This is a genomic window from Bradyrhizobium sp. AZCC 2176 (assembly GCF_036924645.1).
In the GTDB taxonomy this organism is placed as follows: domain Bacteria; phylum Pseudomonadota; class Alphaproteobacteria; order Rhizobiales; family Xanthobacteraceae; genus Bradyrhizobium.
Map to the genome: position 1 here is coordinate 2404981 of NZ_JAZHRX010000001.1, position 226873 is coordinate 2631853.

218 protein-coding genes, 5 tRNA genes and 4 pseudogenes (2 of these 227 running past the window's edge) are annotated in these 226873 nt (G+C 63.4%); 118 read left to right on the forward strand and 109 right to left on the reverse strand.

Annotation, left to right across the window (positions count from 1 at the left end; genetic code table 11):
• Nucleotides 1-302: the 5' end (the start) of a 3-isopropylmalate dehydrogenase gene (gene leuB, locus V1288_RS11075; RefSeq protein ID WP_334357074.1), read on the reverse strand. It extends 811 nt beyond the left edge of the window; the window shows 302 of its 1113 coding nt (coding positions 1-302); it begins with the start codon at nt 300-302; its stop codon lies off the left edge, out of view.
• 230 nt (nt 303-532) lie between these two features.
• On the opposite strand from leuB, the gene V1288_RS11080 reads away from it, so the two are divergent.
• Nucleotides 533-1723 (forward strand): YbfB/YjiJ family MFS transporter, encoded by a 1191-nt coding sequence (locus V1288_RS11080; protein WP_334357075.1) that lies wholly within the window; start codon nt 533-535, stop codon nt 1721-1723.
• 146 nt (nt 1724-1869) lie between these two features.
• Here V1288_RS11080 and V1288_RS11085 read toward each other — a convergent pair whose 3' ends face one another.
• From V1288_RS11085 to V1288_RS11100, 4 genes are all read right to left on the reverse strand, one after another.
• Nucleotides 1870-2655: a molybdopterin-dependent oxidoreductase gene (locus V1288_RS11085; RefSeq protein ID WP_334357076.1), complete on the reverse strand. Its 786-nt coding sequence runs from the start codon at nt 2653-2655 to the stop codon at nt 1870-1872.
• Between the two features lie 17 nt (nt 2656-2672).
• A complete protein-coding gene (locus V1288_RS11090; RefSeq protein ID WP_334357077.1) occupies nt 2673-3302 on the reverse strand; it encodes a cytochrome b/b6 domain-containing protein in 630 nt (209 codons plus the stop codon).
• A 178-nt stretch (nt 3303-3480) separates the two neighbouring features.
• Nucleotides 3481-4035 (reverse strand): fasciclin domain-containing protein, encoded by a 555-nt coding sequence (locus tag V1288_RS11095; RefSeq protein ID WP_334357078.1) that lies wholly within the window; start codon nt 4033-4035, stop codon nt 3481-3483.
• Nucleotides 4036-4386: 351 nt separating this feature from the next.
• A complete protein-coding gene (locus V1288_RS11100) occupies nt 4387-5148 on the reverse strand; it encodes an SDR family oxidoreductase (RefSeq protein WP_334357079.1) in 762 nt (253 codons plus the stop codon).
• Nucleotides 5149-5236: 88 nt separating this feature from the next.
• Here V1288_RS11100 and V1288_RS11105 point away from each other — a divergent pair, with 88 nt between their 5' ends.
• Entirely contained in the window at nt 5237-6763 is a 1527-nt protein-coding gene (locus V1288_RS11105) for a malonate--CoA ligase (protein WP_334357080.1), read from the forward strand.
• A 152-nt stretch (nt 6764-6915) separates the two neighbouring features.
• On the opposite strand, the gene V1288_RS11110 is transcribed toward V1288_RS11105, so the two are convergent.
• A complete protein-coding gene (locus tag V1288_RS11110; RefSeq protein ID WP_334357081.1) occupies nt 6916-7767 on the reverse strand; it encodes a sulfite exporter TauE/SafE family protein in 852 nt (283 codons plus the stop codon).
• Between the two features lie 489 nt (nt 7768-8256).
• On the opposite strand from V1288_RS11110, the gene sdhC reads away from it, so the two are divergent.
• The 10 genes from sdhC (at nt 8257) to V1288_RS11160 (ending at nt 19879) form a co-directional block, all read left to right on the forward strand.
• Nucleotides 8257-8655, forward strand: a complete 399-nt coding sequence (gene sdhC, locus V1288_RS11115) for a succinate dehydrogenase, cytochrome b556 subunit (RefSeq protein WP_334357082.1) — start codon at nt 8257-8259, stop codon at nt 8653-8655.
• Nucleotides 8652-9047: a succinate dehydrogenase, hydrophobic membrane anchor protein gene (gene sdhD / locus V1288_RS11120; RefSeq protein ID WP_334357083.1), complete on the forward strand. Its 396-nt coding sequence runs from the start codon at nt 8652-8654 to the stop codon at nt 9045-9047. The genes sdhC and sdhD overlap by 4 nt, the downstream gene beginning before the upstream one ends.
• A gap of 3 nt (nt 9048-9050) precedes the next feature.
• Nucleotides 9051-10922: a succinate dehydrogenase flavoprotein subunit gene (sdhA, locus tag V1288_RS11125; protein WP_334357084.1), complete on the forward strand. Its 1872-nt coding sequence runs from the start codon at nt 9051-9053 to the stop codon at nt 10920-10922.
• Between the two features lie 24 nt (nt 10923-10946).
• Complete coding sequence (locus V1288_RS11130) at nt 10947-11732, forward strand: succinate dehydrogenase iron-sulfur subunit (protein WP_334357085.1); 786 nt, start codon at nt 10947-10949, stop codon at nt 11730-11732.
• Between the two features lie 130 nt (nt 11733-11862).
• On the forward strand, nt 11863-14007 hold the full coding sequence (locus V1288_RS11135; RefSeq protein WP_334357086.1) for a hybrid sensor histidine kinase/response regulator: 2145 nt from the start codon (nt 11863-11865) through the stop codon (nt 14005-14007).
• 73 nt (nt 14008-14080) lie between these two features.
• Nucleotides 14081-16057: an ABC transporter ATP-binding protein/permease gene (locus V1288_RS11140; RefSeq protein WP_334357087.1), complete on the forward strand. Its 1977-nt coding sequence runs from the start codon at nt 14081-14083 to the stop codon at nt 16055-16057.
• A gap of 76 nt (nt 16058-16133) precedes the next feature.
• Entirely contained in the window at nt 16134-16961 is an 828-nt protein-coding gene (locus V1288_RS11145; RefSeq protein WP_334357088.1) for an FkbM family methyltransferase, read from the forward strand.
• Nucleotides 16962-17004: 43 nt separating this feature from the next.
• Complete coding sequence (locus tag V1288_RS11150) at nt 17005-17391, forward strand: VOC family protein (protein WP_334357089.1); 387 nt, start codon at nt 17005-17007, stop codon at nt 17389-17391.
• 82 nt (nt 17392-17473) lie between these two features.
• Nucleotides 17474-17704 (forward strand): hypothetical protein, encoded by a 231-nt coding sequence (locus V1288_RS11155; protein WP_334357090.1) that lies wholly within the window; start codon nt 17474-17476, stop codon nt 17702-17704.
• A 183-nt stretch (nt 17705-17887) separates the two neighbouring features.
• Nucleotides 17888-19879 carry an OmpA family protein gene (locus V1288_RS11160; protein WP_334357091.1) on the forward strand — a complete coding sequence of 664 codons (1992 nt, stop codon included), beginning with the start codon at nt 17888-17890 and terminating at the stop codon, nt 19877-19879.
• Between the two features lie 247 nt (nt 19880-20126).
• Here the strand turns inward: V1288_RS11160 and argG are convergent, their stop codons facing one another.
• The 6 genes from argG to V1288_RS11190 form a co-directional block, all read right to left on the reverse strand.
• Nucleotides 20127-21464: an argininosuccinate synthase gene (gene argG, locus V1288_RS11165; protein WP_334357092.1), complete on the reverse strand. Its 1338-nt coding sequence runs from the start codon at nt 21462-21464 to the stop codon at nt 20127-20129.
• Nucleotides 21465-21680: 216 nt separating this feature from the next.
• Nucleotides 21681-22442 (reverse strand): phosphatase PAP2 family protein, encoded by a 762-nt coding sequence (locus V1288_RS11170; RefSeq protein ID WP_334357093.1) that lies wholly within the window; start codon nt 22440-22442, stop codon nt 21681-21683.
• Between the two features lie 167 nt (nt 22443-22609).
• A complete protein-coding gene (locus V1288_RS11175; protein WP_334357094.1) occupies nt 22610-23101 on the reverse strand; it encodes a hypothetical protein in 492 nt (163 codons plus the stop codon).
• 165 nt (nt 23102-23266) lie between these two features.
• Nucleotides 23267-24466, reverse strand: coding sequence for a 23S rRNA (adenine(2503)-C(2))-methyltransferase RlmN (rlmN, locus tag V1288_RS11180; protein ID WP_334357095.1), 1200 nt, complete (start codon nt 24464-24466; stop codon nt 23267-23269).
• 209 nt (nt 24467-24675) lie between these two features.
• On the reverse strand, nt 24676-25332 hold the full coding sequence (locus V1288_RS11185) for an invasion associated locus B family protein (protein WP_442893938.1): 657 nt from the start codon (nt 25330-25332) through the stop codon (nt 24676-24678).
• A 199-nt stretch (nt 25333-25531) separates the two neighbouring features.
• A complete protein-coding gene (locus V1288_RS11190) occupies nt 25532-26371 on the reverse strand; it encodes an SDR family oxidoreductase (protein WP_334357096.1) in 840 nt (279 codons plus the stop codon).
• 114 nt (nt 26372-26485) lie between these two features.
• Between V1288_RS11190 and V1288_RS11195 the strand changes: the two genes are divergently transcribed.
• The 3 genes from V1288_RS11195 (at nt 26486) to V1288_RS11205 (ending at nt 30121) form a co-directional block, all read left to right on the forward strand.
• A complete protein-coding gene (locus V1288_RS11195; protein ID WP_334357097.1) occupies nt 26486-27460 on the forward strand; it encodes an NADPH:quinone oxidoreductase family protein in 975 nt (324 codons plus the stop codon).
• A gap of 432 nt (nt 27461-27892) precedes the next feature.
• The gene (locus V1288_RS11200; protein WP_334357098.1) at nt 27893-28915 is read left to right on the forward strand and encodes a hypothetical protein; all 1023 of its coding nucleotides are present in this window, start codon (nt 27893-27895) and stop codon (nt 28913-28915) included.
• 30 nt (nt 28916-28945) lie between these two features.
• Nucleotides 28946-30121, forward strand: coding sequence for a TAXI family TRAP transporter solute-binding subunit (locus tag V1288_RS11205; RefSeq protein WP_334357099.1), 1176 nt, complete (start codon nt 28946-28948; stop codon nt 30119-30121).
• Nucleotides 30122-30231: 110 nt separating this feature from the next.
• On the opposite strand, the gene V1288_RS11210 is transcribed toward V1288_RS11205, so the two are convergent.
• Nucleotides 30232-30618: a YkvA family protein gene (locus tag V1288_RS11210; RefSeq protein WP_334357100.1), complete on the reverse strand. Its 387-nt coding sequence runs from the start codon at nt 30616-30618 to the stop codon at nt 30232-30234.
• A 205-nt stretch (nt 30619-30823) separates the two neighbouring features.
• Nucleotides 30824-31132: a 4a-hydroxytetrahydrobiopterin dehydratase gene (locus V1288_RS11215; protein WP_334361276.1), complete on the reverse strand. Its 309-nt coding sequence runs from the start codon at nt 31130-31132 to the stop codon at nt 30824-30826.
• Between the two features lie 213 nt (nt 31133-31345).
• Here V1288_RS11215 and V1288_RS11220 point away from each other — a divergent pair, with 213 nt between their 5' ends.
• Nucleotides 31346-32767 (forward strand): TAXI family TRAP transporter solute-binding subunit, encoded by a 1422-nt coding sequence (locus V1288_RS11220; protein WP_334357101.1) that lies wholly within the window; start codon nt 31346-31348, stop codon nt 32765-32767.
• A gap of 93 nt (nt 32768-32860) precedes the next feature.
• Nucleotides 32861-34435 (forward strand): alkaline phosphatase D family protein, encoded by a 1575-nt coding sequence (locus V1288_RS11225; RefSeq protein ID WP_334357102.1) that lies wholly within the window; start codon nt 32861-32863, stop codon nt 34433-34435.
• Between the two features lie 35 nt (nt 34436-34470).
• Here V1288_RS11225 and V1288_RS11230 read toward each other — a convergent pair whose 3' ends face one another.
• Nucleotides 34471-34851 (reverse strand): response regulator, encoded by a 381-nt coding sequence (locus V1288_RS11230; RefSeq protein ID WP_334357103.1) that lies wholly within the window; start codon nt 34849-34851, stop codon nt 34471-34473.
• A gap of 698 nt (nt 34852-35549) precedes the next feature.
• Here V1288_RS11230 and typA point away from each other — a divergent pair.
• A complete protein-coding gene (gene typA / locus V1288_RS11235) occupies nt 35550-37376 on the forward strand; it encodes a translational GTPase TypA (RefSeq protein ID WP_334357104.1) in 1827 nt (608 codons plus the stop codon).
• A gap of 177 nt (nt 37377-37553) precedes the next feature.
• Entirely contained in the window at nt 37554-38813 is a 1260-nt protein-coding gene (locus tag V1288_RS11240) for a flavin monoamine oxidase family protein (RefSeq protein ID WP_334357105.1), read from the forward strand.
• Nucleotides 38814-38926: 113 nt separating this feature from the next.
• Here the strand turns inward: V1288_RS11240 and V1288_RS11245 are convergent, their stop codons facing one another.
• Genes V1288_RS11245 through V1288_RS11260 form a run of 4 tightly spaced genes read right to left on the reverse strand, consistent with a single transcriptional unit; the run spans nt 38927 to nt 42033 of the window.
• On the reverse strand, nt 38927-39334 hold the full coding sequence (locus V1288_RS11245) for a thiol-disulfide oxidoreductase DCC family protein (RefSeq protein WP_334357106.1): 408 nt from the start codon (nt 39332-39334) through the stop codon (nt 38927-38929).
• A 24-nt stretch (nt 39335-39358) separates the two neighbouring features.
• Nucleotides 39359-40678, reverse strand: a complete 1320-nt coding sequence (locus tag V1288_RS11250; protein ID WP_334357107.1) for an SDR family oxidoreductase — start codon at nt 40676-40678, stop codon at nt 39359-39361.
• A gap of 6 nt (nt 40679-40684) precedes the next feature.
• On the reverse strand, nt 40685-41152 hold the full coding sequence (locus tag V1288_RS11255) for a DUF2269 family protein (RefSeq protein WP_334357108.1): 468 nt from the start codon (nt 41150-41152) through the stop codon (nt 40685-40687).
• Nucleotides 41149-42033: an alpha/beta hydrolase family protein gene (locus tag V1288_RS11260; protein ID WP_442894182.1), complete on the reverse strand. Its 885-nt coding sequence runs from the start codon at nt 42031-42033 to the stop codon at nt 41149-41151. The genes V1288_RS11255 and V1288_RS11260 overlap by 4 nt, the downstream gene beginning before the upstream one ends.
• 304 nt (nt 42034-42337) lie before the next feature.
• Between V1288_RS11260 and V1288_RS11265 the strand changes: the two genes are divergently transcribed.
• Together V1288_RS11265 and ppa are read left to right on the forward strand one after the other, a co-directional pair.
• On the forward strand, nt 42338-42847 hold the full coding sequence (locus tag V1288_RS11265) for a GNAT family N-acetyltransferase (RefSeq protein ID WP_108520852.1): 510 nt from the start codon (nt 42338-42340) through the stop codon (nt 42845-42847).
• 188 nt (nt 42848-43035) lie between these two features.
• The gene (gene ppa, locus V1288_RS11270) at nt 43036-43566 is read left to right on the forward strand and encodes an inorganic diphosphatase (protein WP_334357109.1); all 531 of its coding nucleotides are present in this window, start codon (nt 43036-43038) and stop codon (nt 43564-43566) included.
• 77 nt (nt 43567-43643) lie between these two features.
• On the opposite strand, the gene folD is transcribed toward ppa, so the two are convergent.
• Genes folD through V1288_RS11285 form a run of 3 tightly spaced genes read right to left on the reverse strand, consistent with a single transcriptional unit; the run spans nt 43644 to nt 45189 of the window.
• Complete coding sequence (gene folD / locus V1288_RS11275) at nt 43644-44528, reverse strand: bifunctional methylenetetrahydrofolate dehydrogenase/methenyltetrahydrofolate cyclohydrolase FolD (protein WP_334357110.1); 885 nt, start codon at nt 44526-44528, stop codon at nt 43644-43646.
• A gap of 1 nt (nt 44529) precedes the next feature.
• Complete coding sequence (locus tag V1288_RS11280; RefSeq protein WP_334357111.1) at nt 44530-44865, reverse strand: DUF167 domain-containing protein; 336 nt, start codon at nt 44863-44865, stop codon at nt 44530-44532.
• A 33-nt stretch (nt 44866-44898) separates the two neighbouring features.
• Nucleotides 44899-45189, reverse strand: a complete 291-nt coding sequence (locus V1288_RS11285; RefSeq protein WP_334357112.1) for a YggT family protein — start codon at nt 45187-45189, stop codon at nt 44899-44901.
• Between the two features lie 183 nt (nt 45190-45372).
• Between V1288_RS11285 and V1288_RS11290 the strand changes: the two genes are divergently transcribed.
• Nucleotides 45373-45448 (forward strand) — tRNA-Ala (locus tag V1288_RS11290).
• Nucleotides 45449-45559: 111 nt separating this feature from the next.
• On the opposite strand, the gene V1288_RS11295 is transcribed toward V1288_RS11290, so the two are convergent.
• The 4 genes from V1288_RS11295 to V1288_RS11310 form a co-directional block, all read right to left on the reverse strand.
• Nucleotides 45560-46372 (reverse strand): enoyl-CoA hydratase, encoded by an 813-nt coding sequence (locus tag V1288_RS11295; protein ID WP_334357113.1) that lies wholly within the window; start codon nt 46370-46372, stop codon nt 45560-45562.
• 243 nt (nt 46373-46615) lie between these two features.
• Complete coding sequence (locus V1288_RS11300; protein ID WP_334357114.1) at nt 46616-47416, reverse strand: glutamine amidotransferase; 801 nt, start codon at nt 47414-47416, stop codon at nt 46616-46618.
• A 165-nt stretch (nt 47417-47581) separates the two neighbouring features.
• Nucleotides 47582-48361 carry an SDR family NAD(P)-dependent oxidoreductase gene (locus tag V1288_RS11305; RefSeq protein ID WP_334357115.1) on the reverse strand — a complete coding sequence of 260 codons (780 nt, stop codon included), beginning with the start codon at nt 48359-48361 and terminating at the stop codon, nt 47582-47584.
• Between the two features lie 236 nt (nt 48362-48597).
• Entirely contained in the window at nt 48598-49107 is a 510-nt protein-coding gene (locus V1288_RS11310; RefSeq protein ID WP_334357116.1) for a tellurite resistance TerB family protein, read from the reverse strand.
• A gap of 364 nt (nt 49108-49471) precedes the next feature.
• Here V1288_RS11310 and V1288_RS11315 point away from each other — a divergent pair, with 364 nt between their 5' ends.
• Complete coding sequence (locus V1288_RS11315; protein WP_334357117.1) at nt 49472-49948, forward strand: hypothetical protein; 477 nt, start codon at nt 49472-49474, stop codon at nt 49946-49948.
• Between the two features lie 4 nt (nt 49949-49952).
• On the opposite strand, the gene V1288_RS11320 is transcribed toward V1288_RS11315, so the two are convergent.
• The 3 genes from V1288_RS11320 to V1288_RS11330 form a co-directional block, all read right to left on the reverse strand.
• Entirely contained in the window at nt 49953-51362 is a 1410-nt protein-coding gene (locus V1288_RS11320; protein ID WP_334357118.1) for an adenylate/guanylate cyclase domain-containing protein, read from the reverse strand.
• 41 nt (nt 51363-51403) lie between these two features.
• Nucleotides 51404-52789, reverse strand: a complete 1386-nt coding sequence (locus V1288_RS11325) for a cytochrome P450 (protein ID WP_334357119.1) — start codon at nt 52787-52789, stop codon at nt 51404-51406.
• A 145-nt stretch (nt 52790-52934) separates the two neighbouring features.
• Nucleotides 52935-54323 (reverse strand): hydrolase, encoded by a 1389-nt coding sequence (locus tag V1288_RS11330; protein ID WP_334357120.1) that lies wholly within the window; start codon nt 54321-54323, stop codon nt 52935-52937.
• Nucleotides 54324-54472: 149 nt separating this feature from the next.
• Here V1288_RS11330 and V1288_RS11335 point away from each other — a divergent pair, with 149 nt between their 5' ends.
• The 4 genes from V1288_RS11335 to V1288_RS11350 all read left to right on the forward strand — a co-directional run bounded on the left by V1288_RS11335 (nt 54473) and on the right by V1288_RS11350 (nt 60032).
• Entirely contained in the window at nt 54473-56164 is a 1692-nt protein-coding gene (locus V1288_RS11335) for an MFS transporter (RefSeq protein WP_334357121.1), read from the forward strand.
• 218 nt (nt 56165-56382) lie between these two features.
• Nucleotides 56383-57522 (forward strand): TRAP transporter substrate-binding protein, encoded by a 1140-nt coding sequence (locus V1288_RS11340; RefSeq protein WP_334357122.1) that lies wholly within the window; start codon nt 56383-56385, stop codon nt 57520-57522.
• Between the two features lie 93 nt (nt 57523-57615).
• Nucleotides 57616-58284 (forward strand): TRAP transporter small permease subunit, encoded by a 669-nt coding sequence (locus V1288_RS11345; RefSeq protein ID WP_334357123.1) that lies wholly within the window; start codon nt 57616-57618, stop codon nt 58282-58284.
• Nucleotides 58281-60032, forward strand: a complete 1752-nt coding sequence (locus V1288_RS11350) for a TRAP transporter large permease (RefSeq protein ID WP_334357124.1) — start codon at nt 58281-58283, stop codon at nt 60030-60032. Before V1288_RS11345 ends, V1288_RS11350 begins: the two co-directional genes overlap by 4 nt.
• 88 nt (nt 60033-60120) lie before the next feature.
• Here V1288_RS11350 and V1288_RS11355 read toward each other — a convergent pair whose 3' ends face one another.
• Both V1288_RS11355 and V1288_RS11360 read right to left on the reverse strand, forming a co-directional pair.
• Nucleotides 60121-60342 (reverse strand): hypothetical protein, encoded by a 222-nt coding sequence (locus V1288_RS11355; protein WP_334357125.1) that lies wholly within the window; start codon nt 60340-60342, stop codon nt 60121-60123.
• Nucleotides 60343-60604: 262 nt separating this feature from the next.
• Nucleotides 60605-60886: a hypothetical protein gene (locus V1288_RS11360; protein ID WP_334357126.1), complete on the reverse strand. Its 282-nt coding sequence runs from the start codon at nt 60884-60886 to the stop codon at nt 60605-60607.
• Between the two features lie 208 nt (nt 60887-61094).
• Between V1288_RS11360 and V1288_RS11365 the strand changes: the two genes are divergently transcribed.
• Nucleotides 61095-62132, forward strand: a complete 1038-nt coding sequence (locus tag V1288_RS11365; RefSeq protein ID WP_334357127.1) for a polysaccharide deacetylase family protein — start codon at nt 61095-61097, stop codon at nt 62130-62132.
• Nucleotides 62133-62228: 96 nt separating this feature from the next.
• On the opposite strand, the gene V1288_RS11370 is transcribed toward V1288_RS11365, so the two are convergent.
• The 5 genes from V1288_RS11370 to V1288_RS11390 form a co-directional block, all read right to left on the reverse strand.
• On the reverse strand, nt 62229-62648 hold the full coding sequence (locus V1288_RS11370; protein WP_334357128.1) for a hypothetical protein: 420 nt from the start codon (nt 62646-62648) through the stop codon (nt 62229-62231).
• Nucleotides 62649-62773: 125 nt separating this feature from the next.
• Nucleotides 62774-62849 (reverse strand) — tRNA-Thr (locus tag V1288_RS11375).
• Between the two features lie 160 nt (nt 62850-63009).
• The gene (locus V1288_RS11380; protein ID WP_334357129.1) at nt 63010-64770 is read right to left on the reverse strand and encodes a heme biosynthesis protein HemY; all 1761 of its coding nucleotides are present in this window, start codon (nt 64768-64770) and stop codon (nt 63010-63012) included.
• 22 nt (nt 64771-64792) lie between these two features.
• A complete protein-coding gene (locus V1288_RS11385; RefSeq protein WP_334357130.1) occupies nt 64793-66001 on the reverse strand; it encodes a COG4223 family protein in 1209 nt (402 codons plus the stop codon).
• 110 nt (nt 66002-66111) lie between these two features.
• Nucleotides 66112-66867: a uroporphyrinogen-III synthase gene (locus V1288_RS11390; protein WP_334357131.1), complete on the reverse strand. Its 756-nt coding sequence runs from the start codon at nt 66865-66867 to the stop codon at nt 66112-66114.
• Nucleotides 66868-67011: 144 nt separating this feature from the next.
• Here V1288_RS11390 and tsaD point away from each other — a divergent pair, with 144 nt between their 5' ends.
• Genes tsaD through V1288_RS11405 form a run of 3 tightly spaced genes read left to right on the forward strand, consistent with a single transcriptional unit; the run spans nt 67012 to nt 69483 of the window.
• The gene (gene tsaD, locus V1288_RS11395; RefSeq protein WP_334357132.1) at nt 67012-68085 is read left to right on the forward strand and encodes a tRNA (adenosine(37)-N6)-threonylcarbamoyltransferase complex transferase subunit TsaD; all 1074 of its coding nucleotides are present in this window, start codon (nt 67012-67014) and stop codon (nt 68083-68085) included.
• A 1-nt stretch (nt 68086) separates the two neighbouring features.
• Nucleotides 68087-69067 (forward strand): NAD(P)H-dependent glycerol-3-phosphate dehydrogenase, encoded by a 981-nt coding sequence (locus V1288_RS11400; RefSeq protein ID WP_334357133.1) that lies wholly within the window; start codon nt 68087-68089, stop codon nt 69065-69067.
• 2 nt (nt 69068-69069) lie between these two features.
• Nucleotides 69070-69483 carry an EVE domain-containing protein gene (locus tag V1288_RS11405; protein WP_334357134.1) on the forward strand — a complete coding sequence of 138 codons (414 nt, stop codon included), beginning with the start codon at nt 69070-69072 and terminating at the stop codon, nt 69481-69483.
• A 96-nt stretch (nt 69484-69579) separates the two neighbouring features.
• Here V1288_RS11405 and V1288_RS11410 read toward each other — a convergent pair whose 3' ends face one another.
• Nucleotides 69580-70749, reverse strand: a complete 1170-nt coding sequence (locus V1288_RS11410; protein ID WP_334357135.1) for a DNA topoisomerase IB — start codon at nt 70747-70749, stop codon at nt 69580-69582.
• Nucleotides 70750-71119: 370 nt separating this feature from the next.
• Here V1288_RS11410 and acs point away from each other — a divergent pair, with 370 nt between their 5' ends.
• Entirely contained in the window at nt 71120-73072 is a 1953-nt protein-coding gene (gene acs / locus V1288_RS11415) for an acetate--CoA ligase (protein WP_334357136.1), read from the forward strand.
• A gap of 327 nt (nt 73073-73399) precedes the next feature.
• Nucleotides 73400-73912, forward strand: a complete 513-nt coding sequence (locus V1288_RS11420; RefSeq protein WP_334357137.1) for a L,D-transpeptidase — start codon at nt 73400-73402, stop codon at nt 73910-73912.
• A gap of 45 nt (nt 73913-73957) precedes the next feature.
• On the opposite strand, the gene V1288_RS11425 is transcribed toward V1288_RS11420, so the two are convergent.
• Nucleotides 73958-74557: a thermonuclease family protein gene (locus tag V1288_RS11425; RefSeq protein ID WP_442894022.1), complete on the reverse strand. Its 600-nt coding sequence runs from the start codon at nt 74555-74557 to the stop codon at nt 73958-73960.
• Nucleotides 74558-74617: 60 nt separating this feature from the next.
• Nucleotides 74618-74827 (reverse strand): DUF1674 domain-containing protein, encoded by a 210-nt coding sequence (locus V1288_RS11430; protein WP_334357139.1) that lies wholly within the window; start codon nt 74825-74827, stop codon nt 74618-74620.
• Nucleotides 74828-74986: 159 nt separating this feature from the next.
• On the opposite strand from V1288_RS11430, the gene V1288_RS11435 reads away from it, so the two are divergent.
• The 5 genes and pseudogenes from V1288_RS11435 to purH all read left to right on the forward strand — a co-directional run bounded on the left by V1288_RS11435 (nt 74987) and on the right by purH (nt 80597).
• Nucleotides 74987-76336, forward strand: coding sequence for an RsmB/NOP family class I SAM-dependent RNA methyltransferase (locus V1288_RS11435; RefSeq protein WP_334357140.1), 1350 nt, complete (start codon nt 74987-74989; stop codon nt 76334-76336).
• Nucleotides 76337-76498: 162 nt separating this feature from the next.
• The gene (locus V1288_RS11440; RefSeq protein ID WP_334357141.1) at nt 76499-78214 is read left to right on the forward strand and encodes a heparinase II/III family protein; all 1716 of its coding nucleotides are present in this window, start codon (nt 76499-76501) and stop codon (nt 78212-78214) included.
• Between the two features lie 68 nt (nt 78215-78282).
• A pseudogene (locus tag V1288_RS11445) lies at nt 78283-78560 on the forward strand (type II toxin-antitoxin system RelE/ParE family toxin).
• Between the two features lie 10 nt (nt 78561-78570).
• Nucleotides 78571-78885, forward strand: a complete 315-nt coding sequence (locus V1288_RS11450; RefSeq protein WP_334361278.1) for a HigA family addiction module antitoxin — start codon at nt 78571-78573, stop codon at nt 78883-78885.
• 119 nt (nt 78886-79004) lie between these two features.
• The gene (purH, locus tag V1288_RS11455; RefSeq protein WP_334357142.1) at nt 79005-80597 is read left to right on the forward strand and encodes a bifunctional phosphoribosylaminoimidazolecarboxamide formyltransferase/IMP cyclohydrolase; all 1593 of its coding nucleotides are present in this window, start codon (nt 79005-79007) and stop codon (nt 80595-80597) included.
• 133 nt (nt 80598-80730) lie between these two features.
• On the opposite strand, the gene V1288_RS11460 is transcribed toward purH, so the two are convergent.
• Nucleotides 80731-82116, reverse strand: a complete 1386-nt coding sequence (locus V1288_RS11460) for an MFS transporter (protein ID WP_334357143.1) — start codon at nt 82114-82116, stop codon at nt 80731-80733.
• Between the two features lie 128 nt (nt 82117-82244).
• On the opposite strand from V1288_RS11460, the gene ggt reads away from it, so the two are divergent.
• Both ggt and V1288_RS11470 read left to right on the forward strand, forming a co-directional pair.
• Nucleotides 82245-83990 carry a gamma-glutamyltransferase gene (gene ggt, locus V1288_RS11465; protein WP_334357144.1) on the forward strand — a complete coding sequence of 582 codons (1746 nt, stop codon included), beginning with the start codon at nt 82245-82247 and terminating at the stop codon, nt 83988-83990.
• Nucleotides 83991-84079: 89 nt separating this feature from the next.
• The gene (locus tag V1288_RS11470; protein WP_334357145.1) at nt 84080-84976 is read left to right on the forward strand and encodes an SDR family oxidoreductase; all 897 of its coding nucleotides are present in this window, start codon (nt 84080-84082) and stop codon (nt 84974-84976) included.
• A 61-nt stretch (nt 84977-85037) separates the two neighbouring features.
• Here the strand turns inward: V1288_RS11470 and V1288_RS11475 are convergent, their stop codons facing one another.
• On the reverse strand, nt 85038-85709 hold the full coding sequence (locus V1288_RS11475) for a glutathione S-transferase family protein (RefSeq protein ID WP_334357146.1): 672 nt from the start codon (nt 85707-85709) through the stop codon (nt 85038-85040).
• A gap of 151 nt (nt 85710-85860) precedes the next feature.
• Here V1288_RS11475 and V1288_RS11480 point away from each other — a divergent pair, with 151 nt between their 5' ends.
• The 4 genes from V1288_RS11480 to V1288_RS11495 all read left to right on the forward strand — a co-directional run bounded on the left by V1288_RS11480 (nt 85861) and on the right by V1288_RS11495 (nt 89743).
• A complete protein-coding gene (locus tag V1288_RS11480) occupies nt 85861-86469 on the forward strand; it encodes a DUF2239 family protein (protein ID WP_334357147.1) in 609 nt (202 codons plus the stop codon).
• 93 nt (nt 86470-86562) lie between these two features.
• On the forward strand, nt 86563-87168 hold the full coding sequence (locus tag V1288_RS11485) for a 2-hydroxychromene-2-carboxylate isomerase (protein ID WP_334357148.1): 606 nt from the start codon (nt 86563-86565) through the stop codon (nt 87166-87168).
• Between the two features lie 139 nt (nt 87169-87307).
• The gene (panE, locus tag V1288_RS11490) at nt 87308-88231 is read left to right on the forward strand and encodes a 2-dehydropantoate 2-reductase (RefSeq protein ID WP_334357149.1); all 924 of its coding nucleotides are present in this window, start codon (nt 87308-87310) and stop codon (nt 88229-88231) included.
• Between the two features lie 261 nt (nt 88232-88492).
• Nucleotides 88493-89743 (forward strand): IS4 family transposase, encoded by a 1251-nt coding sequence (locus V1288_RS11495; RefSeq protein WP_334361279.1) that lies wholly within the window; start codon nt 88493-88495, stop codon nt 89741-89743.
• Nucleotides 89744-89876: 133 nt separating this feature from the next.
• On the opposite strand, the gene V1288_RS11500 is transcribed toward V1288_RS11495, so the two are convergent.
• The 4 genes from V1288_RS11500 to V1288_RS11515 all read right to left on the reverse strand — a co-directional run bounded on the left by V1288_RS11500 (nt 89877) and on the right by V1288_RS11515 (nt 94862).
• Nucleotides 89877-90461: a c-type cytochrome gene (locus tag V1288_RS11500; RefSeq protein ID WP_334357150.1), complete on the reverse strand. Its 585-nt coding sequence runs from the start codon at nt 90459-90461 to the stop codon at nt 89877-89879.
• A gap of 180 nt (nt 90462-90641) precedes the next feature.
• On the reverse strand, nt 90642-91901 hold the full coding sequence (locus V1288_RS11505; RefSeq protein WP_334357151.1) for a PQQ-dependent sugar dehydrogenase: 1260 nt from the start codon (nt 91899-91901) through the stop codon (nt 90642-90644).
• A 458-nt stretch (nt 91902-92359) separates the two neighbouring features.
• Nucleotides 92360-94618: a DUF2235 domain-containing protein gene (locus V1288_RS11510; protein WP_334357152.1), complete on the reverse strand. Its 2259-nt coding sequence runs from the start codon at nt 94616-94618 to the stop codon at nt 92360-92362.
• Between the two features lie 169 nt (nt 94619-94787).
• Nucleotides 94788-94862, reverse strand: a tRNA-Gly gene (locus V1288_RS11515).
• A 477-nt stretch (nt 94863-95339) separates the two neighbouring features.
• Between V1288_RS11515 and trxA the strand changes: the two genes are divergently transcribed.
• Nucleotides 95340-96263: a thioredoxin gene (gene trxA, locus V1288_RS11520; RefSeq protein WP_334357153.1), complete on the forward strand. Its 924-nt coding sequence runs from the start codon at nt 95340-95342 to the stop codon at nt 96261-96263.
• A 40-nt stretch (nt 96264-96303) separates the two neighbouring features.
• On the forward strand, nt 96304-96978 hold the full coding sequence (locus V1288_RS11525) for an LON peptidase substrate-binding domain-containing protein (protein WP_334357154.1): 675 nt from the start codon (nt 96304-96306) through the stop codon (nt 96976-96978).
• 4 nt (nt 96979-96982) lie between these two features.
• Here V1288_RS11525 and V1288_RS11530 read toward each other — a convergent pair whose 3' ends face one another.
• A complete protein-coding gene (locus tag V1288_RS11530; RefSeq protein ID WP_334357155.1) occupies nt 96983-97333 on the reverse strand; it encodes a hypothetical protein in 351 nt (116 codons plus the stop codon).
• A 78-nt stretch (nt 97334-97411) separates the two neighbouring features.
• Here V1288_RS11530 and V1288_RS11535 point away from each other — a divergent pair, with 78 nt between their 5' ends.
• Complete coding sequence (locus V1288_RS11535; protein ID WP_334361280.1) at nt 97412-97948, forward strand: TetR/AcrR family transcriptional regulator; 537 nt, start codon at nt 97412-97414, stop codon at nt 97946-97948.
• A 49-nt stretch (nt 97949-97997) separates the two neighbouring features.
• Nucleotides 97998-98195 carry a Trm112 family protein gene (locus tag V1288_RS11540; protein ID WP_334357156.1) on the forward strand — a complete coding sequence of 66 codons (198 nt, stop codon included), beginning with the start codon at nt 97998-98000 and terminating at the stop codon, nt 98193-98195.
• A 63-nt stretch (nt 98196-98258) separates the two neighbouring features.
• On the opposite strand, the gene V1288_RS11545 is transcribed toward V1288_RS11540, so the two are convergent.
• On the reverse strand, nt 98259-99479 hold the full coding sequence (locus tag V1288_RS11545) for a ubiquinone biosynthesis hydroxylase (RefSeq protein WP_334357157.1): 1221 nt from the start codon (nt 99477-99479) through the stop codon (nt 98259-98261).
• A gap of 217 nt (nt 99480-99696) precedes the next feature.
• Here V1288_RS11545 and tesB point away from each other — a divergent pair, with 217 nt between their 5' ends.
• The gene (gene tesB, locus V1288_RS11550) at nt 99697-100557 is read left to right on the forward strand and encodes an acyl-CoA thioesterase II (RefSeq protein WP_334357158.1); all 861 of its coding nucleotides are present in this window, start codon (nt 99697-99699) and stop codon (nt 100555-100557) included.
• A 3-nt stretch (nt 100558-100560) separates the two neighbouring features.
• Here tesB and V1288_RS11555 read toward each other — a convergent pair whose 3' ends face one another.
• The gene (locus V1288_RS11555; RefSeq protein WP_334361281.1) at nt 100561-101448 is read right to left on the reverse strand and encodes a DUF4339 domain-containing protein; all 888 of its coding nucleotides are present in this window, start codon (nt 101446-101448) and stop codon (nt 100561-100563) included.
• Between the two features lie 248 nt (nt 101449-101696).
• Between V1288_RS11555 and V1288_RS11560 the strand changes: the two genes are divergently transcribed.
• From V1288_RS11560 to V1288_RS11605, 10 genes are all read left to right on the forward strand, one after another.
• The gene (locus V1288_RS11560; protein ID WP_028348351.1) at nt 101697-102035 is read left to right on the forward strand and encodes a P-II family nitrogen regulator; all 339 of its coding nucleotides are present in this window, start codon (nt 101697-101699) and stop codon (nt 102033-102035) included.
• 85 nt (nt 102036-102120) lie between these two features.
• Nucleotides 102121-103428, forward strand: coding sequence for an ammonium transporter (locus V1288_RS11565; RefSeq protein WP_334357159.1), 1308 nt, complete (start codon nt 102121-102123; stop codon nt 103426-103428).
• 307 nt (nt 103429-103735) lie between these two features.
• The gene (locus tag V1288_RS11570) at nt 103736-104074 is read left to right on the forward strand and encodes a P-II family nitrogen regulator (RefSeq protein WP_008142813.1); all 339 of its coding nucleotides are present in this window, start codon (nt 103736-103738) and stop codon (nt 104072-104074) included.
• Between the two features lie 36 nt (nt 104075-104110).
• Complete coding sequence (locus V1288_RS11575) at nt 104111-105553, forward strand: ammonium transporter (protein WP_334357160.1); 1443 nt, start codon at nt 104111-104113, stop codon at nt 105551-105553.
• A 199-nt stretch (nt 105554-105752) separates the two neighbouring features.
• A complete protein-coding gene (locus V1288_RS11580; protein ID WP_334357161.1) occupies nt 105753-105893 on the forward strand; it encodes a DUF1835 domain-containing protein in 141 nt (46 codons plus the stop codon).
• Nucleotides 105894-106015: 122 nt separating this feature from the next.
• Nucleotides 106016-106420: a GFA family protein gene (locus V1288_RS11585; RefSeq protein ID WP_334357162.1), complete on the forward strand. Its 405-nt coding sequence runs from the start codon at nt 106016-106018 to the stop codon at nt 106418-106420.
• A 300-nt stretch (nt 106421-106720) separates the two neighbouring features.
• Entirely contained in the window at nt 106721-107944 is a 1224-nt protein-coding gene (locus V1288_RS11590) for an aminotransferase class I/II-fold pyridoxal phosphate-dependent enzyme (RefSeq protein WP_334357163.1), read from the forward strand.
• Between the two features lie 12 nt (nt 107945-107956).
• Nucleotides 107957-110398 carry a DNA translocase FtsK gene (locus V1288_RS11595; protein ID WP_334357164.1) on the forward strand — a complete coding sequence of 814 codons (2442 nt, stop codon included), beginning with the start codon at nt 107957-107959 and terminating at the stop codon, nt 110396-110398.
• 126 nt (nt 110399-110524) lie between these two features.
• Nucleotides 110525-111334, forward strand: a complete 810-nt coding sequence (locus V1288_RS11600) for an outer membrane lipoprotein carrier protein LolA (protein WP_334357165.1) — start codon at nt 110525-110527, stop codon at nt 111332-111334.
• Nucleotides 111335-111408: 74 nt separating this feature from the next.
• Entirely contained in the window at nt 111409-112224 is an 816-nt protein-coding gene (locus tag V1288_RS11605; protein ID WP_334357166.1) for an exodeoxyribonuclease III, read from the forward strand.
• A 6-nt stretch (nt 112225-112230) separates the two neighbouring features.
• Here V1288_RS11605 and V1288_RS11610 read toward each other — a convergent pair whose 3' ends face one another.
• Both V1288_RS11610 and V1288_RS11615 read right to left on the reverse strand, forming a co-directional pair.
• Nucleotides 112231-112671, reverse strand: coding sequence for a cyclic nucleotide-binding domain-containing protein (locus V1288_RS11610; protein ID WP_334357167.1), 441 nt, complete (start codon nt 112669-112671; stop codon nt 112231-112233).
• Between the two features lie 51 nt (nt 112672-112722).
• Entirely contained in the window at nt 112723-113409 is a 687-nt protein-coding gene (locus V1288_RS11615; protein ID WP_028348340.1) for a response regulator transcription factor, read from the reverse strand.
• Nucleotides 113410-113719: 310 nt separating this feature from the next.
• Between V1288_RS11615 and V1288_RS11620 the strand changes: the two genes are divergently transcribed.
• The gene (locus V1288_RS11620) at nt 113720-114250 is read left to right on the forward strand and encodes a L,D-transpeptidase family protein (protein WP_334357168.1); all 531 of its coding nucleotides are present in this window, start codon (nt 113720-113722) and stop codon (nt 114248-114250) included.
• 15 nt (nt 114251-114265) lie between these two features.
• Nucleotides 114266-115051: a 2-keto-4-pentenoate hydratase gene (locus tag V1288_RS11625; protein WP_334357169.1), complete on the forward strand. Its 786-nt coding sequence runs from the start codon at nt 114266-114268 to the stop codon at nt 115049-115051.
• 37 nt (nt 115052-115088) lie between these two features.
• On the opposite strand, the gene V1288_RS11630 is transcribed toward V1288_RS11625, so the two are convergent.
• Nucleotides 115089-115766, reverse strand: a complete 678-nt coding sequence (locus V1288_RS11630) for a YggS family pyridoxal phosphate-dependent enzyme (RefSeq protein ID WP_334357170.1) — start codon at nt 115764-115766, stop codon at nt 115089-115091.
• Nucleotides 115767-115881: 115 nt separating this feature from the next.
• On the opposite strand from V1288_RS11630, the pseudogene V1288_RS11635 reads away from it, so the two are divergent.
• The 4 genes and pseudogenes from V1288_RS11635 to holA all read left to right on the forward strand — a co-directional run bounded on the left by V1288_RS11635 (nt 115882) and on the right by holA (nt 121900).
• A pseudogene (locus V1288_RS11635) lies at nt 115882-117574 on the forward strand (sensor domain-containing diguanylate cyclase).
• A 129-nt stretch (nt 117575-117703) separates the two neighbouring features.
• Nucleotides 117704-120328 (forward strand): leucine--tRNA ligase, encoded by a 2625-nt coding sequence (gene leuS, locus V1288_RS11640; RefSeq protein ID WP_334357171.1) that lies wholly within the window; start codon nt 117704-117706, stop codon nt 120326-120328.
• The gene (lptE, locus tag V1288_RS11645; protein ID WP_334357172.1) at nt 120315-120866 is read left to right on the forward strand and encodes an LPS assembly lipoprotein LptE; all 552 of its coding nucleotides are present in this window, start codon (nt 120315-120317) and stop codon (nt 120864-120866) included. The genes leuS and lptE overlap by 14 nt, the downstream gene beginning before the upstream one ends.
• A gap of 5 nt (nt 120867-120871) precedes the next feature.
• Nucleotides 120872-121900, forward strand: coding sequence for a DNA polymerase III subunit delta (gene holA, locus V1288_RS11650; protein ID WP_334357173.1), 1029 nt, complete (start codon nt 120872-120874; stop codon nt 121898-121900).
• 136 nt (nt 121901-122036) lie between these two features.
• On the opposite strand, the gene V1288_RS11655 is transcribed toward holA, so the two are convergent.
• The 7 genes from V1288_RS11655 to hemJ all read right to left on the reverse strand — a co-directional run bounded on the left by V1288_RS11655 (nt 122037) and on the right by hemJ (nt 130319).
• Entirely contained in the window at nt 122037-122921 is an 885-nt protein-coding gene (locus V1288_RS11655) for a ParB/RepB/Spo0J family partition protein (protein ID WP_334357174.1), read from the reverse strand.
• Nucleotides 122922-123065: 144 nt separating this feature from the next.
• A complete protein-coding gene (locus tag V1288_RS11660; protein WP_334357175.1) occupies nt 123066-123917 on the reverse strand; it encodes a ParA family protein in 852 nt (283 codons plus the stop codon).
• Nucleotides 123914-124606, reverse strand: a complete 693-nt coding sequence (gene rsmG, locus V1288_RS11665) for a 16S rRNA (guanine(527)-N(7))-methyltransferase RsmG (protein WP_334357176.1) — start codon at nt 124604-124606, stop codon at nt 123914-123916. The genes V1288_RS11660 and rsmG overlap by 4 nt, the downstream gene beginning before the upstream one ends.
• Before the next feature lie 99 nt (nt 124607-124705).
• Nucleotides 124706-126589 carry a tRNA uridine-5-carboxymethylaminomethyl(34) synthesis enzyme MnmG gene (mnmG, locus tag V1288_RS11670; protein ID WP_334357177.1) on the reverse strand — a complete coding sequence of 628 codons (1884 nt, stop codon included), beginning with the start codon at nt 126587-126589 and terminating at the stop codon, nt 124706-124708.
• A gap of 127 nt (nt 126590-126716) precedes the next feature.
• Nucleotides 126717-128051, reverse strand: coding sequence for a tRNA uridine-5-carboxymethylaminomethyl(34) synthesis GTPase MnmE (gene mnmE, locus V1288_RS11675; RefSeq protein ID WP_334357178.1), 1335 nt, complete (start codon nt 128049-128051; stop codon nt 126717-126719).
• Nucleotides 128052-128348: 297 nt separating this feature from the next.
• A complete protein-coding gene (gene rho / locus V1288_RS11680) occupies nt 128349-129614 on the reverse strand; it encodes a transcription termination factor Rho (RefSeq protein ID WP_057853763.1) in 1266 nt (421 codons plus the stop codon).
• A gap of 258 nt (nt 129615-129872) precedes the next feature.
• A complete protein-coding gene (gene hemJ, locus V1288_RS11685; RefSeq protein WP_334357179.1) occupies nt 129873-130319 on the reverse strand; it encodes a protoporphyrinogen oxidase HemJ in 447 nt (148 codons plus the stop codon).
• Between the two features lie 466 nt (nt 130320-130785).
• On the opposite strand from hemJ, the gene V1288_RS11690 reads away from it, so the two are divergent.
• From V1288_RS11690 to dnaQ, 4 genes are read left to right on the forward strand one after another with little or no spacing between them, the layout of a single operon-like run.
• Nucleotides 130786-131625, forward strand: coding sequence for a pyruvate, water dikinase regulatory protein (locus V1288_RS11690; RefSeq protein ID WP_334357180.1), 840 nt, complete (start codon nt 130786-130788; stop codon nt 131623-131625).
• A 10-nt stretch (nt 131626-131635) separates the two neighbouring features.
• Nucleotides 131636-132244, forward strand: coding sequence for a Maf family protein (locus V1288_RS11695; protein ID WP_334357181.1), 609 nt, complete (start codon nt 131636-131638; stop codon nt 132242-132244).
• 27 nt (nt 132245-132271) lie between these two features.
• Complete coding sequence (gene coaE, locus V1288_RS11700; RefSeq protein WP_334357182.1) at nt 132272-132871, forward strand: dephospho-CoA kinase; 600 nt, start codon at nt 132272-132274, stop codon at nt 132869-132871.
• Between the two features lie 31 nt (nt 132872-132902).
• A complete protein-coding gene (gene dnaQ / locus V1288_RS11705) occupies nt 132903-133604 on the forward strand; it encodes a DNA polymerase III subunit epsilon (RefSeq protein WP_334357183.1) in 702 nt (233 codons plus the stop codon).
• Nucleotides 133605-133637: 33 nt separating this feature from the next.
• On the opposite strand, the gene secB is transcribed toward dnaQ, so the two are convergent.
• Nucleotides 133638-134126, reverse strand: a complete 489-nt coding sequence (gene secB, locus V1288_RS11710) for a protein-export chaperone SecB (protein ID WP_334357184.1) — start codon at nt 134124-134126, stop codon at nt 133638-133640.
• Nucleotides 134127-134570: 444 nt separating this feature from the next.
• Between secB and V1288_RS11715 the strand changes: the two genes are divergently transcribed.
• Genes V1288_RS11715 through V1288_RS11725 form a run of 3 tightly spaced genes read left to right on the forward strand, consistent with a single transcriptional unit; the run spans nt 134571 to nt 137438 of the window.
• On the forward strand, nt 134571-135272 hold the full coding sequence (locus V1288_RS11715) for a Tim44/TimA family putative adaptor protein (protein WP_334357185.1): 702 nt from the start codon (nt 134571-134573) through the stop codon (nt 135270-135272).
• Nucleotides 135250-136845, forward strand: coding sequence for a murein transglycosylase A (locus tag V1288_RS11720; protein ID WP_334357186.1), 1596 nt, complete (start codon nt 135250-135252; stop codon nt 136843-136845). Before V1288_RS11715 ends, V1288_RS11720 begins: the two co-directional genes overlap by 23 nt.
• Entirely contained in the window at nt 136842-137438 is a 597-nt protein-coding gene (locus V1288_RS11725; RefSeq protein WP_334357187.1) for a Smr/MutS family protein, read from the forward strand. Before V1288_RS11720 ends, V1288_RS11725 begins: the two co-directional genes overlap by 4 nt.
• Here the strand turns inward: V1288_RS11725 and V1288_RS11730 are convergent.
• From V1288_RS11730 to hslV, 5 genes and pseudogenes are all read right to left on the reverse strand, one after another.
• A pseudogene (locus V1288_RS11730) lies at nt 137435-137986 on the reverse strand (hypothetical protein); the annotation flags it as partial. The gene V1288_RS11725 and the pseudogene V1288_RS11730 overlap by 4 nt on opposite strands.
• Nucleotides 137987-138150: 164 nt before the next feature.
• On the reverse strand, nt 138151-139452 hold the full coding sequence (hslU, locus tag V1288_RS11735) for an ATP-dependent protease ATPase subunit HslU (protein ID WP_334357189.1): 1302 nt from the start codon (nt 139450-139452) through the stop codon (nt 138151-138153).
• A 51-nt stretch (nt 139453-139503) separates the two neighbouring features.
• On the reverse strand, nt 139504-140115 hold the full coding sequence (locus V1288_RS11740; RefSeq protein ID WP_334357190.1) for a DUF2585 domain-containing protein: 612 nt from the start codon (nt 140113-140115) through the stop codon (nt 139504-139506).
• A complete protein-coding gene (locus V1288_RS11745) occupies nt 140112-140597 on the reverse strand; it encodes a GNAT family N-acetyltransferase (RefSeq protein WP_334357191.1) in 486 nt (161 codons plus the stop codon). Before V1288_RS11745 ends, V1288_RS11740 begins: the two co-directional genes overlap by 4 nt.
• Nucleotides 140598-140612: 15 nt before the next feature.
• A complete protein-coding gene (hslV, locus tag V1288_RS11750; RefSeq protein ID WP_334357192.1) occupies nt 140613-141164 on the reverse strand; it encodes an ATP-dependent protease subunit HslV in 552 nt (183 codons plus the stop codon).
• 192 nt (nt 141165-141356) lie between these two features.
• Between hslV and hisB the strand changes: the two genes are divergently transcribed.
• The 7 genes from hisB to coaA all read left to right on the forward strand — a co-directional run bounded on the left by hisB (nt 141357) and on the right by coaA (nt 146073).
• A complete protein-coding gene (gene hisB / locus V1288_RS11755; RefSeq protein ID WP_334357193.1) occupies nt 141357-141950 on the forward strand; it encodes an imidazoleglycerol-phosphate dehydratase HisB in 594 nt (197 codons plus the stop codon).
• A 39-nt stretch (nt 141951-141989) separates the two neighbouring features.
• The gene (locus V1288_RS11760; protein ID WP_334357194.1) at nt 141990-142523 is read left to right on the forward strand and encodes a DUF2628 domain-containing protein; all 534 of its coding nucleotides are present in this window, start codon (nt 141990-141992) and stop codon (nt 142521-142523) included.
• Nucleotides 142520-143170 carry an imidazole glycerol phosphate synthase subunit HisH gene (gene hisH, locus V1288_RS11765; RefSeq protein ID WP_334357195.1) on the forward strand — a complete coding sequence of 217 codons (651 nt, stop codon included), beginning with the start codon at nt 142520-142522 and terminating at the stop codon, nt 143168-143170. Before V1288_RS11760 ends, hisH begins: the two co-directional genes overlap by 4 nt.
• Entirely contained in the window at nt 143158-143907 is a 750-nt protein-coding gene (hisA, locus tag V1288_RS11770; protein ID WP_334357196.1) for a 1-(5-phosphoribosyl)-5-[(5-phosphoribosylamino)methylideneamino]imidazole-4-carboxamide isomerase, read from the forward strand. The genes hisH and hisA overlap by 13 nt, the downstream gene beginning before the upstream one ends.
• A gap of 10 nt (nt 143908-143917) precedes the next feature.
• The gene (gene hisF, locus V1288_RS11775) at nt 143918-144694 is read left to right on the forward strand and encodes an imidazole glycerol phosphate synthase subunit HisF (protein ID WP_334357197.1); all 777 of its coding nucleotides are present in this window, start codon (nt 143918-143920) and stop codon (nt 144692-144694) included.
• 83 nt (nt 144695-144777) lie between these two features.
• Nucleotides 144778-145101: a phosphoribosyl-ATP diphosphatase gene (locus V1288_RS11780; RefSeq protein ID WP_334357198.1), complete on the forward strand. Its 324-nt coding sequence runs from the start codon at nt 144778-144780 to the stop codon at nt 145099-145101.
• Between the two features lie 15 nt (nt 145102-145116).
• Complete coding sequence (gene coaA / locus V1288_RS11785; protein WP_334357199.1) at nt 145117-146073, forward strand: type I pantothenate kinase; 957 nt, start codon at nt 145117-145119, stop codon at nt 146071-146073.
• Between the two features lie 116 nt (nt 146074-146189).
• On the opposite strand, the gene V1288_RS11790 is transcribed toward coaA, so the two are convergent.
• From V1288_RS11790 to rsmI, 9 genes are all read right to left on the reverse strand, one after another.
• The gene (locus tag V1288_RS11790) at nt 146190-148424 is read right to left on the reverse strand and encodes a PAS domain-containing hybrid sensor histidine kinase/response regulator (RefSeq protein ID WP_334357200.1); all 2235 of its coding nucleotides are present in this window, start codon (nt 148422-148424) and stop codon (nt 146190-146192) included.
• Nucleotides 148425-148654: 230 nt separating this feature from the next.
• Nucleotides 148655-149122 (reverse strand): hypothetical protein, encoded by a 468-nt coding sequence (locus tag V1288_RS11795; RefSeq protein ID WP_334357201.1) that lies wholly within the window; start codon nt 149120-149122, stop codon nt 148655-148657.
• Between the two features lie 713 nt (nt 149123-149835).
• Nucleotides 149836-151374, reverse strand: a complete 1539-nt coding sequence (locus V1288_RS11800) for a YifB family Mg chelatase-like AAA ATPase (RefSeq protein WP_334357202.1) — start codon at nt 151372-151374, stop codon at nt 149836-149838.
• A 103-nt stretch (nt 151375-151477) separates the two neighbouring features.
• Nucleotides 151478-151789 carry a hypothetical protein gene (locus V1288_RS11805; protein ID WP_334357203.1) on the reverse strand — a complete coding sequence of 104 codons (312 nt, stop codon included), beginning with the start codon at nt 151787-151789 and terminating at the stop codon, nt 151478-151480.
• 560 nt (nt 151790-152349) lie between these two features.
• Nucleotides 152350-153333 carry an MBL fold metallo-hydrolase gene (locus tag V1288_RS11810; RefSeq protein ID WP_334357204.1) on the reverse strand — a complete coding sequence of 328 codons (984 nt, stop codon included), beginning with the start codon at nt 153331-153333 and terminating at the stop codon, nt 152350-152352.
• A gap of 250 nt (nt 153334-153583) precedes the next feature.
• Entirely contained in the window at nt 153584-154384 is an 801-nt protein-coding gene (locus tag V1288_RS11815; RefSeq protein ID WP_334357205.1) for a hypothetical protein, read from the reverse strand.
• A 246-nt stretch (nt 154385-154630) separates the two neighbouring features.
• Nucleotides 154631-155578 carry a glutathione synthase gene (gene gshB / locus V1288_RS11820; RefSeq protein ID WP_334357206.1) on the reverse strand — a complete coding sequence of 316 codons (948 nt, stop codon included), beginning with the start codon at nt 155576-155578 and terminating at the stop codon, nt 154631-154633.
• A gap of 27 nt (nt 155579-155605) precedes the next feature.
• A complete protein-coding gene (locus V1288_RS11825; protein ID WP_334357207.1) occupies nt 155606-156019 on the reverse strand; it encodes a YraN family protein in 414 nt (137 codons plus the stop codon).
• Nucleotides 156006-156959 (reverse strand): 16S rRNA (cytidine(1402)-2'-O)-methyltransferase, encoded by a 954-nt coding sequence (gene rsmI, locus V1288_RS11830; protein WP_334357208.1) that lies wholly within the window; start codon nt 156957-156959, stop codon nt 156006-156008. Before rsmI ends, V1288_RS11825 begins: the two co-directional genes overlap by 14 nt.
• A gap of 231 nt (nt 156960-157190) precedes the next feature.
• On the opposite strand from rsmI, the gene V1288_RS11835 reads away from it, so the two are divergent.
• Nucleotides 157191-158402, forward strand: a complete 1212-nt coding sequence (locus V1288_RS11835) for a penicillin-binding protein activator (RefSeq protein WP_334357209.1) — start codon at nt 157191-157193, stop codon at nt 158400-158402.
• 47 nt (nt 158403-158449) lie between these two features.
• On the opposite strand, the gene hemW is transcribed toward V1288_RS11835, so the two are convergent.
• Genes hemW through rph form a run of 3 tightly spaced genes read right to left on the reverse strand, consistent with a single transcriptional unit; the run spans nt 158450 to nt 160969 of the window.
• Complete coding sequence (gene hemW, locus V1288_RS11840; RefSeq protein ID WP_334357210.1) at nt 158450-159622, reverse strand: radical SAM family heme chaperone HemW; 1173 nt, start codon at nt 159620-159622, stop codon at nt 158450-158452.
• Nucleotides 159615-160244 carry an RdgB/HAM1 family non-canonical purine NTP pyrophosphatase gene (gene rdgB, locus V1288_RS11845; protein ID WP_334357211.1) on the reverse strand — a complete coding sequence of 210 codons (630 nt, stop codon included), beginning with the start codon at nt 160242-160244 and terminating at the stop codon, nt 159615-159617. Before rdgB ends, hemW begins: the two co-directional genes overlap by 8 nt.
• An 11-nt stretch (nt 160245-160255) precedes the next feature.
• Nucleotides 160256-160969: a ribonuclease PH gene (gene rph, locus V1288_RS11850; protein ID WP_334357212.1), complete on the reverse strand. Its 714-nt coding sequence runs from the start codon at nt 160967-160969 to the stop codon at nt 160256-160258.
• A gap of 158 nt (nt 160970-161127) precedes the next feature.
• Between rph and hrcA the strand changes: the two genes are divergently transcribed.
• Together hrcA and grpE are read left to right on the forward strand one after the other, a co-directional pair.
• On the forward strand, nt 161128-162216 hold the full coding sequence (hrcA, locus tag V1288_RS11855) for a heat-inducible transcriptional repressor HrcA (RefSeq protein ID WP_334357213.1): 1089 nt from the start codon (nt 161128-161130) through the stop codon (nt 162214-162216).
• A 118-nt stretch (nt 162217-162334) separates the two neighbouring features.
• Nucleotides 162335-162940 (forward strand): nucleotide exchange factor GrpE, encoded by a 606-nt coding sequence (gene grpE / locus V1288_RS11860; RefSeq protein WP_334357214.1) that lies wholly within the window; start codon nt 162335-162337, stop codon nt 162938-162940.
• 6 nt (nt 162941-162946) lie between these two features.
• On the opposite strand, the gene V1288_RS11865 is transcribed toward grpE, so the two are convergent.
• The 4 genes from V1288_RS11865 to V1288_RS11880 form a co-directional block, all read right to left on the reverse strand.
• The gene (locus V1288_RS11865) at nt 162947-163381 is read right to left on the reverse strand and encodes a VOC family protein (protein WP_334357215.1); all 435 of its coding nucleotides are present in this window, start codon (nt 163379-163381) and stop codon (nt 162947-162949) included.
• Nucleotides 163382-163591: 210 nt separating this feature from the next.
• On the reverse strand, nt 163592-164449 hold the full coding sequence (locus tag V1288_RS11870; protein WP_334357216.1) for a helix-turn-helix domain-containing protein: 858 nt from the start codon (nt 164447-164449) through the stop codon (nt 163592-163594).
• Between the two features lie 26 nt (nt 164450-164475).
• Nucleotides 164476-165189 (reverse strand): bifunctional nicotinamidase/pyrazinamidase, encoded by a 714-nt coding sequence (pncA, locus tag V1288_RS11875; protein ID WP_334357217.1) that lies wholly within the window; start codon nt 165187-165189, stop codon nt 164476-164478.
• Nucleotides 165190-165287: 98 nt separating this feature from the next.
• Complete coding sequence (locus V1288_RS11880; RefSeq protein WP_334357218.1) at nt 165288-166235, reverse strand: hypothetical protein; 948 nt, start codon at nt 166233-166235, stop codon at nt 165288-165290.
• Between the two features lie 587 nt (nt 166236-166822).
• Between V1288_RS11880 and dnaK the strand changes: the two genes are divergently transcribed.
• The 13 genes from dnaK (at nt 166823) to V1288_RS11945 (ending at nt 181368) form a co-directional block, all read left to right on the forward strand.
• The gene (gene dnaK, locus V1288_RS11885; protein ID WP_334357219.1) at nt 166823-168724 is read left to right on the forward strand and encodes a molecular chaperone DnaK; all 1902 of its coding nucleotides are present in this window, start codon (nt 166823-166825) and stop codon (nt 168722-168724) included.
• Nucleotides 168725-168857: 133 nt separating this feature from the next.
• Complete coding sequence (dnaJ, locus tag V1288_RS11890; protein ID WP_334357220.1) at nt 168858-169988, forward strand: molecular chaperone DnaJ; 1131 nt, start codon at nt 168858-168860, stop codon at nt 169986-169988.
• A 219-nt stretch (nt 169989-170207) separates the two neighbouring features.
• Nucleotides 170208-170807, forward strand: coding sequence for a class I SAM-dependent methyltransferase (locus tag V1288_RS11895; RefSeq protein WP_334357221.1), 600 nt, complete (start codon nt 170208-170210; stop codon nt 170805-170807).
• Between the two features lie 44 nt (nt 170808-170851).
• Nucleotides 170852-171430, forward strand: a complete 579-nt coding sequence (locus V1288_RS11900) for an NADPH-dependent FMN reductase (RefSeq protein WP_334357222.1) — start codon at nt 170852-170854, stop codon at nt 171428-171430.
• A gap of 6 nt (nt 171431-171436) precedes the next feature.
• A complete protein-coding gene (gene pyrF, locus V1288_RS11905; RefSeq protein ID WP_334357223.1) occupies nt 171437-172147 on the forward strand; it encodes an orotidine-5'-phosphate decarboxylase in 711 nt (236 codons plus the stop codon).
• 33 nt (nt 172148-172180) lie between these two features.
• Nucleotides 172181-172483 (forward strand): DUF1330 domain-containing protein, encoded by a 303-nt coding sequence (locus V1288_RS11910; protein WP_334357224.1) that lies wholly within the window; start codon nt 172181-172183, stop codon nt 172481-172483.
• Nucleotides 172484-172877: 394 nt separating this feature from the next.
• Nucleotides 172878-174182: a calcium-binding protein gene (locus V1288_RS11915; protein ID WP_334357225.1), complete on the forward strand. Its 1305-nt coding sequence runs from the start codon at nt 172878-172880 to the stop codon at nt 174180-174182.
• 162 nt (nt 174183-174344) lie between these two features.
• Nucleotides 174345-176030: a type I secretion system permease/ATPase gene (locus tag V1288_RS11920; RefSeq protein WP_334357226.1), complete on the forward strand. Its 1686-nt coding sequence runs from the start codon at nt 174345-174347 to the stop codon at nt 176028-176030.
• Nucleotides 176027-177364 carry an HlyD family type I secretion periplasmic adaptor subunit gene (locus V1288_RS11925; protein WP_334357227.1) on the forward strand — a complete coding sequence of 446 codons (1338 nt, stop codon included), beginning with the start codon at nt 176027-176029 and terminating at the stop codon, nt 177362-177364. Before V1288_RS11920 ends, V1288_RS11925 begins: the two co-directional genes overlap by 4 nt.
• A gap of 44 nt (nt 177365-177408) precedes the next feature.
• The gene (locus V1288_RS11930; protein ID WP_334357228.1) at nt 177409-178641 is read left to right on the forward strand and encodes a helix-turn-helix transcriptional regulator; all 1233 of its coding nucleotides are present in this window, start codon (nt 177409-177411) and stop codon (nt 178639-178641) included.
• A 15-nt stretch (nt 178642-178656) separates the two neighbouring features.
• Nucleotides 178657-179670: a M23 family metallopeptidase gene (locus V1288_RS11935; protein ID WP_334357229.1), complete on the forward strand. Its 1014-nt coding sequence runs from the start codon at nt 178657-178659 to the stop codon at nt 179668-179670.
• A gap of 232 nt (nt 179671-179902) precedes the next feature.
• Nucleotides 179903-180718, forward strand: coding sequence for a 4-hydroxy-tetrahydrodipicolinate reductase (gene dapB, locus V1288_RS11940; protein ID WP_334357230.1), 816 nt, complete (start codon nt 179903-179905; stop codon nt 180716-180718).
• A gap of 26 nt (nt 180719-180744) precedes the next feature.
• On the forward strand, nt 180745-181368 hold the full coding sequence (locus V1288_RS11945; RefSeq protein ID WP_334357231.1) for a 2,3-bisphosphoglycerate-dependent phosphoglycerate mutase: 624 nt from the start codon (nt 180745-180747) through the stop codon (nt 181366-181368).
• Between the two features lie 110 nt (nt 181369-181478).
• Here the strand turns inward: V1288_RS11945 and V1288_RS11950 are convergent, their stop codons facing one another.
• Together V1288_RS11950 and V1288_RS11955 are read right to left on the reverse strand one after the other, a co-directional pair.
• The gene (locus tag V1288_RS11950) at nt 181479-182375 is read right to left on the reverse strand and encodes a bifunctional helix-turn-helix domain-containing protein/methylated-DNA--[protein]-cysteine S-methyltransferase (RefSeq protein ID WP_334361282.1); all 897 of its coding nucleotides are present in this window, start codon (nt 182373-182375) and stop codon (nt 181479-181481) included.
• A 123-nt stretch (nt 182376-182498) separates the two neighbouring features.
• Nucleotides 182499-183020, reverse strand: coding sequence for a DUF2244 domain-containing protein (locus V1288_RS11955; protein WP_334357232.1), 522 nt, complete (start codon nt 183018-183020; stop codon nt 182499-182501).
• A gap of 22 nt (nt 183021-183042) precedes the next feature.
• Between V1288_RS11955 and nth the strand changes: the two genes are divergently transcribed.
• Nucleotides 183043-183819 (forward strand): endonuclease III, encoded by a 777-nt coding sequence (gene nth / locus V1288_RS11960; protein WP_334361283.1) that lies wholly within the window; start codon nt 183043-183045, stop codon nt 183817-183819.
• A gap of 98 nt (nt 183820-183917) precedes the next feature.
• Here nth and V1288_RS11965 read toward each other — a convergent pair whose 3' ends face one another.
• Complete coding sequence (locus V1288_RS11965; protein WP_334357233.1) at nt 183918-184670, reverse strand: sulfate transporter family protein; 753 nt, start codon at nt 184668-184670, stop codon at nt 183918-183920.
• A 124-nt stretch (nt 184671-184794) separates the two neighbouring features.
• Between V1288_RS11965 and V1288_RS11970 the strand changes: the two genes are divergently transcribed.
• The gene (locus V1288_RS11970; protein WP_334357234.1) at nt 184795-185742 is read left to right on the forward strand and encodes a hydroxymethylglutaryl-CoA lyase; all 948 of its coding nucleotides are present in this window, start codon (nt 184795-184797) and stop codon (nt 185740-185742) included.
• 112 nt (nt 185743-185854) lie between these two features.
• On the opposite strand, the gene V1288_RS11975 is transcribed toward V1288_RS11970, so the two are convergent.
• On the reverse strand, nt 185855-188257 hold the full coding sequence (locus V1288_RS11975; protein WP_334357235.1) for a heavy metal translocating P-type ATPase: 2403 nt from the start codon (nt 188255-188257) through the stop codon (nt 185855-185857).
• A gap of 51 nt (nt 188258-188308) precedes the next feature.
• Here V1288_RS11975 and V1288_RS11980 point away from each other — a divergent pair, with 51 nt between their 5' ends.
• Nucleotides 188309-188584, forward strand: a complete 276-nt coding sequence (locus V1288_RS11980; RefSeq protein ID WP_108512737.1) for a metal-sensitive transcriptional regulator — start codon at nt 188309-188311, stop codon at nt 188582-188584.
• A 111-nt stretch (nt 188585-188695) separates the two neighbouring features.
• Here the strand turns inward: V1288_RS11980 and nikR are convergent, their stop codons facing one another.
• Nucleotides 188696-189139: a nickel-responsive transcriptional regulator NikR gene (nikR, locus tag V1288_RS11985; protein ID WP_334357236.1), complete on the reverse strand. Its 444-nt coding sequence runs from the start codon at nt 189137-189139 to the stop codon at nt 188696-188698.
• A gap of 129 nt (nt 189140-189268) precedes the next feature.
• On the opposite strand from nikR, the gene V1288_RS11990 reads away from it, so the two are divergent.
• On the forward strand, nt 189269-191476 hold the full coding sequence (locus V1288_RS11990) for a TonB-dependent receptor domain-containing protein (protein WP_442893939.1): 2208 nt from the start codon (nt 189269-189271) through the stop codon (nt 191474-191476).
• A 106-nt stretch (nt 191477-191582) separates the two neighbouring features.
• Here the strand turns inward: V1288_RS11990 and V1288_RS11995 are convergent, their stop codons facing one another.
• Entirely contained in the window at nt 191583-192590 is a 1008-nt protein-coding gene (locus V1288_RS11995; RefSeq protein ID WP_334357237.1) for a YiiX/YebB-like N1pC/P60 family cysteine hydrolase, read from the reverse strand.
• Between the two features lie 188 nt (nt 192591-192778).
• Between V1288_RS11995 and V1288_RS12000 the strand changes: the two genes are divergently transcribed.
• Both V1288_RS12000 and V1288_RS12005 read left to right on the forward strand, forming a co-directional pair.
• Nucleotides 192779-194173 (forward strand): flavin monoamine oxidase family protein, encoded by a 1395-nt coding sequence (locus V1288_RS12000; RefSeq protein WP_334357238.1) that lies wholly within the window; start codon nt 192779-192781, stop codon nt 194171-194173.
• Entirely contained in the window at nt 194173-194841 is a 669-nt protein-coding gene (locus tag V1288_RS12005; protein ID WP_334357239.1) for an ATP-binding protein, read from the forward strand. The genes V1288_RS12000 and V1288_RS12005 overlap by 1 nt, the downstream gene beginning before the upstream one ends.
• Nucleotides 194842-194951: 110 nt before the next feature.
• Here the strand turns inward: V1288_RS12005 and V1288_RS12010 are convergent, their stop codons facing one another.
• The 5 genes from V1288_RS12010 to rpmI form a co-directional block, all read right to left on the reverse strand.
• Nucleotides 194952-195722, reverse strand: coding sequence for a sulfite exporter TauE/SafE family protein (locus V1288_RS12010; RefSeq protein ID WP_334357240.1), 771 nt, complete (start codon nt 195720-195722; stop codon nt 194952-194954).
• A gap of 6 nt (nt 195723-195728) precedes the next feature.
• Nucleotides 195729-198137: a phenylalanine--tRNA ligase subunit beta gene (pheT, locus tag V1288_RS12015; protein WP_334357241.1), complete on the reverse strand. Its 2409-nt coding sequence runs from the start codon at nt 198135-198137 to the stop codon at nt 195729-195731.
• A 115-nt stretch (nt 198138-198252) separates the two neighbouring features.
• Nucleotides 198253-199335 carry a phenylalanine--tRNA ligase subunit alpha gene (gene pheS / locus V1288_RS12020; RefSeq protein WP_334357242.1) on the reverse strand — a complete coding sequence of 361 codons (1083 nt, stop codon included), beginning with the start codon at nt 199333-199335 and terminating at the stop codon, nt 198253-198255.
• Nucleotides 199336-199510: 175 nt separating this feature from the next.
• On the reverse strand, nt 199511-199870 hold the full coding sequence (rplT, locus tag V1288_RS12025) for a 50S ribosomal protein L20 (RefSeq protein WP_334357243.1): 360 nt from the start codon (nt 199868-199870) through the stop codon (nt 199511-199513).
• 77 nt (nt 199871-199947) lie between these two features.
• Nucleotides 199948-200148, reverse strand: a complete 201-nt coding sequence (gene rpmI / locus V1288_RS12030) for a 50S ribosomal protein L35 (RefSeq protein WP_008539890.1) — start codon at nt 200146-200148, stop codon at nt 199948-199950.
• 274 nt (nt 200149-200422) lie between these two features.
• On the opposite strand from rpmI, the gene V1288_RS12035 reads away from it, so the two are divergent.
• Entirely contained in the window at nt 200423-200854 is a 432-nt protein-coding gene (locus V1288_RS12035; protein WP_334357244.1) for a hypothetical protein, read from the forward strand.
• Nucleotides 200855-200941: 87 nt separating this feature from the next.
• Here V1288_RS12035 and infC read toward each other — a convergent pair whose 3' ends face one another.
• Entirely contained in the window at nt 200942-201481 is a 540-nt protein-coding gene (infC, locus tag V1288_RS12040; RefSeq protein WP_057849055.1) for a translation initiation factor IF-3, read from the reverse strand.
• Nucleotides 201482-201704: 223 nt separating this feature from the next.
• Between infC and V1288_RS12045 the strand changes: the two genes are divergently transcribed.
• Both V1288_RS12045 and V1288_RS12050 read left to right on the forward strand, forming a co-directional pair.
• Entirely contained in the window at nt 201705-202496 is a 792-nt protein-coding gene (locus V1288_RS12045; protein ID WP_334357245.1) for an alpha/beta hydrolase, read from the forward strand.
• A 73-nt stretch (nt 202497-202569) separates the two neighbouring features.
• A complete protein-coding gene (locus tag V1288_RS12050; RefSeq protein ID WP_334357246.1) occupies nt 202570-203037 on the forward strand; it encodes a nuclear transport factor 2 family protein in 468 nt (155 codons plus the stop codon).
• 136 nt (nt 203038-203173) lie between these two features.
• On the opposite strand, the pseudogene queG reads toward V1288_RS12050, so the two are convergent.
• Nucleotides 203174-204188, reverse strand: a pseudogene (gene queG, locus V1288_RS12055) (tRNA epoxyqueuosine(34) reductase QueG).
• A gap of 6 nt (nt 204189-204194) precedes the next feature.
• Between queG and V1288_RS12060 the strand changes: the two are divergent.
• A complete protein-coding gene (locus V1288_RS12060) occupies nt 204195-204368 on the forward strand; it encodes a hypothetical protein (protein ID WP_334361478.1) in 174 nt (57 codons plus the stop codon).
• Here V1288_RS12060 and V1288_RS12065 read toward each other — a convergent pair.
• Nucleotides 204347-205039 carry a glutathione S-transferase family protein gene (locus V1288_RS12065; RefSeq protein WP_334357247.1) on the reverse strand — a complete coding sequence of 231 codons (693 nt, stop codon included), beginning with the start codon at nt 205037-205039 and terminating at the stop codon, nt 204347-204349. The two genes, V1288_RS12060 and V1288_RS12065, sit on opposite strands and share 22 nt — an antisense overlap.
• Before the next feature lie 172 nt (nt 205040-205211).
• Here V1288_RS12065 and V1288_RS12070 point away from each other — a divergent pair, with 172 nt between their 5' ends.
• Nucleotides 205212-206018, forward strand: coding sequence for an undecaprenyl-diphosphate phosphatase (locus V1288_RS12070; RefSeq protein ID WP_334357248.1), 807 nt, complete (start codon nt 205212-205214; stop codon nt 206016-206018).
• Between the two features lie 136 nt (nt 206019-206154).
• On the opposite strand, the gene V1288_RS12075 is transcribed toward V1288_RS12070, so the two are convergent.
• Entirely contained in the window at nt 206155-207123 is a 969-nt protein-coding gene (locus V1288_RS12075; RefSeq protein ID WP_334357249.1) for a complex I NDUFA9 subunit family protein, read from the reverse strand.
• Between the two features lie 149 nt (nt 207124-207272).
• Between V1288_RS12075 and V1288_RS12080 the strand changes: the two genes are divergently transcribed.
• Nucleotides 207273-207359: transfer RNA gene (locus tag V1288_RS12080), tRNA-Leu, on the forward strand.
• Nucleotides 207360-207410: 51 nt separating this feature from the next.
• Here V1288_RS12080 and V1288_RS12085 read toward each other — a convergent pair.
• The 3 genes from V1288_RS12085 to V1288_RS12095 all read right to left on the reverse strand — a co-directional run bounded on the left by V1288_RS12085 (nt 207411) and on the right by V1288_RS12095 (nt 208417).
• Nucleotides 207411-207560, reverse strand: a complete 150-nt coding sequence (locus V1288_RS12085) for a type II toxin-antitoxin system RelE/ParE family toxin (RefSeq protein ID WP_334357250.1) — start codon at nt 207558-207560, stop codon at nt 207411-207413.
• Nucleotides 207561-207698: 138 nt separating this feature from the next.
• A complete protein-coding gene (locus V1288_RS12090; protein WP_334357251.1) occupies nt 207699-207956 on the reverse strand; it encodes a type II toxin-antitoxin system ParD family antitoxin in 258 nt (85 codons plus the stop codon).
• Entirely contained in the window at nt 207947-208417 is a 471-nt protein-coding gene (locus V1288_RS12095) for a tetratricopeptide repeat protein (protein WP_334357252.1), read from the reverse strand. Before V1288_RS12095 ends, V1288_RS12090 begins: the two co-directional genes overlap by 10 nt.
• Before the next feature lie 270 nt (nt 208418-208687).
• On the opposite strand from V1288_RS12095, the gene V1288_RS12100 reads away from it, so the two are divergent.
• The 9 genes from V1288_RS12100 to V1288_RS12140 all read left to right on the forward strand — a co-directional run bounded on the left by V1288_RS12100 (nt 208688) and on the right by V1288_RS12140 (nt 217518).
• On the forward strand, nt 208688-208930 hold the full coding sequence (locus V1288_RS12100) for a hypothetical protein (protein WP_334357253.1): 243 nt from the start codon (nt 208688-208690) through the stop codon (nt 208928-208930).
• 123 nt (nt 208931-209053) lie between these two features.
• A complete protein-coding gene (locus V1288_RS12105) occupies nt 209054-209668 on the forward strand; it encodes a ribonuclease D (RefSeq protein WP_334357254.1) in 615 nt (204 codons plus the stop codon).
• A 138-nt stretch (nt 209669-209806) separates the two neighbouring features.
• The gene (gene lptC, locus V1288_RS12110) at nt 209807-210538 is read left to right on the forward strand and encodes an LPS export ABC transporter periplasmic protein LptC (protein ID WP_334357255.1); all 732 of its coding nucleotides are present in this window, start codon (nt 209807-209809) and stop codon (nt 210536-210538) included.
• 5 nt (nt 210539-210543) lie between these two features.
• Nucleotides 210544-211227: an LptA/OstA family protein gene (locus V1288_RS12115; RefSeq protein ID WP_442893940.1), complete on the forward strand. Its 684-nt coding sequence runs from the start codon at nt 210544-210546 to the stop codon at nt 211225-211227.
• Between the two features lie 190 nt (nt 211228-211417).
• Nucleotides 211418-212434, forward strand: coding sequence for an LPS export ABC transporter ATP-binding protein (gene lptB / locus V1288_RS12120; RefSeq protein ID WP_334357257.1), 1017 nt, complete (start codon nt 211418-211420; stop codon nt 212432-212434).
• 208 nt (nt 212435-212642) lie between these two features.
• Nucleotides 212643-214292 carry an RNA polymerase factor sigma-54 gene (gene rpoN, locus V1288_RS12125; protein WP_334357258.1) on the forward strand — a complete coding sequence of 550 codons (1650 nt, stop codon included), beginning with the start codon at nt 212643-212645 and terminating at the stop codon, nt 214290-214292.
• Between the two features lie 130 nt (nt 214293-214422).
• Nucleotides 214423-215025, forward strand: a complete 603-nt coding sequence (hpf, locus tag V1288_RS12130) for a ribosome hibernation-promoting factor, HPF/YfiA family (protein ID WP_334357259.1) — start codon at nt 214423-214425, stop codon at nt 215023-215025.
• Between the two features lie 231 nt (nt 215026-215256).
• Nucleotides 215257-215718: a PTS IIA-like nitrogen regulatory protein PtsN gene (gene ptsN / locus V1288_RS12135; RefSeq protein ID WP_028347914.1), complete on the forward strand. Its 462-nt coding sequence runs from the start codon at nt 215257-215259 to the stop codon at nt 215716-215718.
• 111 nt (nt 215719-215829) lie between these two features.
• Nucleotides 215830-217518 carry a methyl-accepting chemotaxis protein gene (locus V1288_RS12140; RefSeq protein ID WP_334357260.1) on the forward strand — a complete coding sequence of 563 codons (1689 nt, stop codon included), beginning with the start codon at nt 215830-215832 and terminating at the stop codon, nt 217516-217518.
• A gap of 108 nt (nt 217519-217626) precedes the next feature.
• Here the strand turns inward: V1288_RS12140 and V1288_RS12145 are convergent, their stop codons facing one another.
• From V1288_RS12145 to V1288_RS12180, 8 genes are all read right to left on the reverse strand, one after another.
• Complete coding sequence (locus V1288_RS12145) at nt 217627-217893, reverse strand: DUF1150 family protein (RefSeq protein ID WP_028347912.1); 267 nt, start codon at nt 217891-217893, stop codon at nt 217627-217629.
• 49 nt (nt 217894-217942) lie between these two features.
• On the reverse strand, nt 217943-218368 hold the full coding sequence (locus V1288_RS12150) for an Hsp20 family protein (protein WP_027538067.1): 426 nt from the start codon (nt 218366-218368) through the stop codon (nt 217943-217945).
• 185 nt (nt 218369-218553) lie between these two features.
• Entirely contained in the window at nt 218554-219645 is a 1092-nt protein-coding gene (locus V1288_RS12155) for a sn-glycerol-3-phosphate import ATP-binding protein UgpC (protein WP_334357261.1), read from the reverse strand.
• A 1-nt stretch (nt 219646) separates the two neighbouring features.
• Nucleotides 219647-220495, reverse strand: coding sequence for a sn-glycerol-3-phosphate ABC transporter permease UgpE (gene ugpE / locus V1288_RS12160; protein WP_334357262.1), 849 nt, complete (start codon nt 220493-220495; stop codon nt 219647-219649).
• Nucleotides 220495-221376, reverse strand: coding sequence for a sn-glycerol-3-phosphate ABC transporter permease UgpA (gene ugpA, locus V1288_RS12165; RefSeq protein WP_334357263.1), 882 nt, complete (start codon nt 221374-221376; stop codon nt 220495-220497). Before ugpA ends, ugpE begins: the two co-directional genes overlap by 1 nt.
• Nucleotides 221377-221452: 76 nt before the next feature.
• Nucleotides 221453-222766, reverse strand: coding sequence for a sn-glycerol-3-phosphate ABC transporter substrate-binding protein UgpB (gene ugpB / locus V1288_RS12170; RefSeq protein WP_334357264.1), 1314 nt, complete (start codon nt 222764-222766; stop codon nt 221453-221455).
• Nucleotides 222767-223038: 272 nt separating this feature from the next.
• Complete coding sequence (locus V1288_RS12175; protein WP_334357265.1) at nt 223039-224235, reverse strand: CaiB/BaiF CoA transferase family protein; 1197 nt, start codon at nt 224233-224235, stop codon at nt 223039-223041.
• A 178-nt stretch (nt 224236-224413) separates the two neighbouring features.
• On the reverse strand, nt 224414-224839 hold the full coding sequence (locus tag V1288_RS12180) for an organic hydroperoxide resistance protein (RefSeq protein ID WP_334357266.1): 426 nt from the start codon (nt 224837-224839) through the stop codon (nt 224414-224416).
• Nucleotides 224840-225000: 161 nt separating this feature from the next.
• On the opposite strand from V1288_RS12180, the gene V1288_RS12185 reads away from it, so the two are divergent.
• Nucleotides 225001-225459: a MarR family winged helix-turn-helix transcriptional regulator gene (locus V1288_RS12185; protein WP_334357267.1), complete on the forward strand. Its 459-nt coding sequence runs from the start codon at nt 225001-225003 to the stop codon at nt 225457-225459.
• Between the two features lie 9 nt (nt 225460-225468).
• Here V1288_RS12185 and V1288_RS12190 read toward each other — a convergent pair whose 3' ends face one another.
• The 3 genes from V1288_RS12190 to V1288_RS12200 all read right to left on the reverse strand — a co-directional run bounded on the left by V1288_RS12190 (nt 225469) and on the right by V1288_RS12200 (nt 226416).
• The gene (locus V1288_RS12190) at nt 225469-225708 is read right to left on the reverse strand and encodes a GIY-YIG nuclease family protein (protein WP_334357268.1); all 240 of its coding nucleotides are present in this window, start codon (nt 225706-225708) and stop codon (nt 225469-225471) included.
• 141 nt (nt 225709-225849) lie between these two features.
• A tRNA-Ala gene (locus tag V1288_RS12195) sits at nt 225850-225925 on the reverse strand.
• 65 nt (nt 225926-225990) lie between these two features.
• Nucleotides 225991-226416, reverse strand: a complete 426-nt coding sequence (locus V1288_RS12200) for a TIGR02300 family protein (RefSeq protein WP_334357269.1) — start codon at nt 226414-226416, stop codon at nt 225991-225993.
• A gap of 143 nt (nt 226417-226559) precedes the next feature.
• On the opposite strand from V1288_RS12200, the gene aroA reads away from it, so the two are divergent.
• On the forward strand, nt 226560-226873 hold the beginning of the coding sequence (gene aroA, locus V1288_RS12205; RefSeq protein WP_334357270.1) for a 3-phosphoshikimate 1-carboxyvinyltransferase. Its footprint extends 1024 nt past the window's final position; 314 of the gene's 1338 nt are visible here — the first part of the coding sequence; its start codon is at nt 226560-226562; its stop codon lies beyond the right edge, outside the window.

A 226873-nucleotide genomic window follows, 5' to 3' on the forward strand; every position in this document is an offset into this window, starting at 1 on the left:
CCGAGATCCTTGCGCAGCCGCAACAGGCCGGCCTCGGGGCGTACCTCGTAGGGCACGCTGTCCCACTTCGGGCCGCCGACCGCACCGAAGATGATGGCGTCCGCGGCCACGGCCTTGGCCATGTCGCCTTCCGAGATCGACACCTTGTGCGCATCGTAGGCGGAGCCGCCGACCAGCCCCTGCTCGGTCTCGAATTTGGCGATCCCCTGCTTGTTCAGCCAGTCGATCAGGCGCTGCACCTCCCCCATCACTTCGGGGCCGATGCCGTCGCCGGGGAGAAGCAGCAGTTTATGGGTCGCCATGGTCGTTTACCTCCAGTTCGTCATGGCCGGGCTTGTCCCGGCCATCCACGTCTTGTGTGCGTTGGCAGTAAGACGTGGATGCCCGGCACAAGGCCGGGCATGACGGAAAATGAGAAATCCGGGCGGAGTGCTAGAGCGGCATTGCACGATTGGCAAGACACCATTGCGGCCTCGCCGCCTGTGCAATCCGCCGCTGGCCTGCCACAATACCGGCCCGCCGGAGAAATTCCTTGCACGCCCCCGACCGTCCCGCGAGTTACGCGCATCCCGCACGGCTGATCCTCATCCTGTCGCTGGCGCCGACCGTCGGGCTGGGCATCGGCCGCTTCGCCTATGCGCTGGTGCTGCCGGACATGCGCGACAATCTGGCGTGGTCCTATTCCGCGGCCGGGTTCATGAACACCATCAACGCGGCCGGCTATCTCGCGGGCGCGCTGCTCGCCTCGCAAATGATCCGGCGTTTTGGGCTCGCCGCTTCGGTGCGATGGGGCACGCTGGCCTGCGTGCTGTCGCTGGCGCTCTGCGCCCTATCGGGCAATTTCTACGTGCTGAGTTTCGCCCGTCTCCTGGCCGGCATCGGCGCGGCGGCAGGCTTCGTCGGGGGCGGCGCGCTGGCAGCGACCATTGCGCAATCGCGCCCCGAACGGGCGAACTTCCTGCTCAGCCTGTTCTATGCCGGCCCCGGAATCGGCATTCTGGCGTCCGGACTGATCGCGCCCTTCGTGCTGCAGGGATTTGGGGCAGGCTCATGGTGGATCGTCTGGTGGGCGATGACCGCCTTGGCGGTCGTCATGACGATCCCTGTGCTGCTCGCGCCGCTGCATGACGGCGCGACCGCTGCCGCGGCCACAACGGCTAAATTCGCGATTGCACCGGTGCTGATCTATCTCGCCGGCTACTTCCTGTTCGGCGCCGGCTATATCGCCTACATGACCTTCATGATCGCCTATGTCCGCGATGCCGGCGGCGGCGCTATGGCACAGAGTGCGTTCTGGAGCCTGATCGGCCTAAGCGCGTTCGTGACACCGTGGGTGTGGCACCGCGTGCTGGCGCTCGACCGCGGCGGGCTCGCCACCACGATCATCCTCGGCGTCAACGCGGTCGGCGCGGCGATGCCGATCTTCGGTCACTCGGTGTGGCTGCTCGCAATATCGGCGCTGGTGTTCGGCGTCGCCTTCTTCGCCGTGGTCGGCTCCACCACCGCTTTTGTGCGCTTCAACTATCCGCCGCAGGCCTGGTCGACGGCGATTGCAGCCATGACGATTTCATTCGGTATCGGCCAGACGCTGGGGCCGATCGTGGTCGGTGCGATCACGGACGCGGTCGGCAGCCTGTCGTTCGCCCTGAACGTCTCGGCCGCGATGCTGGCACTGGGCGCGGTGCTGTCGGCGTTTCAGAGGAAGGTGGGGCACAAACCGTAGCCGTGAAGCGTTGTCGTCCCTGCGAACGCAGGGACCCATAACCACAGGGCTCAGTTGGGGAGCACCAGCTAACTCCAGCGCAAAATATCAAGATCACGCGGTATGGGCGCCCTGCGTTCGCAAGGGCGACGATGGAGTTGGGACACTCAACTCCCGCTGAACGAATTGTACCCCTGGTCTTCCCAGAAGCCGCCCTTGTAGTCGTTGGTGACTTCCATCGACATCACGTATTTCGGATTCTTGAAGCCGAGCTTGGTCGGCACCCTGATCTTCATCGGGAAGCCATAGGCACGGGGCAGGATCTCGTCGCCGAACTTGAACGTCATCTGGGTCTGCGCATGCAGCGCGGTCGCCATGTCGAGCGGCGAATTGTAGCCGTCCTTGTCGGCGCACTGGAACCAGACATATTTGGCGCGCGTATCGGCGCCGACCAGTTTCAGGAAATCGCGCAGCGGCGTGCCGGTCCAGCTTCCGATCGCGCTCCAGCCCTCGACGCAGATGTGACGCGTGACCTGCTTGACCTGCGGCAGTTGATAGAGCTCTTCCAGAGTCCAGGATTTCTTGTTTTCGACCAGGCCGCGCACCTCGAGCTTCCAGCTCTTGCCGTCGACATCAGGCGCGTCTTCGAGGTCGTAATAGGCGTTGAACGGGAATGGCTTGGTGATGTCTTTCTCCGAGAATGTCGGCGCCATCGCATGGGGGTTGAAGATCAACGCCTGGACGCCGTCATTGAATTTGGAGACCTGCTTCAGCATCTCCTCGGCCGAAAAACTGTCCGTCACGTCGCAGCCGGTCAGCAGCGTCAGCGCGCCGAGGCTCGCGCCACCCGAGATGAAGCGCCGGCGCGTCAGATCCGGCATGGTCTTGATCGCGTCCCTGACGAGCAGCGTCTTGTCGACGCCGGGGATCAGGAGCTTGCGCATGCGGCCCATGGTCATACTCCCTTGAATTAGCGGCCGATGATCATGGCGCGCAGGCTCTTCGGCACCAGAAGGGCGAGCGCGACATGAACCACCATAAAGGCGACGATACCCGCCATGCAGAAGAAATGGACGTAGCGGGCTGCATCATAGCCGCCGAACAGCGCCGTCAGATATTGCAACTGCACCGGCTTCCAGATCGCCAGGCCCGACAACACGATCAGGACGCCGATGACGATGACGCCGGCATAAAGCAGCTTCTGCACGTAGTTATATTTCGTCAGATCGTCATGCGACAGCTTGCCGGTCAGCGCCGCTTTCGTATCCGAGATCACGCCCTCCGGCGTGATCGGCAGCAGCTTCTTGCGGAAGCGGCCGGTGACAAAACCCAACACCAGATAGATCAGGCCGTTGACCATCAACAGCCACATCGCGGCGAAATGCCAGAGCAGCGCGCCAGCGAGCCAGCCACCCAGCGTGATGCTCGGAGGGAAGCGGAAATCGAACAGCGGCGAGGCATTGTAGATCTGCCATCCCGACATGATCATTAGGACCATCGCGAAGGCGTTGGTCCAATGCAGCGCCCGCACCCAGGCCGGCTGGATGACCTTTGCCTTGGTTGAGGTGGCTTGCTCGTCGCTGACTGTGACGGCCGACATGGCTCTTCCCCGCTTGCAATTCGCTGTCAATTATACGCCCGGAACCGGGTTTTCGTTACTGCTGTGACGCTATCAGATCGATGCCTGGTGCGTATCGAATTCACAAAAAAGCGAGCCGGGTTGCCCCGGCTCGCCAATCCACACGCCCTGTTGGGACCAGTCAGGGGCGCGCGGGAGTTCAGGACGCCGGCATCAGCACGGTGTCGACCACATGGATCACGCCGTTGGACTGATTGACGTTCGAGATCGTGACCATCGAGGTTCCACCCTTGGCGTCGACGATCCAGGTCTTGCCATCCTGGAGCTTGACCGACAGTTGCTCGCCTTCGGCGGTCTTGAGCTTCATGCCGTCCTTCAGATCGGACGCGGCGAGCTTGCCGGGCACGACGTGGTAGGTGAGGATCTTGGTCAGGGTCGCCTTGTTCTCAGGCTTCACCAGCGTGTCGACCGTGCCGGCCGGCAGCTTGCCGAAGGCGGTGTTGGTCGGCGCGAACACCGTGAACGGGCCCTTGCCTTCCAGCGTCTCGACCAGGCCGGCGGCCTTCACGGCGGCGACCAGCGTGGTGTGGTCCTTCGAGTTGACGGCGTTCTGGATGATGTTCTTGGAGGGGAACATCGCCGCGCCGCCGACCATCACGGTCTTTTCCTCCGCGCTGGCGGGCGCGGTGATGGTGGCGGTGAAAGCCAGAGCGCTGAACACGGCGGCGGACAGAAGTGCAATACGTTTGGACATGGAATCTTCTCCCGAGGATTGCGATGGCCGGCGGCTATCCGCCGGTAGTGAAAACAACGACGCTGGTCGATTGACCGGTTGATTTCGTCGTCGTTGGGCCGAGCTACGGGAGGTTTTTCGGCCGGTTTCGGCGAATAATTTATCGTGATGGCTGAAACTTTTGAGAGGGCTGGCCGTGCGGCGACAGCGCGCGGGCAAGGCTCGGCGTCGTCCCTGCGAACGCATGCGAACGCAGGGACCCATACCGCGTGATCTCGCAGTCAGGCTCGGTGGCTGACGTTTTTCGCAAAACTAAAGCCGGTGGCTATGAGTCCCAGCTTTTGCAGGGACGACCACCGGTGAGAGCTCGTCCTAATCCCTATTATGCGGCGTCTGGATGAAACCGCGATTATGCGTCGGACTGATCAGGATCTCGTTCATGCACACCCGCGGCGGCATGCTGGCGACGAAGGCGATGGTGCGGCCGCAATCTTCCGGTTGCAGCATTTTGGCCTGCTCCTCCTCCGACGGCACAACAGGGCGCGATTTGAGGATCGGGGTCGCGACTTCACCAGGCGACAGGCAGCAGGCGCGCAGGCCGTTGACGCATTCGTCCATGTTGAAGGAATGGGTCAGCGCCAGTACCGCGTGTTTTGTGGTGGTGTAGGCCGGGCCCGGCATCTTTGAGACATGTCGGCCGGCCCAGGACGCGACGTTGATGATGCAGCCGTCCTTCTGCTTCCGCATGGCCGGCAGCACTGCCCGCATGCAATAGAGCACGCCGTTCAGGTTGATATCGACGACCTTGTCCCAGCCGTCCACTTCCATGTCGGCCCAGCTCCGCTTCGGCACGTTGATGCCGGCGCTATTGACCAAGAGATCGATCCGGCCGTAGCTGGAGAGGATCTGGTCGGCCGCCTTGTCGACATCGGCCTTGTTGCTGACGTCGAGCGGGATCGCCTCGGCCTTGCCGCCCTTTTTGGTGATGTTTGCGACCACCTTGTCCAGCGCGTCCTTGCGCCGGCCCGAAACCACCACGATCCAGCCATCCGCCGCAAGGAATTCCGCCCCGGACTCGCCAATTCCGCTGCCGCCGCCTGTCACCCAGGCCACGCGTTTCCCGCTATTTGTCATGCAAACTGTCTCCGTTGCTTTTTAAAGGGCGTTCTTGCTATTCCAGCCCACGAAATTCCGCTGGCCAGCGCCCCTCAGGGAATGTTGCATGAACACGACCGCCAACGCCAACCTGTTTTCCCGCCTGTTCGACACGCTCGACGATCCGAACCGGCTCGCGATCGAAATGCTCGATGGCACGCGCATCAGCTATGGCGAGCTGATCGCCCGCGCCGGCCAGATGGCAAACGTGCTGGCCGCGCGCGGCGTCAAGCCCGGCGACCGCGTCGCAGCCCAGACCGAGAAATCGGTGCCGGCGCTGGTGCTCTATCTCGCGACCGTGCGCGCCGGCGCGGTGTATCTTCCGCTCAACACCGCCTACACGCTCAACGAACTCGACTACTTCATCTCCGACGCCGAGCCGTCGCTGGTCGTGTGCGACCTCTCTAAGGCCGAAGGCATCGGCGCGATCGCGGCAAAGGTGAAGGCAAAAGTCGAAACGCTTGGGGCCGACGGCAAGGGATCGCTGACGGATGCCGCCGCGAAGGCCGATGCGGCGTTTACGACGGTCGCGCGCGGCAATGACGACCTCGCCGCGATCCTCTACACGTCGGGCACCACAGGCCGTTCCAAGGGCGCGATGCTGACGCACGACAATCTGGCATCGAACTCCTACAGCCTGGTCGACTACTGGCGCTTCACGGATAAGGATGTGCTGATCCACGCGCTGCCGATCTATCACACCCACGGCCTGTTCGTGGCGAGCAACGTCACGCTGTTCGCCCGCGCCTCGATGATATTTCTGCCGAAATTCGATCCTGAAATGATCATCAAGCTGATGGCGCGCGCCACCGTCATGATGGGAGTGCCGACCTTCTACACACGGCTTTTGCAGAGCCCGGCGCTTTCGAAGGAATCGACCAAACATATGCGGCTGTTCATTTCGGGCTCCGCGCCGCTGCTCGCCGACACCCACCGCGAATGGGCCGCGCGCACCGGCCACGCCGTGCTCGAACGCTACGGCATGACCGAAACCAACATGAACACCTCCAACCCCTATGACGGCGAGCGCGTCCCCGGCGCCGTCGGTCATCCCCTGCCCGGCGTCTCCGTCCGCGTCACCGACCCCGAGACCGGCAAGGAGATTGCGCGCGACGAGATCGGCATGATCGAGGTCAAGGGCCCGAATGTGTTCAAGGGTTACTGGCGGATGCCGGAAAAGACAAAATCCGAATTCCGCGACGACGGCTTCTTCATCACCGGCGATCTCGGCAAGATCGACCCCAAGGGCTATGTCCATATTCTCGGCCGCGGCAAGGACCTGGTGATCTCGGGCGGCTTCAACGTCTATCCGAAGGAAATCGAGAGCGAGATCGACGCCATGCCGGGCGTGATCGAATCCGCCGTGATCGGCGTGCCGCATACCGATTTCGGCGAAGGCGTCACCGCGGTCGTCGTCTGCAACAAGGGCGCTGACGTCACCGAAGCGGGCGTGCTGAAGGCGCTCGACGGCAGGCTCGCCAAATTCAAGATGCCGAAGCGCGTGTTCGTGGTCGATGAACTGCCGCGCAACGCCATGGGCAAGGTGCAAAAGAATATTTTGCGGGATACGTACGCCAAGATTTACGCGAAGTAGCTGCAGTCGTCCCTGCGAACGCAGGGATCCATACGCCGCGGCGGATGTTTTGAAAAACGCTGTTCGACGGCTTTTCTCCAACCACCGACACCTGTGGTTATGGGTCCCTGCGTTCGCGGGACGACATCGACAACTGTTTTCGGATCCTCGCCTCACAACAGGCTGATCGCGAACCTTCCACCCACGATGAACATATACGCGCCGAACGCCATCTCCAGCGTGCGCTTCGACAGCGCGTGCGCAACCTTCACCCCGAGCGGCGCCGTGATCAGCGTGGTCGGCATCGCCAACAGCGCCCCGATCAACGACACATAGCCGAGCGCAAACGGCACCTGCAGCGCGGTGACATCGGGAAAGCGCGCCGCCACAGGCCAACCGGCATAGACATAGCCAATCGCGCCGGGGATCGAGATCAGCACGGCGAGCGCCGATGAGGTCGCGACCGCCTGATGGATCGGCCGGCCATAGAAGGTCATCAAGAGGTTCGCGAACAGACCGCCGCCGACGCCCATCAAGGTCGACAACAGCCCGACGAAGAAGCCGTAGACGCGCATCGGAAAACCCTTCGGCATGTCGTCGCCGAGCTTCCAGGTTTCCCGCGCCAGCAGCAGCCGCGCTGCCGCCGACCACGCCACCATCACGAACACGATCTTGAACAGGCGCTCCGGCGCGAAGCGCGCCGTGACGCTGCCGGCGACGACGCCGAGCACGACCGGCAGCCACCAGCGCCTGAGGATCGCCATGTCGACCGCGCCGCGGGCGTAATGGGCGCGAAACGAGGCGAGCGAGGTCGGGATGATGATGGCGAGCGAAGTGCCGATGCAGAGCGGCATCCGCACCTCCAGCGGCACGCCGGCCAGCCGGAAGCATTCGTAGAACACCGGCACCAGGATGGCGCCGCCGCCGATGCCGAACACGCCGGCCAGAAATCCCGACAGCGCCCCGACCGCGATCAGCAGCAAGGCCAGTTCGATGAGCTCTTTGGGATCGAGGCCGGCCATCATGTCTTGAGTATCCCGTGTTCAGAACCTGCGACCTGCACAACTGCATAGCCGCCCGCGACACCTAGGTCCTTCAGGGCGGACCGCAAAATCCGCATATCCGGTCGGCTCTGGATGAATAGCCTCGACGCGCTTGCAGCCGCTGGCGCCAGTGCCATTGAACCTGATGTTCCAACCGCCGCGGCTGGCTTCGTCGAAGATCAGGGCCTTCGTCGATTAGCTCGTCGAGCGCTGGCGCGGCGTCGATCCGCTCGGCGCGCAGCTCTGCACCGACCAATAAACAGAATCATTATTCAATCTTTAAACCGCGCCAAATGGCCGTGGTATACCAAGTCGCTGATCAATCGCGCCTCATAGCCCGCTAGCAATGAACAGCGGTTCGATTTCAAGCGATTTGATCGTTGCGCGGACGGATTCGACTCCGTAAATAGAATTCATCTACCGGGCTCCCCGATGGGCCGGCCGCGGTGCACACAACATAAAAGCCGCCGAATGACCGCCAGGATCGAACGACCGCTATCGCCCCATTTGCAGACCTATCGCTGGACCCTGACGATGGCGCTGTCCATCGTCCACCGCATCACGGGCATGGCGCTGTATTTTGGTACCCTTCTGCTGGCCTGGTGGCTGATCGCCGCCGCCTCCGGCCCCGGCGCCTACGCCAATGTACAGGCCTTTACCGGCAGCATCATCGGCAAGCTGATCGTGTTCGGCTATACATGGGCGCTGCTGCATCATCTCCTGAGCGGTATCAGGCATTTCGTCTGGGATCTCGGCTACGGCTTCAAGGCCAATGAGCGGGAGGCCTTGACCTGGGGCGCGCTGATCGGCGGCATTTCGCTTACGGTGCTGGTCTGGATCGTCGCCTACACGGTCGGAGGCGGACGATGAGCGCACCCAAGGCTTCGATGCGCACGCCGCTCGGGCGTGTCCGCCATCTCGGCTCCTCGCACTCCGGAACTTCCGATTTCTGGCGCCAGCGTCTCACGGGCGTGGCGCTGACGCTGCTGATCGTGCCCGTCATCGTGATCGTGCTGATGCTGATCGGCCGCAACCAGGCCGGCGCGGCGCAGATCCTGGGCTCGCCGCCGATCGCGATCATCCTGACCCTCTTCATCATCGCCAGCGCCTGGCACATGAAGATCGGCATGCAGGTAGTGATCGAGGACTACGTGCATAACGAGAAGATCAAGCTCGCCAGCGTGATGGCGAATAATTTCTTTTGTTTCGCGGTGGCGCTGGCGTCGATCTACGCGATCCTCAAACTGTCATCGGGAGTCTAACCCATGGCTGCTCAAAGGACGGCCGCTGAAGGTAACGGCAAGGCCGGCAACGGCAGTGGCGGAATCGGCAGTAGTCCTGCCACCAACGGAAAATCCTATCCGATCGAGGATCACACCTACGACGTGGTGGTCGTTGGCGCCGGCGGCGCCGGCCTGCGTGCCGTGGTCGGCTGCTCGGAGGCGGGCCTGCGTACCGCCTGCATCACCAAAGTGTTCCCGACCCGCTCGCATACGGTTGCGGCGCAAGGCGGCATCTCGGCTTCGCTCGGCAACATGCATCCGGACGACTGGCGCTGGCACATGTACGACACCGTCAAGGGGTCGGACTGGCTCGGCGACCAGGACGCGATCGAATACATGGTGCGCAACGCGCCGGAAGCCGTCTACGAGCTCGAGCACTGGGGCGTGCCGTTCTCGCGCACCGAGGACGGCAAGATCTACCAGCGCCCGTTCGGCGGCATGACCCTCGACTTCGGCAAGGGCCAGGCGCAGCGCACCTGCGCCGCCGCCGACCGGACCGGCCACGCCATGCTGCACACGATGTACGGCCAGGCGCTGCGCCATTCGGCCGAATTCTACATCGAGTTCTTCGCCATCGACCTGATCATGGACGACCAGGGCGTCTGCCGCGGCGTCATCGCGCTCAAGCTCGACGACGGCACGCTGCACCGCTTCCGCGCCCAGACCACGATTCTGGCGACCGGTGGCTACGGCCGCGCCTACGCCTCCTGCACCTCGGCGCATACCTGCACCGGCGACGGCGGCGGCATGGTGCTGCGTGCCGGCCTGCCGCTGCAGGACATGGAATTCGTCCAGTTCCACCCGACCGGCATCTACGGCGCCGGCTGCCTCGTCACCGAGGGCGCCCGCGGCGAAGGCGGCTATCTCGTCAATTCCGAGGGCGAGCGCTTCATGGAGCGCTATGCGCCATCCGCCAAGGATCTTGCGTCGCGCGACGTGGTCTCGCGCTCGATGACCATCGAGATCCGCGAAGGCCGCGGCGTCGGCAAGAAGAAGGACCACATCTACTTGCACCTCGATCATCTCGATCCAAAGGTTTTGCAGGAGCGGCTGCCGGGCATTTCCGAATCGGCGAAGATTTTCGCCAATGTCGACGTCACCCGCGAGCCGATCCCGATCGTGCCGACCGTGCACTACAACATGGGCGGCATTCCCACCAATTATCACGCCGAAGTGCTGACCAAGAAGGACGGCGACGACAATGCCGTGGTGCCCGGCCTGATGGCGATCGGCGAAGCCGCGTGCGTCTCCGTGCATGGCGCAAATCGTCTGGGCTCGAACTCGCTGATCGACCTCGTCGTGTTCGGCCGCGCCGCCGCGCTGCGGCTCGCGGAAAAGCTGACGCCGAACGGCAAGCAACCGGAACTGCCGAAGGATTCATCCGACTTGGCGCTCGGCCGGCTTGACCACTATCGCTACGCTTCCGGCGGCACGCCGACCGCGAAGCTGCGCGACAGCATGCAGCATGTCATGCAGAATAATTGCGCGGTGTTCCGCACCGGCGAGATCCTGCATGAAGGCCAGAACCTGATCCACAAGGTGCATGGCGGCATCGGCGATATCGCGACCACCGACCGCTCGCTGGTTTGGAACTCCGACCTGATCGAGACGCTTGAATTCGACAATCTGATCGTGCAGGCGGTGGTGACCATGGACTCGGCGGCGAACCGCACCGAGAGCCGCGGCGCCCATGCGCGCGAGGATTTCGCCGAGCGCGACGACAAGAACTGGATGAAGCACACGCTGGCCTGGATCAACGATCGCGGCAAGACCACGATCGACTATCGCCCGGTGCACGACTACACGATGACGAACGACGTTCAGTACATCCCGCCGAAGGCGCGGGTTTACTGATGACGACAGCGAAGGCTTGCAAGCATGGTTGAATTCGCGCTTCCAAAAAATTCAAGGATCACTGGCGGCAAGACCTGGCCGAAGCCGGCGGGCGCGACCGAGACGCGCGAGTTCAGGGTCTATCGCTGGAATCCGGACGATGGCAAGAACCCGAGCGTCGACACCTATCACGTCGACGTCAACGAATGCGGGCCGATGGTGCTGGACGGCCTGATCTGGATCAAGAACCACATCGACCCGACGCTGACTTTCCGCCGCTCCTGCCGCGAAGGCGTCTGCGGCTCCTGCGCGATGAACATCGACGGTCAGAACACGCTGGCCTGCACCAAGTCGATGCATGACGTGGCCTCAGGCGGTGCGGTGAAGGTCAACCCGCTGCCGCATCAGCCGGTCGTGAAGGACCTGGTGCCGGACCTAACCAATTTCTACGCGCAATATGCCTCGATCGAGCCGTGGCTGAAGACGACCACGCCGACGCCGCAGAAGGAATGGAAGCAGAGCCACGAGGACCGCGAGAAGCTCGACGGCCTCTACGAGTGCATTCTCTGCGCCTGCTGCTCGACTTCCTGCCCGAGCTATTGGTGGAACAGCGAGCGGTTCCTCGGGCCGGCCGCGCTGTTGCAGGCGACGCGCTGGGTGACGGATTCCCGCGATGAAGCCACCGGCGAGCGGCTCGATGACCTCGAAGATCCGTTCCGTCTCTACCGCTGCCATACCATCATGAACTGCGCCAAGGCGTGCCCGAAGGGTCTCAACCCGTCGGAGGCCATCGCCGAGCTCAAGCTGAAAATGGTCGAGCGGCAGATCTAGGCGCTGAGCGTAGACGAAGCCCTGCGATCGGCCTGATTTGAATCGATTATTATCAAGCCAGGTTCCATTTCCGACTAACTTTGTTCTCTGTGAATGATTGCGTTAAGCTCGACGTGGAGCCGGAGCGCCCGTGCGGATCGAGCAACGTAATTCGCTGAGACTGCTGCAATGGATGATGGTCGCGTCGCTGGCCCTTCCGTTGGCGCTGTTTGTATTTGCATCCGCCGTCTCCTGGGTCTCGATCCGCGAAACCGCCGACCGCGAGATCGAACGCGCGCTGGATGTCGCGCACGAACATGCGCTGAAGGTATTCGAAACCATCGACCGCAGCCTGTCGGAGATCGCCGAGATCATCCGCGACGTTCCCGATGCCGAGATCATTGCGCGCGAGCAATTGCTGCATCTGCGGCTGAAACAACTGGTCGCCTCCCTGCCGCAGGTGAAGTCGGCCTGGATCTTCGACGCCAAGGGGCACGCCCTCGTCAACAGCCTGGTCGTCCCGGCGCCCGGGATCGATTTTTCCGACCGGGATTATTTCAAGGTCCATGTCGCCGGCGATATCGGAACCTATATCGGTGAAGCGCTGACGCCGCGGCCGCCGTATCAGGGTGCGACGTTCTTCGGCGTCAGCAGACGGCGCCCAAGTGAGGACGGCAGCTTCGCCGGCGTGCTGCAGGCTTCCGTGTTCCCGGAATATTTCGAGAATTACTACGCCCGGATCGGCCGGGAGCCCGGCAGCTACTTCGCGCTTGGCCGGGCGGACGGCACCGTGCTGGCGCGTTTCCCGGTCATCGATCGCGACATCCGCCTCGACCGCAACGGACCGGTCGGACAATTGATATCGGCCAATGCCGGGGCCGGCCTCATCACTGTGACGTCGCCGACCGACGGCATCGAACGCCGCCTCGGCCACCGGCAGCTCGCCGAATACCCGGTCTATGTCGGCGCCGGCCTCGAGACCTCGGCGATACGCGCCCGCTGGCTTTCCACGATGAGCCAGCATCTGATCTTCGGCGCGCCTGCCACCGCGCTGCTGTTTGCCCTGCTGGGGCTGGCCTTGCGCCGGACCCGCCATCTCTATTTCGAAGCCGAGAAGCGGCAGGTGGCCGAGGAAGCGCTGAAGCACGGCCAGCGGCTGGAGGCGCTGGGCCAGCTCACCGGCGGCGTCGCGCACGACTTCAACAATCTGCTCACGGTGATCCGCGCTTCCGTGGACCTGTTGCGACGGCCCGACCTACCGGAGCCGCGGCGGCTGCGCTACATCGAAGCGATCTCGGATACGGTGACCCGCGCCGCCAAGCTGACCGGGCAATTGCTGGCGTTTGCACGGCGGCAAACGTTGAAACCGGAGGTGTTCGACGTCGGACGAAGCGTGCAGACGCTGAGCGAAATGATCGGCACCCTGGTCGGCTCGCGTATCGAGATCGTCATCCTTGGGCCGGAAGAACCGTGCTTCGTCAACGCCGACGCCGGCCAGTTCGAAACCGCCATCATCAACATGGCAGTCAACGCGCGGGACGCCATGGAAGGCCATGGACGGCTGACGATTGCGGTGGGAATGGCGGCCAGCCTGCCCAACGCCGCGCCACTGTCGCAAAATCCATATGGCTATGTTGCCGTATCCGTCGCCGACACCGGCAGCGGCATTCCGCCGGATCAGTTCGAACGTATCTTCGACCCCTTCTTCACGACCAAGCAGGCCGGCCATGGCACCGGGCTGGGCCTGTCGCAGGTGTTCGGTTTCGCCAAGCAATCCGACGGCGAAGTAACGGTCGCCAGCGAAGTGGGCAAAGGCAGTATCTTCACGCTCTATCTGCCGCGCACCGCCGGCAGCGGGAAATCGCGACAGGCGCCGGCAGCAGGCGCCCTGGCGATCGAGGGGAGCGAGATGTCGGTGCTCGTGGTCGAGGACAACGAGGAGGTCGGGCAATTTGCCAGCGACGCACTGACTGATCTCGGCTACACCACTCGCCTGGTCGACAGCGCCATGCATGCGCTCGAAGAGCTGGCCGCCGACGCCGATCGTTTCGATGTCGTGTTCACCGACGTGGTCATGCCAGGCATGACCGGCATTGAACTCGCCCAGGAAATCCGCCGCCGGCACGCCGACCTGCCGGTCGTGCTGACCAGCGGTTATAGCCACGTGCTGTCGGAACACGGCAGCTACGGTTTTGAGCTGCTGCAAAAGCCCTATTCCGTCGAGCAGCTCTCGCACGTGCTGCAGCGGGTCGGCCGCCGGAAATTAAAACGGGCACCGACAGCCGCATCATCATGAAGCCTGGTGCTTCCGGCTTAGGGCGCTCCGGGAACCATCGGGAACCTTTTGATTTGCCTGCCGTTGTGACGCCATGGCCAGGGCATCCAGCAAGCCCGATCCGCGCGCAACCAAATCGGATTCCGCGGAAAAGGCGGAATTTGTAGAGGTTGTCGCCGAAGCCGGCGATCACGTCGAGCCACCACCGCCGGAGGCGGTCGAGCCCGATCCGCAGATGTCGCCGGAAGAGGCCGAGCAGGCCCGCAAGGATTATCTGCTGACGCGGTTCTGGATCAGCGCGCGCGGCTATTGGGGCAAGAACGGCGACCGGCTGGCATGGCTGTTCTCGAGCGGGCTGCTGCTCCTGATCGTCGGCCATGTCGGCTTTCAATACGGAGTCAATGTCTGGAACCGCGCCATCTTCGACGCCATCGAGAAGCGCGATTCCGCCACCGTCTATTACCTTGCCGCGGTGTTCTTCCCGCTGGCGATCGGCAGCGTATTGCTCGGCGTGGCGCAGGTGTTCGCCCGCATGGGCATCCAGCGCCGCTGGCGCGCCTGGCTGACCAACGCGATGGTATCGCGATGGCTGGCGAGCGGCCGCTACTATCAGCTCAATCTCGTCAGTGGCGATCACCAGAACCCGGAGTATCGCATTGCCGAGGATTTGCGCATCGCCACCGACTCGCCGGTCGATTTCGTCGCCGGCGTCACGTCGGCATTTCTGTCGGCCGCCACCTTCATTGTCGTGCTGTGGACCATCGGCGGCGCGCTGACGGTGACGCTGGGAGGCTCGACCATTACCATCCCCGGCTTCCTCGTGATTGCCGCCGTCATTTATGCCGCGCTCGCTTCAGGCTCGATCATGACGATCGGACGAAGCTTCGTGCAGGTGTCCGAGGACAAGAACCAGGCCGAGGCCGAATACCGCTACGCGCTGACCCGCGTGCGCGAGAACGGCGAAAGCATCGCGCTGCTCGGCGGCGAGCAGGAAGAGCGCGATGGCATCGACAAGACTTTTTCAAAGGTGCTGCGGCAATGGGCGAGGCTCGCCGGCCAGCACATGCGCACCACGCTGGTGTCGCAGGGGTCTGGTCTGATCGCGCCGGTGGTCCCGCTGCTGTTGTGCGCGCCAAAGTTTCTCGACGGCAGCATGAGCCTCGGACAGGTGATGCAGGCGGCGTCCGCCTTCACCATCGTGCAGACCGCGTTCGGCTGGCTGGTCGACAATTATCCGCGGCTCGCTGACTGGAACGCCTGCGCACACCGCATCGCTTCGCTGATGATGTCGCTCGATGGCCTCGAGCGCGCCGAGCAGGGCGATGGCATCGGCCGCATCAAGCGCGGCGAGACCGAGGGCGACGCCATGCTGAGCCTCAACGATCTCTCGGTCACGCTCGATGACGGCACCGCCGTTGTGGGCGAGACGGAAGTCGTGATCGAACCCGGCGAGCGGTTGCTGGTGGCCGGCGAGTCCGGTACCGGCAAAAGTACGCTGGTCCGCGCGCTGGCGGGGCTGTGGCCGTGGGGCGGCGGCAGCGTCAACTTCCACCCCGACCGCCGGCTCTTCATGCTGCCGCAAAAGCCCTACATTCCGTCCGGCACGCTGCGGCGCGCGATCGCCTATCCCGGCGCCGCCGATGACTGGCTCACCGAGCAGATCTGCGACGCCCTGCACAAGGTCGGCCTCGACCATCTCAAGGAGAAGATCGAGGAAGAGGGACCGTGGGACCAGACGCTCTCCGGCGGCGAGAAGCAGCGGCTGGCGTTTGCGCGCCTGCTGCTGCACAACCCCGACATCGTGGTGCTGGATGAGGCGACGTCGGCGCTCGACGAAAAGAGCCAGGACAAGATGATGGAGATCGTCATCAAGGAGCTGCCGAAGGCAACGATCGTCAGCGTCGCCCACCGCGTCGAACTGGAGGCGTTTCACAGCCGCAAGATCGTGCTGGAACGGCGCAAGGGCGGCGCCAAGCTCGTCAGCGACGTCAACCTGATCCCGCGCAAGGACAGAAAACGGCTGCTCGGCAGCTTCCTGCGCCATCGCCAAGCTGCGAAGAAGGCGGCGTGAGATAAAAGACTTCCCGTCGTTGGAGTCGCGCTTAAAACCGGCTATGCATGCGCCGCTTCTACCCGAGGACTTTTGCTTGACGCCCGACAACGATCCTTCGCCCGCCCCGTTCGGCGCGTTCGCCCCGAATGCCGCACAGGCCGCAATCATTTCGCTGGCCCACCGCACGCGGCTGAAGCGCGGCGCGTTCCGCCCCTGGCTGTCGCGGCTGGTGAACCTGCTGCGCGCAGGTCCTATCGACGTGCGATATCAAGGCGCCTCGTTCCGCTTCTACCATCAAGCCAGCGCCACCGAACGCGGCGCGCTGTTCAATCCCGCCTACAACGTCGAGGAGCTGGATTTTTTGCGCGCGCATGTCCCTGCGGGCGGGGTCTTCATCGATGTCGGCGCCAATGTCGGCACCTATGCGCTTGCGCTGGCGCGTCATATCGGCGCCGGCGGCAAGGTGATCGCGATCGAGCCGCATCCGGTAACCCATGCGCGGCTCGCCTTCAATAACGTAGCCTCCGGCTACACCCAGGTGCGGCTGGTCGCGGCGGCCGCCGGCCCCGCCGATGGCGAGCTGCTGATCGAAACCGACGGCGACAATCTCGGCGCCAGCCACATCGTGTCGGGCGAGGCCTCTGCCAAGGCGATCAAGGTGCCGTCGCTGCGGCTGCAGCGCATCCTCGAGGAGGCCGGTGTCGCCCGTGTCGATGCTCTCAAGATCGACGTCGAGGGGTTTGAGGATCGCGTGCTGACCGGCTTCTTCGCCGAGGCACCGCAGGCATTGTGGCCCCGTGCGATGGTGATCGAGCATCTGTCAAAGGACGAATGGCTGGACGACTGCATCGCCGACATGCACACGCGAGGCTATATCGAGACCGGCAAGACCCGCAGCAACACATTGCTGACGCGAAGCTGAATTTTCCTGGCGCAAATCATTCCTCAAACCGCAGGAGGGCTTAATGATCGACCACATCGGATTTCCGGTTTCGGACTACGAACGCTCCAAGACCTTCTATCTGAAGGCCCTGGCGCCGCTCGACTACACCCTCGTGATGGAAGTCACCCAGGAGCAGCACGGCCACGCTCCCGCCGCGGGTTTCGGCGCCGATGGAAAGCCCGATTTCTGGATCGGCGGCGAAGGCGGGTTGGACAAGCCGTTGCATGTCGCGATCGTGGCCAAGGACCGCTCTACGGTGGACGCTTTCTACAAGGCAGCCATGGCCGCCGGCGGACGGGACAACGGCGCGCCGGGAATCCGCGCGCATTACCACCCGAACTATTACGGCGCGTTCGTGCTCGATCCAGACGGCCACAACATCGAAGCCGTCTGCCACACGCCGGCCTAGCCGGTTCCACTGGCGAGGCGCCCGGGAACTTTGCGCCAGCCTCGCCGTTATTGTTCCTGAAGTTGAAGCTTCAGGAGACATGATGCCGATCGAACCGCCGGAGATACCGCCGGCGACACCGGGACAACCAACCGAGCCGCCGCCGGAGAACCCGCCGGGCAATCCCCGTCCGGACGTGCCGCCACCATTCCGTGAACCGGGTCAGCCACCACCACCTGAGGAGTTGCCAGGCAAGATGCCGGACGAGTTACCGATACGCGGGCCGAACGGTCCCCGTGCACCCAATCCCGCCACCGACCCAGGTGCCGGATGAACACCTCGCCTGAACGCGCAATGAATGATGATGCATGCAACCCATTGCATCGATGAAATAAAAAGCATCCGACCATTTGTAGGCCGCCACAATCCGGCCTAATGATTAGCCGCTCATCGACCAACTGACATGTCAATGAGGGCCCTTCCGTTGCTGTCAGGCCTATCGGGGACCAAGGACATCATGACAAACCTTCGCATCCTGCTGCTCGCCACGACTGCTTTGACGGCGACGCAGCTCGCGACCTCCGCATCGTATGCGCAGACCGCGCCGCTCGTCGTGGCGCAAGCCAAGGAAGAGGTTGGCCCGGACGGCAGGCCCAAGGCGCCGCCGAAGGGGGCCCCGCCGCCTGCAGCCGCGCCGAAGGCACCGGCTGCCCCGCCGCCGCCACCCCCGGCTGCGGCACCTCCGCGTCCAGCTGCCCCTCCGCCGCCGCCTGCTGCAGCTCCACCACCTCGCCCGACGCCACCCCCGCCGCCGCCAGCGGCTGCACCCCCGCCGCGTCCGACGCCACCTCCGCCTCCCCCGGCTGCCGCGCCGAAGGCACCGACGCCACCTCCGCCGCCCCCCGCTGCCGCGCCGAAGGCACCGACGCCGCCTCCGCCGCCCCCCGCTGCCGCGCCAAAGGCGCCGACTCCGACTCCGCCGCCTCCGGCGGCTGCACCTTCACGTCCGACGCCGACGCCACCTCCTCCGCCGGCAGCCGCGCCGGCAGCGCCGAAGCAACCGGCCGCACCTACGCCGCCACCACCGCCGCCTTCATCTCAGAAGGCGACGCCATCGCCCGTGCCGACGCCGCCCCCACCGGCCGGCGCCAAGCAGCCGCCGGCGCCTGCCACCACACCGACTCCGCAAGCCCCAACCGCCGCCCCACCACCCGGCGGAAGCACGACGACGGCGCCACCGCCGCGTCCGGGCGCACCGACGACACCTCCGAGCGCCGGCGCTCCGACTGCCGCTCCGACCACACCGCCGGGACGACCCGGCGCGCCGCCACCTGCCGCGCCGAGCGCTGGTGGCGTCCCCGCCGCTCCGGGCGCAACGCCACCGGCGGCCGCTCCCACGGCGCCGACTGCCGTACCGGGCACACCCGCCGCCACGCCACCGGCCGGCCGGGCACAAAACGCCCCGCCGACCGTCGCGCCCGCCTTCCGCCAGGCACCTCAGGTCACGGCACCGCTGCCAGCGGCCCCGGCGCCGGAAGCCGGGCTCAAAGCCATTGCCCCGGGTGCGCCACCGTCGGGTCCGACTCGCCTGGAGGACTTCCGCGGCCAGCGCCGCGAAGTCCAGCAGGGCGGCCGCACCGTTATTACCGAACCCGGCCGGATCATCATTCGCGATCCCGGCGGACAGCAATATATCCGCCACAGCGAGGTGGACCGTTTCCGCTACGGCGCGCGTGACATCCAGACCCAGACCGTCGGTGGCGAGACGCGCACTGTCGTGATCAGGCCCGACGGCACGCAGGTGATCACCGTGATGGGCCGTGACGGCCAGTTGCTGCGCCGGATCCGCCGCGACGAGCGCGGCCGCGAGGTCATCATCATCGACAACAGCTACCGCGATCCGCGCGCGGTCGGCGGATTCTTCGTGGCACTGCCGCCGCCGACGATCCGCATTCCCTACAACCGGTACATCGTCGACGCCGAGGAGGCGGAGCCGGAGGTGATCTACGATACCCTGATGGCCCCGCCGGTGGAGCGGATCGAACGGCGTTATACGCTGGACGAAATCCGCTACAGCCCGACCGTGCGCCAGCGCATGCCGAGCATCGACGTCAACACCATCAACTTCGCAACCGGATCGTGGGAAATCCCGCCCGATCAGGCGGCGAAGCTCCAGGTGATCGCCGATGGCCTCAACCGGGCGATCCAGCAAAATCCGCGAGCGGTATTCCTGATCGAGGGTCACACCGACGCGGTCGGCAACGACGTCGACAATCTGTCGCTGTCAGACCGCCGCGCCGAATCCGCGGCCACCTTGCTGACGCAGCAGTTCAACGTGCCGGCGGAAAACCTGACCTCGCAGGGCTATGGCGAGCAGTACCTGAAGGAGCAGGTCGACGGGCCAAGCGCGATTAACCGGCGCGTCACCATCCGCAACATCACGCCGCTGCTCAACGGCGGACAGGCCTCGCTGCCGCCGCCCCCGCCCGGCACCGCGCCGCCGCGCTGAGGCGGGTCGTTCATCAGATGAAAATGGCCGGGAGCAATCCCGGCCATTTTTTTGCGCGCCTCTCCCAGCGTGTCGCCCCGGCGAAAGCCGGGGCCCATAACCACAGGTGGTTGTTGCTTGAAGAAAACCGTCGCCCAGCGCCTTTCAACAACATCCGCCGCGGCGTACGGATCTCGGCTTTCGCCGGGGCGACGAACTGATGTGTTCTGGCCTTTCGGGTCGTCCCCGCGTTCCGCCGGGACGACAGCTAGCCCTTGTCGCTCTCCAGCTTGAAGATGTCGGCGCCTTCCCTGCTCGATAGCAAGCCTGTTTGTCCGTACAGATCCAGCTTGGCGCGGGTATCGGCGATGTCCAGGTTGCGCATGGTGAGCTGGCCGATACGGTCCGCCGGCGTGAACGCGGCATCCTCCACCTTCTCCATGCTCAGCCGCTCCGGCTGATAGGTCAGATTGGGGCTCTCGGTATTGAGGATCGAGTAGTCGTTGCCGCGGCGCAGTTCGAGCGTCACCTCACCGGTGACGGCGCGCGCCACCCAGCGCTGGGCGGTTTCGCGCAGCATGAGGGCCTGGGAATCGAACCACCGTCCCTGATAGAGCAATCGGCCAAGGCGCATCCCGCTGATGCGGTATTGCTCGATGGTGTCCTCGTTGTGGATGCCGGTGACCAGGCGTTCGTAGGCAATGTGCAGCAGCGCCATACCAGGCGCTTCGTAAATGCCGCGGCTCTTGGCCTCGATGATCCGGTTCTCGATCTGATCGCTCATGCCAAGGCCATGCCGGCCGCCGATGGCATTGGCTTCAAGGAACAGCGCAACGGGATCGGTGAACGTCTGGCCGTTCAGCGCGACGGGCTGGCCCTCCTCAAAACGAACGGCAACCTTTTCGGCCTTGACGACACAGTCGTCGCGCCAGAACGGCACGCCCATGATGGGATTGACGATCTTGATGCCGCTGTCGAGGCGCTCGAGATCCTTGGCCTCGTGGGTGGCGCCCAGCAGATTGCTGTCGGTCGAGTAGGCCTTTTCGGCGCTCATCTTATAGGCGAAGCCATTGGCGGACATGAACGCCGACATTTCCGCGCGGCCGCCCAGTTCGTCGATGAACAACTGGTCGAGCCAGGGCTTGTAGATCCGCAAACTCGGATTGGTCAGCAGGCCGTAGCGGTAGAACCGCTCGATGTCGTTGCCCTTGTAGGTGGACCCATCGCCCCAGATGTTGACGCCGTCCTCCTTCATAGCCGCGACCAGCATCGTGCCGGTCACGGCGCGGCCGAGCGGCGTGGTGTTGAAGTAGGCGATGCCGCCGGTAGAAACGTGAAAGGCGCCGGACTGGATCGCCGCAATCCCTTCGTGGACCAGTTGGGTGCGGCAATCCACCAGCCGGGCTTTCTCCCCGCCGAACTCGAGCGCTTTACGCGGGATCTCGTCGTAGTCGGCCTCGTCAGGCTGGCCGAGGTTGGCGGTATAAGCAAAAACGCGCGCGCCTTTTTGCTTCATCCAGAGTAGTGCCGCGCTGGTGTCGAGACCGCCCGAGAAAGCGATGCCGACTTTTTCCCCCTTGGGCAGGCTTTTCAGGATCGTACTCATCGAGCTTCCAATCGGTCGAAATGGCGGATGTCGTTATAGCGTTTTCGAGCGAAGTGGATACCGGTTCGCGTGAAGAAAACGCGTCAAAACAAGAATCTAGAGCTTCGGTGCTGATTCAATCAGAATCGACAATGCTCCAGCGGGCTTGAGGGCCGCGAATATCAAATTTCGCAGCCGTGGGCACGCGTTTAATGGCGCTTGGCGGCTGAGGACGAACTACCCCGCCTCGCGCCCGCGCCAGCGCTGCCACAGGCGGTAGCCGGGCCAGCCCCAGCGTGCCAGCGCGGCTTCGATTTGCGCGTCGGTGAGCCTCGTCGACGGCCAGCGGTAAATCCAGGCATAGGCCAGCCAGATCACGAAAAAGCTGACGAGGCCGGCGGCTGCGACATCGGTGAAGAAATGCCCGCCGAACGCCATCCGCAGCACGCTGGTCGCGATACCGAACAAGGTCGCCGCCGTATAGGCAAAAGGCCGCCACGCCGGCGGCGTCAGCGCCGCGGGCGCGTAGGTCCAGAACGCAGTGGCGCCCTCGCCGGAGAAGAACGAGCAGTTACGCCCGCACTCCCCGCGCGGATCCCACCACGGCACGAATTGCCAGGGGCCGTTGAACTCCGCCACCACCGCCGGCCGCGGCCGCCCCCAATGACTCTTGAACGTGAGATTGGTCAGCACGACGGCGGAGAGCAGGATGGTGAGCAAGAGAAACACCGCCGCGCGTCCCGGAACCAGCATCGGCCGGTCCGGCCGCACCAGCTTTCCGACAATGGCAATCAGCGCCGGCAGCGCCAGCGCCCAGGCGATCCACATCGCGCCGTCGCGCGCGAATGCCGCAAGCCCGCTCTGCTTCAGGGGAAACGATGTGCTCGCCGAATCGTAGAATAACGCCGCCAGCTTCAGGTCGAGTTCAGGGAAAATCCCGAACAGCAGTCCGATGACGAGCGATATGCCCAACGCGATAACAAGTCCGGTCCGGTTCATGACGCGCGGTTTAGCCGAGGTGGTTGGGGATGAAAACCCCTGTCATTGCGAGCGAAGCGAAGCAATCCATTCTTTCTTGTCGCGGCGGGATGGATTGCTTCGCGGAGCCTGTCATCGGGCGGCGCTTTGCGCCGACCCGTTGGCTCGCAATGACGGCTGTGCTTGAGTCACGCCTGCGGCCGCGACTGCGACGGCAATGGTGGCGGTGGCCGCAACGGCGGCCTTGGTTCGCGCCAGGCGCCGGCGGATCGGCCCGCGATCATCCAGTAGATCAGGCCGGCCACAATGCCCGCGCCGGTCAAGATTTCGAGGTGGCGGCGCACGATGCCGTCGAATTTCAGCGTCTCCGGGTCGAACGGAATGAGCCCGAGATAGCAGGCCGCCCCGACGATCGCGCCGCCGATCGCATAGGCAAGCACGCTGCGGATATAGAAGGCTTCGGTGATGAGCACCACGACCAGCGCCGGCAGCAACGCAAAGCCGGAGAGAAAGACGAAGCCGAAGCCGAGCACGACATTGATCGCGCTCTGATCGATCGGCGCGCCACCGAGATCGCTGATCTCGGGATACAGCACCGCGCCGACCACGATCATCCCCGCCACAAAGCAGGCAGCGAGGAACGCAAACAGGATGACGAAGATGCGTCCGATCAGCGCCATCGGGTGATACCGTCATTGAGCGCAAACGGCACCTTTATCTCTACCGTCATGCCCGGGCATCCATTTTGCTGCGACGGAGCAAAGACGTGGATGGCCGGGTCATCTGCACGAAGATGCGCTTCGCGCTTTAGCCCCGCGATGACAAGCTCTGGTGCTCTCGTCATCTCAATCCGTCATCGCCATGGCGCGCAGTGCCTGGCGCTCGCGCGCGGACAGTTTTTCGGTCTCCGACTTCAACTGGCCGCAGGCGGCAAGAATGTCGCGGCCGCGCGGGGTGCGGACCGGCGAGGAGTAGCCGGCGTTGAAGATGTATTCGGAGAATTTTTCGATCTGCTCCCAGTCCGAGCACTCGTACTTTGTGCCCGGCCACGGGTTGAACGGGATCAAATTGATTTTCGCCGGAATACCCTTGAGCAGCTTCACCAGCAGTTTGGCATCATCCATGGAATCGTTGACGCCCTTGAGCATCACATATTCGAAGGTGATGCGCCGCGCGTTCGACGAGCCCGGATAGTCGCGGCAGGCCTGCAGCAATTCCGCGATCGGATATTTGCGGTTCAGCGGCACCAGCTCGTTGCGCAGTTCGTCCCGCACGGCATGCAGCGAGATCGCCAGCATGACGCCGATTTCGTCGCCGGTGCGGATGATGTTCGGCACCACGCCCGAGGTCGACAGCGTGATGCGCCTGCGGGAAATGCCGATGCCTTCATTGTCGGCAACGATCAGCAAGGCATCGCGCACCGCGTCGAAATTATACAGCGGCTCGCCCATGCCCATCATCACCACATTGGTGACGAGGCGGCTGCCGGTCGGCGTCTCGCGATCGGCCCAGTCGTTGAGGCGGTCGCGCGCCACCATGATCTGGCCGACGATTTCGCCGGCCGTGAGATTGCGTACCAGCCGCTGCGTGCCGGTGTGGCAGAACGAGCAATTCAGCGTGCAGCCGACCTGCGAGGAAACGCAGAGCGTGCCGCGATCGGTTTCGGGAATGTAGACGCACTCGACCTCATGCGCCTTCTGAAATGCATCACCGCTCGGCAGGCGCAACAGCCATTTGCGGGTCCCGTCGCTGGAAATCTGCTCGGCCACCACTTCGGGGCGATCGACGGTAAAATGCTGCTCGAGCTCTGCGCGCATGTCCTTCGAGATGCTGGTCATCTCGTCGAACGCCTTGGCGCCGCGGACATACATCCAGTGCCAGAGCTGCTGTGTGCGCATCTTGCGCTGCGCGGGCGCAACGCCGATCTCGCCCAGCCGGTCGGCGATCTCGGCGCGCGACAGGCCGATCAGCGAGGGCTTTGCCGGCGGCACAAAGGTTTCAAGCGGAACCTTTTCGAGAGGCGCCAGGGAAGATGAAAGCGACATCAAAATTCACACGAGACGGTTGAAGCGGATGCATAAAAGTGGGCAAAGCGACCTGCCCGCCGTAGCTCAGCGAGCGAAGGCGGAAGCAGCGTGCCCACCATAAACGCCAATGGTGGGCACGGCACGACGCGCCTTTTCCCACCCTACGAAGACACTCAAATAGGCGTTCCAGGGCCCGTAAACAACGTCATTCTGGGCTTAAAAGCGGCTTAGCGCTTGCAGTCCTGCGCCAGCCGGTCGAGCGCCTGGGACAGTCCCTTCAGCGAGAACACGTCCGTGGTCTCGGTGCCTTTGGCCGAAACGCCCTTGACGGTGACTTCAGCGGATTTGCGCATGGCGCTGACCATCTGCTCTTCCTCCGCGGCGTTCTTGATCCAGAGCCCGTCGCCCTGGGTATACATCGCATAGGACGAGCCGCCGACCTCGAGAAAGGATTCCGAACCCGGCTTCAGCGCGTAGCCGATCATGATCGAAACCTCGTTGACGACTTTCTCTGCCGGACGCGACGAGACGAAAGCGTAGGCTGGATCGCGCGGACGATTCGGCGGATTGGTTTTGGATGACGATGGCTTTGCCAACGCGAAGCAAACCTTCCTGCCGTTTGGCGTCGCCGTGTAGGCGCCCCAAGTGCCGTACTGACCAATCAAGGTAGGTTCCGCACCGCCGGCAGCGGCGGTCGCCGCCGGTTCCGGCTTAGCAGGCTTGGCCGCCGTCGGCTTTGCCGCCGGTGCTGGCGCAGGCGCAGGCTTGGCCGCTTCCTTTGCCGAATCCCTGGCACCCTTCGAAGCAGTGCCCTGTGCTTGCGCGAGGGATGTCGCCTCACACAACGCCGCAATCGCAACCAGAAATGTCAGTATTCGCAACACGGACAACTGGTTCCCTCATCATTGTGACTGGAAGATGGCCCGAGGACGCATCGCGCCGCCGGGGATGGATAGCCGGGAAATGCTTTTTTGGGAAGGCAGTTGCGGTGTTGCTCACGCCGTGGCGACGCTTCGTCCCAAGATCCTTTGACTGTGCCTTTGGGGGAATCAAAAACGCGAGCCTGGGTTTCAGCTCTTGGTTTCAGCCCTTGGAGCGGCGCTCGCGCTGCTTTTGCCACTGCGCATCGGTCCATTGCAACAAATCCTCGGCGCCGGAACTGCGCAAATGGGCGCCGCCATCCTGCACCACCATCTCGCCATTGATGTAACCGGCCCGGTCCGAAATCAGAAAGCTCGCCAAGTCAGCAAGTTCGCCATGCTCGCCGGCGCGGCCGAGCGGATTGCGTTGCGCCCAGCTTTCATCGCGGCCCTCGGGGCGGAGCTGACCCGAAGCGCCAGGCGTCGGAAACGCGCCGGGCGCGATCGCGACCGTGCGCACACCCTTGGGTCCCCATTCCACCGCAAGGCTTCGGGTCATCGCGAGCACGGCGGATTTCGCCATCGCCGAGGGCACCGTGAAGGCGCGGCCGGTGATCGTTGAGGTCGAAAGGATGCTCAGCACTACGCCGCCGTGCTTGCCGTCGATCCAGCGCCTTCCCGCAGCGAGCGTGCAATACATCGCGCCGTGCAGCGTCGGCGCCAGGATCGCATCCGCCGCCCGCGGCGACAGATGCTCGGTCTGCGCGATGAAGGTCGCGGCGGCATTGTTAACCAGCACGTCGATGGGCGCCTCGCGCCATATCTCTTCCATCATGGCATCGACCGCCGCACTGTCGCGGATATCGCAACTGATCACGCCGACCTTGCCGCCGAATTCGCTGCGCATCCGCGCGGCCGTCGCCTCCAGCAATTCGAGCCGGCGGCCGCAAATGATCAACTCGGCGCCGAGCTCGACGAAGCGGCGTCCCATCGCAGCCCCGAGCCCCGAACCGCCACCGGTGACCAATATCCGCTTTCCCGCCAGCAAGCCCTTTTCAAACATCGTTTGAATCCCCTCGACTACCATGAGGCCATGCATCCGAATCGGATTGTAGCCTGGCTTCAAATCCGGCATGAAGTTGCCAGTCTTCTTGCCGGTCCGAAATCAGGTGCGCCAATGAAAGCCATTCTCTGCTCGCAATATTGCCAACCCGACGACCTCGTGCTGGCCGACGTCCCCGATCCGGTGGCCGAACCGGGACAGGCCGTGATTGCGATCAAGGCCGCGGCACTGAATTTCTTCGACATCCTGATGATCCAGGGCAAGTACCAGATCAAGCCGCCATTCCCGTTTTCGCCGGCCGCCGAGGTTGCCGGCGTGATCGAAAGCGTCGGTGCCGGCGTCACCGACCTGAAGGTCGGCGACCGCGTGGTCGCGTCCTGCGGCCACAACGGCGCACGCGAAAAGATCGCACTGCCCGCAACCTCCATCGTGAAAATTCCCGACAATCTGGATTTCGATCGCGCCGCAGGCATCATCATCATCTACGGCACGGCGCTGCACGCGCTGGAAGACCGCGCCAGCCCAAAGCCCGGTGAGACGCTTGCGGTGCTGGGCGCGGCCGGCGGCACCGGCCTTGCGGCCTGCGAACTCGGCAAGCTGATGGGGTTGAAGGTGATTGCCTGCGCGTCATCGGATGAGAAGCTCGAATTTGCCAAGGCGCATGGCGCCGAGCTTACGCTGAACTACAGCAAGGAAGACCTGAAAGAGGGCTTGCGCCGGCTCACCGGCGGCAAGGGCGTCGACATCATCTTCGATCCGGTCGGCGGCACTTACGCCGAAGCCGCATTGCGCTCGATCGCCTGGGAAGGCCGCTTCCTGGTGATCGGCTTTGCCGCTGGCGACATTCCGAAGATGCCGCTCAACCTCGCACTGCTCAAGGGCTGCGATATCCGCGGCGTGTTCTGGGGCGCATGGACCAGGGTCAACCCGGAGAAGAACCGCGCCAACCTGGAAAAGCTCGTGAAGTGGACCGCGGAAGGCAAGATCTCCTCGCACGTCGATCGCACTTTTCCGCTGGCGCAAACCGCCGAAGCGCTGAAGGTGCTCGCCGGCCGTAAGGCGATGGGCAAGGTGATCCTGCATCCCTGAGAGGAGATGCCGGATCATCCGTTGAATGGTTGAATTTTCGGCCGCTTGAGGATGCGCAAACGGTCCGCGCGATGCGCGGGGCTGGAGAACATGTGTCGCTATGTAACGCATGCCTCAATGTCATTTCACCGAAATAGTTTCCCGGTAACAATGCGTGTTCTCAAACCCCTCGATGCCGCTTCTTTGCCTCAATCATACCAAAATATCTCCCCATTCGCACCGCTCAGCGCCGTTTTTTGAACCCATTCCGTGTGCGATTTTAACCATCAGTAAAGGGTCTCCTGTACGCGAACAAGAGCAAGAAGTAGGTGCAGGGAACGCCCGTCGTTGCGTTCAGTAGTGGGGAGCATCACCATGGCGGAGAATACCAGGCTGCCAACTCAGCCAAGAGATCCGTTTGACAGATTCGACGAAGCCATCAGCGACCCTCGGTTGTATGAAGCTGATCAGCCTCGATACGAGCAGCTACGATATGAGCCGCAGCCGCAGCCGCGATATGAGCAGCCCGAATACGAGCACCCCTTTGCGCTGTCGTTTGACCGGAGGGACGCGTCGTTTGAGCGGACGGATGTGCTGCCGGAGGAGTTGCCGCCACACGAGCCGGTGCCGCTTTTCCTCTCCAACTACGAGGAGGAATCTCATCAGCAGCTTTCCGAATATGCTTTCGCAAGCGGCAACCGAAGGTTCGGCAGCGGCGGGCTGAAGAAAGCGCGCGCGGGACGCATCGTAACCGGCGTCGTGGTGGTGTCGGCGATAGCTGCCGTGCTTGCGCTGTTTTCCATCGACTCGACGCGGGCGGTCATCTTCAACGCCTCGCTTGGTGGCGGTGGTGGCGGCAGTGCGCCGCCGCCGGCTGAGCTCGCCGCGGCCGTGCCGGAGCCTGCGCAGCCGCAGCGCATTGCCGCGCCGCCGCTGGCCGCCGAACCGTCCGGCGCTGAGGTTACAGCCGCGCGCCGCGCGCCGCCAAACGCGCTGGCATCGGCATCGCCGACGCGCGACGAAATTGCCGCCGCCTATCAGAGCGCGCTCAAGGGCAAGGTCGGAGCGCCCGAGCCGGTGGCGCGCGAAGCTGCCCGGGAGGTCGCCGCGGTAACTCCAGCGGCACCGGTGGTCGCGGTCGCTCCGGCGGTACGTGAGCCCATTCCGGTGACGCGCGAGGCGGTTCCGGCAAGACGCATCGATCCGGACGAGCTCGCGGCGCTGCTGAAGCGGGCGAAGAGCCTGCTTGCGATCGGCGACATCACGTCCGCCCGCCTGCTGCTCGAACGGGCCGCGGACGCGCAAGAAGCGGAAGCGGCGCTGATGCTGGCGGGAACATATGATCCGCTGGTGCTGGGCAGCCAGGATTTGCGGAGCGTCACACCAGATCCGGCGGCGGCGCGGGTTTGGTATCAGAAGGCCGCGCAACTCGGTTCAGCCGACGCGAAACGACGTCTCGGCCAGTTGCAGGACTAATAATTACTCTAGATCAGCGCAGAGGTATTTATGCGACATTTGTTCGGAATGGCATTGCTTGCCATGACAATGGTTTGCGGCTCGACGGTTCGGGCCGCCGAGACCGAATACGATCCGGCCAAGGTCAGCGACAGTCTGAAAGCGATTTTTCAATTCGGTTCGGTCGCCACCAAGCAGGCGCTGAACCAGAACACGGTCACGCTGATCTCGGGAACGATCGGCGGCACCTATGTGCAGTTCGGTGCCGATCTGGCTTCCGTGCTCGACGACGGAAACAAGTTGCGCGTACTTCCGATCGTCGGGCGCGGCTCTGTGCAGAGCGTGGCCGACATCCTGTTCCTGCAGGGCGTCGACCTCGGCATCGTGCGGGCCGATACGCTGGACTATCTCGAGAAAAAGGGCTTCGCGAAGGACATCAAGAAGCAGTTCACCTATGTGACCAAGCTCTACAACGAAGAGATGTACGTCCTCTCATCGAAATCGGTCACCAATATGAGCCAGCTGAACGGCAAAAAGGTCAGTGTCGACCTTCCGAACGGCGGCACCTTTGTCACCGCGGCGATCGTGTTCGAACGGCTCGGCATCAAGCCGAACTTCGTCTACATCGAACAGCGCATCGCGATGGAGAAAATGAGGGCCGGCGAAATCGACGCGGTGGTGGCCGTCGGCGGCAAGCCGTACAAATCCGTCGCGGCATTCAAGGACGACCGCTTCCATCTGGTCCCGGTCGACTATGCGAAGCCACTGCAGACCGACTATTTGCCGGCCACCCTGACCTCCAAGGATTATCCCAACCTGATCGCGGAAGGCGGGCGCGTCGACACCATCGCAGTGCCGGCGGTGCTGGCCGCCTACAACTGGGCGCCGAACACGGATCGCTATCGCAAGCTCTCGCAGTTCGTGGATGCGTTCTTCACGAAGTTTCCGGCGTTCCAGAACCCGCCATTCCATCCGAAATGGAAGGAAGTCTCGCTGTCGGCGCCATTGCCCGATTGGCAGCGCCTGCCGGTCGCCGAGCAATGGCTCAAGAGCCACAACGTCGAGGCCGTGTCGCGGGCCAGGTTTGATGAATTCCTGAAACAGAGCCCGGCGACCGCGGCAAACGTCAAGTCGGACGCGGACAAGGAAGCCCTGTTCAAGCAATTCCAGGCCTGGGAGGCTGAGCGAAGCGCGAGGGCGCAGGTTCCCCAGCCGGCGCAGCGCTAGAGCGTTTCCAGCGAAGCCTGCCCCGGACTTGGTCCGGGGGCAGGGACCGGTTCGCATAGCAATCAAGTTTACGCAGATTGCGTAGACTTATCTGCGGTAGAAAACGCGTGCTATTCCGTCACTTCAGCGGCGTCGATCCCGCGCTTCAGCGCGGCGCGGGCGGCATCGCGATGCTCCTGCGTGATGTGGCCCGCAACCATGCGGATGGCGGTGGCCAGTACGGCGGCATCGTCGGTAAAGCCGAGCAGCGGCAGCATGTCCGGCATGAAATCGAACGGCAGAATGAAATAGGCGACGGCGCCGAGCAGCGCCGCCTGCACGTGACGCGGCGTCTGTTTGTCGAACGCACAGTAGTAGGCTGCGAGCAGGTCTTCGGCGAAGGGAAGCTGCGCCACCACCTGCTTGAACTTGATCCAGAAGCGCCGACGCACGCTCTCACGGTCCTGCGCCAGCCGGTCGGCCGGGTCGAAACCTGCGGTGTGATCGGACGATGCCATCGCGGCGCTCCCTCGAGGACTCCGGCGCGGCAGATCGCCGCGGCTGCCGGACGTCATTCGTTTTGACGCGTCTTCTACCGCAGATAAGTCTACGCAATCTGCGTAAGCTTGATTGCTATGCGAACCGGCATCCAATTCGCTCGAAAACGCTACCGAGAACAATTGGGGATGTCCGTTCCGCCGCGCAAGATCGTGGGTGCCGAACTCAGGTGACGCCCAACTGCTTCGCGATCGCATTCATCGCCTTGGCCAGTTCGATATCGAGCCGGGTCACGCCACCGGCGTCGTGAGTCGCCAGCACCACGTCCACGGTCTTGTAGACGTTCTTCCATTCCGGGTGATGGTCGTTCTTTTCCGCCATCAGGGCGGCGCGGGACATGAATCCGAAGGCTTCGTTGAAATCCTTGAAGATAAAGGTCCGCGCAATCGCCTCGCGCCCCGGCGTTTGGGACCAGCCGGGAAGTTCCGCCAGCGCCGATTTCCGCGCCTCTGCCGACAGCCGTTCCGCCATGATCGCCTCCCGTTCCAGATCGCCTTTACCCTAACACCGAAGGCCGCGTCGGGGATCCCTGCCCAGAATGAGCCGCAACCAGCCTCCAACAGCGGCCTGGGGACGCCGGTAACCATGACGGAGATGTAACAATGGCTAAGGCGGAAATTTGCTAGGATATCGGTGTAAGCGCGTCGGCAGCATGAAATTGCACCTCGAACGATCATCCAGGGATTGATGAGCGACGGTCCCCTCTCTTCGGAAAAGCCGGCCCTACCCTCGCCCCGCTCCGCGAAACGACGGCTGACATTCGTCACGCTGGCCGGCGTGCTGGCGATCGTCGGCGCGCTGGCCGCCGGCTACTACTTTGCGATGCGGCCGGTGACACTGCGGATCGCCGTCGGCCCCGCCAACAGCGACGACCTCAAGGTTGTCCAGAACCTGACGCAGGCCTTCAACAACCAGCGAAACAGTCTGGTCCGGCTGCGTCCGGTGCAGACCGATGGCGCGGTTGCGAGCGCCAATCTGCTCGGCGAAGGCAAGGCCGATCTCGCCATCATCCGGGGCGACCTCGATGTGCCGAAGAATGCGCAGGCCGTGGCGACGCTACGCAAGAATGTTGCGGTACTGTGGGTGCCGACGGCGGCCAAGACCAAGGGAAAGAAGGCCTCCCCCGCGATCACGAAAATCGGCCAGCTCACTGGGCGCCGCATCGGCGTCGTCGGACGTACCCAGGCCAATGTCAATTTACTCCGGGTGATCCTGCGGCAATACGGCGTCGATCCGGCAAAGGTCGAGATCGTCCAGTTCCCCGCCAACGAGGCGGCCGAGGCCATTCGTAACCAGAAGGCCGACGCCTATCTCGCCGCCGGCCCGGTCAACAGCAAAATCACGGCGGATGCGATCGCGGCATCTGCGCGCGACGGCGGCACGCCGAAATTCCTCGCGATCGACTCGGCCGAGGCGATTGCGCAGAACCATCCCGCCTATGAGGCCTCCGAGATCCCGGCGGGCACGTTTGGCAGCGCGCCGAGCCGGCCCGAGGAAGAGATCAAGACGATCAGCTTCTCGCATCACATCGTGGCGCGCAGGGGCATTGCGGAATCGACCGTCGCCATCTTTACGCGGCAGTTGTTTGCAATCCGCCAGACGCTGAAGAACGAATTTCCGCTGGCCGCCAAGATCGAGACGCCCGATACCGACAAGGACGCCACGATCCCCGTTCATCCCGGCGCCGCCGCCTTTGTCGACGGCGAAGAAAAGACCTTCCTCGACCGCTACAGCGATTACATCTGGTGGGGATTGATGGCGTTATCGGCGATGGGCTCCGCCGGCGCCTGGTCCGCCGGCTACCTCAAGAAGGACGAGCGCAATGTCAACACGTCGCAGCGCGACCGGCTGCTCGACATGCTGACCGCCGCCCGTCAATGCGACTCGATGGAAGAGCTCGACCAGATGCAGTCGGAAGCGGACGCCATTCTGCGCGACACGTTGTTATGCTACGAGCACGGGACGATCGAGGAAGGCACGTTGACCGCCTTCAACATCGCGATCGAGCAGTTCCACAACGCGGTGGCCGACCGCAAGGCGCTGTTGATGAGCATGCCGCAAAACCTGCAACGGGCGAGCGCGCAGTTTCGTGCAGCCAGCAACGCCTGAACGGCACATCCGGTAATCGAACCGTCATCAATTCTTTCTAGCTCTGTCGGTGCTATCATTTGCACCCGCGCCAGATCCGGAAAGAGCTCGCATATGACGTTCAGGATTGTTCGCAGCAGTCTCCGCGCAATTTCCCGCCGACGTTTCCTTTCCACCGCGGGTACTGGCGCCATCGGCATCATGGCAATGCCTTATCTCAGCCGTGCCGCCGACCGGCCGATCGTGACATCGGGCGTGCAATCCGGCGATGTCGGCGTTGACGGCGGCGTGGTGTGGGCGCGCGCCGACCGTCCGTCGCAAATGCTGGTCGAGGTTGCCACGTCGGACTCATTTGCCAACGCGAGGGTGCTGCCGCCGATTGCGGCGCTGCCCGAAAGCGACTTCACCGCGAAAATGCTGCTGGAGAACCTGCCTGCCGGGCAGGAGATCTTCTACCGTATCCGGTTTCGCGACCTCGCGCATACCGGCATCGAGAGCGAGCCGGTGGTCGGGCGGTTTCGCACCGCCCCCAGCGATCGGCGCGACGTCAGTTTCGTCTGGGGCGGCGACGTGGTGGGACAGGGCTGGGGCATCAACCCTGACGATGGCGGCATGTTCACCTTCGCCACCATGCGCAAACATCGCCCGGATTTCCTGCTGCACTCCGGCGACACCATCTATGCCGACGGCCCGCTCAAGGACGAGGTGACGCTTCCCGGCGGCAAGATCTGGAAAAACGTGACGATCCCGGAAAAGTCGAAGGTCGCCGAAACGCTCGACGAATTCCGCGCCGCGCACAGGTACAATTTCATGGACGAGCATTTGCGCGCGTTCAACGCCGAGGTGCCGGTCTTCGTGCAGTGGGACGACCACGAGGTCGTCAACAACTGGTCGCTGTCGAAGGAATTGCCCGCGTCCTACAAGGAACGCAACATCACCCTCCTCGCGGCCCGTTCGGCGCGCGCGTTCCACGAAATGTATCCGATGCGCGAGAGCATCACGGAGCCGGGACGCGTCTATCGTACGCTGAATTACGGGCCGCATCTCGACGTGTTCATGCTGGACGAGCGCAGCTATCGCGGCGCCAATGGTCCGAACCAGGAGACGGCCTACGGGCCGGAAAGCTTCTTTCTCGGACCTGCGCAACTTGCCTGGCTGAAACGGGGGCTGCTGAATTCGCGCGCCACCTGGAAGGTGATCGCGTCCGACATGCCGCTCGGCATCATCGTCTATGACGATGCCCGCAACAAGAAGGGCTCGGAGGCCGTTGCGCAGGGCGACGGGCCGCCGCGCGGCCGCGAGCTGGAGATCGCCGACCTGCTGCGCTTCATCAAGACATCGGGCGTCGTCAACACGGTGTGGCTGACGGCGGATGTGCACTACGCGGCGGCGCACTACTACAACCCCGACAAGGCGCAGTTTCAGGAGTTCGACCCGTTCTGGGAGTTCGTTTCCGGTCCGCTGCACGCCGGCACGTTCGGTCCGAACGACCTCGACAATACGTTCGGTCCGGAAGTGAAGTTCATCAAAGCGCCTGGACCTGGCAATCAAAACCTGCCGCCATCGGCCGGGATGCAGTTCTTCGGCCATGTCAGGATCGACGGCGCCAGCGGGCAGATGACGGTAACCTTGCGCGACCGCGCCGACGTTGCGCTGTGGTCGACAACGCTTGATCCCAAACCGGTGTAGCTACCGCGGCGGAGCGATCCGGCGCCCTCAACCGGTCAAGGCCCGATGCCGCCGTCCTTCAGCAGCGCCTGCAGCGCATCGGTCGAATAGGGCTTGGGCAACCGCGGCTTACACGCGAATGCCGCCGGCAGCCTGGCGTCGGCGTCATAGCCGGTGACGAAAGCAAAGGGAATTTTCAGCGCTTCGAGCCGTTCGGCGACGGCAAAACTCTTCTCGCGGATGAGGCTGACATCGAGCAGCGCGAATTCCGGCGGCCGGTCGCCGATCAACTCGAGTGCCTTGGCCACGTTCGGGGCGACCCGCACCGCCTTCACGCCAAAACCCAGAATCGTGTCTTCGAAGTCGAGCGCGATGATGGGATCGTCTTCGACGACCAGCACGTCGCTGGGCATGCCGTTATGGGAGGCGCGGTCCATGTTCTCGCCAGTTCAAGGGTTCAGCATTTGAAAAAAGGCCCGGGCCGAAGCCCCGGAAAGGCGCAAGGCCAGCCGACGCCCGTAAAGCGCATCCGCCGGTTCCGGAACTGAACCCACCATATGTCCGTTCCACCGTCTGTCCGCTACTGCACACATGGATGACATGTCGCGCTATTCGGATTGCATGCAGGCGCGATTTTCCTGTCCATGGCCCAGCGCACGGCGAAATGGATCATTTTGGCGATGGAACGCACCGATGGCGCGGACGTCTGCGGAACCGGTCCTGCCGCTGCAACGAGGCCATGAAGGGCCTTTTGACGGGGTTTGCGGGGGTCTATCCCGACCCCGAAAAAGGCGCTTAAAACGCGCCCCATACGCAAAATCAGCTAACCAAATGCCAAACAAACCATTGTTTTTTGGCGTTTTCTGAATATATTGCGCCGCAACGCGTAAGGTGTGCCCGGTCCTTTTGGCCGGGCTTCCTTTTTGGGGGAAAGCGCCCCCGGAGCATGATCCGGAAACGTGGGTACCGGTTTTCCGAAAAGATCATGCTCAAACAAAACGATGGAGCGGGATGACGATTCGAAGAAGCGTCATCACGCGCCAGTATTCCAGGGTTTAGAAGCGCGATCCGGAGAAGTCGGTCCCGGTTTTCCGGTGAGATCGCGCGTCCACCATGCACGACCAGAAGAAGAGCCATGAACCTTCGTAACGTCGCCATCATCGCCCACGTCGACCACGGCAAGACCACGCTGGTTGATCGCCTGCTGCAGCAATCCGGCACCTATCGCGAGAACCAGAAGGTGACCGAGCGCGCGATGGACTCCAACGATCTGGAGCGCGAGCGCGGCATCACCATTCTGGCCAAGGCCGCCTCGGTGCAATGGAAGGACACCCGCATCAACATCGTCGACACCCCTGGCCACGCCGATTTCGGCGGCGAGGTCGAGCGCATCCTGAACATGGTGGATGGCGCGCTGGTGCTGGTCGACGCGGCCGAAGGTCCGCTGCCGCAGACCAAATTCGTGGTCTCCAAGGCGCTCAAGGTCGGGCTGAAGCCGATCGTGGTCATCAACAAGGTCGACCGTCCCGACGCACGCCCGACCGAAGTCATCAACGAAGTGTTCGACCTGTTCGCGGCGCTCGACGCCAGCGAGGAGCAGCTCGATTTCCCGATTCTGTACGGGTCGGCGAAGCAGGGCTGGATGGCCGACAGCCCGGACGGCTCCCACGACGCCGGCATGCAGCCGCTGTTCGACCTGATCGTGCGCCATGTCGCGCCGCCGAGCGTCGAGGAAGGCCCGTTCCGGATGATCGGCACCATCCTCGAAGCCAACCCCTATCTCGGCCGCATCATCACCGGCCGCATCACCTCGGGCGCCATCAAGCCGAACCAGCAGGTCAAGGTTCTCGGCGCCGACGGCAAGACCATCGAGCAGGGCCGTATCACGAAAATTCTCGCCTTCCGCGGCATCGAGCGCACACCGCTGGATGAGGCCGAAGCCGGCGACATCGTTGCGATTGCGGGTCTCACCAAGGGCACCGTCGCCGACACCTTCTGCGATCCCTCGGTCGAAACGCCGCTGGTCGCGCAGCCGATCGATCCGCCGACCGTGTCGATGTCGTTTATCGTCAACAACTCGCCGCTCGCCGGCACCGAAGGCGACAAGGTGACCTCGCGCATGATCCGCGACCGCCTGCTGCGCGAGGCCGAAGGCAACGTCGCGCTGCGCGTGGTGGAAGCCTCCGACAAGGATTCCATGGAGGTATCGGGCCGCGGCGAATTGCAGCTCGCGATCCTGATCGAGACAATGCGCCGCGAGGGGTTTGAACTTTCCGTGTCGCGTCCGCGCGTTGTGCTGCAGAAGGACGAAGCCACCGGTCAGTGGCAGGAGCCGATCGAAGAAGTCGTGATCGACGTAGACGAGGAGCATTCCGGCGTCGTCGTGCAGAAGATGAGCGAGCGCAAGGCCGAGATGATGGAGATGCGCCCGTCCGGCGGTAACCGCCTGCGGCTGGTGTTCTACGCACCGACCCGCGGCCTGATCGGCTACCAGGGCGAATTGCTCACCGACACCCGCGGCACCGCGATCATGAACCGCCTGTTCCACGGTTACGCGCCCTACAAGGGCGACATCCAGGGCCGCCGCAACGGCGTGCTGATCTCCAACGATCAGGGCGAAGCGGTGGCCTATGCCATGTTCAAGCTGGAAGACCGCGGCCCGATGATGATCGAGCCCGGCTGGAAGGTCTACAAGGGCATGATCGTCGGCGAGCACACCCGCGACAACGACCTCGAGATCAACGTGCTCAAGGGCAAGCAGCTCACCAACATCCGCACCACCTCCAAGGACGAAGCGGTGCGCCTGACGCCGCCGATCCGGATGACGCTGGAAAAGGCGCTGGCCTATATTGAGGACGACGAACTGGTCGAAGTGACCCCGAAGTCGATCCGCCTGCGCAAGAAGTTTCTGGACGCCAACGACCGCAAGCGCGCGGAAAAGGCCAAGGAAGCGGTGGCGTAAGGCCTTCGCGTCCCGCCGATGCTGTCATGCCCCGCGAAGGCGGGGCATCCAGTACGCCGCGAACTCTCGATTCAATCACGAATGTCTCTGGAATACTGGATCACCCGCTTTCGCGGGTGATGACGGCTATGCGCGGGGTGGCTTCAGGCGCGGCGGCGAACATGCTAGATGCAGGGCATGTCCTCCCTCCCCTCCTCAGTCGATGTCGCCATTATCGGCGCCGGCGCCGCGGGCCTCGGCGCGGCGAACGCGCTGAAGAATTCCGGTCTTTCCGCCCTCGTGCTGGAAGCGCGCGACCGCGTCGGCGGCCGGGCGCACACCATCATGGCCTCGCCTGACGTCACGTTCGACGTCGGCTGCGGCTGGCTGCATTCGGCGGACCAAAACTCCTTCGTCAAAATCGCCGAGCAATTGAATTTCGAAATCAACAAGTCGCTGCCGCCCTGGCGCGAGCGCGCTTATGGCAAGGCGTTTCCGCAAGACGACCGCGACGACTTTATCCGCGCGCTCGATGCGTTCTACGATCGCGCCGAGAAGGCTGCGATCGAGGCCGAGCAGAGCGGCCGCGATGTTCCCGCCAGCCTGTTTCTCGAACCCGGCAATCGCTGGAACCCGATGATCGATGCCATCTCGACCTATATCAATGGCTGTGAGCTCGATCAGGTCTCCATCCTCGACATGGACGCCTATGAGGATACCGACCTCAACTGGCGCATCCGACGCGGCTACGGTGCATTAATTGCCGCCTATGGCGCGACCTGCCCGCTCGCGCTCAATTGCAAGGTGACGCTGATCGATCATTCGGCAAAGCGCGTCCGCATCGAGACCTCGCAGGGCACGCTGACGGCCGACAGGGTCATCGTCACCGCGCCAACCAATTTGATCGCCGACGAGACGATCCGCTTTCATCCACCCTTGCCGGCAAAAGTCGACGCCGCCCGCGGCTTGCCGCTCGGCCTCGCCGACAAGGTGACGCTGGCGCTCGACGAACCGGAGGCGCTGCCGAAGGAAGGCAATCTGCGCGCCGCCACCATGCGCACCGCAATGGGTACCTATCATCTGCGCCCGTTCGGTCAGCCGTGCATCGAAGGTTTCTTCGGCGGACGCTATGCGCGATCGCTGGAAGATGCGGGCGACGGCGCGCTGGCAGCAGCAAGCATCGACGAGATCGTCTCAATCCTCGGCAACGATTTTCGCCGCAAGCTGAAGCCGCTTGCGGAATCGCGCTGGGCCCACGACCCCTTCGCGCGCGGTTCGTACTCGTACGCGCTACCGGGTCACGCGGGGGACCGCGAAGTGCTCGCCGCGCCGGTCGATGGACGACTGTTCTTTGCGGGAGAAGCGACCTCACCGGAATTTTTCTCGACCGCGCATGGCGCAAGGGACAGCGGAGAGCGGGCGGCGGGAGAGGTGACGGCTGCGACCAACTCAAGATAGCCGACGGGCCTATCGCGCGCCCTCGAATACCACGTCCCGATGAAATTTCAGGTATTGAGCATTCGGATAAAGCGATCCATCGCTTGGCAGATGACGAATTGGATAGTGGGCCCCTACTCCATCACCCGCGCTCGCACGTCGGCATCCGGCACAAAGCACTCGTCATACTTCCCGAAAATCCGATAGCGATTGCGCGCGACGAGGCTGTAGACAGCGTCGCGCAGCGGCTTCGGCACGGCAAACAATCCACGCACCCATCCCCATCCCGGCAGCGCACTCAACACCGTCAGCGCGGCGTCCGACTTGAACCACGCCACCCCGCCATGGACCACAGCGTTGGTATCGGGATCATCGGGATCGATACCGAACGCCTGCGCCAGCCGGGCGCCGTAAGGCGACTGGATCGCCGTGAAGCGGAATTTCCGCTCGACGTCGCGCCTGGCGACGAAGCGGACCCAGCGCGAGCAGAAGACGCAGACGCCGTCATAGAGGATCACGTCATCGTCGGGCCAATTGGTCACGGGTTTGGGGTCATTCGGTTGGGATCATCGGTTGTCCAGGGTCAGCAACGCCACGAGCATCAGCACGATGGCGGGGCAGGTCTTCACCAGGGCGCCGAGCGGCTCGATCCAGAGGTCCGGCGTCAGGATCGCGGCGCCGAGCATATAGCCCAGCGATACAACGATACCAGCGATCAGGCCGAATGCCGCGGTGCGGCGGAACGCGATCAGCGCGCCGATGCTCATGTCCATCAGGCTGGTGCCGACGGTGATGGGACCGACGAGCGCCGGCGGGAAGCCGTGGCTGCGCAGGATTCCTGCGGCTGCGTTGTAGGAAATCACCAGCGCAATGAAGCCCGAGACGACCCAGAACAGCACGAGGCTTGCGATCATCAGGGCCTTGATCGGAAACAGCCGGGCGAACCATTTGTCCTGAATGGTCGCCGGGCGTTTTCCGGCGGTCTGTTCGATGCGCTTCGGCACGATGCCGGTGGCGGCCATCCAGCCGGCGGGGTCGCCGCTGACACCGCGGCGCAGCTCCGCGATCGCGGTGGTTCGCATCGGCGGCATCCAGCCGAGCAGGCTCGTGAGGTCGCCGAGCCTGGCGCCGAGATCGAGCAGGAACCTCGGCATGACGATACGCCACCATCTGCCGGTGCCGAATACCTCGCGGAACTGATCGATCACGTCACCGAGCGTGACCGGCTGCTCCTGCATCAGGTCCCACGTCACGGCGTTCGCCTCACCGGGATCGCGCGCCGCAAGCCAGGCGATGGTCGCGGCAATGTCCTCCATGGCGACCGGCTGGAATGGCGCGGCTCGCTCGGCGGCCGGGAGATCGAGCGGAAACGCCGCCAGCGAGCGCACCATGGCGCTGCCGCCATAGGCCGCAAGCGCCACCACGAAGCCCGGCCGCAGGATCGCAAACGCGACGCCGGATTCCGCGATCAGCCGCTCGGCCTCGCGTTTGGTGGTGCTGAAGGCGGTTCGGTCGGTTTCGGTCGTGCCGGGAATCGAGATATGCACCAGCCGGATCGCACGGTCGCTGTCGCGGATCGCCTGCAACAACCGCGCAACGAAATCGCGATGCACAGCGGCGGTGTCGCTGCCGGGGCCGTCCTGCAGCACGCCGAGGCAATTGACGGCGACATCGATGCGGTGATCGCGCAGCAGCCGCGCCAGTTGGGCTGCTTCCATCGACATCACCGGCAATTCGAGATCGAGCGGGCCGCTCTTCTGTGAGCCCGACAATCTTCGGGCAACGCCCACCACGGAAAATCCCCGGGCGCGCAGATCGTCGGTAACAAAGCGGCCGATCAGACCGGAGGCGCCAAGCACGAGGACTTTTCGGTTACCGGCGTTCATGCTTGCCTAAAGCGGTTTGGCGATCATCAGCCAGAGAATAGCCATGACAGAGCCGAAACCGGGAATCCCGAATAAAAACCAGCGGTGGAAAAGTGCGAAATAGCGCGGTGGCAACTCCTGGTTTTGCTCGGCCGCCTTGCGTGCGAGATCGCGCATTTCGATCTGGATAAAGACGACCGGTACCCAGAACAGCCCTGCGACCGCATAGAGCCCGAGCGAAGCCATCAGCCAGGGTTCGCTCACCGCGGTCGACGACAGCCACATCAGCACGCCGCCGCTCGCCGGCTGCAGCAGCACCGCCGTCAGCGTGAACAGCATGTCGGCGATGACGACGGTTTTGGCCGTGCGCGCGATGAAGGCCACGTCCTGGCTGCGATGGGCCATCAGCATGAAGAACGCAATACCGGAGCCGGTGCCGAGAATGACGATCGCGCCGAGCACATGCAGGTATTTGGCGAGGAAATACAGCGTCATCGCCTGGCCGCCGGGGTCCGCGATCGCGCCTTCAAGGCGCGATCCAGTTCAGGTTCGGCAAGGTTTACACCACCTCCCGTTTCCACCAGCCAGTGGCCTTCGCTGCCATGGGCCTGGAGTACGCGAAAATCTGTCTTGCCGCCGGCGGCACGAAACGCGTCAACCAGTTGACGCGAGAATGCGGGCGAAAAGTAGCTGTCATTGGCGGCCACCAGCCAGGTCACCTTGACCCGCGCGGCCTTGCCGAACTCGCCCGCAGCGGCAATCAGCGTGTGCGGCGCGCAGACCCGGTTGGGAAAATCATTGGCATGCCCGCCGCGCCCCGGCGCGAACGCGACGATGGCGGCGACATTCTTCGGATCTTCACCGGCCAGCGCCAGCGCGCCCCAGGCGCCGGCCGAATGGCCGATCACGACCATCCCCTCGGGGCGGATGAAGGGCTGCTTGCGCAGAAAGCCAGCCGCGAGAGCGACCGCGTCCGCCGTGGCGCGGCCGGCCCGCGCATAATCCGCCTCGTCGCAGCCGCCCTGATCCTCCACATACGCTCCGCCCGTCGCGCCATGGCCCGGCCGCTCGGGGACCAGCACGGCAAAGCCGCGCGCCACCAGCCGGGCCGCGAGCGCGCGGTATTCAGGCTGCGGCATTTGCGCCCGCCGCAACACGTTCTGGGTGGTGGCGTGCGCGATCACGGCCAGCGGAAACGGTCCCTCGCCGGGCGGCCTGAGCAGCAGCGCACGCGCCGCGGTTGCGGGATCGGGAGAAGGCACCAGCCATTGCTGCAGCCGGTGAGGCTCGCCTTCCGCGCCTTGCGCGCCAAGGCCGGGCTGCGCGGATGCAGCCTTCAGACCGAACGCGGCAACAAGAGCCAGCGCAAAAAGCACGGTTTGGCGAACGCATGAACTGGCCTGACACAGCCGAAGGAGGGTCCATTTGCGAAGTCACCAACAGAATACCGCCGGCGAATCAAATCCAGCGCATTTTTTTCGTGAACGTAATTCGTGGAGGGTTTGCCTGGACGATTCTGACAACGATTTCGCCGCCATGGCATCGGCAAATACCGTTAAGACAGCACCGCTGTCCTCTTTCGGTACAGGCGAACATAAAACTGATGCAGAAAATCCACAGGTTAACCGATAATTAACGATGGACCTTGAAGCCGGCCCGCCGACTTGCTTTGATTAGCTCATGAGCACAACCCTGATCGAGGTCCGACCGGCCAAAGCTGCAGACGCAGCCGCGGTGGCGTCTACCCATGATGAAGCCTGGCGCTCCGCCTATCAGGGCATCATTCCCGGCGCCGAGCTCGAAAAGCTCATCAACCGTCGCGGCCCGCAATGGTGGGACAGCGCGATCCGCAAAGGCAGCCGCGTCAGCGTGCTGGTGTTCGGCGACAAGGTCGCCGGCTACGCCAATTACGGCCGTAACCGCGCCCGCAGCCTGCATTTCGAAGGCGAGATCTACGAGCTCTATCTGCGGCCGGAATTCCAGGGCCTCGGCTTTGGCCGCCGCCTCTTCACCGCCGCGCGGCGTGACCTGATGCAGAGCGGGCTGAAGAGCATGGTGATCTGGGCGCTGTCCGACAACGATCCGGCGACGGAATTCTACCGCGCGCTCGGCGGTCGGATGGTGGCGCGCTCCTCGGAGAAGTTCGGGCCCAAGTCGCTCGACAAGGTCGCTTTCGCCTGGACCAACTGAGTCTGGTGTTCTTTGGATTTGAGCATGGTCTCCGCGCCAACGCTCGCGTTTGTCGCGACGAAAAAAGGCGTTCCGACTTTTCCCGATCAGGCTGTATTTGAGGCTTCCCCCTGCTGCACTGCGGGGCTAAACCGGCGCCAACACGCGCCCGGTCCGGGCGCCTCCCTCAACGCCAAGCGGAGCCCTTTATGCGCATTGACGCCATTCCGATCGGAGTAAATCCGCCACACGACGTCAACGTCATCATCGAGGTGCCCGTTGGTGGCGAGCCGATCAAGTATGAAATGGACAAGGAAGCCGGCACGCTGGTGGTCGACCGCTTCCTCTATACGGCGATGCGCTATCCCGGCAATTACGGCTTCATTCCGCACACGCTGTCGGGCGACGGCGACCCCTGCGACGTCCTGGTCGCCAATACCCGCGCGATCGTGCCGGGCGCCGTGATGAGCGTACGACCGGTCGGCGTGTTGCTGATGGAGGACGAAGCCGGCGGCGACGAGAAGATCATCGCGGTGCCGTCCTCGAAGCTGACCCAGCGTTACGACAAGATCAAGACTTACAGCGACCTTCCCGACATCACGCTGCAGCAGATCCAGCACTTCTTCGAGCACTACAAGGATCTCGAGAAGGGCAAATGGGTGAAGGTGCTGCGCTGGTGCGGCGCCGAGGACGCCCACCGGCTGATCCTGGAAGGCATCGAGCGCGCGAAGAAGAAGTGATTGTGCCATGTCCCGGACGCGGCCGAGTGACGACGAAGCCGTCATTCCGGGGCGATGCGCCCCCGGAACGACAATCGTCACACGCCCGGCTTCGGCAGCCCGTGAATCGCACACGCCGCGCGCAGCGTGTTCACCAGGAGGCACGCCACCGTCATCTGCCCGACGCCGCCCGGTACCGGCGTGATGGCACCGGCGACCTCGGCGACCTCCTTGAAGGCGACGTCGCCGACCAGCTTGGTCTTTCCGTCGGGTAACGGCGTGCGACTGATGCCGACGTCAATTACGGTGGCACCCGGCTTGACCCAGTCGGCGCGCACCATTTCGGGTCGGCCCACGGCGGCATAGACCAGATCGGCGCGGGCGCAGAGTTGCGGCAGATCCTTTGAGCGCGAATGCGCAATCGTCACTGTCGCATTTTCGTTGAGCAGCAATTGCACCAGCGGACGGCCGACCAGGTTGGAGCGGCCGATCACGATGGCATTCATGCCTTCCAGCGAGGCATGCACGCTCTTGGTCAGGATGATGCAGCCGAGCGGCGTGCATGGCGACAGCGCGGCAAAGCCGCCGGCCAGCCGGCCGGCATTGTTGGGGTGCAAGCCGTCGACATCCTTGGCCGGCTCGATCGCGTTGATGATGGATTCGGTGTGGATCGATTTCGGCAGCGGCAATTGCACGAGAATGCCATGCACGGCCGGATCGCCGTTGAGCCTTGCGATCAGCGCCAGCAGATCGGCCTGCGCCACATCAGCGGGCAGTTTGTATTCGAACGATGCCATGCCGGCGGCGTGGGTCTGCGTGTGCTTGCTGCGGACATAGACTTCGCTGGCGGGGTCGTTGCCGACCAGCACCACGGCAAGGCCCGGCGTGAGCTGATAGTCACGTTTGACCCGGGTGACCTCGTCGGCGACGCGGGCGCGAAGCTCGGATGCGATGACTTTTCCATCGATGATGCGGGCCGTCATCTCAATCCTTCGTCTTTTCTGCCTTTGCGGCTACCGCCTTCCGAAGCGTTTCGCCGAGAACCTTGGGGTCGCCGTCGACCGCGACCTGCTTGAGGCGCGAGGTCATGCCGGAAAGAATCTTCACCCGCGCCTTCGGCACGCCAAGCACTTTCGCCAGCAGTTCCGTGACCGCGCGGTTGGCTTCGCCGCCATCGGCAATGGCGCGGACGCGAACCTTCACGACCGATCGGCCGTTGGCGAGCGTCTCGATCCCATCGACATCGTCGCGGCCGCCGCGCGGCGTCACCCGCAGCGCAACACTGATGCCCTCGGTGGAATAGCGCCAAGGATCATCCATCAAGCATCCATCAGCGATCTGCACTCCTCGCCATCAGATGACGTTCGGATAGATGTAGTAGGCAATCACCCGCTGAATGAACAGGATGATCAGAATCAGGATGATCGGCGAGATATCGAGGCCGCCCAGGTTGGGCATGAACTTGCGGATCGGCGCCAGCGCCGGCTCGGTGATCCGATAGAGGAACTCGGCCACCGCCGCGACGAACTGGTTGCGCGTGTTCACGACATTGAAGGCGATCAGCCAGGACAGGATGGCGGAGGCGATCAGAAGCCAGACATAGAGGTCAAGGACGATGATGACGATGTCGAGGATGGCACGCATGTGGAGGGGGCTCGTGAGGAGGGATACCCAGCTAGATATCGGTTCAGCCCCCCGCAAACAAGGGAAGTTCCCGGCAAAATGACGCCAAAATCGGTGCTTTCACCGTTCTTGACTTGGCCTTGGGCCGGACTGTAAATGGCGCCGATTGTCGGTCGCTTCGAGTCCTATCGAGGCGGTCGCGACGGGGCCATAGCTCAGCTGGGAGAGCGCGTCGTTCGCAATGACGAGGTCGGCGGTTCGATCCCGCCTGGCTCCACCACGCTTCGCCCTTCGGGCTACGCGTGGCGCAGCCACGCAAGTCCGAAGGGCGAAGCGTGCCCGGCATAGCCCGAAGGGCGACGACGGGCTGGACCCGCAAGCCCCCGCCCCCTCACCTCCCCGTAAACTTCGGCGCCCTCTTCTCCACAAAACTCGCCACGCCCTCCCTGAAATCACTTCCCTTCAGCGCGATCTGCATTTCGCGGTTGGCGTCGATGGTGGCTTCCGCCAGCGTCTGGAACGGGACATCGTAGAGCTGGCGCTTGATCACCGAAATCGCGCTTGGCGAGACGAAATCGGCCAGATCGCGCGCATAGGCATAGGTCTGCTCGCGCAACAGGTCCGGCGGATAGAGGCGGTTGACCAGCCCGATCCGCAGCGCCTCCTCGCTTGAGACCCGCCGCGCGGACATCAGCAAATCGAGCGCATTGGCGTGGCCCACGATCCGCGGCAGCATCCAGCTAATGCCGTGCTCGGCGATCAGCCCGCGCCGTGCAAACGAGGTGGTGAAGACGGTATTGTCGGCGGCAAAGCGCAGGTCGCAATACAGCGCATGAACGAGGCCGATGCCGGCCGTCGCGCCGTTCAGCATGCCGATCACGGGTTTCGGGATCGCCGGATAATAGGCATAGCGCGTCTGCCAGTCCGCGCGGCGGTTCATGTCGAACGACGGCGTGTTCTCGCCGCGCCTGATCTCGTTGGGATCGATGCCCTGCAAGGCTTCCATATCGGCGCCGGCGCAGAAGGCGCGACCGGCGCCGGTGAGCACGATGACGCGGACATTGTCATCAGCGGCTGCCGCCTCCATCGCGTGGCGGACATCGCGCTCCATGGTCGCGGTCCACGCATTCATCCGATCGGGACGGTTGAGCGTGATAGTCGCGATCTTGTCGCTCACATCGTAGAGAATATGCTGATAGGTCATCGCGACCTCCCTGTTGTTCTTGTCATTGGCGTTTCGCGCGAGCCTTTCGGGCGCGCCAAATGATCCTCTGTTTCCGCCCGCTCCTTGAGCCACCCCGTCCAACGCCGGAGGAGCCGCGCGAACTCGTCGCCGGTCATGTCGCCTCCATGTGCCTGCTGCTATCCGCAGGCTTCAGGTAGCGACACTATCACATCCAGGAATTCTGAAGGACGTTCGGACACGCGGGAAAATTCCGCGTGGCGGCTATTCGGCGGCGTCGAGCATGACCGCGTGCGGTACGCGTGCGATCCAGCTCGCCATGAAATTCTTCAACCACGCCCGTTCGATCACATCGTGCACCGCGCGGGCGTCGAAGTGAAGGTGCCGCGGCTGCGCGCCCGGCGAACCCATGCGGACGCACCCGCGCGTGGTCCAGCGATGCATCATGGCGTAGGTCACATCAGGGTGAAACTGGAAGCCGAATGCATGGCCGTGCTGATACGCCTGCACCGGAAAGTCATCGCCTTCAGCGAGCAGTTTTGCGCCGCGAGGCAATTGGAATCCTTCGCCGTGCCAATGGTAGACACGCTCGGGCCAATCCGGGCAGAGCGCGTGTCCGGCCGCCGTTGGACGGATCGGATAGTAGCCGACCTCGACCCGGCCTTCATGATGCGGCGCGACTTGCGCACCCAATTGTTTGGCGAGCATCTGCGCGCCCAGGCAGATGCCGAGAAACGGCCGCTGCTCGCGCAAGGGGATTTCGATCCAGTCGATCTCGCGGCGGACGTAATCATCGGAGTCGTTGGCACTCATCGGGCCGCCGAAGATGACCGCGCCGGCATGCTGGGCCAGCGTGTCCGGAAGCGGATCGCCGAACCGCGGTCGCCGGATGTCGAGGGGGTAGCCAAGCGCCCGCAGCGCATTGCCGACCCGCCCCGGCGTCGACGTCTCCTGGTGCAGAATGATCAGGACTGGCGGCAGCGGCGCCGGGTCAGTCGCACCCAACGTGCATGGGCCCGGAAAGGGCAGCACGTTTTCGTGATTACTGTTCGACCGGAACGACATCAGCGTTGCCTGGGCACCTCACACCGAAACCATACCTAAGTGACTCTTAATTTCGCGTGAGTTCACGCACGCATCCAAAAATGGAAGCAAATCGTGGGCCAGATGCGGCCTTCGCCGCCATTCCCGGCACGCGCACGCTTTCGTCCGCAAAAACCCGGGGCTTTCTCAGCGCTGGCGAAGCTGGAAGCGGCCAACCGCGCCGAGGATGAAGGAGCGCGGAAACAGGCGGAGCAGGAACGGCACGATCTTGATGCCCAGTCCAGGCAACACTGCCCGTTTGTTCGCCATCAGTCCGCTGTAGGCCTGCTGGGCGACATCGGCCGACGAGACGTTGAGGATCGCCGAATCATAACCGGGTCTAAATCCGGCGCGTGCCTGAAACTCCGACGGCACGGGACCGGGACACAGCACCGTCACGCGCACGCCATGTGGCGCCAATTCCGCGCGCATGGCCTCAGTAAACGACAGCACATAGGCCTTGGATGCGTAATAGACCGCCATCCCCGGCCCCGGCAGAAAGCCCGCGATCGAGCCGACATTGAGCAGGCCGCCGCGGTTGCGGATCAGGTGATCGGAAAACCGCAGCGACAGGTCGGTCAGCGCGCGGATATTGACGGCGATGATCTCGAGCTGATTGGACCGGTCGCGCTGGATCGCCCTGCCGAACACGCCGAATCCAGCGTTGTTGACGATGTATTCAACCTCTACGCCGGAGGCGGTCAAGGCCTCGGCAATCCTGTCGCCGCAGTCGGGTTGCGCCAGGTCGCAGGGAATGACGATCGGCGCCGCGCCGCCGCCGGTCTTGATTTCACTGGCCAGCGCTTCCAAGCGATCCGCACGCCGCGCCACTAGCGCCACGCGATGACCTTTCGATGCAAAAACGCGGGCCAGTTCGGTGCCTATTCCCGCCGATGCACCGGTAATCAGCGTCACACGCTCGGTCACGATCGAATGCTCTTAAATTAATTGCAGATATGCCGCCAGCCGCGGAACGAGAGCATAGGCGCATGGTATGACGCAAGCCACGTGCATGGCATATACCCATGCAACGCTGCCCTTCCCAGCAATTGAAGTTCAATATTTTCAGGCCTATCGCGCTGGTTCGTGGCTGATTGCACGGCACATTAAAGTTTCGTCATCTGAGGTGAGACGCAATCTGTGGGTGTAGCGGCGCGCCGCCGTCACGGCGCCGCGTCGGCCGTTTTTGGAGGGCCGCCGGCCGGGGCCGATTGCCGCTGCTCCGCCACCTTGTGCTTGAGCTCGATCCGGTCGCGCGAGGAAATGCCGAGCAGATCAGCTGCGCGCCAGAGGACGTTATCCTCGAACTCGCTGACCTGGCCGTCGGCGTATACCAGCTCCCACATCATCTCGATGATGCGAAGCCTGCCCTCCTCGTTCACCGAGCGCATGATGACGCTGGTGAAATGATAGAGATCGACCGCCTCACCCTCGGCTCGCGTTGCCGACGCAATCAAGTGATCGGCCGTCCCGGGATCGAGCTTGAAGCGGCTCTCGATCAAGCTGTGCAGTTTGCGCTTCTCGGCCGGGCTCGGCTCGCCATCGAGCGAGACGACGTGAACCAGTAGCGCAGTCGCCGCCAGAAGATAGCCGGTATCGTCGAACGCGAGATCATCAGGACCCGCGCTGGGCGTAACGATGTCGGCAATGAATTGGCGCAGTCCGTCGAGCATCAATCTACCTATAAAAGTCGGGGAAGCTGTTGAACGAATATGGGTTTAAAATTTGACCTCCGCAATCCGCGCAATGAATGTCCGGCAACGTCGGTAGATTAAATCGACGTCACGTTGAACGTGACGGAAACATCTGCGTCGACGCTCAAGCACCCGCAATCGTCACAGCAGATTGCGAACCGTCCTTGCTGCTTGAGTCGGCTCCCGTGGGCCTGGGTTCAAGGCCAGCAATCGAACTACTCGGAAGACCAGCCGGCTGGACCGCGCGATTCGCCGCAGGCAGTCAGTGGCCAATTGCAAATCATTCGCATTTGCAATAAAAGCAAACTTCTTGTTTCAGCAAGCGATTTTCGGGGAAACGTTCATGACCTGCTTCCGCTTCGCGCTTGGCGCCGCCGTTGTGCTCGGAATTGCCTCTGGAGCTGCGCTTGCGGCGGGCGACCTGTCGCGGCAGACGCCGATCGAAATGACCGTCGATCTCGGCTCGCCGGGCAAACACGAATTCGTACCAAAGCAGCTCAAGTTTGAGACAGGCAAGCTCTACAAGCTGACCCTGCGCAACACGAGCAACGATCCGCATTACTTCACTTCGCACGCGTTCTCGCAGATGGTGTTCACGCGCAAGGTGCAGGTGACGCAGCAGCAAAACGGTAAGGCCGTGACGCTCGCTGAATTCAAGGGCGCGATCCGCGAGATCGAGGTCTATCCGGGGCAATCCGCCGAATGGTGGCTGGTGCCGGTCGCGGCCGGCCGTGCCACCGACCTGCGCTGCGACATCAAGACCGGCGACGGCAAGACCCACGCCGAGCTCGGCATGACCGGCGAGATCGTGATCGAATAGCGCGTCAGGGGATTTCGTACACCACGATCTTGTCGGCGATGCCGCGCAGCGCGGCCTCCTTCTGGATCGGCCTGATCGCCTCTTTCTGAAGGATGGTGGCGACCGCCGGCGATTCGATTACAGGTCCGGTGATGTGGATCTCTTGCGAGGTCGACAGGCTCTGCACGCGCGATGCGATGTTGACGGTCTGGCCGAAATAATCCTGCCGCTCGTTGAGCATCACCGCAAGGCACGGGCCTTCGTGGATGCCGATCTTGACGATCAGGTCCTGCCTGCCGCGCTCGACATTGAGCGCGGCCATAGCCGCGCGCATGCGCAAGCCTGCGACGATCGCATGTTCCGGCCGGATGAAGGTGGCCATCACGGCGTCGCCGATCGTCTTCACAACCGCGCCCTTCTCCGAGGCAATGATTTCGAGCAACGCATGGAAATGCGCCCGCACCAGATCGAAGGCCGCGAGATCGCCGACCCGCTCATAGAGCGCGGTGGAGCCCTTCAGGTCGGTGAACAGGAAAGTCAGCGAGGTGATCTTGAGGCGCTGATCGACGTTGAGGTTATCCGCCTTGAACACGTCGCGAAAAGTCTGGTTCGACAGCATCCGCTTGGCGGTCAGGATCGGCTTGCGCTTGCCGAGCAGCTCATGAAGCGTATCGTTAGCGACCCAGACCGCGGGAAGCACCCGGTGGTCGGTCTGGTTTTCGAGCGACAGCCGCAGCGGCCCGGGGCGCATCACCGTCGTGCCGGTCGGCGCGTGCAGCTTATTGAAGACGATGGAAAACTGCTGGCGCTCGCGGGTCGGCTCGCCCTGGATATCCAGAAAATGCGCCGAATGCGTCACCGGCTCGAACACGATCACGAACTGATTGGGCAATTGCAGCGACAGCACCGCCTTCTCGTCCGCCGGCAACTCGATGGCCTCGAGCGAAACCTCGTCGATCAGCCGCGTGATCGATTCCTCACTCAGGTCCATCCCCGAGCTCCAGAACATCTGGCGGTTATATTCCCAGATCGGCAATGTATTGGGATCATGCGCCGCGATACGCCTGACGCGGGGACTGACGGTGAAAGAAACCTCCACGCGGTCGTCGACGGATGCCTCATAGCCCTGAGCGCATAACGCACAATTGTAGTCGTCGTGCCGAAGCGATTTCAGCGTCTTGTGCGCACCGAGCACGCCACCGCAGCCGGGGCACAGGACATTCCAGCTAAGATCGAACAGCCCGAGCCGCGCCGAATGCAGAAAGGCCGAGATGACCTTTTCCTCGTCAAGCCCGTACCGGGCGGCAAAATCCAGCAGGTTGATCCGGTTGAGATCGCGATCCTCGCCCTTTGCGATCAACTCCGAAATGGCCTCGACCACCGCAGGATCAGCGGTCTGCCGCAGAACAGAGAACTGGGCCTGGGTATCGCTCATGGACAACCTAGATGAGGCTCCCGTGGCATTTGCGCAAGATGCTACCGCGGGCTTATCGCAAACATCGGCGAACGGTCGGGCTGCGTCGTCACTACGCCGATCGGCATCACCGGCTCCTTGTCGACCAACGTGACCCGAAACGCGTCGATCACCTTCGCCAACGCAAGCGTTGCTTCCACCAGCGCGAAATGCGCGCCGATGCAGACCCGTGCGCCGACGCCGAACGGCAGATAGGCGAAGCGATCGGGCGGCATGCCGGTCATGAAACGGGACGGGATGAACGCGTTCGGATCGCGCCAGAGTTTTTCGTGCCGGTGCAACAGCCACGGCGCGATCAGGATGACATCCTTCTTCTTGACCGGCAGGCCCGCAATCGTGTCCGGGCCGCTGGCCGCACGCGCAATCAGGAACGCCGGTGGATAGAGCCGCATGGTCTCGTCGATGACAGCACGGGTGAATTTCAGCCGCTCGACATCGAGCGTGCCATCGATGGTGGCGGCCTGCACTTCCTTCGCGACGTCCTGCTGGATCGCAGGATCGAGCGCCAGCAGGTAGAGCGCCCAGAACAGCGCCGTGGCCGTGGTCTCATGGCCGGCCAGAATCATGGTTGCGATCTGATCGCCGAGTTGCGCATCAGTGAAAGCCTTGCCGGTTTCCGGATCGCGCGCGTCGCCCATCAGGTCGAAGAGGTCGCGCGCCGGCGCGCCCTCGTTCTTGCCGGCGGCGCGGCGCTCGGCCATCAACATGCCGACGAACGCCGTCCAGCGCTTGCGGAAACGGGCGCGGGACAAATCCTGCGGGCTCGGCCAGCTCAATGGCAGCAGCAGATCAAGAAAATGCGGCCGCGCCAGCCGCTCGCCATACTCCATCACGAAGTCGCGCAGCGCCGCGCCGTGCCGATCCATCCCGAACGAGAACATCGTCCGGCCGGCGATTTCGAGCGTCATCCGCTGCATCGCCTCGCGCAGGTCGACGGGCGCGTTGCTCGCGGCCCGGAGCTTGGCGACCGTCTCGTCGGTCGCGGCCACCATGTGCGGAATGAGCGTCATCACCGCGCGCGGCGTGAAAGCCGGCGCCAGTGTTCGGCGCTGGTGCCTCCATGCGCGCCCCTCTGCGATCAGCAAGCCCTCGCCGAGGATCGGACGCAGCACCCGCAGGCCGGCCGGCGTCCTTGTATAGTTTTCGTAATTGTCGACCAGCACACGCTTGATCGCATCCGGTGCGTTAAGAATGAAACTGTTGCGCCCGAGGAAGCGGCCCTGGACAATATCTTCCTCATAGGCGCGCTGGCCCCAGCTCCCGATCGGGCTGATGCGGATCGCCTTCATCCGCCCGAACATCGTCATGTCGTCGGGCGCCCGCGGTGGGCTCGGCGGCACCAGCGGCGCACGCGCGGCCGGCATATCGTAGGCTTCGGCAATGCTCATGGATGCCTATCCCGTAGATCCGGATAAGCGCAGCGATATCCGGGATCGTGCCAAGCCCCGCATATCGCTGCGCTCATGCGGGCTTCTGCGATCGTATCTCAGTCTCCGATCCGGGCGCCACAAAGGCGCACCGATCAGGAAATAGCTAGTAAGTCAATTCGGCAATCGCAATGCGGTTCTCCGAGGCCGGCCAGGTCCGCGCCACAATCCGCTCCCCATTGAACATGGCAGCCACCGGACGGCCAACCTCCTCCGCCGGAAGCCGCAAGGTCGTGACCGAATCGGTCGGCACACCGGATTTCACATCCTTCGGCTCCTTGCCGTCGATCAGCACGACATCTCGCGGGAGGCCGAAATAACCCCGCGGCCGCGACATCAGGACCACGGCACCCGCGCCCGCATCGGCCGGTCCGAGCGGACGTGCGGCGCGCAGATGCAGGACGTCGGAGGAGCGCGGAAATGGCGATCGGTAGAGATGCGTCGTGGGAGAGCCGGCCGACGTCAGCACGATTTCGAGATGCCAGACCGGCTCGACCCGCGCCGGTCCCCAGCGGCCGTCGGCGCCGGTTTGCGAAGAATGGATCGGCGCGCCGGCACGTTCGCCGGTTTCGGGAGAGACACGGTAGATTTCAACCGTCGCGCCGGAGACCGGTCGGTTGGTTTGAACGCCGCCCGGCGTACCCGTCACCAATCCGCTCAGTCTGACTTCCGCTTCCGGCACGATGTCGATGCGTGACGGCTCCCTCCCTGCAATGAATTTGTAGATCTCGCGAAACGCGCGCGGATGAAACGCGACCTCGCGATGATCGAGCGCGCCGAGCACCAGATTGGTCGCGCCCTTTAGCGCAGGGCTATCCGCTGTCACGCCGGTTGGCGTACCCGGCTTGCCGACAAATCGCCCGTCGGCTTGCGCATATTTGTCGATGCCGTCGCTGCGCAAGGTGAGAAACGCCGTGCCCGGCGTCACCTCGCTCTCGCCCTCGTTCAAGCCACGCAGGAACGGGCCGCGGCCGTTGAACTCGCCGCCAAGCCCCTCGTCCCATTCATAGATGCCATGGTTGGGAACGCCGCACAGCACCGCATGGCTGATGTCGGCCCCACCGCCATTCTTGATGTAGTTGCGGATTGAATAGCCGCCGCGCGAATTGCCGACGAGCGCGATGCGCTGTGCGCCGGTGCGACGCTGCAATTCCTTGACGGCCTCGCCGAGCTCGCGGCGCTGATCTTCGGTCGAGGAACGGCTTGCCTGCTCCACTTTGTCATCGGTGCGCGCCAGCGGGTCGGTGAAATTGATCGCCAGCATTCGCTCGCGCGGCATGCCGTTCGATTCCATGCGCCACAAGGTGGTGATCCAGAGCGCCGCATGGTCGCCATTGCCGTGCACGAACAGGACCGGCGGAACCGCCGCCGGTCCGGACGCCACCGGCACCGTCTGCCCTTGCGCCCGCAAGCCCAAGAGCGGGAGGCCGAATGAGCCGGCCAGCAAAGGCAGGGCTCCGGCACTCTTCAGGATCGACCGCCGCGATAGCCGCATTTCCAAACCTCCCCTTGCTTTTCAATACCTTAGCTGTGCGATAGCACTGTCGACAGCGGCGCGGCGACTGGACAGGCCAGGGTTTTCGCAGGCATCACTTTAAGTTCGAATGGAATCAAGCCGGTGACGGAAGGCCAACGGAACCTATCATGACCGACCAGCCGAAACGCCTGGGTTTTGCGACTGACGGCATCGCTGCGCCGCTGCGGCACGCCGTGTTCCGGCGCATCTGGCTCGCCAGCCTCGTCTCCAATCTGGGGATCTTGATCCAGGGCGTCGGAGCTGCCTGGGCGATGACGCAGATGACGTCGTCCGCCGACAAGGTTGCGCTGGTGCAGACCGCGCTGATGCTGCCGGTCATGCTGATTTCGATGCCGGCCGGCGCCATCGCAGACATGCATGACCGCCGCGTCGTCGCAATGATCTCGCTCGGTATCGCGCTGGTCGGCGCAACCACGCTCACGGTGCTGGCGTGGCTCGGCCTCGTGACGCCGAACATCCTGCTGGCGCTGTGCTTCGTCGTCGGCAGCGGCATGGCGCTGTTCGGGCCGGCCTGGCAGGCCTCGGTGAGCGAGCAGGTGCCGGCGGAAACGCTGCCGGCGGCGGTCGCGCTCAATGGCATCAGCTACAACATCGCGCGCAGCTTCGGCCCGGCGATCGGCGGTATCGTGGTCGCCACATCAGGCGCGGTGGCCGCGTTTGCCGTCAACGCAGTGCTGTATCTGCCGCTGATAGTGGTGCTGTTCTTGTGGAACCGCGCCAGCGAGCCGTCGCGCCTGCCGCGCGAACGGCTCAACCGCGCCATGGTTTCGGGCGTGCGCTACATCACCAATTCGCCGTCGATCAAGATCGTGCTGACGCGCACGCTGGTCACCGGCATCATCGGCGGCTCGGTCTCGGCGCTGATGCCGCTGGTCGCCCGCGATCTCCTGCATGGCGGCGCACAAACCTACGGCATCATGCTCGGGGCCTTCGGCATGGGCGCGGTGTTCGGCGCGCTGAATATCGGCGAAGTGCGCCGGCGCATGAGCGGCGAGGCCGCGGTGCGCGCCTGCGCGATCTCGATGGCCGGCGCGATCGCCGCCGTCGCCCTGAGCACGAGCGCCGTCCTGACGGCGATTGCCCTGGTGCTTGCGGGAGCGGTGTGGATGCTGGCGGTCGCCCTGTTCAACATCGGCGTGCAGCTTTCGGCGCCGCGCTGGGTCGCTGGGCGCTCGCTGGCGGCTTTCCAGGCCTCGATCGCCGGCGGCATTGCGGTGGGAAGCTGGGGCTGGGGGCACCTCACCGACCTCGCCGGCGTGGAGATCGCGCTGCTGGTTTCGGCCGGTCTGATGTTGATTTCGCCCTTGCTCGGAATCTGGCTGCGCATGCCGCGGGTCGGCGCGCGCAACGAGGATGCCACCGAGCTCCTTGCCGATCCCGAGGTCCAGCTTTCACTGACGGGGCGCAGCGGACCGCTGGTGGTCGAGATCGAGTATCGCGTCGCGCAGGACAATGCGCGCGCATTCCACAATGTGATGCAGGAAGTGCAGCTCAGCCGGCAGCGCAACGGCGCCTATGGCTGGTCGATCGCACGCGACATCGGCGATCCGGAGCTATGGACCGAGCGCTACCACTGCCCGACCTGGCTCGATTATCTGCGCCAGCGCAACCGCGCGACGCAGTCCGAGCGCGCCCTGCACCAGCGCGCGATCGGCTTTCATCTCGGCCCGGAGCCGATCCGCGTTCGCCGCATGCTGGAGCGGCCGTTCGGTTCGGTCCGCTGGAAGGAAGATACCCCCGACCGCGCCGCCAACGAGGTGTTGCCGGTGGTCGCGACGGCGGCGGGCAGCAGCACCTGACCGGACGCGTGCGCCGCGATCGAGCGGCTGCACCGTTAACCAATCAGGCGGCCCGGCAGGCCCCGCCGCGCCATGGGTCGTTGCCCATGCCCCGCGCCGCAGCTTAACGCCGCATTGGTATAACGTATCCTTGCCAAAGCTCGGGCCCGGCCTCTAAAGTTCGCCTCAATCAACAATGGCCGGCCGACCAAGGACCGGTCCCAACCGGGAGGACGCCCATGACCAAGCCAAGCAAGGACAAGACTTCGACGCGCCGCCGCTTCCTGAAGGTGGCCGCAGCGGGGGCTGCCGCGGCAGTTGCCGCGCCGACCGTCGTCAGCGCCCAGGGGCCGATCAGCATGCGCTGGCAGAGCACCTGGCCGTCAAAGGACATTTTCCACGAATACGCCCTCGACTACGCCAAGAAGGTCAACGACATGACCGGCGGCGAATTGAAGATCGAAGTGCTGCCGGCAGGCGCCGTGGTGCCCGCCTTTGGCTTGCTCGATGCGGTATCCAAGGGCGTGCTGGACGGCGGCCATGGCGTGCTGGTCTATCACTACGGCAAGCAGACCGCGCTCGCTTTGTGGGGATCGGGTCCGGGCTTTGCCATGGACGCCAACATGCTGCTGGCCTGGCACAAATACGGCGGCGGCAAGGAGCTGCTCGCCAAACTCTATGAATCGATCGGCGCCAATGTCGTTTCGTTCCCCTACGGACCGATGCCGACCCAGCCGTTCGGCTGGTTCAAGAAGCCGGTCGCGAAGGTCGAGGACGTCAAGGGCCTGAAATTCCGCACCGTCGGCATCTCCATTGACGTGTATTCGGGGATGGGCGCCGCCGTGAACGCGCTGCCCGGCGGCGAAATCGTCGCTGCAATGGATCGCGGCCTGCTGGACGCGGCCGAGTTCAACAACGCCACCTCCGACCGCGTGCTCGGCTTCCCCGACGTCTCCAAGGTCTGCATGCTGCAGAGCTTCCACCAGAACGCCGAGCAGTTCGAGATCATGTTCAACAAGGACAAGTACAACGCGTTGCCGGACAAAATGAAGGCGATCATCGCCAACGCGGTGGATGCGGCTTCGGCGGACATGTCCTGGAAGGCGATCGACCGCTACTCCAAGGACTATGTCGAGCTGCAGACCAAGGACAACGTCAAGTTCTACAAGACGCCGGATGCGATCCTGAAGCGTCAGCTCGAGATCTATGACGACGTGGCGAAGAAGAAGTCGGCGGAGAATCCGCTGTTCAAGGAGATCGTGCAGTCGCAGATCGAATTCGCCAAGCGCGCGACGCAGTGGGAGCAGGACACGGTGGTGAACCGCCGCATGGCCTACGATCACTATTTCGGACCGAACGCCGCGGCGAAGAAGATCTAACGGCGAAATAAAACCGGCAGGGCGCCGTCCGGACCACCCCCCGGACGGTGCCTTGTGCTATGTTGGGTCATTTCTCGCGCCGAATTGTATCATATGAGCGTACAGAATTTACTGCACACGATCGACGGCATCTCGACCTGGGTCGGCAAGGCGACCGCCTGGCTGATGATCCTCCTGATGAGCATGGTCTGCATCGAGGTGTTCAAGCGCTATGCCGTGAACATGCCGACGGCATGGATCTTCGACGCCGAGAACATGCTGTACGGGTCGCTGTTCATGCTGGCCGGCGCCTATACGCTGGCGCAGAACGCCCATGTTCGCGGCGACTTCCTGTATTCCTCGATGCGGCCGCGCACGCAGGCTGCCCTCGACCTCGTCCTTTACTTCGTCTTTTTCATTCCGGGCATCGCCGCGCTGATCTATGCCGGCTATTTCTACGCCGCGGATTCCTGGCACATCAACGAGCATTCGAACGTCACGGCGGAAGGCCCGCCGGTCTATCACTTCAAGACCGTCATCCCGATCGCGGGCGCGCTGATCATGCTGCAGGGGATCGGCGAGATCATCCGCTGCATCGTGTGCCTGAAGACCGGCGAATGGCCGAGCCGGCTTGCCGACGTCGCCGAGACCGACGTCATCGAGGAGCAACTCGCGCACAGCGAATTCGTGGACGAGGAATCGCGCAAGCTCGCCATCGAGGGGGCGCAGCGCATCGATGAAATGGCGCGGCAGCGCGGCATGGGCGGGGACCTGAACACATGAGCGATCCCGCACTCGGCCTGTTGATGCTGACGCTCATCGTCGTCGTCATCATGATGGGCTTTGCCACGGCCTTCACGCTGATGGGCCTCGGCATGTTCTTCGGCTTCATCGCCTTCTACGACCCGTCACAGAACTGGACGCACAACAGGGTTTTCGAGCTGATGGTTCAGCGCACCTACGGCGCGATGACCAATGACGTCCTGATCTCCATCCCGCTGTTCGTGCTGATGGGCTATGTGATGGAGCGCGGCGCGCTGGTCGACAAGATGTTCTATTCGATCCAGCTCGCTTTCCGCCGCCTGCCCGCCTCGCTCGCCGTCGCGACCCTGATCGTCTGCACGTTCTGGGGCATCGCCTCTGGGCTCGTCGGCGCGGTGGTGGTGCTGATGGGCGTGATCGCCTTCAACCCGATGCTGCGCGCCGGCTATGACGTGAAACTCGCCTCTGGCGTCATCACCGCGGGCGGCACGCTCGGCATCCTCATCCCGCCCTCGGTGATGATCATCGTCTATGCTGCGGTCGCCGGCCAGTCCGTGGTCAAGCTCTATGCGGCGGCGATGTTTCCCGGCTTCTTCCTGGCGTTCCTCTATCTCGTCTATGTCATCGGCTGGGCGATGATTAACCCGAAGATCGCGCCGCCGCTGCCGGAGGAACAGACCCGCGTCCCCGTGCCTGAATGGATCAAGAGGTTCGCGACACTGTATTCGCCGAACTTATTCGTCGGCTTGTTCAAGGCGTTGTTCGCGCCCAAAAAGGCGAAGACGCTCGAGATCGACGGCAAGCCGATGGGCTATGGCGCGATCGTGCAGAATTTCCTCATTTCGCTGGTGCCGTTCCTGCTGACTGCAATCACGCTCGGCACGGTTTGGTGGTATGTCGTGATCCACCAGCAGGTCGGCGCCGCGGCCGAAGCCGTCGAAGGCCTGCAACAGCTCGGCAGCGCGCCAGTAACGAAGGAATTGTCCCCGTCCGAAAAGGGACCGGACACCCAGTTCTATATCTGGTTCGCGGTATCGGCAGCCGTGCTGACGGCGTGGACGGCGCGCTCTTACTTGCGCATGGGCGGCGAGCGCTTCGTAGTGCTGAAGCTGCTGACGTCGTCGGTGATGCCGCTCGGCATCCTCACCGTCGTGGTGCTGGGCGTGATCCTGTTCGGCATCACGACCGCGACCGAATCCGCCGGCGTCGGCGCCGCCGGCGCCTTCATCCTCGCCTTCCACGCCCGCACGCTCGACTGGAAGCGCACCAAGGAAGCAGTGTTCCTGACCGCAAAGACGACCGCGATGGTGTGCTGGCTGTTCGTCGGTTCCGCGCTGTTCTCGGCGGTGTTCGCCATCCTCGGTGGCCAGGCGCTGCTGGAGAGCTGGGTGCTCTCGCTCAACATGTCGCCGGTGCAGTTCATGATCCTGTCGCAGGCGATCATCTTCATTCTCGGATGGCCGCTGGAGTGGACCGAGATCATCATCATCTTCGTGCCGATCTTCCTGCCGATGCTGAAGCATTTCGGCATCGACCCGGTCCTGTGGGGCGTGCTGGTGTTCGTGAACCTGCAGGCCGCGTTCCTGTCGCCGCCGGTCGCGATGTCGGCGTTCTATCTCAAGGGCGTCGCGCCGAAGCACGTCACGCTCAACCAGATTTTTGCGGGCATGATGCCCTACATGCTGATCGTGATCCTGTGCATGGTGATCATGTATCTCTGGCCCGGCATGACGCTGTGGCTGCCGAACTATCTCTACGGCGGCGGATAGAGCGTTTTCCGGCGAAAGCCTGCCCCGGAATTAATCCGGGGTGGAGGCGGGTTCGATCAAATCAAAAATGCAAACCTGGACGGGATTTTTACTGCCCGTGGCTCGTCAGCTTCTGCTGGCAGGCCTTGCTGATCCGTGAGCGGTTCTGCTTCAGGCAGGCCAGAATGATCTGATCGCCATCCTGCATCTGCGCCCGGCAATACCGCGAGACGTCGCGCGCGCACTCGTCATGCCCCTCTTTCTTTTGTGTCTGCGCCAACGCGTTGGAGGCCATCAGGATCAGGGGGATGACGAAAAGGATCTTGGTCATTTGCTATGCCTTTACACGAGAACGCAATCCGGGCGTTCTACAGCGTTTTCGAGCGAAAGCCAGCCCCCGGCTTGATCCGGGATGGACACCGGTTCGCGTCAAGAAAACGCGTCAAAACGAAAATTGGAGCGTCAAAATTCGGCCGGTAACGCATTTGTGGCCCGCGCCCCCTTGGGCGCGTTTGTAAAGGCCGCAAAAGACGGAAAAACGCCTGCGTCGCATCGACGCAAGCGTTTTCCGAGCCGTTTAAAGACCGTGCCGATTATTGCGCGGCGAGCTTGCCGGATTTCTGCGCGGCGAGTTCGCGGTCCATGACGCCGCGGCAACCGGCGCTCAGATCGGCGCGATGCTTGATCATGCAGGCTGTGATCTTCGGAATGTTCGGGATTTCCGAGCTGCAGAGGCGGAACGCGTCGCCGGTGCATTGCTGCTGCGCTTCCGAGCTGAAAGCGAAGCTGGCGGTCGACGAGGCGGCGGCGAAAGAGGTGGTCAAGGCCAGCACTAAACTGACCTTGCGAACGGTATTGAAGAAGGCTGCGGTCATTTTCGGCTCCTGTTGGCCCGGCAAAGCGAGCCCGTTGTTGATGGCTGGAGCATGCGCCTGGAACCGCAGACGCGACTGTGACTGACGTCACTCAGGCATAAGACCCTCATCTTCTTCGTCTAACCGGCGCGTGTTCGGGAGACGTTAAGACTTTGTTGGCACTAATACCCCGTTGCGTGTGTATCCCGAGTATCTGGAAAGAGTAGCGATGCGTAATGCGTTGGGCCTGATGCTGGCCAGTGTAGTGACGGCGGTTGTGATCACCGGCGTTTGGTTCTGGACCTCCTCCCCGCGCGCCGACGCGGCCCCACCTCAAACCGTGGCTGCCCGCAAGGCCGAGCCGTTACCGGCACCCGCCGCAGCCAAGCTCGCGCTGAAGGACGACGTCGAGATCACGGCTTCTCTCACGAAGCCCGCCCCAGCGCCTGCGCCCGCTCCCGCGCCGCAGCCGCTGCGATCATCGGCCTGCGCCAATCCCGACGCACTTGGCGTCAGCCGCACGGTCGTGATCGACACCACCGGTGGCCCGGGCTTCGGGTTCCTGCAGTACAAGCAGTTCGACTTCCTGACCGAGAAAGAGGTCGTGCTGACGTTCGACGACGGTCCGTGGCCGACCACCCCCGCGGTGCTCAAGGCGCTTTCGGATGAATGCACCAAGGGGCTGTTCTTCCCGGTCGGCAAGCACACCACCTATCATCCGGAAATTCTCCGCCAGGTCGCCGCTGCCGGTCACACCATCGGCTCGCACACCTGGTCGCACACCCATCTCGACGGCAAGAAGCTGACCGAGCAGCAGGTCAGGGAGGAGATCGAGAAGGGTTTCAGTGCCGTGAAGATGGCGCTGGGTGCGGCGCCTGCGCCGTTCTTCCGCTTCCCGGGCCTTGCGCACACGCAGGCCGCCCTCGGCTATCTCGCCTCACGCAACATTTCGATGTTTTCAGTTGATGTCGATTCCAACGACTTCAAATCGTCGGGTCCGGATCAAGTGATCCAGAACGTCATGACCAAGCTCGACAAGCAGGGCAAGGGCGTCATCCTGATGCATGATCTGCAGAAGCACACCGCGATTGCCTTGCCGACGCTGCTGCGCCGCCTGAAGGCCGGCGGCTACAAGGTCGTGCAGATGAAGGCCAAGGAGCAGCTCGAAACCTTGCCGGAATATGACGCGATGCTGGTGAAGGACCAGAAGGTGCCGGCGGTTGCCAGCCGCCCGATCAGCAGCGTGGTGCAGACGGTTACGCAGTAAAGGTTGCCGCAAAGCCGGTCGCCGGCTCCAGCCTTACTCAATGAAAAACGCGCCCTTCGGATTTGAACCCGAGAGGCGCGTTCTGCTTTGGCTATGTTACCAATAGATGCCGTGCCGGTGCAGTGCGCCGATGATGCGCGCGATCCGGAAGCGTATGCCGTGCGGCCTCGCGCTCCTCGACATGTACGCCGTTCTCTGGGCGACAGGCCTTGCGCGTCCGGCGCTCGCAGGCCCGGCAGCGGGCCGATGCATCCTGGCTGCCCTGGCCACCCGGGGCGTGGCCGTCTCGGGCTTGCTCGTCTCGGCCTTGCTCGTCTCGGCCTTGGGCTCGACGACGGCGGGCCGCTCGACATATCTTGGTGCTTCCGCAGCTTCTGCGCTTTTCGATGCATCGGCAGCCCTGGCCGGCGCCGGAGCGGTCTGCGTCTCGCTGCCGACCAGCGACAAGCTCCGATCGCCAGCTTGAGCTGCGGCGGATGCCAAAACAAATCCTGCAATCAGAATGAATTTACGCATGTTTGTGTCTCCCCTTGAGGTCGAGGCGGAGACTATGCCGGGCGGGGCGACTCCTGATGTGAGACAGGTCACGCAGACGAATCCGCGAACGCGGATGCCGACTGCTCAAGGCATTTTTGAAAGGCTGGTGCCGCAAACAGGACTCGAACCTGTGACCCCGTCATTACGAATGACGTGCTCTACCAACTGAGCTATTGCGGCGGACCAAACACGGCGTTCGGGCGTGACCCGGAAAACGCCCGCACCTGATATCGGGGACGGCCCCGATTGGCAAGAAAAACGCGGGCCCTACAAAGCGTTTTCAAGCGAAGTGGGCACCGGTTCGCGTCAAGGAAACGCGTCAAAACAAGAATCTAGACGTCTAGTTGCCGCCCCAGCGTGACAAAAATCCGCGCCAGCCGCCGGCCTGGGCCTTGGGCGGGCCGATTTGTTCCGCGAATTCGTCCGCTGGGCCGTCCTCGTCGATGCCGGGGTCGTCCGGCGCCCGGACGAGGGGGATCACGGCCGGAATCGGGGTCGGAATGGCCTTTGGAATATCCTGCCGCGAGCGGAACAACGGGGCCGGTCGGCTTGGCGCCGCTTCGGCCGGCTTGGGCGGGGCCGGCGTCGGCGCGGGGACCGGCTCGGGGCGGGTCGGCGCGGTTGAGGCCGCCTCAGCCGCAGCAGCCGGCGGCGGCGCGTTGTCCTGCTCGGCGGGCAGCGCCGGTGTGACAGGGGCGGCGGACTCGGCAACCGATTCGGTTACGTCCCTTGGCGGCTCGAGCACGACGACGCGGCGCGGCGTCGCCAGCATGGCTTCCTCGAACGGCGAGGCCTCGATCGCGCCAGCCTTGTCGGACGGCAGTGCCGCGACCGGCGTCTGCCACTGGAAGGCATCCAGCCGCCCAGTGACTGGGGAAACCGGCCGCCAGCGATCACTGACATAGCCGTCCGCGGTCCAGGCCGGATCGTGCAGTGCGCGCACGGCGCGCAAGGTCCACGCCCGCGCCCGGCCGCTATCGCCATGTTCGGTGCGCTCGATCTCCGCCATCAAGAGCGCGACGCGCTGTGTCGGCGCTGAAATGAACGGCGCCAGCGCCTCGCGCGCTTTGGTAAACTCGGACGCGTCGATCGCGGCGCGCGCAATCGCCAGCGCGCCCTCGATGTGACCCGGCACCTTCGCGGCGAGCGTCTCGACGCGAACCAGCCGCTGGCGTGCGGAATCGCCGAGCTTCACATGCGCGTAGGCATCCGCCAGATCGGGATGCGGCTGCGCCAGCCATGCCGTCTCGACGAGGCGCATGGAACGCCGCACCTGATGCGCCTCGCCTTCGAACTTGCTCGCCAGCACCGCGGCGGGCACCAGCGTCGGCGCCAGCTTGACCGCTTCCATCACGCTCTCGCGCGCCAGGTCGCGATCGACCTTTTCGAGTTCCAGCGCGCGCGCCGTCAACAGCACGCCGCGCTGCCGGCGATAGGTCGCCTTGTCGATCAGTCCGGCCGATTGATTGTTGTCGAGGATCTTTAGCGCGCCGGCCCAGTCGCCCTTGGCGCAGCAGAAGCCGAGCACCGCATGCGACGCCCATGACGAGGACGGCGACAATTTCAGCGCTTCCTCGGCGACCATCACGGCCGCGACCGGATCGTCGGCGCGCTGCGCCTCGATGAACAGGCCGCGCAAGCCCAATAGCCGCGTGTCCTCGCGTTCGGCCATGGCGCGGAAGGCGCGCTGCGCGCCTTCGCGATTGCCATCGAGCTGCGCCGACTGCGCATGCAGCAGCAACGCCAGCGGATCGTGCGCGGCATGTTTGCGCGCTGCCTCAGCATGAATTCGGGCCGCCGTGGAATCGCCATGGCCGATCGCGAGCAGTCCTTGCGTGATCGCATGCCGGCCGCGGGCCTGACGCCGTTCGCGCCGGCTGCGCCGCATGCGCGCCGGTGTGCGCCACAGGCCGCGCAGGATCGCCCAAACCATCATCGCCGCAACGACGACGATGCCCAGCGCCAGCACGAAGACCGGCAGCGTGGTCTGAACGCGATAGCCGCCCCATGACAGCACAACATCGCCGGCCTGCTCGGCAATCCAGGCCGCGCCGGCCGCTCCCAGCGCGATCAACAACAGAAACAGAATGATCCGGATCATTGAAATCCTTACTGCGAAATCCTTATTGCGCCGGTTTGGCGAGCGCCGCCATGGCGTCGGCCGCAAATTGACGGGATGCGGCCAGCGCGGCGTCGCGCGCGTCGGCCCGTTCAAGCCAGGATTGCGCCGCGGCGCGATCGGCCGGCTCAAGCGTCTTCAATTCCCGCCGCGCCTCGTTGAAATCATTTCGCAGCGCGGCCGCCGTGATCCGCGCCACCACGGCGCCACGATCATTGCCGGCGGTATCGGTGCGTTCGATCTTGACCAGCTTGGCAGCGCCCGCCTGCAGACGCTCGACAATGCCCGTGCCGGTCGTGGCATTGTTCTGTTGCGCGGCCGGCAACAGCTTTGGCACCAATGCCAACAGTTCCGTGCTCAGCTTGCCGGCGTTCGGCACGCCCTTCTCTGCAAATTGATCGAGCGGCTTCAAGACATTCGGATTGGGCGCCAGCGCTTTGGTCGCGGCGAGCGCCGCCGGATAGGGATCGCCGATCCGGACCAGAACATCGAGCAGCGCTCCCGCCACCAGGCGGCGCAGCGCTACGTCGTCGGCAGGTTTGGCGTCGGCAAGCTTGCTGCCTTGCTGCGCGATCTCGGTGCCCTGCGCCCGCATCAGGCTCTCGATCTTCGCGATGCGCTCATCGATCCCGGAAAGATCCGGCGACGCCGTGCCGTCGCCACGCGGGACCGATTTCACATCGTTGATGGCGGACGCCAGCTTCTCGCCCTGCGCCCGCGTTGCCGCGAGTTCAGCGCGCAACGCCGCAACTGTTTTTTCCAGGGCCTCGGTGCGCGCGGCAGCCGCGGGATCGGGCACCGGCTTGCCGACCTTTGGCTCTAGTCCGGCGACACGGGCGGTGAGACTGTCGATGGCGGCACCGAGCTGCGGGGCGGGCGGCGGGGAGGCGGGCTGAATCGCGGGCCAGCCCAGCATCCAGCCGACGCCAATCACCAGCGCGGCGGCGACCGCACCGGAGACCGGCGCGACGATCCAGGGCGAGACAGGCCGGGAGGGTGGCTCCGCAACCGGAGGTTCCTCAACTGGAGTCTCGTCTGCTGAAACTTTGGTGGCCTCGGGCGCGGGCTCGGCCACGGGCTCGGGCATCGCCTCGCCAGAACTCTTCGTCTCGCTCGACACTTCGGTCGCCTCGAGATCGATGGTCGGCGGCTCACGCTTCGGCCGGCCCGAATCGGGCAGCGGTGCAGTGTCTTCGGGCCTGTCATCGACCATCACAGCGGTTCCCTTGAATGGCTAGGTGCCGAAACTTAGCAGAATCGGAACGTCTTAGAGCATGATCCGGCAGTGGCGGCACCGGTTTTCCGATAAGACCATGCTCAGACTTAAAGATTAGAGCGCAACCGCGCTTGCAGCGCCCTGCCCAGTGCCTCGAACAGGGCATTTTCGTCCGGCGAAGCTGCCGCCGTGACCTGGGTCGCGCCGGCATCCCGCAAGACCGCGGCGACGGCCGCCGAAATGCAGCATTGCGGCAGCGCCAATGCTGATATTTCGACGCCCCCGGCCCGCGCCGCCTCCAGAAATGCCCGCGCGCTGCGCCGTGAATAATGCAGCACTGCCTCGACCTGATGCGCCACAAAGGCGTCACATACGTCCCTTGGCAGGCTGGGCGCGGGCACCATCCGGTAGGTGGTGCGCGTCACAACCGTAAAGCCCTTTTCGCCGAGTTCGCCGGCGAGATCGCGCGCGAGATCGGCGCCTGCGAGGTACAATAGCGGACTGGCTTTCTTCAATTGCTTCGACTTCGCACGCGCCAGCACCAGATCGCGCAGTGCGCCGGCGTCGCCCTTTGACGTGATCACCTCGCCAAACCCGGCGTCGCGCGCCGCGACCGCGGTATTTTCTCCGACCGCGAACAGCGGCAGTTTGAGGAGCCGGCTGTCGGCAAGATGGGACGCGATGGCGCGCAGTGCGTTGGCGCTGGTGACGATGACGGCGCCATAAGTCGCGTCCGCATCGTTCTGGAACGGCACCGGCTCGAACCGCAGCATCGGCGCGCGCAGGACGTCGAACCCCCGCGCACGAAGCGCCTTGGCCGTCGTCTCATCATCCGGATGCGGGCGCGTGACGAGAACGGCCATATTTCAGATCTCCGCCAAAACGATTTCGGCACACTCAAGCGATTGCACGCTGTCACCTCGTAATGCTACCGGGTTACGGAAGCGTTGTTTTTGGCGATAGCGCAAGGGTTCAAATAAGGGTTCAAATTGGACAGCGACACGCCGATGTTGGTGCTCGGTATCGAAACCACCTGCGATGAAACCGCAGCCGCCGTGGTGGAACGCCAGAGCGACGGCAGCGGCAAGATTCTGTCCAATATCGTCCGCTCGCAGACCACAGAGCACGCCCGTTTCGGCGGCGTGGTGCCGGAGATCGCAGCCCGGGCTCATGTTGACCTGCTCGATGGCATCGTCGGGCAAGCGATGAAGGACGCCAACACCGGCTTTGCGCAATTGTCGGCGGTGGCGGCTGCCGCCGGCCCCGGCCTGATCGGCGGCGTTATCGTCGGTCTCACCACCGCCAAGGCAATCGCGATGGTGCACGATACACCGCTGATTGCGGTCAATCATCTCGAAGCCCACGCGTTGACGCCGCGGCTGACTTGCGCGCTCGCTTTTCCCTATTGCCTGTTCCTGGCGTCCGGCGGGCACACCCAGATCGTGGCCGTGGTCGGCGTCGGCAAATATGTACGGCTCGGCACCACCGTCGACGACGCGATGGGCGAAGCCTTCGACAAGGTCGCAAAAATGCTGTCCCTGCCCTACCCCGGCGGACCGGAGGTCGAACGAGCAGCGGCAAGCGGCGACGCCAAACGGTTCGCCTTTCCACGGCCGATGCTCGGGCGGCCAGATGCGAATTTCTCGCTGTCGGGCTTGAAGACGGCGGTTCGCAACGAAGCCAGCCGCATGACGCCGCTGGAACCGCAGGACGTCAGCGATCTCTGCGCCGGTTTTCAGGCCGCGGTGCTGGAATCGACGGCGGACCGGCTGAGCGTGGGCTTGCGGCTGTTTCATGAACAATTCGGACCGCCACGCGCACTGGTCGCCGCGGGTGGCGTCGCCGCCAATCACGCCATCCGCGGCGCATTGCAGGACGTTGCCGCAAAAGCGCAGACCACGCTGATCATTCCGCCGCCCGCGCTCTGCACGGATAATGGCGCCATGATCGCCTGGGCCGGCGCGGAACGGATGGCGCTAGGATTGACCGATACGATGGATGTGCCGCCCCGCGCACGCTGGCTGCTCGACGCCAACGCGACAGCGCCGGCCGGCTACGCCAAAACGCGCGCGGGATTCTGACATGGCGTCCTTTAACTCGGTTGCGGTGATCGGCGCCGGCTCGTGGGGGACGGCGCTCGCGGGCGCCGCCACACGCGCCGGCCGCGATGTGACGCTTTACGCACGCAACGCCGAAACTGCCGTGCAAATGAAATCAACGCGCATCAATCCGCGATTGCCCGGCGTGCCGGTCGACAGCCGCATCGAGATCACCGGCGACATGATCGCCGCCGCTGCTGCCGACATCATCCTGATGGCTACCCCCGCACAGCATCTGCGCGAAACGATGTTGGCGCTGGCGCCCCACCTGAAAAAACCGACGCCCGTCATCGCGGCTGCCAAGGGCATCGAGCGCGGCACGCACAAATTCATGACGGAAGTGATCGCGGAAACTGCACCTGATGCGACGCCTGCGATCCTGTCGGGGCCGAGTTTTGCCGATGACGTGGCCCGCGGGCTTCCGACCGCCGTCACGCTGGCAGCGAAAGATAAGAAGCTGGCGAGCGCGCTGGTACAGGCGCTGGGCTCGTCGACATTCCGACCCTATCACACCACTGATATCCGCGGTGTCGAGATCGGTGGCGCGGCAAAAAACGTGCTGGCGATCGCAGCCGGCATCGTCGAGGGACGAAGGCTCGGCGCATCTGCATTGGCCGCGCTCACCACACGCGGCTTCACCGAACTGGCGAGGCTTGGGCGGGCCTGCGGCGCGCGCAGCGAGACTCTGGTCGGCCTCTCCGGGCTCGGCGATCTGGTCCTGAGCTGCTCCAGCCTGCAATCGCGCAACTTTGCGCTTGGTATCGCGCTCGGCCGCGGCGAGCAGCCGAACCGCGACAAGCTCGCGGAAGGCGAGTTCACCGCGCCGGTCCTGATCGAACTGGCCGCTTCGCAAAATGTCGATATGCCGGTATCAAATGCAGTCGCGGCGATCCTGAGCGGCAAGGTCACGATCGACGCGGCGATCGAAGGCCTGCTGACGCGGCCGTTCAAGGCGGAGGAATGACGATGGCGTACTGGCTGGTGAAATCCGAACCCTCAACCTGGTCGTGGGACCAGCAGGTCGCTAAGGGAGCAAAGGGTGAAGCCTGGACCGGCGTGCGCAATTTCACCGCGCGCCAAAATCTCGTGAACATGAAGAAGGGCGACAAGGCCTTCTTCTATCATTCCAACGAGGGCAAGGAGATCGTCGGCATCGCCGAAGTGATCAAGGAAGCCTATCCCGATCCCTCCGACAAGACCGGCAAATTTGTCTGCGTCGATATCAAGGCCGACAAGCCGTTGAAGACGCCGGTGACGATGGCCGCGATCAAGGCCGACAAGAAGCTCGCGGACATGGCGCTGGTGAAGTATTCGCGGCTGTCGGTTCAGCCGGTGACGGCGGAGGAGTGGAAGATGGTCTGCAAGATGGGTGGGCTGTAAGGCGCTCGTCATTGCCGGGCTTGACCCGGCAATCCATCGTCTCAGGAGAATCCTTTTGGATGGATGCGCGGGTCAAGCCCGCGCATGACGACGGTGTTACGCCGCCGCCGCGGTGACCACCTGCGCGAGCAGCGCCTCGCGCTTGGCTTGCGTGCGATAGCCCTTCATTGTCGCCGCAAAGCGCTCGAGAATGCCGTCCTCGAAAGCCGTGACGATGGTGTCGTGGACATAGCTCTTGCGGCAGATCGCGGGCGTGTTCGACAATTCGTCGGCTGCGGCGCGCACGGCGTCCAACACTTGCTTCTTGCGGCCGCGCTCGCTTGCTGCGGGCGTAATCCGCGACAGCGATTCCAGCACCACGGCCGACGCCATCAGGGTGCGGAAATCCTTCAGCGAAATCTTGATGCCGGCGATCTCGCGCAGGAACGCATTCACGGTCGTGGTCGAGACCGTGCGAACGGTGCCGGAATTGTCGCGATACTGGAACATGCGCTTGCCCGGCACGGTGCGCAGGATGCCAATCGCGCGCACCAGCTTGGCGGCGTCGCATTCCTTGCGCACGGCCTTGCCGCCCTTGGCCTTGAAGGTCAGGACGAAGCTGTCGTCTTCCAGCGTGACGTTGGACTTCAACAGCGTGGTCGCGCCGCGGGTGCCGTTGAGGCGGGCGTAGGATTCGTTGCCGGGCCGGATCGCGGTGCGCGCGATCAGCTCGATCACCGCCGACAGCGCGAACTCCCGCGTCGGCTCGTCGCCGGACAGATGCGCCGATACGTTGCGGCGGATTTTTGGCAAGGCCGCCACCAGCCGCGCCAGGCGATGCGCCTTGCGCTGCTCGCGGACCTTTTCCCAATCGACATGGTAGCGGTACTGCAGCCGCCCGGCCGCATCGATGCCGACGGCCTGCAGATGCGAGTTCGGATCGACTGAATAGCGCACATCGCGATAGGCCGGCGGCACTGCCATCGAATGCAGACGGCGGATGGTGCCGGCGTGACGGATCTGCGTGCCGTTGGCGCGAACGAATGAATAAACTTTTCCGCGCTTGATGCGGCGGATGGTCAGCCCTGTCTGGTCGCCGAGCTTGAGCCCGAGTTCCTGTGCCAGTTCTTCGACGGAGGTTTTTGCGACGATGTGGGGCTTTGCCGCGGACGGCTTTAGCGGCGCCTTGATCGGTTCCTTTGGCAGTTGCCCGAGCGCCTCGGCCAATGCGACGGCAGGATCGGCGGAAACGGGCCGCGTAGCCTCGAAACTCTGCTGATCCATCATGACCGTTATCGCCTTGCTCCACCTGTCTGCCGGCAATGCCCGTTGTTGTGGCTTGGTTCCGGAGGGCCGTCCGGCCCCGGGGAGGCCATTTAGGGGGTAATGAACCGCTTTGCGAGTCCCGATTCCGTCATTAGCGGTTATTAGATACCGATCATGGGTGCCATTCCGGCGATAACGTTGATTTCGCCCTGAGCCATCTCGCGAAAAATGCCGCGACTTTGATCCGTCGCAGGGCCTGGAACTGGCTGATTGACGAAGGTCGCACACGTTCCGCCTTGTCCGGGCATCGCCCCGCGACGCATAATCAATGCAACAATCAGGACGACTTGCGGACGCCCAAATACATGGCCGCAATGAGTGGGAGGTAAAGATGTCCGACAAGATTTACGACGTATCCGCCGATTGGGCCAAGCGCGCCTTTATCGACGACGCCAAGTACCGCGAAATGTATTCCCGCTCGGTCAATGATCCCAATGGCTTCTGGGCCGAACAGGCCAAGCGCATCGACTGGATCAAGCCCTTCCACAAGGTCGAGAACGTTTCCTTCGCCCCCGGCAACATCTCGATCAAATGGTTCGAGGACGGCGTCCTGAACGCGGCCTGGAACTGCATCGACCGCCATCTCGACAAGCGCGGTGACCAGACCGCGATCATCTGGGAGGGCGACGACCCCACGCAGTCCAAGCACATCACCTACCGCCAGTTGCACGACGAAGTCTGCAAGATGGCCAACATCCTGCGCACCCGGAACGTCAAGAAGGGCGACCGCGTCACGATCTATCTGCCGATGATCCCGGAGGCGGCCTACGCGATGCTGGCCTGCGCGCGGATCGGCGCCATTCATTCCGTGGTGTTCGCCGGCTTCTCGCCTGACAGCCTCGCCCAGCGCATCACCGATTGCCAGTCCAAGGTCATCATTACCGCCGACGAGGGACTGCGCGGCGGCAAGAAGGTGCCGCTGAAGGCCAATGTCGATGCGGCGCTCGAGAAGGCCGGCGACGTCGACTGGGTCATCGTGGTCAAACGCACCGGGGCTGCCGTCGACATGAAACTGTCGCGCGACCTCTGGTATCACGAGGCCGCAAAGGTCGTGACCACGGAATGCCCGTGCGAGCATATGCACGCGGAAGATCCGCTGTTCATCCTCTATACGTCAGGCTCCACCGGCCAGCCCAAGGGCGTGCTGCACACGACCGGCGGCTATCTCGTCTACGCGGCGATGACGCATCAATACGTGTTCGACTATCACGACGGCGACATCTTCTGGTGCACTGCCGACGTCGGCTGGGTCACCGGCCACAGCTACATTATCTATGGGCCGCTGGCGAACGGCGCGACCACGCTGATGTTCGAAGGTGTGCCGAACTACCCCGACAATTCCAGGTTCTGGAACGTCATCGACAAGCACAACGTCAACACCTTCTACACCGCGCCGACCGCGATCCGCGCGCTGATGCAGAGCGGCGACGGACCGGTGCAGAAGACCTCGCGCAAGAGCCTGCGGCTGCTTGGCACCGTCGGCGAGCCGATCAATCCGGAGGCCTGGGAATGGTATTACCGCGTGGTCGGCGACGGCCGTTGCCCGATCGTCGATACATGGTGGCAGACTGAGACTGGCGGCATCCTGATTACACCGCTGCCGGGCGCCACAAAACTCAAGCCGGGTTCGGCGACGCGGCCGTTCTTCGGCGTGGTACCTGAGATCGTCGATGCCGACGGCAAGGTGCTGGAGGGCGAAGCCACAGGCAATCTCTGCCTCATCAAGTCCTGGCCGGGGATGATGCGCACGGTCTATGGCGACCACGCCCGTTTCGAGCAGACTTATTTCTCCACCTACAAGGGCAAGTATTTCACCGGCGACGGCTGCCGCCGCGACGCCGACGGCTACTATTGGATCACCGGCCGCGTCGACGACGTCATCAACGTGTCAGGTCATCGCATGGGCACTGCCGAGGTCGAGAGTTCGCTCGTCGCACATGCAAAAGTGTCGGAAGCCGCCGTGGTCGGCTATCCCCACGACATCAAGGGCCAGGGCATCTATGCCTATGTGACCCTGATGGCCGGCACCGAACCGACCGAGGAGTTGCGGAAAGAGTTGGTCGCCTGGGTGCGCAAGGACATCGGGCCGATCGCTTCCCCCGACCAGATCCAGTTCGCGCCGGGCCTGCCAAAGACCCGCTCCGGCAAGATCATGCGCCGCATACTGCGCAAGATCGCCGAGGACGAGCCCTCCAGCCTTGGCGACACCTCGACGCTGGCCGACCCCGCCGTGGTCGACGATCTCGTGCAGAACCGGCAGAACAAGAAGGGCGCGCCGGCGTAGGACGATCGCTAGAGCAAGTCTCTCGTCCCGGGATCCCGGGACGAGGCAAATGCCGAACTTGCCACAAATCCCGTTGCACTCACGCGCTTGTCAGTGGCGAGCCCGCTTCGGCGGGCATTTCGCTGCCATGTGTTGTTTTCAGGTCATTTACTTTATTTCGAACATTTTCTCTGTTCCGCCCGGCGAAACAGTTTCGAAGGCCGGCGTCGAAACCAGCCAGTCAATTCGCGCGACTAAATTGAAAACGAGTGGAGGAGACAGCGGGCCGTCAAGGCTTGAAAGGACATTGAGGACCCCCGAGAGGGACGGGCAAAGTGGGAGCTGGGAATGTCGAAGAGAATTGCGGTGGCGTTGGCTGCCACCATCGGTGTGAGCATTATGATGTCGTCGGCAGCGCAAGCGCGCCCGGAAGTGGTCGGTATCAGCGGCGATTACGCGCCGGGCACCATCGTGGTGAGGACCCATGAGCGGCGTCTCTATCTCATTCTCGAATCCGGCCGCGCCATGCGCTATCCGGTCGGCGTCGGCAAGGCCGGCAAGCAGTGGGCAGGCACCACCCGGATCGACGGCAAGTATCTCAATCCGGCCTGGTCGCCGCCGAGCGAAGTGAAGCGCGACAAGCCTGGTATGCCCGACGTCATTCCCGGCGGCTCGCCGCGCAACCCGATGGGCGTCGCGGCGATGACGCTGGCCGGCGGCGAGTATGCTATTCACGGCACCAACGTGCCGGGCTCGGTCGGCGGCTTCGTATCCTACGGTTGCATCCGGATGCTCAATGACGACATCTCCGATCTCTACCAACGCGTGCCGGTCGGGACGACCGTGACTGTCACGCGCTGATCTACAGATTGGATTGATACAAGAGCCGCGCCCTTCGCGGCTTTTTCATTTGAGTGATGTTTGTCCTGAATTCGCACACCAGCCGTTGCGATGGCCGCCGCCGTAGCTGCGGGCATGACCCGCGGCGAGCATCGCCGTCGAAACATTTCCGGTGCGCCTGGTCGCTGCGTCGGCGACGACGCGGCCGGCATATTTGTCTGGCCCGATATTGAAGATCCGGACGTCGCCTTCGCCGAGCAATGTCCGCAACGCGCTCGTAGCGGCCTCGGCCATCTGCAATTCCTGCGGGCAGGACGCTTTTAATTCAGGCGCGTCGATGCCGCGCAGACGCACCCGTGTGTTGAGATCGAGACCCGGCTCCAGGTGAACCCGCGCCTCAAACGTGTCTCCATCAAGCGTGCGGATGACGTCGACGGCGTGATGCATGTCCGCACTTCCGGCCCGCTTCCAGACCATCTCGGCATCGCGCGCCGCCTGGCTGTCGGCTGAGCTCGGCAACGATCGGCGTACCCAGTCCCGCACCGGCAGCATTGTCCCCGCCGCTACGCAAATCACGAACACCCACGGCAGGGCCGCCGAAAACCAGCGGCGCCAACGACCCCGGCGTGAGGGCCGATATGCACTTATTCTCTCATATGGGGACATATTCCCGACTAAGAGCTGAGTCGGGGTATCCGGCAAGGGCCCATTGCTATCCCGCGGGCCTCAAAAATCCGACGCGATCCCCTTCCGCTCCCAATCTCCGTAGCGGGTCGGTTCCGGACCCTTCGGACCCTGGAATTCCTTCGGCTGCGGCGTGGCGCTGGCCGCGGCGGCCTGGCGGCGTGCTTCGGCTTCGGCGAGCGCGCGCTCGGCGGCGGGCGTCAGCTTCTTGCGTTCCGCGACGGGCGCGGGAGATGAAAAATTGTCGATCATCGCAACTCTCCCATAGCACAGGGATGGGCGCACAGATGACATCACATTCGCGAAATTGTCTGTGGCGATTCTTACATTTGGCATATTCGCATGCCAAACGGGCTTGCATTCCAACGGCATGAGCCAGAACCTTTCCGCTTTCCGAGACATTGCTGCTTCATGCCCCCTTCCAGATTCGCAGTACCTTCAGAAGTGCCGGGCCTCGCCGCGCGGCGAATCGCGGCCGATATCCTCGACGGCGTACTGCACAAGCATCGCACCCTCGACGATCAGCTCGACGGCGCGGGCGCCCATCCCGGACTGAAGACGCTGGCCGATCGCGACCGCGCCCTGATGCGGCGCCTGGTGGCGACGATTTTGCGGCGGCTCGGCACGCTCGGGCATTTGTTGTCGCGCCTGCTCGATCGCGGCATCCCGACCGACGCGCCGCGTGCGCAGAGCGCACTTCTGATCGGCGCCGCGCAGATTCTCTGGATGGATGTTCCCGATCATGCAGCCGTCGATCTCTCGGTGCGGCTGGTGCAATCGGACCGCCGCGCGGCGAAATATGCCGGCCTCGTCAACGCGGTGCTGCGCCGCTGCGCCCGCGAGGGGCAGCCGCTGATCGACGAAGTCAAAGCGCAGAACCTGGATATTCCACCGTGGCTGCTGGCGCGCTGGATCGGCGCCTATGGCGAGACCACGGCGCGGCAGATGGCGCTCGCCATCGGCCACGAACCGTCGCTCGACATCACCGTGAAATCAGACGCAACACAATGGGCGAGCCGCCTGCACGGTGAAACGTTGCCGACCGGCACCGTGCGCACCTTGCTGCAGGGCTCGGTGACCATGCTGCCCGGCTTCACCGAGGGGCAGTGGTGGGTGCAGGACGCCGCCGCCGCGCTGCCCGCGCGCTTGTTCGGCGACGTCAGCGGCAAGGCCATCGCGGACCTCTGCGCAGCTCCGGGCGGCAAGACTGCGCAACTGGCGCAAGCCGGCGCACGCGTCACCGCCGTCGATCGCTCGCCGGCGCGCATGGCGCGGCTGCGCGACAATCTGGCGCGGCTTTCGCTGCAGGCCGACGACGTCGTGACCGATGCCGCCGAGTGGCCCGGTCGCGGCAATGGGAGCTTTGACGGCGTGCTGGTGGACGCGCCCTGCACCTCCACCGGCACCATTCGCCGTCACCCGGACGTGGCCTGGCTGCGTCAGGAAGCCGACATCGCGGCGCTGTCGGCGTTGCAGAAACGATTGCTGCAACGGGCGGTCGCCCTGCTCAAGCCCGGCGGAACGCTGGTCTATTGCACCTGTTCGCTGGAGCCGGAGGAAGGCGAGCAGGCGATTGCGGCTCTGCTGGCCACCGAATCGGACGTGCGCCGTGCCCCGATCGAGGTGGGCGAAGTCGCCGGCCTCAGCGAAATCGTGACCGCAAACGGCGATTTACGGACCCTGCCCTGCCATTTGCCCCATACCGACCCCCGGCTTAGCGGGTTGGATGGATTTTACGCGGCGCGTCTGGTTAAATTCTGATTTTAAACTGGAATTTCCTCGCCCTCGGGGGTGATTCGCCGGTTTTCAAGATGGTGTCATCCCGGCGTTTCCGGATTAAAAGGATTCGCCAGAATACCCCTCCCTCCCTAAGCAAGGCACGGCGTGTCGGTCGCTCAACGCAGACGCATCTCGACGCTTATCATGAGCCGCTCGGCGCGGACCGTGATCGCGCGCGCGACCGGCGCGACGGTGGCGGTGTCGCGGCTATGGCCGGGCCGCGCCGACCGGCTGATCATCGCGCCGCATGACCTGCGTACCGCCGACGCCACCCGCGCCGCCGAGATCTATGCCGGCCGCTTCGTGTTCGCCGGCAAGATCGTGACCTGCCACGGCCGTTCGATCTTCGATCTCGAACCGCCATCGGAAGATTGGGAAGTCGCCCTGCTCGGCTTCGGCTGGCTGCGGCATCTTCGCGCCGCCGACACCGCGCTGACCCGCGCCAATGCCCGCTCGCTGGTCGACGACTGGATCTCGAATCCGGCGCGCAAGCGGCCGCTCGAACGCCGCCCCGACGTGCTGGCGCGCCGCGTGATCTCGCTGTTGTCGCAGGCCCCGCTGGTGCTCGGCGATACCGACGGAAAGTTCTATCGCAAATATCTGCGCGGGCTGACCCGCGAGATCCGCTATCTGCGCTACGCGATGCTCGACATCGCCGACGGCGTGCCGCGGCTGCAGGTCCTGATCGCGCTTTGTTATGCCTCGCTGTGCCTGGCCAACCAGGCGCGTCACATCCGTTCCGCCACGCGACGGCTTTCCGACGAATTGCAGCGGCAGATCATGCCCGACGGCGGGCACATCTCGCGCAATCCCGGCGCGCTGGTCGAACTGCTCAGCGACCTGCTGCCGCTGCGGCAGACATTTGCGGCCCGCAACATTGCGCCGCCGCCGGCGCTCTTGAATGCGATCGACCGCATGATGCCGATGCTGCGCTTCTTCCGTCACGGCGACGGCAGCTTTGCGCTGTTCAACGGCATGAGCAACGCACCCTCGGACCTGGTGGCGACCCTGCTCGCCTATGACGACACCCACGGCGTGCCGATGGCGAACATGCCGCATACCGGCTTCCAGCGCCTCGATGCCGGCACGACCACCGTCATCATGGATACCGGCCCGCCACCGCCGCCGAATGTCAGCCAGGAAGCGCATGCCGGCTGCCTCTCGTTCGAATTGTCGTCCGGGCCGAGCCGGATCGTCGTCAATTGCGGCATGCCCTCGACCGGCCGCGACAATTGGCGCACTTTTGCGCGCAGCACCGTGGCGCATTCGACCCTGACCTATCACGACACTTCCTCGTGTCAGTTCGTCGAACTGTCGGCCGTGAAACGCCTGCTGCAGGGCGCGCCCGTCGTCAGCGGCCCAGCGAACGTGGAAAGCTACCGTGAGGTTGTGGCGGACGGCGATCTCCTGACCACCTCGCATGACGGATATCTTGCAAAATTTGGCGTCATGCATCGCCGGGTGCTGATGATCTCCCCCGACGGCGCGCGCCTCGACGGCGAGGATACCGTGTCGCCGGCGCCGGGGGCGCGCATCAAAGGCGCCGAGACCGATTTTGCCCTGCGCTTTCATCTGCATCCCGCGGTGAAGGCAAGCCGCCTCAGCGATGCGCGCGGCGTTATGCTGGTATTGCCCAACCGCGACGTCTGGACCTTCGAGGCGCTCGACGACAAGGTCGACCTCGAGGACAGCGTGTTTCTGGCCGGCAATGACGGCCCCCGCCGTACCGCCCAGATCGTGATCCGGCAGGATTCCCGGCACGCCTCCTCGGTCCGCTGGAGCTTTGTCCGCTCGACGACGACGGCTGCGGCCACGAGCGCCCGGCGCAATGCGCGGCGCGAACCGGAACTGCCGCTTTAGGTCGTATTCGCGGCAGGCTTTCGATGGCCTTGCTTGACGCAAGTAAGCTATTTGCTTACAGTGGGGCGGTGATAAGAACCTTCAAGAGCAAGGCCCTTTCGGAGTTGTGGAGCAAGGGCAGGAGTTCGAAGATTGATGCGAAAATGCAGAAGCGCATTTTCGCAAGACTGGACCGTCTCGACGTCGCCCTCCGCGCGGAGGAATGAATATCCCCGGCTTCGACTTTCACGGTTTGCACGGCTTTAACCCGAAACGCTATTCGGTCCACGTTAATGGACCGTGGTGCATCACGTTCGAATTCGAAGATGGCGACGCCTGCCGAGTCGATTTCGGGGAATATCACTGAAGGAACAAACATGGTCTATGCAGTCAAGCGCAGCAAGAACCGTTGCCCCACCCATCCCGGTGCGCTACTTCGCGACGACATTATTCCGGCTACCGGCCGGACCAAGGCCGAGATCGCCGGCCTACTCGGAATTTCGCGCCAGCACCTTTACGACATCCTGGGGGAGCGAAAGCCGGTGTCTCCCGCCATCGCAGTGCGCCTCGGCAAGCTTTTCGGCGACGGCGCGGGAATCTGGACGAGGATGCAGGGCGCCTACGATACGTGGCATGCGGAACGGACCGAAGATGTCAGCCACATTCCTACCATCAAGGCTAAAGCCGCCTGAGACCTGACTTCGGGAAGTGCAGGCTTCCCTCCAATTTTCATAGGAAAGGGGTGCCGATCCCGGTTTCTTGACCTTCCAAACCATGCTACCGGGCTGGCCTTAACAGCCAGGAACCAGATATGACCGACCATCCGCGCCGTGTAACCCGCGCTTTGTTGTCCGTTTCCGACAAGACCGGCCTGATCGAATTTGCCAAGGCGCTGGTCGGACATGGCGTCGAGCTCGTCTCCACCGGCGGCACCGCAAAGGCGATCGCCGCGGCCGGGCTGCAGGTCAAGGATGTCTCGGAACTGACGGGCTTTCCGGAAATGATGGACGGCCGGGTCAAGACGCTGCACCCCAAGGTGCACGGCGGCCTGCTCGCGATCCGCGACAACAAGGAACATGCCGATGCGATGAAGGCGCATGGCATCGCGCCGATCGATCTGCTCGTCGTCAATCTCTACCCGTTCGAGGCGACCGTCGACAAAGGCGCAGGTTACGAAGACTGCATCGAGAATATCGACATCGGCGGTCCTGCGATGATCCGCGCGGCCGCGAAAAACCATGACGACGTCGCCGTCGTCGTCGAGCCACAGGACTATCAGGCCGTACTCGACGAGCTCGCCACCAACAACGGCGCAACGACGCTGTCGCTGCGCCGCCGCCTCGCCGCCAAGGCCTACGCGCGTACCGCCGCCTATGATGCCGCGATCTCGAACTGGTTCGCGCTTCAGCTCAAGGACGACGCGCCGGATTTCCGTGCTTTCGGCGGCCGGCTGATCCAATCGCTGCGCTATGGCGAGAACCCGCACCAGAAGGCGGCGTTCTATGCAACGCCCGACAGGCGTCCCGGCGTAGCCACGGCGCGGCAGTTGCAGGGCAGGGAACTGTCCTACAACAACATCAACGATACCGATGCCGCCTATGAATGCATTGGCGAGTTTGACCCGGCTCGCACCGCTGCCTGCGCCATCATCAAGCACGCCAATCCCTGCGGCGTCGCCGAAGGCCCTGACCTGGTGAGCGCCTATCGCAAGGCGTTCGCCTGCGACACGCAGTCGCCGTATGGCGGCATCATCGCCGTCAATCGGACGCTCGACGCCGAAGCCGCGCGCGTCATCACGGAAATCCTGACCGAAGTGATCATTGCGCCCGACGCGACGGAAGAAGCCATCGCCATCATCGCGAAGAAGAAGAACCTCCGGCTCCTCCTCGCCGGCAGCCTGCCTGATCCGCGCGCGATGGGCCTGACTGCGAAAACCGTCGCGGGCGGCCTGCTGGTGCAGAGCCGTGACAACGCCGTTGTCGATGACCTCACGCTCAAGACGGTAACCAAGCGCGCGCCGACCGAGGCCGAACTGCGCGATCTCAAATTCGCCTTCCGCGTCGCCAAGCACGTCAAGTCCAACACCATCATCTACGCCAAGGATCTCGCCACCGTCGGCATCGGCGCCGGCCAGATGAGCCGGGTCGATTCCGCGCGCATTGCCGCTCGCAAGGCGCTGGATGCCGCGGCTGATGCGAAACTCGCCGAGCCGCTAACCAGGGGCTCGGTCGTCGCATCCGATGCGTTCTTTCCCTTCGCCGACGGCATGCTGGCCTGCATCGAGGCCGGTGCCACCGCCGTGATCCAGCCCGGCGGCTCGATCCGCGATGACGAAGTCATCAAGGCCGCCGACGAGCACGGCATCGCCATGGTGTTCACCGGGGTGCGGCATTTCAGGCATTGATCGTCGTCTTCCCTGCGAACGCTGGGACCCATAAACCGCAGGGCTCGGTTGATCAGAAACAACCGACTGCCGCGTAAAACCGTGAGATCACGCGGTATGGGTCCCTGCGTTCGCAGGGCGACGCGTTGAGAACTTATTCTCTCACGCGCGTCAGCAGCGCCAACCCCGCCACGAAGAACACCACTAGCAGTGCCATGCCGGCCTTCTGGCTCGCGGTGTAGGCCGTGATTACCCCGATCAGCAGCGGGCCGATAAACGAGGTGACCTTTCCGGTCAGCGCAAACAAGCCAAAATACTGCGCGATGCGATCTTTCGGCGCGAGGCGTATCAGAAGCGTGCGTGACGCCGCTTGCAGCGGGCCGCCGGCCGCGCCGATCAGGCATCCGAGCACCAGATAGGCGCGCTCGGCGGCGCCGGAGAACAGGGCGCCACCGGGCACGGGTGGCGTGACCTTCACGAACAGGACCGAGTCCTTGTCGACCAAGAGGATCGCCCCGAGCGCAAACAGAAGGATCAGCAAGCTGCCGGCGATGACACGCTTGGGTCCCAGCCTGTCATCGAGCTTGCCGCCAAGCCAGGCGCCAAGGGTGCCGGCGATGGCCAGCAGGATTCCGAACGTGCCGATTTGGATCGTATGCCAGCCGAACGTGCCGGCGGCATAGATGCCGCCGAAGGCGAACAGCGACACCAGCCCGTCGGTATAGATCATGTTGGCGAGCAGGAATGTCGCCACCGACTTCTGCTGCGGCAATTCGCCGAGCGTCCGCTTGAGCCCGCTCAATCCTTCGCGCAGCGCCTTGCGGATCGGGTGCTTCGCCGGATAATCCGGCGTGAACAGGAACATCGGCGTCACGAAGATGATGAACCAGATGCCGGTCAGCGGCCCGGTGATGCGGTCGCCCTGATGACTGACCGGGTCGAGACCGAACAGCGGCGCCAGGCCGAAGAGTGTACGGCCGGTGTCGGGGCTGGCCGCGAGGAAGCCGAGCACGAGGATGAGACTGAGGATGCCGCCGATATAGCCGGTGGCCCATCCGGTGCCGGACAGCCGCCCGATTCGATCCGGCGGCACCAGCGTCGGCATCATCGCGTTGTTGAAGACGGTGGCGAATTCGACGCCGACGCTCGCGATCGCGTAGGCCAGCAGCAACGACGGGATGACACTGGGATCACCCGGCTTTCCGAACCACATCAGGCAAGCGCCGATCACAAGCAACGCACCGAAGCCGGCGATCCACGGCTTGCGGCGGCCGCTGGCATCCGCAATCGCACCCAGCACCGGCGACAGCAGCGCGATCATCAAGCCGGCCGCCGCGGTGGCAAATCCCCACAGTGCTTGCCCCTGCGCCGGATCCGGCGCGACGAAACCCGCAAAATAAGGCGCAAACACAAAGGTGGTGATCAACGTGAAATAAGGCTGCGCGGCCCAATCGAAGAATATCCAACTGATGACGGCGGCGCGGCGCGGATATTCCCGGGGTATCTCGGCGCCGGCGGCCTCGGAAGCGATCACCGTCATGTGAGGAATTTCCTTCAAAAGTCTGGCGAGGCGTTTTGCCCGTCGAATTCAAACTCATATAGCATGCGTTACCGGCGCTTGCGCCGGTAACCGGGGGTCACACAAACTTCAACTGCGGCGGATTTTCGATGGCGGTCTTTTCAATCCGGTGGCGCCGAGTGGCTGCCACACTGGTACTTGCGTTTGCCTGCGGGGCGACAGCCTTTGCGCAGGAACGCCGCTTCTACTCGCCCCCCGATCTTTCCTCCGTTCGCGCCGTTGCGGCCGAGCACGGCTTGGTGGTGGCGCAGGAAAAGCTCGCCGCGCAGGTTGGCGCCGACATCCTGAGGCAGGGCGGCAATGCGGTCGATGCCGCGGTCGGCACCGGCTTTGCGCTCGCCGTCACCTATCCGCGCGCCGGAAACATCGGCGGCGGCGGCTTCATGGTGATTCATTCGGCTGAGCGCAATGAAGACATTGCGATTGATTATCGCGAGACCGCGCCGGCGGCGACCACGCGCGATATCTTTCTGGGACCGGACGGCAAGCCGGATGCCGATAGATCGCGCAATTCCGCGCTCGGTATCGGTGTGCCCGGCACCGTCGCCGGATTGGCGCTGGCGCTCGAAAAATACGGGTCGGGCCGGTTCACGCTGGCGCAAATCCTTAAACCTTCGATCGAGTTGGCGCGGAACGGCTTCGTGGTCGCCGACGACATGGCCGACACGCTGTCGGACATGTATCGCCGGATGTCCCGCTGGCCAAATTCGGCCAAGGCGTTCGCGCGCGACGACGGCACGCCTCTGAAAGAGGGCGACCGGCTGGTACAGGCCGAGCTCGCGGCAACGCTTTCGGCGATTGCCGATCAGGGTACGGCTGGATTCTATCAAGGGCCGGTCGCCGAAAAGCTCGCAAGGGCCGTCGGCAATGCCGGCGGCATCATGACGGCAGAAGATTTGAAATCGTATCAGGCCGTGATCCGCAACCCCGTGCGCGGCAGTTATCGCGGATACGACATCGTGTCGATGCCGCTGCCCTCGTCCGGCGGCACCGTGCTGCTGGAGACGCTGAACATTCTCGAAGGGTTTCCGATGGCCGAGATGACGCAGGGCGCCGCGCCCTCGCTGCATGTTATGATCGAGGCGATGAAGCGCGCTTACGCCGATCGCGCGCGCTATCTCGGCGATCCCGCCTTCGTCAACGCGCCGGTCAACGTCCTGCTCACCAAGGAATACGCCGCGAGGCTACGCGCCAGCATCAATCTTGATCGCGCGACGCCCGCCGCCGACGTGCTGTCGGTGAGGCCGGCGCGGGAGGGCGCCAATACCACGCATTATTCGATCGTCGATTCCAACGGCAATGCGGTCAGCAACACCTACACGCTGAACTTCCCCTATGGCGTCGGCCTGGTCGCTGACGGAACCGGCGTGCTGCTCAACAACGAGCTCGACGATTTCACCGCGGCGCCCGGCGCTTCCAACGCCTTCGGGCTCGTCGGCTTCGAGGCCAACCTGCCTGGTCCGGGGAAACGGCCGCTGTCGTCGATGTCGCCGACTATCGTGCTGAAGGACGGCAAGCCGGTGCTGGTGACGGGTACACCGGGCGGCAGCCGCATCATTTCGGCGGTGCTCCAGATCGTCGTCGACGTGCTGGATTACAGGATGGATGTCGCCGCCGCGGTGGCCGCGCCGCGCGTGCATCACCAGTGGATGCCGGACGAGGTGCGGGTTGAACGCGGGTTTCCCGCGGAAACGCTGGACGCGCTGAGGGCCAAAGGCCATCGCGTGATCGAACCGCTCGGCCAGACTTCCGCCAATTCGATCGCCGTTACGCCCGATGGCCTGCTGGGCGCCCCCGATCCGCGCACCCGCGGCGCAGAAGCGGCTGGGCAGTAACGATCCGATGCGCGGTTGCCGATTTGCCTGATCACGCCATCGGCGTAGGATCGCTCCGCCTCGCATCATTGGCTGGACCGGAGACCCCCATGACTTCCCTCGAAGGCAAAACGCTGTTCGTATCGGGCGCCAGCCGCGGCATCGGGCTGGCCATCGCGCTGCGCGCCGCGCGTGACGGCGCCAATGTTGCGATTGCGGCCAAGACCGCAGAGCCGCATCCGAGACTCAAGGGCACCATCTACACCGCGGCGGAGGAAATTCGCGCCGCCGGCGGCAAAGCGCTGCCGGTGCTGTGCGATATCCGCGACGAGGCACAGGTGATCGCGGCGATCGAGCAGACCGTTGCCGAATTCGGCGGCATCGATATCTGCGTCAACAATGCCAGCGCCATCAGCCTGACCGATTCGCAAGGAACCGACATGAAGCGGTTCGACCTGATGATGGGCATCAATACCCGCGGTACCTTCATGGTATCGAAATATTGCATTCCGCATCTGAAGAAGGCGACCAACCCGCACATATTGATGCTGTCGCCGCCGCTCGACATGAAGCAAAAGTGGTTCGAGCATTCCACCGCCTATACGATGGCGAAGTTCGGCATGAGCATGTGCGTGCTCGGGCTGGCAGGTGAGCTGAAATCCGCAGGTGTTGCGGTCAACGCGCTGTGGCCGCGCACCACCATCGCTACCGCCGCGGTCGGCAACCTGCTCGGCGGCGAGGCGATGATGCGCGCCAGCCGGACGCCCGAGATCATGGGCGATGCCGCGCACGCCATCCTGACGAGACCGGCGCGGGAATTCACCGGGCAGTTCTGCATCGATGACAAGGTGCTGTACGCCTCTGGCGTCAGGGATTTCGAGCACTACCGTGTCGATCGCTCGGTGGCCTTGATGTCGGACTTCTTCGTCCCCGCCGACGATGTGCCGCCACCCGGGGTTACCGTGCAGGCGCTGCCCTCGGTGGGGGCGGCGCAGACGGCGCGCTAGAAGATGTAGCCTGAGAGCACTCGCCTGGCTGGTGAAGGAAGTGATCGCCGCGGTGTAGCCGTCAGCGCCCGACCATATACGGCCCACCCTTTTCCAGCGCGCGCGCATAGGCCGGGCGGGCATGAATGCGTTCGAGAAACGCCATTGCTTTGGGATGACCTTGCTCCAGTCCGCCGCGCGCCGCGGCGGCTTCCAGTGGAAAACTCATCTGGATGTCGGCACCGCTGAATTCATTGCCGGCGAACCACTCGCTTTTTGCCAGTTCGCCTTCCCAATAATCCATATGCTGCTTGAGCTGCGGATTGACCAGCGTGGTCAGCGCCGTGTTGGAGACTTTGCGCACCAGCGGCCGCAGCAGAGCCGGCGCACGCTTCGGCATCAACGTGAACAGGAGCTTCAGCAGCAGCGGCGACATTGCGGATCCTTCCGCATAATGCAGCCAATAGGTATAGCGCAGGCGCTCCGGCGTGCTCGGCGGCGGGATCAGGCGGCCATTGCCATAGGCGCCGATGATGTATTCGCAGATCGCGCCGGACTCGGCGATGGTGTTGCCGTTGCCGTTGTCGGTAATGACGGGCGATTTGCCGAGCGGGTGAATGTCGCGCAGCTCCTTTGGCGCCCGCATGTCGGGCTGGCGCTGATAGCGGACGATCTCGTAGGGAACGTCGAGTTCCTCGAGCAGCCACAGCACGCGCTGCGAGCGGGAATTGTTGAGATGATGAACTGTCAGCATGGCGTTCCCTTCAATTGCCCGCCGTTGGTGCCAGCCGGGGACCGGGAAGTCGAGACGGCCCAAAGTGCAGCACCATATTTACCCGGACGATATTGACATTCGAATTTATCCGGGTAAATATAAATTGGCGAAAAATCCAGGGTTATCTCCAATGGTTGACCAGACCCGCCCCCTTTTCACGGCCTTCATGGGCCCGCAGCGCCTGGCGGCGGGCCCGCTCGCCGAGATCGCCATTGCGGTCATGCAAGCTTCCCGCAGACCCGCAGCGCCGCCGATCATCATATTCAGCGACGCGACCGGCCATCCGATCGATCTCGATCTCCGCGGCACCGACCGCGAAATCATCGCCCGCCTGCCTCAACCCGCCTCGCCTGCGGACGTCGAAACCGATGAGACGGCGCCAGCGGAGCCGCGCGGGCGCGGACGGCCCAAGCTCGGCGTTGTCGCGCGCGAGGTGACGTTGTTGCCGCGCCATTGGGAGTGGCTTGGCATGCAGCCCGGCGGCGCATCGGTGGCGTTGCGAAAGCTGGTGGAAGAGGCGCGCCGCGCCAATGGCGATGCGGATCGCGCCCGCACCGCTCGAGATGCCGCCTATCATTTCATGTCGGTGATGGCCGGTAATCTTGCAGGCTTCGAGGAAGCTTCGCGGGCGTTGTTCGCCGATGACCGGCGGCGATTCGCCGATCTCGTCGCCGGCTGGCCCGACGATATCCGCGACCACGTCGTCAAGCTCGCCTTCAGCGATCGCGCCGAGCCATAGGCGCGCTTGCCCACAATATTACGCTCGTCATAATATTGTGGACGCACAGCCAGCCTTGCGCCACAATGCGCCAAAACATCCAAGGAGACTGCCGTGAGTCCGAATCCGCAATTCCTGTTCGATTTCGGCAGCCCTAACGCGTTCCTGAGTCACGAAGCGATTCCGGCGATCGAAAAGCGCACCGGCGTGAAGTTTGAGTATGTGCCGATCCTGCTCGGCGGCATCTTCAAGGCCACCAACAACAGGTCGCCCGCCGAAACGCTCGCCGGCATCAAGAACAAGCGCGAATTCCACGCGCTGGAGACCGAGCGCTTTTTGAAGCGGTTTGGGGTAAAGCCCTATGTCTGGAATCCATTTTTCCCGGTCAACACGCTGAACCTGATGCGTGCGGCAGTCGCGGCCCAGTTCGAGGGCGTGTTCGAGAAATATGTTGAGGCCGCCTTCCATCACATGTGGGTCGAGCCGAAGAAAATGGATGACCCTGAAATCGCGGCGAAAGCCCTGGCCTCGTCCGGCCTCGATGCCGCCAGGCTGCTGGCGCGCTCGCAGGACGCGGATGTAAAGGCCAGGCTGATCGAGAACACCCAATCCGCTGTCGAGCGCGGCGCGTTCGGCTCGCCGACGTTCTTCGTCGGCAAGGAAATGTTTTTCGGCAAGGAACAACTTCGCGAAGTCGAGGAAATGGTCTCGGGTAAATAGTCTCCGGGTTCGACTGTTCGGCGAGAAGTGGTAAAGAAGCGAATGGCGATAGCGAATAGTGAGTGGCGGGAATGACGGGCGGACACCCTATTCGCTGCTCGCCACTCGCCCATTCCAAAGCCAACAAGGAAGTTGATCCATGCGTATTCTCGTGGTCGGCGCCGGCGCCATCGGCGGTTATTTCGGCGGCAGACTGCTTCAGGCAGGAAACGACGTGACGTTCCTGGTGCGGCCGAAGCGCGCATCCGAACTCGCAAGCGCGGGTCTTGTCATCAAGAGTGCCGCCGGCGACGTGACGCTCAAGAACCCGCCCACGGTGCAGGCCGATAAGCTCGCCGACAAATTCGATGTCGTGCTGTTGAGCTGCAAGGCGTTCGACCTGGAAGACGCGATCAAGTCGTTTGCCCCGGCGGTCGGGCCGCAGACCGCGATCATTCCGCTGCTCAACGGCATGCTGCACCTCAACGTGCTGGACAAGAAATTCGGGGCTGACCGCTTGCTCGGCGGCCTCTGCGCGATCGCAGTGACGCTCAACGAGGCTCGCGAGGTGGTTCAACTCGCGCCGATGCAGTCGCTCAATTTCGGCGAACGCGATGGCTCGATGTCGGAGCGGGTGCGTGCGATCGCGAAGGTGTTTGAGAGCGGCAAGTTCGGCGCGTCGGCGAGCGAACACATCATGCAGGACATGTGGGAGAAGTGGGTTTTCCTCGCTTCGCTCGCCGCGTCGACCTGCCTGATGCGCACCTCGGTCGGCAATATCCTGGCGGTCGCCGACGGCAAGGATTTTCTGCTCGGCATGCTCGATGAATGCAGCGCGATTGCAAAGGCGTCGGGCCACGAGCCGACCGGCCCGTTCTTCCAGCGCACCAGCGGCTTGTTGACGACCGAGGGCTCGCAGATGACGGCCTCGATGTTCCGCGACATCAAGTCCGGCCTGCCGATCGAGGCCGACCATGTCATCGGCGATCTCGTCGCACGCGCCGACGCCGCCAAGATTCCGGTGCCGAAGTTGCGCATCGCCTACATCCATCTGAAGGCGTATGAGAAGCAGCGGTCCGCGTAGGCAGCTAGAGCGCTCTCCGTCGTCCCTGCGAACGCACTAGGGTTTCTACACGTCTGGCGCGACAGATTGACTCGGTGAGTCATGATGTTATCCCGCCTTTGGGGTTTGTATGATTCTGTTTCTGACGCTTGATTAAGGAGCGTCGGAGATGCAGCACGAGCCGGATTTGTCACTGGGCGAGTTTGGCGACGTTCGCCTCGATAAAAGGGGGCGGCGTTTGTGCAGGCTATGCTTTGCACGCGCAGTGTCTGCTTGCGCCAGATGGCGCAGGGAGACTGGGCCGCGTACATGGCGTACTGGCGGTTCGTGAACAATCCGCAAGTCACGACCGATCGACTGATTGAAGGCTGGAGCAGGCAGACAGCGACCGTGGTCAACGGGCGTCATGTGCTGGCGATCCAGGGCACCAGCGAGATCAAGTTTCAGACGCGACAGGGATGTCGGCGTGGACTGGGCAAAGTCGGCAAAGGCAATGCCCGCGGCGTGTTGCTGCATGCCATGATGGCCGTCGATGCCGACAGCGGGGCCTGTCTCGGCCTCACGGGCGGCAAGGTGTGGACGCGCAGGGGCAAGGTTAAGACCCCTCACGACGAGCGGGAGTTGGCCAACAAGGAGTCGGCGCGCTGGGTTACGACGGCCGAACAGGGCTGCGAGGTTCTGGCTGCGGCGCGCATGATCACTGTCATCAATGATCGCGAGGGGGAGTTCTTTGCGCACTGGGCGTTGACGCCCGGCGGCAATGTCCACCTGCTGACGCGGGCCATGCATGATCATGCACTGGCCGACGGCAAAACACTTTATCAAGCGGTAGAGCGAGCCCGCTTCGGCGACAAGGCGGTAATCGATCTGCCGCAGCGGATGGATCGCCGCGGTCGCCAAGCCCATCTCTCGCTGCGCTTCGGAACCGTCGTGCTCAAGCGGCCGGCGCGACCCGGCGTGAAGGACCTGCCGGAGGGCGTCAAAGTCAGCTTCGTGGAAGTCGTCGAGTTGCACCCTCCGAAGGGGGCTGAGCCCGTTCATTGGCTGCTCTTGACCACTCATTCGATCGCCAATGCAACCGATGCCTGGCGGATCGTCTCCTGGTACAGGCAGCGCTGGATCATCGAACAGCTCTTTCGCTCGCTGAAGAACCAGGGTCTGCGTATCGAGGACAGTCAGCTCGAAAGCTCCGAGGCTCTAATCAAGCTCGTGGCAATCGCCACTAAAGCGGCATGTATCGTCATTCAACTCGTTCAGGCCCGCAATGGTGGTGAACAATTGTCGGTCAAATGTGCCTTCACGCCGGAAGAAACCGAAGCACTTGCCGCCATCAACAAAACCATGAAAGGCCGGACCGAGCTTCAGAGGAACCCACATCGCCCCCACACGCTTCAGTGGGCGGCATGGATCATCGCCAAGCTCGGCGGATGGACCGGCTACGCCTCGCATCGGCCACCCGGACCAATCACATTCCACAACGGAATGACTCGCTTCCAAACCATCGTCGCTGCCAGAGCCATCGAAAGCGTGTAGAAACCCTAGTGCGAACGCAGGGACCCATAACCACCGGCCGTGGTTGCTGAACGAGATCGAACGACGGGCACTTCCTCAAATTGCGCTTTCACGGCGTATGGGGTCCCTGCGTTCGCAGGGACGACGAAGGACGTCAGAGATGCGCGAGATAATGCGCCAGCGCCTCGATCTCTTCCTCGCTGAGGGGGAACGCGACATCCGCCATCGCCGCCATCGCGCCGCCGGCCCGTACGCCCGATTTGTAATCCCGTAGCGCCTTCACGAGATATTCCTCGCGCTGGCCGGCGACGCGGGCGACCGCCTTGGTGCCGGCGTAAGTATCCATGTGGCATGAAGCGCAGCGCCGGCCGGCGGCCGCCTGCGCGCCTTTCTTCGAAAGGCCCGGATCGTCGTCGGGCTTGGGCGCCGTCGGCGGCGGAAGGGAGGCGTAATAGGCGCCGAGGTTACGGATGTCGTCATTGTTGAGCTGCTCGACGATCGGTTGCATCTGCTCGTTCTTGCGGGTGCCGGCGCGAAAGAACACGAGCTGCCACTGAATGAAGAGATCGGGCTGGGCCGCGAGCGAGGGGGTGTTCTCGATCTGGGAAATGCCGCCTTCGCCGTGGCAGCCGACGCACAGATCGGCCTTCGCCTTGCCGGCCGCGACATCGGCGGCGCGAGCGGGTGTGCTGCAGATGACGAAGGCAACGGATAAGGACGCGATCAGTACAGTCCGCATGCCGGTCCTCCCGTCATCATTGCCGGGCTTGACCCGGCAATCCATCACGCTTGCAAAGAATCACCGTTTTGATGGATGCCCGGATCAAGTCCGGGCATGACGATCTTGATCACACGTCCCAAACAACAGAGGCTGCGGCCACCCGCTCCCGGGTAACCGCATCCCCTGATCGTTGATGTCCTACTTCTTGTAGCTGATGCGATAGATCGCGCCGGCCCAGTCGTCGGCCACCAGGATCGAACCATCCTTGGCCAGCACGATATCTGCCGGACGACCGAGATAGCCCGTGTCGCCTTCAAGCCAGCCGGAGGCAAAGATCTCCGATTTGGGATTCTTGCCGTCGGCATCGACGATCACGCGTTTGATCCGGGCGCCCTGGTACTTGTACCGGTTCCAGGAGCCATGCTCGGCGATCAGGATGTTGTTCTTGTACTCGGCCGGGAATTGATCGCCGGTATAGAACTTCATGCCGAGTGGCGCCACGTGGGCCCCGAGATTGACCACGGGCGGTGTGAATTCCGAGCACTTGTGACCCATCGCGTATTTCGGGTCCGGCATATCGCCCTGGTGGCAATAGGGGTAGCCGAAATGCTCGCCGATCTTCGAGATCATGTTGAGCTTGTCGCTCGGCATGTCGTCGCTGATCCAGTCGCGGGCGTTCTCGGTGAACCAGTATCGCCCCGAGCGCGGATCGACGTCGCCGCCGACGCTGTTGCGGACGCCGAGCGCCCAGATCTCCGCATTGCCGGTCTTGGGATCGACGCGGCGAATCTGCGAGACGCTGGTCGGCGGAATGCCGATGTTGAAGGGAGGTCCGAACGGCAGATAGAACCAGCCATCCTTGTCGACGGCGATGTATTTCCAGCCATGTGCGGCATAGGACGGCATGTCGTCATACACCACCTTGCCGGCGCCGAGATTGTCGAGATTGGCTTCGGCGTTTTCGTATTTGATCAGCTTGTCGACCGCGATCACGTAAAGCGAGCCGTCGAGGAAAGCGAGACCGGTGGGCATGTTGAGGCCCTTGAGGATGGTCTTGACCTCCCGCTTCCCGCCATTGTCCTTGATCGCATAGACATTGCCGAGCCCAAAGGAGCCGACGAACAGCGTACCCTTGTCGCCCCAGGCCATCTGCCGCGCGGCCAGCACGTTCGACGCATAGACTTCTATGCTGAAGCCCGCCGGCAGCTTGATCTGCTTCATCATCGCCGCAAGTTCGGCGTCGGAAGCGCCGGTCGGCGGACCGGACGGCGGCGCTTGGCCCTTCTGGCCTTCGGTCTCGTCGCCAAGAAACCAGTCCGGCGGCGGGTTGGTCCAGAAATCCTTGGTGCCGGACTCGTATTTCTTCAGGGCCTTCTGCTGCGCGTCGGCCTGGCTGACCCCCGCGACAACGAGGATGGCTGCGAGCGCAAGAATAGATCGATTGAAAGCCGATTTCATCGCGTCACTCCCTATGCAGCCTGGCGGCTGCGCCTTGTTATTATTTTGAACGTGCGAGAGGCAAATTTGGTCTGGTGAAGAGAAACAGACCGCAAGGTGGTAGCACATCCGTTGCCGGAGAGAAGCGCGCGCCGCGCCGCTCTGCATCATCAAAGCAAATTGTGAGACGGATTGCTAAGCAGCAGCGCTCGATCCGCGTTTGCAGTTGCAACCCGCTGCACCGCAATATTTGCGGAGAGTGAACGCGGCCATACGAGAGAAGCACCATCTCGTGTGGGCGAGCTTCCACAGAGGGAGCAGATGGTGCGTGCGTTCGTGCTCGGTGGGCAAGGGTGCGGCCGCACGTGTTGTGGAGGGGCGAGACTATGCGCGAGCCCGGCTTGCAGCCGAGACATCCGAACGCGGAAGGCAAGATCGCCCACTATCTCCGAGATAAGGCCATTGCACCCCGCCTCGCCCTATCGCCGCTTCACCGTCAGTTTCGCTGCGCCTTTGTTGCTTCGATAAAGGAGATCATAGAACCCGGGTATGCCGAGCACGGCATCGTTGACGAAGATAAACAGTTCGCCTTCGCGAGTTGGCTTGATGGGGCTTTCGATCACGGAATCAGCAGGATCAGGATCGAGAAAGGCCTCTTCCCCGCCAACGTCGCCATAGCGCAGAACGATCCTGAACCAGTCCCTGGTCAATTCGCGGCGCAGCGGCACGCCGAGCCCGAGCAGGATCCGTTGATTCCAGGTCGGCTGGTCCGTGGGCGAGAAGCCACCGAACGGAACCTTGATCGCGGCATCGTACCAGGGCTCCGACAGCACCGGTTCGACCTTCACCGTGTATCTGGCTCCGCCGCCATCGAGATGAATGCCCGTCGGCTTGCAAAGGTCCGACGTCTTGAATTCGACGGTCACCGTTTCTCCCCTTGCAAGACCTTTGGTTTCCGCGCTTGGCGTGCAGGTAAAACCGGCAACGTCCTGGACGTTGTAGAGCAGGCGGTTGACGAGGGCCAACCCGATATAAACGAACAACAGGGCAAAGAATGCGGGTGCCCATCTGCGCTTCAGCTCCTCATGCAGCGCAATGTAGAATTTGCTGCTGCGAAGCCGGTAGACCAAATCATCGGGCAAGCCCGACGGCGCAGAAGAAGTTTTTCGCCAGATCGCCCCCATGCGATCGTCGATGCGGGATGCTATTCGCATTCCCCACAGGTTGAAGAACACGACCAGGCCGGCAAGCAGCAGGAAGAAAAACGGCGCGCGGGCATAGCCGTCGATCCAGGTAGACGCAAAGTCCGGCAGAAACGCCCCGACGAAGCGAATGATGTCCGAGACCCACCGGATCGGGCTCGTGAATTCGTCGGAGCGCGTAGCGCCGCTGATCAACGGAAACGCCAGCAGCCAGGCGGTGGCGCCGACGGTAGCGAAGTAGACGACACGCCGTTTCCAGATTTCGTTCCAGACATGCTCCTGTGCGTCCGCACGCATGTTGGCCGCCTCGATGGTCTCGAATTCATACTGATCCGGCGTGACGATCTCGCCGTCGGCCTTCACGACATCGTAGACGGCGGGCAGGCCGATGGGCGCATAGGCGTGCGCATTGTTCCTGATTCGCCTGAACACGCTTTCGTGGATCTTCGGACGTTCGATCGTGACCTCGTCGTCCTCCTTTTTCGCATACCGGTAATTGCAAAGTTGAACGAGTTTTCGTGGACCGTAACGGTAATAGGCGCCGAGGCCCGCGCGCGGATTGTAAATCCGCCCGTCCTTGTCCGCTCTGGAAACGGCATTCTTGAACGCATCTGGATCGGCGGGCGGATCACCGGTGTCCGATTTGAATTTCAGACCGCAGCGCTGCGCTTCGTTGAGCATCCAGACCAGCGGAATGTAGGCCAGCGCATCATCTGGATACCCGCCGCCTACATTGGAATGCACGCCTGCGAACCAGACCTGGCTGATTTGCTCATCCGCAATGTTGCGCTTCTGATCTGGATCGAATTCCGACGGCGGAACGATCTTTTCATCCCACAGCTCGGGATGGAACGTGGTTCGTGCTTCGTCGAGCGAAAGCGCCTGGCATGCGCGCAGGACGCATTTGCGATTCAGCGTGTGATCGGGAAGTTCGAGCGGAACGATCCACCGGCTGACGCCTCGCGTCATCTCGTCCATCGGCAGGCCATAGGCGGCCACGGTATCCCACACACCGACGAATCGGATGTATTTGACCTCTCGATTGTCGCGCTTGTCGTACTTGATCGGGAAGAGGAAGTTGCGGATCGCCCGGTACCAGTCCTCCGGATGCCAGGGCCAGACGGTATGGTAGCGTTCGCTGCGGTATTTCCGGTAGGCCGCGATCGCCTTCTTGTCGAGTTCGCTTTCATTGTCGGCGGACACCAGGCCTTGATTGAGAATCAGGCCGATGACGACGCGGATCGTGAATGCGCCGCGGCTGAAGCCGAAGCCATAGAGGTTGTCGGTTTCGTCCCTGTAGTTGCGGCATGCAAATTTGTAGATGTCGACGACGTTTCGTTTCAGGCCAAAGCCGAACGCGCCGCCAAGGATCGCCCACGGCTTGAATGTCGAAGTGCCGACGCCGTCGTCGTAGAAGGCGACCTGATCGTTTCCGGAAAGATCCAGCGCCTCAAAGGTGCGCCAGACGTTCGTGCGCCAGACCTTGGCCGCGGAATTGCCGGTGCCGTCGGACAGCAAAACGATGTTTCGGCCCATGAAATTGCCCCCGCCGAGCGATGAGACGACCCTACAATCTCTGGTCTTAGAGCATTGCACGCTCCCCTCGAACAAAAAGAGAGCTGGATCACATCGACGGGGCAAAAAACGACGAGGCCGCCAAACGGCGGCCTGTCGATGATCCGGTGATTTGCCATAGAAGAAAATCTGGAGCGGGCGAAGGGGCTCGAACCCTCGACCCCGACCTTGGCAAGGTCGTGCTCTACCACTGAGCTACACCCGCATCCGAGATGGCGGCGAACACTCGCCGTCAACGGCAGACGTATGACAAATGCGGACCGCGAATGCAACAGTCCGCGTGCGGTCAGATGCCACGCGGATCATCCGATTTCATTAACAAAAGGGAGCGAATCGGTCCGAAACAACGCCTGAACGGGGTTTGCCTACCCCAAACCATACCGGGAACCCAAGGCCAGGCCCATCAGCGTGACGCGGGGCGATTCGAGTCATTTTTTTGAACGAGCCTTCTGCCGCCCCTGTCAGTTCGTCCGCGCGCCGGAAGCGCCATCGAGGGCCCCCTCAAATGGCGAAGGGCCGTGACGGGGCGAGATCCACAGGGTTCCGATCCACCCGACAGGCGCCCGCCGATTGAATTTTGTGGCCAAGCCGCCATCTAGCGGATGAGGAACTTCGCGCCTAGCCGTGCTAGAACGGGCCCGAATTCGAAAGACACCTTCCCAGGACATCAGGCGAGGATACCGTGACGATAGTTGAGCAGGGCGGCGGCCCGGCACCGCAGGCAGCACCGGATCTGATCAAGGAGACGACCACCCAGACCTTCGTGAAGGACGTCATCGAGGAGTCGAAGCGGCAGCCGGTGCTGATCGACTTCTGGGCGCCCTGGTGCGGCCCCTGCCGGCAGCTCACGCCCGTTCTTGAAAAGGCCGTCCGTGCGGCCAAGGGCAAGGTCAAGCTGGTCAAGATGAATATCGACGAGCATCCGGCGATCCCCGGCCAGATGGGCATTCAGTCGATCCCGGCCGTGATCGCGTTCGTGGGCGGCCAACCCGCCGACGGCTTCATGGGCGCGGTGCCGGAGAGCCAGATCAACGCCTTCATCGACAAGCTCACCAAGGGCATGACGGCGCCGGGCGAACCCAATGTCGCGGAAATCCTGCAGGAGGCCGAAGCCGTACTGGCGGACGGCGACCCTGCCGCGGCAGCCCAGATCTATGCCGAGATACTGGGTTTCGATGCCACCAATATCGCGGCTCTGGCGGGGCTGGCAAAATGCTACGTGACGACGGGCGCCATCGAACAGGCCAAGCAGACGTTAGCGATGGTGCCGGAATCGAAGCGCAACGATGCTGCCGTCAAGGCGGTGCAGGCCTCGATCGACCTTGCCGAGCAGGCCCAGGCGGTCGGCCCGGTCACCGAACTGGAACAGAAGGTCGCCGCAAACCCGCTCGACCATCAGGCGCGATTCGACCTAGCGACCGCGCTCAACGCGCTCGGCAAGCGCACCGAGGCGACCAACCAGTTGCTGGAGATCGTCAAGCGCGATCGCAAGTGGAACGATGACGGCGCGCGCAGGCAACTGGTACAGTTCTTCGAGGCGTGGGGCGGCGCCGACGAAGCGACCGTCGAGGGACGAAAGCGGCTTTCGACGATTCTGTTCTCGTAGGGCGTATTCCGTCGAACCAACGAACTGACCGGGACTGCAGATGCCGATCAATGCCGAATACCGCGGACCCGGCGAGCTTCCCGAAATCATTCCGGTGTTTCCGTTGCCGGGCGCGCTGTTGCTGCCGCGCGGCCAGATGCCGCTCAATATTTTCGAGCCGCGCTATCTGGCGATGGTGGACGACGCGCTGCGCGACGGTCACCGGCTGATCGGGATGATCCAGCCGGATATTTCCCACACCAGGGACGAGGCGAGGCCCGAGCTGTTCCGGGTCGGCTGCGTCGGGCGCATCACGCAGCTCGCCGAATCCGGCGACGGCCGCTACATCCTCGAGCTGACCGGCGTCGCCCGCTTCAAGGTGATCGAGGAAATCTCGGCGCTGACCGCATACCGGCAGTGCAAGGTGGACTTCTTTCCCTATGCCGACGATTTCGTCGCGCGCAAGGGCGAAGAGGATGTCGACCGCGCGGCATTGCTTGACGTTCTGACCGACTTTCTCAACGCCAACAATCTGAAGGTGGATTGGGAAGGCATCGAGAGCGCGCCGAACGAGGCGCTGGTCAACGCGCTGGCGATGATGTCGCCGTATGGCCCGGCGGAAAAGCAGGCGATGCTGGAAGCGCCCGACCTGAAGACCCGCGCGGAGATCCTGATCGCGGTGACCGAAATGGATCTCGCCAAGAAGCGCACCAGCGGCGACACCGGGCTGCAGTAGCGCTTCAGTAGCCCGCCACGGCGAGCACGACGACGGCACCGAGCGCTTTCCAGCCAAAACCGCGGCCACGCGACCACCAGGCATTGGCGACGGCGGCAAAGGTATAGACCGCGACGATCGTCACGACGATCCAGTGCCGCGCGCGCTCCGATCCAAACGAGGGCGCGGCAATCAGCAGCACGCCGCCGCCGATCCATGCCACCGTGCCGGCCTGCCATACGAGGCGGATCAGGGTCCGCAGGCTCTCCGGCTGGATGGACGCCCTGGCGAACACCTTGGTTTCCCCCAGCACGCCGTGAATCAGAGCCACCGCTATTCCAGCGACACCCGCGCATTGCAGAATGAGATCGCGCATCGAAAACGCTCCATACAGGACTGTATGGTTATGCGCTGCGTTCTGGCGCCTGTCAATACAGTAGTGTATGGTAGGAATATGAACGATCAGCTCTCGGCAAAAGACTGGCTCGACCAGGGCCTGAAAGCATTGGCGAGCCGCGGCTTCACCGCGCTGAAGGCGGAACCCTTGGCCAAGGCGATAGGAGTGTCGCGCGGCAGTTTTTACTGGCATTTCGCCGATATCGGCGCGTTCCATGCTGCGATCCTCGCGCGCTGGCACGAGGTTGCGGCCGAGCAGATCATCGCCAATGTCGAGGCAGCCTCGAAAGACGAGAACCCGCTCGCGCTGCTGCTCCGGCGCGTGTTCGGCGAGCGCCTGACCCTGGAGAGAGCGGTCCGCACCTGGGCGAGCGTCGACCCAGCCGCGCGTGCTGCTGTGCAGGCGATCGACCGGCGGCGGCTCAGCTATGTTGGAAGCCTTTTGACGCAATCCGGACTGCCTGCGGATGTGGCTCGCGCGCGCGCCCAAATCCTCTATTGGGCTTTTCTCGGCTTTGCCCTGTCGGACCAGCCCTTGCCGAAGGCGCGGCAACAGGCCGTGCTCGACGAACTGGTCCGGATCGCCGCATCATGACAGGCTGCAATCCGATATGCTAAGGACCAGCGCTAGCCGGAGACTGCAAATGAATGCCACGCCCGAACGCCTCGACGCCACCGTCGATCCAAAATTGCTGGAGATCCTGGTCTGTCCGGTGACCAAGGGTCCGCTCGAATTCGATTCGACGAGGCAGGAACTGATCTCGCGCTCAGCCAAGCTCGCCTATCCCATTCGCGACGGCATCCCGATCATGCTGCCGGAAGAGGCAAGGAAGATCGACTGAGGCGAATAGGGAGTGGCGAATAGCGAATGGCGAAACTTCCATTCGCCATTCCCTATTCGCCCTCTACAGCACCTCGCCCTTCAACAGCCGCGGCACTTCGCCTGACAGTCCCGCGGCCTGGCGGATGAACAGGCTCTTCAGCGGTGGCGCGCGATCGACGAGACCGAGCCCGATATCGCGCACGGTCCGCAGCAGCGTCGATTCATTCGAGAACAGGAAGTTCAGCGAATTGGTGGCGAGCCCCATCGCCATGGTGTCGAAGCGCCGCCAGCGCTGGTAGCGGTCGAGCACATCGGCCTGCCCGGGATCGATGCCGAGCCGGGCCGCATCGACCACGACTTCGGCCAGCGCCGCGACATCCTTCAGGCCCATGTTGAGGCCCTGCCCCGCGATCGGATGGATCACGTGCGCGGCATCGCCGACGAGCGCCAGCCGCTCGGCGATGAACGAGCGCGCAACGAAATAGCCGAGCGGAAATGCGCGCGGCTTGTCCAGCGCCCTGATCTCGCCAAGGTGCAACCCGAAGCGCTTCTCGAGTTCATCGTGGAATTCGGCTTCGCCAAGCGCGGTGATGCGTGCGGCTTCAGCGCGATTCTCGGACCACACCAGCGACGAGCGCTTTCCGGTCAGCGGCAAGATCGCGAACGGACCTGCGGGAAGAAAATGCTCTTCGGCGCGGCCGTGATGATCCCGCTCATGGCCGACGGTGACGACGATGCCGGATTGATCGTAATCCCAGCCATGGGTGGTGATGCCGGCGCGCTCGCGCAGCCGCGAGCGTGCGCCATCGGCAGCCACCAGCAGGCTTGCCTCGACCACATTGCCATCCGCGAGCGTCACGGTGACACCATCGGAGCGTGAATCGTAGGTCGAAATCGCCGTGGCCCGGAGATCAACGCCTTCAGCCTCGGCACGCGCGACCAGCGCATCGATCAGCCGGCGGTTTTCGACCATGTGGGCGAAGGGTTCGCCGGGCTCGACATCTCCCGCAAAGGTCAGGAACACCGGACGGGTGGCATCCTCCAGCCTGGAATCGGTGACGACCATGTCGAGGATGGCTTGCGAATCCCCTGCTACCTGGTCCCAGACGCCGAGCGCCTCGAACAACCGCCGGCATGCGGCGACAATGGCGGTCGCCCGCGGATCGCGGCTTGGCCGCGTGGCAAGTGCCGGATCGGCCACGATGACTGGAATATCCGCGCCAAGGCCCTGACGGAACGCCAACGCCAGCGCCAACCCGGCAAAGGCGCCGCCGCAGATGACAATGCTTCGCTGTGCCGCCATGCGATCCTTACCCGGTTACTTCGTCACATTAGACCAGACTTGCTACCTGATATTAGCTGGGCGAAACAGGGCCGAGAAACAAGGATGGTTAGCTGGATCGTCATTCCGGGGCGCGCGCCAGCGTGAACCCGGAATCCAAAGGTTTGGCACGAGATTCCGAGTTCGATGCTTCGCATCGCCCCGGAATGACGAAAGAATTCAACTGAAAGCACTCCCAATGTCCAAGGGCCTTATTGACCTGATTTCCATCCTCGATCTCGAACAGCTCGAGGTGAACCTGTTCCGCGGCAACAGCCCGAAAACGAGCTGGCAGCGGGTGTTCGGCGGACAGGTGATCGGACAGGCGATGGTGGCGGCATGCCGCACCGTCGAGGGCCGCCTGCCGCATTCAATCCATTGCTATTTCATCCTGCCCGGCGATCCGCAGATCCCGATCATCTACCAGGTCGAGCGGCTACGTGACGGCAAGAGCTATTCGACCCGTCGCGTCACCGCTATTCAGCATGGCAATGCGATCTTCTCGATCATGGTGTCGTTCCATGCGGAAGAGGAAGGCGCGTTCAACCATCAGGAAAAGATGCCGGATGTCCCGCCGCCGGAAAAGCTCACGGCGGAAGAAGTATCGAAGCAGCCGATGTTCCGCGAGATGCCGGAATTCATCCGCCGCTATTACGAATCCGACCGGCCGATCGAATTGCGCCCGGTCGAGCTCGGCCGCTATTTCGGCCAGAAGATCGACGACGGGCGCATCCATGTCTGGATCCGCACCGCGGCCAAGCTGCCCGACGATCCAGCGCTGCATTTGTGCGCGCTGGCCTATGCGTCGGATTTCTCGCTGCTCGATGCGGTGATGGCGCGCTACGGCCGCACCCTGTTCGACAAGCGCATGATGCCGGCGAGCCTCGATCACGCCATGTGGTTTCACCGGCCGTTCCGCGCCGACGAATGGCTGCTCTACGCGCAGGACTCGCCAAGCGCACAAGACGGCCGCGGATTGACCCGCGGCCTGATCTTCAAGCCCGACGGCAGATTGGTGGCATCGGTGGCCCAGGAAGGCTCGGTGCGCCAGCGCAAGTGAGCATTAGCCGTTGGCCGATGCGCCTCTCTCAGCCAAAACAGTCTGCGACGCCAGCCACTGTGAGATCCATCGATACACCCACGGTATCGGGATGATGAAGATGCTGGCGAAAGCCGCCACGATTGCGCGCCACAGAAACTCCAGGCCGCTGCCAATGAAGAGGACTTCGCGCCGCGTGCCCTGGATGTTCCGGCAAAACCAGCGCATCCAGGCAACGTAAACCCAGGCCCAGCCGATGATGGTGATGACGGAGATAGCCGCAAGAATGGTCCAGCCGAGGTAAGTCCAGATCGGGCCGGAGAAAGTGAGCTCGAGTGGTTGCCCGTTGGACGCGAGATTCGCGATGAACCATTTGAGAAACAACCAGTACAGGGCCATCTGAACGAGGATCATCAGGTTGCTGAGCAATTGGCTGCCGATCATGCCAACGCCAATCATGAGAACGACGAAGCCAAAATACCAGGGAACGATGGTCATCGCCTCGCCCAAGAAGCCTAGATTCGGTCTTCCCGGCACGCGCACGCACGAGACGATCCATTTGCTGAACCACACCACGACCCATGGGCCCGGGATGATGAAGATGAGACCGACCACGAGCACCAGAAAGCGCCACGTAAACTCCAGGATCCCGAAGTCGATCGACAGCGGACCTCCGCTATAGCTCCCGGCCATGGACGGTGGGCCACCGGGATGCGGCATGAAGGGCGGACCTGAGCCGCCGGGTACCAGGCCGGGAATGTCGCCGGCCCGCTGCCAGCCCGACATCCCCTCGGTCCAGACCAACGTATCCGCGCTGACCGTGCCCCGGGTAATGAGGTCGCGAAGCTGGGCTTCCGGATAAGGGCCCTGTTGCTGGCCGCTGGATGCATAAAACCACGATCGGTTCGACATTTTCGTCTTGGTCCCTTGAGCCGTGGAGAGAAGCCGGCCGGACGGCGGGCGGTGAAACAGCATTTTGGCGGACGATCCGGCCGCCTGTACAGTGATCGATGTCACCTGCTCGAAATGTTTTCCCCTTCTACCTGCAACTTTTTTGTGCCATTTGCCCAGAAAGATGCCAGATTTGCGTCGGCAGCGAGCCGCCGGGCGGCCAGCCCGCCGAGTGCTCAAGAAATATCCAGGGAAATAAAGGCCTGACCATGAAACTCGTCGTTGCAATCATCAAACCCTTCAAGCTTGACGAGGTGCGCCAGGCGCTGACCGCCATCGGCGTCCACGGCATGACGGTGACCGAGGTCAAGGGCTACGGCCGCCAGAAGGGTCACACCGAAATCTATCGCGGCGCCGAGTATGTCGTGAACTTCCTGCCCAAGCTCCGAATCGAAATCGCAGTCGCTTCCGACGTTGCCGACAAGGCCGTCGAGGTCATTACCGCAAACGCGCGTACCGGGCAGATCGGCGACGGCAAGATCTTCGTCACGCCGATCGACCACGCCCTGCGAATCCGCACCGGCGAGACCGATAGCGACGCGCTCTGAGATATCACCGAATTCAAGGCGCGATGGCAACGACGCCGAGAAGCCAAGAAACGACAACGACACGACAACAGGCCGGGGGAATTCCATGGGGGCACCATCGTATCGCGCAGTGGCGAATGCTGCGCTCATCAAGCTTGCGGCGAGCTCGTTCGCGACTCCGGCCCTGGCCGCCGAGACGTCCACCATCAATGCTGCCGACACCGCGTGGATGATCGTCGCCACCGCATTGGTGTTGATGATGACGATGCCGGGCCTGGCGCTGTTCTACTCCGGCATGGTGCGCAAGAAGAATGTGCTGGCGACAATGGCGCAGAGCCTCGCTGCCGTGGCGATCATCTCGATTCTCTGGGTGGCTTTCGGCTATTCGCTGGCCTTCGTCGGCGACGGTCCCTGGATCGGCACGCTCGATCGCTGGTTTCTGATCGGAATGACGATGGAGAGCGTCAATCCGGCGGCGAAGACGATACCGGAAGCGCTTTTCATGCTGTACCAGATGACATTTGCGATCATCACGGTGGCGCTGGTGGCCGGCGCGGTGGCGGACCGAATGCGGTTTTCGGCCTATCTGCTGTTTTCGGTCGGCTGGTTCATGTTCGTCTATGTGCCGCTCGCACACTGGGTGTGGGGCGGCGGTTTCCTCGCGACCATGGGCGTGCTGGATTTCGCCGGCGGCCTTGTCGTGCATCTTTCCGCCGGCATCGGCGGCCTGGTTGCCGCGACGGTGATGGGGCGGCGTCACGGCTATGGCAGCGAGAATCTGGCGCCATTCGACCTTTCGCTTGCCGTGATCGGCACCGGATTGCTGTGGGTCGGCTGGTTCGGCTTCAATGGCGGATCGGCACTGGCCGCGAACTCGCGCGCGGTGATGGCGATCACCGCGACACATCTGGCCGCCTGCGCCGGCGCGCTGACCTGGGCCGCGATCGAATGGGCGACGCGACGCAAGCCGTCCGTACTCGGCATGATATCAGGTGCCGTTGCGGGTCTTGGCACCATCACGCCGGCCTCCGGATACGTTGCACCGTGGCACGGCGTCTTGATCGGCGTCGTTGCGGGAACGCTCTGCTTCTGGGCCTGCACCTGGCTCAAGCAGCGCTTCAAATATGACGACTCGCTCGACGTGTTCGGCGTCCACGGCATCGGCGGATTGACCGGCACATTGCTCGCCGGCGTATTTGCGGTGAACGCGATCGGCGGCACCGCGGGGCTGATCGAGGGCAATGCGCAACAGGTCCTGATCCAGCTCTACGGGATCGTCGCCACGCTGGTGTGGTCCGGCGGGGTCACCTTTGTGCTGCTCAAGCTGGTGGGCGTGTTCGCGCCGCTGCGGGTGTCGATGCAGCAGGAACTGGAAGGCCTCGATATCTCGCAGCATGGCGAAGCGCTGCAATAGGCCGCCCACCCCGTTACCACTTTCTTGCACTGCCTCTGAGCAGGGATTTGTGTCGCTGGTCTGGCCTGCCCACGATTTGAGCAAACCTGACTACGCTTTGGGCGCGACGGAATGGCGCAGGAACGTGCAATTCCCGCAAAGAGCGAAAAGGGCCGGATTCATAATCTGTTAGGGACCGGTCCCGATCTGGCACGGCATTTGATTCTAAGGGTCCTGGCTGTGCCCGCGTAGTGAACATCTCCGCGTGGTGAACCTCAGTCGAGAACGCCCGGTCGGTCTGAACCGGGCCCAAGCGGGGATAGGACCCATGAAAATTGTTATGGCGATCATCAAGCCATTCAAGCTCGAAGAAGTCCGTGACGCCCTGACCGCCATTGGCGTTCACGGTCTCACGGTGACGGAAGTCAAAGGGTATGGGCGCCAGAAGGGCCACACGGAAATCTACCGCGGCGCCGAATACGCCGTGAGTTTCCTGCCCAAGATCAAGATCGAGGTCGCTGTCGCCTCGGATCAGGTCGACAAGACCATCGACGCCATCACGTCCGCTGCCAAGACCGGCCAGATCGGCGACGGCAAGATCTTCGTCATCAACCTCGACCATGCGGTGCGCATCCGCACGGGTGAGGCGGATGCCGCGGCCCTCTGATTTCGCGCTCAAACCTTACACTCAGGAGTAAACCAAATGACGTTTAAACGTCCCTATAGCGCGGGACTGGCGGCCCTCGCGGTCGGCCTGTTCGCCGCGACCGCGGCCTACGCCGAACCAACCGTCAACAAGGGCGACAACGCCTGGATGCTGACGTCGACAGTGCTGGTGCTGTTGATGACCATTCCCGGCCTGGCGCTGTTCTATGGCGGTCTCGTCCGTTCCAAGAACATGCTCTCGGTCCTGATGCAGGTGTTCTACACCGTCTGCATCGTTACCCTGCTCTGGGCGCTCTACGGCTACAGCCTCGCTTTCACCGGAGGTTCCGATTTCATCGGCGGCTTCTCAAAAGCCTTCCTGATGGGCGTGACGACGGATTCGAAAGCGGCGACCTTCAGCGTCGACGCCAACATCTCCGAGCTGGTCTATGTCTGCTTCCAGATGACTTTCGCGGCGATCACCCCCGCCCTCATCGTCGGCGCGTTCGCCGAGCGGATGAAGTTTGCGGCGATCGCGCTGTTCATCCCGCTCTGGGTCACCCTGATCTACTTCCCGATCGCGCACATGGTCTGGTACTGGGCCGGTCCGGACGCGATTTCGGATGCAGCCAAGGCGCTTGCGGCTGCGGCTGACGGCGCGGCGAAGACCGCCGCGCAGGCCAAGCTCGACGAAGTCAACGCCGATGCTGGCTGGATCTTCAAGAAGGGCGCGATCGACTTCGCCGGCGGCACCGTGGTGCACATCAATGCCGGTATCGCCGGTCTCGTCGGTGCGCTGCTGATCGGCAAGCGCGTCGGCTACGGCAAGGAGCTGATGGCTCCGCACTCGCTGACCATGACCATGATCGGCGCTTCGCTGCTCTGGGTCGGCTGGTTCGGCTTCAACGCCGGATCAAACCTGGAGGCCTCCGGTGGCGCCGCGCTCGCCATGACCAACTCCTTCGTTGCAACCGCAGCGGCGGCGATGGCCTGGATGTTCGCGGAATGGATCGTCAAGGGTCATCCTTCCGTGCTCGGCGCGTTGTCGGGTGCAGTGGCAGGCCTCGTGGCGGTCACCCCTGCTGCCGGCTACGCCGGTCCGATGGGCGCGATCGTGCTCGGTCTCGTCGTCGGCGTCGTCTGCCTGTTCTTCTGCACCGTGGTGAAGAATGCGCTTGGCTATGACGACTCGCTCGACGTGTTTGGCGTCCACTGCATCGGCGGCATCGTCGGCGCGCTCGGCACCGGCATCCTGGTGAATCCGGCCCTCGGCGGTACCGGCATCATGGATTACGCGGTGGGCAAGATCGCCGACTACGACTTCGCGGCCCAGATGACCTCGCAGCTCTGGGGCGTCTGCACCACGCTGGTGTGGTCGGGCATCGGTTCGGCGATCCTCTACAAGGTGGTCGACGTGATCGTCGGCCTGCGCGTCAACGTCGAAACCGAGCGTGAAGGCCTCGACGTCACCGAGCACACCGAGCGCGCCTACAACATGTAAGTTCTCCCGGGGTGCGATCCCCAAGGGGTCGCATCCACAACTCCGGTCCGGGCACATACCCGGCAATGCCCTGACCGTTGAGGGGCTCCAGCGCAAGTTGGAGCCCCTTTCTTTTTGCTTGGAGACTACAATTTTCAGTTGAATCCGGATAGACGCTGGACTTTGGTGACTATCAGAGTTCGTCGGTCGAGGAGCCGTGATGACTGAAACCGAACTTCACTTCGTATTTACGCGCTCAGGCGCGGGATGCCTGAGCCAAGCACTAAAGACTGCTGGCCGCGACGCTCAGATCATCGCCTTGTTCGATGACCTCAGCTTCGGACCGATCAATCCCCCCTGATTCGTCATTGCGTGCGAAATGGGTTGAGAACGAACTTGGCAGAACGGGATGGGACGAGGTTACCGCTGAGTCGGAAGGCTACCAAGATAGTTTGCCGGACGATAACAAAAGGGAGAAGCGTCATGAAGCTTGAAGGCGGATGCTATTGCGGCAAGGTGCGCTACGAGGCTGAAGGCGAGCCGATGATGAAGGCGCAGTGCCACTGCCGCGAATGCCAATACATCTCCGGCGGCGGGCCGAACATATTCGTGGCGATGCCGGTGACCGGCTTCAAATACACCGCAAGCCAGCCGAAGCAGTTCACCCGCAGCGACCTTGAGCGCGCCGTGACGCGCGAATTCTGCGCGGAATGCGGCACGCACATGGTGACCAAGGTGCCCGGATTGTCAGCGATCGTGCTGAAGGTCGGAACCTTCGACGACCCTGCCCTGTTCGACCCGCAGATGGCGATCTACACGATCGACAAGCAGGCCTTCCACCATGTGCCCGAGGGGATGCCGAGTTTTGAACGGCTGCCGGGGCGGTGACACCAAGATAGCCGTCAAATCACGGAACTCACGCGTGACATGGTGCGGTGGCTTGCGCCGTGCCCGGTCTGGTTTTCGGACCGCCACGGCTCGCTCGGGGAATCATCACTCGGCCATCCTCGATGGCTTTTTGGACACCGTTTTTTAGGAAGGGTTGTCCAAGGGTGGAAAGGCCGGAAAAGGCCCCTCCGCACCGATGGTTAATCGCGTCTTAACCTCGCCGTATCTATGGTGGTTTGATGTGTTTCCGGCCATCGGGTAAGTCCCTCGGCCGCTATTGAAAGTGCTGGCGTTTCAGACATGGCAATGACCGCCTCTTCCGGCGTGGCGCAGGGCGCCGGCAGCGTATCTGCCGGTCAGGCCGAACGTTCGCCCTTTCTGCGGACGACCGAGTTGCTGGCCCCCTATCGGCCCGCCAAGCCATTGATTACGCTTTCCTTGGGTGAGCCGCAGCACCCGGTGCCAGATTTTGTCGGGCCGGTCCTGGCGAAACACATCGCTGATTTCGGCCGCTATCCCCTCGCCAAGGGTATCGAGCCGTTCCGGCGCGCCGCCGCAAGCTGGCTAACCGCCCGGTTCGATCTGCCCCGGCCGGTCGATCCCGAGAGTGAAATCCTGGTGCTGAACGGCAGCCGCGAGGGGCTGTTCTTCGCTGCGATCACCGCCGCCCGCTATGTCGGCCCCCGCAAGGGCAGGCCCGCGATCCTGATGCCCAATCCGTTTTATCCGGCCTATGGCGCGGGCGCCCGCGCCGCCGGTTGCGAGCTGATCTACCTGCCGACCACGCTCGCCAACGGATTTTTGCCGGATCTCGATGCGCTCGACGAGGCGACGCTGGCCCGGACGGTGGCGATGTTCATTGCCTCGCCGGCCAATCCGCAAGGCGCGGTCGCCTCGCGCGACTACTTCATCCGCTTGAAGAAACTTGCCGACCGCCATGGCTTCATGATCCTGAGCGACGAGTGCTACTCGGAAATCTACACCCGGCAGGCGCCGGGCAGTGCGCTGGAATGTGCCGGACCCGACTTCACCAACGTCGTCGCGTTCCAGTCGCTGTCAAAACGCTCGAACCTGCCCGGCATGCGCGTCGGCTTTGCCGCCGGCGACAGCAAGTTTCTCGCAGCCTTTCACGAATTGCGCAATGTCGCTGCCCCCCAGGTGCCGGTGCCGCTGCAGCACGTCGCGGTCGCCGCCTATAGCGACGAAGCGCACGTCGAAGAAAACCGCAGGCTTTACCGCATTAAGTTCGACCTCGCCGACCAGATTCTCGGTAGCCGCTATGGCTATGTGCGGCCCGCCGGCGGCTTCTGCGTCTGGCTCGACGTCTCCGACCGCGGCGGCGACGAGGCGACAGCGGTGAAACTCTATCGGGATGCGGGGGTCCGCGTGATCCCCGGCAGTTATCTGTCGCGGCCGCAGAACGATGGCTTCAACCCCGGCGCGGGCTACATCCGCCTCGCGCTGGTCTCAGATAGTGAATCAACGGCCGAGGCATTGCATCGGCTGGTCGAAATTCTGGATTAATCGCAGGGCCCCATGAGCATGCCAGCGATCGAACGTGTCATTCCCCTGGTCGGCCATCTGCCGGTCTCGATCCGCGAGGCGCTGGCGCGGCGGCTGCGCGAACTCGCAGGCCTCAGCCTGATCGCGCTGTCCGGCGTGGCCGCGGCGGCGCTGATGACGTGGTCGGTACAGGACCCAAGCCTGAGCCACGCAACGTCGCGTCCGATCCGCAACGTTCTCGGCTACCCCGGCGCGATCGGCGCCGATCTGTTGATGCAGATTCTCGGCCTCGGCGCGATCATGCTGATCCTCCCCGTCGCCGTGTGGGGCTGGCGCATGCTGACCCATCGCACCTTCGACCGCGAAGCGCTGCGCCTTGGATGCTGGATTCTCTGCACGGTGATCGCAGCAGGCTTTGCAAGCTGCTGGCCGCATGGCGGCGCGTGGGCGCTGCCGACCGGCCTTGGCGGCGTCGTCGGCGACGCGCTGGTGCGGGCGCCGGCCGTGGTGTTCGGTCCGGCCGGCTTCACCTATCGTCTCGTGCTCGGCATCATCCTGTTCGTGGCGATGTGCGCCGCCTTTCTGTTCGCCAGCGGCTGGGGCTCGCGCCCGAGAGATGAAGAGCTGACGCCGATCGAGGACGACGACGCGCCCTTTGTGGAAGTAGGGGATCGCAGTTCGGTGTCGCTCGGATGGGCGTACCATGCCCTGATGAGTGCAAAGGCGCGGCTCGGATGGCTGATGAGCACGGCCTACCGATCGCTGGTGTCGAGTTCGCCGCCACCTCGCACAGCCTCGTTCGAACGTCAGGAACCGAGCCTCTGCGGCCGTGCTGCGCCGGCCCTGGCTCCGCAGGACGAGGAATTCGAGGACGAGGAAGACGAGGAAGACGAGGAAGAGGAAGTCCCGGCCGCGCGCGCACCGCGCAAGAAAGCCGCACCGCGGGCGGCTGCGCGCAAGTCCGAAAAATTTGAACTGCCTTCGGTCTCGGTGCTCACAGCGCCCAAGGCGTCGGACCGCCAGCCGCTGGGCAAGGCCGAGTTGGAGGCTAACTCGCGCGCACTGGAAGGCGTGCTCGGCGATTTCGGCGTCCGCGGCGAGATCGTCAAGGCCAACCCCGGACCGGTCGTGACGCTCTACGAACTCGAGCCGGCGCCCGGCATCAAATCCTCGCGCGTAATTGGCCTTGCCGACGATATTGCCCGCTCGATGAGTGCGCTCTCGGCCCGCGTCGCCGTGGTCGCCGGCCGCAATGCCATCGGCATCGAACTGCCGAATGCACATCGCGAAAAGGTTTACCTGCGCGAGCTGCTGACCACGAAGGACGAGTCGCACGCGAAGCTTCCGCTCTGCCTTGGCAAGAACATCGGCGGCGAGTCCATCATCATCGATCTCGCGCGCACGCCGCATATGCTGATCGCCGGCACCACTGGCTCCGGCAAATCGGTCGCGATCAACACCATGATCCTGAGCCTGGTCTATCGTTTGCGCCCGGATCAGTGCCGCCTGATCATGGTCGATCCAAAAATGCTCGAACTCTCCGTCTATGACGGCATCCCGCACCTTCTCACGCCGGTTGTGACCGATCCAAAGAAGGCCGTGGTGGCGCTGAAATGGGCTGTGCGCGAGATGGAGGAGCGCTACAAGAAAATGGCCAAGCTCGGTGTGCGCAACATCGACGGCTACAACCAGCGCCTCGTCGAAGCCAAGGGCAAGGGCGAAGAATTGACGCGCACGGTGCATACCGGCTTCGACAAGGAAACCGGCAAGGCGATCTACGAGGAAGAAAAGCTCGACCTCGAGCCGCTGCCCTATATCGTCATCATCGTCGACGAAATGGCCGACCTGATGATGGTGGCCGGCAAGGACATCGAAGGCGCGGTGCAGCGTCTTGCCCAGATGGCGCGTGCCGCCGGCCTGCACGTGATCCTCGCAACCCAGCGTCCCTCGGTCGACGTCATCACGGGCACCATCAAGGCGAACTTCCCGACCCGTATCTCGTTTCAGGTCACCTCGAAAATCGACAGCCGCACCATCCTCGGCGAGATGGGTGCCGAGCAACTGCTCGGCCAGGGCGACATGCTCTATATGGCCGGCGGCGGACGCATCAGCCGCGTGCACGGGCCGTTCGTCTCCGACGAAGAAGTCGAAAAGGTGGTGCGTCACCTCAAGACGCAGGGTCAGCCGGAATATCTGGAAGCGGTCACGGCGGAAGAACCGACCGACGAAGACGGCGCGGTGTTCGATTCCACCGGTATGGGCGGCGATGGCGGCGGCGACCTGTTCGCGCAGGCGGTTGCGATCGTCAAGCGCGACCGCAAGGCCTCGACTTCCTACATTCAGCGGCGGCTGCAAATCGGCTACAACCGCGCGGCGTCGTTGATGGAACGGATGGAACTCGAAGGCATCGTTGGGCAGGCGAATCACGCCGGCAAGCGGGAAATTCTGGTCGCGGAGGAAGAGGGCGGATTCTAGATGCCGGCGCCAAAGGTGGATTCGGCGTAACAATTTTCACGGAAAAACGATATCCCCTTTGGTCGAAAGCACGATAAAATGGCCAGGCAGCGGGATACCTCGTCGAAAAGAGATCCGAAATACCTGATGACACAACAACCCACCCATCGCGGGCTGCGCTCCGGACTGGCCCTTTTGATCGCCACATCCATCGCAGGCTTGGCGACGCCGGCTCTCTCGCAGAGCGTGCCGGTTCCGAAGCCAGCGCCCAAGGCCCGCGACGGCAGCGTGCAGATGAGTGCGCAGGAGAAGGGGCCGATGACCACCGGCGCCACCCAGGCACCACCGAATCCGGTGATTCCCGACCCGAACCGCAATGTCCCGGCCAATGTTTTTGCGACCTTCGACGCCGGCCAGAAGGCGCAGGCTGCCCGGGTAAGTTCCTATTTGTCCTCGCTGCAGACGCTGGTCGGAAATTTCGTCCAGGTCGGCCCCGACGGCAGCAAGACCAAGGGTGAGTTCTACATCCAGAAGCCAGGCAAGGTGCGTTTCGAGTACGATGCTCCCAGCCCGATCGCGATCATCGCCGACGGATCGTCGCTGGCGGTGCGGGATACCAAGCTTGCGACCCAGGACATCTATCCGCTGTCGCAGACGCCGCTGCGCTTCCTGCTGTCGGATCGGATTGATCTGTTGAAGGACACCAACGTCGTCAACGTCACGGCCGATGACGTCTACATCAGTGTCACCATCGAGGAGAAGCAGGCCCTGATCGGCACCAGCCGGTTGATGCTGATGGTCGGCGTCAAGGACGGCCAGCTCAAGCAATGGACGGTGACCGATCCGCAGGGCTACGACACCACGATTGCGGTCTACAATGTAGACTCGAGCAAGAAGGTCGACCCCGGCCTCTTCAAGATCGACTTCACCAACTACAGCACCCCCGCGAACAACTGAACGGCGCGCCTTCTCGATTCTTTCTGTGGAGAGGCGGAAATCCGCGCCGGGAACCGTGGTAATACGCGGCCCTCATGCGGTTTTCCCTGACAACGTGGAATATCAATTCGGTGCGCCTGCGCATCGACATCGTCGCCAAATTCCTCAAATCGGCGCGGCCGGACGTACTGTGCCTGCAGGAAACAAAATGCATCGACGACGCTTTCCCGCTGAAGCGATTCAAGCGTCTCGGCTATGAGCACGTCGCGCTGAACGGACAGAAGGGCTATCACGGCGTCGCCATTGTCTCGAAACTGCCGTTCGAGACCACCGATATCCGAACCTTCTGCGACAAGATCGATTCGCGTCACATCTCGGTAGCGTTCGGCGAGAAGGCGGAGCTTGCGAAGCCGCTGGTGCTGCACAATTTCTACGTTCCGGCCGGCGGCGACATTCCCGATCCCGCACTCAATCCGAAGTTCGATCACAAGCTGAAATTTCTCGACGAGATGAAGGCGTGCGAACCGCTGCATCCGCGCGGCGACGACCGCCATATCCTGGTCGGCGACCTCAACGTCGCTCCGCATGAGAACGACGTGTGGTCGCACAAGCAGCTCCTGAAGATCGTCTCGCACACGCCGATCGAATGCGAGAAGCTTTTGGCCGCGCAGACCCATGGCGAATGGTTCGACGTCGCACGCGAGCGGATCCCGCTTTCGGAAAAGGTCTATACGTGGTGGAGCTACCGCGCCGCCGACTGGACGATGGGCGACCGCGGCCGGCGGCTCGATCACATCTGGGTTTCGCGCGCGCTGAAAGACCGCGTCAGCGATTTCAGGATCACCCGCGACGCCCGCGGCTGGGAGCGCCCATCCGACCACGTGCCGGTAACGGTGACGCTGGAAGTGTAGCTGGGATCAGATACTCAGCTTGGCGCCGGCCATCAAAATATCGCTGGCGAGCTGGCTGGTGCGGGTGGCGAGTTCGTCGCGCAGACGGCGCGCTGCGGCGGGATCGCTTTCGAGCACGCGTTGAAACAGGCTGCGCGCCACCCGGATGACCGAGGAACGATCGAGCGCGACCGCGCTGGACGGCCGCTTCATCGCAACGATCAGCGCCAATTCGCCGATCAGGGCACCGGGGCCCGCAACGACTTCGGCACCGCCGTCCTCGACGCGGAACGAACCGCGCTGAACGATATAGCCCGCATCCGCGTCGTCGCCGGCGTTGAACAGATAATCGCCGGGCGAAAAATCGCGCTGCTCCGAACCGATCGCCAGCATACGTAGCGCCGCCGTCCCCAACAGACGTAATGTCGGGACCCGCTCGAGCAGGGCTACATCATCTTCGATCGACATGGACCGTTGACCGGGATGCGCGAAAATCACGAATCGTGGCTGCGAATCGTATCACGGCACCAGCTTGTAGCCACCGGCTTCCGTCACCAGGATTTCCGGATTGGCCGCATCCTTCTCGATCTTCTGCCGGAGACGATAGATATGGGTTTCCAGCGTGTGCGTGGTGACGCCCGAATTGTAGCCCCAGACTTCCTGCAGCAGCGTCTCGCGCGACACCGGCAACTGGCCGGCGCGATACAGGAAACGCAGGATCGCGGTTTCCTTCTCGGTCAGCCGCACTTTTCTGGCATTGGCGGCGGTCAGCATCTTGGAGCCGGGGCGGAAGCTGTAGGGACCGACGGAAAACACCGCGTCCTCGCTGGCTTCGTGCTGGCGGAGCTGCGCCCTGATCCGGGCGAGCAGCACGGCGAACCGGAACGGCTTTGCGACGTAATCATTGGCGCCCGATTCGAGCCCCAAAATCGTATCCGAATCGGTGTCGTGGCCGGTCAACATGATGATCGGCGCCTTGAAGCCGCCCTTGCGGAGACTGCGCACGACTTCCCTTCCATCGGTATCCGGCAAGCCGACATCCATCAGCACCAGATCGGGGGAATTGGCCTTGGCGGCGCTGGCGCCCTTGGCGCCGGTATCGACTGCGGAAGCTTCGAACTCCTCATGCAGCGATAGTTGCTCGACCAGTGTGTCGCGCAGATCGGTGTCGTCATCCACGATCAGGATCTTGCGGGCATTGGGCATAGGATACGATCCTCTTGAGGCAGGCGGCGGACACAAGTGAAAGCGTCTCAGGCCGGGTCTTGGTCGATGACAAACCTGATTCGCGGGCAAACTTCGTAAGCAAGCCGGGTCGTCAGGCACTGATTCGCATTGAGGTAAGAAATTGTTACAGATTCACAAGCCGAACCGAAGTCTATCCCAAATTTGAGGCGCGGTTGGATGAATGTCCTGTAATGGCGTCAAATAGGACAATTTGTGGCCGGGCAGGGAACCTCAGGATTCGGGCATTGGCATGGAAAATTACGCTGGTTCAATCACTTATCGGACAGCAATGCGTGATCGGCCGCTGACGGCAATTCGGGTTTGCAGGGCCGCCGGCGACCCGCGCCGTGGCTGGCTGACGGCGGACGGCTGGACCGTGCCGGTGGCACTTGGTCGCGGCGGCATCCGTGCCAACAAACGGGAGGGCGACGGCGGCACGCCGAGGGGCACGTACCGTCCGCTGCAATTGTGGTGGCGCGCCGACCGCCATCCTCGGCCGCCGACCTATCTGCCGGTCCGGCCGATCCGGCCCGAAGACGCCTGGTGCGAGGACCCGCGGGACCGCCGATACAACCAACCAATCCGTTTGGTCCGCGACCAGCCCGGCGACCGGCTGACGCGCGAGGACCACCTCTATGATTTCATCGTCGAAATCAATCACAACGCCGGCCCGCGAATCGCCGGCCGCGGCAGCGCGGTATTCCTGCATCTGGCGCGGACCAATTTCTCGCCGACCGCGGGGTGCGTTTCGATGACGAAATCGGCCATGCTGCGGCTGTTGCGGCGGATGGGCCCGCAGACGAAGATCATGATCGGCTGATGGGGAATCAGAACAATGCTCGACAAGAATGCAATAGCGGCCGCGTCAAAGACGCTGCACGACCACTGGCGGGCCGGCACCAAATTTTCCGGTCTCGACGATAGACTGCGGCCGCGCGACCGCATCGAGGCCTATGCGATCCAGGCAGGAATCGAAAAATATTCGTCCGATAGTTTGTTCGGCTGGAAGATCGCGGCCACCAGCGAGGCCGGGCAAAAGCACATCAACGTCGACGGCCCGATGGCGGGGCGCGTCCTGGCCGAGACGGTGATATCAGATGGCGGAACGGCTTCGATGGCGGGCAACGAAATGCGCGTCGCTGAGCCGGAATTCGCCTTTCGCATGCGCGTGGATCTGCCGGCGCGTACCACGCCCTATACCGTGCAGCAGGTACTCGACGCGGTCGACACGCTGCATCCGGCCATCGAGATTCCGGATTCGCGGTTTGCCGATTTCGTCAGCGCCGGCGCCGCGCAGATCATTGCCGACAACGCCTGCGCGCATCTGTTCGTGCTGGGACCGCCGACGAGCGCGGATTGGCGCTCGCGCGATCTCGTCGAAGAGCGGCCGGTCATCACGATGCGCGGCCAGCAATTCACCGGTCACGGCAAGAATGTGCTCGGCGATCCCAGGATCGCACTGGCCTGGCTCGCCAATGAACTGCGCCAGCTTGGCGTGACGTTGAAGGCCGGCCGTGTCGTCACGACCGGCACCTGCCACCCACCGCTGCAGATTCAATCGGGCGATTTTTGCGCGGTCGATTTCGGTACGCTCGGAAAGGTTTCGGTGGGGTTTAGCTAGATACCGCTGTCGTCTTGCGAACGCAGGGACGACAGTCCTACCGTGCCCCGAAAATCGCCGAGCCCACGCGTACATGCGTGGCGCCGAGCTGGATCGCTACCGCGAAATCGGCGCTCATGCCCATCGACAGATTTTTCAGTCCGTTGCGCGCGGCGATCTTGGCCGTCAACGCGAAATGCGGCGCCGGCGCCTCGTTAACTGGCGGGATGCACATCAGGCCGGAAATGACCAAGCCGTATTTGTCGCGGCAACTCGCGATGAAGGCATCGGCCTCGCCGGGCGCAACGCCGGCCTTCTGCGGTTCTTCGCCGGTGTTGAGTTGAACGAACAATTCCGGCCGCCTGTTCTGGGAATTAATTTCCTTGGCTAACGCTTCGCAAATGCTGGGACGGTCGACCGAATGGATGGCGTCGAACAGCGCCACCGCCTCCCTCGCCTTGTTGGATTGCAGCGGTCCGATCAAATGCAACGCAAGTCCGGGACAGGACGACACCAGTGCCGGCCACTTCGCTTTGGCTTCCTGCACGCGATTTTCGCCGAACACGCGCTGCCCGGCATCGATGACAGGTGAAATCGCCGCGGCGTCGAACGTCTTCGACACCGCGATCAGCGTCACCGATGCACGCTCGCGGCGCGCTTCCTTGCACGCGCGCGCGATGTCCTGCTCCACCTGAGCCAGACCGTTTGGTAAAGACTTTGTTAGTAGCGTCGCCATCTCTCTCGCGTGATGTCCTATTCCTGGCCACAAATTTTAGGGCATTTCCTCGAATTTTACCAAGTTCGGGAAAGGCTTTTTGAACCCTTCACTCTATCCTGCGGTGGGGGGCAGGATGTCTGGCGTTACCTTCAACCGCAATCGGGTCAAACTCAAGAAGCTTCTGGGAATCCGGGCGCGGCTTGCCATGCTGGCCGTGATGCTGGTGGCGCCCTTGATGCTGGAGCGCGTCCGCTGGCTCGAAGACACGCGCGCCAAGCAGATCCGCGGTCGCTTCGGAAGAATACGCCAATATCACCCATCACAGCGCCGAGACCCAGCGCGAGGTGATCTCCTCCGTCGAAACGATGCTGAAATCAGCCGCCTATATTCGCGCCTCCAGCGGCATCGGGCGCAGTTGCGAAATTTTGCGCGCCAGCCTGCCCGCCAACCTGCCCTGGATCCGCAGCATCATGCTCGTGAGCAAGGAAGGCGTGGTGCAGTGTTCCACGCTGAACGTTCAGGTCGGCCTCAACATCGGCGATCGCGACTATTTTCGGAAGGCGCAGGAGTCCCGCGATTTTGTCTTCAGCGACTATCTGTTCGGCAGAGTTAGCAATCGGCCGATCATGATGGCGGCCTATCCGGTCTCCGCGATCAATCCCGAAGAAGATTCCGTAGCGGTCGCCGGCATCAATCTCGACTGGCTGTCGAAGATCATGGCCAACCTCGGCGGACGGCCGGGCATTTCATCGCTATTGATCGATAGCACCGGCGTCGTGCTGGCGGCGCCGCCGGACCAGGCCAGCATGATCGGCCAGCCGCTCGACAACGTGCCGCTGCTGTCGGCCATCACTTACAAGGCGCTCAGCTCTAACTCCGATACCGGCTCGATTTCCTTTACCGCGACCGACGGCTCCAAGCGCGCCATCAGCTTCGCGCGTATTCCCGGAACGCAATCGCGCCTGATCGTCAGCGTCGACGAAGACAAGGTCACGGCCGCGATCAATCGCGAGATCCGCACTGCCTACCTGCAACTCGGATTCGTCTGCCTGTTCGTGCTGCTCGGCGCACTGATTGGCGCGGAGAAGCTCATCATCAATCCGATCGAGGTCATGACCGGGATGGCCAAGCGGTTCGGCGAAGGCGACTCGACGGCCCGCGTCTCGCGCGGCCGCCTGCCGTCGGAATTCATGCCGCTGGCGCGCGCCTTCAATGCGATGGCGGCGCAACTCAGCCAGCGCGAGCGCGAACTGGTCGCCACCAATGACCGACTCACCGTGATGGCCTCGATTGACATGCTGTCGGGCCTCGCCAACCGCCGCGGCTTCCAGAGCCGGCTCGATTTCGAGTGGATGAAGGCGCAGCAATACCATTGCGAGCTGTCGCTGTTGATGATCGATGTCGATCACTTCAAGCTCTACAACGACACCTATGGTCACCCCGAAGGCGACGCCTGCCTCACCCGGATCGGCGAAGCGCTGGCCGGCATCGCCGCCGACACGATGGGCTTTGCCGGCCGCTATGGCGGCGAGGAATTCTGCCTCCTGCTGCCGAACACGAGCCCGCAGAGGGCGCTGGAAATCGGTGAAATGGTGCGCGAGACCGTTCAGGGCCTCGGCCTGCCGCACATCACCTCCAGCTACTGCACCGTCACCGTCAGCGTCGGCGTCGCGGCAACGCTGCCGAGCGACACACAAACCCCCGGCGACCTGATCGAGGCGGCGGACGCCGCCCTCTACGCCGCCAAACACCGCGGCCGCAACACCGTGGTCGAGCACGGCTTTGCCAAGCTGGTGAACGAGGCCGGGATCGCGATGGCGGGGTGAGCGGACGCTCCGCGCTCCGGTCAAATGGCTGTTCCCACCGCCCCAACCCGTTGACCCCGCAGCCGCTTTTGTGGCCTAGTCCGCCGTCCTCTGGACCGGACCCGAATCCACAAAAAGCCCTGCGATTTCATGACCTCCGAACGCTATAACGCCCGTGATTCCGAGCCACGCTGGCAGCGCCAGTGGGACGAAAAGGCGATCTTCGCCTCCAAGAACGACGATTCCCGGCCGAAATATTACGTGCTCGAAATGTTCCCCTACCCGTCCGGGCGCATCCATATCGGGCACGTCCGCAACTACACGCTGGGCGACGTGCTGGCGCGGTTCATGCGCGCCAAGGGTTTTAACGTCCTGCATCCGATGGGCTGGGATGCGTTCGGCCTGCCCGCCGAGAACGCCGCGATCGAGCGCAAGGTCGCACCAAAAGCCTGGACCTACGACAACATCGCCGCGATGAAGAAGCAGTTGCGGTCGATCGGCCTGTCGCTGGACTGGTCGCGCGAGTTCGCGACCTGCGATCCCGCCTATTACAAGCATCAGCAGAAGATGTTCCTGGACTTCCTGCGCGCAGGGCTAGCCGAGCGCGAGAAGCGCAAGATCAACTGGGACCCGGTCGACATGACCGTGCTCGCCAACGAGCAGGTGATCGACGGCCGCGGCTGGCGTTCTGGCGCCGTCGTCGAACAACGCGAGATGAACCAGTGGGTCTTCAAGATCACGAAGTACTCGCAGGAACTGCTGGACGCGCTGGACGGACTGGACCGCTGGCCCGACAAGGTCCGGCTGATGCAGCGCAATTGGATCGGCCGCTCCGAAGGCTTGCTGATCCGGTTCGCGCTGGACCCGGTCACGACGCCATCAGGCGAATCCGAGCTGAAGATCTTTACGACGCGGCCGGACACGCTGTTCGGCGCAAAATTCATGGCGATCTCGGCCGATCATCCGCTGGCGGTAGCCGCGGCCGCGAAGAATCCGAAGCTCGCCGAGTTCATTGCGGACGTGAAAAAGATCGGCACCGCGCAGGAGATCATCGACACCGCCGAGAAGCAGGGCTTTGATACCGGCATCAAGGCTGTCCACCCGTTCGACCCGAACTGGAAGCTGCCGGTTTACGTGGCGAATTTCGTGCTGATGGAATACGGCACCGGCGCGATCTTCGGTTGCCCGGCGCATGACCAGCGCGACCTCGATTTCGTCAACAAATACGCCCTCGGCAACATTCCGGTGGTCTGCCCCGAGGGCCAGGACCCGAAGAGCTTCGTCATCACGGACACCGCCTATGACGGCGAAGGCCGCATGATCAATTCCCGCTTCCTCGACGACATGACCATAGAGCAGGCCAAGGAGGAGATTGCGAAGCGGCTGGAAAATGAGATGCGGGGCAACGCGCCGGTCGGCGAGCGGCAGGTGAACTTCCGCCTGCGCGACTGGGGCATTTCACGCCAGCGCTATTGGGGCTGCCCGATCCCGGTGATCCACTGCGAAAAATGCGATGTGGTGCCGGTGCCCGACGCCGATCTGCCAGTGGAGCTGCCGGAGGACGCGACTTTCGACAGACCGGGCAATGCGCTCGACCATCATCCGACCTGGAAGCAGGTCGCCTGCCCGAAATGCGGCGGCAAGGCCCAGCGCGAAACCGACACCATGGACACGTTCGTGGATTCGTCCTGGTATTTTGCGCGCTTCACCGATCCCTGGAACGAGAAGGCGCCGACCACGCCCGGCGTCGCCAACCGGATGATGCCGGTCGACCAGTATATCGGCGGCGTCGAGCACGCGATCCTGCATCTGCTCTATAGCCGCTTCTTCACCCGCGCGATGAAGGCGACCGGCCATATCGGCATGGACGAGCCGTTCGCCGGCATGTTCACGCAGGGCATGGTGGTGCACGAGACCTACCAGAAGGCGGATGGCTCCTACGTCACGCCGGCGGAAGTGAAGGTCGAAGCCGGCGTTAACGGCAAGCGCGCCATCCTGCTGGAAACCGGCGAAGACATCACCGTCGGCCCGATCGAGAAGATGTCGAAGTCGAAGAGGAACACCGTCGACCCCGACGACATCATCGCGACCTATGGCGCCGACGTCGCGCGCTGGTTCATGCTGTCGGACTCGCCGCCCGACCGCGACGTGATCTGGAGCGACGAGCGCGTGCAGGGCGCCTCGCGCTTCGTGCAGCGGCTGTGGCGGCTGGTCAACGAATCCGCCGAGATCGCCAGGACCGCTCCGGCCGACCGGCCCGCCTCGTTCGACGCCGATGCGCTCGCCTTGCGCAAGGCGGCCCACGGCGCGCTGGACAAGGTGTCGTCCGGGATCGAACGGCTGCATTTCAATGTCTGCCTCGCCCATATCCGGGAATTCGCCAACGCGCTGGCCGAGGTGCTGGGCCGCGAAGGCAAGCCGGCGCCGGACCTGGCCTGGTCCGTCCGAGAGGCCGCAATCATCCTGGTTCAATTGTTCTCCCCGATGATGCCGCATCTGGCCGAGGAGTGCTGGCAGGTTCTGGGGCAATCCGGGCTGATTTCGGAGGCCAACTGGCCCCAAATCGAACGCGATTTGCTGGTTGAAGACAACGTGACGCTGGTGGTCCAGGTCAACGGCAAGAAGCGGGGTGATGTCACCGTGCCACGGGTCGCCCAAAATCCGGAAATTGAGGCTGCCGTTTTGGCGCTCGATGCGGTAAAACTCGCCCTCGGCGGCAAGACCGTGCGCAAGGTAATCGTAGTTCCCATGAGGATCGTGAATGTCGTTGGTTAGGACCCGGATCGCCGTTCGGCTCATCGCCGTCGCCGCTCTGGCGGCGCTTACCGCCGGCTGTTTCCAGCCGATGTATGCCGAACGTAACGACGGCAAGCCCGGCCTGCGCGAAAAGCTGATGGGCGTGGAAATCCCGCCGGTGGACAAGCCAAATGCTTCCCGCGAAGCGAGGATCCAGGTGGATATCCGTAACGCGCTGGCATTCAAGCTCTACGGCAACGCGACCGGCATGCCGCCGACCCATCGGCTGGTGCTGCGCTTCAACACCACCCGCAGCTCGCTGATGATCGATCAGGCTACTGCCCTGCCCTCCAGTGAGAATTACGGCATCGACGCGCAGTACAATCTGATCGACCTCGCCACCAACAAGTCGGTCATGACGGGCACGACCTTCTCCCGCGTGTCTTATGATATCCCAGGCCAGTTGCAGCGCTTTGCTCGCGCCCGCGCCTTCCGCGACGCCGAGGATCGCGCCGCCAACGAGATCGCGGAAAACATCCAGACCCGGCTGGCGTCCTACTTCTACGCCGGCACCTGATCCCGTTGGTCGCGCTCCGCGGAAAAGACATCGACGCTTTTCTCGCCCGGCCCGATGCCGGCCGCCCCATCATCCTGCTCTACGGTCCGGATGCCGGTCTTGTCCGCGAGCGCGCCGACGCGTTGATCGCGTCGGCGGTCGATGATCCCAACGATCCCTTTTCGCTGGTGCGGCTCGATGGCGACGAGCTGTCGGCCGAACCGTCGCGGCTGGTCGACGAGGCGATGACGATCCCGATGTTCGGCGGCCGCCGCGCGATCCGCGTGCGCGCCGGCTCCCGCAGCTTCGCCAGCGGCGTCGATACGCTGGCCGATTCGCCGATCAAGGATTGCCGCATCGTGATCGAGGCCGGCGAGCTGCGGCCGGAATCGCCGCTGCGCAAGGCCTGCGAGCGCGCCAAGACCGCGGTCGCCATCGCCTGCTATCCCGACACCGAGCGCGACCTTGCCAGACTGATCGACGAGGAATTGCGATCTTCCAACTTACGGATCGCCGCTGATGCGCGCGCGGTGCTGATGTCATTGCTCGGCGGCGACCGCCAGGCCTCGCGCAACGAACTTCGCAAGCTGGCGCTCTATGCCCACGGCAGGGGCGAGATCGCGCTCGACGACGTCATGACCGTTGTCTCCGACGCGTCCGAGCTGAAGCTGGACCCGATCGTGGATGGCGCCTTCGCCGGCAAGCCGGACCTGGTTGAAGGCGAGTTTGCCAAGGCGATGGTCGCGGGCACCTATCCCGGCGTGATCATCTCCGCCGCGCAGCGCCAGGCGGCCTGGCTGCACAAGTCGGCGCTTGCGGTCGCCGAAGGCACACCCGTCTCCATCTTGCTCGAAAGCGGCTATCCGCGCCTGCATTTCTCGCGCAAGGGCGCCGTTGAAATCGCGCTGCGCAATTTCAACGCGGCGCGGCTGGCCGCCATCATCGACCAGCTCGGAACGGCAGCCCTCGACATGCGCAAACAGGCATCGCTGGCGTCAGCCATCGGGCTGCGCACACTGCTCTCGATCGCGGCGAACGCGAAGCGGCGGGGGTAGCTTTTCTCCCTCGCCCCGCTCTTGCGGGGAGAGGTTGAGGAAGATCAACTCCCGAGTCGACTACCATTTTGGCGCGCGGCACGCGCCGGCAACAAAATCGCGAAAACAACCCCATGCAAAGTAGGATGGGGCCGGCTTAGCCCCCCTTCGCCAGCCGCCGCATCACCTCGTCGAGCTGCTCGAGGTTACGGTAGCTGATGTGGACAGTGCCGCCGGGGTCGCGGTGGTTGACGGTTACGGCAAGGCCGAGCGCATCGCTGACGCGCTTCTCCAGCGCGATCGTGTCGGGATCCTTGACCTTCCCGCCGCCGCCCCTCGCCTTCTGCGGCTTGCGCTCCGGAACACCCTCCTCATGCGCCAGCGCCTCGGTCTGGCGAACGTTCAGTCCCTCCTCGACAATGCGCTTCGCCGCCGCCAGTGGATCGGGCACACCGATCAGGGCGCGGGCGTGTCCTGCCGACAACTGGCCGTTGGCGATAAAGGCCTGCACCTCCGCCGGCAGCTTCGTCAGCCGCATCATGTTGGCGACATGGCTGCGGCTCTTGCCGACTTCCTTGGCGATGTCTTCCTGGCTGCGTTTGAATTCGTCGGCCAGCGCGTGATAGCCTTGCGCCTCTTCCATCGCATTGAGGTCTTCGCGCTGCACGTTCTCGATGATCATGATCTCGAGTGCGTCGCTGTCGCTGACGTCGATGGGGACGATCGGCACCTCGTGCAGGCTGGCGAGTTGCGCGGCGCGCCAGCGCCGTTCACCGGCAATGATCTCGTAGCGATCCTGCGCGCCCTTCACCGGGCGGACCACGATCGGCTGGATCACGCCGTGCTGCTTGACGGAACTGGCGAGCTCGCCGAGTTCGGTGTCCGAAAAGGTCCGGCGCGGGTTACGCGGATTCGGTTTCAGGAACTCGATCGGCACCTTGCGCTGGTTGCGCGGCCGTTCGACATGTGCGGCCTCGCCGCCGACATCCCCGATCAGACTTGCGAGACCGCGACCCAGTCGCGAACGCGTTTCGTCGGCCATCGCCGCCAACTCCCTAGGATTCACTTACGCTACTCCGGAACAAAATTCGGTTGACCGTGGGTGGGCAAAGCGAGGCGTGCCCACCGATTTTCGCGACAGAAAAGGTGGGCACGGCGAAGACGCCTTTGCCCACCCTACGCCCGGCTAATGCGTCCTCAGCTCGCGCTCGCGCTGGATCACTTCCGTCGCAAGCTTGAGATACGCTTCGCTGCCGACGCATTTGAGATCGTAGACCAGCACCGGCTTGCCGTAGGACGGCGCCTCGGAGATGCGCACGTTGCGCGGGATCATGGTGTCGTAGACCTTGCCGCCCATGAACTGCCGCACGTCGGCGACCACCTGGTTCGACAAATTGTTGCGCGAGTCGAACATGGTCAACACGATGCCGTGGATTGACAGGTTTGGATTGAGCGTCGAGCGCACCTGCTCCACCGTCTGCAGCAATTGCGACAGACCTTCGAGCGCGAAGAACTCGCATTGCAGCGGCACCAGGATCGCGTCGGAAGCCGCCATCGCGTTAACGGTGAGAAGGTTGAGCGACGGTGGGCAATCGATCAGCACATAGGTGTATTCGGTGTCCGGCGCCGCGTTCTTGTTCAGCGCGGCGATCGCATCGCGCAGACGGAAGGCGCGGCCGGGCGTCGTGCCGAGTTCGAGCTCGAGGCCCGACAGATCCATCGTCGAGGAGGCGATGTGCAGCCGCGGCACCGCGGTGGCTACTACGGCGTCGCGGAGCGGCGCTTCACCGATCAGCACGTCATAGGTCGAGCAGTTGCGGTTGCGGCGGTCGATGCCAAGACCAGTGGAGGCGTTGCCCTGCGGATCGAGGTCGACGATCAGCACACGCTCGCCAATTGCCGCGAGCGCGGTACCCAGGTTGATCGCTGTGGTGGTCTTGCCGACGCCGCCCTTCTGGTTGGCCAGCGACAGGATACGCGGATGGGGCGGTGGAGTGGGTTCCCTATCTTCTTGATATAACTCGTCTAATTCGCTCATGCCCGATCGCCATGTGTGATCGCGGAGGGGTTGCGCCGCTCGATCCGATCGAGTTCGACGATCCAGCCGTGCCCGCCCGTGCGGCTGGAATGGAGTCGCGGTTGAATATTCCAGTATTTAGTGGCTTCGGTCAATTCAGCCTCTACATCTTGGCCCTTAAGGAATAGCGCTTTCGCGCCGCTGCCCACAAATGGCTCCGCAAAACCGACAAGCTGATGTAATGGAGCCAGCGCCCGCGCAGTGACGCAATCGACGCGACTGCCGATTCTATCCACAATATCCCCGATTCCAGCCAAATGCACGGTCGCAGCCGCAGAAGTTGTGCGAACCGCCTCGCGCAGAAAGGCCGCCTTCTTGGCGTTGCGTTCGACCAAATGGACATTGGCGCCCGGCGTCTCCGCCAACGCGCAAGCCAGCACCACGCCAGGGAAACCGCCGCCGCTGCCGAGGTCGACCCAGATCTTCGCTGAGGGCGCCAGGGTCAGGAGCTGCAGCGAGTCCGAAATATGCCGGGTCCAAATACTCGGAAGTGTCGAGGGCGCTACGAGATTCGTTTTGCTCTGCCACTGCAGAAGCAGGGTGACATAGCGATCCAGCCGCGTCTCCGTTTCACTTGAAACGGGGGTCAGGGCGAGTGCTGCGGTCTTGTCGGATGGCAGAGAGTCGTTTTGCTTGGCCGCTTTTGACATTCGCTCGGTCTTTCGGGGCGTCATCCTGAGATGCGAACACAGTGAGTCTCGAAGGATGATCGGAATTCGCGGCAGCCTGTTTCACGTGAAACAGATTCTTTACGCAATCGCCTTCGAGGTCTTTCGTCGGGCTTCGCGACGCAGATAGGCCGCCAGAATTCCTAGCGCTGCCGGCGTCAAGCCATCGAGCCGGCCCGCCTGCCCCACTGTCCGCGGCCGCGCCGCCTCGAGCTTGGCGCGCGCCTCGTTCGAAAGCCCGGGCACATCCGCGTAGTCGATATCGGTCAGGACCAATCCTTCGTCCCGCCGGAAGGCATCGACGTCGGCGGTCTGGCGCTTGAGATAGACATCGTACTTGGCATCGATCTCCAGATGCACGGCGATGGATGGATCGACGGCTGAGAGCTCCGGCCAGATGCCGCGCAACACGTCCCATTCGATCTCCGGATAGGCCAGCAACTCAAACGCCGAGCGCCGATGGCCATCCCGGTTGAGAGCCAAGCCAAACCTGGCCGCTTCGTTTGGAGTTATCGTCAGAGACTTCGCCAAAGCCTTGGCTGCGGCCAGCGCCGCCATCTTGTCGCGATGGCGCCCTAAGCGCGCCTGCCCCACGCAGCCCAATGCTAGACCCTTGTCGGTCAGGCGTTGGTCGGCGTTATCGGCCCGCAGCGTCAAGCGGTACTCAGCTCGGGACGTGAACATCCGGTACGGCTCGGTGATGCCGCGGGTCACGAGGTCATCGATCATCACTCCGAGATAGCCATCCGCCCGATCGAACACGATTGGGTCGGCGCCGCCCGCTGCCAATGCCGCGTTCAAACCCGCGACGATTCCCTGAGCCGCCGCTTCTTCATATCCGGTCGTGCCGTTGATCTGTCCGGCCAGGAAGAGACCCGGCAGGCGCTTGGTCTGCAGCGTCGGCTCGAGTTCGCGAGGGTCGACATGATCGTATTCGATGGCATAGCCGGGCCGAACCATCTTGACCCGTTCGAGCCCGGGAATGGTCGCGAGGATCGCGAGCTGAACTTCTTCCGGCAGCGAGGTCGAGATGCCGTTGGGATAGACCGTGGAGTCATCGAGGCCCTCCGGCTCCAGGAAGATCTGATGGCCATCGCGATCGCCGAACCGCACGATCTTGTCCTCGATCGAGGGACAGTAGCGCGGACCGCTGCTCTTGATCTGGCCGGAATACATCGGTGACCGATGGACGTTGGCCCTGATGACCTCATGGGTCGCCGGTGTCGTCCGGGTAATCCCACACTGGATCTGCGGGGTCGTGATCCGGTCGGTCATGACCGAGAACGGCTCGGGCGGGTCATCACCGGGCTGCATTTCAACGGCGGACCAGTCGATCGTCGTGCCATCGAGCCGCGGCGGTGTGCCGGTCTTCAAACGTCCGAGCGTAAAGCCAACCCTCTCGAAGCAAGCGGAGAGCCCGATCGCAGGTGCCTCCCCAACCCGGCCGGCGGGCCAGTTCCTCTCGCCGAGATGGATCAGTCCCCGCAGGAAGGTCCCGGTGGTGATGACTACGGCGCCGGCCGCGAGTTCCCGGCCCTCACCCAAACGAATTCCAGTGACCCGGCCGTTCGAAACGATCAACTCGTCCGCCTCGCCTTCGATCACGCTGAGATTGGCGGTCTCGCGGATCGCGGCCTGCATCGCGGCGGCGTAGAGCTTGCGATCGGCCTGGGCCCGCGGTCCGCGGACCGCCGGACCCTTGCGGCGGTTCAGCATCCGAAACTGGATCCCTCCGGCATCGGCCACCCGACCCATCAGGCCATCCAGGGCATCGACCTCGCGGACCAGATGTCCCTTGCCGAGACCGCCGATGGCAGGGTTGCAGGACATCGCTCCCACGGTCGCAAAGCGATGCGTCACCAGCGCGGTCCGGGCTCCCATGCGCGCAGCCGCACTCGCGGCCTCGCAGCCGGCGTGGCCGCCACCGATGACGATGACGTCGAAGGAGTCCGCTCGGGAAATCATGCGGCGACTTCTATCCCGGAGTCGAAAAGCGCGGAAGAAGAAATTGCCAGGTCGTTTCACGTGAAACAAAAGCCCCCGGAACCGGCCAAATGTTTCACGTGAAACAAGCACCACAGTTAAGGGAGCATTACTTACCTACACAAAACTCGCGGAAGATGACGTCGAGAATGTCCTCCACGTCCACACGCCCGAGCAGCCTTCCCAATGAGCGCGCCGCCAATCGAAGTTCTTCCGCCGCGAGTTCCTCGCCCTGCCCCACAACCGCAACACTGCGTCGAAGCGAAGTCGCCGTCTCTTGCAAGAGTGCCCGTTGCCGGGTTCGGCTGATCAGTCCGCCCTCGGTGCCGCCAAAGTAGCTCTGGGCGAAACCGATCAATGCGTCGATCAGCTCCGGCAGCCCATCGCCGCGGCTCGCCGAAATCTGAAAACTTCCCTGGCTCGGCGTCTCGGCCTCGGCCAGTGGCCGACCTTTTTCGAGATCGATCTTGTTTCGCAACCTCCATATCGGCGCGGCCCCATCGTGATCGATCGCCGCCTGCGAAGCGTCGTAAAGCCACAGCACGAGGTCGGCGTCCGCGGCGCGGGCGCGGGCACGACGGACACCCTCCTGCTCTACGGGATCGTCTGTCTCTCGAATCCCCGCAGTGTCGATCACCGTCACCGGATAGCCGTCGAGATCAAGCTGCACCTCGATGACGTCACGCGTGGTGCCGGCGTGAGGCGACACGATCGCGACCTCACGGCGCGCGAGCTGATTCATCAGCGTGGACTTACCGACATTCGGAGGCCCAGCGATTGCGACGACGAGACCATCGCGAAGCCGCTCACTCCGCCCCTGCCCCACAAGAACTTCCTCGATCTCGGCTAGCAGCGCTTTGACCTTCGCCAGCGCCGGCGCAATCAATTCCGCCGGCACGTCGTCCTCGTCCGAGAAATCAATCCCGGCCTCGATCAGGGCGGACGCTTCGATGATCCGCGCGCGCCAATCGCGCGCCCTGTCGCCCAGCAGTCCCTTCAATTGGCGCAGCGCCTGGCGCCGCTGCCGATCGGTGTCTGCATGGATGAGATCATCCAACCCTTCGGCTTCTGTGAGATCGAGCTTGCCGTTCTCGAAAGCGCGCCGGGTAAATTCGCCGGGCTCCGCCGGACGAACATCTTCGAATGCCGACAGCACCGCGAACAAGGCGGCCAAGACCGCCCGTCCGCCATGGACGTGAAATTCCGCGACGTCTTCGCCGGTCGCGCTGGCCGGACCCGGAAACCACAGCACCACGGCATCGTCGATCGGCCGCTGGCCGACATCCCTGAGCAGCGCGCGGGTGGCCATTCGCGGCGACGGCAATTTGCCGGCAAGCGCCGTCATGACCTTTGAGGCCTGCGGACCCGACACGCGCACCAGGGCAATCGCGCTCGGTGGCCGGCCCGACGACAGTGCAAAAATGGTCTGATCCCGCGGATGCATCGCCTATTTGTGCGGGAGGTTTTGAAAAGGCAACGCGATTCGATTCGGGGCATGAGCCCGCAAGGCTACGTCGCTGATCTACCACGGGCGGCACGGCAATTATGTTGCCAAATCCGGAGAGGGTGCCCTCCCCCGGATACCGGGATCAGAAGAAATAATATGAAATTCAATACCTTAAATGGTTAACCAATCAATAAGACGGATTTTCCAATGCTGCATTCGCATTGCAGCGATGACCGCAACATGAAAAGGGCGCCCCGCGGTACGAGGCGCCCTCCCCGATCCCAATCTGGCGGCTCAGGTATTCATCGAGTCGAAGAACTCCGAGTTGTTCTTGGTGTTGCGGAGCTTGTCGAGCAGGAAGTCGATCGCGTCCATGGTGCCCATCGGATTGAGGATCCGGCGCAGCACGTACATTTTCTTCAGGAGCTGCGGATCGGTGATCAGCTCTTCCTTGCGGGTGCCGGAGCGCGAGATGTCGATCGCCGGGAAGGTCCGCTTGTCCGAGACCTTGCGGTCGAGGATCAGTTCGGAGTTACCGGTGCCCTTGAATTCTTCGAAGATGACTTCGTCCATGCGACTGCCGGTATCGACCAGCGCAGTCGCGATGATCGTCAGCGAACCGCCCTCCTCGATGTTTCGCGCGGCGCCGAAGAATCGCTTCGGCCGCTGCAGCGCGTTGGCATCGACACCGCCGGTCAGCACCTTGCCGGACGACGGCACCACGGTGTTGTAGGCGCGGCCCAGACGCGTGATTGAGTCCAGGAGAATCACGACGTCGCGGCCGTGTTCGACCAGACGCTTGGCTTTCTCAATCACCATCTCGGCGACCTGGACGTGACGCACGGCAGGTTCGTCGAAGGTGGACGACACCACCTCGCCCTTCACCGAGCGCTGCATGTCCGTGACTTCTTCCGGACGCTCGTCGATCAGAAGAACGATCAGATAGCATTCGGGATGATTGGCGGTGATGGAGTGCGCGATGTTCTGCATAAGCACCGTCTTGCCGGTGCGCGGCGGCGCCACGATCAAAGCGCGCTGGCCTTTGCCGATCGGCGCAACGATGTCGATCACCCTTGCAGAAAGGTCTTTGCGCGTCGGGTCCTCAAGCTCGAGGCGGAAGCGCTGGTCCGGAAACAGCGGGGTCAGGTTGTCGAAATTGACCTTGTGCTTGGACTTTTCCGGATCCTCGAAATTGAGAGTGTTGACTTTCAGCAGCGCGAAATAACGTTCGCCTTCTTTCGGACTGCGGATGTGGCCTTCGATGGTGTCGCCGGTGCGAAGGCCGAAGCGGCGGATCTGCGACGGCGAGACGTAGATGTCGTCGGGGCCGGGCAGGTAGTTGGCATCGGGTGAGCGCAGAAAGCCGAAGCCGTCGGAGAGAACCTCGACGACGCCTTCGCCGATGATGTCGATTTCCTGGATCGCGAGCTGTTTGAGAATCGCGAACATCAGCTCCTGCTTGCGCATGGTGCTGGCATTTTCGACCCCGCTCTCTTCCGCGAACGAGACGAGCTCGGCCGGCGTTTTCGATTTGAGGTCTTGGAGTTTCATTTCCCGCATTGGGGTGGTCCTGTGGAGTGTCTTTGAGAAGGGATGCGAGGTGGCTTTAGGAAAAAGCGGACACGAAAAATGGAAGGTCCGCAGGTCTAAGCAAGGAAAGCGCCGGTGAGGCTTCAAACCTGATGCGGCGGCCGGTCTCCAATGAAGAAACCGGAACGCAGCCACATCCGCCTGCGTGGGGTGGGATTTGACTAATATAGAAAATCGGCTGCCGCTTCGCAAGCAGGGGAGCAATCGCGGGATCAGCGAAAGCTCGGGCTAGAACGGCTTCACGATCACCAGGATGACGATGAAGATCATCAGTACAGTTGGTATCTCATTGATAAGACGATAGAATTTTTGGCTTCTGGTATTCCGGTCGGCGGCGAAATCCTTAACCCAGCGGGAAAAAAAGCCGTGGACACCAGACAGGATGAGCACCAGCGTCAGTTTGGCGTGAAACCAGCCGGACGTGTACCAATGCCCGCTCCATGCCAGATAAAGCCCGGTCAGCCAGGTGATGATCATCGCAGGGTTGATGATTACCTTCAGCAATCGCCATTCCATCACCTTGAAGGTCTCTGACTGCTTCGATCCGGCCTCGGCCTCGCAGTGATAGACGAACAGCCGCGGCAGATAGAGCATGCCGGCCATCCACGAGATGACGGCAATCACATGCAGCGCCTTGATCCACGGGTACGCCGTGATCGTGATCCACTCGTACATTGCAGTTGCCCCGACCTTGCCTGCCCGAAACGTTTGCCTTGCAACGTTCGGATCATTCCGGCGTTGCGAAAAGCGCTCTGCCAGTATGGGAGCGAGACATATCCTCAAAGCTCCGCTTCTCTAAACTAATAATTTTAGAATCTTAGGTTTGAGTCTAAGTGACGGTGATTTGGACTCACACAAAACGATCCCGCCTTCTTGAAAGGCTTGTTCACATTCATCACCAATTCCGTCCGAACCCTGGATCATCAGAATAACGCCACGCGCATCAATCGCTTGCGCTGTTTTGTGGCCAGCTTATGAAGAGACAAATCCACATCTTCTCACTATCATTGCCGAGAGGCGGCGGACTTGTCCTCTCGCGAGGCCCTGTGAAGAAATGTCCGGGTTATCCCTGACGCGGCGATCCAGGGCCTGATATCACGGTTAAGCTCCACAGGGATTCACAGGATACACAGGGGTTTTGGTGCCCACGACCGGCAACTATTTTCATCTTCATCTGGTCTCCGACTCGACCGGCGAGACGCTGATCACGGTGGCGCGTGCGGTGGCTGCGCAATACGCCAATGTGACCGCGGTCGAACATGTCTATCCGCTGGTGCGCAGCCAGAAGCAGCTCGACCGGGTGCTCGACGAGATCGAGGAGGCGCCGGGCATCGTGCTCTTTACGCTCTTGGAAAAGGACCTGGTCGGCCGGCTGGAAGCCAAATGCAGGGACATCAACATTCCGAGCCTGTCGATCATCGGGCCGGTGATGCAATTGTTCGAGGCTTATCTGGGCGCGGCCACGACGGGCAGGGTGGGGGCCCAGCACGTTTTGAACGCGGAATATTTCAAGCGCATCGACGCCTTGAACTACACCATGATGCATGATGACGGGCAGCACGTTGAGGGCCTGGAAGATGCCGACGTGGTCCTGGTCGGCGTGTCCCGCACCTCGAAGACGCCAACCTCGATCTATCTCGCCAACCGCGGCGTCCGCACTGCGAACGTGCCGCTGGTGCCCGGCATTCCGCTGCCGCATCAATTGGAGGCATTGAAGAAGCCGCTGGTCGTCAGCCTCCATGCGACGCCGGAGCGGCTGATCCAGGTCCGGCAAAACCGGTTGCTGAGCATGGGTGCTGATACGCCCAACGACGATTATATCGATCGCCAGGCGGTGGCCGACGAGGTCGCCTACGCCCGGAAACTGAGTGCCAAATTCAGTTGGGCGCAGCTCGACGTGACGCGTCGCTCGATCGAGGAAACCGCGGCGGCTGTGCTGAAACTGTTTACCGACCGGGCGCGGCAGCGGCTGCCGGAATGACGCGGCTACGATGAACATCTGGCGTGGACAATATCGACTGATTCTGGCTTCGCAGAGCCGAGCGCGGCAGGTTCTGCTCGCCAATGCCGGTATTCCATTCGACGCCGTTCCTGCCCGTATCGACGAACGTGCCGCGCAAGAGGATTCCGGGCTTTCGGCGCCAGGCGAGATTGCCGGTCTGCTGGCGCGCGAGAAGGCGCTGTTCGTATCGTCAAGAAACCCGGCACGCTATGTCGTTGGCGCCGATCAGACGCTGGCTCTGGGAAACCGCCTTTTCAGCAAGCCAGCCGGCCGCGCACAGGCCGCGGATCAATTGCGCCTGCTTGCCGGTGGAACGCACGAGCTGCATTCCGCCGTTGCAGTGGCGCGCGACGGCGAGGTAGTGTTTTCCGATGTTTCGGTTGCGCGCCTGACCATGCGCGCTCTCAGTGGGGCGGAGATCAGAGCGTATCTGGACGAGGCTGGCGAGGCTGTGACATCGAGCGTTGGAGCCTATCAGCTCGAGGCGCTCGGCATACATCTGTTCGATCACTTCGAAGGCGATCACTTCACGATCCTCGGCCTGCCGCTGCTGCCGCTGCTTGCATTCCTGCGCCGCGAGCAATTGCTGGGAATTTGAGATCACCCCGAAAGAGCAACAAACAACATGCGGATCCTTGGACTGACCGGCTCGATCGGGATGGGAAAATCCACCACCGCAAAACTGTTCACTGAGGCGGGCGTACCGGTTTACGACGCCGACGCCGCCGTCCACAAAATCTATGAAGGCGAGGCGGCGCCCGCGATCGAGGCGGCGTTTCCCGGCACGACCGCCGGCGGCAGGGTCGATCGCGCCAAACTGTCCGCCAAGGTGGTGCATGATCCCGCCGCCATCAAGCAGCTCGAGCAGATCGTCCATCCGATGCTCGGTGCTTCCCGCAAGAAATTCCTCGACGATGCCGAGGCATCCGGCGCACCAGTCGTGGTGATGGATATCCCGCTGCTGTTCGAAACCGGCGGTGAGAAACGTGTCGATGCCGTCGTCGTGGTCACGACCTCGCCGGAAAATCAGCGCAAGCGCATACTGGCGCGCGGCACCATGACATCAGAGGCGCTCGATGCCATTCTGGCGCGACAATTGCCCGATGCCGAAAAGCGCAAGCGCGCGGATTTCGTCGTGGATACGTCGCATGGATTGGACCCGGTGCGCGCAGCGATACGCGACATTCTGGCCGAGGTTGTTAAGATGCCGCAGCGGCGAGCGTGATTCGCCTTTAAAGCTCCGGTTCCTGAAATTCATGCGCGAAATCGTCCTCGATACCGAAACCACTGGCCTCGATGCGCTGCGCGGCGACCGGCTGGTCGAGATCGGCTGCATCGAAATCTTCAACCGCATGCCGACGGGACAGACGTTCCACCGCTACATCAATCCCGAGCGTGACATGCCGGCGGAAGCCTTTAATGTGCACGGCCTGTCCACCGAGTTCCTCGCCAGCAAGCCGCTATTCACCGAGGTAGTCGAGGAGTTCCTGGAATTCATCGGCGACGCGCCGCTGGTGATCCACAACGCCTCGTTCGACATCAGCTTCATCAATGCCGAGCTGGACCGTATCAAGCGGCTGCCGATCTCGCGCGAGCGGCTGGTGGATACGCTGCTGCTGGCCCGCCGCAAGCATCCGGGCGTGTCGAACCGGCTGGACGATCTCTGTTCGCGCTATGCGATCGACAATTCCCGCCGCACCAAGCACGGCGCGCTGCTCGATGCCGAGCTATTGGCCGAAGTCTATATTGACCTGATCGGGGCGCGGCAGTCGCAACTGATCCTGGCGTCGGAAACCCGCGTTACGATTGCCAGCGGCGTTGGTGAAACGCCGCGCCGGCAGCGCGAGGTGCCGCTGGTGCCGCGAATCACCGACGCGGACCGCGAGGCCCATCGCGCCTTCATCGCCACATTGGGCGACAAGCCGATCTGGAACGATTTTCTGTCGGCAGCGGTCTAGCAGCTTTTGGTCGCCAGGCCGCTCGATGTGGCTTTAGCTCGGCTTCACGCCGGAAGCTGCCTGTGCCGCAGCCTGCCGCTCCATGTTCTGGCGGTACAGACCGACGAAATCGACGGGATCGAGCATCAGGGGCGGGAAACCGCCGTCGCGTACTGCAGTGGCGATGATTTCGCGTGCGAACGGGAACAACAGCCGCGGGCACTCGATCATGACCAGCGGGTGCAGGTTTTCCTTGGGAACGTTGACGATGCGGAACACGCCTGCATAGGCGAGTTCGAAGCTGAACATCACCTTGCCGGCGTTTTCGGCCTTGCCCTCAATCGAAAGCGTCACTTCGAACTCGTTTTCCGCGAGATTGTTCGCGGAAACGTTGATCTGGATATTGATGGCCGGCTGCTGCTGTTGTGGCGCCAAGGAGGAGGGCGCGTTCGGATTCTCGAACGATAGGTCCTTGGTATATTGCGCCAGCACGTTGAGCTGTGGAGGGGCCTGCTCTTGGGGCGCGCCATTACCGTTGGTCATGAAACTTTTCTCCTGAAGCGCTGCCGAGCGGAGACCGGGTTCGTCTGAATTCGCTCGATAGGCGAAAATGCCTCGTCCGGGCGAGTGGCTATCATAGCCCCGGCTCATTCCACAAGGACGACGGACCGGGGCCCGACCCGGCCAGCGGCGAATTGTGGCGGATATGCCTAATACGGCCCGGCCAATCGCTCAATACGTGCCCTAAATAATTGAATATGCGTGATTTCCGGACCGATCGGGTTTCCCCTGGCCCCCAAACGCGCTACAATTCACCCGCGCCAAAACGCGCCATTGGCCGGGCGTAGTTTCATGCCTACATGCTGCAGTCTGATCGGTGATGCAATCTCTGCCGTTCTCAGGGAAAACGCGTAAGAGAGCTTCTCACCAGGGAACGCTCGACCGCCGGGCCCGTTGCCGGCGTTAGAACCAGAAAGCGAATACGACGTGGATATTTACACCATCATCTTCCTGGCGCTGGCGGTCTTTATCTTCCTGCGCCTGCGCAGCGTCCTCGGACAGCGCACCGGAAGCGAACGGCCGCCCTACGATCGCGCCGCGCCCAACGTCGTGCAGCGGACGCAGGACAACAACGTCGTTCCGATACCGGGTACGGTGATCGATCAGGCGCCGCTGGCGCCGAGCGCCGACGTAGCACCGGCCGACCGCTGGAAGGGTGTTGCCGAACCGGGCACGCCGCTCGCCGCCGGCCTCGACGCCATTGCGGCCCAGGACTCCTCGTTCGACCCGCGTCACTTCATCTCCGGCGCCCGCAGCGCCTATGAGATGATCGTGCTGGCCTTCGCCAATGGCGACCGCCGCGCGCTGAAGGATCTCCTGTCCAGCGAGGTCTATGACAGCTTCGAGGCCGTGATCAAGGATCGCGAGAAGCACGAGCAGAAAACCGAAACGCGGTTTGTTTCGATCGACAAGGCCGAGCTGGTGGGTGCGGACGCCCGCGACCGCGCGGCGCAACTGACGGTTCGCTTCGTGTCGCAAATGATCTCGGTCACCCGCGACAAGACCGGCGCCATTGTCGATGGCAACCCCGATAAGGTCGCCGATATCACCGATGTCTGGACATTCGCCCGCGACACGAGTTCTCGCGATCCGAACTGGAAGCTGGTTGGCACCGGAAGCGCGGGCTGACGCGCGAAGCCTCGCCGGGCTCGCGCTTGGCGTGATCGCTTTTGCGTTGTCGATCGTTCCGCTGGATGCTTTCGCCGCGCGCCATTCGCGCGCGCCCAGGCAGGCGCTTCCGCCGCCCGCCCGTCACCTTCCATATCCGCAGCTTGAACTGCCGCTCCAAATCAATGGCGGCCAGTATGCGCCGCTCGCCTGGTCGGAGATCGCGGGCTGGAGCGAGGACGATCATCTCTCCGCCTACAAGGCGTTTCGCGTAAGCTGCAAGCCGATATCGGCGCAGGTAAAGCCGCCTGCCGATCCGAAGGCGCTCGGCACGTCGCTGCGCGATCCCTGCCGCACCGCCAGGGGTCTCGAATTAACCGACGGCGCCAAAGCGAAGGCGTTCTTCGAGGAGCATTTTCTCCCCTTGCGCATTTCGCGGCTTGGCGAAGGCGAGGGCTTTGTCACCGGCTATTACGAGCCCGTCGTCGACGGCTCAAAGACGGAGAACGAGGTCTACAAGGTGCCGGTCTATCGTCGGCCGTCCAATCTGTTCGTCCGCGGCACCACACAGGGTTCGGCCGGCTTGCCGAACAAGGGCCAGGTGTTCCGCAAGATCGGCCGCCGCAAGCTGGTGCCCTATTACGATCGGGCCGAGATCGAGGACGGCGCGATTGCCGGCCGCGGGCTCGAAATCTGCTGGCTCAAGGAACAGACCGACCTGCTGTTCTCGCAGATCCAGGGTTCGGCGCGGGTCAGCCTCGACGACGGCTCGACCGTTCGCATCAACTACGATGCCCATAACGGCTATCCTTATACGGCGGTCGGCCGCATCCTGATCGAACGCAACATCATCCCCAAGGATCAGATGTCGATGCAGAAGATTCGGGAGTGGATGGAGCAGAACCCTAACGAGGCCGACGAGCTGCGGCGGCAGAACAAGTCCTATGTCTTCTTCCGCGAGGTACAGCTTTCCGACAAGGACGAGGCGGTCGGCGCCCAGGGCGTGCCGTTGACGCCGGGCCGCTCGATCGCGGTCGACAAATCGCTGCATGTCTATGGCACGCCGTTCTTCATCGAAGGCGAGCTGCCGATCGAATCGGAGCTATCGAAGACGCCGTTTCGCCGTCTGATGATTGCGCAGGACACCGGTTCGGCCATCGTCGGTCCCGCACGCGCCGATCTCTATTTCGGCGCCGGTCTCGAAGCCGGCAAGGTCGCCGGCCGCCTCCGCCACAATGCGCGCTTCGTCATTCTGGTGCCGAAGAGCCTCGATCCGCTGGCGCGCGGCCGCAAGATGCCGGTGCCGGACGAGCGGCCATCGGAGAAGATCGCAAAACTGTTCCCTCAAACCGCGCCGTTGAAAGACCCCTCAAGGGAACAGAACGCTGCGAAGCCGCCCGAGGTCACCTCGGCGACCAGGCCCGCCGCCCAGGCAACACCGCCGATGCCGGCAGCGGTGCCTGCGCAAACTCCGGCCATCCAGGCTGCTGCCGTGGCAAAGCCGGTGCCACTGCCGGAGCCGCGGCCGAAGGTTGAAGCGGTCTCCGCAAAGCCGCATCAGCGTCATTTGCGCCGATATCGCCATCGTCGATGAAGCGCCGGCCGCCGAGTTTGATTCCCGAATTGCCGGAGCCGCCGCGACGCCAGCGCGGCCTGAGCGAGGAGGATCGCGCGCTATGGGAGAGCGTCGCCAAGCAGGTCAAGCCGTTGCGCAAGCGGCAACGTACCTCGAAACTGTCGGCCGTCTCGACAGAAACCGGTAGCAAAGTCGCGCCGAAACCCGCCGCTTCGCCAAGACACGTCGCGCCGGCGCGAAACGTAGCTCCTTCAAAACCAGAACCGCCGCCTCTGGCGCCGATCGGCCGCCGCGAGCGGTCGCATCTGTCGCGCGGCCGCAAGGAGATCGACGCCCGGCTCGACCTGCACGGCATGACGCAGACAAGGGCGCATCGCGCGCTGTTTGGCTTCCTGCAGCGAGCCCATCATGACGGGCTGACTTTTGTGCTCATCATCACCGGCAAGGGCAAGGTGGGTAGTGAGTCCGAACGCGGTGTGTTGCGCCGCCAGGTGCCGCAATGGCTCGCCCTGCCGGAATTCCGTTCGCTGGTGGTCGGCTTCGAGGAAGCCCATATCGGCCACGGCGGCGAGGGCGCCTTGTATGTGCGGGTGCGGCGGGCGCGAATCTAAAACGGACGCGCGATCCCGACGCGCGGGATCAGGGTGACAATCCAGCCGAACATGATCGTCCCGCGATTATCCGCCGAGATTGGCGGCGTGTCCTTCGAAGCCGGAAGCATCTTCACCGCGTGCAGGATCAAGAACAGACACACCGCCCAGTTCGAGATCCATCTGGAATAATCGAATACGATCGCAACATCACGAGATAGCCGAGGCTGACGATGACGATCGCGGCGGTGGGCGTCAACTGAAAGCGCGGCGCTCAAGTTGCGAAGATACCGCCAGAGCGGCGCGTGCAGCCAGATCAGGAGCGCAAACACCGGCGCGCCGAGCAGGTTGTGCGGCAGGCGTTGCCAGGTATCCCAAAATTCCTTCGAGAGCGGCTGGTACCAGATATAGCCAAAGCTCAGCAGCTTCGCTTGTGACGGGTCGGCCATCCGGCTGTGCAGATGCGCGACAAACTCCGCCTCCGGCACGGTGCCGTTGAATTGCGCGGCGACGAAAAGCGCGCCCACTGCCACGAGCGATACAACGCCAGCGTCGATGTTCCGTCGGCTCATCCATCGTCGTCCCGGCCAAGCGATAGCGCGAGCCCGGACCCATAACCACAGGCCAGCGTCACAAACGGGATAGCGGCCCCAGCGAAAGTACACAACGAACATTTGTTGTGGCTATGGGTCCCTGCTTTCCGCAGGGACGACGAGAGATGGGAGCCGTTTTCCTACAAAATGAACCGGCTCAAATCCGCGTTCTTGGCGAGGTCGCCGACATGCGTCTGCACGTAATCGGCATCGACCTTGATGGTCTCGCCATGACGGTCCGGCGCGGCAAACGAAATCTCGTCGAGCACGCGCTCCATCACCGTCTGCAGCCGCCGCGCGCCGATGTTCTCGACCGTCGAATTGACAGCGACGGCGATGTCGGCCAGCGCGTCGATGGCGCCGTCGGTGATATCGAGCGTCACGCCTTCGGTGTGCATCAGCGCGACGTATTGCTTGATCAGCGACGCCTCCGGCTCGGTCAGGATGCGCCGCATGTCGTCGCGGGTCAGCGCTTCCAGCTCGACGCGGATCGGCAGGCGGCCCTGCAGTTCCGGCAGCAGGTCCGAGGGTTTTGCGATATGAAACGCGCCCGAAGCGATGAACAGGACGTGGTCGGTCTTCACCGCCCCGTGCTTGGTCGTGACGGTGGTGCCTTCGATCAGCGGCAGCAGGTCGCGCTGCACGCCCTCGCGTGAGACGTCGCCGCCGAGGCGGTTTTCGCGCACGCAGATCTTGTCGATCTCGTCGAGGAACACGATGCCGTTGTTCTCGACCGCCGCGATCGCTTCCAGCACGAGCTGATCATTGTCGAGCAGCTTGTCGGATTCCTCGTTGACCAGGATTTCGTGCGAGCCCTCGACCGTCAGGCGGCGGGTCTTGGTCCGCCCGCCGAGCTTGCCGAAGATGTCGCCGATCGAAATCGCGCCCATCTGCGCGCCGGGCATGCCCGGGATCTCGAACATCGGCATGCCGCCGGAGGATTGTGTCTCGATCTCGATTTCCTTGTCGTTGAGTTCGCCGGCGCGCAGCTTCTTGCGGAAGGAATCGCGGGTCGCCGGGCTCGACGCGGGTCCGACCAGCGCGTCCAGCACGCGCTCCTCAGCGGCGAGCTGCGCGCGGGCCTGCACGTCCTTGCGCTTGCGCTCGCGGACCTGGATGATCGCCACCTCGACGAGGTCGCGGATGATCTGCTCGACGTCGCGGCCGACATAGCCGACCTCGGTGAATTTGGTGGCTTCGACCTTGATGAAGGGTGCTCCGGCGAGCTTCGCCAGCCGCCGCGCGATCTCGGTCTTGCCGACGCCGGTCGGCCCGATCATCAGGATGTTCTTCGGCAGCACCTCTTCGCGAAGCGAGCCGGTGAGCTGCAGCCGCCGCCAGCGGTTGCGCAGCGCAATCGATACCGCGCGCTTGGCGTCGGCCTGGCCGACAATGAAGCGGTCGAGTTCAGAGACGATTTCACGGGGAGAAAAGTCGGTCATGTGTCCTAGGTAGGCGTCCAATGTTGCGAGAGCAAGCCGGGGACGGAGCCGTTAGATGATCGGCGGCCCGCCCTGCCATAGCTTGATTGCCTCGAGGGGGTGAATCAGCATGATAATGTTGAGCGTCAGATTGTCGCGAATGTGGAGCGCCATCACGAGCTCGAACAGCAGTGCAAGCGCCACGGTGACGGCCACCGGAAGCTTTTTTGCCAGCAGGAAGCCCCCGATCATCGCGACCGAGTCGGAGATCGAATTGACGATGGTATCGCCGAAATAATCCAGCGAGATCGTTCCCGCACGGTAACGATTGATGATCCAGTCGGAATTCTCGACCAGTTCCCAGCCGCCCTCCACCAGCATGGCAAGAATCAGGCGGCCCTGCCAGCCGAGGCGAGGGAAGGCGAGGAAGGCTGCGCCATAAAACAGGATGCCGTGCAGGATGTGCGACAGCGTATACCAGTCGACGATGTGCTGCGAATTTTCCGAACTCTGCACCACGCCGTGCCAGAGCTTGACATAACCGCAGGCGCAGATCGGCAGGCGCCCCATCCCATACAGGATCGCAGCCTGAGCGGCGAGGATACCGGCCGCGATCGACAGCCAGTGCCAGCCTGAAAGCGTGCGGGTAACCGGCGCCTTGTCGATACTGCTGGTGGAGGTCATGGGTTGCGGACCATCAAGAGGGCGGGGCCATCGGGCGTATCGACCATACCAGACTTTTCAAAGCCCGCTTTCTGATAAGCGCGAATAGCACGGGCATTGGCCGGATCGGGATCGGTGACAATGCGCGGCGCGCCATTCCGCAGGCGCTCGTCGACGAAGGCACGAATGAGCGCCGAACCATGGCCGCGCTCGATCATGTCGGGCTCGCCGACGAACAGGTCGATGCCGCGGGTGCCGCACGGATGTTCGCCAAAGCCCGAATTCCACGCGGTCAGGTCGTAGCACTGCAGATAGGCGAAATCGCGGCTTCCCGCCGAGACGATGAACTGATCCATCGCGGGTTCATCGAGGTCGCCGCTGACCAGATCATATTGCTCGGACGGATCGCCCCACCATTCCCGGACGTGGGGCCGTGCGAGCCATTGCCGGATCAGCGGCAGGTCGGCTGTAGTCATTGGGCGGAAGGCATAATCCGTCGCCATGATCGACGAGCTTTCTCAGAGCGTTTCGATCGTGACGTTGCGGTTGGTGTAGACGCAGATGTCGGCGGCGATATCGAGCGCGCGGCGCACGATGGTCTCGGCATCCTTGTCGGTGTCGACCAGCGCCCGGGCTGCTGCCAGGGCGTAATTGCCGCCGGAGCCGATCGCCATCACGCCCGCTTCCGGCTCCAGCACGTCGCCGGTGCCGGTCAGGACCAGCGAAACGTCCCTGTCGGCAACGATCATCATCGCCTCCAGCCGGCGCAGATAGCGGTCGGTCCGCCAGTCCTTGGCGAGCTCGACCGCCGCCCGGGTCAATTGCCCCGGATACTGCTCGAGCTTGTTTTCCAGCCGCTCGAACAGGGTAAAGGCGTCGGCAGTTGCCCCGGCAAAGCCGCCGATGACGTCGCCCTTGCCGATTTTGCGGACCTTTTTGGCATTGGCCTTGATGACAGTCTGGCCGATCGAGACCTGGCCGTCGCCACCGATTACCACCTTGCCGCCCTTGCGAACCGTCAAAATCGTGGTGCCGTGCCAGATCGGCAGGTTGTTTTCAGATGCTTGCATGAATTGCCCTCGTTCCCATCAGATTTAGGGGCTGGCGGGGAGGGTTACAATCGCGGGATTCAGCGGCGATTTTGATCACCATAGGCCGAAGTTCAGCCTCCAAAAGCGTCATCCCGCAGTAGCGAAGGCGACATCCGCCTGTTAAAAGGGCCGCGTTTTCGGCCCCCAAGCGGCCCAAGGGAAGCAGATTTCATGCGCACGGCGTCCATCAAGCGCAAGACCAAGGAAACCGACATTGAGGTCGCGGTGAACCTCGACGGGTCAGGCGTGTCCAAGGTTTCGACCGGTATCGGCTTTTTCGACCATATGCTCGATCTGCTGGCCCGGCATTCCCGCATCGACATCACCGTGAAGGCCGATGGCGACCTCCATGTCGACCACCACCACACCACCGAGGACGTCGGCATCGCGCTGGGGCAGGCCGTGAAACAGGCGCTCGGGACCATGGCCGGCATCACCCGCTATGCCTCGATCCACATGCCGATGGACGAGACGCTGTCGCGTGTGGTGATCGACATTTCCGGCCGGCCGGTGCTGGTGTTCAAGGTCGATTTTCCGCGCGACAAGGTCGGTCAGTTCGATACCGAGCTGGTGCGCGAATGGTTCAACGCCTTCACCATTAACGCCGGCGTGACTTTGCACGTCGAGACCCTATATGGCGAGAACAGCCATCATATCGCCGAATCCTGTTTTAAGGGTCTGGCGAGGGCGCTTCGTGCCGCGGTTGCGATCGACCCCCGCAACGCAGGCGAAGTGCCTTCCACCAAGGGTCAGCTCGGCGGCTGATTTCTTGTTCGCGTTTTTGGTTCGCGGCGGAGAGGTTCGATGCCGGTCTACACAGTGCATGCTCCCGTAGCCAACGGCGCCGATCTTGCGGCGACCGACAAGTTTGTCTTTGTCCGTGACGGTTTCCATTTCTGGGCTGCGGTTGCGAGCGCGATCTGGCTGTTGTGGCATCGGCTGTGGCTGGCCCTGATCGGCTGGATCGTTCTGATGATCGCCATCCAGTTCGGGATGTCGGCGCTGGGCGCCAGCCGCGGCACGATCTTCATGGTCGACGCCCTGATTGCGATCCTGATGGGCTTCGAAGCGGCAAGCCTGCGGCGCTGGACGCTGTCGCGGCGCAAGTGGCGCCTGCTCGACATCGTGGTAGCCGACGACGAGGAAGCTGCCGAACACCGGTTCTTCGAACGCTGGACCGGCCGGCAGCGCGGGCTCACCATCGACCAATATGCGGTCGATCGCGGCGGGCCGCCGCCGACCCGCAACATTCCGGGCCAGTCGTTCTCCAAACCGCCGCCGCCATTGCCGCAAGGCGGGATCATCGGCCTGTTTCCGGAACCGGGAGGGCCGCGATGAGCGTTGCGATCGTCGATTACGGCTCGGGCAATCTTCACTCGGCGGCAAAGGCCTTCGAGCGGGCCTCGCGGAGCATGGAAGATCCGCAGAAGGTCATAGTGACGCGCGATCCCGAAGCCGTGTACCGCGCTGACCGCATCGTGCTGCCCGGCGTCGGCGCCTTCGCCGATTGCCGCCGCGGCCTCGACGCGGTGGACGGCATGCTGGAAGCGATGACGGAAGCCGTACGCGTCAAGGCGCGGCCGTTCTTCGGCATCTGCGTCGGCATGCAGTTGATGGCCACCCGCGGCAAGGAGCACGTCGTAACCGAGGGCTTCAACTGGATCGCAGGCGACGTCGAGAAAATTTCGCCGCGCGAGGAGAACCTGAAAATTCCGCACATGGGCTGGAATACGCTCGACATGATCCGCGAGCACCCGGTGCTGGAGCGGCTGCTGCTCGGGCCGAAGGGACGCCATGCCTATTTCGTGCACTCCTATCACCTCAATGCCTCCAACGAGGCCGACGTGCTGGCGCGCGCCGATTACGGCGGGCCGGTGACGGCGATCGTGGGCAAGGACACCGCGATCGGCACGCAGTTTCACCCCGAGAAGAGCCAACGCTTCGGCCTGGCCCTGATCTCGAATTTCCTGAAGTGGAAGCCGTGATACTCTTTCCCGCCGTCGACCTGAAAAACGGCCAGTGCGTGCGCCTCGAACAGGGCGACATGGCGCGCGTGACCGTATTCAACCTCGATCCCGCGGCGCAGGCGCGGTCCTTCGCCGAGCAGGGATTCGAATATCTGCACGTCGTCGATCTCGACGGCGCCTTTGCCGGCAAGCCGATGAACGCGCTGGCGGTCGAGGCGATGCTCAAGGCCGTCACCATGCCGGTGCAGCTCGGCGGCGGCATTCGCGATCTCAAAACCGTCGAAGCCTGGCTCGACAAGGGCATCGCCCGCGTCATCATCGGCACCGCTGCGGTGCGCGATCCGGAATTGGTGAAGAGCGCCGCGAAAAAATTTCCCGGCCGTGTCGCGGTCGGCCTCGACGCCCGCGATGGCAAGGTCGCGGTGGAAGGCTGGGCCGAGACCTCGCAGGTAACCGCGCTCGAAATCGCGCAGCGGTTCGAGGATGCCGGCGTTGCCGCCATCATCTTCACCGACATCGCGCGCGACGGCCTGCTGAAGGGTCTTAACCTCGATGCGACGATTGCGCTGGCCGAGCGCATCTCTATCCCCGTCATTGCGTCCGGCGGGTTTGCATCCATTGAGGACGTCAAGGCGCTGCTGCAGCCGCGCGCCAAAAAGCTCGCCGGCGCCATTGCCGGCCGTGCGCTCTATGACGGCCGGCTCGATCCCGCCGCCGCGCTGACACTGATCCGCAACGCGCGCGCCGCGGCCTAGGAGTTTTGCGATGTTCAAGGTTCGCGTCATCCCCTGTCTCGACGTCAAGGACGGAAGGGTGGTCAAGGGCGTCAACTTCGTCGATCTGCGCGATGCCGGCGATCCCGTCGAGGCCGCGATTGCGTACGACGCCGCCGGCGCCGACGAATTGTGCTTCCTCGACATCACCGCGACTCACGAGAATCGCGGCACCATGCTGGACGTCGTCCGCCGCACGGCGGAGGCCTGCTTCATGCCGCTGACGGTCGGCGGTGGCGTGCGCACCATCGATGACATCAGGACGCTGCTGCGGTACGGGGCCGACAAGGTCTCGATCAACTCCGCGGCCGTCTCCAACCGCGAATTCGTCAAGCAGTCGGCCGAAAAATTCGGCGAGCAGTGCATCGTGGTCGCGATCGACGCCAAGCGGGTCAAGCGCGCCGGCGGCGGTGAGCGCTGGGAGATCTTCACCCATGGCGGGCGCAACTCTACCGGGATCGACGCCATCGAATACGCGCAGGAAGTTGTCTCGCTCGGCGCCGGCGAAATCCTGCTGACCTCGATGGACCGCGACGGCACAAGGCAGGGGTTCGATCTGCCGCTGACGCAAGCCATCGCCGACAGTGTCCCCGTACCGGTCATCGCCTCCGGCGGTGTCGGCAATCTCGACCACCTCGTCGACGGCATCCGCCACGGCCACGCCACCGCGGTGCTGGCGGCCTCGATATTCCACTTCGGCGAATTTACCATACGCCAAGCCAAGGAGCACATGGTGCGCGCCGGGCTGCCGATGCGGCTCGATCCCTGACGACTCGCCGTCACAAAAGTGCTAAGTCCCTCTCTGGGGCGGCGCCTTGGTCTTCGGCCGGGCGCGAGTGTTGAGTTCGGTTGATGTCGCGTTTCACGATCCATGATCTGGCCGCTACCATCGATGCACGGGCCGCATCGGGAGGCGAGGCGTCCTATACCCGCAAACTGCTCGACAAGGGCGCGGAGCACTGCGCCAAGAAGCTGGGCGAGGAAGCGGTCGAGACCGTGATCGCGGCCGTCGAGGACGATCGGGACCATCTGATCGCCGAAAGCGCCGACCTGCTGTTTCACCTGCTGGTGCTTTTGAAGGCGCGCGGCATCAAGCTCGAAGAGGTCGAGGCCGCGCTGGCGCAGCGGACGTCGATGTCCGGGCTCGAGGAAAAGGCGTCGCGCAAGCGCGACTAGCCGAAGGGGCAGTTCATGGATATCCGGACCACCGAACAGCAATACAATCCCTACCGCATCTTCACCCGCGAGCAGTGGGCGCGGTTGCGCGACGATACGCCGATGACGCTGGAGCCGGGTGAGTTCGAGCGGCTGCGTTCGATGCACGATCGCCTCGACATGCAGGAGGTCGAGGACATCTACCTGCCGCTGTCGCGGCTGTTGTCGATCTATGTCGACGCCATGCATCGCCTCTACCAGGCGCAGCGCCAGTTCCTCGGCATCCGCGACCGCAAGGTGCCCTATATCATCGGCGTCGCCGGGTCGGTCGCGGTCGGCAAATCGACCACCGCGCGCGTGCTGCAGGCACTCCTGGCGCGCTGGTCGCCGCGGCCCAAGGTGGACCTGGTGACGACCGACGGTTTTCTGTTTCCCAATGCCGTGCTGGAGCGGCAGGGGCTGATGCAGAAAAAGGGCTTTCCGGAGAGCTACGACCTGCCGATGCTGCTGTCGTTCCTCTCCGACATCAAGGCCGGCCGCCGGCCGGTGCGCGCGCCGGTATATTCCCATCTGGTCTACGACATCGTGCCGAACCAGTGGATCGAGGTCGATCGCCCCGACATCCTGATCGTCGAGGGCGTCAACGTGCTGCAGACCGGCCGCCTGCCGCGCGACGGCAAGGCGGTGCCCGTGGTGTCCGACTTCTTCGACTTCTCGGTTTATATCGACGCCGAGGAGCCGGTGCTGCGCGAATGGTATGTGCGGCGCTTCCTTGCGCTGCGGGACACCGCGTTCCACGATCCCAAATCGTACTTCCATCGCTACGCGGTGCTTTCGGACGAGGAGGCCACGGCGACCGCGATCGCGATCTGGGAGCGCACCAACCTCGCCAATCTCGAAGACAATATTTTGCCGACCCGGCCGCGCGCGACCCTGATCCTGAAAAAGCGCGCCGACCACCTGGTCGAGACGGTCGCGCTGCGGCGGCTGTAGTCGCCGTCGAAGTTCGTAGGGTGGGCAAAGGCGCAACGCGCCGTGCCCACCGTTTCTTGCTTGTAGCTCATGGTGGGCACGCTTCGCTTTGCCCACCCTACAAGTCCTTCAATACTTCACGCCGCGATGTGCCGTGACGCGACGAGTCCGGCGAGGGCCTCGGCGAGTTTTTCGCGATCGAGCGGCTTGATCAAAAATCCGTCCATGCCGGCTTCGAAGCAGGCGTAGCGGTCTTCTACCAGCGTGTTGGCGGTGAGTGCGAGGATCGGCGTCCGGCCGCCCGGCTCGCCGGCCTCGAGGCTGCGAATCCGCTTGGTGGTTTCGATGCCGTTGAGCTGCGGCATCTGGATGTCCATCAGGACGAGGTCATAGGGGGTACCTGCGGATTTCGCCGACAGCCAGGACTCCAGCGCCTCGGCGCCGTCGGTGGTGATGACGGTGTCATGGCCGAGGCGGCCGAGCAGCGAGCGGATCAACAGCGCATTGATCTGATTGTCCTCGGCAACCAGGATCGACAGGCCCCTGGCCGAGGGCGCGGCAGGCGTCTCGATCGTGTCGATGCCTGGCTCCAGGCTCGGCGCGGTAACTTCCGGCGCAGTCGTCAGGCGGGCCGCGAGCGACGCTGCGCGCAGCGGCTTGACCAGATAGCCGGTGAGGACGGAGGTGGCGGACGGCTGCAATTCCTGCCGCGTCGCCGGCGTGAACATCACGATGCGCTGGGTGGCATGCAGGCGCGCGGCCTCACCGAGCCGTTCGATATCGGAAAGCCCCAGCGCGTGATCGATCAGCACGGCGTGCCAGGGCCGCTCGGGCAGCAGCGCTTCCGCGACATCGACGTCCGATACCATGCAGGCCTGCCCGCCCCAGCGCTGCAGCCGCCGCGCGGTCAGCGAGGCCTCGATGCTCTGCGGCGAAATCAGCATGATCGACTGGCCGGAGAGATCCGGCGCGGTGAAGGAGATTTGTTCGCCATCGGCGGCGGCGAGCGGGATCGACACTTCGAATGTCGAGCCCGCGCCCGGCTGGCTCTCCAGCGTGATGCGGCCGCCCATGCGCTTGACGATGCGGTCGGAGATGCTCAGGCCGAGCCCGGTGCCGCCATAGCTGCGCGCGATCTTGTCGTCGGCCTGTTCGAACTCGCGGAAGATCCGCTCGCGCGCCTCGGGCGCGATGCCGATGCCGGTGTCGCGCACCAGGAAACTGATTTCATTGGGCCAGATGCCGGGTTCGACGATCAGCGCGACGCCACCGGTCGAGGTGAACTTGATCGCATTGCCGGCGAGATTGAGCAGCACCTGCCGCAACCGCGCCGCGTCGCCGATCACGTGCGTCGGCAGCCGCTCATCGACATAGGCGGCGATCTCGATTTTCTTGGCCTCCGCGCGCGGCGCCAGCAATTCGGTGATGTCCTCGATCATGCCCGACAAGGCAAACGGGCGATGTTCGAGATCGATCTTGCCGGCTTCGATCTTGGAATAATCCAGCAGTTCCTCGATCAGCGAGAGCAGCGCCTCGCCGGAAGTCTTCACCGCCTTGACATAGGTCGTCTGTTCCGGCGTCAGCGGCGTATCCATCAACAGCCCGCTCATGCCGATAATGCCGTTGAGCGGCGTGCGGATTTCATGGCTCGCCATCGCGAGGAAGCGCGATTTGGCGCGGCTTGCCGCATCGGCCTGATCGCGAGCCTCCGTCAGGGCGCGCTCGCTTTCGGTGCGATCGGTGACGTCGCGGCCGACGCTCTGCATTTCCGCCGGTCCCCCGGCGTCGTTGCGCACGAGACCCTCGCGCCACGCGATCCAGCGCGGCCCGAGCGGACCTGAGATCTGCTGGTCGTGAACGCGGGTGCCGTTCGGTTCGAGCGCGGTGTCGCCCTGTTCGAGGACTTCAAGCGCGAAGCCGGTGCCGATCAGCGCCTCGCGCGGCATCTGCGCGAGTTCGCAGTAGGCATCGTTGGCATAGGTGATGCGGCTCTCGGCGTCGCGCAGCACGATCAGGTCGCCCTGCGATTCGAACAGGCGGCGGGTGCGCTGCTCGGCTTCCTGCAATTCCCAGTTCCGGTCGGCCAGCGCTTCATTATGCAGCGCGACCTTGCGCATTTTCTTGCGCATCAGGCGAAGCCGGACGCTGAACGTGGCCAGTGCGACGCAGGCGATCGCAAACAGGAAGGCGACGCCGATCGCAAAGGCGTGCGGGTCGTAGCCGGAATTTTCCGTCTTGGCTCCGGCAATGAATCCATAGGCGCTGCCGAACACGGTCGAGAAGATCATGAAGGAGCGAACCGTGAAGGTCAGCCAGGGATGCCGGCGGCCGAAACGGCGAAAGCGAAGTTTGATCCGGAAAGTCCGCTCCATCGCCAATGACCCTGAGCTTGCTGCCTGAACTGAACCGGCCTGCTTCGCCGCTTCTCTGGGGCAGACGATGCGGCGCCGACGTTGCAAAGTGCTTGAGGCTCCCAGCGCGTAACGGCCGCGATGAGAACAGGGTAAATGAAGCGTTAATCGAGCATGGTCCGGAAAAGTGGAAGCCGGTTTTCCCTCGCGACAAACGCGGAATGCGCTTGCGCGAAGACCATGCTCAAACCTTACAGTAGCGCCGCTTCGACGCGATGGCGCTCGCCGCGGGCGCCGACGATCAGGGCGGCGGCATCGAGCAGCGAAAAGCTGTTCGATGACACGAAGATCCGGTAATCGGCCGGGCCGTCCCGGGAAAGATAGATCACGGGATCGGAGCCGGAAGGATTGCGGGAGATCGCGATCAGCCGCGGCGGTGCGTGGCTCCGGCAGGCGCCGGCCTCCGTCGTATCGATATCGTCGATCACGGTGAAGTCGGCCGCTTCCGCGTTGTCGGAAATCTGGACCCGCACCGTCGCGCGGGAGGGATCGCTGGTGAAGCTGACGTGCCGGTGCGCCTGCCAGGACAAGGCGGCGATCTGGACCGACGTGCCTGCGATCTCGATGCAGGCCTTGGGCCCCGCCAAAAACTCGCCGCGCGCGAACAGGGCGACAATCGCCAGCGGAACCACCGAGGCCAGGATCTTCAAACGCAACATGGCACGCTACTCGCTCACCATAAGCCCACGACATGGGGCTTATGGTTGGCAGAGCGTAAAGGAAACTAGTTACCGGCGTGTTGACGCCGGTTGTTTTTGTGCGACTCGGCATCTTCATCGCGAGTGAGGCGGGCTACGAACGAATACGACTTCGCGATCTCGCGGCGCAGTGCGCCCGAGGTTTGCATTTCGTTTGCCCTCTCTGAGAACAAGGGCGCAGGGAAGACCGGGTGCTTGCTGCACCCGCGGTCTCGCGTGCGATTTGCGCAAACAAAACTGCACACGAGCATACAGGGCAGCGGGAGCATTCCGGCCTTCCCTGCGCAATGGCTTTACGGCTTACTTCGTGCTCTTCCCGGAGAACGGCTCTGTTGCCTCCGTCGCCAGCGGGATACTTCCCGCCAACTTAGCGCCAGCACCGCGGCGCCCGAACCACACGACTTCGCCGTACGCTTCCGGCGCGTACGTCTATCGCGCCCTCAGCGTCCACCGCATCTCACCGCACGTTCGTGACGATCGCGAGCCGCCCCTCAATCGGGTGAGACGGGCGGAGTTATGCGACTGATTTGCCCGATGACGGAAGCGGAATATTTTTGCGCGAAGGGCTGGACGACCCAAATCACGTTGATGCGTCGGGCAAATTTAGCCGGAGCGCGCAGCGCCTAGAGCATGATCCGGAGAAGTGGGTGCCGGCTTTCCGGAAAGATCACGTTCTAGGCCGCCCTTCTTAAATCCTCCGCCAGCGCGCGATACGAAAGCGCCTCCGCCAGATGCAGCCGGCCGATCTTTTCCGCGCCGTCGAGATCGGCAAGCGTGCGGGCGACGCGGAGCACGCGGTGATAGCCGCGGGCGGTGAGCTTCATGGTTTCGGCGGCGTCGCGCAGCAGTTTTTGTCCTTGCGCATCCGGCTGCGCGATCGTTTCCAGGAGAGACGCCGGCGCTTCGGCGTTGGTGCGGATCTGCGGCAGGCCGGCAGCCGCATAGCGCGCGAGCTGGAGATCGCGGGCGGCGGCCACGCGGGCGGCGACTTCCGCGGAGCCTTCGGAAGGCGGCGGCAGGATCAGGTCGGCGGCGGTCACCGCCGGCACCTCGATGCGCAAATCGATGCGGTCCATCAGCGGGCCCGAGATGCGCATCTGATAATCCGACGTGCAGCGGTCGACCGGTGCGCGCTTGCAGGAATAGCCGGGATCATAGGCATGGCCGCAGCGGCAGGGATTCATCGCCGCGACCAGCATGAAGCGCGCCGGATAGGTGACGCGGTGATTGGCGCGGGACACCGAGACCTCGCCATTCTCCAGCGGCTGGCGCAGCGAATCGAGCACGCGCGCATCGAACTCCGGCAATTCGTCGAGGAATAATACGCCCTGGTGTGCGAGCGAGATTTCGCCGGGCTTTGCGCGCATGCCGCCGCCGGTCAGCGCGGCCATGCTGGCGGAATGATGGGGGCTGCGGAACGGCCGCCGTGCCGTCAGCGCGCCGTCGCGGATTTCTCCGGCGACGGAGGCAATCATCGAGACTTCCAGCAGTTCGGATGGCGACAGCGGCGGCAGGATCGAGGGCAGCCGCGCGGCCAGCATCGACTTGCCGGCGCCGGGCGAGCCGATCATCAAAAGGTGATGCCCGCCGGCCGCGGCGATCTCGAGCGCGCGTTTGGCGCTTTCCTGGCCCTTGATGTCACGCAGGTCGAGATGCGTCGCTTCCGGCTCGTGCACCTTCGGCTGCGGGCGCGACAGCACCTGCGTGCCTTTGAAATGGTTGGCGATCTGGATCAGCGACTTTGCCGCGACGATCTGGATATCGGGGCTTGCCCAGGCGGCTTCCGTTCCACATGCCGCCGGACAGATCAGCCCTTCCTCGCGCGCATTCGCCCCGATCGCTGCCGGCAGCACGCCCGCTACGGGCGCGATCGAGCCATCGAGCCCGAGCTCGCCGAGCACGGTAAAGCCGTTCAGCGCATCCGGCGGGATCGCGCCGATCGCGGCCATCAGGCCAAGCGCGATCGGCAGATCGTAATGGCTACCTTCCTTCGGCAGATCGGCCGGCGCGAGATTGACGGTGATCCGCCGCGCCGGCAGCGCCAGTCCCGAGGCGATCAGCGCCGAGCGCACCCGCTCGCGCGCCTCCGACACTGCCTTGTCTGGAAGACCCACGATCGCAAACGCCGGCAAGCCGGGCGCGACCTGCACCTGCACGTCGACCGCGCGGGCCTCGATCCCCTCAAAGGCTACGGTAGAAACCCGCGCAACCATGCCTGCCCCTTGTTCCGCAATCGAGGGTAGCGGGGAACCTTGGGGAAAGTCAAGAACATTACGGGAACACATCGCCTGCTAGAGTCACAACCAAGAGAATTCCTCAATTCAGCTTCCCCGCTGCGATCGCCGCCGCGCTGCCTTGCGGCTGCTCCAGCATCTTCAATGCCGCGTCGAGGCCGTTGCGCAGATTGGCGGCGGCGTTCGCCGTGCAGCGGATGCGGCCGGAGGAGATGAATTTGACCTCCGTCGATCCGTCCGGCTTCGGCACCAGAATGCGGGTCGCCAGCTCGACCTCGACCGAGCCGTTCATGGTGCCGTAGGCGCCGACGATGTCGAAATAGACCAGCGGAGTCGCGGCCCCGGTGTCCTCGTAAATCAGGTCGGACGGCTTGGCGGGCGGTTGGTCGGTCAATGGGCTTCTCAGGGATCGCATCGGTCATGATTCGCTGATCAAGACTTACGCCAAACGGAGTTCGGTCCCTAGCGCCGCAAGGTGGCTTCTGCAACGGCCAAACCGGCCGCCGGATCGCCGAGGCATTGACGCTTCATCCTCGCCTAGCGTTCCGTCCGCATATACGGGTTCTGCTCTGACACAAGCTTCAGTGCCGGATCATCGGCGAGAACGCGCGCCTGCGGGGTCTCCGCAAGCCTCGCGTTGTGCGGGTGACCCCACAAGCTCCACACCCCCAATCCCACGATGAGCATGCCAGCGCCAATAGCTACGAAGTCTTTGGTCATATGCTGGGCCTCCATACCGGCTGCCAAGCTGTCGAGATTCGGGCTGCCTTGTTCGGGCAGCACACAGGATCGCGACCAGTCTCATAATGCTCTCTCGCTCATGCAAAACAAATTTCGGCGATCCGCGGTTGTTCCCAAGGCAGGCCCTTTCAAGTGGCGCACATGAGCGCTTCCGGCAGCGCATTGCCGATGGGGGACCAGCCCTGTCGACCGGCCCCCCGGGACGTCGGGTCTCTAGAGCTGCATGTTCATCGGCTCGGGATAATAATGGAATCCCTCGCCGGTCTTGGCGACGTGGCCGTAGCCGGGCCAGGCGAAGTGATAGGACATCACCGGAATCTTCTGGGCGGCCAGCATGTCCAGCATTTTCACCCGCGAGGAGGCCGCCTGCTTCGGATCGGTGTCGTAGGAGAATTCCATCCGCGGCTTCTCCAAAAGCAGCACGGCGTGGTGCGAGAGGTCGCCGAGGAAGCAGAAGGATTTGCCCTTCGAACTCACCATGAAGATGGTGTGACCCACGGTGTGGCCGGGGGCTGAGAGCGCGGTGACGCCGGGCAAAAACTCCTGGTTGTCCTTGATGAACACAATGCGGTCGCGCACCGGCATCAGGTTCTTGCGGGCGTGAAGGATGAAGTCCTTCAGCGGGCTGCCGAGCTTGCCTTCATCGGTCCAGAAATCGAAATCGCTCTGGGCGATATAGACTTGCGCGTTCGGGAACAGCGGCTTGTCGTCGGCGCCGACGAGGCCGCCGATGTGATCGATATGCGCGTGCGAGCACACCACGGCGTCGATATCGGAGGCCTTGATTCCGGCAGCCGCCATGTTCTTCTGCTGCTGGCCGGTGGTCGGGCCGAACGCCTTTAAGGTGCCCATGCCGGTGTCGAACAGGATCAGCTTGTCGCCGGTGTTCACGATCGGCGAGTTCTGCTCCAGCACGACATTGTCGGGGTTGAGGAAATTGTCCGACAGCATCTTCTTCACTTCCTCCTTCGGCACGCCGGTGAAGGTGCCGGAGGGATCGCCGAGCGGCAGCGGGCCGTCGGAGACGACGGTCACTTCGGCGTCGCCGAGGACGAAGCGGTGCCAATAGGGCGTCTGCGTGCCGAGTTTTGGCGCCTTGGCCAGCGCGCTGCCGCCGAGCATCGTTGAGGCACCAAGACCCACACCGAGTCCTGCGCCGAGCGCAAGCAAAGACCGTCGCGAAAGATTCGTCGTCATGCGTCTTCCTCCACTGATTTTTATAAATTGCAGTACATGCCCGGACGGATTGATCCGTGACTACAGGCTGCGCCCGCTCCCCGAAATTGGCAAGTGGGAGGAGACGGCAGAGGTGTGATGCGAAAACGCGGGTGCGCGTGGCGTATTTCGCGCCGCGCTTCTTCTCGATGGTATCCCGGAGCGCACGGCGCTCTGCATCGCGTCGAGGCGATGTTGCAGGACAAGGTTTCGTTGATCACCGCATCGACGGCTACCAATCGTCGTACATCCACTCCCGTGGGTAGTATCGAGGCCGTGCTCGCGCCTGCGGCGGAGGCGTCCGCTCGGGCTTGCGCAACGTCGGAGCCGGCTGCGCCGGAGGCGGCGGCGCCTTGGCCTGGCTCTGCTCGGAAACCTTCGCGAGCACGCGCTTTACCTCTTCCTGGCTCGCCTTGAGCTCCGCAATGGCCTTTGAATTGTCACTGGCCATTTGCTGCTGGTTCGCCTTGAGCTGTTCGATGTTTCGCTCCAGATTCGCGAGGTCGCGCGCCATCGTTTGCAGCAACTGTGTGTGATCGGGAAGCGCTGCGGGTGCTGTCGGCGCGACGTCTTGCGGTGCGGCCTGAGCCAAGGGTGTTGGTTGCGGCGGTGTTGGTTGCGGTGGCGTTGATTCCGCCGCGGCTACTTGAAAGGTAGATGGAGCGGGTTGTGCGGGAGGCGGCAGATTTTCCGGCGGTAATGATGGCGTTGAAACGAGCTGCGGCGCAACCGGCATAGGCCCGCCGCCATACGACGATTGCAAAACCAGGGCAGCGACAACGATGCCCGCCGCCAGCAGCAAGCCCACGGAGGTCTGGAGCGCCGGCCTTCCTCCTGATGGTGGTTGCGGGCCAGCTCCAGCCGAACGTGGACGCGCGTCATCTTGCTCCATTTTTGCAAGCTGTTCAGTCAGCCGCGTGAGCTGTTCATCCGCGTGCTTGATCTGTTCGTGGGCGTGCGCCAGCCGCTCGTCGGTGCCCGCGATGGGGGCACCGTGGGGTCCAGTTTCTTTCGGGTCAGGTGTGGAGTTCATTGGCGTTTCCCTTTTCCGTCCAATGTCATCCGAAGGCGGCCGGTCGATCATCCGTCAGGTTGACCAGCCCGCCCGCCCGCTGGCCAGTTTTGTCCAAAGAATGGCCGTATGATGGAGAGAATGACCGTATCATGGAAGAATACGGATTCACATGATGCAACGTTCTGGAATCCGGCGGGCGCAGCCCGGCGGCGCGGCGGCTTTCCTCCTCGGTTCCAGCCGGCGCGCACGCAAATTCACGCGTAACTATTTTCCGGCGCGCTTGGCCTCAATGGTGTCCCAAATCCTTGTCGCGACGTCCGGCCCGCCGAGCTTGGCAATCGCGCGGATGCCGGTGGGGCAGGTGACGTTGATCTCGGTGAGATTGCCGTCGATCACGTCGATGCCGACGAACAACAGCCCGCGCTCGCGCAGCGCGGGACCCAGCGTGTCGCAGATCTCGCGTTCACGCGGGGAAAGTTCGGTAGCTTGGGCTGCGCCGCCGCGGACCATGTTGGAGCGCAGGTCATCGGGGGCCGGCACGCGGTTGACGGCGCCGGCGAATTCGCCGTCGACCAGGATGATGCGCTTGTCGCCGTGCTTCACCTCGGGGAGGAAGCGCTGGATCACCCAGGGCTCGCGGAAGGTGACCAGGAACATGTCGAACAGCGAGCCGAAATTCATGTCCTGCGGCATCACGCGAAACACCGCGGCGCCGCCATGGCCGTGCAGCGGCTTCATGACCACGGCGCCGTGCTCATCGCGAAACGAATTGATCTCGTCGAGGTCGCGCGAGATCAGCGTCGGCGGCATCAACTGCGGAAAGTTCAGCACGAACATCTTTTCCGGCGCGTTGCGCACGCTGGCCGGATCGTTGACCACCAGCGTCTTGGGATGGATTCGTTCCAGCAAATGCGTCGAGGTGATGTAGGCGATATCGAACGGCGGCTCCTGCCGCAACAGGATGACGTCGAAATTGGTCATCGGCTCGCGTTTGGGTTCGCCGAGGGTAAAATGGTCGCCGATTTCGTCACGCACGGTGAGCTTTTGCACCGGCGCCACCAGCTCCTCACCGCGCAGCGAGAGCTTGTCCGGGGTGTAATAGGAAAGGCTGTGGCCACGCTTCTGCGCTTCGAGCAACAGCGCAAAGGTCGAATCGCCGCGGATATTGATACGCGCGATGGGGTCCATCTGGACGGCGACATTCAGTTTCATGGAAAGGTCCGGGTCTCTGGAGGGGTTCTAAGCGCTGGCGTCGAATGCCGCTAACAGATGGCGTGGCAGACGCCGCGGCGCAATCAGGACAGCGTCGAATCGCAGCTCAAATTCGGCATGCTCGGGATGCGCCATCAGCCACCCTTGCGCGGCGTCGATGATGCGGGCCTGCTGGCGCGGGGTCACGGCGTAGGCGGCGTCATCGAGGCTGGCTCTCGCCTTGACCTCGACGAAGGCGACCAGATTGCGCTTCTTCGCTACCAGGTCGATTTCGCCATAGGGGGTGCGGAAGCGCTTTGCCAGGATGCGGTAGCCCTTTGCCATCAGAAAGGCGGCGGCGCGGCTTTCGGCCGAAAGCCCGGTGCGGAAGGCCGCGACCCGCTCGGGCGCGGCGAGCTTTGCCGCAGCGTCCGGCGGCGAGGTGCCGTCAGTCTTCGCCATCGTCGCCTCTGGTTTCTTTCGCAAGCTCCAGCGCGCGGGCATAGACCTCGCGGCGCGGCCGCCCCGAGAGCTCGACCGCATGCGCGACGCTGTCCTTGACGCTGTCGCGCGCAAGCGAGGCGCGCAAGAGGTCATCGAGATCGTGCTGCGTCATGACCCCTTCATCGGCGCGGGGCGGGCCGATCACGAGCACGAACTCGCCGCGGGTTTCCAGCGTGTCGGCGGCCTTCGCCAGCTCCGCGATCGGCGCGCGCTTGATGTCCTCGTGCAGTTTGGTGAGTTCGCGGCAGATCGCGGCGTCGCGCCCGCCCATGATGTCAGAAAGATCGGCCAGCGTGTCCTGGACGCGGTTGCCGGATTCGAACATCACAAGCGTGGCGTCGATCCGGGCCAATTCAGCGAGCCGGCTCCGCCGTGAGACTTCCTTGGCCGGTAAAAATCCCTCAAAGAAAAACCGGTCGGTGGGCAGGGCCGCGACCGAAAGCGCCGTCAGCACCGAGGACGCACCGGGCACCGCGATCACGGCATGGCCGGCGGCACAGACCTCGCGCACCAGCTTGAAGCCGGGGTCCGAGATCAAGGGCGTGCCGGCATCCGATACCAGCGCGACCGAGGCGCCCTGCGTCAGCTTTTCCAGGATTTTCGGCCGCGCCATCGCCGCATTGTGCTCGTGATAGGGCTTGAGCTCCGCCGAGATCGCATACCGTTCGGTCAGGCGGCGGGTGATGCGGGTGTCCTCGCAGGCGATAATGTCGACGCCGGCCAAGATCTCCAGCGCGCGCAAGGTGATGTCGCCGAGATTGCCGATCGGGGTAGCCACCAGATAGAGGCCGGGAACCGGTTTCGGGGCGTTCAGGATGTAGCCGCTAATCGAAAATGTTCTGTTGGCCGAACCCGGTTCGGCATCAGACCCGTAGTTGGAACTGGGCTTTGCGCGCATAATGGCAATCTAAAGGGATCTTGGCGCAAGCGCCATGTCCGGCGGGAGGGGACAGGGGCGTAAGTTTCCGGCGACGTGCAATGTCCGGCGGGCCCGTAATCCTTTTGTTTTGGTTAACTAATCCTCGACAATATTGCAGAATCCCGCATTCGGGTTCAGTAGCGGTTCAGGTGCCTCGGCCCAGAAAGCCGAAATCCTGGCCGACGGCGGTCGGTCAAGAGAAGAGACAAGATGGTAGGCCCGCTCAATCGTAAGCCCGGATCTGCGGATCCTCGGCCGTCAGGACCGACCCGGCGGACGGCGGTCGGACTTATTCTCGGCGCGCCATTGCTCGGCGCCTGCAGCGGCGGCCAGATTTCCAGCCCGTTCGGCCCGTCGCAGCCCGAGGGGCCCCCAGGTCCGCAGCAGCAGCCGCTTGCGGTCGGCACTGGAAACGTCAAGGTCGGCCTGATCCTGCCGCTTTCGGCCGCCGGCAATGCCGGCGTCGCCGCGCAATCGATGAAGAACGCGGCCGAGATGGCGCTGGCGGAATTCCAGAATCCGAACATCCAGCTTCTGATCAAGGATGACGGCGGCAGCCCGCAAGGCGCCCAGCAGGTCACCCAACAGGCGCTCGGCGAGGGCGCGGAAATCATTTTAGGCCCGCTGTTCGCAGCCTCGGTGCCGGCGACCGCGCAACTGACGCGGGCGCGCGGCGTTTCGGTGATCGCGTTCTCGACCGACTCCAGCGTCGCCGGACGCGGCGTTTATCTCCTGAGTTTCCTGCCCGAATCCGACGTCAACCGGATCGTCGATTATTCCGCCAGCATCGGAAAGAAATCTTTCGCGGCGCTATTGCCGGACAATGCCTACGGCAATGTGGTCGAAGCAGCCTTCAAGCAGGCGGTCGGCCGCAAGGGGCGCATCGTCGCCTTCGAGAAATACGCCGCCGATCGCGCCGGCGCGGCGCGCACCGTGGCGCAGTCGCTGGGCTCGGCGGACGCGCTGTTCATTGCCGATGACGGCGAATCCGTCGTGGCGACGGCGGATGCCTTGACCGCGGCGGGCGCGAATCTGCGCAACATCCAGTTGCTCGGCACCGGGCTGTGGGACAATCCGCGCGTCTATGCGAGCGCTCCACTGCAGGGCGGGCTCTATGCCGCGCCGGATCCGTCGGGCTTCCGCGCCTTCTCCGGGCGCTACCGCGCCAAATATGGCGCCGACCCCGTGCGTACCGCCACGCTTGCCTATGACGCGGTCGCACTGGTTGCCGCGCTGTCGAAGCAGCAGGGCGGCCAACGCTTTGCCCCGGAAACGCTGACCAACCCGTCGGGCTTCGCCGGCACCGACGGCCTGTTCCGCTTCCGCTCCGACGGCAGCAATGAGCGCGGCCTTGCGGTGATGAAGGTCGCCAGCGGCGGCAGCACGCCGGTCGCCGGCTCGCCGAAGAGTTTTGGGGCGTGATTTTTTCGTAGCGCGGATGGAGCGAAGCGAAATCCGGGCTACGGCTTCTACGCAGCCAAATCCGCTACGACAGCATCGAGCACCGGAAAACCGTCCTTCGTCACGCGCAATCTTCCATCGGAATCGACGGATATCGCGCCTTCCGCGCGCAGGATGGCGATGCGGCCCGGATCGAGCGCGCGACCCGACAATGCCGCATAACGGCGTGGGTCTATGCCTTCGGCGAGCCGCAATCCCATCAGCAAAAATTCATCGGCGCGCTCTTCGCTGTTGAGCGTATCGTCGGTGACGACGCCGTGGCCGTTGGCCTCGACGCGCATCAGCCAGGCCTCGGGACGCTTCTCGGTCGCGGTTGCGTGTCTCGCGCCGTCGATGTCCAGCCGGCCATGCGCGCCCGGGCCGATGCCGGCATACTCCTCGCCGCGCCAGTAGACCAGATTGTGCTGGCACGCGGCGCCTGCGCGGGCATGATTGGAAATCTCGTAGGCCGGCAGGCCGTGATGCGCGCAGACTTCCTGCGTCACATCGTAGAGCGCGCGGGCCACCGCCTCGTCCGGCGTCTTCAGCTTGCCCGCGGCATGCAGGCCGAAGAACGGCGTGCCTTCCTCGATCGTGAGCTGGTAGAGCGAGAGATGCTCGGCGGCTTCGGAGATCGCGAGCTTCAATTCGTCCGCCCACATCTGCGGCGTCTGGTCGGGACGGGCGTAGATCAGATCGAACGAATAGCGGTCGAACGCGCGGCGCGCGATCGCGACCGCATCCAGCGCTTCGCGCGCGCTGTGCAATCGTCCGAGCGCCTTCAGCGAAGTGTCGTCGAGCGCCTGCACGCCGAGCGAAACGCGGTTGACGCCGGCTGCGCGATAGCCGCGAAACCGCCCAGCTTCCACGCTGGTCGGATTGGCCTCCAGCGTCACCTCGACATTGTCGGCGACGCGCCAATGCTTGCCGATCGAATCCAGGATCGCGCCGACGGTTTGCGGCTGCATCAGCGACGGCGTGCCGCCGCCGAGAAAGATCGACGTTACCGTACGCCCCGGCGCGCGCGCCGCTGTCGTCTCGATCTCGCGGGCAAACGCGCGGGCAAAACGTTCTTCGTCGATCGGCGCGTGGCGAACGTGGCTGTTGAAATCGCAATACGGGCATTTCGACAGGCAGAATGGCCAGTGCACGTAGACGCCGAAGGCGGCTCCCTTCGCGTAATGGCGTTCGGCGCTAGCCAAGGCAGATCTCCGCCAGTTTGACGAAGGCGCGCGCCCGGTGCGACAGGCCGAGGCCGAGCGGCGGCAGGCCGTGTTTCTCGATCGAGGTCATCTCGCCAAAGGTCCTGACGTGCCCGTCGGGCAGGAAAGCCGGATCATAGCCGAAACCGGCGGAGCCGCGCGGCGGCCAAACCAGAGTTCCGTCGGTGCGGGCCTCGACCTCTTCGAGGTGGCCGTCCGGCCAGGCAACGCACAGCGCGGACACGAAATGCGCTTTGCGCTTGTCCGGCGTGGTCGCACCGCGCTCCTGCAGCAGGCGCTCGATCCGGCTCATCGCCACCATGAAATCCTTGCCGTCTCCGGCCCAGCGCGCCGAGTAGATGCCGGGCGCGCCGTCCAACGCATCGACCACGAGGCCGGAATCATCGGCAAAGGCAGGGAGTTGCGCGGCTTTCGCGGCCGCAATCGCCTTGATCGCGGCATTGGCGCGAAAGGTCTGGCCGGTTTCCTCGGGTTCGCCTAGGCCCAGGTCGCCCGCGGAGATCACTTCGACGCCATGCGGCGCCAGCAGTTCCCGCATCTCGGCGAGCTTGCCGGGATTGTGGGTCGCGATCACGAGGGCGCCGGTGATTCGACGGTGCATGTGCGATCAGACTACGCGACGGCCAGTTTCTGCAAGTCCACCAGACGCGCGACACCCTTGCGCGCCAGTTCCATCAGGGCGAGGAACTCGTCCTGCGAGAACGGCGTCTTCTCGGCGGTGCCCTGCACCTCGATGATGCGGCCGTCGCCGGTCATGACGAAATTGGCGTCGGTCTCGGCCTCGGAATCCTCGGCATAGTCGAGGTCCAATACCGGCGTGCCCTGATAGATGCCGCAGGAGATCGCGGCGACGTTGTCGCGCAACACGTTGGCCTTGAGCATGTTGCGGCCTTTCATCCACGAAATGCAGTCGGCCAGTGCCACCCAGGCGCCGGTGATCGAGGCGGTGCGCGTGCCGCCATCGGCCTGGATCACGTCGCAGTCGACGGTGATCTGGCGCTCGCCGAGCGCTTCGAGGTCGACGGCTGCGCGCAGCGAGCGGCCGATCAGCCGCTGGATCTCGACGGTACGGCCGCCCTGCTTGCCGGCCGCGGCCTCGCGCCGGGTGCGTTCCAGCGTGGCGCGCGGCAGCATGCCGTATTCGGCCGTGACCCAGCCGCGGCCCTGGCCCTTCAGCCATGGCGGCAGCCGCTCCTCCAGTGTCGCGGTGACCAGCACATGGGTGTCGCCGAATTTCACCATGCAGGAACCTTCGGCGTATTTGACCACGCCGCGTTCCAGCGACACGGGGCGCAACTGATCAGGCGCACGGCGGCTTGGCCGCATGGGAAATCCTTTCGAAATCGAGCGAAAATTCGTTCGCGGTGCTTGTAGGTGGGGGCGTGCGCAGCGGCAAGGGCTTTTGGCCCGGTTTGGCAGGGAAACGGATGCTTGTCATTGGCCCGCCGGAGCGACAAATTAGGGGCTGTCCAAGGAGTTAAGCCGTGGCCCACCACGATCCGATTGGCCTGATCGCACCACCTGCCGGGCTTGCCCAGCTTAACGAGCGCTCGCGCGACATTTTTCGTCAAATTGTCGAGAGTTATCTCGCCACCGGCGAACCAGTCGGCTCGCGCAACATTTCGCGCCTGATCGCGATGCCACTGTCGCCGGCTTCCGTCCGCAACGTAATGTCGGATCTCGAAGCGCTCGGGCTGATCTATGCGCCGCATACCTCGGCGGGGCGGCTGCCGACCGAACTCGGCCTGCGCTTCTTCGTCGATGCGCTGATGCAGGTCGGCGACCTCACCGAGCCCGAGCGGGAATCGATCCAGAGCCAACTTGCTTCCGTTGGGCGCGCGCAATCGGTCGAGGCGGCGCTCGGCGAAGCGTTGACGCGGTTGTCCGGCCTCACCCGGGCCGCGGCCGTGGTGCTGACCGCCAAATCCAATTCGCGGCTCAAGCACATCGAGTTCGTCCGGCTCGAGCCGGAACGCGCACTGGTGGTGCTGGTCGGCGAAGACGGCCAGGTCGAAAACCGCGTGCTGACGTTGCCGCCCGGCGTCCCTTCTTCGGCGCTGACGGAAGCGACCAATTTCCTCAATGCGCGGATTCGCGGACGGACGCTGGCGGAAGCGCGGCTCGAGCTCGAAACCGCGCTGACGCAAAGCCGCGCCGAACTTGATCAACTGACCCAGAAGGTGATCGCGGCAGGCATCGCGAGCTGGTCCGGCGGCGAACATGAGGACCGGCAATTGATCGTGCGCGGCCACGCCAACCTGCTGGAAGACCTGCACGCGCTGGAGGATCTCGAACGCGTCAAGTCGTTGTTCGACGATCTCGAGACCAAGCGCGGCGTGATCGATCTGTTGGGTCGGGCCGAGCGTGCCGAAGGTGTCAGGATTTTCATCGGGTCGGAGAACAAGCTGTTTTCGCTGTCCGGTTCCTCCACCATCATTGCCCCCTATGGCGACGCCGCGGGCCGCATCGTCGGCGTTCTTGGCGTGATCGGGCCGACGCGGCTGAACTATGCAAGGGTGATTCCGACGGTGGATTACGCCGCCCGGATCGTCAGCCGGATGCTGGGCGGCTAACCGGCCCCAAATTGCCCTCAATCCGGTGTGGTTGCGCTTGATTTTCGGCCATTAAAGCACGATATCCCGCCTAACAAATCCCCATCGAACCAGATGCGTTTTTTGAGAAGGCAGTCTTATGACCGATCCCAACCGGCCGAATGATGACGCGGTGAAACCGGCCCAGACCGGCGAGCCCGTGGTCTCGAAACCCTACATCATGCCCGACGATCCCGAGGAAGGATCGAATGAGGCACTGACCAAGGAACTGGCCGAGGCGCGCGACAAGATGCTGCGCACGCTGGCGGAAATGGAAAACCTGCGCCAGCGCACGCGGCGCGAGGTGGCCGATTCCAAGATGTACGGCATCACCGGCTTTGCGCGCGACATTCTCGATATCGCCGACAATCTGCAGCGCGCGCTCGACGCGATCCCGGCCGAGGCCAGGGAGACCGCCGATCCCGGCATCAAAGCCTTCATCGAGGGCGTGGAACTGACCGAGCGCTCGCTGCTCAACACGCTGGAGAAGAACGGCGTCAAGAAGTTCGATCCGTCGGGCGAGAAGTTCGATCCCAACTTCCAGCAGGCGATGTACGAAGTGCCCGACCCGTCCGTCCCGTCCGGGACCGTGGTCCAGGTCGTGCAGGCCGGCTTCATGATCGGCGAACGCGTACTGCGCCCGGCGCTGGTCGCGGTGTCCAAGGGCGGCGCGAAGGTCGCGCCGGCCGCCGACGTCACGAACTGAGCCGGCTTACCCCTTCAGCGGTTTCTCACCGGTCTTCGGCCAGTAGCTGCCAAAACTCCAGAGATTGCCTTCCGGGTCCCGGCAGGCGAAGTCGCGGCTGCCATAGTCGGTGTTGTGCAATTCCATCTCGATCTTGGCGCCTGATGCCTTGACCCTGGCGTGCAGGGCGTCCGGATCGTCGACGGCGACGTAGAGCGCATCGGTGCGGCGGCCGTCGATGTCGCCGACAAGTTTGCCGTATTCGTCATCGCGGCTCTGGCCGAGCATCAGCAGCGAGGAGCCGTAGGCAAGCTCGGCATGTTGCACCGTGCCGTCCTTGCGGTAGACGACGTACTCGGTGAAGCCGATTACATCCTTCAGCCAGCGGATCATGGCCTCGGCATCGCGACAGCGCATCGTCGGATAGATGCGCGGCGGCTCGATTTCGCTTCGACTGGTCACGGAACAACTCCTCGCTAGTTGCAGCTCGCACCAATATGCGTAAGCACCGCCGCGCCGGCTTGAAGATTTGTTACCGGATGGCGGCCCGCGAGACGACGAACTCAACGAGGTTCTGGGCAACACCAACGAGCCGGCCGTTAAAGCCAAGTACGAAGCCATGTTGACGAAGCGCAGGCGTACTTAAGAACCGCGCGTCCGGACGGTCCAGGCTCACATCGAGCCGTCGAGCCCGTCCAGCGGCCTTTGCAGGCGGCTGTCAATGAGCGCCAGCCGGCGAGCCCACGCCGTCGGCGTTTCGCCGGCGAGGCTTGAAAATTCACGGACGAGATGCGCCTGGTCGGCGTAGCCGCTGTGTGCCGCAATCCCGGCCCAGCCGCTACAGCCTCCATCCCGGGCGAGCCGGCAGGCGTGATGGAAGCGCATCATGCGCGCGATTGGCTTCGGCGCGAGACCGAGTTCGGATCGAAAACGATCGACCAGATGTTTGCGGCTCCAGCCGATCTCGCCCGCGAGTGCGGAGATCCGCGCTCCGCCTGCGCTGCGCGCCAGCCGGCGATAGGCGTATTCGATTTGGGGTGAGGGCAAATGATTGGCGCGACCGGCTACAAAATCCTCGACCAGATCGAAGCGGTTCTGCCAGCCATCTGTCGCGCCAAGCCGTTCGCGCAGGGCTCGGCCTTCGCGGCCCAGTACGTCGCCGATGTCGATCATGCGCGCGGCGAGATCGACAACAGTGCCGCCAAAACAGCGATAGGCGCCGAGCGGCGTGAAATCCACCTGCACGCATTCGGCGCCGCCATCGGATTCGATAAAGACCGGACCGGGATGAAGCCCCGCGGCAAAGCTCGGCTGCCGGTCGGCGGCCTCAGGCTCGCGGTCGAGCGCGATCAGGAACGGCGTGCCGAAGCTGATGATGAGCGGCACCACCAGGCCTGCGGCTTCGCGCTGGAAAAACCGGCCACGCGCCGTTTCACGATAACCGGTCATGCCCGAGATCAGACCCACCGTGCGCTGTGACGGCGCACGACGGATCATCTCGAACGCGAAGGGTGCCGCCAGATCGGACATCCCCGGTCTCCGCGAGGTGATACGGGTTAAGCTGCGATATCGTCCGACTTGATGCGCTTGACGCCGGCCTTGGTCATGTCGGCCCACGCCTTTGCGAGCGAGCCCTGGGTGTCAATGCCGCGGCAGGCGTCTTCGATCACATAGGTCTCAAAGCCCGCCTTGCGCGCATCGAGCGCGCTCCATGCCACGCAGAAGTCGGTGGCGAGGCCGGCGAGGAACACCCGCTTCACCTTGCGCGCCTTGAGGTAGGCGGCGAGCCCCGTTGTGGTCTTGCCGTCGGCCTCGGTGAAGGCCGAATAGCTGTCGACGTTCTTGTTGAAGCCCTTGCGGATGACGAGCCCGGCATGCGGGATCGCGAGGTCCTTCGACAGCGACGCGCCCTCGGTGCCCTGCACGCAGTGATCCGGCCACAGCACCTGCTTGCCGTAGGGGAGATTGACGGTCTCGAACGGCTTCTTGCCGGAATGCGTCGACGCGAACGAGACATGGCCCGGCGTGTGCCAGTCCTGCGTCATCACCACATTGGCAAAGCCCTTGGAGATGCGGTTGATGATGGGCACGACCTGCTCGCCGTCTTTGACCGCGAGGCTGCCGCCCGGCAGGAAGCAGTTTTGCACGTCGATGATGAGCAGCGCGGATGCCTCGTCGGGCTTGATCGGCGCAGCCCAGAGCGGGCTTGGGACGAGGGCGGCGACGGACGTCGCGCCGAAACCTGTCAAAACCAGCCTACGCGTAAACATAGTGCTTCTCCCCGTTTTGAACCCGACGGCGACGAAGGCTAGTTCCATTTGTGTACGAACGAAAGCCCGAAGTTTCGGCGCGCTTGCAAATTTCCGGATCAGGTTCGCGGATGAATTCCGTCGCGGACGGCGCGGAAGCGCGGGAAGGCCTTGGTCCAGTCGTCGCGCGGCGAAGAGCCGATGATGCGCATCGAGGTCTGGGCGCCGAACCGCACCCACTGCACGATCGTAACCGGCGTATTTTCCTTGCCGCTGGTGGCGTCGATCCGCGTCTCGTAGCCGGGCTGGCCGTCGATGCGAACCGGCTCGGACATCGTAATCTTGCCGTCGCGCACGCCGGGAATCGTGGTCGCGATCTGCCGGGCAAAGCGGCCGCGATCGTCGGGCGATGCCGCGGTCGAGCCGATCAGGCCGATGATCATGAAGGGCGCGACCTCGAAGCCGGTCTTTTCGTCGCCGTCGGCGAGAATGAGCGCGCCCGGCGCCAGCATGCGGACATTCTTGAAGCTCGAGAGCTCGCTGACCTTGAACGGCATCAGCCCGAGCTGCTCCTCCACCGGAACCTCGGTCCGGATCGTGGCGGTCGCGAACATCTGGCGCACGGCGTCGTCGGTGTAGATCTTGGAGGCGTTCTCGGGCACCTGCGCGGCAACATAGCCGGAGAAGGTAGGGCCCGGCAGGATCATCGAATAGCGTTTTACATTGGTGGCGCCGTCCTTGGCGCTTTCGATGGTGTAATAGGCGAGCCCGGCCGGGGTCTCGATGCTTTCCGGCTTGATGCCGCCGGTGCCGCCGGGATTGGCCTTGAAGGCATTGGCGACCTCGCCATAGGCCTCGGCGGGCAGGTCGGTAACCAGCACCTTGACGCCCTGGTCCTCGGTCTCGAATCCCACGAACGTTCTGGCCTTGTTGAGGCCGACCAGCGGCGTCATGCCGACCCTGGCGCCCGGCGGAAAGACCGGGTCGGCAGCGAACGCGGAAAAAACCACCAAAGAATTGGCGGCAACGATCAGGGCGACCGCAGCGAAGTGTCGAAGTGGCGTCATGGAGGATCTACCGGGTTTGCATGGAGGCCGTTGGTTCGGACAATGCAGTTCTTGGAAGCTTCGCGGAATCTTTGGGGCCTCGGGTACGACAGGGTCGTTCCAGTCGGCCCGCTTTTAGCGGTTTTGATGTCCCTGCAACAGGGCAGGGTGGGCGTCCGTTCCTCCGTTACGTTGCGATATGCCGGCTTTTTTGCCGGATTCTGCCCGGTCTCCGAGCTCTTTTTGGGGCGCTTCCAGCGGCCAAATACCGCTCCCGCCTCCGATGGCAGCCGGCCCCGCTCGGTCTGAGGATGCCGCATGGCTATGCAACGCCTCGGCGGCGCGAGCGACAAGCTGCCTTGATGAACGGCCCTTGCCGATTTCTTAATGCCGCCCTAGAGGCTGGCCTGCCGGCGCGCCCCTGACACAATCTTTCAAACGCCAGCCTTTTCAGGCCCTAAGCTTGCGTTCGGTCCTTGCAGGCCCGACCCCCCCTCCTATATGAGGCTCACCACCGCAATATCGCGAGTATTTGAACGTTGGGGGTTCGGTTAGGTGCGCCGTCCAGGGCCCAGCCAACCTGCCGCAAAAAGAAGGATATGAGGACCATGGGAAAGGTCATTGGGATCGATCTCGGCACCACGAATTCGTGCGTCGCCGTAATGGACGGCAAGACTGCAAAAGTCATCGAGAATGCGGAGGGCATGCGCACGACGCCTTCGATCGTTGCCGTTACCGATGATGGCGAGCGCCTCGTCGGCCAGCCCGCCAAGCGCCAGGCGGTCACCAATCCCGAGCGTACGTTCTTCGCCGTGAAGCGCCTGATCGGCCGCCGCTATGACGACCCGATGGTCGAGAAGGACAAGAAGCTCGTCCCCTACAAGATCGTCAAGGCATCGAACGGCGACGCCTGGGTCGAAGCCGACGGCAAGACCTACTCGCCCTCGCAGGTCTCGGCCTTTATCCTGCAGAAGATGAAGGAGACCGCGGAAGCTCATCTCGGCCAGAAGGTCGAGCAGGCCGTCATCACCGTCCCCGCCTATTTCAACGACGCGCAGCGTCAAGCCACCAAAGACGCCGGCAAGATCGCCGGCCTCGAAGTGCTGCGCATCATCAACGAGCCGACGGCTGCAGCCCTTGCCTACGGCCTCGACAAGTCGAAATCCGGCACCATCGCCGTCTACGACCTCGGCGGCGGCACCTTCGACGTCTCCATTCTTGAAATCGGCGACGGCGTGTTCGAGGTGAAGTCGACCAACGGCGACACCTTCCTCGGCGGTGAAGATTTTGACATGCGCCTTGTCAGCTACCTCGCGGACGAGTTCCAGAAGGAGCAGGGCATCAACCTGCGCAACGACAAGCTGGCCCTGCAGCGCCTGAAGGAGGCCGCTGAAAAGGCCAAGATCGAGCTGTCGTCGACGACGCAGACCGAAATCAACCTGCCCTTCATCACGGCGGACCAGACCGGGCCGAAGCATCTGACGATGAAGCTGACGCGCGCGAAGTTCGAGGCCCTCGTCGACGATCTCGTCCAGAAGACCATCGAGCCTTGCCGCAAGGCGCTGAAGGATGCGGGCCTCACCGCCGCCGAAATCGGCGAAGTGGTGCTGGTCGGCGGCATGACCCGCATGCCGAAGGTCCAGGAAGTCGTTAAGCAGCTGTTCGGCAAGGAGCCGCACAAGGGCGTCAACCCGGATGAAGTCGTTGCCATCGGCGCTGCGATCCAGGCCGGCGTTCTGCAGGGCGACGTCAAGGACGTGCTGTTGCTCGACGTCACCCCGCTTTCGCTCGGCATCGAGACGCTGGGTGGCGTGTTCACCCGCATCATCGACCGCAACACCACGATCCCGACCAAGAAGAGCCAGGTGTTCTCGACCGCCGAGGATAATCAGAATGCCGTCACCATCCGCGTCTTCCAGGGCGAGCGCGAAATGGCGGCCGACAACAAGGTGCTCGGCCAGTTCGACCTGATGGGCATACCGCCGGCGCCGCGCGGCATGCCGCAGATCGAGGTGACGTTCGATATCGACGCCAACGGCATCGTCAACGTCTCCGCCAAGGACAAGGCGACCGGCAAGGAGCAGCAGATCCGGATCCAGGCATCCGGCGGCCTGTCGGAAGCCGACATCCAGAAGATGGTCAAGGACGCCGAGGCCAATGCGGCCGAAGACAAGAAGCGCCGCGAGGCGGTCGACGCCAAGAACCATGCCGACAGCCTGGTGCATTCCACCGAGAAGGCGCTGGCCGAGCACGGTTCGAAGGTCGAGGAAAGCGAGCGCCGCGCCATCGAGGACGCCGTCAGCGATCTGAAGGAAGCGCTGAAGGGCGAGGATGCCGAGGCGATCAAGGCCAAGACCAACACGCTGGCGCAGGCTTCGATGAAGCTGGGCGAGGCCATGTACAAGCAGCAGGCCGAGGCGGACGCCAAGAAGGATGCCGCCAAGGATGACGTGGTCGACGCGGAGTTCACCGAGGTCGACGACGACAAGAACAACAAGAAGTCGGCGTAAGCGGGCTTTGGATCATGACCCTCATCCAAAAGAGCGCGCCGCTTGCGTTCGATGGGTGGGGGTCATTTTTCGTTAAGCTGAAGGCTGCATCTTTGAGCGCGCCTTCGGCGTGAAGTTCGGGCGGGTCTGACTGATGTCCACCAAGCGCTGTTACTACGAAACCCTGGAAGTCGATCGGAACGCGGACGAGTCCAAGCTCAAGTCGGCGTTCCGCAAGCTGGCGATGAAATGGCACCCCGACAAGAATCCGGGCGACGCCACCAGCGAAATGAAGTTCAAGGAAATCAACGAAGCCTACGAGGTTCTCAAGGACGGCGACAAGCGCGCCGCCTATGACCGCTATGGCCATGCCGCATTCGAGCAGGGCATGGGCGGCGGCGGTCCCGGTTTCGGCGCCGGCTTCGCTTCGTCCTTCTCGGATATTTTCGAGGACCTGTTCGGCATGGCCGGGCAGCGGCGCGGCGGCGGACGCGAGCGCGGCGCCGACCTGCGCTACAACATGGAAATCACGCTGGAGGAAGCCTTTCAGGGCAAGACGGCGCAGATCGAGATTCCGGTCTCGGTCACCTGCGAATCCTGCTCGGGCACCGGCGCCAAGGCTGGCACCAAGCCCAAGACCTGCTCGACCTGCGGCGGCGCCGGCCGCGTGCGGCAGGCACAGGGCTTCTTCACGCTCGAGCGAACCTGCCCCGGCTGTCAGGGTCGCGGCCAGATGATCGAGGACGCCTGTCCGAATTGCTCCGGCTCGGGACGGGTGACGCGCGACCGCATGCTGTCGGTCAACATCCCGCAGGGTGTCGAGGACGGCACCCGCATTCGTCTGGCCGGCGAAGGCGAGGCCGGCGTCCGCGGCGGACCGCCCGGCGATCTCTATATTTTCCTGTCGCTGGCCACCCACGAGTTCTTCCAGCGCGACGGAGCCGATCTGCATTGCCGGGTTCCGATCTCAATGGTTGCGGCCGCGCTCGGCGGCGAATTCGAGGTTCCGACTATCGACAAGGGCAAGACCAAGGTGAAAGTGCCGGCCGGGACGCAGTCCGGCCGTCGTTTCCGCATTGCATCAAAGGGCATGCCGGTGCTCCGCTCGCGCCAGACCGGCGACATGTATGTCCAGGTCATGGTCGAAACGCCGCAGAATCTGACCAAGAAGCAGCAGGAACTGCTCACCGAGTTCGAAAAATTGTCGTCCGGCGCCACCCAGCCGGAGGCTGCGGGCTTCTTCACCAAGGTCAAGGACTTCTTCGGCAACCGCGCGGGCTCCTGAGCGCGAACGCAACCTGACCGAAGTGGGCCGGTGTGGGCAAGTTCTCGCCCGCGCTCATGATTCATTCAGCTTGCACAGCGTCTTATCGCGAGATCGCGGGCACTTTGGCACGCCTGACGCGTTACCGTCTGGCTTGACCACATCCCCGTCGACCTATACGTGTTTGTGACTGTTTTCTGACATTCCCTGCTTTGTTGCGGGGTCCCGCCTGGTAGCGACATGCCTTTGCAATCGTCCGTGCGTGCGTTGAAGAAGCCTCGTCTCGATGATGAGGTCCGCTTCCTTCGTTCATGGATCGAAAAGCCGCTGCACATGGGCGCGGTCATGCCGTCGAGCAAGTTACTTGCCCGGACCATGGCTGAATATGTCGACGTCCAAGCGCAAGGACCGGTCGTCGAACTTGGGCCCGGGACCGGTGCAATCACCAACGCACTGATCGAGCACGGCGTCGATCAGAAGCGGCTTGTGCTGGTCGAGTATAATCCGGGCTTCTGCGCACTGCTGCGCGACCGCTATCCGCAGGCCAGGGTGGTGCAGGGCGACGCCTACGCGCTACGTTCCTCGCTCAAGGACGTGCTGGACGCGCCGGCCTCGGCCGTGGTCTCCGGCCTGCCGCTCGTGACCAAGCCGATGCTGACGCGCCTGAAGCTGATCCGCGACGCCTTCATGGCGCTCGCGCCCGGCGCCCCCTTCGTGCAATTCACCTATTCGGTCGCGCCGCCGATCCCGAAATCGCTGCCGGGCGTATCCACAGAAGCCTCCGAGCGGATCTGGATGAACCTTCCGCCCGCGCGGGTCTGGGTGTATCGCAAGGGCTGATGCCGCGTATTCGCGCGGCATTTGCCCCGAATACGAATTCAAAGATGTCCGCGCTGAAAATTCTCGTGATCCCGGGATCGCTACGATCAGGCTCGCTCAATGCGAAGCTGGCCGCCGTCGCCGCGCATGCGCTGGCGCAGGAAGGCGCGGAAATCACCCGCATCTCGCTGTCAGACTTTCCGCTGCCGATCTATGACGGCGACCTGCAGGCGAAGTCCGGCGTGCCGAAGCACGCCGTCAATCTGAAACGCATGATGGCGGCCCATCATGGCGTGCTGATCGTGACTCCGGAGTATAATTCCTCGGTGCCGGCGCTGGTCAAAAACACCATCGACTGGGTGAGTCGGGTGCAGGACCCGCACGAGACCCGCGGGCAGGTATTTCGCGAGCGGGTGTTTGCGATCGCCTCCGCTTCCGGCGGGCGGCTCGGCGGCGCCCGCGCGCTGGCGGCGCTGCGGCTGATCCTGTCGGCCTGTCATGCGACCGTGATACCGAACCAGCTCGCGCTGGCGTTTGCCGACGATGCCTATGACGAGATGGAACGGTTGAAGAATTCCACGGACGCCGAGGCGCTGAAGGCGCTGGTACGGCAGTTGATCGACGTTTCCCAACGCATGATGTGAGGTGACATGCAGCCAGCCGATATCGCGCCAAAAGACCGCCTGATCGTCGCGCTCGACCTGCCGGGGGTGGCCGCGGCGGAAGCGATGGTTGCGCGGCTCGGCGACAGCGTGAGCTTTTACAAGATCGGCTATCAACTCGGCTATGCCGGCGGCCTGCCGCTGGCGCAGCAATTGGCGAAATCCGGCAAAAAAGTCTTTCTCGATCTCAAGTTGCACGACATCGGCAATACGGTCGCGCGCGGCGTCGAGAGCGTGGCCAAACTCGACGCGACTTTCCTCACCGTGCATGCCTATCCGCAGACCATGAAGGCCGCGGTCGAGGCGCGCCAAGGTTCTGGCCTGAAGATTCTCGCCGTCACCGTGCTGACGTCGTATGACGACGGCGACCTGCACGCCGCGGGCTATCGGCTCAACGTCTCCGACCTCGTCGAGGCGCGGGCACAGCAGGCGCAGGTGCTCGGCGTCGACGGTCTCGTGAGTTCGCCGGAAGAGGCGGCGGCGCTGCGCAAGATCATCGGCCACCAGATGAACCTGGTGACGCCGGGCATCCGGCCCGCGGGGGCTGCGACCGGCGACCAGAAGCGCATCATGACGCCGGCACGTGCGATCGCCGCCGGTGCGGACTATCTCGTAGTCGGGCGGCCGATCACGGAAGCCGTCGACCCCAAGGCGGCGGCGGACGCCGTTCAGGCGGAAATCAAGCAGGCGTTGCTATAGCCAAACCGGTGACACAAGAAACGGGAGATCGAGATGGCGAAGGGATACTGGATCGGGCGCGTCGATGTCAGCAATGAGGAGGGCTACAAGCCCTACATGGCAGCCAACCCCGCCATCTTCCAAAAATTCGGCGGGCGCTTCATCGTGCGCGGCGGTAAGTTCACCGCGGTCGAGGGCCAAAGCCGCTCGCGCAACGTCGTGATCGAATTCGACAGCTACGAGAAAGCGCTGGCCTGCTACAATTCGCCGGAATACCAGGCCAACATCAAGGTGCGGCAACCGCACTCGATCGCCGATCTCATCGTTATCGAGGGCTATGACGGTCCGCAGCCCTGAACACATGGTTAGAAGCCGCGCTGTCGGGTAGTCGACATACGGAATCTCATCGCATCAAGATCATCGCATCAAGAAATGTGTGCGAATGTTTCCGGCCGGTGCTTCGCTAATCGGGTGCGGTCGAAAAAATCAAATAGCTGACCATCATTCCTGCAGTGGACGCGTGGCCTGCGGGCCATGTGTTCGCTAGCTGGTATTTCTTTTGTCCCCAAATGGGGATTGCGACGCCACCTCGCCTTCATCCAAGGTCGCCTCCATCGTACCCACATCGATCGTGGAACCCCACTTCGATCGTGAATGGAATCGAGCCAACACAAAACACAAAATCCCGACGCGCATGACGGGCCGCAAGCGGACCCGCCGCGCGGAGGGCTATGCGTGAAGGAGTAGGTTCATGGCACTTATCGATGGAACAGCAGGCAATGATGTACTAGTTGGCACGCCAGATCCCGATGAGATCAACGGTCTGCAAGGCAATGACACCATAACCGCTTTGGCCGGTGCCGACCTTGTCAATGGTGGCGCAGGTGATGACAATATCGATGGCGGCGCCGACAACGATATCCTGAACGGCAATGCCGGCATCGATACCATCGTCGGCGGCGATGGCGATGACGAGATCAACGGCGGCGCGGGAGATGATTTGCTGTCCGGGAACGCCGGCGTCGACACGATCCACGGTAACGCCGGCAACGACAGTATCGATGGCGGAGATGGCAACGATGTGCTCGACGGTGACGCCGGTGACGATACCATCGTCGGCGGAGCTGGCGATGACGAGATCAACGGCGGCGCGGGCGTCGATACCCTCTCCGGCGACGCCGGCAATGATACGCTGAACGGGAATGCCGGCGACGACACGCTGAACGGCGGCGACGGCGATGACACGCTAAACGGCAACGCTGGCGATGATACCCTGAACGGCGATGCAGGAATCGACACGCTGAACGGCGGCATCGGCAACGACACGCTCAATGGCGGTGCTGATGACGATCTCCTGAACGGAGGCCTCGGCAACGACACGCTGAACGGCGATGACGGCAACGACACGCTCAATGGCGGCGCGGATGACGATATCCTGAACGGCGGCGCCGGTGACGATCTCATGTTCGGCGATGCCGGCGATGACACCATGGCCGGTGGTGACGGCAATGACGCGATGTCCGGCGGCGATGGCGCGGACGAACTCGACGGTGGCGCCGGCGACGATCTGCTGGAGGGGAATGCCGGAGATGATACGCTCGCCGGCGGTGCCGGCGTCGATTTGCTCAATGGCGGCGACGGCGCCGATATGCTCTCAGGCGACGCAGGCAACGACGTCCTGAACGGCGGCGACGGCGATGACGAGTTGGACGGCGGCAACGGTGCCGACGAACTTAACGGCGGTCTCGGCGATGATGTGCAGACAGGCGGTGCAGGCACCGACGTGCACAATTTCGGCGACAACACTGCCACCAACTTCGGCGACGATGAAGTCACCGACCTGAGCTTTGCTGACGGGGATGAAGTTAACGTCGATGCCGATCCGGCGTTCGATTCGACCACCATCGTGGTGGATGACGACGGCACCAACACCGTGCTCGACTTCGGCTTCGGCACCATCACGCTCGACGGCGTTACGGGTGGCGCCGGAACGGAATTCGAGTCGATCGCCGACATCAACACTGCCGCAGGTTATACGGCTATCGAAGTCGTCTAACATCCAATTCGGCGGGGCGGCCCGGCAGCCGCCCCGCTCCTGCCTTCTGCCGTACTCAGTTAGTGATAGTGCCGGCCGCACATGTACTCGCGTAACCGTGGTGAAATCTCAGCGTCTGGTCAAAGATCGCTGCTTGGATTGATTCCGGGACGATCCGCATTTATGTGGATCGTCGCTTTCAGCGTGTCGATCAACATGCTGCTTCTGGTCGTGCCCTTCTACTCGATCGAGGTGTTCGATCGGGTGATCAGCAGCGGTAGCATCGAAACCCTTGTCGGTCTCACCGTCATCGCCGCAATTGCTCTTGTTTTCAGTGCTGCGTTCGACATCCTGCGCAGCCGGCTGCTCAGTCGCTTTGCGGTCAGATTTGAGCGCCACCTCGCTCCCATCGTGCTTGAAAGCATGATTGTTGATACCGCAAATCGCGGCGACAACAGGGCTCAGGATCTTGTAAAGCTGCGTGAGCTGAGGACGTTTCTTTCCAGCACAGCGATTGCATCGCTGCTCGATGCTCCCTTTCTTCCGGCATTTGTTTTCATCCTCTTTTTCCTGCACCTCTGGTACGGACTGATTGCGCTGGTCGGAACGTTGGTTCTGCTCGCGATGGGCATCGCGAGCAGCTGGATCGCGCGCAATGAAATCGCGCAGGCGTCCCAGGCTGCACAGAAGACCCAGGCTACCCTTGACGGAATTGTCCGGCATTCCGCTCTGGTGCGTGCGATGGGCTGGACCAGAGGTGCCATCCGCGAATTCATGGACCTCAACGACCAGGCCTTGTCTCCCGTCGTTCGAGGCAGCGAGCGCGTCTATGCGATCGGCGCTGCGGCGCGCATGGTAAGAACGACGTTGCAGGTTGCCGCGATCGGCGTTGGCGCCTGGCTGGTGCTCCAGAGCGAAGTGCTGGCCGGCAGTCTGATTGCGAGTTCGATCCTGATCGCCCGTACACTGCAGCCGATGGAGGGCCTGATCTCGGCACGCCGCGCGCTTACATCAGCGCACGAGGCCTGGAAGCAGGTTCAGACGGCCGCAGCGCCGGTCCTGGTTCGAGAGAGACGTACGCTGCTTCCGTCCCCGTCCGGCAGGGTTGAAGTCGAGCGGGTGACATATCGGACGGCTGCAACGTCGCGCCCGATTCTCGCAGGCATAAACTTTGAATGCCCGCCTTCCGGGATAGTCGTCGTGATCGGCCCGACGGGCGCCGGAAAATCGACGTTGCTGCGGCTGATGGCGGGGCTGGAGCGACCAAACGGGGGTACGATCCGGCTGGACGACGCGGCTCTGCATAACTGGGATCCTGACCAGCTTGGTCAGTTTGTCGGCTACCTTCCTCAGGACGTGCAGCTTCTCGGCGGCACAGTGGCCGAAGCGATCGCCGGCTTTGAAGAGCAGGCGCGTGACGTCGACATCGTTGCCGCGGCTACGCTCGCGCAGGCGCATGAGATGATCCTGTCGCTGCCCGCAGGCTACCAGACCGAAATAGGGCGCGACGGCAACAAGCTTTCTGGTGGTCAGCGCCAGCGCATCGGTCTTGCCCGTGCCTTCTTTGGCAATCGCAAATTGATCCTGCTGGATGAACCAAATGCCAATCTCGACCCCGAGGGCGAGCAAGCGCTGTGTTCCGCCGTTGAGCGGGCGAAAGCGCGCGGCGCCACACTGGTCATTGTCACCCATCGGCCCCGACTATTGACCATCGCAGATGCGGTGCTCTTTTTGAGGGATGGCGTGCAGGTCGCTTTCGGGTCGCCTGCTGAGGTCCTCCGCCTGCCCGGCACCCCCGTCTCGAAGCCGCACGTAGTCCGGCACAGTACGGAACCTCCGAAACTGGCCACGAGGGGAACTGCTCGATGACGGAAAGAGGTCAAGATCGTGCAGTCGCCGTTTTCAGCAAGGAACGGCCACGATCCGATATGCGGCGGATCATCGGATGGGGCTGTGTGCTGCTCGTTCTACAATTCTGCTGCTTCGGGGTGTGGGCCATGACAGTCCCGCTTCGCGGCGCGGTTGTGGCATCAGGTGTCATAAAGGTTCATTCGAAGCGCAAGGCCGTCCAGCATCTCGAGGGAGGGATAATAAAGTCAATTCACGTCAGGGAAAACGATCAGGTCGAGACCGGTCAGTTGATCGCGCGGCTCGACACCACGCAGATCGAAGCAACCCTCGGCTCGCTAAAGACAAAATACTTTGCGGATCTCGCGATGGAGGCGCGGCTGGTGGCGGAACAGACTCGCGCCGAATCGATTTTGTTTCCCGACGAACTGAAGAAGAACGAGAGGCATGAGTCCGCGCGGATTGCCATGCAAACTCAGGAAGCCGAGTTTGCAGCGCGACTGACCGCGATCGAGAATCAGCGCAAGATGATCGATCAGCAGATGCTGCAACTTGCGGACTCGATCCGAGGCCTCGAAAGCAACACCAAAGGTGTCGAGCAACAACTTAAGTTATTGCAGGAAGAGATAGCTGATACGAGCTACCTGCTGGCAAAGGGCCTCGCCCGAAAGCCACGCGTGTTGGCATTGAAGCGAGCCGAAGCCGAGGCCAGCGGCCAGATTGGCCGCAACTCGTCGTCGGTGGCCGAGATGAGAGGCAAAATGGCGGAGCTGGAGGACAGGCGTCGACAGCTCGGCTTCAATCAGAATCAGGAAATCGCGAAGCAGCTGCATGCGACGAGCGAGGAGATCGGTGATCTTCGACATCGAATTGCCGCGTTGCGCGATCAGCTTGGTCGGTCTGAATTGCGCGCCCCAGAGAGTGGAAAGATCGTCGGCCTCAACAGCAGAGACCTTAGCGCTGTGCTTGCGCCCCGCGAAACGCTCCTGGAAATAGTTCCGATGGAAGATCGACTTGTCATCGAGGCAGCATTGAAACCAATAGATCGGGAAGAGGTCTATGCCGGACAGACTGCGCGCGTGCGGGTTCACGCGTTGAATATCCGTCGTCGGCCTATGCTGGATGGAAAGGTCGTCGCCGTGGCGGCAGACGCGCTGACCGACGCCAAGAGTGGCGTTACGTCTTACATGGCGGAACTGGAACTTGATATCAACGCGCCGACCGCCTCGTATCTTTCTTCGCTATTGCCCGGAATGCCCGTAGAGATATTTATAGAGACGGGAGAAAGAACCTTTGCCGAATATTTATTGCAGCCAATGGAACTGCGCATCAATCGCGCGTTTAAGGAGCACTAAGCCGTCGACATGAGTTCGAGTGCATCTTGTTGCGGGAGGCGCCCATGCATGGGAATAACAAGACGCTACCATTCAGGCAGGGTGGATTTCGCTTCAACACCACTGTGGACGGCGAGCCTCATCAGAACACCGATGATCCTCAGATAGCGGGGCCTACGGAGCAAGGTCCCAACCGGAGTGCGATGGAATATTTCGGCAGGGCTGTTGCCGAGCTTTTCGAATGCAGCAGTTGCTACGTCGCGGTCATGTCGAGCACGAGCGCGTCGGAGCTTCGAGAGGTCCGGATCGGACACGCCACAATCGATCCGTCGTGCACCACGACCGTCGCGCGAATTGCCCGCAAGGGCGCTGGTGCAGATTGCGCTCTCCTCGAACCGGTCAACGCGCGCACCACTTTTGTGCGGAAATTGATCGGCTCCGAGCCAGGAACAAACAGTCATTCCGTCATAGGGAGGTTTGCCTCTCGCGACAGGTCAACTGTGGTATTTGTAGCGGGATGGCGGCGGGCTACGCTCGCCCGGGCCGAAATTCCCTGCCTTGCGCGCGCGGTGCGTACGGTTTGGGAGACGGCGCATTCCCTTGCGCGGCGGCCACCGGATCGACATTCGGACGCGGAAACCTGGCTGGAAAAATTGGCTTTTCCCGCCCTCATCGTGGACGACGGTCTGCATATTCATGAGGTCAATCGCGGCGGACGGGCGCTGTTGGCAAAGGGCGAACTTATCAGCCTGGATGGTGATAGGCTGGCGGGGTCCAGCGGACCGGTAACGGAGAGTTTGAGGGAGGCAATCCGGGAGGCGTTGATTCCACGGCCCGGTCAGGTTCGGCTAAATACGACTGTACCTCTCTCGACCGAGCGCCAGCAGTTTGCCTTCGCCAAGATCGGAGCCGCACCAACGCATTGCGACGCGCGAAAAGCGTTGGTCATCGTGCCGCAATTCGATGAAGTGCTGGGGGCGCACCGAATTGCATCGGCCTTCGGGTTGAACTGGGCCGAAGAGCGAATCATCGCCCGGATTCTTCAATTCCAAAGTCCACGGGACATCGGTGCCGACCTGCGCTTGACCGAGGCAACGGTCAGAACCTACACCAAGCGCATCATGCTTAAACTGGGGATCAATCGGCAGGCAGAGTTCTTTCTGCTCTATCATCTCACGCAATCGCCGTTCGGCGCCGGGACGCGCGAGAAGGCTATCGGGGCGGTGGCATCTGATGGCCGGTTGAACGGCGACAGTGAGATTGACCTTTACGCGGCCGGCAGCCGGCCACTGGATTGATGCACAGGCCGCCCCATGATGGCCCGGGATTTCATGCGCGTTGCGACTTTTTCTCGGACCTTTGCCTTTGCGGCGGCACTCGGCCTTTCTTCCGAAGTGATCGCCCAGAGCATTCAATTGGGGATGCCAATCGCCTGCGAACCTGGCCGGACCTGCTACATCCAGAATTACATTGATGCCGATCCGTCAGCGTCAGCGCGAGACTTCAAATGCGGCACCTTGACGTATGACGGCCATAACGGGACCGACTTTCGCTTGCCGTCACTGGCGTCGCAAAGGGCAGGCGTGGAAGTCCTCGCTTCCGCAAGTGGCCGCATTCTTCGCACACGAGACGGCGCGCCAGATGGCGCCTTTGGCAGATCGGCGCGCGAAGCCGTTCGCGATGTCGAATGCGGCAATGGCGTTGTGATCGAACATCCGGAGCACTGGGAAACCCAGTATTGCCATATGGCCAGCGGCAGCCTGGCGGTGAGGCCCGGCGACGTGGTTGAGGCCGGGCAGCCGCTTGGCCGCGTAGGTCTTTCAGGACTGACCGAATATCCTCATCTGCATTTCACGGTCAGGCACAAGGGGGCAATCGTCGATCCTTTCGCCTATGGCGCCGCCCCCGGCTCATGCGGTAGTGGCGAACCGCTGTGGCGCCCCGCGCTTCACGCGCAACTCGCTTATCAGGAGCGAGCCATTCTAAACGCCGGCTTCGCGAGCGGTCCGGTGACGATGGAGCTCATAGAGGATGGAAGTGCGGACAAGGAATCGCCGTCCGCCGGCGCCGCGGCGATTGTTGCCTTTGTTCGTGTTATCGGTCTGAAGACGGGCGACGCGCAACAACTCGTGATCCAGGACCCACTCGGAAACGTCGTCGCGGAAAATCGAGCCCCGCAACTTCAGGCGAACAAGGCGCAGTTCCTGTTGTTTACCGGCAGAAAGCGTCCGGCGGCCGGCTGGGATCGTGGCACCTACAAGGCCACCTATGTTGTCGAGCGCGACGGCCGGGTCGTCCTGAAGAAAGACATGGAATTCACCCTCTAGTAGCGAGAGGTAGCCGGTCTTCGGGGCATCTGGTTTGATCCGGCGAGCCATGGGCGCTGACCATACTGATCGTCGCCAGATCGAAATAAATGTCCGGGCAGGATCGCTGTCCTTCTTGCCCCCTCTCTCCATCCAGGGCCCAGCCCGCATGGCCGCTCGGAAGCCTCAGACGGCCGCCTGATTGGTTGCCGGAACGGCCTCGTCCCGCTATAGGGCGTAAAGAGGTGAAACCATGGCCGATATGCGATTGATCGTTGCGGGGGCCGGCGGCCGGATGGGCCGCGCGCTGGTGCGCGTCATTTCGGAGACGCCGGGCGCGGTTTTGACCGGTGCGCTGGAAGCGCCGGGATCGGAACTTTTGGGCAAGGATGCCGGCGTGCTCGCCGGTCTGCCGGAGAATGGGGTCAAACTCTCGGCTGATCTGTGGAAGCTGTCGGCCAATGCCGACGGCATTTTGGATTTCACCGTGCCGGCCGCCACCATCGCCAATGTCGCAATCGCCGCCGAACGCGGCCTCGTGCACATTGTCGGAACCACCGGGCTGTCGGTATCCGACATGGCCGTGATCAAGAGCGTTACCTCCCGCGCCGTGGTGGTGCAATCAGGCAATATGAGCCTCGGCGTCAACCTGCTCGCCGCGCTGGTCAAGCGCGTCGCGCAGTCGCTGGATGAAAGCTTCGACATCGAAATCGTCGAAATGCATCACAAGGCCAAGATCGATGCGCCGTCGGGCACCGCCTTCCTGCTGGGTGAAGCCGCCGCCGCCGGCCGCGGCGTCGACCTGCACACCCATTCGGCGCGCGGCCGCGACGGACATACCGGCGCGCGGCAGCCGGGCGATATCGGTTTTGCTTCGCTGCGCGGCGGCACCGTCACCGGCGATCACAGCGTGATCTTCGCCGGCACCATGGAGCGGATCGAACTGACCCACCGCGCGGAAGACCGAACGATGTTCGCACAGGGCGCCGTGAAGGCCGCGTTGTGGGCGCACGGCAGGAAGCCCGGCTTCTATACGATGACCGACGTGCTGGGGCTCACCGACTTCTAGAAATCGAACAACGGAAAATCCCTTCAATGAGCGAACGTCTTCTTGTGCTCGTGCGTCACGGGCAAAGTGAATGGAATTTGAAAAACCTGTTCACCGGCTGGAAGGACCCTGATCTCACCGAACAGGGCGTTGCCGAGGCCAAGGAGGCCGGCCGCAAGTTGAAGGCGCAAGGGCTGACGTTCGACGTTGCCTTCACCTCGGACCTGACACGGGCGCAGCATACGCTGAAGCTGATGCTCGCCGAGATCGGGCAGACCGGACTGCCGACGACGAAAGACCTCGCGCTCAACGAACGCGACTACGGCGACTTGTCGGGCCTCAACAAGGATGACGCCCGCAAGAAATGGGGCGAGGACCAGGTGCTGGTCTGGCGCCGCTCCTACGACGTGCCGCCGCCCGGCGGCGAAAGCCTGAAGGATACGCTGGCGCGCGCGCTGCCCTATTATGTGCAGGAGATCCTGCCCGGCGTGCTGCGCGGACAGCGCACGCTGGTCGCCGCCCACGGCAATTCGCTGCGCGCGCTGATCATGGTGCTGGAGAAGTTGACGCCCGAGCAGATTTTGAAGCGCGAGCTCGCAACCGGCGTGCCGGTGATCTACCGGTTGAATGCGGATTCGACCGTGGCAACGAAAGTCGATCTGGCGGCGTGAGCTGGATTGGTAGGGTGGGCAAAAGCGTAGCGTGCCCACCATTCAGTCGTCATCGGGATAGATGGTGGGCACGGCGCGATGCGCCTTTGCCCACCCTGCGAACCACACCGTCAGTGCAGCCCGACCTGTCCCGCTTCCCAGCCGAGCATCGCCTGCTTGCGCGTGATGCCCCAGTGATAGCCGGTCAGCGCGCCGCCTTTGCCGAGCGCGCGGTGGCAGGGCACCACGAACGACACCGGATTACGGCCAACGGCGGCGCCAACCGCGCGCGAGGCCTTCGGGCTTTTGATCTTGTTGGCGATGTCGGAATAGCAGACCGCGCGGCCCATCGGGATTTTCAACAGCGTCTCCCACACCCGCACCTCGAAGTCCGTTCCGATCAGGACCACGCGGAGCGGCTGGTCCGGCCGCCACAGCCGCGTATCGAAGATGCGCTGCGCGAGGTCGACCGTGCCGTCGTGGTCCTCGACATAGGTCGCGTTCGGCCAGCGCCGCTTCATGTCGGCAAACGCCGTCGGCTCCTCGCCGGGATCGGCGAAGGCAAGCCCTGCCAGCCCGCGGCCGCTGGCGATCACGATCGCGGTGCCGAAGGGAGAAGCATGGAATCCGTAGCGCAGCGTCATGCCGGCGCCGCCGTTCTTCCATTCGCCCGGCGACATCGCCTCATGGGTGACGAACAGATCGTGCAGCCGGCCCGGGCCCGACAGCCCTGAGTCGAGCGCGGCATCGAGCACGCTGGCGGAATCGCGCAACAGGCCCTTCGCATGGTCCAGGGTGAGCGCCTGCATGAAAGCCTTTGGCGTCAGCCCGGCCCAGCGGCGGAACAGATGGTGCAGTTCATCCGGCGTCACGGCAGCGGCATCCGCCATCGCCTCGATGGTCGGCTGCGTGCGCCAGTGCTCGGAGATGAACGCGATGGCGCGCCGCACCGAGTCGTAGTCGCGCAGCGCGGCGCTCTGGTGGCCCGGCCTGGCCAGGCGCTGGTCATGTATGGCTGATATCATCATGGGGTCTGATTTAGGGCTCATTCGCGGTCCAAACCACCCGATTTCTGACAAGCCAACGTAGCGTTTTCGAACGAAGTGGGAACCGGTTCGCGTGAAGAAAAACGCGTCAAAAAGAGAAAAGCCTTAGTCGACCGGATTGTATGTGATACCGCGCTTGGCGGTCTGCAACGCAGCCAGTAAGGCTTTGGCAAAGCTGGCCTTTTCGTCCGGCCCGAGAAAATGGCCGATCGGGACCCGGCGGCCGCGGGAGACCAGATAGAGGTGCTCGATGCCGAATTCGGGGTCGCCGGTCTGCTCGAGCTGCACCCAGAGCGGATTGAACGACCATTCGATCAGATGGCCGCGATGGCTGACCCGCCGCACCCGCAATTCCGACGGCGTCACCACGACATCCTCGGTGGCATCAGCGCTGCGGAAATTGATCCGGAACGCCCAGTAGATTACCAGCACATCGAGGCCGAAAAAGCCGAGCACCGGCCAGGCGCCCATCAGCAAGAATGCGATGCCGGCGACAAAGCTCACCGCGCCGATGAATGTCATCAGCACCAGGAAGCCGGTGGGATTGAGCGAGCGATGCGGCGTCACCCGCGCCGAAAACAGTGTCGGCTGGTCAAGCGCCGGATCAAAGTCGTTGCCTGCGGTCATCGCGTATCAGTATATCCCGATCATGGCCAAAATCATCCGCTCAATCAGCGCGAAAAAATCCAGCGTTCCGTCGGTGCCGAAGAAAGTGGCAAAGAAGGCCGCCAAGGCGGGGCCAAGGCGTGTGGCGAAGCCATCAGCCAAACCAAAATCTTCAAAGCAAAAACCTTGGACCCCGGCCGAGATCCAAGAGGCCTTCAGCCGCTTCCGCAAGGCCAATCCGGAGCCGAAGGGCGAGCTCGAGCATCTCAACCCCTATACGCTGCTGGTCGCCGTGGTGCTGTCGGCGCAGGCAACGGATGCCGGCGTCAACAAGGCGACGCGCGCGCTGTTTGCGGTGGCCGATACCCCGCAGAAGATGCTGGAGCTCGGCGAAGAGAAAGTGCGCGAGTACATCAAGACGATCGGGCTCTATCGCAACAAGGCGAAGAACGTCATCGCGCTGTCGGAAAAGCTGATCAATGAATTCGGCGGCGAGGTGCCGCGCACGCGGGCCGAGATCGAGACGCTGCCCGGCGCCGGCCGCAAGACCGCCAATGTCGTGCTCAACATGGCCTATGGCGAACACACCATGGCGGTCGATACGCATGTATTCCGCGTCGGCAACCGCACCGGGCTGGCGCCCGGCAGCACGCCGCTTGAGGTCGAATTAGGGCTGGAAAAGGTGATTCCGCCCGAATTCATGCGGCACGCCCACCATTGGCTGATCCTGCACGGGCGCTACACGTGTCTCGCGCGCAAGCCACGCTGCGAGGTGTGCCTGATCAACGATCTCTGTCGTTGGCCGGAAAAGACGGTGTGAGTGTTTCACGTCATTCCGGGGCGGCGCGAAGCGCCGAACCCGGAATCTCGAGATTCCGGGTCTGGTGCTAACGCACCATCCCGGAATGACGAACCCAATCAAGCCACCGGCATGCCCGTCTTTCGCACAGGCTCGATCAGCTCCGGTCTCGGACCGGACAGCCGCTTGTGCATGTGGACCATGAAGGCCATGCCAAACACCGGCGTCGCCAGATTGACGATCGGGATCGACACGAAGGCTGCGATGAACAGGCCCGCGGTGAACACGGTCGCCGAATTATCCTTGCGCATGGCCTTGGCTTCCGCGGGTGAGCGGAAACGCATCGCCGCGAGTTCAAAGTATTCGCGGCCGAGCAGCCAGGCGGTGGCGATGAAGAAGATCAAAAAGCCCGCGCCCGCGAACAGCACGAAGGGCAGCGCGATCAGATAGACCAAAATGGTCAGCAGCGCCGTCTTGATTCCTTCCGGGATCGCGACGCCGAGCGGCAGCGCGTCGCCGGGGCGCTCTGCCGGATAATGTTTGCGCTCGACGTGCTCGGCGACATCATCGACGAACACGCTCGCGATCAGCGAGGTGACCGCCGGCATCAGGAAAATGCCGCCGAGCACGACGCCAAGGCCGGCCGCGATCGAGATGATCCAGGCAAGGATGTGGAGTGAGGTGTGAAAGCCCGGCCCGAGCATCGCCTCCGCCCAGCCCTCGCCGTAATCGGCAAACCAGCTCAACAGCCGCTGCAATCCGATTGCCAGCACCGTGATCAGCACCAGCGCCAGCCCGATCGAGCGCCACAGGATGGAGCGCATCGGCGGCGACAGGATCTGCGAAAGCGCCTTGACGGCGGCGTCCAGCATGGCGGTCTTGCCTCTTGTGAAAAAACCCTCGCGAGAGGTAGATACAGGCAGGGGCTTCGGCAAGGGCTTGCCGCCCCCCGGGGAAACAAGACTGCAATCAAAAACAACGCCGCAAGAGGTTGCCATGACCCGCGTCCAGGAACTCTATCCCGACAACAAGATCGTCCTGCGCGAGGTCGGCCTGCGCGACGGCCTGCAGCTCGTGAAGACGTTTCCGTCGACATCCGCCAAGCAGCGCTGGATCCGCGACGAATATGCCGCGGGCGTGCGGCATTTCGAGGTCGGCTCGTTCCTGCCGGCAAAGACATTTCCGCAATTCGCCGACGTGCGCGACATCATCGGGACCGTGGCCTCGCTGCCCGGCGCTTACGGCGTTGCGCTGACGCTGAATGAGCGCGGGGCGAACGAAGCGCTGGCCTCTGGCGTCGCCGAGGTGGCGACGGTGGTGTCAGCGACCGAGGAGCACAGCCAGGCCAATGCCAACCGCTCGCGCGAGTCGGCGATTGCCAACGTCAAACGGCTCTGTGAACTGCGCGACGCCAGTGCGCACAGGCCGGTGGTGAACTCCGCGATCTCGATGGCACTAGGTTGCTCGATCGTCGGGGCAGTCGATCCGAAGGAAGTGCTGCGGCTGACTGAAAAACTGTTCGAGGCCGGCGTCGACATGGTCGCGATTGCCGACACGGTTGGTTATGCCGGACCGAAGCAGGTCGGGGAATTGACTTCGGCCGCGGTGAAGATTGCGGGCGCAAAACCGATCTGCATTCACCTGCATGACACGCGCGGCATGGGCATCGCCAATGCTTCGGCTGCGCTGGATGCTGGCGCGCGCGTGCTGGATGGATCGCTCGGCGGCCTCGGCGGCTGCCCGTTCGCGCCGGGCGCGACCGGAAACGTCGTGTTCGAGGATCTGGTGTTCCTGTGCGAGAGCAAGGGATTCAAAACGGGCATCGATATCGAGAAGCTGATCGCGGTGCGCGGAATCCTGAAATCGGAAATGCCGGGTGAAGCGCTGTATGGCGGATTGGCGCGCGCCGGATTGCCAGGCCGGACGGCGGCCAAGGCAGCGTGAACTACTTTCTCGTCATGGCCGGGCTTGTGGCCATCCACGTCTCTCTTGCTGTCAAGATGTGGATGCCCGGGACATCCAGCGCGGAGACGCGCTTCGGCTTCTGCCCCGGGCATTAGAGCCGCCTCACCTTTAGGCGCAGCGCATTCCCGACGACGCTTACCGACGACAGTGCCATCGCCGCCGCGGCGATGATCGGCGACAACAGCAATCCAAAAGCCGGATAGAGAATACCTGCGGCGATCGGAATGCCGGCGGCGTTGTAGATGAAGGCGAAGAACAGGTTCTGCCTGATGTTGCGCATGGTCGCCTGCGATAGGCGGCGGGCGCGAACGATGCCGCCGAGATCGCCCTTCAACAGCGTGACTCCCGCGCTTTCCATTGCGACATCCGTGCCGGTGCCCATGGCGATGCCGACTTCGGCGGCGGCAAGCGCCGGCGCGTCGTTGACGCCGTCGCCGGCCATCGCGACGATTCGTCCGGCCTTCTGCAGTTTTGCGACCACGGCGCTTTTCTGGTCGGGCAGCACTTCCGCCTCGACGTCGGCAATTCCAAGGCTGCGTGCGACGGCGTTCGCCGTCGTCTTGTTGTCGCCGGTCAGCATGATGACCTTGATGCCTTCCGCCGCCAGCGCCCTCAGCGCATCCGGCGTCGACGCTTTCACCGGATCGGCGATGGCGAACAACCCTGCGAGCTTGCCGTCGATGGCGATGTTGATGACGGTGGCGCCGTCGCGGCGCAGACGTTCGCCCTGTTCGCCGAGCGAGCCGGTCTCGATGCCGAGCGATTGCAGAAAGCTCGCGTTACCGAGCACGATGGTCTTGCCGTCGACCTTGCCGGTGGCGCCCTTTCCCGTCGGCGAGTCGAATTCGTCGACCTTGCCGAGATCGAGATTGCGCTCCCTGGCCGCCCGCACGATGGCGTCCGCCAGCGGATGTTCGCTGGCGCGCTCGACGGTCGCAGCCAGCCGCAGAATGTCGGTCTCGTCAAATCCGTCTGCCGGCACGATGGCGACCACCTTCGGCTTGCCCTCGGTCAGCGTTCCCGTCTTGTCGACCACCAGCGTGTCGACCTTCTCCATCCGCTCCAGCGCTTCGGCGTTCTTGATCAGCACGCCGGCCTGCGCGCCACGTCCGACGCCGACCATGATCGACATCGGCGTGGCGAGGCCGAGCGCGCAGGGGCAGGCGATGATGAGCACGCTGACCGCGGCGACCAGGCCGAACGCCATGCGCGGCTCCGGGCCAAACCAGGCCCAGGCGCCGAACGCGATCAGCGCCACGAGGATTACGATCGGCACGAACCAGCCGGAAACCTGATCGGCCAGCCGCTGGATCGGCGCCCGCGAGCGCTGCGCGTCCGCCACCATCTTCACGATCTGGGACAGCAGCGTGTCGCGTCCGACCTTGTCGGCGCGCATCACGAACCCGCCGGACTGGTTGAGCGTGCCCGCAATGACCTTGCTGCCGGACTCCTTGGTGACCGGCATGGATTCGCCGGTCACCAATGATTCGTCGAGCGAGGAGCGGCCCTCGACGATGATGCCGTCCACCGGCACCTTCTCGCCCGGGCGCACCCGCAGACGATCGCCGACCGCCAGCGCATCGATTTCCACCTCATGATCGGCGCCATCGTCGCCGATCCGGCGGGCGGTTTTTGGTGCGAGCTGGAGCAGCGCCTTGATCGCGCCCGAGGTTGCTTCGCGTGCGCGAAGTTCGAGCACCTGGCCGAGCAGCACGAGCACGGTGATGACGGCGGCCGCCTCGAAATACACTGAAACCGCGCCGCCATGGCCGCGGAAGGTGGCTGGGAAAATTCCGGGCGCAACCGCGCCGATGACGCTGTAGACATAGGCCACGCCGGTACCCATCGCGATCAGCGTGAACATGTTGAGATTGCGCGTTACGAGCGACTGTCCGCCGCGCACGAAGAACGGCCAGCCGGCCCAGAGCACCACAGGCGTGGCAAACGCGAACTGGATCCAGTTCGACAGCGTCTGATCGAGCAAGCCGTGACCGCCGACGAGATGGCTGCCCATTTCGAGGATGACCGCCGGCAGCGCGAGCACGAGGCCGATCCAGAAGCGGCGCGTCATGTCGGCGAGTTCCGGATTGGGCGGGGCATCGAGGCTCGCGACCTCCGGCTCCAGCGCCATGCCGCAGATCGGGCAACTTCCGGGGCCGACCTGGCGGATCTCCGGATGCATCGGGCAGGTGTAGATCGTGCCTTCCGGCACGGCGGCTTTCGGCCGGCTGTCTCTATCGAGATAGGCGACAGGGTCGGCAGCGAATTTGGTGCGACAGCCGGCCGAGCAGAAATGATGGGTTTCGCCGCGATAGTCGAAGCGATGCTTGCTGGTCGCGGGATTCACGGTCATGCCGCAGACAGGGTCGCGCACGGTTGTAGCGGCATGTGCGTGATGATCGTGATGGCTGTGGTCGCGGCCGGCCTGGCTGTGGCCGCCGCAGCAGGCGCCCTTTGACGCGCCGCTTCGGTCGGCGTTTTCGTTGTTGTTCATCATTTGCTCCGGCTCTTGTAACCTATACCCTACAGGGGTATATAGGCACGCATGAGAAAAGACATCAAGGCATCCTGTCAAAAGCGTCTCAGCCGGATCGAGGGCCAGGTCCGCGGCCTCTCCAAGATGGTCGAGGAGGATCGCTACTGCATCGATATCGTGACCCAGATCTCCGCTGTCAGGGCCGCGCTCCGTCGCGTCGAGGAGGAGGTGCTGCGGGATCACGTGTCGCATTGCGTCGAACACGCGATCACCAGCGGCAACAAGGCCGATCAGCGCGAAAAGATCGCGGAGCTGATGGCCGTGATCGGCCGCTCCGACAGGTAACCCGGGTTCGTATCCCGGATGGAGCGCAGCGCAATCCGGGATGTTTGGATCCTCGGAAAAGGTCCCGGATTGGGCTTCGTTCCATCCGGGCCACGCGTTCTTGCCTCGACGCTAGTCGTGATGGCCACGCTTGCGCGCCTTCGGTTTCTCGTCGGATGCCGTCGGGATCATCACGACGCGGCCATAGCGCACGCCGCGCTCGGCGATGATGTGGTCGGCAAAGTGCTTTACCTCGCCGCTGGCGCCCTTCAGCGCCGTCACTTCCATGCAGGAGTCGTCGTCCAGGTGGACGTGCAGCGTCGCCAGCGACATATCGTGGTGGCCGTGGAAATTTTGCACCAGCCGCTTCGAAAGGTCGCGCGCGGCGTGGTCGTAGACATAGACCAGGGCTGCAACGCATTGGCCTGATGGGGCCGTATCCTCGGCGCTCTGCTGCAGGCCGGCGCGGGCGAGATCGCGGATGATCTCGGAGCGGTTTTGATAGCCGCGGGCTTCCGCCGCGGCATCGATCTCGGTCAGCAGCTCGTCTTCGATGGTGATGGTGATCCGTTGCATCCCAAATTTCCGTCCTGACCGGTATGATATTTTGATTGTCTCGTCATACCGTGCTTGTTAGCGTGCAGCGCCAAGTTTAAGTCGAACTGATGCGGTCGCGCGCCGACTGTAGCAATTATCGTGCGGGGCATGACCTTGCGTAAGGCTGTTTGGCGGATATTTTCCGCCGCCGCATCGCTGATTGTGATGGCGCCGTCAGTGGACGCCCAGAGCGTGGCGGCTGTCACGCCCGGCCAGCTTCCCGCGGTGACGGTGGATCCGCCCGAAGCGGGGCCGCGCCACCGGACCAAGCCGCCGCGCCGGGGGCGGACCACGCGAAATCCAGCCGCGGTTCAACCGAGCGTACCTGCGCCACCGCAGCTCAGTAGCGGGGTGACGTCGGGCTCCGCGACTGCGGGGCCGGCATATCTCCAGCCGACCGCCGCCAGCGCGATGACCATCGGCGGTGCGGAGGTGAACGCCCGGCCCTTCTCGCGCGTCGGCGAGGCACTGGAAGTGGTGCCGGGTCTGATCGTTACCCAGCATTCCGGCGAGGGCAAAGCCAACCAGTATTTTTTGCGCGGCTTTAACCTGGACCACGGCACCGATCTCGCCATCAGCATCGACGGCATGCCGGTCAACATGCCGACCCATGGCCACGGCCAGGGTTATGCCGACATCAATTTCCTGATTCCGGAGTTGGTGCAGTCAGTGACTGTGCGCAAAGGGCCTTACTTCGCGGACCAGGGCGACTTCGCTTCCGCGGGCGCGGTTGCTATCGACTATATCAACAGGCTGCCGAAGAACATCGCCGAGCTGACGTTCGGCAGCTTTGGCTACCGCCGCACGCTGGCGGCAGGATCGGCGGCGGTCGGCGCGGGCACGCTGCTCGCCGCCTTCGAGGGCGTCGGGTATAACGGTCCGTGGGATGTGCCTGACCATGTGCGCAAGCTGAACGGCCTGCTGCGCTACAGCCAGGGCACCGCCACGGACGGGTTCATGCTGTCGGCGATGGCCTATTCCAATGGCTGGAATTCGACCGACCAGGTGGCGCAGCGCGCGCTCGACCAGGCACTGATCGGCCGCTTCGGTTCGCTCGATCCGACCGATGGCGGCGTCTCAAGCCGATTCTCGCTGTCGGGCACATGGGCGCAATCGAGCGAATACGGGCAGAGCAAGGTCAACGCCTACGCGATCAACGCGTCGCTGCGGCTCTACAACAATTTCACCTACTTTCTCGACGATCCCGTCAATGGCGATCAGTTCAGCCAGATGGATCGGCGCACGGTCTATGGCTTCAATGCCAGCCATGCCTTCGATGTCCGCGTGGCCGGCATCGAAACCCAGACCCGCATTGGCCTCCAAGCGCGTGGCGACGATATCCGGGTCGGACTGTTCAAGACGTTGCAGCGCGAGCCGCTCTCGACCGTTCGCGAAGACGACGTGAGGGAAGGCAATGTCGGCCTGTGGGCCGATACGACGGCGCGCTGGACCGATTGGATGCGCACCACGGTCGGCATCCGCGAGGACTATTTTGCCGGGAGGGTGCTGAGCGACACGCCCGAAAATTCCGGCAACGCACAGGCGTCGATGGCGAGCCCCAAGGCCGGATTCGTACTGGGGCCGTGGTACCGGACCGAGTTCTACGGCAATGCCGGCTACGGCCTGCACTCCAACGATATCAGAGGTGCGACGATCACGGTCGATCCGATCGACAAGGTGACGCCGCAGGATCCTGTGCCGCTGCTGGTTCGATCGAAGGGCGCCGAGCTTGGCATCCGCACCAGGGCGGTCGACGGTCTCACCAGTTCGCTCGCGCTGTTCGTGCTGAATTTCGATTCCGAATTGCTGTTCGTCGGCGATGCCGGGACGACCGAAGCCAGCCGGCCGAGCCGGCGCGTCGGCGTCGAATGGACCAACCAGTATCAGGCGCTGCCGTGGATGCGGCTTGATCTCGATGTCGCCTATACGCGCGCCCGCTTCACCGATTTCGATCCCGCGGGCCAATTCATCCCGGGCGCGCCGGCATGGGTCGCGAGCGGCGGCGTGACGTTCGGCGAAGCGACCGGTTGGTTCGGCGCCTTGCGTGGGCGGTATTTTGGACCGCGTCCGTTGGTCGAGGATGACAGCGTTCGTTCGCAGGCGTCGCTGATTTTCAATGCGCGTGCGGGTTACAAATTCGACAACGGCTTGCGGCTGCAGCTCGACGTGCTCAACCTCTTCAACGCGCGCACCAACCAGATCGAGTACTACTATCTATCGCGGCTGCCGGGTGAGCCGATCGGCGGCGTCGCGGACCGGCATGTGCATCCGGCAGAACCGCTGGCGGTGAGACTGACGCTGGCAGGAAGGTTCTAGGGAATCTTGTAGCCCGGATGGAGCGTAAGCGTGATCCGCGACAGTTTATCCGGCGGAGCGAGCTACCCGGATTGCGCTTCGCTCCATCCAGGCTACGGTTCTTGCCCTACGCCACCATCTCGCGCGGCTTCGTGCGGCGCTCCGGCGGGCGGACCGGGACGTATTCGACGGCGAGATAATGTTCCGACACAGTGACGCGTTCGATCACTGTGGTTTCGCAGGTCGCTTCCTCAATTGCCACCTGTTCAATTGTCACTTCTTCAGCCGCAGCCGGAAGCGGCGCCTCTTGGTCAATCTCTTCAGGAACAAGCGGCGGCGACTTGACCTCTGGAAACACAGCGAATTCGCCCGCTACCTCCTGGAGCGGCTTCTGCTTGTCGGCCCAGTGCAGGGCCGTGTAGTCGAAGCCGTGCACGATGGTGGGTTTGACGATTTCGAAATAGGGCGAGATGTCGAAATCGCGCGGCATGTAGAGCGAGGAATCGCGGATATGCAGGATCTCGCGCCGGGCCTTCCTTGAGGCGGCGCGGGTGATCTTGGGCAGGATCGGGTAGCGCACCGCGTCGAACGCCTGCGCGATCAGCGCCGAGCAGATGATTTTGGTGGGATCGCCTGAGCCGAACGCGATCATGCGCCGGCGCCAGCGCTGCGGCACCGGCAGCGGGATCAGGTAGCGCATCAGGTCGACGATGTTCTTGGTGTCGTAGCCGAAGCCGATCCGGTTGATGGCGTAGCGGCACACCGTGGTGCGGTCCTCGTAGGACAGTCCGATCGGGCGGCAGAGCCGGGTGTGATAGGGATAATATTTGGACAGCGGCGCCGAGGTCACGCCTTCGCCGATATTGGCCTCGATCAGGACGTGGGGTTCGCCGTCGGCCTCGGTCGCGCCATCGACCGGACCGACATAGAGCGCGGCATGCGACCAGGTGGACTGCGTGAGGTATTTGATGATGCCGGAAATGCGGTTGTTGCCCTCGACCAGCAGCACGTCGCCGGGCTCGATGACGCCGCGCAGATGCTCGGGGTCGCTGGGCGTGAACGGCTCATAGCCCGGGACTTCCTTCTGCAGGTAGCCCGCAATCACCTGGCCGATCGTGTCGAGCATTACGCCCATGAAACTCCCCCAGAGCGGTTTTCTCCCGCTTTTTTTGTTTCCTTATCATGGTCGCAAGCCGTTTCAATTTAGTTCATGCGTCAAATGGATCAATCATGATTGATTTACCATGAGTGTTGCTGCGTCACGTGAGATGCGGCACAGTTCGCTAGCTGTTCTCGCTTCCTTCAGGTCCCGGAAACCATGACATGACAATGACCCGCCGCACCTTCCTGTCGGCGTCCGCAGGTCTGGCAGCGGTTCCGGTTTTTTGCGGGCGGCGTGCGAGCGCAGCACCGTTGCCGCGGGAAGCTGACATCGTCGTGATCGGCGCGGGCGCGGCCGGCATTGCTGCGGCGCGGCGGATCATGGCGGCGAACCGCAAGGTGATCGTGGTGGAGGCGGCAAATCAGATCGGCGGCCGCTGCCAGACCGACGCTTCCACCTTCGACGTGCCGTTCGATCGCGGCGCGCGCTGGATGCACAATCCCGAGACCAATCCGATGATCAAGCTGGCGCGTGCCGCGGGCCTCGAGATCACGACGGCGCCCTCGGGCCAGAAGATCCGCATCGGCCGCCGCAACGCCCGCGCCGGCGAGACCGAAGAATTCCTTGCAGCGCTGGTGCGCGCCAACCGCGCCATCGACGATGCCGCGCGGCGGTTCGACGTCTCCTGTGCCTCCGTGCTGCCGAAGGATCTCGGTGACTGGGCCGGCGCGGCGGAGTTCGTGCTGGGGGCCAGTTTCTCGGGCAAGGATTTGAAAGATGTCTCAGTCGGCGACAAGTCCCGCGCGCAGGATCGCAATATCGCGATCGGCTGTCGCCAGGGGTTGGGCACGCTGATCGCAAAGCTCGGCGAGCAGGTGCCGCTGTCGCTGTCGACGACGGCCAATCGCATGGTCTGGAGCAACCGCGATGTCAGCGTGGAAACGCCGGCGGGCAGGATCGCCGCGCGTGCCGCCGTGGTCACCGTGTCGACCAATGTGCTGACGGCGGGCAACATCAAATTCGCGCCTGACATCCCGAAGCGCACGCTCGACGCCGCCTCGAAACTGAGCCTCGGCAGCTATGACCGGATCGCGCTGCAGATGCCGGGCAATCCGCTCGGGCTGGCGCGCGACGACGTCGTCATCGAGCAGAGCAATTCGACCAAGACGGCGCTGATATCAGCCAATATGGGTGGCTCGTCGCTCTGCGTGATCGACGTCGGCGGCTCGTTCGGCCGCGATCTTTCCGCACAGGGCGAGAAGGCCATGGTGGCGTTTGCAACGGAATGGCTGACGAAATTGTTCGGCAGCGAGGCGGCCGCGGCGGTGAAGAAATCCAGCGCGACACGCTGGAACGCTGCGCCGTTCGCGCTCGGCGCGATGTCGGCGGCCGGTCCCGGCGCGCAATCTTCGCGAAAGGTTTTGGCCGAACCGTTCGGCTGCATCTATCTCGCCGGCGAGGCGACCCATGAAACGCTGTGGGGAACGATCGACGGCGCCTGGGAAAGCGGCGAGCGCGCCGCGGAAGCGGCGTTGCGGCGGATCGGTGCCTTGAAAGGTCCGGAGCCGGAGGCACGGCCGGCAAAACAGCGGCGGCGCGGGTCCCCGATCAACTGATGATGCGCCCGAAAGCACTGATCTCCTGGTCGAGCGGCAAGGATTCGGCCTTTGCGCTGCATGAGGTGATGCGCGCGGGTGAGTTCGATGTGGTCGGCGCACTGACCACGGTGACCGAGACGTTCGGCCGGGTCTCGATTCACGGCGTGCGGCAGGAGATATTGCAGGCGCAATGCGAGGCGGCCGGCCTGCCGCCGCGGATCGTGCCGATCCCCTATCCGTGCCCGAACGAGATTTACGAGACGCGGATGGGGGAAGCGGTCGCGCAGGCTGTTGCTGACGGGATCACGCATATGATTTTCGGCGACCTTTATCTGGCTGACATTCGCGCCTATCGCGAACAGAAGCTGGCGGGCACCGGCATCACGCCGGTGTTTCCACTGTGGGAGCGGCCGACGGCAGAACTGGCGCAGGCGATGATCGCAAGCGGCCTCGAAGCGCATATCGCCACCGTCGACCTGAAGAAGCTGCCGGCGGCGTTTGCCGGTCGCGCATTCGATGCGAGGCTATTGGTTGATCTGCCCGAAGGTGTCGATCCCTGCGGCGAGAATGGCGAGTTTCACACCTGCGTGGTGGCGGGGCCGATGTTTTCGCGGCGGCTTGCGGTGACACCAGGCGAACGCGTCGAGCGCGACGGCTATGCGTATTGCGATCTGGTGATGGCATAGCGCGGAATCGTAGGGTGGGCAAAGGCGCACTTGCGCCATGCCACCACCACACGCACTGCGCGTGGAATGGTGGGCACGCTACGCTTTGCCCACCCTACGCAGCTCGCGCGTCAGCGCAGCACGCCATCCAATGCCGGCAATCCGAAGATAACCGCCGCCGCGATCAGCGCGTAGCAGATCGCGCGGAAGATGGTTTCGCTGGCTTTGCCGAACAGCGAGGCGCCGAACCAGACGCCGACGGCGTAGACGGGGCCGACCACGAACGCGAACAGAATCGCGTCCAGCGTGATCAGTCCGGTCGCGGCGTAGCTGACGGCGGAGAAGAAATCCGACGCGCCAAAGAACAGCACGATATTGGCGCGGGCAACGACGGGGGCGATGGGCCGGCCGAGCCAGTAGCCGACGATCGGCGGGCCGCCGGTCTGGGCCAGCCCGCTGCAAAAGCCGGACAAGCCGCCGATACCGACCGAAATAGCGGCGTGATCCTTGCCGCGATAGCGCCAACCGGAGAGCAGAAGCAGCAGCAGTGCGAACACGAAGACGGAAATGATCCAGCGTGTCGTCACAGGTTCGAGGCGGGAAAGAAAATAGGTCCCGATCGGCACGCCGATCAGCGCGCCGGTTACGATGACCGCCGTCGCCTTGCGGTCGGCCTTTTGCCACGCGCCCGGCAGCAGCGGCGCGGCGGCGACGAAATCGATTATGAGCAGCAGCGCCGCGACCAGCCGTGGGTCGGCGATCGAGCTGGCGAGCGGCATGAAGATCAGCGCCGAACCGAACCCGGAAAATCCCCGCGCCGTCCCCGAGACGAAGGCGACCGCGCAGATCGCGATCGCCGCGTTGATGCCGATTTCACCCGGTATGAGCGCCGCAGGATTCATGCGGCATCATGCCCGCAAGGTGCCGCCGGTCTTCTTCGTCACCTCGGCCACGATCTTGGCCGCCACCGCGTCGATCTCCTGGTCCGTCAGGGTTTTTTCGCGCGGCTGGATCGTCACGGCGATCGCAACCGACTTCTTGTCCGGATCGATGCCCTTGCCTTCGTAGACGTCGAATATGGTCACATCCGTGATCAGTTTCTTGTCTGCGGCTTGCGCCGATCGCACGATGTCACCAGCCTTCACGGTACGGTCGACGATGAAGGCAAAGTCGCGCGACACCGGCTGGAACGCGGAGAGTTCGAGCAGCGGCTTGGCCCGGGTCGCCCTCGTCTTGGCGTCGGGAATGCGGTCGAGGATCACCTCGAATGCGATCAGCGGGCCGTCGGCGCCGAGCGCTTCCAGCGTGCGCGGGTGCAGCTCGCCGAAATAGCCGAGCACGTTTTGCGGACCGATCTGGATGGTGCCGGAACGCCCGGGATGCAGCCACGCAGGTCCACCGGGAACGATCTGCAACGCCTGCATCGGCGCGCCGGCAGCCCCAAGCACCGCGAATGCGTCGGCTTTGGCGTCGAGCGCATCAGTCGTCGCCGAGCCGGACCAATGCCGCCCCATGCCTTTCGACGATGCAAAGCCGTGGCGCACGCCCGAGGCCGCGACGAACTGGTTCTCGGGCCTGTCGCCCTTGAAGATCTGCCCGACCTCGAACAGTGCGACATCGGAGGTGCCGCGGTTGGCGTTGGCCTGCGCCGCCGCGACGAGGCCCGGCAACAGGCTCGGCCGCATGTCCGAGAGGTCGGAGGCGATCGGGTTGGCGAGCGCGAGTTCGGCCTGGCCGCCGTCGAACATCTCAGCATGCGGCTTGGAAATGAACGACCATGTCACGGCTTCCACCATGCCGCGCACCGCCAGCGCGCGCTTGGCGCGACGGGTACGGTTCTGGATCGTGGTCAGCACCGGCTTGCGGGCTTCGTCGCCGCGCTCGAACGGCGTCATCGGCACCTTGTCGACGCCGACGATGCGCACGATCTCCTCGACGATGTCGGCCTTGCCGTGCACATCGGTGCGCCAGGAGGGGACAGCGACCTTCACCACCGGGCCGCTACCGGCGACCATGAAGCCGAGATGGCCGAGAATGCGCCGCATCTCGACCAGCGGCACCTCGATCCCGGCGAGACGTTTCACCTCGGTCAGCGGGAAATCGATGATGCGATCGTCGCCGAACGCGTTACCAACAATCACGCTCTCCGACGGCATGCCGCCGCACATCTCCATGACGAGTTTGGTCGCAAGCTCCAGCCCCGGCACCATGAAGGCCGGATCGACGCCGCGCTCGAACCGATAACGCGCATCCGAATTGATGCCGAGCTTGCGGCCGGTCTGCGCGATGTTGATCTCGTTCCACAGCGCCGATTCGATCAGCACGTCAGTGGTGTTCTCGTCGCAGCCGGAGGTCTCGCCGCCCATGATGCCGGCCAGCGATTCGACGCCATGTTCATCCGCGATCACGCAGATCGAGGGATCGAGCGTGTAGGTGCGGCCGTCGAGCGCCAGCAGGCTTTCGCCCTGCTTGGCGCGGCGCACGGTGAGATTGCCGCTCACCTTCCTGGCGTCGAACACATGCAGCGGCCGGGCGCGGTCGTAGGTCATGAAGTTGGTGATGTCGACCAGCGCATTGATCGGGCGCAGCCCGATCGAGATCAGGCGCTTCTGCAGCCACTCAGGGGAGGGTCCGTTCCTGACGCCGCGCACCAGCCGCAGCGCAAAGCCCGGGCACAGCGTGGCGTCTTCCACCGTCACCTTCACCGGGCAGGGGAATTCACCTTTGACCGGCTTGATGCCGGGATCGATAAGCTTGCCCATGTCGGCGGCGGAGAGGTCGCGCGCGATGCCGTGCACGCCGGTGCAGTCCTGGCGGTTCGGCGTCAGATTGATTTCCAGCACGGGATCGCCGAGGCCTGCCCATTCGGCATAGCCCTTGCCGATCGGTGCATCGGCCGGCAATTCCATGATGCCGTCGTGATCTTCGGAAATCTCGAGCTCCGCCGCCGAGCACAGCATGCCGCGGCTTTCGACGCCGCGGATGGTACCAACGCCGAGCGTGATGTTCTTGCCGGGGATGAAGGTGCCGGGAGGAGAGAACACGCTGACGAGGCCGGCGCGCGCATTCGGCGCGCCGCAGACCACCTGCACCGGCGCAGCTCCATTGCCGGTATCGACCATGCACACCCGCAGGCGATCGGCATTCGGATGCTGCTCGGCCGAGATCACCCGGGCGATCGAAAACGGCGCCAGCGCCTTTGCCTTGTCCTCGATGTTCTCGACCTCGAGCCCGATCATGGTGAGCTTGTCGGCGAGCTTTTCCAGCGGCTCGTCGGTGTCGAGATGTTCCTTCAGCCAGGAGAGCGTGAATTTCATGGTCTTTGCTTCTCTTGTCCCTGCTCCCGCGCCAGTCCGCCGAAGTCTTGGCGAAGGCAGATGTGGGCGAGGGTCAGGGTGCGGGCTCTCTCCGCGACGGAAGTCTCGGCGAGGTTCACGTGCTCAACCCCCCCGCGAGCGTCGGGACGTCGAGCGGCTTGAAGCCGTAATGCGAAAGCCAGCGGACGTCGCTGTCGAACAACTGCCGCAAGTCGGCGATGCCGTATTTCAGCATCGCGATACGGTCGAGGCCCATGCCCCAGGCAAAGCCCTGATAGACGTCGGGATCGATGCCGCAGGCGCGCAGCACGTTCGGGTGCACCATGCCGCAGCCGAGAATCTCGAGCCAATCCTCGCCCTCGCCGAAGCGGATCTCGCCCTTGTCGCGCCGGCACTGGATGTCGACCTCGAGCGAGGGCTCGGTGAACGGAAAGAACGACGGGCGGAACCGCATGTTGATGTGATCGACCTCGAAGAACGCCTTGCAGAACTCGTGCAGGATCCATTTGAGATGGCCGAGATGCGAGCCCTTGTCGATGACGAGGCCCTCGACCTGGTGGAACTGCGGCGTGTGCGTCGCGTCGGAATCGATGCGATAGGTGCGGCCCGGACAGACCACGCGGATCGGCGGTTTCTGCGACAACATCGTGCGCACCTGCACCGGCGACGTATGCGTGCGCAACAGCATGCGCGAACCATCTTCCTTCGGATTGAAGAAGAAGGTGTCGTGCATCTCCCGCGCCGGATGGCCCTCGGGGAAATTCAGCTTTGTGAAGTTGTAATCGTCGGTCTCGATATCGGGACCTTCGGCGATCGCAAATCCCATGTCGGCGAAGATCGTGTTGACCTCCTCGAACACCTGGCTCAGCGGATGGATGCGGCCCTGCTCGGCCGCGGCTTCGCGCAGCGGCAGCGTGACGTCGATGGTTTCCGAAGCAAGCCGGGCATCGAGTGCCGCCGATTTCAGGATGTCACGGCGCGCGGAAAGGGCCTGCGTGACCTTGTCCTTGGCGAGGTTGATCGCGGCGCCCTGGGTTTTGCGTTCCTCCGGCGACATCTTGCCGAGGGTAGCGAGCAATGCGGAGATCGAGCCTTTCTTGCCGAGCGCTGCCACGCGCACGGCCTCGAGGGCTGCTTCATCGCCGGCGGCGGCGATCTGGCTGAGAATGGTCTGTTCGAGTGTGGCGAGGTCGGACATGGCGACGGATACCTTTTGGGCAACGTGCGCTCGCAGTCCATACGGGATCGTCATCATCCGCGAAGGCGGATGATCCAGTAACCCCCGGGGTCAATATGTCAGTCGGTGGTTACTGGATGCCCCGCCTGCGCGGGGCATGACACCGCAATTGCAAGACGCCGTAGCGATTGCGAGCTCAAGCCGCCAGCACGGCCTTGGCCTTCTCGGCGATCGCCTGGAATGCCGCCGGCTCGTTGATGGCGAGATCCGACAGCACCTTGCGGTCGACCGTGATACCCGACTTCGACAGGCCGTTGATAAAGACGCTGTAGGTCATGCCGAACGGACGCACGGCCGCGTTCAGGCGCTGGATCCAGAGCGCGCGGAAGGTGCGCTTCTTGCGCTTGCGGTCGCGGAACGCATACTGCCCGGCCTTCTCGACGGCGGCCTTGGCGGCGCGGATGGTGTTCTTGCGGCGGCCGGAGAAACCCTTGGCGGCCTTGTAGACTTTCTTGTGCCTGGCGTGAGAGGTCACACCGCGTTTGACGCGAGACATGACTGCTATCCTTGAATTTTAAATCGGTGATGGATCGCCGCGCGGACGCGGCCGGCTTTAGCGGAGTGCGAGCGCGATCAGGCGTTCGGCAAGAAGTACTTCTTGACGTTGTCGCCGTCGGTCTTGAACAGCACGCGGGTGCCGCGGAGCTGACGAATCTGCTTCTTCGTCCGCTTGATCATGCCGTGGCGCTTACCGCGCTGGGCGTGCATCACTTTGCCGGTGGCAGTCACCTTGAAGCGCTTTTTAGCGCCTGACTTGGTCTTCAGCTTGGGCATTTGGCTCTCCTATCGGCCACAGAAAAATGCGCCCGAGGGGCGCTTTTGCGGCTTAAAATGCTCGTTAGAGCGTTGAAAGTGCTCAGGCTTTCCCAGAAAACGAGATAACCCGCACGGACATCGACACGGCAGCCCTTGATCAGCCGGGCGATGAAGGTCGGGCTTATGGCAGAGGAAGCGTCAATTGGCAATGATGAACCGCGCAAGCCGGTGCTGCTACCTACCCCCGTATGCCCGCGTATGTCATTAACACCTCGGTGTGGAGCAGGAACAAATGACCCGTTTTCAGCGATCGATTACCTGCTTTAACGCTTCTCATGGCCTTCGCAACGCGCGCTGCCTTCCCGTTTTCGCCGCGCTGGCCGTCATGGCGACCCCGGTCACGGCCGAAGCCGCGCCGAGGGGAGCCAGGGCAATCCGAGCCTACGACGGAACCTGGAACGTGGTCTTCGCTACCACGCGGGGCAATTGCAGTTCAGGCTACAGCGTTCCCTTCACCGTCATCGGCAGCCGGGTTTCATCGGCTGGCGGCGGCAGGGTTTCGGGATCAGTCAGTCGCGCCGGTGTTGTTGCGGTCAGGGTTTCGGTCGGCGCATCCCGCGCCAGCGGCGGCGGCCGGCTAGTGGGCAGCTACGGCGCGGGCTGGTGGCGCGGCATCATCACCGGCGACCGTTGCAGCGGCACTTGGCAGGCCGCGCGGAGCTAGGCGTCCAGCTCGGGCCGTCCGCGTAAAGAGAAACGGCCCGCCGGATCATCCGACGGGCCGCTCTGCATCAATCCCAACCAACTCGAATCAACGCGGCGCCAGCACCATCACGACCTGGCGGCCTTCGAAACGCGCGTCCTGCTCGACCTTGGCGAACTCGGCGACATCGGCCTTGACCTTGTCCAAGAGCTTGGTGCCGATTTCCTGGTGCGCCATTTCGCGGCCACGATAGCGCAAGGTGATCTTGACCTTGTCGCCTTCCTCGAAGAAGCGCTGCATCGCGCGCATCTTCACGTCGTAATCGTGATCGTCGATCATCGGCCGCAGCTTGATCTCCTTGATCTCGACGATCTTCTGCTTCTTGCGCGCCTCGGCGGCCTTCTTCTGTGCCGAATACTTGAACTTCCCGTAGTCCATGATCTTGCAAACGGGAGGATTGTTGTTCGGCGAAATCTCGACGAGATCCATGCCCGCCTCGAGGGCCATCTTGATGGCGACCACGGTTTCGACTGTTCCGTGGTTGAGGCCGGTCTGATCGATCAGTTGGATCTGCGCGTTGCGGATATCGTCATTGGTGCGCGGCCCGTCTTTGGTTGCAGCGGGCGGGGCTCTGTTGGGACGGCGAATGGGTAACTCTCCAAAGTTGTGAAAGGAAGGGTGGTAGTTTGAAGCAATACGCTAATAACAGCAAGCGAACTCACGGTCTGCGCCCGAAAACCGTCAAATGCGAGGCATTTCGGTCACGTGCGGCAAATATAGCGCGGCGGGCCGATCCGCAAGCGCCGGGCGGTCGTGCTTGACCGATGAAGCGGGCTCGCGGACAAAGCTGCGGGGCGAGAGTGACAGATCCATGACCAATTCAGCACCAATCGACGAGGAACCGACCTTTATCGAGGTGGGAGAGGGCGATGGCCACCGCCGGATCGCCGTGCGCGCCCGTGCCGGCGGCGAACCCGGGCTGTTCTGGCTCGGCGGCTTCAATTCCGACATGCGGGGGACCAAGGCGCTGGCGCTGGACGCCTGGGCCGCGGAACATGGCCGGGCCTGTATCAGGTTCGATTACTCCGGCCATGGCGAATCGGGCGGCGCGTTCATCGACGGCACCATCGGACGCTGGCTGGAAGAGGCCATCGCCGTGTTCGAGCAGTTCTGCCGGGGGCCGCAGGTCGTGATCGGCTCGTCGATGGGTGGCTGGATGGCGCTCTTGCTGGCGCGGGCGATCGCCAAGCGCGAGGCGGCGGGCGCGACGTTTGCCGGGCTGGTGCTGATCGCGCCGGCGCCCGACTTCACCGAGCAATTGATGTGGAACGCATTCTCCGACGAGGTCCGCGAGGAGATCAAGACCAAGGGCGTGTGGATGCGGCCGTCGGAGTATGGCGACGGCGCGCCCTATCCGATCGCGCGTGCACTGATCGAGGAGGGCCGAAACCATCTCCTGCTCGGCAGCGCCATCGAGGTCGGATGTCCCGTGCGCATCCTGCAGGGCGCGCAAGATCCCGATGTGCCCTGGCAGCATGCCTTCGCGCTGGCGCACCGGCTGCCGGCCGAGGACGTGGTGCTGACCATGATCCAGGACGGCGACCACCGCCTGTCGCGCCCGCAGGACATCGCGCGGATTCTCGCGGCGGTGGCGGAGATCTGAGCAAGTCTCCACCCTTCGAGGCGCGCGCAGCGAACCTCGAAGGGTGGGCCGCGTAAGATAGGGAGACAACGCCATGAACACATCCACCATGCTCCGCGCGTTCTGCGACGCCGTCGAGCAGCGCAACGGCAAGGCTTTCTCGGAACTGTTCACCGAAGACGGCGTCTATCACGATGTGTTCTACGGCGCGTTCGCAGGGCGCGCGAGAATCGCGGAAATGATCGACGACTGGTTCTACCGCACAGCCACCGATTTCCGCTGGGACATGCACGATCCCGTCAGCGACGGCGAGATGCTCTATGCGCGCTACACCTTCAGCTACCGCTCGACACTGCCGGAAGCCGAGGGCGCGCGCGCGATGTTCGAGGGCGTCGCGATCATGCGGCTGCGCGACGGCAGAATCGCGGAGTACCATGAAGTCGCCAACACCGCGCCGGCTTTCGTCGACATCAAGTTTGCGCCGGAGCGCATCGCCAAGATCGTTGCGAAACAGGGCGCGGCGCTGAAGGCGCGGCCGGAGATGAAGCGGCATCTGGTGTGAGTTCGGCGTGCTCTCTCCGCCGTCATTCCGGGATGCGCCGCAAGGCGCAGGCCCGGAATCCATTTGGCTGCATAAGCCGAGGAGAAATTGATTCCGGGGCTCGCGCTTCGCGCGCCGCGGAATGACGGACGCATTGCTACGGCGGAGATGCCCCGCCTTCGCGGCGCATGACGATGGAGGTTTGCTGCCATTCCGCGCGGACATCTTCATTCGCCTCGGCGCCAAGCGCCCTCACAGCCAGAGCTTCGAACCTGTCCCGCTCCATCAATTGCGACAGCGCCCATACCGCCGCGCCGCGAACCAGCGGATTTGCATCGTCCAGCAGGCGCTCGGCCTCAGCGGCCAGCGACGTGTCGGCGGCGTTGCCGATCGCGATCAGCACGTTGCGGACAAAACGGTCGCGGCCGATGCGCTTGACCGGCGATTTGGAAAACAGCGTACGAAAGGCGGCGTCGTCGAGCCGCGCCAGCTCGACAAGCGAAGGCGCACGCAACTCCGCACGTGCGGCCAGTTTGGCTTCGCGGCCCTTTTGCGCAAACTTGTTCCACGGGCACACGGCGAGGCAGTCGTCGCAGCCATAGATGCGGTTGCCGATGCTCTTGCGGAATTCGTGCGGGATCGGGCCCTTGTTCTCGATCGTCAGGTAGGAGATGCAGCGCCGCGCATCGAGCTTGTAGGGTGCGGGGAAAGCCGCAGTCGGGCAGATCTCCTGGCAGGCGTTGCAGGAACCGCAATGATCGGTGTCGGCGTCGTCGCGCGGGAGGTCGGCAGCCGTGAAGATCGCACCGAGAAACAGCCAAGAGCCGAATTCGCGCGACACGAGGTTGGTATGCTTGCCCTGCCAGCCAAGTCCCGCCGCCTGCGCCAGCGGCTTTTCCATCACGGCGGCGGTATCGACGAACACTTTTACTTCTTCGCCGGAGGCCGCGACGAACCAACGCGCCAGCGTCTTCAGGCGTTTCTTGATGACGTCGTGATAGTCGTCGCCCTGCGGCGTAGGCGGAGATCGCGCCGCGCGTGCGCTTCGCCAGAAGCGAGAGCGGATCTTCCGCAGGCCCATAATTGACGCCGAGCATGATGATGGAGCGCACGCCGGGCCACAGCACGCGCGGGTCCGTCCGCCGTTCGGGCTGCGCCGCGAGCCAGTCCATGTCGCCATGCGCGCCGGCATCGAGGAACTTCTGGAAATATTTTCCGGCTTCGCCGATCCCGTCCGGGCCGGTGACGCCGATGCAGTCGAAACCGAGCGTCTCCGCTTCGCGCTTGAGCGCGGCCTTCAGGTCATCAGCGGAAAGTTTGACGGCCTTGTTCAGAAGTCGAGGTCCACGTAGGTGCGCGATGCCGGCACGCCCGCCAGCCATTCGCTGAGCAGCGGGCGGAACGACGGGCGGGATTTCACCCGCGCGTACCACGCCTTTGCCGCGTCGTCCTCGCTCCATGGCACGTCGCCCAGATAATCGATCGCCGAAAGATGCGCCGCGGCGGCGAGATCCGCGTAGCTCAGCCGGTCGCCGGCGAGGAAATTCCGCGTCTGCGCCAGCCAGCCGATATAGGCCAGATGATAGCGCACATTGGCCTTGGCTGCGCGGATCACGTCGGCCGCCGGCGCCCCGCCGCCATTCTCCTCGCTCATGAAACGCTTATAGATGCGCTCGGTTACCAGCGGGTTCGAGGCCTCCTCGAAGAATTTTTCGTTGAACCACGCCATCAGCCGGCGCACCTCGACGCGCTCGGCCATCGAGGCCGGCAACAGCCGCCGATCGCCCGCCTCCAGGCCGTGCGTCTCGTCGAGATATTCGGCGATGACGCCGGCGCCGGGGATCGGCGGAAAGCCGTCAGCCATCAAGACGGGCGTGGCGGCCGCGGGATTGAGCACGAGAAACCCTTCGCGCCGCTCCCAGGCCCGCTCTTCCACCAGGCGCAGGTCAAGGCCGTGTTCGCCCAGCACCAGGCGAATGAAGCGCGAATGCGGGCAGAATGGATGATGGTAGAGCGTATACATGAAACCCTTGAGGTAAAATCGCGGCCTGAGGAACCCTCAAACCGCGTCAAGCGAATCGGGACACTAGCCAAGCGGACGTATGAGGCAACCTATGTTTGGCGTTTTTTTGCGATTGCGGCATGGGGAGGAATAGGCGAGAAGAACGCGCTTTTCCAGCCAAACGGACCACATCATGATGTCGGATGCAGTGAAGGCGGTGATTCTCGGCATCATCGAGGGTATCACGGAATTTCTCCCGGTTTCCTCCACCGGCCATATGCTGCTGGCGCAACGCTTCTTCGGCCTCGGCGAGGGCGCGTTCTGGCAGAGTTTTGTGATCCTGATTCAGCTCGGCGCGATCCTCGCCATCGTCATGCTGTATTTCGTCAAGCTGTCGCGCGTCGCGCTTGGCATGTTCAGCAATCCCGACGATCGCCGGTTCGTGATCGGCGTGCTGGTGGCGTTCCTGCCGGCAGTCGTCGTCGGCCTGATTGCCGGCAAGTACATCAAGGAGCTGCTGTTCAATCCGTGGGTGGTGAATTTCACGTTGATCGTCGGCGGCGCGATTCTCTTGTGGGTCGATCAGCTCGACCTCAAGCCGATCGAGGACGACGCCACGCGCTATCCGCTATTGATGTATCTGTGGATCGGCATTGCGCAGTGCGTGGCGATGATCCCGGGCGTGTCGCGCTCCGGCGCCAGCATCGTGGCGGCGATGCTGCTCGGCGGCGACAAGCGCTCGGCGGCGGAGTTCTCGTTCTTTCTGGCGATCCCGACCATGGTCGGTGCGTTTGCCTATGATTTCTACAAGAACCGCGGCGAGATGACGGTCGACCATATCGGCGTCATCGCGATCGGCTTCGTGGTGTCGTTCATTACGGCGATGATCGTGGTGAAGACGTTCCTGACCTACGTCACCCGCCACGGATTCACGTTCTTCGCGTGGTGGCGCGTCATCATCGGCACGCTCGGCCTGATCGCGCTGGCGCTGGGGAAGTAGATTTCGGAATTGTAGGGTGGCAAAGGCGCGTCAGCGCCGTGCCCACCATCCAACATTGTGCTCGCGATGGTGGGCACGCGGAGCCTGTCATCGGGCGCGCATTCGCGCGACCCGGTGGCTTTGCCCACCCTACATGCTACGCGTTCTTGCGCTGAAACTGCCCGGCGGCGCGGAAGCGCCAGAGATATTGCGGGGCGATCACTTCCATCGACTCCGGCGTGATGCCGAGCCCTTCCAGCGTCAGGCCCGCGGCCTTGGCGGCGTCCGACACCACATTATCCGATTGCAGCATCACCACCTGGTCCGGCGTCAGCTTGAACGGTCCCGGCGCAAATTGCAGGAACATCGCCTGCAGCCGGGCCAGCCCGAACGGCAGCGAAAGCAGCATGCGCTTGCGCTCGGTGATCCCGAGAATGATTTCCATGATCTCGCGCATGGTCAGCACTTCGGGCCCGCCGAGTTCGTACGTCGCGCCCGCCCTGGTCTTGCCGTCGACGGCATCGGCAACTGCCGTCGCGACATCGGCGACATAGGCTGGCTGCACCCTTGTCACGCCGCCGCCGATCAGCGGCAGGAAGGGCGAGATCCGGGCCAGCGCCGCAAAGCGATTGGTAAATTGATCCTCAGGGCCGAACATCAGCGACGGCCGCAGGATCGTGGCCGAGGGGACGGCAGCCAGAACCGCCTTCTCGCCGGCCGCCTTGGCCCGGGCGTAGTGCGATGCGGAATTCTCGTCGGCGCCGATCGCGGATACATGCACCATGCGGGCGCCGACGGCGCTCGCGGCCCTGGCGACGGTTTCAGCGCCCTTGGTCTGCACGGCGTCGAAGGTCTGCGCGCCGCTCTCGGTCAGGATGCCGACAAGGTTGATGGCGACGTGGGAATCGCGCATGGCGGCCTCGACCGAGGCCGGATGGCGCAGATTGGCCTGAACGGCGTGGACCTGGCCGACCTTGCCGGCCGGCTGCAGATGGCCGACCAGTTCGGGCCGCCGTACCGCGACGCGGATACGGTAGTCGCGCTTGCAGAGCGCCCGAACCACGTTTCGCCCCAGAAAGCCGGATCCGCCGAAAATCGTGACGAGGGTATCCAGGTTCGATGCCATCGGGGCGAACTCCTGCCGGTCAAATTCGAGAGATATCGGTGGTATTTAGCGGATTCGCGATACGCCAACGTGGCCCCGCTGTACAGCGCAATCAGACGGCGTTGAAGCGATTTGACAAGCGCGTGACCGTTCCTTACTAACCCGCCCGGGCCCAGGTGGCGGAATTGGTAGACGCGCTGGCTTCAGGTGCCAGTGGCTTCACGGCCGTGAAGGTTCGAGTCCTTTCCTGGGCACCATTGCCCTTGCCCTCATGTGCTTGGCCGGAATTAAGAAGCGGTAGTGCCGGACTATTCCCCTGGGAATAGCAGGAATTCGTAATCTCGGGCGCCGTGCAGGATGTGGACGACTTCAATCGCATCCTTATTGACGCGGTAGAAAATCAGAAACCGGCCGAAGGGGCGGCGGCGAATGCCGAGATGCTCGTAGCGCGGTGCCAACGGGGGGCGTCCAGCAACGCCTCGCATCTCTCTCCCGCAACTCGCGGACCAGAGTGAGCGCGCTCCGCGCGCTTTGCTCAGCAACATACGCTGCGATTTCCTCCAGATCCGCCTCGGCCTCCGCCGTGACGACGACGATCACTTGCGATCCGTCCTGGCCGCCAATTTTGCTTCCAGGCGATCGAAAACCTCCGAGCTTGTCTTCGCCCGCCCGGCATCTGCATCAGCCAGACCGCGTGCGATCGAGGCGTCGAGCGCAGCCAACCTTGCTTCGCGTTCCTGGATGAGCCGCACGCCTTCGCGCAGTACCTCGCTCTTGGAATGGTAGCGACCGGACGCCACGAGCCTGGTCACGAAGCTTTCAAGCGCCTCTCCCAAATCAGCACTCATTGCCATGCGATCTCTCCGCTTCGCCTGCCCAGATTAATACCAATTATTGAATTCCGGGGTACACAATACCGGGGCCCCTTGCGCACCGAACTCAGGGATTTCCCTGACGGCTTCGGCCGGCCGCTCGCCGCGAACGCTGCCTCGACGCGCGCATAGCCTTCATTCGCGGCAGGCATCTGCGGGTCGAGGCCGCGCGCGATGCGGAAATCGTCGAGCGCTTCCGGCAACCGGCCGAGTTTTTCATGGCTTTGCGCACGCTCGACGTAGGGGCCCGCCTGCATTGGCGCGTTGCGGATCGCGAGCGCGAAGTCGTCGAGCGCCTTGTCGTGCGCGCCACGCTCACGAAACACGCCGCCGCGCTGCACATAGGGGCCGACCATGCGCGGCTTGAGCCGGATCACCTTGCCGAAATTGCCGATCGCCGTATCGAGATCGCCGTTGGCGGCGAGATGGCGCCCGCGCGCCATGTAAACCGTGGCGAGGTCGCGGTCATCGAATTACCAGCCGAGCAGCGGGATTTTTGCGACCAGGACGATCCGCGAGCAGCCCCGCGACCGCGATAGATCGGCGGGCTATACCGCCGGATCCTGGTCGGAACCGTGGGTGTGTCCCGTCCGTCTCTGGCGTTGGTTCCATCTCGCGAAATTCCGAAACAAGACAAATATATCAATAAAAACAATATGTTAATAGTTGATTTATCGTCTGCGCGGGGGCATAATTTTGGCGTGGAGCATGCCATGACCGAGAACATCAAGCTACCGCGCAAGCTGTCCGAAGAGCCAGAAATCGCTGCCGCCGCGGCGGCGAGCCATGCGGACGTCATCGAAAATCTCGACCGCTGGGCCAACAGTCCGGAGCTTCAGCCACCGACATCACCCGACGAAGACGGCCTGAATGGACTCGGCCGACTTGAAGCCGGCCGCAACCGGCGGCATCCCGGCAAGGCTCTACGGCGCGCAAAGCAGCCGAACGCCGGATAAGCGACTAAAATCGCCACGAAGCCGTCATTTCCCGTCCTATAAGCCATGTTCACCCGCTCGCCTCCCGCGGCTCCGGGCGCTAGTGTTTCCGTCGAATCGACCTGAGACACGAGGCTTTCCTTCATGACCATCCGCCTGCACCGCGGCGATCTGCCCGATTTGTCCCGCTACAAGGATTCGGTGGCGATCGATACCGAGACCATGGGGCTCAACCCGCATCGCGACCGGCTCTGCGTGGTGCAGATGTCGAATGGCGACGGCAGCGCCGACGTCATCCAGATTCCCAAGGGCCACACCGATGCGCCGAACCTGAAGGCGCTGCTGGCCAATCCTGCCATCATAAAGATTTTTCACTTCGCGCGGTTCGATCTCGCGGCGCTCTACAACACCTTCGGCGTGATGCCGCAGCCGGTCTATTGCACCAAGATCGCCTCGCGGCTGACGCGAACCTATACCGACCGGCACGGCCTGAAGGATTTGGTGCGCGAGGTGCTCAACATCGATCTGTCGAAGCAGCAGCAGTCAAGCGATTGGGGATCAGCGAGCCTCAGCGAGGCGCAGCTCGCCTATGCGGCGTCCGACGTGCTGCATCTGCATGGTTTGCGCGAGCGCCTCGACGCCATGCTTGCGCGCGAAGGCCGCGCGCCTCTGGCGCAGGCCTGCTTCGACTTCCTGCCGACCCGGGCCAAGCTCGATCTCGGCGGCTGGGAGGCCGAGGACATCTTCGCGCATTCGTGACCGAGACCATTTGAAGCGCCGGGGTAGCTCCCTCCGCCCCGTTTCGGTCACACTCATAGCGCGTGTCCAGGCTGCATAATCCCGCGATTGCGAGTAGAATGGCGCTGTCTTGGCGTCTTGGCGCCCCTTGGAGCCGCGGTGAACTCGATACAGAACCCAGCCTATGCCACCGGAATGGAGGCCCGCTTTGCCGCGGCCGCCCGCCACAGCCGGATGGTGCGGTTGCTGCGGGTCGCGGTCCCGGCGGCCGTGCTGCTGGCCATGGCGGGTATCGTCGCGATCTCGGTGTTCAACCCGTTCCGCATCACGGGGCTCGCGAAGCTGCCCGTCGACATGAGCAATCTCGTGGTGTCGGGCACCAAGATCACGATGGAAACGCCGCACCTCGCCGGCTTTTCGACCGACCAGCGCCCCTACGAATTGTGGGCCAAGGCCGCGATCCAGGACCTGGCCGACCCCGATCACGTCGAGCTCCGGACGCTGCGGACCAAGGTGATGATGGAGGACAAGAGCACGGTGACGATGGATGCGCGCACGGGATTTTTCGACAGCAAGCAGCAGATGCTGGACCTGCGCAAGGACATCTTCCTGCAATCCTCCACCGGCTATGAAGCCAGGCTTTCGCAGGCCTATGTCGACATCAACAAGGGAACGGTGACGTCGGACGAGCATGTCGACGTCAAATTGCTGAACGGTACGCTCACCGCCGACCGGCTCAGGATCATCAACAGCGGCGAAGTGGTGCGCTTCGAAGGCAATGTCGTGATGAACCTGGTCATGGAAAGCCCTCCGGCGCCTGAGCCCGAGCCTGAACCAGCGCCACCGCCGAGGACGCGGTCCGTCACCGGCAAGTCCGCCAACACGAAATGAAATTTATGATGCAGTTCTTCTCGCGCAGTTTTGCGGCCGCAGCGCTTGCGCTCGCGTTGACCGCCTCCGGTGATGCGTTCGCGCAAGGCGCCATGTCGGGCGTGCCGAACGCGATGCAGGGCTTTTCGCAGAACCGCGACCAGCCGATTCAGATCGAGGCGGCGTCGCTCGAAATGCGCGACAAGAAAAAGGAGGCGACCTTCTCCGGAAACGTGAAGGTCGTGCAGGGCGACACCATCATGACCTCGAAGTCGCTGGTGGTGTTTTACGATTCCGGCCCGGCACAGGCCGCACCTGCGCCCGCCGCGCCGAAGGGATCGAAATCCGCGTCGATGCAGTCCGCGACGCCCGGGCCCGGCGGCAGTTCGTCGATCCGCCGGCTGGAAGCCAGGGGCTCCGTCGTGGTCACGCAGAAGGACCAGGTTGTGACCGGCGAGACCGCGATCTTCGACCCGCGTGCCAACCTCATCACCATGGCGGGTGGGGTCGTGCTCACCCAGTGCAAGAACGTGCTCAAGGGCGACCGCCTCAAGGTTGACATGACCACCGGTGTGTCGCGGGTCGAATCCGACAGCAACAAGGTCCAGGGCATGTTCATCCAGGGCCAGGATTGCGGGTCGGGATCGGGCGGATCGAAGCCGGCTCCGGCTCCGGTACAGATACCGTCGCTAATCCCCGGAAAAAAATAAGATATATCAGTATCTTAAATATTATTTGGGGCCCGTACGGTTGAAGCCGATGGCGCCAGCCTGTATCTACTGGGCGCACGGCGGGGTGTTTCGCTGGGCAGAGGACATCCACTCATTCATGGTTCGCTAGCGAAGCGATTCGCCGGCGGACGCGTCGCGGAATCACCGTGAAAGGCGTAAGCGAAGCGGGATGGTGGATTTATTCGGCATGTTCCGTCGACGCCCCGCGAAACGCGGCGCCCCCGGCTTTGCGCGTTCGCGCGACGACATCACCGCGCTCGGCGATTCCTTTGGCGACATGCTGACTAGTCCCGTGCGCGATGGGCCGCCGATGGCGCGCTCTGCCTCACTGTCCGGGCTGGAGTTGCCGCCGCAGCCCGCCGATGTCGAGCCGCCGCGCGAGCCGCGTCCTCGCGCGCAGGCGCCCCGTCCCAGGTCCAACGCGAAGGCCAATGGCGGCGAAGCGCCGCGCTTGATCAAGCGGCCCGGCCTCCTCGCCGTGCACAGCGTTGAAAAGAGTTTCGGCACCCGCCAGGTGGTGCGCGGCGTCAGCATCTATGTCCGCCGCGGCGAAGCCGTCGGCCTGCTCGGTCCGAACGGCGCCGGCAAGACCACGGTGTTCTACATGATCACCGGACTGATCAAGGCGGATCGCGGCGCCATCGAGCTCGACGGCCATGACGTCACCAAGCTGCCGATGTATCAGCGCGCGCGGCTCGGCATCGGCTATTTGCCGCAGGAAGCCTCGATCTTCCGCGGTCTCACCGTGGAGCAGAATATCCGCGCCGTGCTTGAGGTGGTCGAGCCCAGTCGAAAGAAGCGCGAGGCCGAACTCAATTCGCTGCTCGATGAGTTCAACATCACGCGGTTACGTAAATCGCCGTCGATCGCGCTGTCAGGCGGCGAGCGCCGCCGCGTCGAGATCGCGCGCGCGCTGGCCACGCGCCCCAACTACATGCTGCTCGACGAACCCTTCGCCGGCATCGATCCGATCGCGGTGGGCGACATTCAGGACCTGGTCCGTCACCTCACCAACCGCGGCATCGGCGTCCTGATCACCGACCACAATGTGCGCGAAACGCTCGGCCTGACCGACCGCGCCTATATCGTCTATGCCGGGCAGATCTTGACCGAAGGCAGCCCGGAAGAAATCGTCAACGATCCGGATGTACGCCGCCTTTACCTTGGTGAGGAATTCCGGCTCTAGCGCACGAGACGCCCCAGGGTGTGGGCGGTTTCGCGGTAAGCTCTTGCGTTCACTTAAGAATCTGTGACGCGCCCGGACGCAAAACCGGCTCCCATTTTTGCGGATCGCGCTATAGCCCAATTTTTGCATACGTCAAGCCGTGTACAAGGGCTTGGGACTAATATAAGCAAGAATCGGACCAACTTTCAGTGGATCGGTTCTTGGCCTCATGGCGCTGACGCAAAGATTAGAGTTCCGCCAGTCGCAGTCGCTGGTGATGACGCCGCAATTGATGCAGGCGATCAAGCTGCTGCAACTGTCGAATCTCGATTTGTCGGCTTTTGTCGAGGAGGAGCTGGAGCGCAATCCGCTGCTGGAGCGCGCCAGCGACGGCCCCGAACCCCCGGTTGCGGGCGAGCCAGCCGCGCAAGGCGCCGAGTTCGCCGATTCCGACAGTTATGGCGACGAAGGCGGCAGCGATGCCTCCGATATGGCCACAGGCTTGAGCGGCGAGGCCTTCGAGCCCGGCCAGGAGGACTGGCTGAACCGCGACCTCGGCAGCCGTACCGAGATCGAGCAGACGCTGGATAGCCCGCTCGACAACGTCTTTTCCGAAGAGCCCGCCGAAGCCGCCGCGCGCGCCGCGCAGGACGCGGCACCGACCGCCTACACCGAATGGGGCGGCGGTGCCTCCAACGACGACGATTACAATCTGGAAGCCTTCGTCGCCGCCGAGGTAACGCTCGGCAGCCATCTCGCAGAACAGCTTGCGGTCGCGTTCAGCGCGCCGGCGCAGCGCATGATCGGGCAGTATCTGATCGATCTCGTCGATGATGCCGGCTACGTGCCGTCGGATCTGGGACAGGCCGCCGAGCGCCTCGGCGCCGCGCAGGCGGACGTCGATGCCGTGCTTGCAGTGCTGCAGAAGTTCGATCCGCCCGGCGTTTGCGCGCGGAACCTGAGCGAGTGCCTCGCCATCCAGCTTCGCGAACTCAACCGCTACGACCCCGCCATGCAGGCGCTGGTCGAAAATCTCGATCTGCTCGCGAGGCGTGACATTGCGTCTCTGCGCAAATTGTGCGGCGTCGACGACGAAGACATCACCGACATGATCGGTGAGATCCGGCGGCTCGATCCGAAGCCCGGCCTCAAATTCGGCTCGGCGCGCACGCAGACCATGGTGCCTGACGTCTATGTGCGCCCGGGGCCGGATGGCGGCTGGCATGTCGAGCTCAACAGCGACACCTTGCCGCGCGTGCTGGTCAATCAAGTCTATTACACGGAGCTGTCGAAGACGATCCGCAAGGACGGCGACAAATCCTATTTCAGCGACTGTCTGCAGAACGCGACCTGGCTGGTCCGCGCGCTCGATCAGCGCGCCCGCACCATTTTGAAGGTCGCCACCGAAATCGTCCGCCAGCAGGACGGCTTCTTCACGCACGGCGTTGCGCATCTGCGGCCGCTGAATCTGAAAGCGGTGGCGGATGCGATCCAGATGCACGAATCGACGGTGTCGCGGGTGACCGCCAACAAATATATGGCGACTAATCGCGGCAGTTTCGAGCTGAAATATTTCTTCACCGCCTCGATTGCATCGGCCGACGGTGGGGAAGCGCATTCGGCGGAGGCGGTCCGCCACCACATCAAGCAATTGATCGATGCGGAAGCCCCAAGCGCGATCCTCTCCGATGATACCATCGTGGAACGATTGCGCGAATCCGGCATTGATATTGCCCGCCGCACGGTCGCGAAATACCGCGAAGCGATGCGTATCCCGTCCTCGGTCCAGCGCCGCCGCGATAAACAGAGCATGCTCGGTAACGCACTTTCCGCTCCCGCCACTTACTCCGACCGGTCCCGTGATACGGCTCCGGCCTGATTGCGTTCGCGTCAAATCGCGATAGTGTCGGTTTCCCGACAGAGCGTGATCCGGAAAGCCGGCACCGGTTTTCCGAAAGGGATCATGCTCCGGCAACACCAGAGTAATCGAGGCATCAGCGAGGCATCCAATGACCCTTCGAATCTCCGGGAAAAGCATCAGTGTCGGCGAGGCGCTTCGTTCGCGTGTCAGCGAGCGCACCGATGAGGTCTTGAGAAAATATTTCGACGGCAATTATTCCGGCCACATTACGCTCAGCAAGGACGGTTTCGGCTTCCGCACCGATTGCGCGCTGCACCTGGATTCCGGGATTACGCTGGAGGCCGATTCCAACGCCACCGATGCCTATGCCAGCGCCGACCAGGCGCTGCTGATGATCGAGAAGCGCCTGCGCCGCTACAAGAGCCGGCTGAAGGACCGCTCCGCCCGCAAGGCCTATGCGGCCTCCGCGGCGCTCGCCGAGATGAATGGGCCCGGGCTCGATGCGCCGAGCTATGTGATCGAGGCGCCCGCGGAAGGCGACGAGGAGGTCACCTCCTATAGCCCGGTCATCATTGCCGAGGCGACCACGTCGCTGAAGCGGCTTTCGGTCAGCGAGGCGGTCATGGAACTCGACCTGACCGGGGCCGCCTGCGTCGTGTTTCAGCACGGCTCCAGCGGCCGGGTGAACATCATTTACCGCCGCGCAGACGGCAATGTCGGCTGGGTCGATCCCCCCTCGGTTAGCTCCTGAGATATATGCCCCATGGCATTGACGCCCCCCATCCACCCTACCTATGGTCCGCCGCCCTTAAGCATAGGGCGCAGGAACTGGTCCTTCGGGAGTTGGCACGGCGCATGCGTTGGAGTAGAAGCCCCCAAATCGGGACCCGGATCTAAGCCCGCCTCCTGTCTCATCTTCTTGACGCCCCGGTTCTACAACCTATCTCGCAACCTGACGCCTTAATTCACCTCGGAACGCCCCATGACGATTACCGATCTGGTCGCACCCGAGGCGATTCTCCCCGCTTTGAAGGTGATCAGCAAGAAGCAGGCGCTGCAGGAGCTGGCCGCGCGCGCTTCCGCCTTGACCGGCCAGAATGAACGCTCGGTGTTCGAGGTGCTGCTGCAGCGGGAGAAACTGGGCACCACCGCCGTCGGCTACGGCGTTGCCATTCCGCACGGCAAGCTGCCGAAACTGGAAAAGCTGTTCGGGCTGTTCGCCCGGCTCGAGCGCCCGATCGATTTCGAGGCAATGGACGGCCAGCCGGTCGACCTGATCTTCCTGCTGCTGGCGCCGGAAGGCGCCGGCGCCGATCATCTGAAGGCGCTGGCGCGAATCGCGCGGCTGTTGCGCGACCAGGACGTCGCCAAGAAGCTGCGCGCCTCGCGCGACGCCCAGGCGATCTATTCTGTGCTGGCGTTGCCGCCGGCGAGCGCGGCCTAGTTCCTGGAACCAGCGATTCTCCGTTTGGTAGCGCATCGGGTAAACGCAATTTTAAGCTAAATGGCGGCTATTTCGTTCGCTGGGATTTATTCTTACCCGGAGAACATTGCCATGACGCTGCGCCTGACGATTTCGCGCGCAATATTGATTTTTGGACTGGTTACCGCATTGGGTCTGGGTGCCGTGATTGCCACCAGTGTTTACGGGCTGTCACAGCTCAAGGTCGGCGGTCCGCTCTACAACCAGATCAAGCTCGGCAATGACCTCATTGCCGACATTCTGCCACCACCGGAATACGTCATCGAAGCCTATCTCGAGTCCACCCTCGTGCTGCACGATCCGGCGCAGCTTGCGGCGCATCGCGACAGGCTTGCTCAGCTCAAGAAGGAATATGACGAGCGGTGGGATTTCTGGGTCAAATCCGATCTCGATCCGGTGCTCAAGGCGAAGCTGGTGGAGAAATCCGACAGCGAGGTGCGTCGCTTCTGGACTGCGATCCAGGACGGTCTGTTGCCCGCGCTCGCCAAGGGCGACAGCGCCGCAGCCGCAAAATCCTATAACGAGATCACCGCGCGCTACACCGCGCACCGCGCCATCATCGACGACATCGTCAAGCAGACCAACGACCAGAACGCGGCGACGGAAGTCGCGGCGACGGGACGCGTCAGTACATTCACGTTTGTATTGTGGGGTGTTTCGGCCGCGGTGTTTCTCGTCATCGGCGCGGGCATCTTCGGCGTGGCATTCGGCGTCATTCGCCCGATCGCCGCAATGACCGACGTGATGAAGGGGCTCGCGGGTGGCGACCTCAACGTTTCGGTTCCGGCGCTCAGCCGCGGCGATGAAGTGGGCGCCATGGCGCGCGCGGTCCAGGTCTTCAAGGACAACGCGCTGCGCGTTCAGTCGATGGAACAGGAGCAGGCCAGCCTGAAGCAGAAAGCGGAAGGCGAGCGCAAGGCCGTGATGCAGCAGATGGCCGACGGCTTCGATTCTGCGATCGGAAAAATCATCCGGACCGTATCGACCGCCTCGTCCGAACTCGAATCATCGGCCGGACAACTGACCAAGACCGCCGAAGTGACCCAGGTGCTTTCGGCAACGGTTGCCTCCGCTTCGGAGCAATCCTCTGCCAATGCACAGTCCGCTGCGGCAGCCGCGGAAGAGATGGCCTCATCGGTGTCGGAGATCAGTCGCCAGGTGCAGGATTCGCACAGGATATCGCGCGAGGCGGTAAGCCAGGTCGAGCAGACCAATGCGCGGATTGCCGATCTCGCCCAGTCCGCCAGTCGGATCGGCGAAGTGGTCAAGATGATCAGCGCGGTCGCGGAGCAGACCAATTTGCTGGCGCTGAACGCCACGATCGAGGCGGCGCGCGCCGGCGAGGCGGGACGGGGATTTGCCGTCGTCGCATCCGAGGTCAAGGCGCTTGCCGCGCAGACGGCGAAAGCGACCGAGGAAATCAGCGAGCAGATCGGCCAGATGCAGTCGGCGACCAATCAGTCGGTATCCGCGATTCAGGAAATCGGCGGCACCATCGGCCGCATCGCGGAAATCTCGCAGGCGATCGCAGCCGCCGTGGAAGAACAGGGCGCCACGACGCAGGAAATCTCCCGCAATGTGCAGCAGGCGGCGCAGGGCGCCACGCAGGTCGCCGGCAGCATCACCGACGTCAATCGCGGAGCGACCGATACCGGCGCGGCATCGACGCATGTGCACGGGCTGGCCCGGTCGCTGCTCGGACAGAGCAATCATCTCAAGGGCGAGGTGGAGAAATTCCTCTCGACCGTGCGCGCGGCGTAAGCTGATCGAAAACTGTTATGAAGAAAGATACGCGGGCGATGCCCGCGTATCCGAAACCCTCTTCGTACATTCGCCCGGCATCAGATCAGCGACGCCGGCGAAGTTTCGTCAGTGCACGCTGACGGCCTGAAGCTCGTTGCTCCATGCATTGGCGATCGCAGCCTCACGGCTGTCGGTCAGCATGATCGGGGTGCCGTCGGCGGCATGCAGCGCGAACAGTTTCAGCCCTGGCGCGATTTTCGGCGCCTGCGGAAACAGCCCCGGCACGTCCTCGGAACGGACTTGTTTCACGTAGGCGATGTGGCCTTCACCGAGATGGGCCAGCGCCTCAACGGAAACCTTTTCGGATTCGAAGGTAACACTCACGTCACTCATGGTCTCGACTCCTTCTGGGTCTAAGCGGTCGAGTCCGCTACTTGTTCCATTATTCGTGCTCATTGATAGCAATTGTCTTAACGACCCTTTCAGGCTCCGGCCTGGCGAGGTCGATCGACAACAGCCCGTTTTTCAGATCCGCGCCCAGCACGTGCATCCCCTCCGCCAGCACGAAGGTGCGCTGGAAGTGGCGCGCGGCGATGCCGCGATGGATGTATTGCCGGGCCTTGTCGTCCTGCTGGCGGCCCCGGATCACGAGCTGGTTTTCCTCAATGGTCACATCAAGTTGGTCACGGGTAAAACCCGCCACCGCGAGCGTGATACGCAACCGTTCGGGCTGACCGTTGGCACGGTCACACCGCTCGATGTTGTAGGGAGGATAACCGTCGGCGCCTTTGACGACGCGATCGAGCGCACGCTCGATTTCGTCGAACCCAAGCAGGAACGGACTGGATAACGAGGGAACACGAGACATTCCAAAGTCCTCTCGAAGCGACTTTGAGGGGCCCTTGCGGCGCCCCATTCAACCGGCCGGCCGACTTGCCGTCCGGTCAAGGAACAATATGGGGGTGATTTGGGAAGGGTTCAAGCGCCTCTGAAAGCTGCGTAAATCGGCCGCGGCGGGGTTTTCACAGGCTTTTGTGCAGGAAACTGACCGGTTCAGGAACCCACACGCTTGCGGCCGTCGGCGGTAAACAGATGCAGCTTGTCGCTGGCGGCCACCGCCCTGATTCGCTCACCGATCGCCGGACCGACGGCGCCGGGAATCCGCACGATGATTTCCCCCGGCGGCAATTCGCCCGGGGTGGCAGCGACGCCCTGAACTTCCTGCTGGCGGGTGCCGTAGATGAAGGTTTCGGCGCCGACGCGTTCGATCGCTTCCACGGTAAGGCCGAGCGCCACGCCGCCGGCAACCGTTTCGTTCGTGATGACGAAATCCTCAGGGCGAATGCCGAGAATGGCAGCTTCTGCGATGCGGGCATCGCCGGTCAGTTGCGACTTCAGTTCGTCGGAGCGGAGCGGCATCAGATTCATCGGCGGCGCACCGATGAAGGAGGCGACGAACGTGGTCGCGGGCTTCTGGTAGATCTCGAGCGGATTGCCGATCTGCTCGACCTGGCCGCCGTTCATGACCACGAGAATGTCGGCCAGCGTCATCGCTTCGAGCTGGTCGTGGGTAACGTAGATCGAGGTCGTCGAGAGGCGGCGCTGCAGTTTCCGGATTTCGACCCGCATGGCGATGCGCAGCTTGGCGTCGAGGTTCGACAGCGGTTCGTCGAACAGGAACACCTTCGGCTGCCGCACGATGGCGCGGCCCATCGCCACGCGCTGGCGCTGGCCGCCGGACAATTGCCGCGGCTTGCGCTCGAGCATGGCGCCGAGTTCGAGAATCCGCGCGGCCTCTTCCACCCGCGTCTTGATTTCGCCCTCCGCCATCCGGCGGTTGCGCAGGCCGTAGGCCATGTTGTTGTAGACGCTCATATGCGGGTAGAGCGCATAGTTCTGGAACACCATCGCGATGTCGCGGTCGGCCGGCTCGATCTGGTTGACAACGCGCCCGCCGATATCGATCTCGCCGCCGGTGATGGTCTCAAGCCCCGCGACCATGCGCAAGAGCGTGGACTTGCCGCAGCCGGACGGGCCGACCAGCACGCAGAACTGGCCGTCGCCGACGTCGAAATCGATGCCCTTGATGGCTTCGAAGCCACCGGCATAGGTCTTGCGGACGTTGCGGAGGGTGACGTTGGCCATTTCACTTTTCCGTCTGGACCAGGCCGCGCACGAACAGCCGCTGCATGAATATGACGACCGCGACCGGCGGCAGCATGGCGAGAACCGCGGTCGCCATCGCGAGCTGCCATTCGGCGAGTTCGTCCGTGGCCACCAGCATCTTCTTGATGCCAATCACGATGGTCTGCATTGAATCCTGCGTGGTGATCAAAAGCGGCCAGAGATACTGATTCCAGCCATAGAGGAACTGGATCACGAACAACGCCGCCATGGTCGTGACCGACAGCGGCAGCAGCGTATCCTTGAAGAAGCGGAAGGGGCCGGCGCCATCGATGCGCGAGGCTTCCAAGAGTTCATCCGGCACGGTCATGAAGAACTGGCGGAACAAGAGCGTGCCGGTGGCGGACGCAATCAGCGGCAGGATCAGGCCGGCATAGGTGTCAAGCATCTTGAGGTCGGCGACCACCTTGTAGGTCGGATAGATGCGCACCTCGACCGGCAACATCAGCGTGATGAAGATGATCCAGAACGCGGTTTTGCGGAAGGGAAAGCGGAAATAGACGACCGCGTATGCGGAGAGAATCGAAATGAAAATCTTGCCGACCGCAATGCCGATCGCCGAGACAAAGGAATTGATCAGCATGTTGGCGACCGGCTCGCGGCTGGTGCGCGAACCGCCGACGAAGATCGCGCGGTAGTAATTCTCCAGCGCGTGCGTACCGGGCATTGCCGGCATGTGGCCGCCGACCACGGTCGCGGCGTCGTGGGTCGAGGCGACCAGCGCCAGCCAGACCGGGAAGGCGACAATGAAGACGCCCAGGGTCAGGATGGCATAGGCGATGAAATCGCTCAGCGGGCGGTGCTCGACCATCAGTATTGCACCTTGCGCTCGACATAGCGGAACTGGATCGCGGTCAGCGCGATCACGATCACCATAAGCACCACCGATTGCGCCGCCGAGCCGCCGAGATCGCCGCCGAGCCGGCCGTCGGCATAGACCTTGTAGACCATGGTGGTGGTGGCCCCGGCGGGGCCGCCGCCGGTCACGGCGTCGATGATGCCGAACGTGTCGAAGAAGACGTAGACGATATTGACCACGAGCAGGAAGAAGGTGGTGGGCGACAGCAGCGGGAAGATAATGGTCCAGAAACGGCGCATCGGGCGGGCGCCGTCGATGGCGCCGGCCTCGATCACGCTTTTCGGGATCGACTGCAGGCCAGCGAGGAAGAACAGGAAATTGTAGGAGATCTGTTTCCACACCGCGGCCATCACCACGAGGAGCAGGGCATGGTTGGCGTTGAGCAGCGGATTCCAGTCGATGCCCATGCCACGCAGCGGCCGCGCCAGCATGCCGAGCGAGGGCTGGAACATGAAGAACCAGAGCACGCCGGCGACCGCGGGCGCTACAGCATAGGGCCAGATCATCAGCGTCTTGTAGGCCGGCGCGGCCTTAAGGCTCTTGTCGGCCTGCGTTGCGAACAATAGCGCGATAGAGAGCGAGAGCGCGGCAACCAGCGTCGAGAAGATCACCGTTACCAGCATCGACTTGTAATATTCAGGCTGGGCGAACAGCGCCTGGTAATTTTCCAGACCGACGAACTCGGAGACGAGACCGAACGCATCCTCGCGCAGAAAGGATTGCCAGACCGCCTGGCTCGCCGGCCAATAGAAGAAAACGACAGTGATGACGAGCTGCGGCAAAAGCAGCAGGTACGGCAGCAGGCGGTTATTGAAGACGGTGGACTTTTCCATTCAGGCGCCGCGGTCTGCCGGGTGATGCAAGCGCTCCCTCCCGGATCACGGGAGGGAGCGCCGGTAGTAGCTCAGTCTATTTTGCCGTCTTCTCAAAGGTGCGCAACATGGCATTGCCGCGCGCCACCGCTGCGTCGAGGGCTTCCTGGGGCGTCTTCTTGCCGTCCAGCGCCGACTCGATCTCCTCGGCCCAGAGGTCGCGCATCTGCACCATGTTGCCGAAGCGAAGGCCGCGCGAGTTCTCGGTCGGCTCCTTGTTGGTGAGCTCCTTCAGCGGAGTCTGCAGGGTGGGGTTCTTCTCGTAAAAGCCGTCCTTGATCGACTTCTCGTAGGCCGCCTTGGTGATCGGCAGATAGCCGGATTCCTGGTGCAGCTTGGCCTGCCGGTTGGTGTCGGACAGGAAGGCAAAGAACTTTGCGACGCCCTTGTACTCTTCCGGCTTCTTGCCGCCCATTACCCACAGCGAAGCGCCGCCGATGATCGAGTTCTGCGGCGCACCGGCGACATCAGGGTAATAGGGCATCGGCGCCGAGGTGAAGTCGAACTTCGCGGTGCCCTTCGCGGTGCCGTAGTAGCCCGACGAGGTCAGGAAAATCGCGCATTCGCCGGAGCCGAAGCGGGCCTCGTTCTTGCTGTCGCGCCCGCCGTAGCTGTAGACCTTCTCTTTTTGCAGGTCGACCAGGTTCTGCAGATGCTTCACGTGCAGCGGGGAGTTGAATTTCAGTACGGTATCGAAGCCATCCAGGCCGTTGGCCTTGGTGCCGATCGGCACGTTGTGCCAGGCCGAGAATTGCTCGATATGCGCCCAGGAAACCCAGGCGTTGGAGAAGCCGCAGGTGTCGTGGCCGGCCGCCTTCAGCTTCTTGGCGGCGGCGAACACGTCCGGCCAGGTCTTGGGAATCTCGGTGACGCCGGCCTTCTTTAATTCATCCTTGTTGATCCACATCACCATGGAGGACGAGTTGAAGGGGAAGGACAGCATCTCGCCCTTCGAGGTCGAATAGTAGCCGGTGATGGTCGGCAGATAGGCCTTGGGGTCGAAGGGCTCGCCGGCATCCTTCATGAGCTGGTAGACCGGCTTGATGGCGCCGGTGGCGCTCATCATGGTGGCGGTGCCGACCTCGAACACCTGCATGATATGCGGCGCATTGCCGGCGCGGAACGCGGCAATGCCGGCGTTCATGGTGTCGGCATAGGTACCCTTGTAGGACGGCACGACCTTGTAGTCGGCCTGGCTGGCGTTGAATTCCTCGGCAAGCCTGTTGACGACGTCGTTGTTGCCGCCGGTCATGGCGTGCCACCACTGGATCTCGGTCGCAGCGTGGGCAGGCGTTGCCAGCGCCAGCGCAACACTTACTGCCGCCGCTGCGCCGAATTGTCGAAGTGCCATGGAATTCCTCCGGGTTGGGGCCGTCACCTTCGTTTCGCGCGATAACAGCGCGGGATGACGTGCAAATGACCGTATAAGCGAAAGGATGGTATTGGGAAAGCGGGCGCGGAGGGAAGCCGGAAAATAGGCGAAGACCGATGAACGCAACGCGGCGTCGCCCCTGCGAACGCACGGGCTCATAACGACAGGGGGTGCGTTGTTGGGACGTAGATCCGTAGATGGGGTAACGGGCCGGGTCCCCGGCGTTCGCAGGGACGACAACACTATTGTCGTCAGCGCTTGCGCTCGGAGCCGCAGACTGCGCCGCTGGCGACCATGGCGTCGATCTCGCCCTCCGAGAAGCCAAACTCGCCCAGCACCTCTGATGTGTGCTGGCTGAATTTCGGCGGTATCCGCCGCAGGCTCGACTTGGTTCGCTCCAGCCGGATCGGGGAGGCGACGCCCTTGTACCAGTCCTTTGAAATGATATCGCCGCGATGCAGCGTATGCGGATTGGCCAGTGCCTGGTCGATCTTCTGCACCGGGCCCGCCGGGAGGCCTGCCGCCAGCAGGCGATTGCAGAGCGGTTCGGCCTCGTGCTGGCTGAAGACGGCGGCGAGTTCGGCGCGCAGCGCCTCGCGGTTGGCGATGCGGTCCTTGTTGCGGGCAAAGCGCGGATCGGTGCCCAGCTCGGGCTTGCCGATCTCCTTGGCGAGCTTGCGGAAGGTGCCGTCATTGCCGACGCCGATGAAGATATTGTCGGTCTTGGTCGGAAAGATCGCGTACGGCACGAGATTGGGATGCTCGTTGCCGGTAAGGCCCGGCGGCTTGCCATGCATGAAATAATTCGCGGTGTGCGGATGCATGATCGCAAGGCCGGTTTCGTACAGCGTGGTTTCGAGAAACTGGCCGAGGCCGGAACGCTGCCGCTCCGACAGCGCCATCAGAATACCGATCGCCGCGTAAAGTCCTGTCGTGATGTCGACCAGCGGAACGCCGATCCGCATCGGGCCGCTTTCGGGCGAGCCGGTCGCCGCGATCATGCCGGTCATGGCCTGGATGATCGCGTCATAACCGGGATTGCCGCCGCGCGGACCGTCGGCGCCGAAGCCGGAGATCCGGCAATGCACCAACTTTGGGAATTTCACGCGCAGTACGTCGTTGCCGATGCCCCATTTGTCGAGCGTACCCGGCTTGAAATTCTCGATCAGGACGTCGGCGGTCTCCAGCATTTTCAGCAGCACCGCGCGTCCGCCTTCGGAAGCGAGGTCGAGCCCGATCGAGCGCTTGTTGCGGTTGATGCCGACGAAATAGGCCGCATCCTCCTCGTGGAAGGGAGGGCCCCAGTCGCGCACCTCGTCGCCGGCCGGCGGTTCGACCTTGATCACGTCGGCGCCGTGGTCGGCGAGGATTTGCGTGCAATAGGGGCCGCCGAGCACGCGCGTCAGATCGATCACGCGCAGGCCGGTCATTGCGCCGGTAGAACTCATGGAGAAAGCCTTCGCTCAGGATGACAATGGAAATCCTGAGCTAGCGGTCTTCAGGCGCGGCGGCAATGGCGTCACGCGCACAGGCGCATGACGCGGCCGCCGTAGCAAAGCTACGGAAAATTCCGTAGGGCCGCGAACAGCCCGCCGGCATCAACGGCAGGCCGGTCGGATCACGTCGTCAGACGACCGTCAGGCGCACGTCCACATTGCCGCGCGTGGCGTTGGAGTAGGGGCACACCTGATGCGCCTTCGCGACCAGGGCTTCCGCGTCCGCCCTGGCAACGCCGGGCAGCGAGACGGCGAGTTCGACATCGAGGCCAAACCCGCCTTCCGAACGCGGACCGATGCCGACGGTGGAGGTCACCGTGGCGTCCGCCGGCACCTTCGGGCCGCCTTGCGAAGCGACGAATTTCATCGCGCCGATGAAGCAGGCGGCATAGCCGGCCGCGAACAGTTGCTCGGGATTGTTGCCGGCGCCACCGCCGCCGCCGAGTTCCTTCGGGGTGGCAAGCTTGACGTCGAGCGCGCCATCGAGGGTCGCAGCGGTGCCATCGCGGCCGCCGGTGGCCTTGGCGCTGGTCTTGTAGAGCACGTTCACAGACATGTTTGGGTCTCCCTTGGGTTTGTTGTGGCAACCGTATTGCACACAATTAGATTGTGCACAATACAAATTATTGCAGTCGGCGCAATTTAATTGTATGCAATTGAAATCAGGCGCTTACGCCGCTGAATCCGGGCACGGCGCCATCAGATGAAGAGGTTGTGATGGCTAGAAAGCATTCGGCCGACCTGCCGCTCAGGCTCGATAATCAGCTCTGTTTTGCGGTGTACTCCACCGCGCATGCCTTCAACCGCGTCTACAAGCCGCTGCTCGACAGCCTCGGGCTGACCTATCCGCAATATCTTGTCATGCTGGTGCTGTGGGAGCGCGACGGCGTGCCGGTCAAAGACATCGGCGAGCGGCTGTTCCTCGATTCCGGCACGCTGACCCCGCTGCTCAAGCGGCTGGAAGCGGCCGAACTGATCAGGCGCACACGCAGCACCGAAGACGAACGGCAGGTACTGATCGCGCTGACGGCAAGGGGCGAGGCGCTGCAGGAGAAAGCGCGGGCCGTGCCGCAATCGATTCTGGCGGCGTCAGCCTGCTCGGTCGGCGAACTTATGGCGATGAAGAACGAGATCGTCGCATTGCGCGATCGATTGAATGCGGTGTTGGATGAGTAGGGGCGGTCACTAAAGGCGCTTCTTGGCGAAGGCGCGGCCGGAGTGGGATTTTAGGTACTTCTCGAACTCAAGTGCTTTGTATTTGTCGGGAAAGGCGCAGTACCAGATCAGCTTCCACGGTTTGAATTTTGCGGTGTGCGCGGATTTGCCGGTGTTGTGGTCTGAGATCCGACGTTTCAGATCCTCGGTTGCGCCGGTGTATTCCTGATCGGGAAATTCAACGCTCCGGATGATGTAGACATACCACATCGTGCTGCTAGCCAGTCGCGCTGCAAGGGAAGGGTTGTCTCGGGCTGCGCCAGCCCGTCTTCGCCCTTTGGGCTACGCCGGGCACGCTTCGCTCTTCGGGCACCGCGCGGCTGCGCCACGCGTAGCCCGAAGGGCGAAGCGTGGTGGAGCCAGGCGGGATCGAACCGCCGACCTCTTGCATGCCATGCAAGCGCTCTCCCAGCTGAGCTATGGCCCCGTAGAATCGCAGCGCTTCAAATCAGCGTGCGGGCAATGACCCTGAACCACAGTTCAGGGCCGATCTCAAGTCTCTTCGTCGCCTCCGACATCACCGATGATGTCGGTGACGTCCTCATCGCCCTCTTCCTCGTCGGGAATGAAGGTGGAATCGTCGTCGTCATCGTCCTCGATGGTTTCGTCGATCTCGATGTCGTCTTCTGACTCGGGAACCACGGCCTTGACCTTGCCGGTATTCTCCTCGGCATCGGCCTCCTCGAGCGAGACCAGCTCTTCGGCCTCGGCGGCCTCCGGCATGTCGGCTGCCGCAGTGGCCGAAGCGGCGGCTGCGGCGCGTGCGGCATCGCCACGGGCGGCCCGCGGCGGCGCAACCGGCGCAATCGGCACGACCTCGCCAGTGTAGGGCGAGATCACCGGGTTCTTGTTCAGATCATAGAATTTCTTACCCGTCGTCGGGCAAATGCGTTTGGTTCCGAGATCGGACTTGGCCACGTGTGGATCCTGGGAAATTCTGAAAAACGGTGCTTCACTTGGCTAGTTGAGGGGCTGGTGTCAATAGCAGTTTGTCGCATTTGACGGCAGCGTGACGTGCGGGGGTCCATGTGATACTGCCGCCCTCGCGGAGGACCCCAATCTTGACCCGTTCAAACACCCAAACGCCGCTGGAATCCCGCGCAAGCGGCCCCCTGAGCGGCAAGGTCCGCGTTCCCGGCGACAAGTCGATTTCGCACCGCGCCCTCATCCTGGGGGCGCTTTCGGTCGGCGAAACCAGGATTTCCGGCCTGCTTGAGGGCGAGGACGTCCTCAACACCGCCAAATCGATGCAGGCGCTGGGCGCCAGGGTCGAGCGGACCGGACCGTTTGCCTGGAAGGTCGCGGGCGTGGGCGTGGCGGGTTTCGGCCAGCCGGCCTCACCGCTGGATTTCGGCAATTCCGGCACCGGGTGCCG

Excerpts from the sequence above, each read along its gene's own strand:
- rph (WP_334357212.1), bottom strand. The coding sequence starts at position 160,969 with ATGCGGCCAAGCCGCCGTGCGCCTGATCAGTTGCGCCCCGTGTCGCTG.
- V1288_RS11225 (WP_334357102.1), top strand. The coding sequence starts at position 32,861 with ATGACGTTCAGGATTGTTCGCAGCAGTCTCCGCGCAATTTCCCGCCGA.
- V1288_RS11330 (WP_334357120.1), bottom strand. The coding sequence starts at position 54,323 with ATGCGGCTATCGCGGCGGTCGATCCTGAAGAGTGCCGGAGCCCTGCCT.
- V1288_RS11140 (WP_334357087.1), top strand. The coding sequence starts at position 14,081 with ATGGCCAGGGCATCCAGCAAGCCCGATCCGCGCGCAACCAAATCGGAT.
- V1288_RS12185 (WP_334357267.1), top strand. The coding sequence starts at position 225,001 with ATGGCTAGAAAGCATTCGGCCGACCTGCCGCTCAGGCTCGATAATCAG.
- V1288_RS11085 (WP_334357076.1), bottom strand. The coding sequence starts at position 2,655 with ATGGGCCGCATGCGCAAGCTCCTGATCCCCGGCGTCGACAAGACGCTG.
- V1288_RS11825 (WP_334357207.1), bottom strand. The coding sequence starts at position 156,019 with ATGGCGAAGACTGACGGCACCTCGCCGCCGGACGCTGCGGCAAAGCTC.
- pyrF (WP_334357223.1), top strand. The coding sequence starts at position 171,437 with ATGCAGCCAGCCGATATCGCGCCAAAAGACCGCCTGATCGTCGCGCTC.
- V1288_RS11480 (WP_334357147.1), top strand. The coding sequence starts at position 85,861 with ATGGTTGACCAGACCCGCCCCCTTTTCACGGCCTTCATGGGCCCGCAG.
- V1288_RS11935 (WP_334357229.1), top strand. The coding sequence starts at position 178,657 with ATGATGGCCCGGGATTTCATGCGCGTTGCGACTTTTTCTCGGACCTTT.
- V1288_RS11945 (WP_334357231.1), top strand. The coding sequence starts at position 180,745 with ATGAGCGAACGTCTTCTTGTGCTCGTGCGTCACGGGCAAAGTGAATGG.
- V1288_RS11795 (WP_334357201.1), bottom strand. The coding sequence starts at position 149,122 with ATGTTGCGTTTGAAGATCCTGGCCTCGGTGGTTCCGCTGGCGATTGTC.
- dnaJ (WP_334357220.1), top strand. The coding sequence starts at position 168,858 with ATGTCCACCAAGCGCTGTTACTACGAAACCCTGGAAGTCGATCGGAAC.
- V1288_RS11595 (WP_334357164.1), top strand. The coding sequence starts at position 107,957 with ATGAGCATGCCAGCGATCGAACGTGTCATTCCCCTGGTCGGCCATCTG.
- hisF (WP_334357197.1), top strand. The coding sequence starts at position 143,918 with ATGTTCAAGGTTCGCGTCATCCCCTGTCTCGACGTCAAGGACGGAAGG.
- V1288_RS11620 (WP_334357168.1), top strand. The coding sequence starts at position 113,720 with ATGCGTGATCGGCCGCTGACGGCAATTCGGGTTTGCAGGGCCGCCGGC.
- V1288_RS11300 (WP_334357114.1), bottom strand. The coding sequence starts at position 47,416 with ATGTCGTTCCGGTCGAACAGTAATCACGAAAACGTGCTGCCCTTTCCG.
- ugpE (WP_334357262.1), bottom strand. The coding sequence starts at position 220,495 with ATGGTCGAGCACCGCCCGCTGAGCGATTTCATCGCCTATGCCATCCTG.
- V1288_RS11540 (WP_334357156.1), top strand. The coding sequence starts at position 97,998 with ATGAATGCCACGCCCGAACGCCTCGACGCCACCGTCGATCCAAAATTG.
- V1288_RS11510 (WP_334357152.1), bottom strand. The coding sequence starts at position 94,618 with ATGGGCCGAAACATCGTTTTGCTGTCCGACGGCACCGGCAATTCCGCG.
- panE (WP_334357149.1), top strand. The coding sequence starts at position 87,308 with ATGCGTATTCTCGTGGTCGGCGCCGGCGCCATCGGCGGTTATTTCGGC.
- V1288_RS11980 (WP_108512737.1), top strand. The coding sequence starts at position 188,309 with ATGAGAAAAGACATCAAGGCATCCTGTCAAAAGCGTCTCAGCCGGATC.
- V1288_RS11255 (WP_334357108.1), bottom strand. The coding sequence starts at position 41,152 with ATGACGCTGTATTTCCTCGCCAAATACCTGCATGTGCTCGGCGCGATC.
- sdhA (WP_334357084.1), top strand. The coding sequence starts at position 9,051 with ATGGCTGCTCAAAGGACGGCCGCTGAAGGTAACGGCAAGGCCGGCAAC.
- V1288_RS11430 (WP_334357139.1), bottom strand. The coding sequence starts at position 74,827 with ATGATCGACAATTTTTCATCTCCCGCGCCCGTCGCGGAACGCAAGAAG.
- lptE (WP_334357172.1), top strand. The coding sequence starts at position 120,315 with ATGTCGTTGGTTAGGACCCGGATCGCCGTTCGGCTCATCGCCGTCGCC.
- V1288_RS11175 (WP_334357094.1), bottom strand. The coding sequence starts at position 23,101 with ATGGCGCTGATCGGACGCATCTTCGTCATCCTGTTTGCGTTCCTCGCT.
- V1288_RS12010 (WP_334357240.1), bottom strand. The coding sequence starts at position 195,722 with ATGAATCCTGCGGCGCTCATACCGGGTGAAATCGGCATCAACGCGGCG.
- V1288_RS11560 (WP_028348351.1), top strand. The coding sequence starts at position 101,697 with ATGAAACTCGTCGTTGCAATCATCAAACCCTTCAAGCTTGACGAGGTG.
- V1288_RS11605 (WP_334357166.1), top strand. The coding sequence starts at position 111,409 with ATGCGGTTTTCCCTGACAACGTGGAATATCAATTCGGTGCGCCTGCGC.
- V1288_RS11100 (WP_334357079.1), bottom strand. The coding sequence starts at position 5,148 with ATGACAAATAGCGGGAAACGCGTGGCCTGGGTGACAGGCGGCGGCAGC.
- V1288_RS11350 (WP_334357124.1), top strand. The coding sequence starts at position 58,281 with ATGAGCGATCCCGCACTCGGCCTGTTGATGCTGACGCTCATCGTCGTC.
- V1288_RS12180 (WP_334357266.1), bottom strand. The coding sequence starts at position 224,839 with ATGTCTGTGAACGTGCTCTACAAGACCAGCGCCAAGGCCACCGGCGGC.
- V1288_RS11500 (WP_334357150.1), bottom strand. The coding sequence starts at position 90,461 with ATGCGGACTGTACTGATCGCGTCCTTATCCGTTGCCTTCGTCATCTGC.
- V1288_RS11535 (WP_334361280.1), top strand. The coding sequence starts at position 97,412 with ATGAACGATCAGCTCTCGGCAAAAGACTGGCTCGACCAGGGCCTGAAA.
- V1288_RS11740 (WP_334357190.1), bottom strand. The coding sequence starts at position 140,115 with ATGACCTCCACCAGCAGTATCGACAAGGCGCCGGTTACCCGCACGCTT.
- nth (WP_334361283.1), top strand. The coding sequence starts at position 183,043 with ATGGCCAAAATCATCCGCTCAATCAGCGCGAAAAAATCCAGCGTTCCG.
- V1288_RS11450 (WP_334361278.1), top strand. The coding sequence starts at position 78,571 with ATGGTCTATGCAGTCAAGCGCAGCAAGAACCGTTGCCCCACCCATCCC.
- V1288_RS11990 (WP_442893939.1), top strand. The coding sequence starts at position 189,269 with ATGACCTTGCGTAAGGCTGTTTGGCGGATATTTTCCGCCGCCGCATCG.
- V1288_RS11920 (WP_334357226.1), top strand. The coding sequence starts at position 174,345 with ATGTGGATCGTCGCTTTCAGCGTGTCGATCAACATGCTGCTTCTGGTC.
- V1288_RS11565 (WP_334357159.1), top strand. The coding sequence starts at position 102,121 with ATGGGGGCACCATCGTATCGCGCAGTGGCGAATGCTGCGCTCATCAAG.
- V1288_RS12105 (WP_334357254.1), top strand. The coding sequence starts at position 209,054 with ATGACCATCCGCCTGCACCGCGGCGATCTGCCCGATTTGTCCCGCTAC.
- V1288_RS11585 (WP_334357162.1), top strand. The coding sequence starts at position 106,016 with ATGAAGCTTGAAGGCGGATGCTATTGCGGCAAGGTGCGCTACGAGGCT.
- sdhD (WP_334357083.1), top strand. The coding sequence starts at position 8,652 with ATGAGCGCACCCAAGGCTTCGATGCGCACGCCGCTCGGGCGTGTCCGC.
- V1288_RS11950 (WP_334361282.1), bottom strand. The coding sequence starts at position 182,375 with ATGATGATATCAGCCATACATGACCAGCGCCTGGCCAGGCCGGGCCAC.
- rho (WP_057853763.1), bottom strand. The coding sequence starts at position 129,614 with ATGCGGGAAATGAAACTCCAAGACCTCAAATCGAAAACGCCGGCCGAG.
- V1288_RS11205 (WP_334357099.1), top strand. The coding sequence starts at position 28,946 with ATGCGACATTTGTTCGGAATGGCATTGCTTGCCATGACAATGGTTTGC.
- tsaD (WP_334357132.1), top strand. The coding sequence starts at position 67,012 with ATGTTGGTGCTCGGTATCGAAACCACCTGCGATGAAACCGCAGCCGCC.
- hslU (WP_334357189.1), bottom strand. The coding sequence starts at position 139,452 with ATGACCGACTTTTCTCCCCGTGAAATCGTCTCTGAACTCGACCGCTTC.
- V1288_RS11625 (WP_334357169.1), top strand. The coding sequence starts at position 114,266 with ATGCTCGACAAGAATGCAATAGCGGCCGCGTCAAAGACGCTGCACGAC.
- ugpB (WP_334357264.1), bottom strand. The coding sequence starts at position 222,766 with ATGGCACTTCGACAATTCGGCGCAGCGGCGGCAGTAAGTGTTGCGCTG.
- V1288_RS11530 (WP_334357155.1), bottom strand. The coding sequence starts at position 97,333 with ATGCGCGATCTCATTCTGCAATGCGCGGGTGTCGCTGGAATAGCGGTG.
- V1288_RS11655 (WP_334357174.1), bottom strand. The coding sequence starts at position 122,921 with ATGGCCGACGAAACGCGTTCGCGACTGGGTCGCGGTCTCGCAAGTCTG.
- V1288_RS11910 (WP_334357224.1), top strand. The coding sequence starts at position 172,181 with ATGGCGAAGGGATACTGGATCGGGCGCGTCGATGTCAGCAATGAGGAG.
- nikR (WP_334357236.1), bottom strand. The coding sequence starts at position 189,139 with ATGCAACGGATCACCATCACCATCGAAGACGAGCTGCTGACCGAGATC.
- V1288_RS11105 (WP_334357080.1), top strand. The coding sequence starts at position 5,237 with ATGAACACGACCGCCAACGCCAACCTGTTTTCCCGCCTGTTCGACACG.
- secB (WP_334357184.1), bottom strand. The coding sequence starts at position 134,126 with ATGACCAACGGTAATGGCGCGCCCCAAGAGCAGGCCCCTCCACAGCTC.
- V1288_RS11220 (WP_334357101.1), top strand. The coding sequence starts at position 31,346 with ATGAGCGACGGTCCCCTCTCTTCGGAAAAGCCGGCCCTACCCTCGCCC.
- V1288_RS12140 (WP_334357260.1), top strand. The coding sequence starts at position 215,830 with ATGACGCTGCGCCTGACGATTTCGCGCGCAATATTGATTTTTGGACTG.
- hpf (WP_334357259.1), top strand. The coding sequence starts at position 214,423 with ATGACCCTTCGAATCTCCGGGAAAAGCATCAGTGTCGGCGAGGCGCTT.
- V1288_RS11630 (WP_334357170.1), bottom strand. The coding sequence starts at position 115,766 with ATGGCGACGCTACTAACAAAGTCTTTACCAAACGGTCTGGCTCAGGTG.
- V1288_RS11975 (WP_334357235.1), bottom strand. The coding sequence starts at position 188,257 with ATGAACAACAACGAAAACGCCGACCGAAGCGGCGCGTCAAAGGGCGCC.
- argG (WP_334357092.1), bottom strand. The coding sequence starts at position 21,464 with ATGAGTACGATCCTGAAAAGCCTGCCCAAGGGGGAAAAAGTCGGCATC.
- V1288_RS11660 (WP_334357175.1), bottom strand. The coding sequence starts at position 123,917 with ATGAGCGAATTAGACGAGTTATATCAAGAAGATAGGGAACCCACTCCA.
- V1288_RS11895 (WP_334357221.1), top strand. The coding sequence starts at position 170,208 with ATGCCTTTGCAATCGTCCGTGCGTGCGTTGAAGAAGCCTCGTCTCGAT.
- V1288_RS11695 (WP_334357181.1), top strand. The coding sequence starts at position 131,636 with ATGAACATCTGGCGTGGACAATATCGACTGATTCTGGCTTCGCAGAGC.
- V1288_RS11355 (WP_334357125.1), bottom strand. The coding sequence starts at position 60,342 with ATGACCAAGATCCTTTTCGTCATCCCCCTGATCCTGATGGCCTCCAAC.
- V1288_RS11310 (WP_334357116.1), bottom strand. The coding sequence starts at position 49,107 with ATGCTCGACGGACTGCGCCAATTCATTGCCGACATCGTTACGCCCAGC.
- rsmI (WP_334357208.1), bottom strand. The coding sequence starts at position 156,959 with ATGCGCGCAAAGCCCAGTTCCAACTACGGGTCTGATGCCGAACCGGGT.
- V1288_RS11390 (WP_334357131.1), bottom strand. The coding sequence starts at position 66,867 with ATGGCCGTTCTCGTCACGCGCCCGCATCCGGATGATGAGACGACGGCC.
- lptB (WP_334357257.1), top strand. The coding sequence starts at position 211,418 with ATGGTGGATTTATTCGGCATGTTCCGTCGACGCCCCGCGAAACGCGGC.
- rlmN (WP_334357095.1), bottom strand. The coding sequence starts at position 24,466 with ATGTCGCTTTCATCTTCCCTGGCGCCTCTCGAAAAGGTTCCGCTTGAA.
- V1288_RS11810 (WP_334357204.1), bottom strand. The coding sequence starts at position 153,333 with ATGACGACGAATCTTTCGCGACGGTCTTTGCTTGCGCTCGGCGCAGGA.
- V1288_RS11495 (WP_334361279.1), top strand. The coding sequence starts at position 88,493 with ATGGCGCAGGGAGACTGGGCCGCGTACATGGCGTACTGGCGGTTCGTG.
- coaA (WP_334357199.1), top strand. The coding sequence starts at position 145,117 with ATGGATATCCGGACCACCGAACAGCAATACAATCCCTACCGCATCTTC.
- V1288_RS11210 (WP_334357100.1), bottom strand. The coding sequence starts at position 30,618 with ATGGCATCGTCCGATCACACCGCAGGTTTCGACCCGGCCGACCGGCTG.
- V1288_RS12155 (WP_334357261.1), bottom strand. The coding sequence starts at position 219,645 with ATGGCCAACGTCACCCTCCGCAACGTCCGCAAGACCTATGCCGGTGGC.
- V1288_RS11365 (WP_334357127.1), top strand. The coding sequence starts at position 61,095 with ATGCGTAATGCGTTGGGCCTGATGCTGGCCAGTGTAGTGACGGCGGTT.
- V1288_RS11095 (WP_334357078.1), bottom strand. The coding sequence starts at position 4,035 with ATGTCCAAACGTATTGCACTTCTGTCCGCCGCCGTGTTCAGCGCTCTG.
- V1288_RS11340 (WP_334357122.1), top strand. The coding sequence starts at position 56,383 with ATGACCAAGCCAAGCAAGGACAAGACTTCGACGCGCCGCCGCTTCCTG.
- leuS (WP_334357171.1), top strand. The coding sequence starts at position 117,704 with ATGACCTCCGAACGCTATAACGCCCGTGATTCCGAGCCACGCTGGCAG.
- V1288_RS11900 (WP_334357222.1), top strand. The coding sequence starts at position 170,852 with ATGTCCGCGCTGAAAATTCTCGTGATCCCGGGATCGCTACGATCAGGC.
- V1288_RS11570 (WP_008142813.1), top strand. The coding sequence starts at position 103,736 with ATGAAAATTGTTATGGCGATCATCAAGCCATTCAAGCTCGAAGAAGTC.
- acs (WP_334357136.1), top strand. The coding sequence starts at position 71,120 with ATGTCCGACAAGATTTACGACGTATCCGCCGATTGGGCCAAGCGCGCC.
- V1288_RS11470 (WP_334357145.1), top strand. The coding sequence starts at position 84,080 with ATGACTTCCCTCGAAGGCAAAACGCTGTTCGTATCGGGCGCCAGCCGC.
- V1288_RS11590 (WP_334357163.1), top strand. The coding sequence starts at position 106,721 with ATGGCAATGACCGCCTCTTCCGGCGTGGCGCAGGGCGCCGGCAGCGTA.
- V1288_RS12070 (WP_334357248.1), top strand. The coding sequence starts at position 205,212 with ATGATGTCGGATGCAGTGAAGGCGGTGATTCTCGGCATCATCGAGGGT.
- V1288_RS11195 (WP_334357097.1), top strand. The coding sequence starts at position 26,486 with ATGAAAGCCATTCTCTGCTCGCAATATTGCCAACCCGACGACCTCGTG.
- V1288_RS11790 (WP_334357200.1), bottom strand. The coding sequence starts at position 148,424 with ATGGAGCGGACTTTCCGGATCAAACTTCGCTTTCGCCGTTTCGGCCGC.
- V1288_RS11335 (WP_334357121.1), top strand. The coding sequence starts at position 54,473 with ATGACCGACCAGCCGAAACGCCTGGGTTTTGCGACTGACGGCATCGCT.
- V1288_RS11725 (WP_334357187.1), top strand. The coding sequence starts at position 136,842 with ATGAAGCGCCGGCCGCCGAGTTTGATTCCCGAATTGCCGGAGCCGCCG.
- V1288_RS11405 (WP_334357134.1), top strand. The coding sequence starts at position 69,070 with ATGGCGTACTGGCTGGTGAAATCCGAACCCTCAACCTGGTCGTGGGAC.
- V1288_RS11230 (WP_334357103.1), bottom strand. The coding sequence starts at position 34,851 with ATGGACCGCGCCTCCCATAACGGCATGCCCAGCGACGTGCTGGTCGTC.
- V1288_RS11780 (WP_334357198.1), top strand. The coding sequence starts at position 144,778 with ATGTCGCGTTTCACGATCCATGATCTGGCCGCTACCATCGATGCACGG.
- gshB (WP_334357206.1), bottom strand. The coding sequence starts at position 155,578 with ATGAAACTGAATGTCGCCGTCCAGATGGACCCCATCGCGCGTATCAAT.
- V1288_RS11970 (WP_334357234.1), top strand. The coding sequence starts at position 184,795 with ATGACCCGCGTCCAGGAACTCTATCCCGACAACAAGATCGTCCTGCGC.
- ppa (WP_334357109.1), top strand. The coding sequence starts at position 43,036 with ATGCGCATTGACGCCATTCCGATCGGAGTAAATCCGCCACACGACGTC.
- V1288_RS11435 (WP_334357140.1), top strand. The coding sequence starts at position 74,987 with ATGCCCCCTTCCAGATTCGCAGTACCTTCAGAAGTGCCGGGCCTCGCC.
- dnaQ (WP_334357183.1), top strand. The coding sequence starts at position 132,903 with ATGCGCGAAATCGTCCTCGATACCGAAACCACTGGCCTCGATGCGCTG.
- V1288_RS11400 (WP_334357133.1), top strand. The coding sequence starts at position 68,087 with ATGGCGTCCTTTAACTCGGTTGCGGTGATCGGCGCCGGCTCGTGGGGG.
- V1288_RS11580 (WP_334357161.1), top strand. The coding sequence starts at position 105,753 with ATGACTGAAACCGAACTTCACTTCGTATTTACGCGCTCAGGCGCGGGA.
- V1288_RS11315 (WP_334357117.1), top strand. The coding sequence starts at position 49,472 with ATGACCTGCTTCCGCTTCGCGCTTGGCGCCGCCGTTGTGCTCGGAATT.
- V1288_RS11440 (WP_334357141.1), top strand. The coding sequence starts at position 76,499 with ATGAGCCGCTCGGCGCGGACCGTGATCGCGCGCGCGACCGGCGCGACG.
- V1288_RS11320 (WP_334357118.1), bottom strand. The coding sequence starts at position 51,362 with ATGAGCGATACCCAGGCCCAGTTCTCTGTTCTGCGGCAGACCGCTGAT.
- hemJ (WP_334357179.1), bottom strand. The coding sequence starts at position 130,319 with ATGTACGAGTGGATCACGATCACGGCGTACCCGTGGATCAAGGCGCTG.
- V1288_RS11760 (WP_334357194.1), top strand. The coding sequence starts at position 141,990 with ATGCCGGTCTACACAGTGCATGCTCCCGTAGCCAACGGCGCCGATCTT.
- V1288_RS11610 (WP_334357167.1), bottom strand. The coding sequence starts at position 112,671 with ATGTCGATCGAAGATGATGTAGCCCTGCTCGAGCGGGTCCCGACATTA.
- V1288_RS11745 (WP_334357191.1), bottom strand. The coding sequence starts at position 140,597 with ATGGCGACGGATTATGCCTTCCGCCCAATGACTACAGCCGACCTGCCG.
- V1288_RS12175 (WP_334357265.1), bottom strand. The coding sequence starts at position 224,235 with ATGAGTTCTACCGGCGCAATGACCGGCCTGCGCGTGATCGATCTGACG.
- V1288_RS11955 (WP_334357232.1), bottom strand. The coding sequence starts at position 183,020 with ATGACCGCAGGCAACGACTTTGATCCGGCGCTTGACCAGCCGACACTG.
- V1288_RS12100 (WP_334357253.1), top strand. The coding sequence starts at position 208,688 with ATGACCGAGAACATCAAGCTACCGCGCAAGCTGTCCGAAGAGCCAGAA.
- rpoN (WP_334357258.1), top strand. The coding sequence starts at position 212,643 with ATGGCGCTGACGCAAAGATTAGAGTTCCGCCAGTCGCAGTCGCTGGTG.
- V1288_RS11475 (WP_334357146.1), bottom strand. The coding sequence starts at position 85,709 with ATGCTGACAGTTCATCATCTCAACAATTCCCGCTCGCAGCGCGTGCTG.
- hisH (WP_334357195.1), top strand. The coding sequence starts at position 142,520 with ATGAGCGTTGCGATCGTCGATTACGGCTCGGGCAATCTTCACTCGGCG.
- V1288_RS11930 (WP_334357228.1), top strand. The coding sequence starts at position 177,409 with ATGCATGGGAATAACAAGACGCTACCATTCAGGCAGGGTGGATTTCGC.
- V1288_RS11425 (WP_442894022.1), bottom strand. The coding sequence starts at position 74,557 with ATGTCCCCATATGAGAGAATAAGTGCATATCGGCCCTCACGCCGGGGT.
- hisB (WP_334357193.1), top strand. The coding sequence starts at position 141,357 with ATGCGCACGGCGTCCATCAAGCGCAAGACCAAGGAAACCGACATTGAG.
- V1288_RS11240 (WP_334357105.1), top strand. The coding sequence starts at position 37,554 with ATGTCCTCCCTCCCCTCCTCAGTCGATGTCGCCATTATCGGCGCCGGC.
- typA (WP_334357104.1), top strand. The coding sequence starts at position 35,550 with ATGAACCTTCGTAACGTCGCCATCATCGCCCACGTCGACCACGGCAAG.
- V1288_RS12050 (WP_334357246.1), top strand. The coding sequence starts at position 202,570 with ATGAACACATCCACCATGCTCCGCGCGTTCTGCGACGCCGTCGAGCAG.
- V1288_RS11090 (WP_334357077.1), bottom strand. The coding sequence starts at position 3,302 with ATGTCGGCCGTCACAGTCAGCGACGAGCAAGCCACCTCAACCAAGGCA.
- V1288_RS11615 (WP_028348340.1), bottom strand. The coding sequence starts at position 113,409 with ATGCCCAATGCCCGCAAGATCCTGATCGTGGATGACGACACCGATCTG.
- ggt (WP_334357144.1), top strand. The coding sequence starts at position 82,245 with ATGGCGGTCTTTTCAATCCGGTGGCGCCGAGTGGCTGCCACACTGGTA.
- V1288_RS11360 (WP_334357126.1), bottom strand. The coding sequence starts at position 60,886 with ATGACCGCAGCCTTCTTCAATACCGTTCGCAAGGTCAGTTTAGTGCTG.
- V1288_RS11155 (WP_334357090.1), top strand. The coding sequence starts at position 17,474 with ATGCCGATCGAACCGCCGGAGATACCGCCGGCGACACCGGGACAACCA.
- V1288_RS12090 (WP_334357251.1), bottom strand. The coding sequence starts at position 207,956 with ATGGCAATGAGTGCTGATTTGGGAGAGGCGCTTGAAAGCTTCGTGACC.
- folD (WP_334357110.1), bottom strand. The coding sequence starts at position 44,528 with ATGACGGCCCGCATCATCGATGGAAAAGTCATCGCATCCGAGCTTCGC.
- V1288_RS11915 (WP_334357225.1), top strand. The coding sequence starts at position 172,878 with ATGGCACTTATCGATGGAACAGCAGGCAATGATGTACTAGTTGGCACG.
- grpE (WP_334357214.1), top strand. The coding sequence starts at position 162,335 with ATGACCGATCCCAACCGGCCGAATGATGACGCGGTGAAACCGGCCCAG.
- V1288_RS11280 (WP_334357111.1), bottom strand. The coding sequence starts at position 44,865 with ATGGATGATCCTTGGCGCTATTCCACCGAGGGCATCAGTGTTGCGCTG.
- V1288_RS12145 (WP_028347912.1), bottom strand. The coding sequence starts at position 217,893 with ATGAGTGACGTGAGTGTTACCTTCGAATCCGAAAAGGTTTCCGTTGAG.
- V1288_RS12190 (WP_334357268.1), bottom strand. The coding sequence starts at position 225,708 with ATGTGGTATGTCTACATCATCCGGAGCGTTGAATTTCCCGATCAGGAA.
- V1288_RS11835 (WP_334357209.1), top strand. The coding sequence starts at position 157,191 with ATGGTAGGCCCGCTCAATCGTAAGCCCGGATCTGCGGATCCTCGGCCG.
- pheT (WP_334357241.1), bottom strand. The coding sequence starts at position 198,137 with ATGAAATTCACGCTCTCCTGGCTGAAGGAACATCTCGACACCGACGAG.
- V1288_RS11150 (WP_334357089.1), top strand. The coding sequence starts at position 17,005 with ATGATCGACCACATCGGATTTCCGGTTTCGGACTACGAACGCTCCAAG.
- ugpA (WP_334357263.1), bottom strand. The coding sequence starts at position 221,376 with ATGGAAAAGTCCACCGTCTTCAATAACCGCCTGCTGCCGTACCTGCTG.
- V1288_RS12150 (WP_027538067.1), bottom strand. The coding sequence starts at position 218,368 with ATGTCTCGTGTTCCCTCGTTATCCAGTCCGTTCCTGCTTGGGTTCGAC.
- V1288_RS11815 (WP_334357205.1), bottom strand. The coding sequence starts at position 154,384 with ATGAACTCCACACCTGACCCGAAAGAAACTGGACCCCACGGTGCCCCC.
- V1288_RS12000 (WP_334357238.1), top strand. The coding sequence starts at position 192,779 with ATGACAATGACCCGCCGCACCTTCCTGTCGGCGTCCGCAGGTCTGGCA.
- V1288_RS12005 (WP_334357239.1), top strand. The coding sequence starts at position 194,173 with ATGATGCGCCCGAAAGCACTGATCTCCTGGTCGAGCGGCAAGGATTCG.
- V1288_RS11190 (WP_334357096.1), bottom strand. The coding sequence starts at position 26,371 with ATGTTTGAAAAGGGCTTGCTGGCGGGAAAGCGGATATTGGTCACCGGT.
- V1288_RS11460 (WP_334357143.1), bottom strand. The coding sequence starts at position 82,116 with ATGACGGTGATCGCTTCCGAGGCCGCCGGCGCCGAGATACCCCGGGAA.
- V1288_RS11295 (WP_334357113.1), bottom strand. The coding sequence starts at position 46,372 with ATGACCTATCAGCATATTCTCTACGATGTGAGCGACAAGATCGCGACT.
- rplT (WP_334357243.1), bottom strand. The coding sequence starts at position 199,870 with ATGTCTCGCGTCAAACGCGGTGTGACCTCTCACGCCAGGCACAAGAAA.
- V1288_RS11505 (WP_334357151.1), bottom strand. The coding sequence starts at position 91,901 with ATGAAATCGGCTTTCAATCGATCTATTCTTGCGCTCGCAGCCATCCTC.
- V1288_RS12065 (WP_334357247.1), bottom strand. The coding sequence starts at position 205,039 with ATGTATACGCTCTACCATCATCCATTCTGCCCGCATTCGCGCTTCATT.
- V1288_RS11110 (WP_334357081.1), bottom strand. The coding sequence starts at position 7,767 with ATGATGGCCGGCCTCGATCCCAAAGAGCTCATCGAACTGGCCTTGCTG.
- purH (WP_334357142.1), top strand. The coding sequence starts at position 79,005 with ATGACCGACCATCCGCGCCGTGTAACCCGCGCTTTGTTGTCCGTTTCC.
- V1288_RS11325 (WP_334357119.1), bottom strand. The coding sequence starts at position 52,789 with ATGAGCATTGCCGAAGCCTACGATATGCCGGCCGCGCGTGCGCCGCTG.
- V1288_RS11600 (WP_334357165.1), top strand. The coding sequence starts at position 110,525 with ATGACACAACAACCCACCCATCGCGGGCTGCGCTCCGGACTGGCCCTT.
- dnaK (WP_334357219.1), top strand. The coding sequence starts at position 166,823 with ATGGGAAAGGTCATTGGGATCGATCTCGGCACCACGAATTCGTGCGTC.
- V1288_RS12060 (WP_334361478.1), top strand. The coding sequence starts at position 204,195 with ATGCGCGCCGGCATCGAGGAACTTCTGGAAATATTTTCCGGCTTCGCC.
- V1288_RS11250 (WP_334357107.1), bottom strand. The coding sequence starts at position 40,678 with ATGAACGCCGGTAACCGAAAAGTCCTCGTGCTTGGCGCCTCCGGTCTG.
- pncA (WP_334357217.1), bottom strand. The coding sequence starts at position 165,189 with ATGTTTACGCGTAGGCTGGTTTTGACAGGTTTCGGCGCGACGTCCGTC.
- mnmE (WP_334357178.1), bottom strand. The coding sequence starts at position 128,051 with ATGCATCCGCGGGATCAGACCATTTTTGCACTGTCGTCGGGCCGGCCA.
- ptsN (WP_028347914.1), top strand. The coding sequence starts at position 215,257 with ATGACGATTACCGATCTGGTCGCACCCGAGGCGATTCTCCCCGCTTTG.
- rsmG (WP_334357176.1), bottom strand. The coding sequence starts at position 124,606 with ATGTCAAAAGCGGCCAAGCAAAACGACTCTCTGCCATCCGACAAGACC.
- V1288_RS11800 (WP_334357202.1), bottom strand. The coding sequence starts at position 151,374 with ATGGTTGCGCGGGTTTCTACCGTAGCCTTTGAGGGGATCGAGGCCCGC.
- V1288_RS12035 (WP_334357244.1), top strand. The coding sequence starts at position 200,423 with ATGACCCGTTTTCAGCGATCGATTACCTGCTTTAACGCTTCTCATGGC.
- V1288_RS11170 (WP_334357093.1), bottom strand. The coding sequence starts at position 22,442 with ATGAACCGGACCGGACTTGTTATCGCGTTGGGCATATCGCTCGTCATC.
- dapB (WP_334357230.1), top strand. The coding sequence starts at position 179,903 with ATGGCCGATATGCGATTGATCGTTGCGGGGGCCGGCGGCCGGATGGGC.
- V1288_RS11525 (WP_334357154.1), top strand. The coding sequence starts at position 96,304 with ATGCCGATCAATGCCGAATACCGCGGACCCGGCGAGCTTCCCGAAATC.
- V1288_RS11285 (WP_334357112.1), bottom strand. The coding sequence starts at position 45,189 with ATGCGTGCCATCCTCGACATCGTCATCATCGTCCTTGACCTCTATGTC.
- V1288_RS11545 (WP_334357157.1), bottom strand. The coding sequence starts at position 99,479 with ATGGCGGCACAGCGAAGCATTGTCATCTGCGGCGGCGCCTTTGCCGGG.
- mnmG (WP_334357177.1), bottom strand. The coding sequence starts at position 126,589 with ATGATTTCCCGAGCGGACTCCTTCGACGTCATCGTCATCGGTGGCGGC.
- rpmI (WP_008539890.1), bottom strand. The coding sequence starts at position 200,148 with ATGCCCAAGCTGAAGACCAAGTCAGGCGCTAAAAAGCGCTTCAAGGTG.
- V1288_RS11995 (WP_334357237.1), bottom strand. The coding sequence starts at position 192,590 with ATGGGCGTAATGCTCGACACGATCGGCCAGGTGATTGCGGGCTACCTG.
- V1288_RS12095 (WP_334357252.1), bottom strand. The coding sequence starts at position 208,417 with ATGGCGCGCGGGCGCCATCTCGCCGCCAACGGCGATCTCGATACGGCG.
- coaE (WP_334357182.1), top strand. The coding sequence starts at position 132,272 with ATGCGGATCCTTGGACTGACCGGCTCGATCGGGATGGGAAAATCCACC.
- V1288_RS11265 (WP_108520852.1), top strand. The coding sequence starts at position 42,338 with ATGAGCACAACCCTGATCGAGGTCCGACCGGCCAAAGCTGCAGACGCA.
- V1288_RS11420 (WP_334357137.1), top strand. The coding sequence starts at position 73,400 with ATGTCGAAGAGAATTGCGGTGGCGTTGGCTGCCACCATCGGTGTGAGC.
- V1288_RS12045 (WP_334357245.1), top strand. The coding sequence starts at position 201,705 with ATGACCAATTCAGCACCAATCGACGAGGAACCGACCTTTATCGAGGTG.
- V1288_RS12075 (WP_334357249.1), bottom strand. The coding sequence starts at position 207,123 with ATGGCATCGAACCTGGATACCCTCGTCACGATTTTCGGCGGATCCGGC.
- V1288_RS11385 (WP_334357130.1), bottom strand. The coding sequence starts at position 66,001 with ATGGTCGATGACAGGCCCGAAGACACTGCACCGCTGCCCGATTCGGGC.
- V1288_RS11345 (WP_334357123.1), top strand. The coding sequence starts at position 57,616 with ATGAGCGTACAGAATTTACTGCACACGATCGACGGCATCTCGACCTGG.
- V1288_RS11410 (WP_334357135.1), bottom strand. The coding sequence starts at position 70,749 with ATGATGGATCAGCAGAGTTTCGAGGCTACGCGGCCCGTTTCCGCCGAT.
- sdhC (WP_334357082.1), top strand. The coding sequence starts at position 8,257 with ATGACCGCCAGGATCGAACGACCGCTATCGCCCCATTTGCAGACCTAT.
- V1288_RS11160 (WP_334357091.1), top strand. The coding sequence starts at position 17,888 with ATGACAAACCTTCGCATCCTGCTGCTCGCCACGACTGCTTTGACGGCG.
- rdgB (WP_334357211.1), bottom strand. The coding sequence starts at position 160,244 with ATGCACCGTCGAATCACCGGCGCCCTCGTGATCGCGACCCACAATCCC.
- V1288_RS12115 (WP_442893940.1), top strand. The coding sequence starts at position 210,544 with ATGATGCAGTTCTTCTCGCGCAGTTTTGCGGCCGCAGCGCTTGCGCTC.
- V1288_RS11555 (WP_334361281.1), bottom strand. The coding sequence starts at position 101,448 with ATGTCGAACCGATCGTGGTTTTATGCATCCAGCGGCCAGCAACAGGGC.
- V1288_RS11870 (WP_334357216.1), bottom strand. The coding sequence starts at position 164,449 with ATGTCCGATCTGGCGGCACCCTTCGCGTTCGAGATGATCCGTCGTGCG.
- V1288_RS11380 (WP_334357129.1), bottom strand. The coding sequence starts at position 64,770 with ATGATCCGGATCATTCTGTTTCTGTTGTTGATCGCGCTGGGAGCGGCC.
- tesB (WP_334357158.1), top strand. The coding sequence starts at position 99,697 with ATGTCCAAGGGCCTTATTGACCTGATTTCCATCCTCGATCTCGAACAG.
- hslV (WP_334357192.1), bottom strand. The coding sequence starts at position 141,164 with ATGCAAGCATCTGAAAACAACCTGCCGATCTGGCACGGCACCACGATT.
- V1288_RS11925 (WP_334357227.1), top strand. The coding sequence starts at position 176,027 with ATGACGGAAAGAGGTCAAGATCGTGCAGTCGCCGTTTTCAGCAAGGAA.
- V1288_RS11370 (WP_334357128.1), bottom strand. The coding sequence starts at position 62,648 with ATGCGTAAATTCATTCTGATTGCAGGATTTGTTTTGGCATCCGCCGCA.
- pheS (WP_334357242.1), bottom strand. The coding sequence starts at position 199,335 with ATGTCCGACCTCGCCACACTCGAACAGACCATTCTCAGCCAGATCGCC.
- V1288_RS11130 (WP_334357085.1), top strand. The coding sequence starts at position 10,947 with ATGGTTGAATTCGCGCTTCCAAAAAATTCAAGGATCACTGGCGGCAAG.
- V1288_RS11965 (WP_334357233.1), bottom strand. The coding sequence starts at position 184,670 with ATGCTGGACGCCGCCGTCAAGGCGCTTTCGCAGATCCTGTCGCCGCCG.
- V1288_RS11880 (WP_334357218.1), bottom strand. The coding sequence starts at position 166,235 with ATGACGCCACTTCGACACTTCGCTGCGGTCGCCCTGATCGTTGCCGCC.
- V1288_RS11575 (WP_334357160.1), top strand. The coding sequence starts at position 104,111 with ATGACGTTTAAACGTCCCTATAGCGCGGGACTGGCGGCCCTCGCGGTC.